The following is a 226,543-nucleotide window of genomic DNA, read 5'->3' on the forward strand; positions in this document are numbered from 1 at the left end:
AGGCGGATTTATGCTGGTTCGACGAAGAGCCGCTTTCGACGCAGCGTAAATACCTGCTCAAGCAAACGACGCATACGGTATTTGCGCGAATCGGCGCGGTCAAGGAAGTGTTCGATGTGCATACGCTCTTGCATACGAGCGAGAAGCACGCATTGGCGATGAACGATATCGGGCGCGTGGCGTTGACGCTGCAAAAGCCGATCGTTTGCGATGCCTACGACGTGCATCCGGGCACGGGCGCGTTCGTGCTGATCGACGAAACGACGCATCACACCGTCGCCGCCGGCATGATTCGCGCATCGTCTGCATGAGTGTATTGCGCTAATTGGAATAATCGGTGTTAACAAAATGCCACGTTAAACAAAAAGTTCATAAAAGCCCCATGGAATTCGGGAAGAATTCGCCCCGGCGCTAATGGGGCCGCTTTCCAATCAACAAACGGACCAATCCATACAAATGATGAACAAACGTATTCTTGTTGCCGCCGTGCTCGGCAGCATCGGCGTTGCAGCGCACGCCCAAAGCAGCGTGACGCTTTACGGTGTGATCGACGCCGGGGTGAGCTACGTCAACAACAGCCGCGACGCGACGGGCCATTCGAGCAGCCTGGCGAAGTTCGATGACGGCGTGGCCCAAGGCACGCGGTGGGGCCTCAAGGGCAGCGAAGATCTGGGCGGCGGCCTGAAGGCGATCTTCACCCTCGAAAACGGCTTCAGCATTGCCAATGGCACGCTGGGGCAAGGCAACCGCGAATTCGGCCGTCAAGCCTATGTCGGTCTCGCGAAGGACGGCATTGGTTCGTTGACGCTCGGCCGACAGTACTCGCTGTCGACCGACGTGTTGGCTGCTTACTCGACCGGCGGCAACACGGTTGCGGGCAACTATGCCTTCCACATCAACGACGTCGACCAACTCACGTCGAGCCGCATCGACAATTCCGTCAAGTTCGCGAGCGCAACCTTCTCGGGCCTCACGTTCGGCGCGTTGTACGGCTTCTCGAACCAAGCCGGCGCGTTTGCAGGTTCGCTCGCGAACGGCACCGCGAACCCTGGCTCGTCGCGCACCTACAGCTTCGGGTTGAACTACGCGGCTGGCCCCATTGGCGTGGGCGCGGCCTACACGGATATTCGCTATCCGGGTAACGCGACGATCTCCAACACGGGGCTGACCAACGTTCAGGAACTGCGCACCTTCGGCCTGGGCGCGCGATATCTGCTCGGTCCGGCGACGTTCTGGGCGCTGTGGACGAATACGCGCTTCGTGCCGGTTGCCGGCACGGCGCTGCTGTTCGACGCATATGACGTGGGCGCGAAATATGCCTTCACGCCGGCCCTGTCCGCTGGCCTCGGTTACACGTACATGCACTTGAACGATGCTGCCAAGGGCCATTTCAATCAAGCCGACCTGAGCTTGGACTACGCGCTCAGCAAGCGCACCGACGTCTACGTGCTCGGCATCTATCAGATCGCATCGGGCAACAACGGCGCGACGCGCTTGCAAGCACAGATCGGTGATTCGTCGGGTTTCTTCAGCACGTCGGGTTCGGATTCGCATTCGCAATTGGCGGCACGCGTGGGCATCCGTCACAAGTTCTGATCTACCGGCCGAGCAGCTCAGCGGTTGCCTCGTGAGGTAAACAAAAAAGGGGCGCTCCGTGAGGGAGCGCCCCTTTTTTGCAAGCGTCACGCCGTTATTTGCTGAGTTCGTAACCGACCACGCCGCCGGCTACCGCCCCGCCCACCGTGCCGGCCGTGCTGCCGTGCGTCAGCTTGTTGCCTGCATACCCGCCTACGGCTGCGCCGCCCAGCGTGCAGCCCGTCAGAAGCGCGACCACGACGGCGCCGGCCGCGCCGGCCAACTTGAATCGTCTGAACGCTTTCACGATCGTCTCCCTGTTTATGAAAACAGTATGACGACGATCACGCAAACATCGTGCCGGGCCGCTCGTCGCTCACACGGATCGCCGCGCCACGTCGGCGAGGCCATCGAGATCCAAGATTTCCACTTCTTTGCCGTGCACCGTGATCAGCCCTTGCTTCTGAAAGCGCGACAGCGTTCGACTGACCGTTTCGAGCTTGAGCCCGAGAAAGCTCCCCGTCTCCTCCCGCGTCATGCGCAAGACGAACGCATTGGGCGAGTACGAGCGCGCCTGCCAGCGACGCGACAAATCCAGCAGGAACGCGGCGACCCGTTCGTCGGCCGTCATCGTGCCGAGCAGCATCAACGCGTTGCTTTCGCGAACGAGGTCGGCGCTCAGCATGCGAAACACATTGTGTTGGACGGCCTTCACCTCGCGGCTGAGCAGCTCGAGCAGATCGAACGGCATCACGCATACGCTGCTGTCCTCGAGCGCGATGACATCGCTTGCATAGTGGTCCGTCGAGATGCCGTCGGCGCCGAGCAATTCTCCCGAGACGTAGAAGCCCGTGACTTGTTCGCGGCCGTCGGCGAGCAGAGTGACTTTCTTGTAGGAGCCGGTGCGCACGGCATACAGATTGCCGAAGACGTCGCCCACGCGATAGAGCGCCTCGCCTTTCTTCACGTGGCGATACCCGAGGATCAAGTCGTCCATTTGCCGCGAGCATGCGAGCTCGTCGGGGTTGACCGAGCACACGGAGCGCAGCGTGCAGTTTTTGCAGGAAGACGAAGTGCCACGTATCGCGGGCGAACGCTTCATCGTCTCGCCGCGCACGGATATGGGCATTGAGGTCTTGCTCATCGCGTCGCTCGCGCTGGCTCGTTCGCTGGCACCGAACATGTCATGCTCTCCTTGGTTTGATCGATAAACGCGGGACGGCTCACGTCCCGCACCCGCATCGCAGGCGGCATGCAACGTCTGTCGACTCGAAGTGTCCGCTGCCGGCCCACCCGGGCCTATCGGGTTGCACCGAGAGTCCTGTCGGCGCTCGCCCACCCGGTGTCAGCCGATTCCTACAGCACGGCGCCCCACCCTGCGACGAAGGCCATCCTGGCTAGCTTCTTGCGTTGCGCGACATTTGTCACGTATAACCCGCGCGACCAAGCGTCGCAAGGCTTGCGCACAGGGTGCGTCAGACTGGCGCACATCTGATCCAGATCAACCCGCGCTGCGCCGCTTCCTGGTCTAATCGTCGGGTTTTGGCGATCGAATCGAGACCCGGCGTCGTATCGGGTTTCGAGTGCGTGTTCTCTCGCCGCAGACAGTGCTGTGGGATTTCGTCTGTTTTGATTAGAATCGACGGCACAGCTAGAGAAGACGCATTGCCGTTTCGGTCCGCACCGCTGCGAGGCTTAAGCCGTAAAAGCCGTGGGCGCGCCGCATATCGTTGGCTGTCCCCGGAGACGATGAAGTGATGCTGAGAAGAAGAACTGCTGCTGTTACTGTTGTCTTTGCAAGCCTGGCGTTGGGCGGCGCCGCTCATGCGCAAGATGCGCAAACGGCGCGGGCGCCCGATACGATGCAGGCGCGCGTGCTGGCCTGCGCGGCCTGCCACGGCGCGAAAGGCGAAGGCACCGATAACGACTACTTTCCGCGCCTGGCGGGCAAGCCCGCGGGCTATCTATACAACCAGTTGATCGCCTTTCGCGACGGTCATCGGCAGTACCCGCCGATGAACTACTTGCTCGCGTATCTGCCCGATGCCTATCTGCATCGGATCGCCGAATACTTCGCGAGCCAACGCCCGCCCTATCCGCCCGCATCGACGCCGGCCATTGCCGCTTCCCTGCTCGCCCGCGGCCAGCAACTCGCAAAGCTGGGCGATCCGTCCAAGGACATCCCCGCCTGTGCTTCGTGCCACGGCGCGGCCCTCACCGGCATGGAGCCGGCCATCCCCGGCCTGCTCGGCCTGCATGCCGACTACATCAGCGCACAACTGGGCGCATGGCGTTACGGCACGCGCAAGTCGTATGCGCCCGATTGCATGCATGAGGTCGCTTCGCGTTTGACGAACGATGACATCACGGCCGTCGCAGCGTGGCTTGCAGCGTCGCCGGGTCCGGCCAATCCCGCTTTCGCTCCCGCGGGAAGCTTGAAGATGCCGCTGCGTTGCGGCAGCGAACCGCAATGATGGAGTCTTTCGTGCCAGCCATTCTTTATCTTTCACGCTCGCTTGCTCGCGCGGGTGCGGGCCTCGCACTGGTTGCATCGAGCGCGCTCTCGTTCGCACAGGGTCCGGGCGGCGCGCCGGCCGACCTCGTCAAGCGCGGCGAGTACCTCTCGCGCGCCGGCGATTGCGTGGCCTGCCATACGCAGCCCGGCGACAAACTGTTCGCGGGCGGGCGCGCCATGCCGACGCCGTTCGGCACGCTCTATTCCCCCAACATCACCGCCGATAACGAAACCGGCATCGGCAAGTGGACCGCCGACGAGTTCTATCAAATGATGCACACGGGCCGCTCGCGCGACGGTTCGCTGCTTTATCCCGCGATGCCCTATGGCGCATATACGAAGGTCACGCGCGCGGATTCCGATGCGATCTTCGCGTACCTGCGCTCGGTGCCGCCCGTGCATCAGCCGAACCGGCCGCACGAGATGCGCTTCCCGTACAACAACCGCGAGTTGCTGCTCGGTTGGCGCACGCTGTATTTTCGTGAAGGCGAATACCAAGCCGATCCGACACGTTCGGTCGAATGGAACCGGGGCGCTTATCTTGTGCAGGGGCTCGGCCACTGCTCGATGTGCCATACGGCGATCAATGCGCTCGGCGGCAGTTCGGAATCCAAGGCATTCGAAGGCGGGTTGATTCCGATGCAGGACTGGTACGCGCCCTCGCTCACCTCCAACAAGGAAGCCGGCCTTGGCGATTGGAGCATCGAAGACATCTCCGATCTGCTGCAAAAAGGCGTAGCCAAACGCGGCGCGGTGTACGGCCCGATGGCCGAAGTCGTCTACGACAGCTTGCAGTATTTGTCCGACGACGACGTGCGCGCGATGGCCGTCTATCTGAAGTCGTTGCCGCAACACGGCGGCGATAACGGCGCGAACGGCAAGAGCGCGATGGTGGGCGAAGAGCGCGAGTTGCTCGTGCGGCTCGGCGCAAAGATCTACGACGCACAGTGCGCGACCTGCCACGGCAAGCACGGCGAAGGCAAGCTGCCCGATTTCCCGCCGCTCGCGAACAATCAGTCGATCCAAATGACTTCTGCCGTCAATCCGATTCGCATGGTGCTCAACGGCGGCTATGCGCCCGGCACGATGAAAAACCCCGCGCCTTACGGTATGCCGCCGTTCGCCCAGTCGCTGTCGGACGAGGAAGTCGCGGCGGTGGTCACCTTCATTCGCACGGCTTGGGGCAACCGCGGCACGCCGGTCACGGCCAAGGAAGCCAACGCTTTGCGCTCCGCGCCGCTTTATTGAATCGAGGCACGCCATGAATCCGAACAACGAGGCGCGAGCGGGCGCCAGTGACCAAGAAGAGCAGCGCGTGGACGAGATCGTTCGCTCGGGGCCGGCGGGGGCCATCGCGGTGGCCGGCATCGCCACCGCCATCGTCGTGGCGCTCTGGTTCGCGTTCTACTTCCTAGTCTTTTTGCCGCGCGGCGTCATCCACTGAGCGAGCGACATGTCGAACATTCCATCTTCCAACCACGCCGAAGGCGCTGAGGTTGCTGCGCGCGTGGAGCGCAAATGGGCGGCCGTCTCGGTCGCGATCATCCTGCTCCTCATTGCGATGGTCGTCTACACCGGTTTGCATTGGGCCGCGATGCCGCCCTCGCGCGTCGAAACGATCGATCCGACGACGCTTCACGTATCGGGTGAATTCATCGAAAGCAACCTGGGCAGCGCCGTCGAAACCGACGGCTCGGTCACGGTGCGCATCGTCGCGCAGCAGTACTCGTTCACGCCGCAGTGCATCGTGGTGCCGGCGGACACGCCCATCACGTTTCGCGTGACGAGCGCCGACGTCGTGCATGGCTTTCTCATCGCCAATACGAATATCAATTCCATGGTCGAGCCGGGGTATGTCTCGACCTTCAAGACGAGCTTTCCCGAAAGCGGCGATCACTTGATGCCCTGCCACGAATACTGCGGCACGGGTCACGAGGGCATGTGGGCGCACGTGAAAGTGCTCGATCGCGCTGCATTCGACAAGCTCGCGGCCAACGCTCGGAGGCTTAGCTGTGCTCAATAACAGACGACTCGTACTCGCACACTTCTGGTTCGCCTTCGCCACCTTCGGCGTCGCGCTGTTGCTCGGCGCCTGGCAAATGTACGTGCGCAGCCCCTTGCATATATGGCTCAGGCAGCCCGAGCTCTACTACCGCTCCGTCACGGCGCACGGCTCCGTCATGGGGTACGTGTTTCCGACGTTGATCGCGATGGGCTTCGGCTACGCGATCAGCGAACTGTCGCTAGAGCAACCGCTCGTGGGCAAGCGTTGGGCGTGGATCGGCTGGTGGCTCGTCGCGATCGGGTCGATCACGGCGATGATCCCCGTCTCGCTTGGCCGCGCATCGGTGCTCTATACGTTCTATCCGCCGATGGTCGGCAATCCCTTTTATTACATCGGCGTGGTGCTCGTCGTCGTGGGATCGTGGATCTGGGTCGCACTGATGTCGATCAACCTGCGCACGTGGAAGCGCGCGAATCCCGGAAAGCCCGTGCCGTTGCCGATGTTCGCCAACGTGGCCGGATCGTACTTGTGGGCCTGGACCGCAGTGGGCGCCGCGATCGAAATCTTGTTCCAGATTTTGCCTGTCGCCCTCGGCCTTAAGACGACCATCGATTCGGGCCTCGCTCGCGTGTTCTTCTCTTGGACGCTGCACGCAATCGTCTATTTCTGGCTGATGCCGGCCTACATCGCGTACTACACGCTCGTGCCGCGCGCAGTCGGCGGCCGGCTCTACAGCGATGCGATGGCGCGCATCTCGTTCATCCTGTTCCTCGTGGTCGCGATGCCGATCGGCATTCATCACTTGTTCGCCGATCCGCAAGTCGGCTCGGGCTTCAAGTTCCTGCAATCGGTGTTCACGGCTTTCGTGTCGGTGCCGACGCTGCTGACGGTTTTCACGATCTGCGCCTCGGTCGAAATTGCGGGACGGCTGCGCGGCGGTCGCGGGCCGTTCGGTTGGCTGCGCGCCCTGCCCTGGCATGAGCCGATGATGCTGGCCGTCGCCTTCTCGTTCGTCATGCTCGGCTTCGGCGGCGCGGGCGGGCTCATCAACATGAGCTATCAGCTCGATTCGACGATCCACAATACGCAGTGGATCACGGGCCACTTCCATCTGATCTTCGGCGGCGCGATCGTCATCATGTACTTCGCGATCGCTTACGACCTCTGGCCGCAACTCACGGGCCGTGTGCTGACGAGCGTGAAGCTCATGCGCTGGCAACTGTGGCTCTGGTTCATCGGCATGATCGTGACGACGTTCCCCTGGCACTATGCCGGGATTCTCGGCATGCCGCGGCGCATGGCGTACTTCGATTACAGCAATCCGGCGCTCGCCCCCGAGGCCATCACTGTCGATATGTCGTTCGTCGGCGCGCTGATTCTCGTCGCTTCCGCCGTGCTGTTCTTCATCGTGCTTGCCCGTGGCCATCGCGCCCCCGCTGCTGCGCCGCAGAAGTTTACGTTCAGCACCGCCGTGCATCCGCCCAAGACATTGCCGATCGCGCTCAATAGCTTCGGCTTGTGGGTCGCGCTGATGATCGCGCTGACCGTCGTCAACTACGGGTATCCGATTGCGCAGTTGCTCGTGCTCAAGCAAACCTCGGTGCCGGCTATCTACATGGGGGGCGCACGATGAGCACCGAACGCTTGTTCTCGCTGCGCAACCGGTGGTTTACGGTTAGCATAGGCTTGACCGCGGGCGTGGCCGTGGTTTCGATCTTGATCGGCTTCATCTGGTTGCCGTCCGTCCAAACCGGTTCGCAATTCGCCGGCGTCTGGAACGCGATCTGCAGCGCAGCCGGCGTTCCGCAACAATGGTTCGTTTCGACGCCGGTTACCTCGCGCGTGAAGACGAGCCAAGTCGTCGTGACGCCGACGATGTTCGCCAACGCCGATGCGCTGTCGATCGGCCGCGGCGCGACGCTCGCGTTGCGCTGTTCGATGTGCCACGGGCCGCAAGGTATCAGCCAAGCGAATTCGCCGAACCTCGCCGGCCAGTACGAAACGGTCATCTACAAGCAGTTGAAGGACTTCCAGACCGGTGCGCGCACGAATGCGGTGATGAGCCCGATGGTGCAGACGCTGTCCGATCAGGACATGCGCGACCTCGCTGCGTACTACGCGTTTCTGCCGAAGCTGCCCGGCAATCATCCGGCCAACCAGGTCGTGCCGCCGATCGTTGCGACGGGCGCGCCCATGCGCAACATCGCACCATGCGCATCGTGTCACGGCGCCGCGGATCACAAGACGGGCACGCCTTGGCTCGAAGGCGAGCCGGTGGTCTATATCCGCGCGCAGTTGCAGGCCTTCGCCGCGGGCGATCGTCACAACGACATCAGCGAGCAAATGCGCAATGTCGCACGACAGATGACACCGGCGGAAATCGAAGCGGCGGCGCGCTATTACGCGGGCCAGCCGTAAGTGACCGGCGCCGCGGTCAAAGCTGTGTGACGGCTTTGACCGCCATCGCCACGGCGATGGCGCCCGCGAAGACGGCGAACGCTTGCTGCAGGCGTGCGCCGCTCAGCCGGCGGGCTAGGAGCCGGCCGCCGAGCATGCCGGCAATGGCGCCGGCGGTGAACGGCAACGCGGCCGACCACGCCATCTGACCGGCCAAGCCGGACGCGACGACGCCCGAAGCCGATACGATCGCGATGACCGCGAGCGAGGTGGCCATGATGTTCTCGATCGCAATGTCCGAGACGCGCCGCAACGCCGGCACGATGACGAACCCGCCGCCGACGCCCAACAATCCCGACAGCAGGCCCGCGATCGCGCCCGATAGGGTCAACGCGCGTGCGCACGGTGCGGTCCAGATGAGCTTGCCGCGTGCCCGATCGAGGCGGCATGCAGCGTCGAGCGGCCCCTGAGCCGGTGCGCGCGATGCACGCCCGACGTGCTGCAGCAACATGCGCGCGGCAACGTAAAACAGCACGAACGCAAACAGCAGCATGAGCGGCGCATTCGGAACATGCCGGGCGAGCCATAGGCCGAGCGGCGAGACGAGCGCGCCCGCGCCCGCCATCAGCACCGCCGCCTTGTACCGCACCCGCCCTTCGCGCAGTGCGAGCAAGGCGCCGAGCGCCGCTGCGAGCCCGACTGCGGCGAGCCCGATAGGCCCGGCGGTCGCGACATCGAGCCCTAATCCGAAGACGAGCAGCGGCACGGCGACGATGCCGCCCCCCGCCCCCGTCAAAGCGAGAATGACGCCGACGAGCGAGCCGAGCGCGGCGCTAACGATGAACGGATCGAACATGGCCGGCCTTGCCCGTCAAACGCTCGTGTCCGTGAACCATTCGCGCGCCTTGAGCATGCCGTTCCAGTAGAACCAGGGCAGCAGCTTGGCTTTGAGCAGCCAAGCCAAGGCGCTCGGGCGGCGCGGGTCGAGCGCAAAGGTGGGCAACAGCTTGCCGCCGTAGCCGAATTCGGCGAGCACGACCTTGCCCCGCTCGACCGTCAACGGGCACGCGCCGTAACCATCGTAGCGGCGCGGCAGAGGCCGCCCGGCGCGCATCGCGAGCAAGTTCGATGCGACGATGACGGCCTGCTTGCGCGCGGCGGCGGCCGTCTTGGCGTTGGGCGCGGAACAGACATCGCCGAGCGCGAACACGTTCGGATAGCGCGGATGCTGCAGCGTTGCGGGATCGACTTCGCACCACCCGGCGGCATCGGCCAGTTGGCTGTCGCGGACGAAATCGGGCGCGACTTGGGGCGGAACGACATGCAGCAGGTCGAAACGTTTGGCTACGCGCTCGGTGCGCCCGTCGGCATCCCGGACGTCGAAATAGGCGAGCTTGTTCGGCCCGTCCACGGCAACGAGATTGGAGCCGAATGCGAGATTGACGCGGTAGCGCGACACGTATTGCATCAGCGCCGGCACGAAGGCGGCGACGCCGAACAGCACGGCGCCATCGGTATTGAATTCGACGTTGATTTTGTCGAGCGCGCCGACGCGCCGCCAGTGATCGCAGGAAAGATACATCGCTTTTTGCGGCGCGCCTGCGCATTTGATCGGCATCGCTGGCTGCGTGAAGAGCGCCGTGCCGCTGCTCATCGCGCGGACGAGTTCCCAGGTATAAGGCGCCAGGTCGTAGCGGTAGTTGGACGTCACGCCATGCTTGCCGAGCGCCGCTTCGAGACCTTCGATGCGCTCCCATGCGAGGCGCAGCCCCGCTGCAACGACGAGGTCCCGGTATGGCACGGCTTCACCGGTGTCGAGCCGCACCCGGTTGTCGTCGGGCTCGAACCTCGCGACGGCGGCGCGGATCCAAGTGGCGCCCTTGATCATGACTTCGCTCATCGGCCGGCGCGTTTTGCTCGCATCGTACAGGCCGCCGCCGACGAGGGTCCACGCCGGCTGATAGTCGTGCGTGTCGCGCGGTTCGATCACCGCGATATTGAGGCCCGGTTGACGGCGAAGCAGGCTGGCCGTCACGGCGATCCCTGCGCTGCCCCCGCCCACGACGACCACGTCGAAAGTTTTTTCCCAGGTGCAAGCCGGCGCAATGGACGATTCCTTGGATGTTTGCGCCGGTGTGGTCGCGGCGCGGTACAGGCCAGCGGAACGATTGCCCGTACGGCAATACGCGAGCACGGGCTTGGGCATCGTTTGCAGCAAGTTTGCGAAGGTTTGCGCTTGCTCGGGCGTCATCTTGCCCGGCTGGACAGGCAGGTAGGCGAACGCAAGCCCGGCGCGCTCGGCAGCCGCCTGCATCGCCTGGGAACTCGGCTGCGAAGGGCCGCCTTCGCCGTCGGGACGATTGCAGATGAGCGACCGATAACCCGCCGCGGCGATGCTGGGAAGGTCCTCCGGCAGCACCTGCGCGGTCGACGAAAAGGTCGGATCGTGCTGTACGAATGGCGTGGACATGGGCGCGAACTCCGTTTCAGGTACGTGCGGCGCGCAGCCGCGTGGTGAGCGAATGCAGGCCCATGCCCGCCAACATCGCGAGCACGAATAGCAATGCTTTGGGCTGGCCGCTCGAGGCGGCGACGAGTGCCGGGCCGGGGCAGAAGCCGGCGAGCCCCCACCCGACGCCGAACAGAGCGCTGCCGAGGATGAGCGCGCGATCGATGCGCGTCGCCGTGGGCCACGAGACCGGGGCGCCGAGCAAGCTGTAGCTGGCGCGGCGGGTGAGCGCGAAGACAAAGGCGCCGATCGCGACGGCGCCGCCCATGACGAACGCGAGCGAGGGGTCCCAGCGGCCGGCCAGGTCGAGAAAGCCGAGCACCTTCTCGGGGTTGGCCATGTTGGATACGATGAGGCCTAAGCCGAACAGGAGACCTGCGGCGAAACCGGACAGAGCGAGCATATCAAGCGTGACGAAGCAGAAAGACGGTTAGGAATCCTAACGATAGGAACGAGAGCGTGGCGGCGATCGAACGGGCCGAGCCGCGGGAAATGCCGCATACGCCGTGGCCGCTCGTGCAACCCGAGCCGTGGCGCGTGCCGAAACCGACGAGCAAACCGGCGGCCACCAACATGGATGGCGAGGCTTCGATGGTGGCCGCGGGCAGCGGCGCAGCCAACCGCCACAGCCACGGAGCGGCAACGAGCCCGAGCAGAAAGGCGAGCGCAGAAGCGCGCTCGAGCGTTCGCCGTTCCAGCAGGCGGCCGATCATGCCGCTGATACCGGCGATGCGGCCGTTGAGCAGCATGTACAAACCCGACGCGGCGCCGATGAGCAGCCCGCCCGTGACGGCCGCGACAGGGGCGAAATGCGACATATCGACGATCATGCCTTGGCCCCTTCGGTCTTGCCGCAAAAGAGCTCGGCCAAAGTTTGCATGATGGCGATGACTTCCTCGCTGGCGAGGCTGTAATAGATGTACTTGCCCTCTCGCCTTGCAGCGACGAGCCCTTCTTCGCGCAACACGCCCAAGTGTTGCGACAGGCTGGGCTGATGCAGGCCGACACGCGCTTCGAGCTCGCCGACGTTTTGCTCGCCCTCGGTGAGCTGGCACAGCAATAGCAGCCGGTCCTCATGCGCCATGGCTTTGAGTAGCGCACAACACTTCGTGGCCGAGTGGCGTAGGTGGTCCAACGTTTGCGGCGTAAGCTGGCTTTCCATATGACGCGGTAGGTGCAAGTTCAACAATATGTTGAGAGACATTATATTAATTGATATATTGTTTGGCAACTCCACTTTTGGAAGGGATTGACGATGCGTCCCCAAGTAGCGCCATTTTTCGATTGTGCGACCTCGACGTTCACGTACGTCGTTCATGCCGGCGACGGCACGCCGGCGGCCGTCATCGATTCGGTCCTCGACTACGACCCGAAGTCGGGCCGCACGAGTACCGCATCGGCCGACCGCGTCATTGCGTTCGTGCGTGAGCATCGCCTGCAGGTGCAGTGGCTGCTCGAGACCCATGCCCATGCCGATCACCTTTCGGCGGCCCAATACCTGAAACGCGAGCTGGGCGGCAAGACGGCGATCGGCGAGCAGATACGCACGGTTCAGGGCGCGTTCAAGCGCGTGTTCAATCTGGGAGGCGACGTGCCAGCGGATGGGACGCAATTCGACCATCTGTTCGCCGCGGACGAGACTTTCGCTTTCGGTGAGTTGACCGGGCGCGCGCTGCACGTGCCTGGCCACACGCCTGCCGACATGGCCTACCAAATCGGCGATGCGGTGTTCGTGGGCGACACGCTGTTCATGCCGGACGTGGGCTCGGCGCGCTGCGATTTCCCCGGCGGCGACGCGCATGCGCTCTACCGCTCGGTGCAAAAGCTACTCGCCCTGCCGCCGCAAACGCGCCTGTTCATGTGCCACGACTATCCCCCGCCTTCGCGTGAAGCACGCTGCGAGACGAGCGTCGAGCAAGAGCGCCGTGCGAACGTGCATTTGCACGATGGGGTCTCGGAAGAGGCCTTCGTCCAAATGCGGACGGAACGGGACCGCACGCTCTCGATGCCGGTGCTGATCCTGCCGGCGGTCCAAGTCAACATCCGGGCCGGCGACATGCCGCCGCCCGAATCGAACGGCGTGCGTTATCTGAAGATTCCTGTCAACGCGTTCTGACTGAACGCGGCACGCGCTACTTGCGCGCCATGCGCACGAGCGGCTGCTCGGTGGCATTGAGCCCCAGCAGCCGCAATAGCTTGCCCTGCTCCGCTGCGATATCGGCCAGCGTGAACTTGTCCAGCACTTCGAAGTACGCGCGCAGTGCGCTGCCGAGCACGCCGCGCAGCCCGCATGCCGCGGTGATCACGCAAGCGTTGCCCTCGGTATCGAAGCACTCCACCATCCGAAAGTCGGCCTCCATCGTCCGCACCACGTCGCCAACCGTGATGCGCGAGGCCGGTCGCCCCAGCTTCAAGCCGCCCGTGCGGCCGCGCGTCGTGCTCAGATAACCGGCGCGGCCGAGCGCATGCACGATCTTGACGAGATGCCCGCGCGCGATCCCGAGCGCCTCGGAAATTTCGGCAATCGTGACGAGTTCGTCCGAGCGCACGGCTGCATACATGAGCACGCGCAGACTGTAATCGGTGAAATCCGTGAGTCGCATACGCCACCTATAAAGTAGATGCATTGTATATCTTTTATGCGCACCGCGGACCGTGTGACTAGGCAAGATGGACACCGGGAGCGAGCCTCCGAACGAAACATTGCTGACATACATCAAGTTTTTATGGATCGTGGGTTCGATAATGATCGCAGCCGGCCCCGTTGCCGGCCACGCACGTTCATGGGAAGGAATATGTCAGCAGAAACGGCGCAATGCCGCGACACCTCGTCTACCACGCCGAAAGCGGACCTTGATCGTTTCGCCGACATCGAGATATCGGAGGCGCTGATCCGGCGCTTCGACAACGCGGGGCCGCGCTATACGTCTTACCCGACCGCCGATCGCTTCGTGCCCGGCTTCGACGAGGCCGCCTATCGCGGTCATCTCGCGGAGCGCGCCGGCGCGGCGGTGAAGCCCCGGCTCTCGGTCTACGCCCATTTGCCGTTCTGCGAATCGCTCTGTTATTTCTGCGCCTGCAACAAAGTCATTACGCGCGAGCACGGGCGGGCCACCGAATACCTCGGCTACCTGTTGCGCGAAATCGCGATGGTCGCGCCCGAACTCGGCGACGATCGGCGCACCTCCCAATTGCATTTGGGCGGCGGCACGCCGACCTTTTTCAGCATGGCCGAACTCGGTACGTTGCTCGAAGGGCTGCGCAAGCATTTCGACTTCGTGCCCGAAGCCGAGTTGGGCGTCGAGATCGACCCGCGAACGGTGAAGCCGACGACATTGGCCGAGCTTGCCGCGCTGGGCTTCAATCGCACGAGCTTCGGCGTGCAAGATTTCGATCCGGCCGTGCAGCAGGCCGTGAACCGCATTCAGCCGCTCGACATGGTCGAGCGTGCATTGGGCGCGAGCCGCGACGCCGGCTTTCAATCCATCAACATGGATTTGATTTACGGCTTGCCGCGACAATCGGTCGCTAGCTTCGAGCGCACGCTCGACGAAGTGGTGCGCCTCGCCCCCGATCGCATCGCGCTCTACAACTACGCGCACCTGCCCTCGCGCTTCAAGGCGCAGCGCCTCATCGACGCGCGCGAGCTGCCGCTCGCCGAGGACCGGCTGCGCATCTTCATGCGAGCGACGCGCAGGCTGCTCGACGCGGGCTATGTCTACATCGGTCTCGATCATTTCGCCAAGCCGGACGACGAATTGAGCCGTGCGCTGCGCGAGAACAGCCTGCATCGCAACTTCCAGGGCTACACGACACAGGCCGAATGCGACCTGGTCGGCTTCGGCGTCTCGGCCATCGGTAAGATCGGGCGGTCCTACTGTCAATCGACGCGGTCGGTGAAGACCTATTACGAGCGGCTGGACGAAGGGCGCCTTCCGGTCGAGCGCGGCATGACGCTGAGCGCCGACGACCTCTTGCGCCGTGAAGTCGTCATGACGCTGATGTGCAGCATGCCGCTCGTGTTCGGTGACGTCGAAGCTCGGCACGGCATCGACTTCGGACGCTACTTCGAGGCGGAGCTCGCGGCGCTGGCGCCGTTCGAGCAAGCGCAGCTCGTTGCCGTCGACGAAGGTTCGATTCGAGTCTTGCCCAAAGGGCGGCTGTTCGTGCGCGCCGTGGCGATGACGTTCGACAAGTACCTGGGGCGACCCAGCGCCGCGTCCTATTCGAAGCTGATATGACTCTTAGCGGATGGGGGCGATCGATGCAAAAAGGGAAGATTCGCGTTCAGGACTTTCTCGCCCGAATGCCGCTGTTCAACGAGCTCTCGGACGCCGAGCTCGATCGTGTCGCGCTCGGCACGACGCAGCAACAGGTTGCGCGAAAAGAGATGGTGTTCCATTGCGGCGACCCCTGCACGGGCCTGCACGCGGTCGTCTACGGGCAGATCAAGCTCAGTGTGACTTCGCCCCTCGGCGAAGAAAAAGTGGTGCGGCTCGTCAGCCCCGGCGACAGCTTCGGCGAAGCATTGATGTTTCTCGGGAAACCCTATTTCGTATCGGCGCAGGCGCTCAGCGATTCCTTGCTGCTGCACGTAACCAAGGCGGCCATCGTCGACGGCTTGCGCACCGACCCCGACTTCGCTTGCAAGATGCTGGCCGGTATGAGCGCTCGCCTGCACGCGCTGATGCGCGACGTCGAGGCCTATTCGCTGCGCACGGGCACCCACCGCGTGATCAGCTATCTACTCGCGCAAAAAGGCGAGCCGGAGGCGGGCTGTGAGGAGCCGGGGCGGCGCGTGCTGCTGGAGGCGGGCAAGAAAATGGTCGCTTCGCGCTTGAATCTCACGCCGGAACATTTCTCGCGCATCCTGCATGAACTCGGCACGCGCGGGCTCGTCACCATTCGCGGCCGTGAAATCTTGATCCCCGATCCGTCAAAGCTCGAGGCTGCTTGCGCGTACTGAAGCGAGCTTGCGCACGACCCGCACATAAACCCGCAACGCGCCCGCCATGTTCGCCCCGAGCCATAGGTTCGAGGCGACGAACGCCAATGCGGCGGGGCGTGCCAGCCACGCGGGCGATGCGCCGGCAGCGAGCAACAGCACGAGCGCGATCAAATGCGCCCAATACTGCGCACGGGCATGGGTGTCGGGCAGCACTGCTTTGACTTTCGGCACGATCGACGAGCGCACGTCGATCGACGCTTGCATGTGGTACCACAGCAAGAAGGGAATGATCTTGTAGAGCATGCCGCTGATCGCCGACCAAACACCGCCCGCAAGCAACAGAATCCCGACCGTGACCGCGCTCGACGGCCGGCCCGCCAACGCGCCGATGGCCCAAGCGGGCGCCGCGCAGACGACGCTCGCCATCGCCGTGCGCCAAAAGAGCGTCGTCGCATCGGGGGCGGGGCGCTTGCGGCGATGGAGCAGCGCGAGCGTCACCACGGCGAAGCCGCAGTACAGTGCAAGCAATGAGCCGTGCAATGCAACGGCAGCGATGGCGCCATGCGCCGGCCACCCCAGGCTGCCCAGCGTGAGCAGCGCGAGCGCGCAGAACGCGAGCGGCGCAAACGCCCGCGTGAGCATGCGCGGGTACGGCTCGGTGACCTGAAACATTGGGATCACCTGATAGGCCACGCCCGCGGTGAGCAGTCCGATCCATCCGGCCAGCCCCCACGCGAGATGGAGATTCGTCAGCGTGACCATCGGTAGCGACAGGGGACGCGACAAAGACAGCGCGAGCATCGCGCCCAGCCCCACGGTGACGAGCAGTGCAACCAACGCGAGGCCCACCGCGCGCACGATATCGGCCGTGCCGCGCGTTCTAGCCGAGGACCGTCGCGCGAGGCCAATGGCGCAAGCGAGCGCGAACCAGGCGGCGGCGGCGGCGCACAGCGAACCGGCGAAGGGAAAGAGTGCGCTGTTCGCGCCAATGAATGCGGCGATCAGCAAGAGCGTGCCGAGCGTGAGCAGCGCATGAATGCCGATGGCGCTTGTGCGTGCCCACGCAATTTGTGCCCCTGCCACGACCGGCAGGATCTGCATGAGCGCACCCATCATCACGCTTGCGAATGCGCCCAGCGTGAGCGCGTGCGTCGCGGCGAGCGCAAACGGCGACCAGCGCGATGCGAACCCTGCGGGGCCCGCATAAAGCAGCAACGCCGCGGCTATCGACGCGAACACGGGTGCGTTCAAAAAGAAGCGTAACGGCGCGCCGAGCGGTGGCGATGCATCGAGTTCCAGGTCGCGCCGCATCACGCCCTGCGCCAAATATCGATCTCGTAGCGCCCGCCAAGCGGTCCGCGCATCTCGTAGTCGTAACCGCCGCGCGCGAGCAGCGCAAACAGCGGCAGCGGCTCGCGATCGATTTCCATGGACAGGAAGCGGCCGTCGGCGAGCGTGCGCAGCGCCGCGAGCACGCGCTCCATCGGTTCGGGAGGTTCGAGCCCGCATAGCGCGAGCATCGTTTCACAAGCAAGGGGTTTCATCAGCGATCGATTGTCACACCGAAGCCGGGACCGGTTCTTGATCCAGATTAAGGTCCGCAGTCCTTCTCCCCCTCACACTACCGGTTACTGCGATCGTCGTGAGGTTGTCCCGTGTCAGTGCCGAAGGCTGTATTCGAAACCCTGCGCATCAAGGGCAAAGCATTGCTGCCCATCGTGCAAGGCGGAATGGGGGTGGGCGTATCCGCGCATCGCCTGGCTGGAACCGTTGCCTCGCTCGGTGCGCTCGGAACGATTTCGAGCGTCGATCTGCGCCGCCATCATCCCGATCTCATGGTCAAGACGGCCCGCTCGCGCGACCGCGCGCTGATCGACGCCGTCAATTTGGAAGCGCTCGATCGCGAGATTCGCGCCGCACTCGCGTTGTCGGGCGGCCGCGGCGCCGTCGCCGTCAACGTGATGCGCGCGGTCGCGGCTTATGCCGATTACGTGCGCCAGGCGTGCGAAAGCGGGGCGCATGCCGTCGTCGTCGGCGCGGGCTTGCCGCTCGATCTGCCCGAGCTGACGGCCGATTATCCCGAGGTGGCGCTGATCCCCATTCTGTCGGATGCGCGCGGCATCGGGCTCGTGCTCAAGAAGTGGATGCGCAAACAACGCTTGCCCGATGCGATCGTCATCGAGAACCCGCGCTACGCGGCAGGGCATCTTGGCGCACCCACGATCGAGAGCGTCGCCAACCCGCAGTTCGCGTTCTCGGAAGTCATCGAAAGCACGCTGGCGTTGTTCAAGGACCTCGGCCTCGAACGCGAGCGCATCCCGCTCATCGCCGCGGGCGGCATTCACACGCCGGAGCAAGTGCGCGAGTTGATGTCGCTCGGCGCGAGCGCGGTGCAATTGGGCACGCCGTTCGCGGTGAGCGAGGAGGGCGATGCTCACCCGAACTTCAAGCGCGTGCTCGTCGAGGCAACGCCCGATGACATCGTCACTTTCATGAGCGTGGCGGGGCTTCCAGCACGCGCAGTGCGCACGCCTTGGTTGGCCGAATACCTCGAGAAGGAAGCCAAGCTGCAACGCGTGGCCAAAGCGCGCAAATGCACGGTCGGTTTCGATTGCCTGGCCCAGTGCGGCTTGCGCGACGGCATCGCCAAGCATGGGCAGTTTTGCATCGACACGCGGCTCGCCTATGCGCTGGCCGGCGACGTCAAGCGCGGGCTGTTCTTTCGCGGGTCGGAGGCGTTGCCCTTCGGCACGCAGATTCGCCCCGTGCGCGATCTCATCACCTACCTGCTGACCGGCGTCAAGCCCGCGGAGAACGAAGCGAGCGCCGGGACGCCCCGCGCGGCCGACGATTCGCACGCGCGCATGCCGGTGGACGCCGCAGCCTAAATACGCAGCCGTCTTTCGGTGTAGCGGCGACCGCGCGCCAAGCGCATTTTTCATGAAGAGGCATTCCCCATAGATGGAGCTCGTCTGTCCGGCCGGCAGCCTGCCGGCATTGAAGACCGCCGTCGATAACGGCGCCGATTGCGTGTACCTCGGCTTTCGCGACGCGACGAACGCGAGAAACTTCGCAGGCCTGAATTTCGACGAAGCGGCGATTCGCACCGGCATCGACTATGCGCACGAGCGTGGCCGCAAGGTGCTGGTCGCCCTCAATACCTACCCGCAGCCCACGGCGTGGCCCGTCTGGCGCACCGCTGTCGACCGCGCGGCCGAAGCCGGCGTCGATGCGGTTATCGTGGCCGATCCGGGACTCATGCGCTACGCGCGCGATCGCTATCCTGATTTGCGCTTGCATCTGTCGGTGCAAGGCTCGGCAACGAACTACGAAGCGATCAACTTCTATCAGCAGCATTTCGGCGTTTCGCGCGCCGTGCTGCCGCGCGTGCTGTCGCTCACACAAGTCGAGCACGTGACGGAAAACACGACGGTCGAACTCGAAGTCTTCGGTTTCGGCAGCCTGTGCGTGATGGTGGAAGGGCGCTGCGCGCTGTCCTCGTATGCAACGGGCGAGTCGCCCAATACCCACGGCGTGTGTTCGCCCGCGAAGCACGTGCGGTGGCAAAAAACCTCGCAGGGGCTCGAGTCGCGCTTGAACGGCGTGCTGATCGACCGTTACGCCGACGACGAGAACGCGGGCTACCCGACGCTGTGCAAAGGCCGCTTCGACGTGGCCGGGGAAAGCTATTACGCGATCGAAGAGCCGACGAGCTTGAATACGCTCGAATTGTTGCCGCGTCTCATGCAAATGGGCGTGAAGGCCATCAAGATCGAAGGCCGGCAACGCAGCCCCGCCTACGTGGCGCAAGTCACGCGCGTATGGCGCGACGCGATCGATCAGTGCCGGGCCAACCCGCAGCGCTACAGCGTCAAGCCGGCTTGGATGGGCGAGCTCGATAAAGTCGCGGAAGGTCAGCAACACACGCTGGGCGCCTACCACCGTCCTTGGAAATGAGGCGCAGCGCAGGAGAGCAAGTGAAGATCGCAATCGGTCCGATTCATTACTATTGGTCGCGCGTCCAGACGCTGCAATTTTACGAAGCAATGAGCACGGCGCCCGTCGACATCGTGTATCTGGGCGAGACGGTGTGCTCCCGTCGCCACGAGCTGCGCCTGCCCGATTGGCTGGAAATCGCGCAGATGCTGTCGCAGGCGGGCAAGGAAGTCGTGCTCTCGACGCAGATTCTGCTCGAATCGGGCAAGGACGTCGCGACGATGAAAGCGGTGACCGGCAACGGCCGGTACCTCGTCGAAGCGAACGACATGGGTGCGGTTCGCAACCTGCAAGGCAATGCGTTCGTCGCGGGGCCCTGGCTCAACGTCTACAACGAGCCGACGCTGGACGTGCTGGCCGGCGTCGGGGCCAAACGCTGGGTCATGCCGCTGGAAATGAGCGCGGATGCGCTCGGGCAGATGCAGCGCGCGCGACCCGATGGCGTGCAGACCGAAGTCTTCGCCTATGGGCGTTTGCCGCTCGCGTTTTCCGCGCGGTGCTTCACTGCGCGACAACGCAATCTGCCGCGCGAAAACTGTCAATACGTCTGCATCGAACACCCCGACGGTCTCATGCTGCGCACTAGGGAAGGGCAGCCCTTCCTCGTATTGAACGGCATTTCGATCCAATCGGCGCGCGTCTACAACTTGGTCGACTCGATCGATACGTTGAAGGCGCTTGGCGTCGATGTGCTCCGCTTGAGCCCGCAGTCGCAAGGGATGAGCGAAATCGTCGACATCTTCCGCGATGCTGCCGACGGCAGGCTGACCGGTTCGCAGGCCTTGGAGCGCATGGGGCGGCTCATGCCCGAATCGCGCTGCGACGGATATTGGCACGGCATGCCGGGGCTGGATCAGAAGCAGGAAGCCTCGCAGATGGAACCCATTAGGAGTGCTCAATGAGCCAGATCGGCTACGAGGTGCCTTCGCTGATACGCGGCGTGCTGTCCAAGCTCCCCGCGTATCCAGGCTCGCTGCTGTTCGTCGGCGGGCTCAATTTGACGGTGAAGCCTCATCTTCCCGACGATACGCTCGCGCAACTGCAAGATCGCGCGTTGCGAATCGAGGTGCGCGACGCGGGCGTGGCATTCGACTTCGTCTACCGAGGCGGCGCGTTTCGCGCGGCAAGGCACGCCGGAGACATCGACCTGACGATCAGCGCGAGCGCTTACGACTTCTTTCAGTTGGCGCGGCGCACCCAAGATCCCGACACGCTGTTCTTCAGTCGACGCTTGACGATGGAAGGCGACACGGAACTCGGACTGCTCGTCAAGAACTCGCTCGATGCGATCGACCTGTCGAACTTTTCGCTCGAGCGGTTCGCGCCCGCATTCGCAGCTCGCGGCAGGCGCAGCCCGCCGCGATAGCAGGGCGCCTCCCGCGGGGGGCGGCTCCAACGCTCGTCGGCGTGGGGCATAGTCACGGAGCTTTCGAAGATGAACAATGAACGTCGCGCGTTACCGCTCGTCTACTCGTGCTCGGGGTGTTCGAGCGCGGCGCAGATGGCCAACTACGTCGCCTTGCAGCTCGACCGCCGCGGCATGGCTGAAATGTCGTGCATCGCCGGCGTGGGCGGGGATGTCCCCGCACTGGTGAAGATCGCCCACTCCGGGCGGCCGATCATCGCGATCGACGGGTGTCCGCTCGCATGCGTGAAGAGCTCGCTCGCGCGGCACGACATCGCCGCCGACGAATACGTGCAGTTGGCCGAGCATGGCGTGAAGAAGCGATTTCATGCCGACTTCGACGTGGAGCAGGCCGAGCAGGTCATCGAGGAAGTGTCGCGTGCCGCGAGCTCGCTCGTCGAGGGCGAAGCGCACGCCTGCGATGCCGAATCGGCGGAGCATCGCTGAGCCTGGCCGGTCGGCAAAGCCCGGCGATCGCGCATCGCGTGCATCGTTCAACAGGCATCGCGCATCGCCCAAGGATCAGCCGCGCCTCACGTCGAACGTAGGAAAGAGCCTGCGCATTTCATCTAGGGCCGGCCCGCTCGGGTAGCCCGTCGTGCCTACCGCATTCAACGCGGCATCGGCCGATCCTTGCTTGCGGAAAATCTGCAGGTAGTGTTTTTTCACGCCCATGGCCGAAAGCGAGTGCGCGAGCTTGAGCAGATCCGCATCGGTCAGCAAGCTCGGGTGCGCGGTCGTCCTGCACTCGTAATCGACCCCGCTCGAGAGCAGCGCTTCGAGGCTGCGCCGCGCGAACGTTCCGCTCTCGCGCATGCGCGTCACTTGCTCGTAATCCTCGAACGGCGCCTTCACGTCGAAGCCGACCCAATCGAGGAGCGGCAGCACGCGTTCGAACCGCCGCGGATGCGTTCCCGCGCTGTGCAGGCCGATCTTGAAACCGAGCGCGCGGACCTCGCCGATGGCGGCGGCCAGCGCCGGATCGGAGGTCGGCTCGCCGCCGCTGAACACCACGGCGTCGATCAGCCCGACGCGCCGCTCTAGAAAACCCATCACCTTGGCCCAAGACACGGCACCCTCGCGCGTGCGCGGCTGCAAATGCGTGTTGTGGCAGTAGCCGCATCGCCACGGGCACCCTTGCACGAACACGACCGCAGCCAACTGGCCCGGATAATCGGTGGCCGTGAAAGGCGCGACGCCGCCGACCTTGAGCAGTCGCAGCGGCGTCGCACGCTTGGCAGCGGGCGCGGATTCGGCCTCAGGCAGCAAGCGAGGCCTCTTCCGTGAAGTAGGTGCGCTCGTAGAATTCGCCCTTCTTGCCCGTGTTGAACGAGGAGACCGGCCGGTGGTATCCCATCACGCGCGTCCAGATCTCGCAGGGCTGACGTTCTTCATCGAGCAGCATGGGGGTGACGTTTTGGGTGGTCGCGTTCATTGTTGGGACTCCGTAGTTTCAGTCGTTGCGGGTTGATTGCATTTGCGTTGAAGCAGCGCTTCGTCGCATTTGGGACAAAACTCGTGCTTTCCGGGCAGATACCCGTGCTTGGGGCAGATCGAGAACGTCGGCGTCACGGTGATGTACGGCAGCGAGAACCGGCTCAGCGTGCGCTTGACGAGTTCGCGGCAAGCGTCGGCCGACGATAGCGGCTCGGTCATGTAAAGATGCAGTACGGTGCCGCCGGTGTATTTACGCTGCAGATCGTCTTGATGCTCGAGCGCTTCGAAGGGATCTTCGGTGAAGCCGACGGGCAACTGCGACGAGTTCGTGTAGTACGGCATCTCCGGCGTGCCCGCTTGCAAAATGTCGGGGTAGCGCTTGCGGTCTTCCTTGGCGAAGCGATAGGTCGTGCCTTCTGCCGGCGTGGCCTCGAGGTTGTACATATGCCCCGTTTCCTCTTGGAACGCGAGCATCTTCGCGCGAATCCGGTCGAGCAGACGCACGGCGAACGCATGGCCCCATTCGGTCGTGAGGTCGTGCTCGTCGCCCGTGAAGTTGCGGATCATCTCGTTGATGCCGTTCACGCCTAGCGTGGAGAAGTGATTGCGCAGCGTGCCGAGGTATCGCTTCGTGTAGGGGAAAAGCCCATTGTCGATGTGCTTTTGAATCACGAGCCGCTTGATTTCCAAGCTGTCCTTGCCCAACTCCATGAGCGTGTCGATGCGCGTCATGAGCGCCGCTTCGTCGCCGGCATACAGATAGCCGAGCCGCGCGCAATTGATCGTGACGACGCCGATCGAACCGGTCTGCTCGGCCGAGCCGAACAAGCCGTTGCCGCGCTTGAGCAGCTCGCGCAGATCGAGTTGAAGGCGGCAGCACATCGACCGAATCATGTTCGGCTTCAGTTCCGAATTGATGAAGTTTTGAAAGTACGGCAGGCCGTAACGCGCCGTCATCTCGAACAGCCGGTTCGCATTGGGGCTCGTCCAGTCGAAATCGGCCGTGATGTTGTAGGTCGGGATCGGAAACGTGAAGACGCGGCCCTTTGCGTCGCCGGCCTGCATGACTTCGATGTAGGCCTGGTTGATCATGTCCATCTCGGCTTGCAGCTCGCCGTAGGTGAAGTCCACCTCTTTGCCGCCGATGATGGGCACTTGCTCGCGCAGATCTTCCGGGCATACCCAATCGAACGTGAGATTCGTGAATGGCGTTTGCGTGCCCCAGCGCGAAGGCACGTTCAGGTTGTAGATGAGTTCCTGAATGTATTGGCGAACCTCGTCGTAGCGCAGGCCGTCCTTGCGCACGAACGGCGCCATGTACGTATCGAACGAGCTGAACGCTTGCGCGCCGGCCCATTCGTTCTGCAGCGTTCCGAGGAAATTGACGATTTGCCCGACGGCGCTGGACATATGCTTGGGCGGGCCTGCTTCGACCTTGCCCGGCACGCCGTTGAGCCCCTCGGTCAGCAAAGTGCGCAGCGACCAGCCGGCGCAGTATCCCGAGAGCATGTCGAGATCGTGGATATGCAGATCGGCATTGCGATGCGCTTCGCCCACGGCGGGCGGATAAATATGGCTCAGCCAATAGTTGGCGACGAGCTTGCCCGAGATGTTGAGGATCAACCCGCCCAGGGAGTAGCCCTGGTTGGCGTTCGCATTGACGCGCCAGTCCAAGCGGTCGAGATATTCGTCGATGGCGGAACCCACTTCGACGAAAGGCTTGGACCGATCGGCCGCTGGCGCGAGACGAATGGCTTGGGTGAGACGGTCAAGCGTGGGCTGGCGTTCCATGCGGTCCTCGATGAGCACAATATGTTGTGATGTTGCTCATCGTATGCACCATATATGGTGGGGTCAATGCCGGTGATCGGCATTATCGCGTCTACTTGACCTGGATTAAGTTTCGAGCGGTCGCGCCCCCAAGCGGTGCGCGACCGATTGCCGTGGCGGCAGCGCGCTCGGCGCTCGCCTGCCGTGGCCCGGTGGCCGAGCCGCTTAGCCGCCGCTGCAGCCGCAGCTGCCGGCGCCACCGCCGGCGCAGCCGCCTGCCGAGGCTTGCTCGGCGGGGGCGCCTTCGTTTGCCGTGAGCCAGATGCCGAAGTCGATGGCGATCCGCTCAGGGGTACGCTCTACGTACTGAATGCGGACTTGGTCGCCGTAGCGCTGCTGAATTTGGTTGAGCAGCGGGAGTGGATCGTGATCGTTGACGAAGCGCATCGTTTCGCCGTGATCGAGCGTCTCCAGTGCCGCAAAGATAGCGGCGTGACGGAAGCGCTTGGCGATACCGCGGGCATCGAACAGATAGGTGGCGTCGAGGGAAGGGTGGGCCATGCTTGACTCCGATATGCAAATCAAAGGAAAAATGCGTCCGCGCCGAGAAGCGCGTCACAGGTAATCGATAAAGAAAGTGGTTAGGGGTGCAGAGTTCTTACGTCACCTCCTGTGCGAGACGATGCGCGCCTCGGTGCGCGCGGTCCAAGCCGCCCGCGCCATGACGGCGACGAACAAAGCAAGCGCGATTGCATTGCCGATGGCGCCGGCGCGGCGCAGGGGGAACGCATCCAAGAGCGCGCCGGCCACGCGCGCGCCGAGCGCGAGATGGAGCGCGACGAGCGGCAGGTAGAAGACGGGGCGATAGCTCACACGCAGGCGTGCGACCGCTGGAAGCACGATCGGTGCATGGCCGAGCGCCATCGAAATCACGAAGCCGAGCGTGAGCGCATGCAACGCAGCGTCGTGCCAAGGGTGGCCAACGCGCCAAGCGCCGAACACGCCTAGCGCGCCGCTCAGCGCCAGCCATCCATAGCCTGACAACAAGCACACCGCGATGAAGCGCGTCAGGCCGCGTTGGCGCACCGTGACGCGCGCGATGTCGTAGCGCGTGAGCCACGCGGCCAGTGCGATCAGGCATGCGGAGAAACCGCGCAGGCCTGCGTTGGGCATGAGCCAGGCCCATGCGACGCTGGCGAGCAAGACGACGACGATCGTCACGAACCAGGCCCGCGCGCGCCGCGGCGTGGGCCGCAGGCGTGTCAGCTCGAGCCGTTCCGCCGCGATGGTCAAGACGAGAAACGCGACCCAGCTCGGCACGGCGACAAGCGGCGTGGCGCTCGTGAGCCAGAGCAGATCGCCGAACCACCAGCTCGATACGCCGAGCGCGAGTATCGCCAGATGCAGCTCGGTGTGGCGGCGCACCAAGCCGAGCACGCTTGCGAGCGCGAGCGAGGCGCCCGCGAAGAGCAGCAGTTGCGCCCATAGGGGCGGCGCGCCCGCCAACAGCAGCACGGCCGCGAAGGCGACGGCCACGGGCGCGCAAAGATGACGGCCGCCGCCCAGGGCGACGGCTCGCTCCAAGCTCACCACGGCGCCGAAGAACATGGGCAGCACCAGCACGCCGTGCCATACCGCATTCGTGAGCGCATGAGGGGGCGCCGCCACGCCGAAGCGCGCCAGCCCGGCGAACACACCGCAAGCGAACGTGAGCACGATCGCCGCGGCGAACGCAACCCGCATGGCGACGCGCAGCGGCGCAGCCTTCGAAACGGCGTGCGGCGTCCGGTTCAATCGTCGCTCCATCCCAGCGTATCGCGCGCCGCATCGCTCATCATCGACGGGTCCCATGGCGGTTCCCAAACGAGATCGATGTCGACGCTCGTGCCGATCGCGAGCGATGTGTCGATGACCGCGCGCACGTCGTCGAGGATCGATTGACCCATCGGGCACGCGGGCGAGGTCATGGTCAAGGCGATGCGCCAGCCTTCGTCGTTCGATTCGACATCGTAGACGAGGCCCAGATCGACGATGTTGATGCCGATCTCGGGATCGATGACTTGCGTGAGCGCAGCGTGGATCAGCTCGCGCGTCATCGGCGCGGTGGAGGCGATCGATGCGGGATTCATAGCATTTCTCCGAACAGGTTCGATGGCCAGACGGCCGGACCCAAGGGTCCGGCCGTCGCGAGGCGTCATGCGAACACGAGCCCTACCAAGCGAGCATGGCGCGATTTACACGCGATGCACCGCGGACTTCACGGGCGCTTCGACCGGCCGGCCGGGACGCAGCAGGCGCAGGGCGAACCACCCGAGGTAAAGCACGCCGACAGCGAACAGGATGTCGCCGGGCACCCGCACCCAAACGAGGGCCTGCATGATCGGCGCATGCACGACTTCAGGCGAGCGCGCGTACCAGAGCCCCTTGCTGACGCTGGCCCATGCTTCGTAGATCCCCGACGGCAGGATCGAGAAGAACACCATCATGAACAGGCCGACGTTGAGCAGCCAGAACGCGGGCTTGAGCAGCGAGTCGTCCCAAGCTTCGCGCGCCGACAGGCCGCGCAGGCAGAACAGCATGAGGCCGATGCCGAGCATCCCGTACACGCCGAAGAGCGCGGCGTGCCCGTGTGCGGGGGTGATGTTCAGGCCTTGCACGTAGTACAGCGAGATCGGCGGGTTGATCGAGAAGCCGAGCAGACCGGCGCCGACGGTATTCCACAGGCCCACGGCGACGAAACAGAGAATTGCCCACTTGTACGTTTGAACCCAGGGCGCCGCCTTCGTCTTGCGATACGTTTGCCAGCCTTCGAGCCCGATGAGCGCGAGCGGCACGACTTCGAACGCGGAGAACACCGCACCAACTGCGATCACGGCCGTCGAAGCGCCGGTGAAGTAAAGGTGGTGCAGCGTGCCGAGAATGCCGCCGAAGAGGAACACGATCGTTTCGAGCACGATGGCGCGGTTGGCCGAATCGATTCGAATGAGGCCCAGGCGCGAGAAGATCAGTGCGATCACGGCCGTTGCGAACACTTCGAAGAACCCTTCGACCCACAGATGCACGAGCCACCATCTCCAGTATTCGATCATGGAGTAGTGCGTGTGTTGGCCCCAGGCGAGCGACGTCGAGTAGAACGCGCCGATACAGGCGGCGGACAGGAACACCATGCCGATCAAGCCGCGTCCGTTCGTTTTCGGGTTCTTGAGCGCGGGCATCAATGCACGGCCCATCAACACGAGCCAGAACAGCAGGCCGATGAACAGCAGGATTTGCCAGACGCGACCCATGCTCGTGTAGGCGAGCCCTTGGTTGCCGATCCAGAACGCGAAATCGGTGCCGCGGTGCTGCAGCGTGCCGAGCCAGCCGCACGCAGTCGATCCGACCACGATGAACAGCAGCGCATAGAACAGCACGTTGACGCCGAGCTTTTGAAACTTGGGCTCATGTCCCGACAGCAGCGGCGAGATATACAAGCCGGTCGCGAGCCATGCCGTCGCGATCCACAGCACGCCGAACTGCGTATGAATCGTGCGGCTGGCAACCCACGGCAGCACCTCGGCTAACGGGAAGCCGAAGAAGCTGTGACCCTCGACGGCATAGTGGGCCGTGACGGCGCCCATGCCCACTTGCACGAGCAGCAAGCCGATGACCACGTAGAAGTACTTCTTGGTCGCCTTCATCGAAGGCGTCGCCTTCACGTTGAACAGCGGGTCTTGCGCGGGCGGCGCGACGGGCTCTTCGCCGTCGCTGTGCGCCGAGTGATACCAGATCATGCCGGCGATACCGGCGAGCAACAGGACCACGCTTGCAATCGACCACATGCCGTTCGCGACGGTCGGGTTGTTGTCGACGAGCGGTTCGTGGGGCCAGTTGTTCGTGTAGGTGATATCCGTTTGCCCGGGACGATCGGTCGTTGCCGACCAAGCCGACCAGAAGAAGAAAGCGGCGAGCGCGGCGCGATCGTCTGCGCTTTGGACCGAGCCGGCGTTCATCGCGTATTGGTCGCGCAACGTATCGAGCGAGCGATCGGTGCCGAACAAGGCTTCGTAGTGGGCGGCGACATCACGCGCAGCGCTGGCGCGCGCATCGGACAACGTGATGCGGCCCGTGCCGGCGTCGTAGCGATTGGCCCGCATCTCGCGCTTCAGGCGCGCGTCCAACGTGCCTTGCTCGTCCGGCGTGAGCGCCGCATACGGTTTGCCGTATTGTTGCTGGGCCCAGTTTTCGCGCAGTTGCAGCGCTTCACGGTGCAACCAGTCGGCCGACCAATCGGGTGCAACGTAGCTGCCGTGACCCCAGACGGTGCCAAGCTGCTGGCCGCCGGCCGCGAGCCAGACTTGCTGGCCGCGCGTGACTTGAGCGCCGGTGAACAGCACTTGACCGCTGTCGCTTACGACCGCGCTTGGAATGGGCGGGGCGGCCAGATAGATTTCCCTGCCGAGCCAAAGCAAGGCGGCGAACGATAGCAGGCAGACCAGGCCCAGCCATCTCCATAAGCGTCGTGTTGATTGCATATCCTCTCTCCTAGAGGGTGAAGTGCCGGGACGTGCCCCGATTCGCGAAGCGATCCTGCTGAAGCAGCTTTTAACATGCATTGCGAATACATGTTAAGCCGAATCATAAGTTTGATTTTTGATCTATGTAAAGGTTGTGCGCAGGTGGCGTACTGCTGATTTGCGCGGGGCGGGCCGCTAAACATCTATAAGAAATCGATGTTTAGCGGCGCTTTGCGGGGGATTCGCGCCATATTGACGCGGGGGGTTGAAGGCGTTGTTGCAGCGGTACGGCGGGGCGTTCAGCCCGCGCCGCGCAACGTCCTGCGTCTGCGCATGCCGTCGGCGAGCGACAGCAGTTGATCGCGCGGCAGCCTCAGGATTGCGCCGAATACTTCTCGTTCTTCGCGGTCGGCATAGGCGGGGTAGCGCGCGGCGAATTTGCCGAGCAGGTCGGGGCGCTTCGATGGGCGGCGGTCGCGGACCCCTTGCAGCCAGGCGCGCACGGCGCGCCAGGTGCGCATCAGCGATTCGTGCTCGGCGTCTAGCGCGTCGAGCGATTGCACGATGTCGGCATCGCCCAGGCGCCGCAGCGTCGGAAACAAGTCGCCGCGCTCATCGGCGTGGTGCAGGGGCACCTCCTGCTCGAAGTAGGCGAGGATGTCGTGCGCCGTCGAGCGAGCCGTATCGTCCGGCCCGTAATGGATGAGATGGATATCGAGCCGTAGCATCAGGCCGGAGAAGCGGCGAATGTCGGCGTGGCAACCCAGCAAATGCGTCATTGGGTCGGAGAAGCCGATGTCGTGCGGGGCTAAGGACGGTGGCATGCTCGATACGCTCGGGGACCAGGATCGGCGTATTGTTGCAGCGCTCGGCGCGGGGGCGAGTGATATATGTCAAGGGTTTGCGAAGAAGCGAACCGCGGTTCATGGTCGCGTCCGGTGGACGCCGGCCGGCCGATCTTGCGTTCAGCGCTGCTTGCCGCATTCGGGATTGAAGACCCGCTCGCTGGAAGGGGGATTGTTGGCCAGCTTGTTTTCGGGGCGGCGGGGCCGTGGGACCAATTCGCCGCCGCAATTGGGGCATGTCCCATGCAGGACGTTCGTTGCGCAGTCGGCGCAGAACGTGCATTCGAAGGAACAGATCAGAGCGTCTTCGGCTTGCGGCGGGAGATCCTTGTCGCAGCATTCGCATCCGGGGCGCAGTTCGAGCATGGGGAGTCTTCTCCTGATTGAGGGAGTGGGTGATCGTCGCGCCGCCGCGCGGGTGGCGCGGCTTATGCGCTCGTCGATGCTGCGCGCAGCTTAAAAGCAGGGTATCAAGGCAGAGGCGTTGGTAACTGCCATTTAGCTGTCAGCGCCGCCTTCTTGCCGTGGAAGGAACGTCGACGGGATGAACTCGCGTTCGCACGACGCGCAACGATTTGCGATGGTGTGCTCCGTATAGCTGCGCCCACGGAGACGCCGCCGGCACGATCGATATTCGCAACGGCGTCATACTTCATGAGCGAGCAGAAAATCTACTAATGTCGGCGCGCTTGCGCTGCCGCATATTTCGGCCGCCGCGGCGCGACCCCGCCGTGCCATGTCACGCCCTTAGCCGACTACTTCTCTGTCGAGGCATCGGACCCATGGTGTTGCATCATGCCGCCATCGTGCCCTTCCATTGCGTCGTGGCCGTGGTCGGATACCTGTGCATCGAACCACTCGTGTATTGCTGCGACTAGCCTAGGGTCGCCGCTGCGATAGGTGATTTCGCCGCCATCGGGCAGGTCCCGATAACGAATCTCGAGCTCGCCCTGCCGTGCCGCCCGTAACGCCGGCAGGCCCGGCATGTTCTTGCCGTGGATCTGCTCCGGCGCCTCGAAATGCCCAGCCGCAAAATCCCGGGCAATTGCGGCAAGATGTGCTCGAATCAACGCGACCTGCTTCGGGTCGGGATGCTTCTTCGTGAGAACCTGCTGGATTCCGCCGTCTGCGGTCTTCGTAAAGACATGCATGGTCGCCGCAAGGGAGAACGGCATCACCTGCGCTCCGTGCCGTGCGACATCCCCCTGGCGTGCGGTGCTTTCGGCGCTAGCGGGCGACGCAAGCACGGCGGCGCTGAACACGGCGGCGGCCGTGATAACCGTGATTGGCGAGCGTTTCATCGAATACACCTTAGGCGCGTTCGTACCAGGCCTTCGAACGATTGACGATGCGCACCACGAGCAGCATGACGGGTACTTCGATCAGCACACCCACCACGGTTGCCAGCGCCGCGCCGGAATTGAAGCCGAACAAGCTGATGGCAGCGGCGACCGCGAGTTCGAAGAAGTTCGACGCGCCGATGAGCGCCGACGGACACGCGACGTTGTGTTTTTCGCCGACTGCCCGGTTGAGCCAGTAAGCGAGCGCCGAGTTGAACAGCACCTGGATCAGAATGGGCACCGCGAGCAGGGCGATCACGAGCGGTTGCTCGAGGATCGCCTCGCCTTGAAATGCGAACAGCAGCACGAGCGTCGCGAGCAGCGCGGTGATCGACCAAGGCCCGATCTTTTCCATTGCCGCATCGAAGGTAGCTCGTCCCCGGCCTAGCAGTGCCTTGCGCAGCATCTGCGCAAGGATCACCGGAATCACGATGTAGAGCACGACCGAGGTTAGCAGCGTGGCCCAGGGCACCGTAATGGCGGAAATGCCGAGCAGCAATCCGACGAGCGGCGCGAACGCGATCACCATGATGCTGTCGTTCAGCGCCACCTGCGACAGCGTAAACAAGGGATCGCCGCCGGTGAGCCGGCTCCAGACGAACACCATCGCCGTGCAGGGCGCTGCCGCGAGCAGGATGAGGCCGGCGACGTAACTGTCCAGCTGCGCGGCAGGCAGCATGGGCGCGAACAAGTGCTTGACGAATAGCCAGCCGAGAAACGCCATCAAGAACGGTTTGACGAGCCAGTTCACGACCAGCGTGACCGCGATGCCTTTGACGTGCTGACGCACTTCGTGCAATGCGCCGAAGTCGACCTTGACCAGCATCGGAATGATCATGACCCAGATCAGCAGGCCAACCGGTAGATTGACATGCGCGTATTCCATTCGGCCGATCGCCTGGAACACGCCGGGGAGCCACTGGCCGAAGAGGATTCCGGCGACGATGCACAAGGCAACCCAAAGAGAGAGGTATCGCTCGAAAAAGCTGATGGGCGCCTTCGCAAGGGGCTTATTCGAAGGCGTAACGTGAGTGGCGGTCATGGGGGCTTTGGGCAGGTCCGGTTCAGTTCGTTTGAATGTCGTTCAACGCGCGTCGCAGCTCGGTGTCGTTCAAACGATCGAGGGGAAGCGCAAGCAACTGCAGCATGCGATAGCCGATCGCCTGGCGGGTGAGTTCGAACGCTTGCCGTTTGCCTTCATCGCCGCCGGGCGCATTGGACGGATCGGCGTAGCCCCAGTGAACCTTGACGGGGCTTGCGGGCCAGAGCGGACATTGCTCCGCAGCCGCGCTATCGCACACCGTGATGACGATGCGCATCTGCGGGGCATTTTCGGCGATGAACTCGTCCCAGCTTTTGCTCCGGTAGCCCGCGGTATCGACACCGGCATTCGACAGCGCTTCGAGCGCGAATGGGTTGATGCGCCCGCTCGGGGCGCTGCCGGCGCTGTAGGCGCGCACGTCCTTCGCGAGCTTGCTCGCCCAATGGTTCAACATGCCTTCGGCCAGCACGCTGCGCGCCGAATTGTGGGTGCAGAGAATGAGTACGTTCGTTGTCATTGAGGACTTCGCCCGATCGTCGTGAATGCGCTCAACAGCAGGCCGAACCGGCCGGTTTCACGCAGGCGTCGGCGGCTTTGGCCGGCGAACCGCAGCAAGCCGACGCGCGCGAGGACGGCGCCTGCTGGCCGCTGTCGCCAAAGACCGGGGCGTTATCCAGCGTATGGAAGTGTTCCCAAGCGATGCCCTGCGGATCGACGACCCAGTGTTTGTCGCTGCGCGCGTAACAACACGTGGTTTCGCCTTGGTCCAGCAGCGCCATGTCGGCGGCCTTCGCTCTTTGCGCGAGTTCGGCGAGGTCCGCGGCGTCCTCCACTTGGAAACCGAGATGATCTACGCCGGCTTTCGTGCCGCGAGTCGAAATCGCAAAGTTGATGCGAGGGTCCTCCAGCATCCACTTCGCATAGTCCGCTTCGAGCTTCGCCGGCTCGGCCGCGAACAGCTTCGTATAAAACGCGACGCTGGCTGCCAGATCGTCGACGTGCACATGGACGTGAAATCGCTTCATGAAGATGCCCCTTTCAGCATTTGCAGGAATCGGCGCCCGGCGTGACGCAAGCCTGGCCCTGACAACAGTTTTCCGTGAGGAAGCCCAGCAGCGCGTTCATTTGCTCGAATGCGGTCCGATAAATCAGGCTGCGCCCGTCGCGCTGCTGAGTGACGAGGCCTGCATGCATCAACTCCTTCAGATGAAAGGAGAGGGTGGCATTGGGGATGTCGAGCTCTCCCGCAATGGCCCCCGGAGTCAGGCCGCCCGGCCCCGCGACGACGAGCATCCGGAACACGCGCAAGCGCAACTCGTGAGCAAGCGCCGCAAGGGCGCGGATAACATCGGTTTCTTCCATATTTCCAATATAGTCGAAATATTCGACCGCCACAAGGGAGGGTGAATGCGCTGTCTTGATCATGCGCGGGCTGCAAACGATGAACTGACTTGCATCGCCCGATTGCATCACCGGTAAGGTGATGGGCGATGCAATCGGATACCGGGCTCAGACCGTTGCCAGAACGAGCCGGGTCGGCGGCGCACCGAGCTTCAATCCATCCGCGCGGCTCGCGAGATAGCGCTCGTTCAACTCGCTCGGGGTCCAGCTCTTGCTGCTGCTGAAGCCGAGCTCGGTCAACATCTCGGTCAAAGCGGCTGGTTCGAAGAAGCTCTTCCACGGCTCGCCGCGCTCGGCGAATTGCGCCGTTATCTGCTCCATCGCGATGCGCATGACGGGGGGCAAGCTCGACAGCGGCACCGCATATTCGAACAGCACGGCGCTCCCTCGCGCGCAGCCTGCGATGAAGCGCAAGGTCTCGCTGACGGCCGCTTCGTCGAGATACATGGTCACGCCCAGCCAACTGAAATTGGCTGGGGCGCTAGGATCGAACCCGGCGCGCGCCAGGCCCTGCGCCAATCCGATGCGCTCGAAATCGACGGGCACGAAATGCAGCGACGGCGGCGCCTCGATGCCGGCTTCTTGCAGGCGCGCGCGTTTCCACGCTTGCGTGGCCGGCAGATCGACTTCGAAGACACGGCCCGGTGCATCGAGGTGCCTGTAGGCGGTGGTGTCCAAGCCCGCGCCGAGGACGACGTATTGGCGGACCCCGCGCTCGAGTGCCTCGCTCCACACGTCGTCGGCCAGACGGCTGCGTACGACCAACGAACTGCGCATCCCTAACGACGCCGGCTGCCGAAACTTATCGATGCTCTCACGCAGGGCCTGCCGCTCCGATTCGCCGAGCAGCGCCAGCGCGAGCGGATCGTCCAGCACGAGCGGACGATCGAGCAACTGATGCGCTGCGCGCTGGATGGCCACGGTCAATGCGCTTGGCTTGGGTCCCGCGGCAGCGGGCGTGATGTCGTTGCCAACCCTATGCGCCTTGTGCAGATAGGCGAGGAGGGCCTCGTCGAAACCGATGCCCAAGAACAAGTCCGGTTCGCGCATCAAGGCTTCGCGAATGCAAGCTTCCAGGACGGCGTCGTCTGCGCAGAAGCTTTCGCGAAAAAGCTGCTGCCAGCGTTTGACGATCGCCTGCACGGGGGCGGCGCCCACATCCGTGCCCGCCTCCATGTGGGTCCGCAGCGCGGCGATCAGCGCGGGCTTCGCGCGCCGGTTCTTTGCGGCGAGTTGCCGGCGCCGCACCTCGTCGGCCTGCGCCGCGCTCAGATACTTGGCGAACACCGCGCATCGCGCGTGGATGAAGGCTTCATCGATCCATGCGAGCATCTCTGCGGTCATGCCTGCAATTTGCGGGGCGGGCGCCTCGCCAACCTGCATCCTCATCAATTCGAAGGCCAGGGTCGAGTCGCTACGCGTCATTCGCGTCAAGAGTCGGATCCAGCGCCACGCTAGCGCTTGTGCCCCTTCGCTCGCGGCCGGCAGCGCTTGCGTCACCGCGTGGCGGATCTGCTCGATGAGCTCGGTCCACGCCGGGTCCGTCCGTGCGACGGCACCCGGCCCCGATGCATGCGTGGGATCGAGTGCGTCGCCGGTCACCTGCTTCGTTTCCATGCGCATTTTCTCCAACGTGTTCGGTCGGTCGGTGTCGATGGATCGCCCCAGTTTCGTCGCACACGTGCGTGAGGATGCAACGCAGGCCCTCGACATAAGGCTTCGCCTGCGTGTTGCGCATGCAAGCCGCGCGGACCCCGTCAACGCGAGCACAGGGGCGACGCTGCGGATTCCATCGGCGGGCTCAGCCGTCGCTGTATAGGACTGCCGCGCTGCAGCGAGGCCGGGTCGAAGAACAGCCGGCCAGGGCAGCGCGACGGGCGGTGGAAACAATACCAGCTTTCCGCTGGGCGGCACGCAAAGCCGTGCACAATAGCGCCTATGCAAGCCCCAGACCTCGAACGCCTCGTCACCGTCACGATGCCTTTTGGCAAATACAAAGGCCGGCTCATCGCCGACCTGCCCGGTCACTACCTCAATTGGCTGGCGCGAGAGGGGTTTCCGCGGGGCGATATCGGCCGGCTGCTCGCGCTGATGCACGAGATGGACCACAACGGCTTGAGGGGCTTGCTCGATCCGCTGCGAAAACGTGCATAGCGGCGATCATCGATCGCATCGAACGGGATCGGCGCCCTAGCTAGCGGGCACGTAGCGCCACTCGAAGCCGCTCCCGATTCGCCTGACGCTCCCCGCCGAGGTCTGCGCGAAGTGCGCTGCAAATAGTGTCGCGTCCGTATCCGCGGCGTACGTCAGCAAGCGTTCACGCGATGCGCGCGCCTGCTCCTGATCGAGACAGAACATCGAATTCCATTCCGGCCGATGCACTTGGACGGCGCTGTGCATCACGTCGCCGGAGAACAGCGCCGTTTCGCCGCGCGAGCGGATCTCGATCGCCATGTGGCCGATGCTGTGGCCGAACGTCGGCAGAAAGCGGATGCCGTCGAGAATTTCTTCACCCGCGTCGGGCACCGCTCGCGCCTGCCCGGCTTCGATGACGGGAAGCACGCTATCGTCGAAGACCATTCTCCGCGACGCCCCTTCCGGCGTGGCGAAAAAATCGCGTTCGCGCTCGCCGAAGACATACTTCGCATTCGGAAACACAGGCGTCCAGCGGCCATCCTGCCAATGCGTATTCCAGCCGACATGATCGACATGCAGGTGCGTAAGCAGCACATAGTCGACTTTCTCGCGCTTGAATCCTGCCGCTTCGAGGCGTTCGAGCACGGGATTGTCCAGCTTGTCGAACAGCGCGCTGAACGGACGCGCCTTGCCGTTGCCGATGCCCGTATCGACGACGATCGTCGTGCCGTCGATTTCGATCACCCACAGATGCGTGTGCAAGGGTACGCGCGCGTTCGTGAGATCGAGGCTGTCGGTGGCGAAACGTTCTTCGAGCGCGCGGCCGTCGTCGGCAGTCCAGGCAGGAAACAGCCGATCGGGCGCGAGCGCAAAGCGCGTTTCATCGACGCGAGTGATGGTCGCCGCGCCGACACGATGCACTTGTGATGCGGGTTTCATGGGTCCGTGCTCCTGAACTTTCAGTTCGAGGTTGCGGCAGTCACGCGTCGCGCCGCCACTGCATAGAGTATCGCGCTGATGAATGCGGAGCCGCCGCCGACGAGCGCCAATGCCCATCCAAGACTCGTGCCCGTCTGCCCGAGCCGCTCGTTCAAATAGCCGACGGACAGGGGGCCGACGCCGCCGCTGATCGCATTGGTCATGAAGACGAGCAGCGCCAAAGAACGGCCGCGCATGCGGTTGGGCACGGCAATTTGCAGCGGCACGGGCGCGAGTCCCATGGCGATGCTGGCGGTGAATGCGCTGACCCCGTAGAGCACGATGGCGAGGCCGCTGCTGCCGACGAGCGGCATCGCGACGGCGGCGGGCACCAGCAACGCCACCGCGCACGCGGAGAAGCCGAGCACCTTGCGCAAGGTGGTGTCATCGGTGACGCGACTTGCAAGCAGCCCCGCGCAGGCCACGCCCGACATGCCGCCGAGCATGTACGCGGGCGCGGCCATTTGTCCGACGAGTTTCGGCGCGAGACCGAAATGGCGCATCAGCAAGGTGGGAAACCAGGCGGCATGCGAGTAGAACAGCGTGATCAACGCGACATACGCCGCGAAATACGGCACGCAGAAGCGATTGCGCACGAATAGTTCGGCGAGCACTTCGCGCAGCGAAGGCATCTCGCCCCGCGTGTGCGCACCCGACACGCTCGTCTCCAGCCGCACCGGTTCGCGGACCGTGAACGCAACGAGCGCGGCCAGCAGCAGGCCGGGCAGACCGACCGCGACGAACACCGCCTGCCACGGCGCGAAGCCGTGTGCGCCGAGCCATGCGTGGCGCTCTCCCGCCGCCGCTGCCGTCAGAAGCATGCCGCCGCCGAACAGCGCGGCGCCGCCGCCCACATACGGTCCGAGCATGAACATGCTGCTCGCGCGCGCCACGCGGCGCGGCGCAAAGATGTCACTGAAGATCGACAGGGCGGCGGGGCTGAGCGCGGCTTCGGCGACGGCGGTTCCGGCGCGAGCGAGCAGCAGTTCCGTGAAGTTGGCGGCGAACCCGCACGCCATCGTCGACACGGCCCAGATCGCGACGCAGGCGGCGATCAGTTTCACGCGGTTGCCGCGATCGACGATCCGAGCGACGAATACACCGGCCGTCGCATAGCACATGGTGAACGAAAAGCCTTGCAGCAAGCCGATTTGCGTATCGGTGAGCGCGAGCGATTGCTTGATCGGCTGAACGAGAATGCTGACCACCTGCCGGTCCAGATACGAAAAAGCAAAGCACACGAAAAAGAGCATGACGACGTACCCGGGATGGCGCACGTCGCCGTAAGACGACGAAGGCGCGACGTCGCCGGCGGGTTGGGTCGAAACAGGGTGAGCGCTCATTTGCGGACTCCGATATCGATTGCCGTGGCGCTGTCCGCGTGGGCTTCGGATGCGAGCAGTGCGATGCAGTCGCCCGGCTCCACGCGTGCGAAGGTGCGCATGCACATCACCGTGCCATCGCTTCGAAACGCGATGTCGAGCGGTGCTTGCCACGGACGATGCGGATCGTATAGACGCCCGGCGAGTTGGCCTTCGCGCACCTGATCTCCTAGCTTGAATGCGGGTTCGAATACGCCGGCAAGCGGCGAATACACATAATGGCGTGCGCCTTCCACGCGCAGGAAGCGCGTCTTGCCAGCCGGCGCGGGCCGTCCCTCGGACAGCACGCCGAGCCGGTGCAACACGCGCTCCAAGCCGTTTTCGACGATTGCCAGATTCGCCGCATCGCAGCCCGCATGGCCGCCGAACTCGCCGCAGAAGAACAGCTTGCCGTGTCGTTCGGCGGCTGCGGCGAAGGTGCGATCCTCGCCGAGCAGATCCATGAGCATCGTGTGCGGCGTGCCGAACTCGCGGACGAGATCCATGTACAGCGCGCGGCGTTGTCCTTCGGCGGGGGGCGAGGCGAGCAGCGTGGGCAGGTGCTCGAACGACGCTCCGCCCGCATGCAGATCGATGGCGACATCGGCGCGCGGCAGCAGCTCGGTCTCCACGTAATGGGCAATCATCTCCGTGGGTTGGCCGTTGCGCGCCCCGGGGAAGAGCCGGTTCAGATTGCCGCGATCGATCGGCGACGTGCGAGTGCCGTTGACGAAGGCGGGGAAATTCAGGCCCGGAATCAGGATCAGGCGGCCGCGTATCGCCATTGCCGGCATGCGCTGCATCAGCTTCATCAGCGCAACGGGCCCTTCGTATTCGTCGCCGTGATTGCCGCCGGTCAGCAGCACGGTCGGGCCCGTGCCGGCGCCCGCGTTGAGCACGGCGAGGGGAATCGGCACATGGCCGTATGCCGACCTGTCGTGTGAATAAGGCAGACGCAGGCTCCCGGTTTGGAAGCCGGCGCGTTCGTAGTCGATATCGGTGGCGATGAGCGTAGGGGAGCGAGACATGGCGCGAACAGTAAAGAGTCTGGGGTGTCTTTACTATCGGTGACGAAAAAACGTCCGGCCAATGCCGTTTTCTGCGGCGGGTGATGCTTTTCAGGCATCGAGGCGCAGTCGCCGCTATCCCAGGAATTGCACGAAACGCGCTAGCGCAGGATTGACCTGCTGCGTGACGAAACAGAAATCGAGCGGCAACGGCACCGACAGATCCTGCAATTGAACGAAGCGCACGCGCGGCGGCGGCCGGTCGACATTTGCCGCGTTGACGATGGCCGCACCCATCCCAGCCGATACGAGCGAAAGAATCGCGGTTTCCGTCGATGCCTCCTGTCTGATATCCAGCGTGAGTCCACGTTCGGCGCAGGCGGACAGCAGGCGGTCGTAGTACGCCGGGTAGACGCGGCGCGGGAATGCAATGAACGGCTTGCCGGCGAGTTCATGAGCGGCGACCGGCCCCGCGCTGCCATGCGGCCATGCTTCGGGCACCGCCAGCACGACGTTCTGATCGAGTACATGCACGCTGCCGATGCCTTCGGGCAGGGCACCGAAGCGATAGCAGAAACCGCCGTCGAGCCGCCCCGCGGCTAGCGCGTCGAGTTGTTCGGGCGTGTTCATCGGCGTGAGTTCGAGTGCAACATTGGGCGCAGCTTGCTCGAAAGCGCCCAACGCCTGCGCAACGATGCTGCTCCAAGCGGCGTTTTCGACGAAGCCGATGCGCAAGTGGCCTTGCACGCCTGATGCGATGCGGCGCGCGAGCCGGTTCGCGCCATCGACGCGGGCGAGGATCTCGCGCGCTTCCGACAGATACGCATCGCCTGCGGGCGTCAGCGTCAGGCCGCGCGGCGTGCGCTCGAACAACGCAGCGCCGACGGCCTCTTCGAGGTCCTGGATTTGGCGGGAGATGGCAGGCTGCGTCACGTGCAACTGCTCGGACGCCGCACGCACGCTGCGCAACTCGGCGACGGCGATGAAATAGCGAAGATGCCGAAGTTCCATGCTTGGTCCAGGCAGGATGGATTCTCGCCAATCATCGCAGAATCGAGTACGGCAATGCCGTCTGGATTGCGATTCCTCGGTTGATTGAACCAATCGTCGCGGACGGCCTATCCTCGCTGCCTTTATTGCACGAAACGGGCATCTAGCGCAGAGAGTGTCGGCATGACCTCGAAGTACAATTCCGCCGGAGAGCGGATCAGTAACGCAAACGAATCCGCATGATAGTGCCCGAAGGTCATATAGACGAAACCGAAACGGTAGTCGACTACGAATCGGCATTGCACGTGCATACCGTCTTGGCACGTGTATTCCATGAATTGCCCTTTCGTGGCAGCGCTAGCCGATGCCTGGTTGTGCGGTAATGCGCCGACGGTGATCGCGGCGTTGCGGATCACTGGCGCGCTGACCTCGTGCCGGGATGCAGGCGCATCGTCCTTGAACGGCAAATAGCCGTGTTCATTCTGATGTATCGAGCGCGCGTCGACTTCGAAGCTGTGGGCGAGGCTGTTCACCCGCATCGCTTTGCGAAGCCGTTGCAAGAGTGCGTATGTCTCCGGTTTCCCTTCTAGACAGTCATCATGGAAGATCGGGACGACTCGCTCCCGGTGGCGGCTGTCGGAGAATTTCAGGCATCCGTTGTAGTGCCGTGAACCGCATTGATTGAAAAAAGTCCTCAGTTCGGCCGGAAAATTGCCGCCGGATCCGTCGTCGCGTCCAGGAACCGCTTGAAATGGCATGGTCTCCTCACATTTGTTGAAATCGACGTCATAACGCCAATCGCTCCAAGGCGCCTCGTCACGCAGTGGCGATAAGCAGCGCTTCGCCGCAAGAGCGTTCGATCTATCGTCGAATCGCACGGCCCCCGTCGGTCGCGCGAGGACGTCTAGGCCGCATCCTCGCACATGTTGCATGCAGGTTGTCTCACGTCGTCGCCAAAGTCTTCAAGAGAATGTCGGCGAACGCCTCGGGAGCGAGCCGCGCAATATCGTGTGCGCAGTCCAGCCGATGCGTGACCCATTCGGGATCGAGTCGCAGACGTTCGTACAGGCCGAGGAACGGGCTTGCCTCCCAGCCGAACGCGGCGATGAAGGTTTTGCTGGGGACATTGCGCCAATTGCCGGTTAGTTTGATCGCCTGCAAGAAGGTGGCGATGGGATGAGGGCGGCATCGGCTGTCGAGGTGCGCTGGGGGCGCGCAATTCAAGCCGTCCGCGGCCACCCCCGCTATGAATCGTTCCCGATAGATCTGGCTGGTGATCGACCATAGCGATGCACCGTCGTCCGGAACATAGGCGTCCGCGTAGACGAGGGCGGCGACACGAGCCGGTTCCTTGTCCGCCGCGCCGGTGATGACCATTCCCCCGTATGAATGACCCACGAGCGCCGCGCGGGCATCGCGCTCGCGAAGCGCTTGAACCGCGTCGTCGATATGACGGTCTAGATTGATACCGGTCGAAGCATCTTCACCGAGCCCCGAGAGCGTGAGCGCCTGCACTTCGTGCCCTTTGCTGACTAACAGTTTGCTGACGGCGTCGAACGCCCAACCTCCGTGCCAACCGCCTGGCACCAAAACGAATCTTGTCATGTGATGTGTCCCCTCGAAGGTAGCGGCGCTAGCCCGCGGTGGACGGGCGATCACGGCAATGCCGACCCGCCACCGGCCCGAACCCGCCCGCCGCCATGCGAGAACTTTAGCCGGTAAAAGAGCCGTCGTTCAAAGGACGGATAGTGTCCCCCTGCCTACACACGCCCCGATTTTTTTCTGCTTCCATGGAATAAGGTATGTGCGCGGACCGTTTATGCCATGTTCTTGGACCATTAGGAGGCGGAGATGAGATCGATGCGGATGCTTTTTGCCGTATTCACCGTGCTTGCGCTCGCCTTGTCCGCTGGCTGCGGATCGATGAGCGACATGTCGTCGTCGGGACAATCGCCGAGTGGCGGCTATGGCAGCGGCAGTAGTGGCGGCAGCAGTGGCGGCAGCGGCAGCGGTGGCTACTGACCGCGGTGCATCCCGGTGAGCTTCGAAGCTGACGTCGTCGGCTGGCTTCCGCAGTTGCGGCGGTATGCACGCGCGTTGACGGGCGATTCCGCTTGGGCGGACGACTTGGTGCAGGACACGGCCGAGCGTGCGCTCACGCGCGTGCGCGTGTTTCGCCCTGGCAGCAACCTGCGCGCATGGCTTCTGACGATTCTGCGCCATCTCTACATCGATCAGCTGCGTGCGCGCCGCGAAATCGCGATCGATAGCGAACATGCGCTGTGGCAGGGGCTGGAGGCGCCGAGCGGTCAGGTCGATTCGCTCATGCTGCGCGACGTGCAGCGCATGCTCTACCGTTTGCCGCTCGAGCACCGGGAAGTGCTTCTGCTCGTCTGCGTCGAAGAGTTGAGTTACCAGGAGGTGTCGACGGTGCTCCGTGTGCCGATCGGTACCGTGATGTCACGGCTGGCGCGTGCCCGCGAGCATATGCGGAATTTGCTGGCGGACGGTTCACCGCGTCACGCGGCCTCTTTGAAAGCAGTGAGAAATGCCAGATGAGCGACGATCGTAGCCCCACGCCTACGGATGGTTTCAGCGAGACGGAACTCGACGCGCTTTCGGCGTTCGTCGATGGCGAGCTGCCGGAAGCGGAACGCCGGACTGTCGCCGACCGGCTCGCGGCCGACCCCGATGCGGCGAGTCGCGTAATGCATTACCGCGCGCAGCGGGCCGCCTTGCGTGCGCTGTTCGCCGACCCCGCGGCGCAAACGAACGGCCCCTGCATCATATTGCGCACACGCACACCGTGGTGGCGGCAAGCCGCTCTAGCCGCATGCTCGCTCGCAGCTGGCGCTGCGCTCGCGTGGTTTGCCGGTGGCCTTGGGGCCTATCGCGCCCCGCCGGCAACGCAGATGGCATTCGTTCGGCAGGCCGACCTCGCCTATGCGGTGTACTCCCCTGAGCGACAACATGCGGTTGAAGTCGTCGCCGCGCGCGAAGGAGCGCTCGTCGACTGGCTGTCGAAGCGCTTGAATCGGCCCCTTTCGGTGCCTTCCCTCGACGAGTACGGCTATTCGTTCCTCGGCGGGAGATTGTTGCCGGGCACGGGCGGCGGCCCGGCTGCCCAGTTCATGTATGAAAGCCGCAACGGCGAAAGACTTGCGCTTTATGTAAGCGCGGCGGCGCCTCGTGAGGCGCCGGTCCGGCTCTGGCGCGAGGGCGAGCGCCGCACGTATTACTGGGTGAGCCGCCACACGGCTTATGCGCTCTCTGGAGAGATTGCGGAGGACCGACTGCGTGCCATCGCTGTGGACGTTTGCGGCGATTTCGGCGGCCAACCCGAGCAGTGGCGCTAGAGACGCATGACGCGGGACGATACGCGCGGCCACGAGAGGACTATGGGTGTTTTCGGTAATTGGGCAAAGGCAATCGTGCGGGTGACGTGCGTCGCCTGCGCGGCGATGGGCGTTGCCGCTGCGGCAGGCAGTGCAAGCGACGGCGTCCCGCTGGAGCAGTATCGGCTGGACCCCGTGCGATCGGGCGTTGCGTTCGACGTCAAGTACTTGTGGCACTCGCGGCTATCGATGCGGTTCGGTCGCATGCAAGCGCAGCTCGCGGGGGGCGAGGATGGCCTTGCCGCGGCGCGCGTGAGCGTGACGATCGACGCGGGGAGCCTCGAAGCGAACATGCCGTTCGTGGCTGGGATCGTCGAAGGCGACGACATGCTCGATGCGGCACGCTACCCATCGATTCGCTTCGTCAGCACCCGGTTCGAGCGCACGGGCGCCTCGAGGGGACTCTTGGAGGGCCAACTGACGATTCGTAAGAGGACGCGCCCGGTCGTGCTCGTCGTGACGTTCGATGAAGCGCCGCCCGGTGCGCCCGGCGATGCGCCACCGCTTGCTTTTTCCGCTGACGGCCAGTTCAGCCGAGCGGCATTCGGACTTTCGAGGTGGCCCACCGCGGTGGGCGACGATGTCCATATGAGAATTCACGTCGAATTCGTCAGGGAACGGACGAATCCCTAATCATTGCGTTCCCGTTTGGAATCAGGAGACCGATCATGATCAAGACCTTGCTGTGCGTCGTAGCTTGCGCCGTATCGACCGTTTCGACCGCATCGTTCGCCGAGCCGCCGAAGATCGCGAACGGCATGGTTGTCGACGACGAAGGCATGACGCTTTATACGTTCGACAAAGACACGACCCCGGGCAAAAGTGCCTGCACCGGCGGCTGCGTGGCGAAATGGCCTGCCGCGCTCGCCGATGCGTACGACAAGCCGAACGGGCAGTGGGGGCTCATTGACGCCGCCGATGGCAAACACCAGTGGACTTATGAAGGGCATCCGCTTTATCGCTTCGCGGGCGACAAAATGTCTGGTCAGAAGAACGGGGATGGGTTTGCCGGGGTTTGGCATGTTGCCAGGCCGTAGGGGCGGCATGGGGTAGGGGTTGGTGATAGGCGACTTTGCTGGCGATGAGGGGCTTATCGCGTTGCGTATGTTGTGTGATCGCGCGATTCGGGCCGCGATGCCGTAAGGGCGTTGAGGATGTTGCGGATGGTATCGATACGCGGGATGCCGCAGGCCGGGCGACCTCCCGAGTGGGGAGGCTGCTCGGCACACAGAAGAAGAGGCCATTCAGTCAACCTTGCCAGCAAAAAGTCCCCTGGTCGCCATGCTCATCCGCGAGTCGGCGACCGGAATCGTATGTGGCCGCCCGTGTTAATAAATCTAGGCCCAATTCTTGGGCGTTCGCCGCCAACTTGTCTAACGCACCGACTTGCCTTGGGCGCATCTGGCGGGCATACGCGATGACATCCTCAAACACGATTCGACGATGCGTTCCGACAATACGGTGCTTGAGCTTGCCGGCCTTGATTTCCTTGATCACGAATGGGCGCGACACGTTAAGGAAGTTTGCAACGCGGGCCATTTCAAAATCCTTCTCGGTCATCGGCGGTAGCGTCATCTCCAGAATCCGCTCTACGGTGCGCATATGTTCCTCTCTCCAAAAGTTTTTAAGCGCCACGCTTGCTACCGCGTGCACGGTAGTAAGCGTGGTGCCTATCTGCCCGCCTAATCGCGCATCATGACGAGCACGGGGTAGGCGATCGAATTTTCTCGACTTGTTTTGCAGCGTTTCGAAGCGGCGTCAAGCGCGCGAAGATCAAGTTGCCCGATGGGCAACTCACACACGTACTCCGTCACACGTTCGCGTCGCATTTTATGATGCATGGCGGAAACATCCTAACGCTTCAAAGAATTCTCGGTCATCAAAGCCTGACAATGACCATGCGGTATGCACACCTCGCACCAAACCACTTGGAACAGGCCCGGCGTCTCAACCCACTAACCCTGATCGGAGCGAAGAATGCTGACGAGACTGAAGCGCGAGCTGCTTGACGTAGAACCGGACGCATGCCTACCGCGAAACCTTACCGACGAGTGGCTAACCTGGCTCGCGGCGTCAGCTGATGGAATGCTGGAAAACGGCAACGACCTCGAAGCGGACAGCTCGCTCGTCGTTGCAGTTATCGTTCGCATACTTGACGCGAAGTTGCCCGAACGGGCCGCGATGATCGAGGTGCCATTGGAAGAGTTTCACGCGCACGTCAACCGATACCGGATTGAGCTTGCTTTCGAAGAGGTGCATCGAAAGACCGATATCAAATACAACCACGCCACGCTCGAGACAATTCTCACCGACAGAGAGATCACCACATGGAAAGAGGAAAAGGACGATGAAGAAGATTCGTCCGACTAGCTTCCGCGTCCCGGCAGGCGCATGTCTCGCTCGTGTAAAGTACCGGCTTCGCGCGGGGTTTTAAACGCTGAGAGAGCAGCGTCCCACGCGAGCTGAACGGAGAAAAGAATGAGCGATAACCGGTACACATACGGCATCCACCAAAATCTCACGCCCGCTGACCTGTTTGTCTATGTGGCAATCGATGAGACCCGAAACCAGCTCGGCCTAGATGACTTAGCTGCCGCGTCCGCTGTGTTGCTCGGTCAGGCCGACGTGCCCGTACCCGGCAAAGTTGCAGGCGCGACCGCGGGCACATCGGTCGCTTCGCTAACTGCTCGCAAGCTGTTGCCTTTCAAGGTGCGCGTACGGCTGCCGATGATTACCAAGGTCGGACTTAGTGGCGTCCGAATCGCGTTTACGCGCAATCTCGGCGCGTTCGTCGGCCGAGCGGTGCCGGTCATCGGCGAACTGTTCTTGGCACGAGACGCTTTCATGATCATGCGTAATACAGTGGTGACCTACAACCGCCTTGCGAAACAGGATGACCGGCTGTCCCTATGAACGATACAACTTGGGAGCGCCTAGAGGCGTTCGCACGAGAAGAACTCGGCCGGCCTCTATTTGGAGGCCAACTGAACTTGCAGCCTGCGTCACGCCTTGAGGAAGACCTCGGCCTTACGGGGCTTGACGCTGTCGAATTCATCGATAAATGGGCCGAGACGTTTAACGTGCAGGCGCAGGGCTTTCCGTACAGGCGCTACTTCGGCCCGGAAGGTCAGCAACTGCTCTCGTCGTTCCTGGGGCTGTTTGCGAAGCGTTTTCGCCGGCCGGAACTCGTGCCCTTAACGTTGGGCATGCTGGTCGAAGCCATGCGTCGTGGGAAGTGGGATACCAACGAAATCGAGGCGATGACTCAGGGCGACGCAGCACAACAGCGCCGTTGACACTTCGTTGACAGTCGGCAAAGAAAAAGGGCTTAGCATCGCTGCTAAGCCCTTGAATTCCTTGGTGGGGCGTGAGTGGCTCGAACACTCGACCTACGGATTAAGAGTCCGCTGCTCTACCAACTGAGCTAACGCCCCCAAGAGACTGCGAATTATGCAGGACTTTTTTGTGCTTGCCTAGCCCCTTTTCGTCGGTTTCCCAAAAAATCTTCGCGGATCGCCCCTGGATGGGCTGCCGTCAGGGGAGCGCCTTGCTCCAGTCAAACATACGATCTTTGCGTCCCCGGTATCATGTCGCCACCGCGACGCGGCGCTTTGCCGCGAGGCATGGCTGCGAAGCACGACCGCAGAACCCGAACCCCGAAGCAAGCACCGCCCGCACCCGCGCCCGACAGGAGGCCCCAATGACCGAATCCGCCGTCCTCGAACTGCTCGATCGCGTCCTGGCTCCGTGGGTGCGCTCGCTCGCGCTCAAGCCGGTGTCCGTCTCTGACGAAGGCGCCACGCTAAAGCTGCCGTTTTCAGGCGAATTGCGCCACTCCGGCGGCGTCATCTGCGGTCAAGTCTTCATGGCCGCGGCCGATACGGCGATGATCGTCGCCATTTCGGCCGCGCTCGGCGAATTTCGCCCTATGACGACGGTCTCCCTGAATATCAACTTCATGCGCGCCGTACGGAAGGGCGATGTCCTCGTCACGGCCCGCGTGCTGCGCATGGGCCGCAATCTGGTCTTTGGCGAAATCGAGCTCGTCGACGAAGAAGGCAAGATGGCCGTTCACGCGACGACTACGTACTCGCTCATCAACTGACGGGCGCCCCCATTCACCGCACGCGCGCCACCGAAAAGGAATCAGCCATGTTCGATCAGGTCGTGTTCGCAGGCGGCGGCAACCGCTGCTGGTGGCAGGCCGGCTTCTGGGATGTCGTCCAGCCCGAACTCGCACTCGCGCCGCGCGTCATCACGGCCATCTCGGCCGGCGCGGCGACAGCATGCATGCTCTATACGCGCGACTCCGAGTGGGTCATGCGCTATTACGAAGACGTGCTTCGCCACAATAAGAAGAACGTCTATTGGGGCAACCTATGGCGGCGTGGCGCAGCCGTATTTCCGCACTACCAGATTTATCGCCGCGCATTGCTCGACATTTACGGCGAACCGTTCGCCAAGCTCGCCAGCGCGCCCGAAATTCGCATCGGCGTCTCGCGCGTCCCGCGCTGGCTCGGCGCCCGCGCATCGGTCGCCGCGGGCCTTATCGCCTACAACATCGACAAGCACGTTCGCAAAGTGCTGCACCCGACTCTGGGGCGCTCGCTCGGCTTTCGCCCGGAATTCGTGCGCGCACAAGATTGCCTGGTCGTCGACGAACTGGCCGACCTCATCTTGCAATCGTCCTGCACGCCGCCGTTCACGCCCGTTCTGCGGCGCAACGGCCGGCCCGTGCTCGACGGCGGCATGGTCGACAACGTACCCGTCGACGCGCTCGACGCAACGCCAGGCCGCGTGCTCGTCATGGTCACGCGCCGCTACCCGCGGCCGCAAACGTTCGTGATCTCGCACGGCTCGCAACAAAGGCTCTACGTGCAGCCGTCGCGGAAAGTGCCGATCTCGAGCTGGGACTACACGCAGCCCGCGCTGATGAGACCGGCTTACGACCTCGGCCGTGCGGATGGCGAAGCCTTCCTCGAGCGCTTGCCGCAACTCTCGGAGCTCGCCGTCCAGCAGGCTTGATCGACGAGCCAACGCAGCCAACGCAGCCGGGCCGACGGACGCCCGCGCCCACCGGCAGCCCACCCCGGCCCGCGAAAACTCGACGTAGCAAACAAACGACGATTAGCGCCCTCAGCGCCGCCGCACCACGCTCAACGCCTCCGGATTGACGACGCTCGCCATATCGCCTTCATCGAACGCAAGAATATTCTTGAATGCCGCGCTGAAGTACAGCTCGTAGCTTTCGCGCTCGACATAGCCGATGTGCGGCGTGCAGATCACGTTCTCCATCCGCAGGAGGCCGTAGCCTTGCAGGATCGGCTCGCTTTCATAGACATCGATTGCGACCATCCCCGGCCGGTTGTGGGAGAGCGCATTGACGAGCGCGTTTTCTTCCAGCAATTCGGCCCGGCTCGTATTGACGAACAGCGCCGTCGGCTTCATCCGCAGCAGATCGGCTTGCTTGACGATCCCGCGTGTGTCGTCATGCAAGCGCAGATGCAGCGTCAACACATCGCTCTCTTCGAATAGCGCTTCGCGACTCGCGGCCACCTCGTAGCCGTCGCTCTTCGCCGCTTCCAGCGAGTGCTCGCGGCCCCAGATCAACACGCGCATGCCGAAAGCTTTACCGTAGCCGGCAACGAGTCGGCCAATCTTGCCGTAGCCCCAAACGCCCAGCGTATGCCCGCGCAGCACGGTGCCCAACCCGAAGTTCGGCGGCAAGGCCGATGTTTTGAGCCCCGATTGTTGCCAGGCGCCCTGTTTCAGGTTCGCCACGTATTGCGGAATGCGCCGCTGCGCGGCCATGATGAGAGCCCACGTCAATTCGGCGGGCGCGATCGGGGAGCCGACGCCTTCGAGCACGGCGATGCCGCGCTCGGTACAGGCGCTCAGATCGATATGGTTGGACACCTTGCCCGTCTGGCTGATCATGCGCAGATGCGGCAGTTTGTCGAGTAGTTGCGACGTGACGCGCGTGCGTTCGCGAATCAGCACCAGCGCGTCGACTTCGGCGAGCCGGCTGGCCAACTGACCGAGCCCGCGCACGGTGTTATTGAACACTTTGACGTCATGGCCGGTCAGTAGTTGGAAGCAATCGAGTTTGCGGACGGCGTCCTGATAGTCGTCGAGAATGGCAATCTTCATAAGCAAGGGAAGTGAGTTTTGCAGCGCACGATGCACGCTATAGACGGAGTGATATGCTTCTCGGTTCCAACCTGTCACAGGAGCACAAGCTGGCATGAGCGATGCAACGAAGCTCGTCACGATGCTCAAGGCTTTCACTAGGCAGGACTGCGTCTTTTTAACAGCTTGTCGCGCCCGCGCGCAAGCCGACAATTGCCTCCGCGCGCCCCGACGCGCCGTTATCGCGCATGCCGCGCCCATGGGCCGGCAACCTTTCCCGCTCCTGACGCACTCGTTCTCGCGCGCAGCGTACGCGCATGAACGCGCCTCTCGCATGCAGCGTCAGCGAGCGATACCCGTTTCCTTCTTAACGATCACAAAACGGAGACAGCTCGATGAATCATTCCGCCCTTGGAGACCCTGCCGCAGTTGAAGCGCCCGCTTACGTCAAACATCGCGGGCTGATTGACTGGGTCCACCGCATCGCCGCCCTGACGAAGCCCGATCGCGTCCTCTGGTGCGACGGTTCGCAGGAAGAATACGATCGCCTGTGCGAACAGATGGTCCAGGCCGGCACGCTCAAGCGCCTGAACCCGGAGAAGCGGCCGAACTCGTACCTCGCATGCTCGGATCCGTCCGACGTCGCTCGCGTCGAGGACCGCACTTTCATCTGTTCGGAATACAGCGACGATGCGGGGCCCACCAATAACTGGATGGAGCCTTCTCAGATGCGCGCGACGCTCGACGGTCTTTTCGACGGGGCAATGCGAGGCCGCACGCTCTACGTCGTGCCGTTCTCGATGGGGCCGGTCGGCTCGCCCATCGCGCATATTGGCGTCGAGTTGACGGACAGTCCGTATGTGGTCGTCAACATGCGCATCATGACGCGCATGGGCCGCCCCGTGTACGACGTGCTGGGCGAGAACGGCGATTTCGTGCCGTGCGTCCATTCGGTCGGCGCGCCGCTCGCGGCCGGTCAAGCCGATGTCGCGTGGCCCTGCAATCCGACCAAATACATCGTGCATTTCCCAGAGGCGCGCGAGATCTGGAGCTTCGGTTCGGGCTATGGCGGCAATGCGCTGCTAGGCAAGAAGTGCTTCGCGCTGCGTATCGCTTCGACGATGGGACGCAAGGAAGGCTGGCTTGCCGAACACATGCTGATCCTCACGGTGACCTCGAACGAGGGCCGTAAGTACCGTGTGGCCGCGGCGTTCCCGTCGGCGTGCGGCAAGACGAATTTTGCCATGCTGATTCCGCCTCGCTCGATGGACGGCTGGTCGATTTCGACCATCGGCGACGATATCGCGTGGATCAAGCCGGGCAAGGACGGGCGTCTTTATGCGATCAACCCGGAGGCCGGATACTTCGGCGTCGCACCGGGCACGAGCGAGAAGACGAACTTCAATGCGATGGCCACGCTCAAGCGGAACGTGATCTTTACGAACGTGGCGTTGACCGACGACGGCGATGTCTGGTGGGAAGGGATGACGGATACGCCGCCTGCGCATCTGATCGACTGGCAGGGCAACGATTGGACGCCCGAGATTGCCAAGGAAACGGGCCGCAAGGCCGCGCACCCGAATGCCCGCTTTACGGCGCCCGCTTCGCAGTGTCCCTCGATCGATCCCGATTGGGAAAATCCGGCGGGCGTGCCGATCGATGCGTTCATCTTCGGCGGCCGTCGCTCGGGCACGGTGCCGCTCGTGACCGAGGCGCGCAATTGGGTCGAAGGCGTCTACATGGCCGCAACGATGGGCTCCGAAACGACTGCCGCCGCCGCAGGCAAGCAAGGCGTCGTGCGGCGCGACCCGTTCGCGATGCTGCCGTTCTGCGGTTACCACATGGGCGATTATTTCGACCACTGGCTGAACGTGGGCGAACGGCTCGACGGGCTAGGCGCGAAGCTGCCGAAGATTTTCTGCGTCAACTGGTTCCGTAAAGGGCCGGATGGCAAGTTCGTATGGCCGGGCTTCGGCGAAAACATGCGCGTGCTGCGTTGGATGATCGGGCGCATCGAAGGGAAAGCGCAAGGCGTCGAGCATGCATTCGGCGTGTCGCCGAGCTACGAGGACATCGACTGGAACGGGCTCGAGTTCACGCGCGAGCAGTTCGAGCAGGTCATCTCGGTCGACGATGCCGATTGGCGCAGCGAATTGTCGCTGCACGCCGAGTTCTTCGATTCGCTTCGGCAGCGGCTGCCCGCGGCGCTCACCGAGACGAAAGCACAAATCGAAAGCCGGCTGGCCTCCGCTTGACGATTTTGGGGCTCGATTAGAGGGCTCCCTCGGCGCCGGCCGCTCCGTCTGCGAAGATCGCATGGATCGCGGCGGGCGGTGCGGCCACACCGCGTCGTTTGCACACAAAGATCGACCAAGAACCGCCTTCGGGCGGTTTTTTTGTCGTGCACCCGCTTTTCGTCCGATTTTGCCGCCCATCTTCCGCAATCGATCCGACCGCTTGTTTCTTGCTACGAAATAAAAATTCGCTGCGCGCGCAACTCTGCGTCCGTTTCAAAGTCGTAGGACAATTACGGATTGGCTCGGAAATTTTTTTCTGAGTAACAACAAGCGGCAGGAGTCGTCAATGGATCATTTGCAGTCAATGCGTGTATTCGTGAAGGTGGCGGATCTTGGCAGTTTCGCGCGTGCGGCCAGCGCGATGGACATCTCCAACGCTGTGGCTACGCGCCATGTGGCCGACCTCGAAGGCCGGCTCGGCACACGCCTGCTCAACCGCACCACGCGCAGCCTCTCGCTGACGGAGTCGGGCCAGGTCTATCTCGAACGTGCCCGTCAAATCCTCGATGAGCTCGAAGATGTCGAGCAGATGGTCGTCGCCCGCAACCACGAGCCTGTCGGCACGCTACGAATCGTCGCACCGGTCGTGTTCGGGCTGCACAATCTCGCGCCCGTCTTGCAAACCTACACCCAGCGCTTTCCGCAAGTGGTGCCGGATCTCACGCTCGTCGATCGTAGCGTCGACCTGGTCGAGGAGGGCTTCGACGTCGGGATCGTCATCGCCCAAAAAGTGCGCAGCGCGAGCATCGTCACGCGCCGGCTGACGACGGGCTGCATGATCGTCTGCGCCACGCCTGCCTATCTGGAAAAGCACGGCACACCCACGCGGCCGGAGGAACTGCTCGATCATGCGTGCTTGAGTTTGCCCACCGAATATTGGGGCGACGAGCGCGTCTTCACGGGGCCGGAGGGCGAAGTGCGCGTGCGGCCCTCGAACGTGATCATCGCGAACAACACGGAAATGTTGCGGCAGTTTGCGTTGCTCGACATGGGCATCGCGATTTTGCCGAGCTATCTGATCGGCAGCGATGCGACGCGCGGCAATCTCGTGCGCGTCTTGTCGGACTACCGGCTGCCCCAGGTGGAAATCAATATCGGCTATCCGAGCCGCCGCCATTTGCCGGCCAAGGTGCGCACCTTTATCGACCACCTGGTCGAGCATTTCAGCCAAACGCCGAATGGGACGCTTGGCGAGCTATGGCTCAAGGATCCGACGGCTTCCCGCGCTTCGGCGGAGCCGTTGGAGCCGGCCGAAGCCGTTGACGACGAAGCGTTCGAAGTCGAAGCCGAAACCGAAGCATTCGGCGGCCGGCACGATGGGCCGCCGCGTAAGATGGCGCGACCGCCGCGTGGCCGCGTCAGCACACCGTCGCCGCTTTGAGGTTGCAGGCAAGTTCGCTTGCGCGCGGTGAGTCGGTGAGGCGCCGGCTCACCGCAGCGATCCGGCCGAAATAAAAAACGAGCGCTCTAGGGCGCTCGTTTTCGTCGTCCCTCGCGCCGCCTTGGCGTTCGCGAGGCTTGGCCTCTGCTCGTCAGGCGTTGACCTTTCGGGCTGCCGTTCGCTTGACCGGCGTTTTGGCAGGGGCGCTTTTCGCCGCCGTTTTCGACGCCGTCTTGGCCGCGGCCTTCTTCGCCGGAGCGGTTTTGGCCGGCTCGTCCGCTTCGTCGGCCGGTGCGTTGCCCGCGGCGGCCGCTCGGGCCGCCGTCTTGGCGGCCGTCTTGGCCGAAGGCTCCTTCTTCTCGAATTCGAAGCCGATCTTGCCGTCGCTTTGCTTGACGAGATACGCCTTGAAATTGCGGCCCGTGCGCGACGACTTGAAGCCCGTGAGCAAATCGGTGCGCCCTTCGCCCAACAATTTGGCCATCTGCTCGCGCGCGATCTCCTGTTGCAAGATGACCTTGCCCGAGCGGAAATCGCATGTCTTCGGATTGGCGACCGAGTTTTCGCACACGTAGCTCATGCCGTGCTCGAACACGCGGGCGTGACACTTCGGGCACGCGCCGACGCTTTCCTGCTCGGAAAAATCGGGTGCCTCTCCATCTTCGCCGCCCTGATCCTGGCCGAAGTCGAACTCGAGCTTGTAGTTCTTCGTTTCGTCGTCGAACGTCAGCTTCAGAATGGCCGAGAAGGGCCGGCCCATCTTGCTGCGAAAGCCCGACAACGGCCCGATTTGCTTCTCGCTAAGCAGCGTTTCCACTTCGTCGACTTCGAACTGGCGGCTGCCCGGGATTTTCGAGATGGAGAATTCGCACTGTGTGCAAGCGAAGCGCCGGTAGTTCTCTTTGACCTGGCCGCCGCAGTTCGGGCACGGGGTGCTCAGCGTCGCGTAGTCGCCCGGGATCGTGTCCGAGTCATATTCCTTCGCACGCTTGACGATCGTTTGCGTCATGCGGGCGATTTCCTGCATGAACGCATCGCGCGCAAGCTTGCCTCGCTCCATTTGCGCAAGCTTGTATTCCCATTCGCCGGTCAACTCGGGCGCCGTCAATTCCTTGACGCCTAGGCCGCGCAACAGCGTCATCAACTGGAATGCCTTCGCGGTCGGAATCAACTCGCGGCCTTCGCGCACGAGGTATTTCTCGCCGAGCAACCCTTCGATGATGGCGGCGCGCGTGGCCGGTGTGCCCAGGCCCTTGGCGGCCATTGCCTCGCGCAGTTCGTCGTCCTCGATGAGCTTGCCCGCGCCTTCCATCGCCGAGAGCAACGTCGCTTCGTTATAGCGTGCGGGCGGCTTGGTCGTCAGGCCATGCGCGGCGATCTCGTCGGTCTTGACCTTTTCGTCCTTCTGCACCGGCACGAGGTTGGCATCCTCGCCGCTCGATTCGCGACCGTAGATCTGCAGCCAGCCCGGTTCGACCAGCACCTTGCCTTCGGTCTTGAAGTGATGCCCGACCACTTCGGTGATGCGGGTGGTAATGCGGTACTCGGCGGCCGGGAAGAACACCGCGAGGAAGCGTTTGACGACGAGGTCGTAAAGTTTCTGCTCCGGTTCCGAGAGCGCTTTCGGAGCCAGCAGCGTCGGGATGATGGCGAAGTGATCGCTGATCTTCGAATTGTCGAAGATGCGCTTGTTCGGCTTGACCCAGTTCTTGTCGAGCACCTGCTTTGCGAACGGCAGGTAATTGTTGCTCTCCTTGAGCATTTCGAGCGTGCTCTTGACCGTGCCGATATAGTCCTCGGGCAGCGCGCGTGCATCGGTACGCGGGTAGGTGAGGACTTTGTGCTTTTCGTACAGCGCTTGGGCGAGCCCGAGCGTGTTTTTGGCCGAGAAGCCGAAGCGGCCGTTCGCCTCGCGTTGCAAGCTCGTCAGGTCGAACAACGCCGGCGACAGCTGGGTCGACGGTTTCGATTCCTCAGACACCGTGCCGATTTGATCGCGGCAAGCGGCCACGACCGTTTCGGCCGCAGGCAAGCTCCAGAGGCGCGAATCGCGCTTTTCCGGATCGAATTCGTCGCGCTTGAACTTCGGATCGAACCAGCGGCCCTCGTAGAAGCCGCCCGCGCAGACGAACTGCGCGCGCACTTCCCAATAGTCGCGCGGCACGAAGTGCCGAATCTTCTCTTCGCGCTCGACTACGATCGACAGCGTCGGCGTTTGCACCCGCCCGACCGTGGTCAGGAAGAAGCCGCCGCCCTTGCTGTTGAACGCGGTCATCGCTCGGGTGCCGTTGATGCCGACTAGCCAGTCGGCCTCGGAACGGCAGCGCGCGGCATCGGCGAGCGGTTGCATGTCGGCGTCGCTGCGCAGATGCGCAAAACCGTCGCGGATCGCGGCCGGCGTCATCGATTGCAGCCAGAGACGCTGAACCGGCTTCTTGACACTCGCATGTTGCGCGATGAGCCGGAAGATGAGCTCGCCCTCGCGCCCCGCGTCGCAGGCATTGATCAGACGTTCGACATCCTTGCGCTTGATCAGCTTGGTCAATACCTTCAGCCGCGACTCGCTTTTTGCGATCGGGTTGAGGTCGAAGTGCGGCGGAATGACGGGCAGATGCGCGAAGCTCCATTTGCCGCGCTTCACTTCATATTCTTCGGGGGCGGCGATCTCGAGCAGATGGCCGACCGCGGAAGAGAGGACGTATTCGTCGCTCTCGTAGTACTCGTCATGTTTGGTGAAGCCGCCGAGGGCGCGCGCGATATCGTTCGCGACCGAGGGCTTCTCCGCAATGATCAGTGCTTTGGACATGACAGGATTAGTTTAGTGACCGGGGTCCGATCCCGGATTGTGTTCCCTTCAACGACCGCTTTATAGCACACGGCGCGAAAGCGGCGTCCGGTTCCACCGAAAAAGCATCGGGCCGGCGGCATGCGTTGGCGCCCCGAGCACCCGGGCGGCTCGACCGTTGACCGCGGCGAGCCGGCGTGCTGGCGCCGCATGGATCGTGCCGTGGCGCGCCGGCCTCGCCGCGTGGAGCACCGGGAGGGTTCAGGCCGTTGCAAGGGCTGGGCGAACCTTCGGCGCGCCCACTGCCTCAGGCAGCGCGGTCAGGTCGGACAGCAATCGGTCGGCGATTGCGCCGTGCGGCAAGACGGTGCCGAAGAAGCGGGTCGTGACGCCGTCTTCAATCAATAGCGTCGGAAAATTTTCCACGTCCAGATCGTCGAAGCGATCGGCGTGCGTTTCGATATCGATCCAAACGAAGCACATCTCGGGATGCGCATCGGCCAGAGCGTCGAACGTCGCGCGGTATTCGCGGCAGGTGCCGCACCATTGCGCGCAAAGGCAGGCGACAAGCAGCGTGCTTGGCTCGTTGATGCGCTCGGCGATCCGGTCAGCGTCGGTATCGAGGTTCAGCGCGGGCATGATGCATTCCTTTCTTTCTATCCCTGTAGCGATTCGAGGACTGTAGCACGGCGGATTCTGCCGTCGTTCGGGGTCAACGGCGTATGTGCCGAACGTAACGGCCGCCCGGCAAGACGGTTAAATGCCCACGCAGCTCGAGCTCCAGGAGCGCGCCCTGGAGGACAGCGCTGCTCATTTCGGTGCGGACGGCCAAAATTTCAAGCGCTGCGGGCGCATGCCCGAGCACATCCAGCACGCGCGCGGCGGCGGGCGACAGGGTGGCTCGGGGCGCTGGCGTCAATTGGCTCGGCGGGTTTGGTTGGGTCGGCCGCTTCGGCCGATCGCGGCCCAGATAGTCGGCGTTGACCCGTCTGTCGGGGCGCTCGCGTTGATCTCGCTGATCCGGCTCATCAGTCCGATAGTGTGGCGCGACGGGTAGGCCGTCGAAAAGCGGTAGCGCCGTAGGCGGCGGGCGCGGCCGGCTGCGCGCCCGCCGCCGGTTGCCCCGTTGCGGGCTATTGCGTTCCGGTTCGCCGCCCCCCGTTGAGCCGGAGGTGTCTGGGCCGGTTGCCGCTAGGTGCCGCTCCGGCGCCTCCGGCGCAACCGACGGCCGCCCCAGAGCCGGGGGCAGTTCGTCGAGCACGTCTTGAACGGACTCGGTCAGTTTCGCGCCTTCCTTGATGAGCTGGTGGCAACCGCGCGAAAGCGGCGCGTGGATCGACCCTGGGATGGCGAACACCTCCCGCCCCATTTCGTTGGCCAGTCGGGCGGTGATGAGCGAGCCGGAGCGCTGGGCCGCTTCGACGACGAGCACGCCTTGGCTCATACCGGCGATCAGGCGGTTGCGCTGAGGAAAGTGCGCAGGTTTGGCCGGTGTGCCGAGCGGCCATTCCGAGACGATGGCGCCGTGTTCGATGATCGCGCACGCCAGCGCGCCGTGCTGGGCGGGATAGACGAGATCGGCGCCCGTGCCGACCACAGCGACCGTGCCGCCGCCGGCCGCCAGTGCCCCGGTGTGCGCGGCGGCGTCGATGCCCAGTGCGAGCCCCGAGACGATTGCAAGTCCCGATTCCGCAAGCTCGCGCGCGAAACGTCCGGCGTCGTCGACGCCCTGTGCCGTGGCATTGCGGCTCCCGACGATCGCGAGACTCGGCGCGTGCAGCCAGTGCAGTGCTCCTCGCACATAAAGGAGGGGCGGCGGATCGTGCATGGTCAGCAGCGCAGGCGGGTACGCCGGATCGTCGAGCGTCAGGAGCGCGTGACCGGGCGCGGTGCACCAGGCGCGCGTGCGCTCGAGAGGCGCGGCGACGTCAAGGCGCGCAGCCGCCGCCACGGCGCGGGCGGCATGCGCGCCGGCCGTTTCCGCCAGCGCCCTAAACGGCTGCGCGATCAGCACTTGCGCGTCGCCGTATGTGCACAGCAGTTCGCGCAGCAGCGCCGGCGGCAAGCCGCGAACCGACGACAACGCGAGCCAGGCGCTCAACTGCGCCGGTGTCAGCGGTCGCGCCTGCATAGCGCCTCGACTTCGCACGAGCGCCTGCGCGGTCCCGTGCGTCGTGATAAAATTTTCACCATCCGAAATACCTCCGACGTTGCCGGCACGCCTGGCTGCAGCCGCTGCGAGCGGCGCCCAAAGCGTGCGTGATTCGGCGTTATCTTCGGGGGCTGCCGAGGGCGGCGCCAGCCGGCCGAACGGCCTACCGAATCGTCGATCTTCAACGCGCGTCGCGGCAGCGTCGCCACCACTTTTGACAACATGGCTTTACTGAGCATCCTCAACTATCCCGATAAGCGGCTTCATAAAATCGCGAAACCGGTCGAAAACGTCGACGAGCGTATCCGCAGGCTCGTCGCCGATATGGCGGAAACGATGTACGCCGCGCCCGGCGTGGGCCTGGCCGCGACGCAGGTCGACGTGCACGAGCGCGTGATCGTCATCGATGTCTCGGAGACGCACGATCAACTTCGTGCCTTCATCAATCCGGAAATCGTCTGGTCGAGCGACGAGCGCAAGCTCAACGAAGAGGGCTGCCTGTCGGTGCCGGGCATCTACGACAGCGTCGAGCGCGCCGAACGGGTGCGCGTGCGGGCGCTGAACGAGAAGGGCGAGCCATTCGAACTCGATTGCGAAGGGCTGTTGGCCGTCTGCATCCAGCACGAAATGGATCATTTGATGGGCCGCGTCTTCGTCGAGTACTTGTCGCCGCTCAAGCAGACGCGCATCAAGACGAAGATGAAGAAACTCGCGCACGCGATGTGATGCACTCTCCGACTGGCCGTTTTACGCCGTTCTCGCTCATCCCATGACCCACACATTGCGCGTCGTCTTCGCCGGCACGCCCGGATTCGCCGCGGCGGCGCTCGCCGCCATTCATGGCGCCGGCTTTCCCGTCCCGCTCGTTTTGACGCAGCCCGACCGGCCGGCCGGTCGCGGCATGAAGCTGCAGGCAAGCGCGGTCAAACGGTACGCGCTCGAACATGGGCTGTGCGTCGCCCAGCCGCCTTCGCTGCGCCGCACGGGTAAATTCCCGGCTGAAGCGGCGCAAGCGATCGATCAGTTGCGCGCCACGCCCCATGAGGTGATGGTCGTGGTCGCGTACGGTTTATTGTTGCCGCAAGAGGTGCTCGACATCGCGCCGCACGGGTGCATCAACATCCATGCGTCGCTTTTGCCGCGCTGGCGCGGCGCCGCGCCGATTCACCGAGCGCTCGAGGCCGGCGATGCGCAGACGGGCATCACGCTGATGCAAATGGACGCGGGGCTCGATACCGGCGCAATGATCGAGGTCGCGCGCGTGCCCATCGACACGCACGACACGACGGCCACGCTGCACGACAAACTCGCATCGCAAGGGGCGCGGCTCATCGTCGATGCGCTCACCACCCTCGAGCGCACGGGAAGCCTGCCCGCCACGCCGCAGCCGGCCGAGGGGGCGACCTACGCGGAGAAGATCGGCAAGCATGAAGCGGCGCTGGACTGGCGCCGAAGCGCCGCCGCGCTCGCCCGGCAGGTGCGCGCTTTCGATCCGTTCCCGGGCGGCGTTGCCACCCTCGAGGACGGCACGGCATTGAAGGTGTGGGCGGCCGAGCCCATCGAAGCGGCGAACGAAGCTGCCGCCCAGGCCGAACCGGGCACGATCGTCCACGTCTCGCCCGAAGGCGTCGTCGTTGCTTGCGGTGAAGGGGCGCTGCGCTTGACGCAGTTGCAAAAGCCGGGCGGCAAACGCTTGCCCGTCCGCGAGTTCCTGGCGGGCGCCGCGTTGGCGCCGGGCCAACGGCTGCGTCTGCCCGATATGGCCTGAACTCGGACCGATGGCGCGCGGCTTGGCCGAATAGACGAATGCACATCCCCGGCGCTCCATGCCAACATGGAGGGTCGACGCACTTGGCAGAGGAGTCCCCAGCATGTTCGGCATCGTTCATTTTCCTTTCTTCGTCGCCGCCGTCTTCTTGCTCAACGTGACGCCAGGCCCCGACACGGCGTACATCGTGGGTCGCAGCGTCGCGCAGGGTCGCGGCGCCGGGCTGATGTCGGCGCTTGGAATCTGCACGGGCTGCTGCGTCCATACGATCGCTTGCGCGTTTGGTTTGACGGCGGTGCTGGCTGCGTCCGCCACGGCGTTCACCGTCATCAAGTTCGCCGGCGCCCTCTATTTGATCTACCTCGGCGTGCGGCTCGCTTTCTCGTCCGCAGGCAAATCGCAGGAGGCGCGAAGCGACGCTGCGCCGGACGCCGCGCTGGCGGCGAAGTCCCTTCGGCAGCTTTTCCTGCAAGGCTTTTGGACCAACGTGCTCAATCCCAAGGTCGTCCTTTTCTTCGTCTCGTTTTTTCCGCAGTTCGTGTCGAGCGAGACTGAACACAAGGAGCTGGCCTTTCTCACGCTGGGCGGCGTGTTCATCGCGATGAGCGTCGTCTGGTGTTTGTTCCTCGTGTGGGTGGCGAGCGGCGTGACGCGCCGTTTGGGCGGCAAGCCCGGCGTGAAGAAGTGGCTCGACCGCGTTGTCGGCAGCGCCTTCGTCGGTTTGGGGCTCAAACTGGCGACGGCCACGCGCTAGCCGCGCGCCCTACTTGTTTCTGACAAATAGCTTACAATTGAGTGGTGCTTTGGCGGCGACTCGGGTTGAGGCGGTCGTTCGGGGCGCATTCGGAAAATAGGAGCACACATGTTCAATTGGGTCAAAACCGCGATGCTGATGGCCGCGATCACGGCCCTGTTCGTCGTGATCGGCGGCATGATCGGCGGCTCGCGCGGCATGATGTTCGCGCTCGTGATCGCGCTCGCGATGAACTTCTTTTCGTACTGGTTCTCGGACAAGATGGTCCTGCGCATGTACAACGCGCAGGAAGTGGATGAAACCAGCGCGCCGCAGTTCTACCGCATGGTGCGCGAGCTCGCGACGCGGGCGCAATTGCCCATGCCGCGCGTCTACCTGATCAACGAGGATGCGCCCAACGCATTCGCCACGGGGCGAAATCCCGAGCACGCGGCGGTGGCCGCGACCACCGGCATTTTGCGGGTCCTGTCCGAACGCGAGATGCGCGGCGTGATGGCCCACGAGTTGTCGCACGTGAAGCATCGCGACATTCTCATTTCGACGATTTCGGCAACCATGGCAGGCGCGATCTCGGCGCTTGCCAACTTCGCGATGTTCTTCGGCGGGCGAGACGAAGAAGGGCGTCCCACCAATCCGATCGCCGGGATCGCGGTCGCGCTGCTGGCGCCGATTGCGGCGGCGATGATCCAGATGGCCATCTCGCGCGCGCGCGAATTCGAGGCCGATCGCGGCGGCGCCCAACTGTCCGGCGATCCGCAGGCGCTTGCTTCCGCGCTGGACAAGATCCATCGTTTTGCCTCGGGCATTCCGTTCGCCGCGGCCGAAGCGCATCCCACGACGGCGCAGATGATGATCTTGAACCCGCTGGCGGCCGGCGGCATAGCGAATCTGTTCTCTACGCACCCGGCTACCGAGGAGCGTATCGCGCGCCTCATGGAAATGGCGCGCACGGGGCGCTACGACTGAGCGCCTACGCACCCGCTCGCAGCAAACCTGCGAAGCGGGCCGTGACGGGCGGCGATCCCATGGCCGCTCGTCTCGTTTTGAGCGCGTCGGGTCGGTGCGGCTGTCGCCAACGGCTTCGCGATACGGGGCGCCATCGGGCCGCCCCGGCCACGCGGTACAATGCCCCGTTTATTCCGCGTCAAAGCGCTAGTCGTGACGCCGCTCGACGTCACGCGGCCGTTCATCTCGCGTCGCGCGAAGATCCGCCTTCCCAATGACTCGATCCGCCTCTTCCCGGCGCTCCCCGCCGAAATCCGGCGCCGCGCGTTTGTCGACGCTGCATCTTGCGCCCGATTCGCTCAGCTTCGCGCTCGACGGCGCCGCGCTTGCCGTGGGCGCCGTTCGCGGCGGCACGGCGTTGCCGGCCGCGCTCGCCGCCGTGCGGGCCGCGATGCCTCCGCAGAGCGCGGCGCTCGCGCACGGCGCGATCCAAGACATCGCTTATCGGGCGCTACGGCGTCTCGGGACGGCCGACTGGCTCATCGGTCAACTCGTGCGTAAGGCGCCGCCCGCGCATATCGGCAACGTCATGGCGTGCGCATTCTCCCTGCTCGTCGACGAAGGCCAAGCCGCGGCATATGCGGCCTATACGGTCGTTGATCAAGCCGTCACGGCCATCGCTTCGCGACGCGAGTGCGCATTTGCCAAGGGTCTCGTCAATGCGGTGCTGCGAGGTTTTCTGCGCGAGCGGGAAAGCTGGCTCGCGAAAGCCGCGCTGGACCCTGTGGCTGCGTGGAATTACCCGGTGTGGTGGGTCGAATCGGTGCGACGTGCGTGGCCCGATGCTTGGCAGCACGTGCTGGCCGCCGGCAATGCGCCGGGGCCGCTGACGCTGCGCGTCAACGCGCGGCGCGCGACGGTGCCTGAATATCTCCGCACGCTCGAGGAGCAGGGGATCGCGGCCGCGGCGGTGGGGCCTAGCGCCGTCAGACTAGCCGTGCCGGTTCCCGTCGATCGCATCCCCGGTTTCGCGCAGGGTATCGTATCGGTGCAAGATGCGGGCGCGCAGCTGGCCGCTCAATGGCTCGGCGTGCGCGACGGCATGCGCGTGCTCGATGCGTGCGCGGCGCCCGGCGGCAAGACGGGCCACCTGCTGGAACTGGCCGACGTCGAGCTAGTGGCGCTCGAAGCGGATGCTGCGCGCGCGAAGCGCATCGACGAGAATCTGTCGCGGCTGGCTTTGCCGCAGCCTGAGTCGAAAGCGAAAGTGCAGGTGCGCGTCGGGGACGCGGGCGCCCCGTCGCAATGGCACGACGGGCGAGCGTTCGACCGCATTCTGGCCGACGTGCCGTGCTCGGCGTCGGGCATCGTCCGCCGCCATCCCGACGTGCGATGGCTGCGGCGCGCCGGCGATGTTCCGGCGCTCGTGGCCGAGCAGCGGCGCATCCTCGATGCGCTCTGGCCTTTGCTTGCGCCGGGCGGCGAATTGCTTTACGTGACGTGCTCGATCTTTCCCGAGGAAGGCGAGGAACAGGCGCGCTGGTTTGAACGCGCGCATGAAGATGCGGTACGATTGGACGCGCCCGGGCAACTGCTGCCTACCTGCCGGGGCGCTGCAGCCGAGTTCTCGGCTCCCTTACCGACCGGAGAGCGCGCCGCTGAGTTCGAGCGCACCGGGGCCGACATCGACCACGACGGTTTTTTCTACGCGCGCTTTCAGAAACGGTGACGATCAGCACTCGCTTTTTTCCGCTTCGGCTCATGGCCTTGCTCTGGATCGGGCTGACCGTTTGCCTCGTCGCGGCGGGCTCGGCGCGTGCCGACACGGTGGCCGTGCAGCGCGCGTCGTTGCAGGCCGACGGCAACGGCTGGAGCCTCGACGCGCGTTTCGACTTCGAGTTGAACGGCAGCCTCGAAGACGCCGTCAACAAGGGCGTGCCGCTCTATTTCACGACCGAATTCGACCTCACACGGCCTCGCTGGTATTGGTTCGACGAGCAGCCCGTCTCGGTCACGCAAACCCTGCGGCTATCGTTTCAGCCGCTCACGCGCGAATATCGCGTATCGAGCGGCGGCCTGCAACAGGGCTTTTCGTCGCTGGCCGACGCCTTGGCCGTCATCAAGCACGTCACCTCGTGGCACGTGATCGATCGCAACCAGGTCCAGCAAGGCGAAACGTATACGGCGTCGGTGCGAATGCAGCTCGACACGGCGTTGATGCCCAAGCCGTTCCAGGTCGATGCGGTCAACAATCGCGACTGGACGCTCGTTTCCGATTGGAAGCGCTTTACCTTCACGGTGGCCGAACGTGCTAAATAGCATGCGTCGAAAAGCGGATTTCAGCAGCATCGTGGTGCGCGTGATCGTCTCGACGGTCGCCGTCACGGCGCTGCTGCTGCTCGTGCTGCTTGCGGCGGCTAGCGCCAATACCGAGTTTTTCGATCGGTACTACTCGTGGCTCTATGCGGCGAACATCGCCGTGGCGCTCGTCTTTCTGCTGATCGTGCTCGCGCTCGTCGCGATGATTCTCGCGCGCCTGCGCAAGGGCAAATTCGGTACGCGGCTGCTCGCCAAGCTAGCGATTTTCTTCGCGCTGGTGGGCGTGCTGCCCGGCGGCATCATCTATGTAGTGTCCTATCAGTTCGTGTCGCGCAGCATCGAGTCGTGGTTCGACGTGAACGTCGAAACCGCGCTGACCTCGGGCTTGAATCTCGGCCGCGGCATGCTCGACGCCTCGTTGTCCGATTTGCAGACGAAGGCGCACGTGATGGCCGAACAACTGGGCGGCACGGCGCCGACGAACACGACGCTGACGTTGTTGCGCATGCGCGATCAGTTCGGCATCCAGGAGGCCATACTGGTCGAATCGGTGCGCAGCGTCTCCGGTGCGTCGCCCGATTTGCACGTGGTGGCGCAAGCCTCGAGCAACATCGCTTCGCTGCTGCCCGACGATTTGCCGACGCAGAGCATGCTCGAGCAAGCGCGCGGCCGTGGGTACGCGGGCATCGAGGGCGAAGTGGACGGTGATCCGCACGCAAAGGGCGCGAAAGGCACGCTGCGCTTGCGGGTGGTGGTGCGCGTGCCCGATTCGAATACGGCGCTCTTACAGCCCGCGGAGCGCTTTCTGCAACTGACGCAGCCGGTTTCGCCGACGCTCGCGCGCAATGCCGATGCCGTCCAGCGCGCCTATCGCGAGTATCAAGAGAAGGCGCTCGGCCGCACCGGCTTGCGCAAGATGTACATCGGCACGCTGACGCTCGCGCTCTTTTTGGCGACGTTCATCGCGATGATGCTCGCGCTCGCGCTGGGCAACCAATTGGCGCGTCCGCTGTTCTTGTTGGCCAAGGGCACGAAGGAAGTGGCCGAGGGCGACTACACCCCTAAGCGAGAGATCAAGTCGCGCGACGAACTGGGCTTCTTGACGCAGTCGTTCAACGCGATGACGCGCCAGTTGTCCGAGGCGCGCGCGGCGGTCGAGCGCAATCGCATTGCGCTGGAGCATTCGAAGGCGTATCTCGAGAGCATCCTCGCGAACCTCACGGCCGGTGTGTTCGTGCTCGACCGCCAATTCCGCTTGACGACGGCCAATCGCGGCGCCGAGCGCATTTTCCGGCAACCGTTCCAATCGATGCTGGGCGCGTCGCTCGAGAACATCGGCGTGCTGGCCGAGTTCGCGGCGATGGTGCGCAAGGCATTCGCCGATCGCGAGGCGGCCAGCGAGGGCGTCGTCGAAGATGGCGGCCATTGGCAGCAGCAGGTCGCGGTGTCGGTGTCCGGCGAAACGGAGCCGCTCACCTTGCTCGTGCGCGGCTCGCGCCTGTTGGCGGCCACCCCGGGCGAGAACGGGGACGAAGCGGGGACGGCGGGCTACGTCATCGTGTTCGACGATATTTCGGACGTCATTTCGGCGCAGCGCTCTGCGGCTTGGGGCGAGGTGGCGCGGCGCTTGGCGCACGAGATCAAGAATCCGCTCACACCGATACAACTGTCGGCCGAGCGGCTGCAGATGAAGCTGGCGGACAAGCTCTCGCCGCACGATGCAGAGGTGTTGAAGCGCGGCGCGACGACGATCGTCAATCAGGTGTCGGCGATGAAGCAAATGGTCGACAACTTCCGCGATTACGCACGCACGCCGCCGGCCGTGCTCGCGAATCTGCAATTGAACGATCTCGTGGCGGAAGTGTTGACCTTGTACGGCGTCGATGAGCGCAAGAGCGCGATCACGGCGGAGCTCTCGGCATTGCCGGTGATTCGTGGCGATGCGACACAATTGCGCCAAGTCATACACAACCTGCTGCAAAACGCGCAGGATGCGGTGGCCGATGTCGCAAGTCCACGTGTCGTCATCGAAACCAAGACAGTAGAATATGGCGACCCCGATGCGCAGGGCAAAGTGCGCCTCGCGGTTCGCCTGACCGTATCCGACAACGGCCCGGGCTTTCCCGCCCGCATCCTCACGCGAGCGTTCGAACCTTACGTGACGACGAAAGCCAGAGGAACGGGGCTTGGGCTCGCTATGGTCAAGAAGATCGTCGATGAACACGGCGCACGAATCGATATTCGGAATCGAGTGAAAGCAGGCGAAGCAATCGAAGGTGCGCAGATTTCGATTTTGTTCCTGCAATTGGCAGACGATGCGGCGCCCGCCGGGGGAGCGGCCTCTCACGGCGGCGCAGGGCCGGGTGCAACAAAAGCAATAGCGCAGACAAGGGCAGCATAAATGGCGACCATCCTGGTGGTAGACGACGAAATGGGTATTCGGGAATTGCTCTCGGAGATCCTCAGCGACGAGGGGCATGCCGTGGAGGTGGCGGAGAACGCGCAACAAGCGCGCGACTTTCGCCTGCGCCAGGCGCCCGATCTCGTACTGCTCGATATTTGGATGCCCGACACCGATGGTGTGACACTGCTCAAAGAGTGGGGCGCGCAAGGGCAATTGACGATGCCCGTCATCATGATGTCGGGGCACGCCACGATCGACACGGCCGTCGAGGCGACGAAAATCGGGGCGTTGAACTTCCTCGAGAAACCGATCGCGCTGCAAAAGCTGTTGAAGGCGGTCGAGCAGGGGCTCGCGCGCGGCAGTGCGGCGCCCGCCATCGGCGCGGCGACGGCCAAGGCGGCGGCGCCCGCGAATTCGACCGCCGTGGCAGCGGCCGTCGCGTTGCCGATGCTCGCGCCCGACGCCGTTGCGGCTAGCCCCGCCGCGCCGCAAGCCGCCTCCATTTCATTCGACATCCCGCTGCGCGATGCGCGCGATGCGTTCGAGCGTGCTTACTTCGAATACCATCTGGCGCGCGAGAACGGCAGCATGACGCGGGTGGCGGAAAAGACAGGTCTCGAGCGCACGCACCTTTACCGCAAACTCAAGCAGCTTGGCGTCGATTTGAGCAAGAACAAGGGCGAGTGAGGGCCCGGCGCCGCGCCGGGCCGGCGAGCGTGCGAACGTAGCGGCGGCGCTGAACGATGCGCCGGCTACGTGGCGCTCAAAAAGCACTTGAACAGCCGCAAGCCCCTTGCTATACTCTCGCTTCTTCGTGGCCCGGTAGCTCAGTTGGTAGAGCAGCGGATTGAAAATCCGCGTGTCGGTGGTTCGATTCCGCCCCAGGCCACCAGCAGTATCCAACCCCAAGAATCGTAAGGTTCTTGGGGTTTTTCTCATGGCGTCGCACCGAATCCGCGTATCCGCACGTAGTGAGGCGGCGATAGAGAAGGGCGCTTGCTGCTGCCCGGTATAAGTGCCGCGCAGCCCGGCTCGAAAGGGCGAGGCATATACTGCAAGCACCGTGCGGCTGTCCTGGCGGGGCTCCGCGCCGCAACGGGCACGCGCAACGTGCCTTCCCTTTTTGATCACGTCGATGGAGTTATCACGGTGATTCGGACAGACGCTAAGCGTGGCGCGCTCGTGCTATTTTCGGGCGGTCAGGATTCGACCACGTGCCTGGCTTGGGCGCTCGAGCGTTACGAGACGGTCGAGACGCTGGGCTTCGACTATGGTCAGCGCCATCGTGTCGAACTCGAATGCCGCGAGGGTGTACGTCAGGCGATCGTGCGCAAGTTTCCGGCGTGGGCCGAGCGTCTCGGCGACGATCACATGATCGATCTGTCCGTGCTGGGTTCGATCAGCGAAACCGCGATGACGCGCGAAATCCAGATCGAGGCCAACGCAAACGGCTTGCCGAACACATTCGTGCCCGGCCGCAATCTGATGTTCATGACGATCGCCGCTGCGATCGGTTATCGGCGCGGGCTCGCGGCGCTCGTCGGCGGAATGTGCGAGACCGATTTCTCGGGCTACCCCGATTGCCGCGACGATACGATGAAGGCGCTGCAAGTCGCGCTCAATTTGGGAATGGATAGCCGCTTTGTCGTCGAGACACCGCTCATGTGGCTCGACAAAGCGGATACTTGGCGGCTCGCGCACGAGCTGGGCGGCGACGCCCTGGTCGAACTCATACGCGTCGAGACGCACACGTGCTACGTTGGCGAACGCGCCGAGTTGCACGACTGGGGCTTCGGTTGCGGCGAATGCCCGGCCTGCCGTTTGCGCAAGCGCGGTTACGAGGCATTTCTCGCCGGCGAAAAAGTCACGCAGCCGGCGTAACGGCGCCACACGGCGGGGTCCCCTGCCGGGCGGCCGTAGACCAATGAAGTTGGACGAATCGAGCGCAGCATGACGTACGCGGTCAAAGAGATTTTCTACACATTGCAGGGAGAAGGCGCGAATGCGGGCCGCCCCGCCGTGTTTTGCCGGTTCGCCGGCTGCAACCTGTGGTCGGGCCGAGAAGAAGACCGCGAGAGCGCGATCTGCCGCTTTTGCGATACCGATTTCGTCGGCACCGATGGCGAGAACGGCGGCAAGTATCGAGACGCCGCCGCGCTCGTCGAGCGCATCGCTTCGCTCTGGCCCGATGGCGAGGCGCATCGTTTCGTGGTTTGCACGGGCGGCGAGCCGATGCTGCAAATGGACGAGCCGCTCGTGGCGGCGCTGCATGCCGCCGGCTTCGAGGTGGCGATCGAGACCAACGGTTCGCTGCCCGTGCTCGAATCGATCGATTGGATCTGCGTGAGCCCCAAGGCCGACGCTCCGCTCGTCGTCACGAAGGGCAACGAGCTCAAGGTCGTCGTGCCGCAGGATAATCAACGGCTCGCCGAATATGCCGAACTCGACTTCGACTACTTTCTCGTGCAGCCGATGGACGGCCCATCGCGCGAGATGAATACGCGCCTGGCGATAGACTGGTGCAAGCGCCATCCGCGCTGGCGCCTGTCGATGCAGACCCACAAGTATCTGAATATTCCCTGATTCGCCGTGCTGACGATTACCCGAAAACTCGAATTCGATGCGGGCCACCGCATCCCCGACCACCGCAGCCAGTGCCGCAACTTGCACGGCCATCGCTACGTGCTCGAAATCACGCTGCGCGGCGAGGTGGTGGAAACGGAAGGCGCCCCGGATCGCGGCATGGTGATGGATTTCGCCGACGTGAAATCGCTCGCCATGGAGCATGTCGTGAGCCGCTGGGATCATGCGTTCATCGTGTTCGAGGGCGATACGCGCGTGCGCGAATTCCTGCAATCGATGCCGGATCACAAGACCGTCGTGATCGACCGCGTGCCGACCGTCGAAAACCTGGCCGCCATCGCGTTCGAAACGCTGGCGCAGGTGTACGACGCCCATTACGGCGTCGATTTGCGGCTGCATCAGGTCCGTCTCTACGAGACGCCGAACTGCTGGGCCGACGTCGTGCGCCCTGCCGATGATTGATGCTCGAGGTCGCAGCGGGCTGGCGCCGGGCCGGGCGGCCTTCGAGGGGGCGCCTCGCCCCTCGGGCGCGAAGCCGTTCCCTATCTCAGCCGAACCCTCGTGCAGCACCGCGTTGAGGCCGCTTATTCTCGGGGTATGATCGAGGCAGAGCCGGCTCGATGCGCAGCGACGCGTCCGGCCGATAGCCGTCCCCAAGGAGCGAGACATGCCGGGCGCCGCATCCGCAAGTTCGCGCCGTTCTTTGCCTGCTAGGCGTAGGCATGGAGCACACCCATGAGCGCGTTCACCAATCCCCTGAAACAGCGTTTGAAAGAAGACGACGGCCAGCCGCTGTATGGGCTGTGGCTCTCGCTTGCCAGCGCGGATGCGGCCGAGGCGCTCGCACATGCCGGCTTCGATTGGCTGTGTATCGACATGGAGCATGCGCCGAACGATTCGGCTGACGTAACGGCGCAATTGCGGGCAATCGCCGCGGCGCATTTGCCCACCGAGCCCATCGTGCGCGTGCCCGCAAGCGAAGGCTGGCTCGTCAAGCGCGTGCTCGATGCGGGCGCGCGTACGCTGATGTTCCCGAACATCGAATCGGCGGAGCAAGCGGCGCATGCGGTGCGTCTTACGCGTTATCCGGATACGGTCGCCCCGGACGGGCTGCGCGGCGTCGCGGGTGCCGTGCGCGCCGCCGCATTCGGTGCGCGCCGCGATTACGTGCAAAGCGCCAATACGCAGATCGCCACGATCGTGCAAATCGAATCGGCGCGCGCGTTGGAGCAGGTCGACGCCATCGCCGCGACGCCCGGCGTCGATTGCTTGTTCGTTGGCCCAGCCGATCTGGCGGCGAGCCTCGGGCATTTGGGCGACTCGAAGCATCCGCAAGTGCAGGCCGCCATCGCGCGCATTGTCGAGGCCGCTGGCCGTGCCGGCATCCCGGCAGGAATTTTTGCGTTGGACGTCGCGCTCGCGCGGCAGTATCGCGAAGCCGGCTTTCGTGTCATCGCGCTCGCCGCGGACATCATGTGGCTCGTTCGCGCGACGCGCTCGGCGTTGCAGGAGGTGAGGTCGTGAAACAACGAACGATCATGGCGCGCACGCTGCCGCTACTGGTATGCGGCGCGGCGGCTTGGACCATCGCGTGCGGCGCAGCCGCGCAAAGTGCGGCGCAATCTCGATCGCACCCGCCCGCAAACGGCGGCGAGCAAACGCAGACAGCCGTGGCCGACTACAACGCCGGCAACTTGCCGGCAGCGCTCGAGGAATTCCGCGCGGCGGCCGAGCGGGGCGATCGGCTGGCGCAATTCAATTACGCGATGATGCTGCTCAACGGCGAGGGCGCGGCGGCCAATGTCGAAGAGGGCCGCAAATGGCTGCGCAAAGCCGCCGACGCGAACATGTCGCATGCTCAGTATGTCTATGGACGGATGTACGACGACGGCGAGTTCGTCGCGCGCGATCCGGCCGAAGCGCATCGATGGTTCTTGAAGGCGGCGCAGCAAGGCCACGTGCAGGCCGAGCTCGCCCTGGCCAATCAATTCCTCGACGGTCGCGGCACGCCCCGCAACAATGCGCAGGCGTTCTTCTGGTATGAAAAGGCGGCCGAGGGCGGCGACATGACCGCGCAGTACGTGGCCGGTTCGTTCTACGAGCGCGGCGGCGACGGCGTCAAGCGCAACCTGAACGTGGCGCGCGCCTATTACGCGGCCGCCGCCGCTCAGGGCGATCCGGCTGCGAAGCTCAAGTTTCAGGAGCTGAGCCGGGAGTTGAGGGATCAGAACAAACAGCAGCAAGCGAAGTGACGGCGCGCTCGCGAGCCTGAGATTGGCGCGAACGGGCCTTCGGCTACCGGCGCACGCCCTAGCTCTTCATCAAGCGCTTTTGCCGGCCGACGCTCATGATGAGGCCGACCGCGATGCCGAGCGTCGTCAGCGCCGTGCCGCCGTAGCTCATAAAGGGCAGCGGCACGCCGACGACAGGCAAGATCCCGCTCACCATGCCGACATTGACGAACGCGTAGGTGAAAAAGGCCATGGTGAGCGAGCCCGCGAGCAGCCGGCCGAACAACGTCGCGCCGTTGGCCGCGATGAACAGGCCGCGCGCGATCAAAGCCACATAGAGGGTAAGCAGGACGAGTTCGCCGACGAGCCCGAATTCTTCCGAGAACACCGCGAAGATGAAGTCCGTGTGCTTTTCGGGAATGAAATCGAGGTGCGCCTGCGTGCCCTTGAGCCAGCCCTTGCCGAGCGGCCCGCCCGAGCCGATCGCGATCACCGCCTGAATCGTATGAAAGCCCTTGCCGAGCGGATCGGATGTCGGATCGAGCAGGGTGCAGATGCGGTGTTTCTGGTAGTCATGCATCAGCGGCCACTGAACTTGCGGCTGGCAGATCTTGTCTTGGAACGCCGCCACCGACCCGATGCCGATGATGGCGGCGATCAGCACCGGCACGATCAGCTTGAATGAAAGCCCCGCGAAGTAAATGACGAACAGGCCCGCCGCGAACACGAGCACGGCCGTGCCGAGATCGGGCTGCTTCGCGATGAGTCCCACCGGCACCAATAAGATGGCGAAGCCGGCCACGAAGTCGTACCAGCGTATCGAGCTCTCGCGGCGCTGGTAGTACCAAGCCAGCATCAGCGGCGTGGCGATCTTCAAAATTTCCGACGGCTGAATCACGACGCCGACGTTGATCCAACGCTTCGCGCCTTTCTTCGTGATGCCGAACAAGGCGACGGCCACGAGCAACGCCACACCGAACGTATACAGCGGCACGGCGAAACGCATGAGCGTGGTCTGCGGGACCGTGGCGAGCGCCCACATCAGCACGAACGTGAGCACGATGTTGCGCAACTGGTCCTCCACCCGCCCGGGCACGTCGATGCTCGCGCTGTAGAGCGTGACGATACCGACGCACAGCAGCAGAAAAACCGTCAGTGCGAGGGGACGATCGAACCCGATGAACATCTTCTTGATGCGTTCGAGCCAGGCGCGCTTGTCGATGGGCATGCCTTTCTCCGTTAATCGTTGGGGCCGGAACTGGAACTGCCCGGCGCAGCCGCGCTCGCCCCCGCGCGCTGCTCGCGCGGCGAGCTCACCGCGCTGCTCGCTGCGGCGCTCGACGAGGCGGCTCGATGCAGCCGGCGAATCGCTTCGGCGGCCGAGGCGGGCGGCGCCGACGCCTTCGAGCGCGAAGCTGCGGCGCTCGCCGCGGTGTCGCCGGCGCTTCGCGGGACGACGGCGCTTGCGGCCGAAGCGGCTGAACCAACCGAACCGGCCGAAGCGCCGAGACCTGCCGCGGCGCGCTCGGCGGCGACGACGTCGGAAGCGATCAGCGGCGCCGAGGCCCCTTGAGGCGCCGAGGCCGGCAGCACGGGGGGCGGCAGGGCTTTGAATCCGGCGGCGACTTTGATGCTTGGCGCGGAGCCGTCCGCGGCGTCCGATGCGCCGATGACCGGGCCGGCGATGCCTTGCGTGGCCGATGCGGCCGCCGAGACGGCGGCTTGCAGCACGCCGGGCTTGCCGCGTTGAAGCAGGTAATAGTCGAGCACGCGGCGTACGATCGGGCCGGCCACGCTCGCGCCCCAGCCGCCGTTTTCGACGATCGTGGCGACGGCGATGACCGGGTGATCCGCCGGCGCAAAGGCGATGAACAGCGAATGGTCGCGCAGATGCTCGGCCAGCGCGCCGCCGTGATACTTCCCGCCCTGCAGCGAAAAGACCTGTGCCGTGCCGGTCTTGCCCGCCACCGTATACGGTGCGTTGCGAAACACTTGGTAGGCGGTGCCGGACGGATTGCTCGTCACGTCCACCATGCCGCGCTTGACGACGTCGATATCGGCTTGGCTCACGCCGATACGGTCGCTTTCATGGGGCACCGTCAGCCGCATCTCGCGCGAGATCGGGTTCTCGATTTCCTTGACGAGATGGGGCCGCATGACGACGCCATCGTTGGCGAGCGTCGCCGTCGCGTGCGCAAGCTGCAGCATCGTGAACGAGTTGTACCCTTGGCCGATGCCGAGGCTGATCGTCTCGCCTTCGTACCAACGTTGCTGCTCGGGCTTGCGGTAGTTCTTCTTCTTCCATTCGGTCGAAGGCAGAATGCCGCGCACCTCGCCGGCGATGTCGATGCCGGTGATCTGCCCGAAGCCCCACGGCTTCATGAAATTGGCGATCGCATTGACGCCCAGATCGTGCGCGAGCATATAAAAGTAGGTATCGTTCGACACCATGATCGCGCGGTTCATATCGATCCACCCCTGGCCTTGCGGCACGTCGTTGCGGAACGTGTGCCCGCCGAACGTGTAAAAGCCCGGATCGTGGAAGCCCCACTCCGGCGTGCGTTTATGCAGCGTGAGCGCGGCGAGCGCCATGAAGGGCTTGTAGGTCGAGCCGGGCGGGTAAGCGCTGTGCAAGGGCCGATTGAGCAGCGGGTGATCGGGCGAATTGTTCAGCTCGTCCCATGTCTGCTGATCGATGCCGTCGACGAACGCATTGGGGTCGAAACTTGGCGCGGAGACGAAGGCGAGGACATCGCCCGTCGCCGGCTCGATTGCCACCAGCGCGCCGCGATGGCCTGCGAACGCTTGCTCCGCCACCTCTTGTAGGCCGATATCGAGCGATAGAACGAGATTGTTCCCGGGCGTCGCCTGCGTGCGCGAGAGCGTGCGCACGGGCCGCCCGCCCGCCGTCACCTCGACTTCCTCGAATCCCGTCAGCCCATGAAGCTCTGCCTCGTAGCTTTGCTCGACGCCGATCTTGCCGATGTAGTCGGTGCCCTTGTAGTTGTTCGCATCGAGCCGCGGGTCGTAATGGTCCGGATCGCTGTCGTTCTGCTCGCTGGCCGCGTCGATTTTTTCTTGATCGCGCTGCGAAATGCGCCCGATGTAGCCGATTACGTGCGCCGCCGTGGTGCCGAGCGGATATTGGCGAAACAGCCGCGCACGCACATCCACGCCGGGAAAACGGAAGCGCTGCGCCGTGAAGCGGGCGACTTCTTCGTCGGTCAAGCGTGTGCGGATCGGGAGGCTCTCGAAGTTCTTCGAATCTTCGAGCAGCTTCTTGAAGCGGCGCCGATCGCGCGCATCGATCGTGATGACGGTGGAGAGCTTATCGATGACATGGTCGAGCGTGTCATCGAGCTTGGACGGCGTAATTTCGAGCGTATAGGCCGAATAGTTGCGAGCGAGCACGACGCCGTTGCGATCGGTGATGATGCCGCGATTGGGCACGATCGGAGCGACCGAAATGCGGTTTTCGTCCGCTTGCAGCGAATACTTGCTGTAGTGCCACACCTGCAGGAACAGAAAGCGCAGCACGAGCAGCCCAAAGCAGACGAGCACGAACAGCCCCGCCGCCGCTACGCGGAAACGAAACCTCATGAGCTGCTGCTGGGTGTTTTTGAATTCGGTCATGCGTCGGCGGACGGCCCGCTCAGATAGGCCGCGTGTCGTCCGGATCGGCCGGGCGACGCTGCGGCATGAGAAGCAGCGAGCAGGCGAGCGGCCATAGCGCGGCTTCGACGAAACCGTGCACGAGCTGGCCCCAGCCTGGGAACGGCGCGCCCGTCAGCAAGCGCGTGACGAACGGCACGAGTTGCGCGACGACGAGCAGCGGCGCGACCGCGAAAACTTGCAGGCCGCGCGGCATCCACAGGACGCGCCGATGGATGGTGATGGCGCCGTACGAGAGCAGCGTGTAGGCGAGCGCGTGCTCGCCGAGCAGGCTCGCATCGTGTACGTCCATCAGCAACCCGAGGAAAAATGCGATGCCCATCCCCACTTTGCGCGGCTGATGAACGTTCCAAAAGAGCAGCACGAGTGCGACGAAATCGGGAATGCCGATCAGCCGGCCCCACGGCATCAGGTTCAGCAAGAACGCCGCGGCGAGGCTAAATGCGATGAAGTACGGATTCACCGGCAGCAAGATGTACTGCGGACGATTCATCGCGCGGCTCCCGATGCGGCGCGCGCAGCCGGCGCGCGGGGGGCTTTCGCTTCGGCCGCAGGCTTCTCGGCTCGCCGCTCGGCCGTTTTACCGGTGGCGTTGCCGGCCGGTTTCTTCTCGTCCGGCTTGGTTTCCCCAGCGCTCTTGCCCGCTTTGTCACCTGCTTTGTCGCCCGCCGCTTCCGATGCCTTCTCGCTCTTGTCGGGCGTCTTCCCGGCCTTCTTGGCCTTGGCGTCCTTCGGCGGCGCGGCCGGTTCTTCCGGGCGGGGCGGTGCGTCGTTGCGATAGTGAAGCACGAGCACGTCGCGCGCCCCGCGCACGGCGGCCACCGGGGCGCAGACCACGCGCGCGAACGCCGTGTCGGCTTGCTTGTCGACGCGTACGACCTTGGCGACCGGCAACCCCTGCGGATAGACGCCGTCGAGGCCGCTCGTCACGAGTTCGTCGCCCGCGACGACATCGGCGCTGATCGGCACGAAGCGCAGCTCGAGCGTGTCGCCGGTGGGCGTCCCGTAGACGATGCTGCGCAATCCCGTGCGCACGACTTCGACGGGCACGGCCTCGTCCTTGTCCGTCAGCAGCGTGACTTCGGATTGCATCGGAAACACGCGCGTGACCTGACCGACCATGCCGTCCTCGCTGACGACAGGCGAGCCGTTCTGCACGCCTTGCTGCGAACCGCGGCCGATCACGACTTTCTGCGTGAAGGGATCGCGCATGCCGTATTGCACTTCGGCGGGAAGGGACTGCGTGGAAGCGTTGCGCGACAGATCGAGCAGCGCGCGCAGATGCGCGTTCTCGGCGCCCAGCGTAGCGGCTTGGTTCGCCTTCAACGAGAGCTCGAGGTTCTTGGCGGCGAGCGTCCGATTCTCGCTGCGCAACGTATTGTTCGTGACCGCGAACTGGGCGGCGCCAAGAGCGAGATCGCGCGGCAACAGCGCCGCCCGCTGCAACGGGTAAAGACCTGCGTCGAGCACGGCGCGCACGATTTCGAGCGTCTTGAAGCGTGCGTCGGAGACGAGCAGCACGAGTGCGAGAACGACGAAGAAGATGAGCCGCGCAAGCGCGGACGGGCCTTGCTTAAACAGAGGCGGCGGACTGTATTCCATGGTCGACGCCGAGAGCGTGAACGTTTGCGGGTGTCGGCAAGGTGCGCACCGGCGCTCGATCGGGGGCGAACGAGCGCGGCGCCGCTTTCACGTGCAACGTCACTCGTATGAGAAAATGCTGCCGAGCTTGTCCATGCGCTCGAGCGCCATGCCGGAGCCGCGCACGACGCAGGTGAGCGGATCCTCGGCGACGAGCACGGGCAGGCCGGTTTCCTCGGCGAGCAAGCGGTCCAGATCGCGCAAAAGCGCGCCGCCGCCCGTGAGCATCATGCCGCGTTCGGCGATGTCGGCGCCCAGTTCGGGCGGCGTTTGTTCGAGTGCGATCTTGACCGAGGAGACGATCTGGTTGAGCGGATCGGTGAGCGCTTCGAGAATTTCGTTGCTCGAGATCGTGAAGCTGCGCGGAATGCCTTCCGACAGATTGCGCCCTTTCACTTCCATTTCCTTGACTTCCGAGCCCGGGAACGCCGAGCCGATTTCCTTCTTGATGGCTTCGGCCGTTTGCTCGCCGATCAACATGCCGTAGTTGCGGCGGATGTAATTGACGATCGCTTCGTCGAACTTGTCGCCCCCGACGCGCACCGAGCCCTTATAGACGATGCCGCCGAGCGAGATCACGCCGACTTCGGTCGTGCCGCCGCCGATATCGACGACCATCGAGCCCGTGGCTTCGGATACCGGCAGGCCCGCGCCGATCGCGGCCGCCATGGGCTCCTCGATCAGATAGACCTGCGAGGCGCCGGCGCCGTGCGCCGCTTCCTTGATCGCCCGGCGCTCCACTTGCGTCGAGCCGCAGGGCACGCAGATGATGATGCGCGGCGAGGGCGAGAACATGCGCGATTCGTGGGCCGTCTTGATGAACTGCTTGATCATCTGCTCGGTGACGGTGAAATCGGCAATGACGCCGTCTTTCATCGGGCGAATCGCTTCGATGTTGCCGGGCACCTTGCCGAGCATTTGCTTGGCCTCGCGGCCGACTGCCTGAATGGTTTTCTTGCCGTTGGGGCCGCCTTCTTGACGAATCGACACGACCGACGGTTCGTCGAGCACGATGCCTTTGCCGCGCATGTAGATCAGCGTGTTGGCGGTGCCGAGATCGATGGCCAGGTCGTTGGAGAAGTAGCTGCGCAAAAAGCCGAACATGAAATCCTGTCTCGCGGGAGAGGCCTCGCTTCGCCGTCAAGGCGCCGCGCGGCGGCGGAAAAAAATAAAAGCTTCGGGTTCTGAGCGGCTGCCGTTCGAGCGCCGCCACGCGAGCGCGAAGCTGCAAAGAATTCGACCGGAGGCCGCGGCACGGGAGGCGGCGGCTTAGCGTCAAGGCGCCTAGTGGCCGCTACGGGCCGGTCCGGGTTTGGTTCGAACGCGTAATGATACCTTATAATTTCGACCTATTTGTAGTAAACGGGCGGTCCTTTTTGCCGTTCCAGCCCCATGTCCGAGGGCGCGGTCCGATGCCCTAACCCCGTGGCGCAACACAGTTTTTTCCGCGTTGCGCTGCGCTCTGAGATCCCGGTGAGACGCATGGCTTTGACCCTGACCGATGTGACCCGCATCGCCCATCTCGCGCGGCTCGAATTGGCCGATGCCGACCGCGAGCACACCCTCGCTCAGCTCAACGAGTTTTTCGGACTCGTCGAACGGATGCAGGCCGTCGACACCTCCGGCATCGCGCCGCTCGCGCACCCGATCGAGCAGATCGAGGACGTCGCGTTGCGGCTGCGCGAAGACGCCGTCACGGAAACCGTCGAGCGCGAAGCCAACCAACGCTGCGCGCCCGCCACGCAAGACGGGCTGTATTTGGTCCCCAAGGTGATCGAGTAACCGTCTTCGGCCGCATGACTTACGGAAAAGTTAACGACATGTACGAGAAAAGTTTGAGCGAGCTCGCGAGTGCGCTCGCCGGCAAAGCGATTTCGGCCGTCGAACTCGCGCAGTTGTATTTGAAGCGGATCGAAGCGGCGCACGATCTGAATGCCTTCATCGAAGTCGAGCCCGAGCGCACGCTCGAGCAGGCGCGCGAGGCCGACGCGCGGCTTGCGCGTGGCGAGGCCGGGCCGCTCACGGGCGTGCCCGTCGCCCACAAGGACGTCTTCGTCACGCGCGGCTGGCATTCGACGGCGGGCTCTAAAATGCTCGCCAACTATGAGAGCCCGTTCGACGCGACCGTGGTCGAGCGGTTGGCGCGCGCCGGCATGGTCACGCTCGGCAAGACCAATATGGACGAGTTCGCGATGGGCTCGTCCAACGAGAACTCGGCGTTCGGCGCCGTGCGCAATCCGTGGGACCCGCAAGCGGTGCCGGGCGGCTCCTCGGGCGGCTCGGCGGCCGCGGTGGCCGCACGCCTCGCGCCCGCCGCGACGGCGACCGACACGGGCGGCTCGATCCGTCAGCCCGCTTCGTTCTCCGGTGTGACGGGCATCAAGCCCACCTACGGGCGCGTCTCGCGGTACGGGATGATCGCGTTTGCGTCCTCGCTCGATCAGGGCGGGCCGATGGCGGCGAGCGCAGCCGATTGCGCGCTCTTGCTCAACGCCATGGCGGGCTTCGACGAGCGCGATTCGACGAGCTTGCAGCGCGCCGACGAAGACTACACGCGCTACTTGGGACAGCCGCTTGCCCCCGACGCGCCGGCCGGCAAACCGCTTACGGGCCTGCGCATCGGCTTGCCCGCCGAATATTTCGGCGCGGGGCTGAGCGAGGACGTGCGCGCGGCCGTCGATGCGGCGCTCAAGCAATACGAGGCGCTCGGCGCGACGCTCGTGCCCGTCTCGCTGCCGCAGACGGAGCTCTCGATCCCCGTCTACTACGTGATTGCGCCGGCCGAGGCGTCGTCGAACCTGTCGCGCTTCGACGGCGTGCGCTACGGCCATCGCGCGAGCGAGTACCGCGATCTACTCGACATGTATAAAAAATCGCGGGCGCAAGGGTTCGGCCCCGAGGTCAAGCGCCGCATCCTCGTCGGCACCTATGTGCTCTCGCACGGCTATTACGACGCCTACTATCTGCAGGCGCAAAAGATCCGCCGCATCATCGCGCAGGACTTTCAGGAAGCCTTCAAAGCTTGCGATTTCATCATGGGCCCTGTCGCGCCATCGGTCGCCTGGGACATCGGCGCCAAGGGCGACGATCCGGTCCAGATGTACCTGGCCGATATTTACACGCTGTCGGTGAGCTTGGCGGGCTTGCCCGGCATGAGCGTGCCGTGCGGTTTCGGCGCCGGCGGCAATGCGAAGCGGCCGGTCGGCCTGCAGATCATCGGCAACTATTTCAACGAAGCGCGCATGCTGCAGGTCGCCGATGCGTTCCAGCGCGCGACGCAATGGCATCGCCAAACGCCGCAAGCGGCTGCTCGGGGGGCATGAACATGCAATGGGAAGTCGTCATCGGACTCGAGACGCACGCGCAACTGTCCACCGTTTCCAAAATTTTCTCGGGCGCGTCGACGCGCTTCGGCGCGCAGCCCAACACCCAGGCGTGCCCGATCGACCTGGCATTGCCGGGGGTTTTGCCCGTGATGAACCGGGGCGCCGTCGAGCGCGCGATTCGTTTCGGGCTCGCTATTGGCGCGACCATCGCGCCGCGCAGCATCTTCGCGCGTAAGAATTATTTCTACCCCGACCTGCCCAAGGGCTACCAGATCAGCCAGTACGAGATCCCCGTGGTGCAAGGCGGCACGATCACGATCGCAGTTCCGGCCAACGACAAAGCCGGCACGGCGGCGTACGAGAAAACGATCCAATTGACGCGCGCGCATCTCGAAGAGGATGCGGGCAAGTCGCTGCACGAAGATTTCGCCGGCATGACCGGCATCGATCTGAATCGCGCGGGTACGCCGCTGCTCGAAATCGTCACCGAGCCCGACATGCGCAGCGCCGCCGAAGCCGTGGCTTATGCGAAGTCGCTGCATGCCCTCGTGGTCTGGCTCGGCATCTGCGATGGCAACATGCAGGAAGGCTCGTTCCGCTGCGATGCGAACGTGTCCGTGCGGCCTGTCGGGCAAAAGGCGTTCGGCACGCGCGCGGAGATCAAGAACTTGAACTCCTTCCGTTTTCTCGAAGAGGCGATCCACTACGAAGTGCGCCGCCAAATCGATCTGATCGAGGACGGCGGCACGGTCGTGCAGGAGACGCGCCTGTACGACCCCGATCGCCGCGAGACGCGTTCGATGCGCAGCAAGGAAGACGCGCACGACTATCGCTACTTCCCCGATCCCGATCTGATGCCGCTAGTCATCGACGCCGCGTGGGTCGAGCGCGTGAAGGCAGAGATGCCGGAATTGCCGGCATCGATGCAGCAACGCTTCGTCGAGCAATATGGCCTCACCGCTTACGACGCCACGGTGCTGACCTCGAGCAAGGCCATGGCCGGCTACTTCGAGGCCGTGGTGGCGAAGACGGGACCGGCGCAGGCGAAGGCCGCCGCCAACTGGCTGATGGGCGAGGTCTCGTCGCAGCTCAATCGCGATGGTCTCGAAATGGATGCCTGCCCGGTTTCGGCCGCCCAACTGGCACTCGTTTTGCAGCGGATCGCCGACGGTACGATCTCGAACAAGATCGCCAAGGAGATCTTCCTCGCGATCTGGGACGAGAAAGCAACCGACGAAAACGCGGCCGATCGCATCATCGAAGCGAAGGGCCTCAAGCAGATTTCCGATACGGGCGCGCTGGAAGCGATCATCGACGAAGTTTTGGCGGCGAACCAAAAGTCGGTCGAGGAGTTCCGGGCCGGCAAGGAAAAGGCTTTCAATGCATTGATTGGCCAAGCGATGAAAGCGACCAAGGGCAAAGCGAATCCTCAGCAGGTCAACGAGTTGCTCAAGAAGAAGCTTTCTTGATTTCTTGACGATCGCGCCGGTCGGTGGAAAAGAAAGCCTAACGAAGAGGCACGAAACGATATGGCCAAGCGCAAGCAATTGGACGACTTTCGCGTCCCTTTTTCTGACGGGGACAAAGGCGACAAAGGCTTTTCGCTCGCCGATTTCGACCCGACCGGCAAGCCTTTTTCGGCCGGGTCGAAGCAGGCCGATCGGGAGCGCTTGACGGCGTACGCCGCGCAATTGGACGAGATGCAGGAGCGCTTGCACGCGCAGCGCCGCGAACGCGTGCTGCTCGTGCTGCAAGGCATGGATACGAGCGGCAAGGATGGCACCATTCGCGCCGTCTTCCATGAAGTCGATCCGCTTGGGCTGCGCATCGCCACGTTCCGTTCGCCGACGCCCGAGGAGGCGGCACACGATTTCCTCTGGCGGGTGCATCGACAGGCGCCCGCCGCCGGCGAGCTGACGATCTTCAATCGCAGCCACTACGAAGACGTGCTGGTCCCGCGCGTGCGCGGCGAAATCGATACGGACGAACTGACGCGCCGATACGCGCACATCCGTCATTTCGAAACGCTGTTGGCCCAATCCGGCACGGCCATCCTCAAATGCTTCCTGCACATCTCCAAGGACGCGCAGCGCGAGCGCTTGCAGGCGCGCATCGACGACGAAACGAAGCACTGGAAATTCGACCTGGCCGATATCGAGGCGCGCAGGCACTGGGACGACTATCAACTCGCCTACGCAGACGCGCTTGCCGCGACGGCGACCGAACACGCGCCGTGGTATGTCGTACCGGCCGATTCGAAGTCGCATCGGAATCTGATGGTGGCGGCCTTGCTGCTTCGCGTGTTCCAGGGCCTGGACTTGCGCTACCCGCCCGCGAAGGAGTCGCTCAAGGGACTCACGATTGCCTGAGCGACGAGTGCCCAGCGCTCAATACACAGTGCTCAGCGACGATCACACGTGTTGAACTCGACTAAGACAAGGATGACGCATGATGCGAGTGATTACGGCCAACTTGAACGGCATCCGTTCGGCCGCTAAGAAGGGCTTCTTCGATTGGTTCGGCAAACAGGATGCCGATATCGTCTGCGTGCAGGAGGTCAAATGTTCGCAGGACGACATGACGCCGGAATTTCTCGCGCCGCACGGCTACACCGGCTACTTTCAGCATGCCGTGAAGAAGGGATACAGCGGCGCCGGACTGTACACGCGCCACGAACCGGACGATGTCGTCATCGGTTTCGGCAGCGCCGAGTTCGACCCGGAGGGGCGTTACGTCGAGGCGCGCTTCGGCAAGCTGTCCGTCGTCTCGGTCTACGTGCCGTCCGGCTCCAGCGGCGAGGAGCGGCAGCAGGCGAAGTTCCGCTTCATGGACGCGTTCATGCCGCACCTGGCCGCACTGCGCAAAGAGCGCGAGGTGATCGTCTGCGGCGATGTGAACATCGTGCATAAAGAGATCGACATCAAGAACTGGAAGAGCAACCAGAAAAACTCCGGTTGCCTACCGGAAGAGCGTGCCTGGCTCACGCAGTTGTTCGATGAAGTCGGGTACGTCGATGTGTTCCGCCGGCTCGACCAGCGGCCGGAGCAGTACACCTGGTGGAGCAATCGCGGCCAGGCCTATGCCAAGAACGTGGGGTGGCGCATCGATTACCACATCGCCACGGCGGGCGTTGCCGAAACGGCCGAACGCGCCTCGATCTTTCGCGAGATCAAATTCAGCGATCATGCACCGCTGACGATCGACTACGCGCACACCCTGGCGTAAGAGCGGCATGCGCCGTGCCGCGCCTATCGACGGCGATCGCGGTACAGTTGCGGGTTCGCCTCGTAATAGCGGCGAAGGAGCGAATGCCGGGGCGCGTCGACGTCGACGATCGTTTTGGTTTCCACGGCGATCTGTTGACGCAAAAGGCCACCGTGTTCTTCGCGCGAGGCAGGCCACTCGGGCAGTGACGGATCGTTCGGTGTGCCCGTTTTCACGAAGTGCGCCACATAGCCCGAGAAGATACGTGAGACGGCGTGGTCTTGCGGCCGCCACGCGAAGCGGTTCGATAACCCCAACGTGCCGAGCGCGTACTTGATCTCGGCGCTGTGCATGGCGCCGTCCTCCGGCAGTTGTCCCGCTTCGGGGTGGCGTTTGTGCGGACGCTTGTGCGTGTAGTAATAGAAGTACACGGGGGAGCCGCCCGTCTGCCGGTGCGCATCGACCCAGCGGCGCGTGGCGTGACTGATGAACAGATCGCTCGCAAGCGAGGTGGCGGAACGGCGTACTTCGTCGTCGTCGTTGCCGGGGTAAAGCGCGAGCACGTCGGCGTAGTACGGCCCGAAAATGCGCTTGATCGCGGCGCGCCAGTGTTGCGGGGTGGGCGGATGCCGATCGAGCACCATCGTGTGCGGCGCTTCGTGGGAGTTGCTGCCGACGAGCAGCGGCACGCGCGCTTGCGCGCCGGCCTCATAGGTCGCTTCTAGCGATCGTGTAAGAAAGTGGCCGTCGACCGACGGCCAAAAGAGGAACTCTGGTTTTTCCTTGGTGCCCGTGCCGGCGAGCAGGACATCGGCCGGCATGCTCCGCAGCGCGCCGAGCGACGCCGCTTTCATCTTCTCTTGAAAGTGCTCCGCTGCCGTGCGGGCATCGTCGGGCGACCATATCGTAAGCGGCCCCATGGCCGCGCCGCTTTGACCGATCGCGCGAGCGAAGAGCCCGCGCGAGAGCGGCGAGGCCATATGGGCGCTGACGGCCACCGAGCCGGCCGACTCGCCGCCGATCGTGACCTTATCGGGATCGCCGCCAAACTTGGCGATGTTTTCGCGCACCCAGCGCAGCGCGGCGCACTGATCCAACAGCCCGTAGTTGCCGGCAGCGCCATAGGGTGATTCGCGCGCCATTTCCGGCAGTGCGAGGAAACCGAACACGCCGAGCCGGTAGTTGACCGTCACCGTCACCATGCCCCGCGCGGCGAGGGCTGCGCCATCGTAGCGCGGCTCCGAACTGTCGCCCGCGGCGAAGCCGCCGCCATGGAGATAGACGAGCACGGGCAGTTTCTCGCCGGCGGCGCGCGCCGGCGCCCATACGTTCAAAAAAAGACAGTCCTCGCTCATGCTGCGCGAGCGAAATTCCATCTGAAACAGCGGCAATTGCATGCAACGCACGCCGAACTCGGTTGCGCTGCGCACGCCGGCCCACGCGCTGACCGGCTGCGGCGGCTTCCAGCGCAGTTCCCCCACGGGCGGCGCGGCGTACGGAATGCCCCGGAATACGCGCAGCTCGACGCCTTGAATGGAGCTCTTTGCACCTTCGATCGCGCCCGCCGGCAGATCGATACGCGTGGAGGGCGGGGTGGTGGCCGCGTTGAGGGTGGCCGACGGCAGCCATGCCAGCGAGGCGGCGGCGAACACGGCGGCGGCGCGATGGCGGGACGGGTGCGGGCGGCGGGAACGACGCAAGCGTCGAATCATCGTCAATTGAGTCTTCATCTTGATCCTCTCAAGTCATTAAGTGATGAGCGCGGACCGCATTTCGCATTGAAGACGCGAATAAGCCATCGACGCCATGAATGAGTGGCGTAATGACGTGTATTGCCTAATTGAATTGTTTCAGGGGCGAAGCGATGGAGCTTCGTTTCTTCAGGCGCCTCTCATCGGTGTGACAAGGGCGTGAGAGGCATTGTGATGTAGCTTCTGTTGGTAATGATCGTAATTTTTTCGAATCAGACCAAGCGAATAAAGCTAGGACGAGATGGTGTTATTGCAAAGCACGGCGTTCCTAATTTCCGGCGACGGCTGAATGGGAGTTAAGCATTGTGTGACGCCAATCGCTAGCCATGCTCCCGCCACGGGGCGATCCTCGGCAACAGCAGCATCCCGGGGGCGGCCAGCACGGCGCACACGAGGAAATAGTCGAACCAGCCGATCTTCGCGACGACGAATCCGCTCGCCGCCGAAGCCAGGGTGCGAGGCACCGAGGCGAGGCTCGTGAAAAGCGCGAATTGCGTGGCGGTATAGCGCGGATCGGTGGTGCTCGCGATATATGCCGTGAAGGCCGCGAGCGTGAGCCCCGTCGCGAACGTTTCGAAGCCGTAGATCAGCGCAAGCGCGGCCGGCGACGGGCCGATTTTCGCGAGCCATGCGAAACCGAGCGTCGAGACGATCTGAAGAAACCCGAAGATCCAAAGCCCGCGTGCGATGCCGATTTTTACGAGCCAGGCGCCGCCGATGATGCCGCCCGCGAGGCTCGCCCAAAACGCGGTCGTCTTCGCAATGACGCCGATTTCCGTCTTGTTGAAGCCCAGGTCGAGGAAGAACGAGGTCGACAGCGTCGTCGCCATCGTGTCGCCCAGCTTGTACAGGAAGATGAACGCGAGCACGAGCAGGGCCGCCTTGAGCCCGTCGCGCGTGACGAATTCCGCGAGCGGGAACGTGATGGCTTCGCGCAAATTCTTCGGCGGCGCGCCATGCACTTCCGGCTCGCTCACGAGTAGCGTCAGCACGATCCCGGGCAGCATGAATGCGCCGGTGACGGCGAACACGGCCGTCCAAGGCAGATGGTCGGACAGGATCAACGATAGCGAACCGGGCACGAGCGCCGCGACTTTGTAGGCGTTCACATGCACGGCGTTACCGAGCCCTTGTTCGGTGTCGGTAAGCAATTCGCGCCGGTAGGCGTCGATGACGATGTCTTGGCTCGCGCCGAAGAACGCGACCAGCGCCGTCAATGCGGCGACGGTCCAAATCGCGTCGCGGGGCGAGACGAACCCGAGCGAAGCGATCGCGCCTGCCACCAGCAATTGCGTGCAGAGCATCCAGCCGCGGCGGCGCCCCGGACGCCAAAACGGCAGCTTCGGCACGTAGCGGTCCATCAGCGGCGCCCAAACGAACTTCCACGTGTACGGAAATTGGATCAGCGCGAACAGTCCGATTTCCTTCAGGTTGACGCCTTCCGAGCGCAGCCACGCCTGCACCAGATAGACGAGCGTAAAGAGCGGCAACCCCGACGTGAAGCCGAGGAAGATGCAAATGAGCATGTGCCGGTTCAGAAACGCGCGCCAGCCGGGATGCGCCTCGTGAGCGCTCAGCGCGGCGCTTTCGTGGGACGGGGGCGGGATGTCTCGTTTGATGGCGAACCTCTTCGGAGCGGCGCGTTCAACGCGGCGTCGGCCCGTTCGGGCTGCGCCTGACGCGGTAGACCGCAAGACTACCACGCCAGTTCGCGCCCCAACGGACCACGCGGCCGCCGTGCAGCACCACGCGGTCGAGGATCTCGATCCCCACTTCCGGGGCGAGCGCCTCGAAATCGCGAATCGTGAGCACGCGCACGTTGGGGGTGTTGTGCCACTGGTAGGGCAGCGACTTCGAGACGGGCATGCGCCCGCGCAGCACCGACAGCCGATGCGGCCAGTAGCCGAAGTTGGGAAACGAGACGATGCATTCTTTGCCCACGCGCACCGTCTCGCGCAGAATCGCCGCGGTTTGGTGGATCGTTTGCAGCGTTTGGGAAAGGATCGCGAAGTCGAAACTGCCGTCCTCGAACAGGCGCAGGCCGTCTTCGAGATTTTGCTGGATCACGTTCACGCCTTGCCGCACGCAGGCAAGCACGCCGGCATCGTTGATTTCGATGCCGTAGCCCGTCACGCCGAGCTCCTCGATGAGCAGCGCGAGCAGGCTCCCGTCGCCGCAGCCCAGATCGAGGACGGTGCCGTTGGGCTCGACCCAACGGGCGATGGCCCGGAAATCCGAGCGCGTCGAGAGCGAATCGATGGCGGCCTGATTCATGCCCGCACCTCCTGAGCGATACGTTCGAAATAGGCGCGCACGACGTTGTGATAGCGCGCATCGTCGAGCAGAAAAGCGTCGTGCCCGTGCGGCGCGTCGATCTCCGCATACGTGACCCGCCGCTTGTGATCGAGCAGCGCCTTGACGAGCTCGCGCGAGCGCGCCGGGGCGAAGCGCCAATCGGTGGTGAAGCTGGCGATCAGATACTGGGCGCGCGAGTGCGCGAGCGCGGCCGTCAAATCGCCGTCGAACGCCTTGGCCGGATCGAAGTAGTCGAGCGCGCGTGTGATCAGCAGGTAGGTGTTGGCGTCGAAATAATCGGCGAACTTGTCGCCTTGATAGCGCAAGTACGATTCCACCTCGAACTCGACGTCGAAGCTGAAACGATAGTCCTCGGCCAGGCTGCCCGTCGCGCTGCTCGCCCCGCCGGTGGCGCCGGGCCGGCGCAGTGCGCGGCCGAACTTTGTGGCCATGTCGTCGTCGGACAAGTAAGTGATGTGGCCGATCATGCGCGCGACGCGCAGGCCGCGCTTGGGCTTGACCCCATGGGCGTAATAGTCGCCGCCGTGGAAGTCGGGGTCGGACAGGATCGCCGAGCGCGCCACTTCGTTGAACGCGATGTTCTGCGCGGAAAGCTTCGGGGTGGAGGCGACGATGATGCAATGGCCCACGCGATCCGGATACATGAGGCTCCAGGCGAGCGCCTGCATGCCGCCGAGGCTGCCGCCCATGACGGCGGCAAAGCGCTCGATGCCGAAAGCGTCGGCCACGCGCGCTTGAGCATGCACCCAATCTTCGACGGTCACGACCGGGAAGCGCGCACCGTAGGGCTTGCCCGTCGCGGGATCGAGGCTCATCGGCCCCGTCGATCCGAAGCACGAGCCGAGGTTGTTGACGCCGATCACGAAGAAGCGGTTCGTATCGAGCGGCTTGCCCGGCCCCACCATGTTGTCCCACCAGCCGACGTTCTTCGGTTCGCCCGCGTAGACCCCCGCGACGTGATGCGAAGCATTGAGCGCGTGGCAGACCAGCACGGCGTTGGAGCGCGCAGCGTTGAGCGTGCCGTACGTCTCGACCATGAGGTCGTAGCCGGCGAGCGACGAGCCGCTCTGCAAGGCGAGCGGTTCGGTGAAATGCATGCGTTGTGGAGCGACGATGCCGATCGATTCCATGTATTCCGCCTTCCAAATGGGCGGCTAAATGGTGTCGGCGGTGCGCGGAACGAAATGGAGCGCGGCTGACGACCTCTTTAGCCGCATTTATAGTGAACCCCCGCATTCGGTGCTTGGGTTCGCGCGCCCGCAATCGAGTCGACAAATCGGCGCGCTCGCTTTGGCGACACCCGGCCGGGTGGTCCCGCGCAAACGACGGGCGCTTTCGCTCAAAGCAATGGAACGGCAAAGGATAGCGGAAAACCCGATAACGCGCTATTGCAGGATCAAGCGCAGTTGCGCGTCGGCATGTTCGGCCGGTGCGCGCGTGAACCCGCTGCGGGCGTAGCGGTGCCACCGGCCGACGACGTAGCTGACCAGCAGATTGGCGCGTACGGCGGGATCGTAATCGGCCGGCAGCGGCCCCGACGCGGGCGCGGCGCGAGCCGACTGCCCGTCGCTCTCGGCTTGGTGCGCTTCCATCAGCGCGATGCGCAGGCTTTGCTTGACCGATGCCTCGACGCGCTCGAGCATGTGGGCGACGCGTTCGGCAAGCCGCTCGTGTTCGCCCACGAGCGCTTCGCCTGTCAGCACCCGGGTCATGCCGGGGTTCTTTCCCGCGAAATTGAGCAGCATCATGCCGATGGCGCGGGCTTGCAGCACGCCGTTCGGCTCTTTTTCGGCGATTTGGTTGATGAGCCCGAAGAAAGTCGCTTCGATGAACTCGATGAGAGCCTCGAACATCTGCGCCTTGCTGGCGAATTGGCGGTAGAGCGCCGCTTCCGAGACGCCGAGCCGGGCGGCGAGCGCGGCCGTGGTGATCTTCTCGCTCTTGGGCGCCTCCAGCATGGCGGCGAGCGTGTGCAGGATATGCACGCGCCGCTCGCCCGGCTTCATGCGCGGCGTGCGTGCGGCGTGCTCCGGCTGTGTTTCGCGGTCTAGTTCCGCGTCCCGCTCTCCGATCGGTTCCATTTGCGCCCCGCTCCGTGACCCCGTTTGAGGGATTTTAGCGAACGAATGCGACGATCGACATAGTGCGGACGGCCGGTGCCCGGCATGCGGCCTCGGCTTTCCTGCGTGCTGGCCGCGTGGGGCAGGTGCCCGACGATCCAAACCGTGCCGATGCCGAGCCGCCGGTAACGCTTCAAATGCGAGCGCGTGTCCTCGACGAGGATGGCGTCGGCGAGCGGCACCCGCGCCTCGCGCAGCACGCGCCGCAACATCGCCAGATCGGGCTTGGCGTGCCACGCCCCGCGCCGGCGCATATGTTCGATCGCAATGACCCGCTCGAACAGCCGCTCGATTCCGAGCTGCGCGAGTACGGCGCGCGCGTAGCGTTCGGGGGCGTTCGTGAGGATGATCTTGCGGCCGGGCAGGGCGGCGATGAGCCGGGCGAGCCCGCGCTCCCCGCGCACCATGGCGCTCAGATCGGGGAACGTGTGGACCGAGCGCAAAAAATCGTGCGGATCGATCGGATGGTGCCGCGCGAGCCCTAGCAGGGTCGCCCCGTAGCGCCGCACATAGCGCACACGCAGTTCGTCGGCTTGCGCCGTGGCCATGCTGAGCGCATCGACGATATAGCGAGTCATCGCCGCATTGATCGCGGGAAAGATCGCGTGCGAGGCGTGGTGCAGCGTGTTGTCGAGGTCGAAAAGCCACACCGGGCTACCCGCGCGCGGGCGTGCCCGGCCTTGCCTGCGGGACGGCGGCGACGGGGACATGAACGGGTGCTCCAAAGCGGCGCTGAGCCGGGGCGGTTTTGCCCGCCCGGCTCCGAGGACGGGCAAGCTCAGTGCGAGCGAATCATCGTGCCGAACGGCTGCTCGGTCAGAATTTCGAGCAGCACGGAGTGCTCGATACGGCCGTCGATGATGTGGACCGAGCGCACGCCGCTCTTGGCGGCGTCGAGCGCGGAGGCGATCTTCGGCAACATGCCGCCCGAGATCGTGCCGTCTTCGAACAGCGCGTCGATCTCCCGTGCCGAGAGATCGGTGAGCAGCGTGCCCTCCTTGTCCATGACGCCCGGGATATTGGTCATCATGACGAGCTTTTCGGCGTTCAGGACGACGGCGAGCTTGCCGGCCACGAGATCGGCGTTGATGTTGTAGGACAAGCCGTCTTCGCCGAAGCCGATCGGCGAAATGACCGGGATGAAGGCGTCGTCTTGCAACGCGCGCACGACGGCCGGATTGATCGATTCGACTTCCCCGACTTGCCCGATATCGACGTATTGGCCCGGATTGTCACGGTCGGGCAGCATCAGCTTGCGCGCGTGGATGAGGCCGCCGTCCTTGCCCGTGAGGCCGACCGCATGGCCGCCGAAGTGGTTGATGAGCGTGACGATGTCTTGCTGCACTTCGCCGCCGAGCACCCATTCGACGACTTCCATCGTTTCCTCGTCCGTCACCCGCATGCCTTGGATGAACGTGCCTTGCTTGCCGATCTTCTTGAGCGCTTGATCGATCTGCGGGCCGCCGCCATGCACGATGACGGGATTGATGCCGACCAGCTTGAGCAAAATGACGTCGCGCGCGAAGCCTTGCTTCAGACGCTCCTCGGTCATGGCATTGCCGCCGTATTTGATGACGACGGTCTTGCCGTGATATTGGCGGATATAGGGCAAGGCCTCGGCCAGAATTTCGGCTTTCAGCGTGGGCGCGATCAGGGAGAGGTCGAGAGGCTCTGACATGGCGGCAAGCTCGGCAGGCAACGGTTCAAACGGGGGGGCGGGCGAAAACAGGCGCCAATTGTACAGGACTGAGAAACGCAACCGCGGTTTTTGGTCGCAGCGCGCGTATGACGCGCCATTTCTTTGACATAGATGCATGCGGCGTGCCGAGAACGCTGGCATGATTGCCGCATCGTATTGTTTTTGCGGCATTTTTTTGTGTGTTGTCGCCGATGGCGTCGTCCATGGACATTCGTCACTGCCAGCCCAAGCCGGATTTGCGCTCGCGCTGCCCGCGCTGCGGCGTCGCATTCGAGTGCGGCCGGGCGTCGCAGCCGTTCGACTGTTGGTGCGCGAATCTGCCGCCGCTGCCGGCTGCCGCCGTGCTTGCCGGGGCGGCGTCGGCGCTTTGCCTGTGTCCGGCCTGCTACGCCGACGCGCTTGCCGTTTCGGCCAGTTGCGGCGCCGTGCGCGACCCTCCGAATTCTTGAATTGTGATGCAACGTATTACGAATACCGGCCGCGTCAACCTCGGCCATCTCTTTTGGCTGCGCTGCCTGGCGATCATCGGGCAGCTCGTCACGATCGCCGTCGTTCAGCAGTTCTTCGGCGTGCATCTGCCGTTGCCGGCGATGCTGATCATCATCGCCCTCGAAGCGATCTTCAACGCGGCGACCTGGTTCCGCGTCGCGAGCGCTCGCCCCGAAACGGACCTCGAGCTGCTCGGGCAGTTGTGGGTCGATCTGGGCGCGCTGTCGGCGCTGTTGTTCTTGTCGGGCGGCACGACCAATCCGTTCGTTTCGCTCTATCTGCCCTCGCTCGCCATCGCGGCGGCGGTCCTTCCCTGGCGGCACATGATCTGGCTCGCGATCTTCGCCATGTGCTGCTACGTCGCGCTCGGTTTCGATTCGGTCCCGCTGAACATGGACAACCCGGCGAACCTGTTCGATTACTACCGCACGGGCATGTGGGTCAATTTCATGGTGAGCGTGGGGTTGATCGCATGGTTCGTCGCCCGCATGTCGACCGCATTGCGTCAGCGCGATGCAGCGCTCGGCGACGCGCAGCAGCGGCTCTTGCGCGATGAGCGCGCGGTGGCGCTGGGCGTGCAAGCGGCCACCGTGGCCCACGAGATGGGCACGCCGCTATCGACGATCGCGATGGTGACCGAGGAATTGCGCGAGGCCGCGCGCAGCGACGAGGGGCTCGCCCCTTACGCCGACGATTTCGCCCTGCTCGAGCAGCAGATGACGCTGTGCACTTCCGCGCTCGCGCGGCTGCGCACGCGGGCTTCGGTGGCGCCGTCCCGCGAGCGGCTCGACGTGTGGCTGGCGAGCTTTTGCGAGCAGTGGCGCTTGCGCCACCCGCACGTGAAGTTTTTGCGGTTGGGCGCGGCGATCGACGATACCTGGCTGGGCGAAACCTCGGCGGTCGGCCAGATCCTGACCATCTTGCTCGACAACGCCGCGCGCGCGAGCCGCGACAGCGTCACGCTCGCCGCTGCCGTCGCGGACGGGTTCATCGAATTTCAGATTTGCGACTCGGGACCGGGCATTTCGCCGGCGCTGCGCACCAAGCTCGGCGCCGCCCCGGTCGATAGCACGCAAGGAGGGCACGGCGTGGGGTTGTATCTCGCGTTCGTGGCTGCCGCGCGCTTGAACGGGTCGATCGAACTGCTGGACGGCGAACCGCGCGGCACGCGCGCCGTCCTGCGCGTGCCGGCAGCGAAGGACGACGGACAACTGCAGCGCGCCGCGCTTTCTACATCGGAATAAGGAGAACGCACTATGAGCGACACGAATTTTCTCGTCATCGACGACGACGAAGTCTTCTCGGGCATCTTGGCTCGCGGGCTGACGCGGCGTGGCTACATCACGCATCAAGCGCACAATGCCGAGGAGGCGATCGCGCTCGCGAACCAGCACAAATTCGACTTCATCACGGTCGATCTGCATTTGGGCAGCGACTCGGGGCTGAACCTGGTCGCACCGCTGCGCGAGTTGCAGCCGGACGCGCGCATGCTCGTGCTGACCGGCTACGCGAGCATCGCCACGGCGGTGCAGGCGGTAAAGGACGGGGCCGACAACTATCTGGCCAAGCCGGCCAACGTCGAATCGATTTTGGCGGCGCTGCAAACGGAAGCGAGCGCCACCCAAGCCGAGGCAGCCATCGAGCATCCGACGCTGCTGTCGGTGGCGCGGCTCGAATGGGAGCACATTCAACGTGCGTTGGCCGAGAACGGCGGCAATATCTCGGCGACCGCGCGCGCGTTGAACATGCACCGGCGCACATTGCAGAGAAAGCTCGCGAAGCGGCCGGTCAGGCAGTAACGAGCGTGCGCGTGCGGGGCATGTCGCTTGCCTGCGCGCTCAGCGGTAGGCTGCGCGCCGGGGCTTCTCGGCCGCGCACCGCGGCGGCCGAAGAAGTGGAACAAGCGGAACAAGCCGAACAAGCTCGAACCGCGACCGGCCGCAGCGCGCTATCGAACGGCGGGAGCCGGTGTGCCCTCGGCTAGCGCGCTTGCCGGCGGCTGCCCGGCGAGACCCTGCGATGACGCGGAATTGTCCCAGGCGGAATGCGTGTTTTCGCCGATGATCTGCAGCAACGTGCCTTGATTCTCCACGCGCAACGCCGGCCAGTTCGGGACCGAGCCCGCCTGTCGCGGCGCTTGGTCGTCGGCCGATGCAGTTGCCGCCGCCCCACCGTTAGGGTCGCCGGTCTTCACGAATCGTTCGACGTAGCGCGAAAAGACGCGCGAGACGTCGTAATCGGCGGCCGTCCACGAATACCGCTTTTGCACATCCAGATTGCCGAGCGCGTAAGGCACTTGCGCGTCGTGCACGCGGCCGAGCACCGGCGGCGGCACGTGATCCGTCGGCACATCGATCTCTGCCGGCAGCCGTTGCGTGTAGCGATAGTAGAAGACCGGCGCCTGCCCCGTCTGCCGGTGCAGATCCATCCATCGCCGTGTGCTCTGACTCACCTTGTCGCTGCCCGGATAAAGCGCGAGGACCTCGTCCACTTGGTCGCGGAACGCCGATAGCTTTTCTCCGAGCGTGGCGAGCCGAGGGCCCGTTTCCGACGCTGCTTGTCCCGCTGGCGCCGTCAGTCCTGGGGACACCGCTTCCTGCGCGTTCGATCCGAGCAGCAGCGGCACCCGAGCTTGGCCGCCCCGAGTGAAGACTTGTTCGGGCGACTCGGTGAGGAAGTGACCGTCGATGCTCGGCCTAAAGCTCATGGGCTCGTACGACCGTTGCGCTTGCGCTGCCGAGCTGAGCAGCGTCTTTGCCGGCAGCGAGCGCAACTGCTGCAGCGATGCGGCGCCGATGCGCGCCGTGAACGCCTTGGCCGCGCGCTCGGCTTCCTCGCGCGTCCACAGGGCGTCGGGCGCGAACGCCGCGCCGCTGTGCCCGATCGCGCGCGCAAACAGCCCGTGCGAAAGGGGCGAGGCCATATGGGCGCTGACCGAGGTCGAGCCGGCCGAATTGCCGGCGATCGTGACGTTCGACGGATCGCCGCCGAACTGGGCGATGTTATCGCGCACCCATTTGAGCGCCGCGACTTGATCGAGCAGGCCGTAATTGCCGGCGGTGCCGTGCGAGGACTCGCTGGCCGCTCCCGGCGCCGCGAGGAAACCGAACGCCCCGAGCCGGTAGTTCGCCGTGACGACGATCACCCCGCGCGAGGCGAGTTGCGCGCCATCGTAGCGGGGTTCGGAGCCGTCGCCCGATACGAACGCGCCGCCGTGGAAATAGACGAGCACCGGCAACTTGCCGTCCGAACCGTTCGCGCTCGTCCAGACGTTCAGATAAAGGCAATCCTCGCTCATGGTCGTCGAGCGGAAGTCGAGCTTGCCGGCGACGAACGATTGCATGCAGCGCGGGCCGAATTGCCGCGCATTGCGCACGCCGGCCCAGCGCGCGACCGGTTGCGGCTCGCGAAAACGGAAATCCTCGATGGGCGGGGCGGCGTAGGGGATGCCTCGAAAAATGCGCACGTCCTTGTGTTGGCCGCGCATCTTGACGCCCTCGACGATGCCGTCGGCGAGCGTGACTTGCGGCGCCTGCGGCGTTCGCGCGGCATGGGCGACATTGGCGGCGAGCGTGAGGCATAAAAGCGACGCGGCGGCCGCGATGGCCGCCGGGATGGGATGCTTGGCTGCGCGATCGAATGAAACGGTCATGAATTTGCCTCCTTTGCGGATGAACGGGGGTTCACAGCCCACCGTGGGTGGGAGGCTCGATCATCGACGCGAAAAGCGTCTCAAATTGCGTTGCGCGATCGAATCAGACCAATTGCCGAATTCGCAGTTGGAGGAGGCGTTTAGGGAGCGGGGTTTCAAGCGAAAGGCGAAGCGCGATGGGGGCAACCGAGAGATGACCCCATCGCATGCCGCCGTTGAGACTGGCGTTACAACACGTACCGCGACAGATCCTCGCTTTGCGCGACATCGCCGAGCGCGCGGTCGACATAGGCCGCATCGATCGTCACCTTCCGACCGGTGTGATTGCCGGCCGAGAACGACACTTCTTCGAGCAGCTTCTCGATCACCGTATAGAGCCGGCGCGCGCCGATGTTCTCCGTGCGCTCGTTGACCGAAAACGCGATCTCGGCCATTCGCTTGATCCCGTCGGGTGCAAATTCGAGTTCGACTTCCTCGGTGGCGAGCAGCGCCTGATATTGCTTGACGAGGCTCGCGTCGGTCGCCACGAGGATCGATTCGAAATCCTCGACCGACAGCGAATCCAGTTCCACACGAATCGGAAAGCGCCCCTGCAACTCGGGAATCAAATCGCTCGGCTTGGCCAGGTGGAAGGCGCCGCTCGCGATGAATAGGACGTGGTCGGTCTTCACCATCCCGTAGCGCGTATTGATCGTCGTGCCCTCGACGAGCGGCAGCAAGTCACGCTGCACGCCTTGGCGCGATACCTCGGCCCCGCCCGCTTCGCTGCGCGAGGCGATCTTGTCGATCTCGTCCAGAAACACGATGCCGTTCTGCTCGACGTTCTGCACCGCCTTGGCCTTCACTTCTTCCTCGTTGAGCATCTTCGAGGCTTCTTCGTCGGTCAGCACCTTCAGCGCCTCGGCCACTTTGAGCTTGCGGCGCGTCTTCTTGCCGCCGCCCAGATTGGCGAACATCGAACGAATCTGCTCGGTCATGTCCTCCATGCCCGGCGGCCCCATGATGTCCATGCCCACTTGCGGCATCTCGACGTCGAGCTCGATTTCCTTGTCGTTGAGCTGACCTTCGCGCAGACGCTTGCGGAAAGTTTGGCGCGTGGCGTTGTCGTTGCCGGACGCTTCGCTCTCGACCGACGAGCCGAAGCCGACGGGCCGCGCGCTCGGCAGCAGGATGTCGAGGATACGATCCTCCGCTTGATCTTGCGCCTTCGAGCGCACCTTGCGCATCTCCGATTCGCGCGTCTGCTTCAGGGAGATTTCGATGAGGTCGCGCACGATGCTGTCGACGTCGCGCCCCACGTAGCCGACTTCCGTGAACTTGGTCGCTTCGATTTTGATGAACGGCGCATCGGCGAGCTTGGCCAAGCGCCGCGCGATCTCGGTCTTGCCGACGCCGGTCGGTCCGATCATCAAAATGTTTTTCGGCGTGATCTCTTGGCGTAGAGGTTCGGCCACCTGCTGTCGCCGCCAGCGGTTGCGCAGCGCGACGGCCACGGCTTTCTTGGCCTTGTTCTGGCCGATGATGTGCTTGTCGAGTTCCGAGACGATCTCGGCCGGGGTCATGGTGCTCATCGGTTCCTACCTCACTTACTCGATCGTCTCGATGACGCGGTTATGGTTCGTGTAAATGCACATGTCGCCCGCAATCTCGAGCGACTTCTCGACGATCTCGCGCGGCGAGAGCGCTGTGTTCTCGGCGAGCGCACGCGCAGCCGCCTGCGCATAGGCGCCGCCCGAACCGATCGCGCAAATGCCGCCTTCGGGGTCGAGCACGTCGCCGTTGCCGGTGATGACGAGCGTCGTCAGCGCATCGGCCGCGATCAGCATCGCTTCGAGCCGGCGCAGCATGCGGTCGGTGCGCCAATCCTTGGCCAGCTCGACGGCGGCGCGGGTCAGATTGCCCTGGTGCTTCTCGAGCTTCGCCTCGAAGCGGTCGAGCAGCGAAAACGCGTCGGCCGTGCCGCCGGCAAAGCCGACCAGCACCTTGCCGTTGAAGATGCGGCGCACCTTCTTTGCGCCGCCTTTCATGACGATATTGCCAAGCGTCACTTGACCGTCGCCGCCCAGCGCAACTTTGTCGCCGTTGCGCACGGAGACGATCGTCGTGCCGTGAAATTGCTCCATGGTGCGTTCCTCGAGAATGCGAAATGGGCTCGGCGGCGTGCGAGCGCCACGCGAGCGAAAAACGGATGGCGCGCGGCGCCGCAAGCGGGAGCCTTCCCGCGAGCACATTGGACTCATTTTAGGGCGTACTCGGGTTTATCAAGAGGCGGTCGCCAAGGCGCCTAGGCAGGCCTTGGCCAACCGTCACCCCGGCCGAGCGGTAGGCCGCTTCGAGCGGTAAGCGAGACGGCTCGAAGCTCGATGTTCGGGCGATATCGGTAAGCTTTGCCGACAGTGGGGAACGAATTGGGTGCTAGACGAGCCGGCGAAGACCGGTTCGCGCTCGACTGCACGAGGGCGATCCGTGGCTACGGCCCACCCCCTCCGGGCTATTCGGGCTATTCGGGCGATGCGTCGTGCATCGCCTGCGTCCCGATGACGGGAGCGGGCAGGCAGAAGACGTACGCAAGGAGTGCACGCAAAAACAAAAGGCGCGCGGGATTTCCGCGCGCCTCGTGGAAGCAGCGTGAAAGCGCACGCGGCACATCCGGCCGCGCCGCCGCGCCCGTCAATCGCCGAACAGCTTCTGCCGCAACTCGCGGCGCTCTTGCGCTTCGAGCGAGAGCGTGGCCGTGGGCCGTGCGAGCAGGCGCGGGATGCCGATCGGCTCGCCCGTTTCTTCGCACCAGCCGTAATCGCCCGATTCGATCCGCGCGAGCGATTGCTGAACCTTCTTCAGCAGCTTGCGTTCGCGATCACGCGTGCGCAGCTCGAGCGCATGCTCTTCCTCGATCGTCGCGCGATCGGCGGGATCGGGAACGATCACCGTCTCACGCAAATTCTCGGTCGTCTGTCCGGCGTTGCGGAGGATTTCCGCTTGAAGCTGTTCGAGCCTGTTCTTGAAGAAGGCGAGCTGATCCTCGTTCATGTAATCCTTGTCGCTCATCTTCAGGATTTCGGCTTCGGTCAAGAGTCGTTTCGTCGTCATCTGCGTGCTTCTTCAATGTGAGGCAAAACCCATAGATATTGCCCGCACTTTCGTATTGCCCGCAAGCGGTGCCTTGGAAGCGCCGACGCCCGCGGCCCATGGGCCGTCAAGACGCCGTCGCGCCGATGCGGGGCCGAACTCCTCTGGAAACCGATCCTCGGGTGCCTCTACCCAGTCGATACGGCATCGCAACACGAGAAGGCCGGCAATGCGCGAACTCCCGTGCAGCTTTTCTTTCGGTGTCTCGATGTTTTTGCTTTGGCGTGGTCCGGATAAGGTTTCCCGGCGCCATCGTGCTACCCACCGCCCTGGCGGCGGGGACGTATTGTAACTGAATCGATCTCGAGCGCCGCAACAGAGAAAACCCTGCCGCGGCGCCTCGTTATCATGAAAATATAGCGCGCGCTCGTCCAAAAAGCGAACGGTCGATACCTCGCGCGCGTGCGGCATCCCACGTCCGGCGTGGCTTCAGACGAGGCAGGCGTCGAGCCCGTCCGTAATGAGGTCCTGCGGCAGATCGATGCCGATGAAGACCATCTTGTTCGTCTTCTTTTCGACCGGCAGCCACTTGGCCGCAAGGTCGCTACCCATCATTTGATGCACGCCCTGAAACACGACTTTCCGGTCGACGCCCTTCATATACAGCACACCCTTGTAGCGCAGCAGGCGCTCGCCGTAGATCTGCAGCACGCCGCCCAGAAAATCTTCGAGCTTGTTCGGATCGAACGGGCGATCGTTGCGGTAGACGAACGACTTGATGCGATCGTCATGGTGCGCGTGGTGATGATGCGCATGGCCTTCGTGGGCGCACTGGCCATGGTCGTGATCGCAATGCTCGTGGTCATGGGCGTGATCGTGATCGTGACCATGGTCGTGATGGTCGTGATCGTGCTCGTCCTCGGCCAGGAAGTCCGGGTCGATCTCGAGCTTGGCGTTCAGGTTGAAGCCGCGCAGATCGAAGATTTCCTTGATGTCGGCTTCGCCGAAATTGACGACCTTGATCGTCGCTTTCGGGTTCATGTGCACGAGGCGGTGCCGCAAATCCGCCACCGCGGCTTCGTCGACGAGGTCGGCCTTCGTGATGAACAGGCGATCGGCGAAACCCACCTGGCGCTGCACGACTTCGTGCTCGTCCAACTGCGCGTTCGCATGCTTGGCGTCCACGAGCGTGATGATCGCATCGAGCAAAAACTCGTCGCCGATCTCGCTGTCGATGAAGAAGGTTTGCGCGACCGGCCCGGGGTTGGCCAAACCGGTGGTTTCGATCACGACCCGATCGAACGCGATCTCGCCGGCGCGCTTGCGCGCAGCGAGATCGCCGAGCGCACGCGCCAAATCGCCGCGGATCGTGCAGCAGATGCAGCCGTTGCTCATCTGCACGATCTGCTCCGCTTGGTTCTGTACCAAGATCTCGTTATCGATGTTTTCCTCGCCGAATTCGTTCTCGATCACGGCGATCTTCATGCCGTGCTTTTCGTTGAGGATGCGCTTGAGCAGCGTGGTTTTGCCGCTGCCCAGGAAGCCGGTCAGGATGGTGACGGGGATCATGTTCAATCGCCTATGAGTCGAAAATCAGGGACGGTTCAGTCGAGCCGGCCGGGAAAATATGCAAGCATACCGGCCCGCGGGCCTTTGCGCCGGCCGCCGCGAAGCCGGGCCGTGCGCGCGGCGCGCGCAGCCAAGCCGGGACAGGATCGCCGAAGAAACCGCCCCCTAAATGAGGCCGGTCATGCGATTTGCAACAGCAATCCCTTCAGATACTCGCCTTCCGGGAACGCCGCCAACAGCGGATGGTCCAGCCCCGCGCCCAAACGCTTCAGGATCCGCGCGTCCACGCGGGCGTCGGCCGCCGCGCCGGCGACGATCTTCTGGAACAGTTCCGCATCGATCGCGCCCGAGCACGAGTAGGTGAACAGCAGGCCGCCCGGGCGCAGCAGACGCAAGCCCGACAAATTGATGTCCTTGTAGGCGCGCGCCGCGCGATCGACGTGCTCGCGCGCGGGAGCGAACTTGGGTGGGTCGAGCACGACGAGGTCGAACCGGTCGCCCGCATCGACGAGGCTGCGCAGCGTGCGAAACGCATCGGCATCGAGCCATTGCGCGCGCTCCACATCGAAACCGTTGGCTTCTACGTTTGTCCGCGCAAGCGCGAGCGCCTCCCCGGACGAATCGATCGAGACCACGCGCGCGGCGCCGCCCCCGAGCGCCGCCAGGGAAAAGCCTCCCGTGTAGCAAAAACAGTTGAGGACGTCGCGCCCGGCCGCATAGGCTTGCACGAGCGCACGATTGTCGCGCTGATCGATGTAGAAACCGGTTTTATGCCCGGCGCGCACGTCCACGTGATAGCGCACGCCGTTTTCGCGCGTGATGAGGGTCGCGGGCGGCGGCTCGCCCGAAAGGACACCCGTCGTTTGTTCTAGGCCCTCCTTCTCGCGGATCGACACGTCCGAGCGTTCGTAGACGTTCGAGCACCCGGTGGCGCCGACGAGCGCGGCCACGATCGCCTCCTTCCACGCTTCGACGCCGGCCGCCATGAATTGGCACACCAATTGGCCGCGGCCCGCGCCGCCTTGCGCATCTTCGATGTAGTGGTCGACGATCAATCCCGGCAAGCCGTCCGCCTCGCCGAAAACCAGCCGCACCGCGCCGGTGTCGCGCACGAACGCCTGCCGATGGGCGAGTGCGCGTTGCACGCGCCGCTTGAAGAAGGCATGGTCGATCGGCTCGGTTTCGTCGAAGCTCCAAACACGCAGGCGGATTTGCGAATGCGGGCTATAGGCCGCCCGCGCAAGAAAGCGGCCGTCGTGAGCGCGCACGAGGACCGTGGCGCCGAGCGCGGGCTTGCCTTCCACGCGCTCGATCGCGTTCGCATAGACCCACGGATGGCGGCGCAGCAGAGATTTTTCCTTCGAGGGTTTGAGCGTAACGGTGTTCATCGATGACTTCTAAAAAACGAGGGGTGAACGGCAGCCGCGCCACCGGCGTTGCCGGACGAGGACGTGCGTGTCAGTCGCGCTTCTTGGCGCGCGGATGCGCATTGTCGTAGATTCGCGCGAGATGCTGAAAGTCGAGCGACGTGTAAATCTGGGTCGCGGCCACGCTTGCATGGCCGAGCAGCTCCTGCACCGCGCGCAGGTCGCCGCTCGATTGCAGCATGTGCGTCGCGAATGAATGGCGCAGCACGTGCGGATGGACGTTGGCCGGGATCCCTGCTGCGAGCGCCGCGCGCTTGACGCGCTCGCGCACGACGTTCGGCGACATGCGCGCGCCGCGCACGGAGACGAACAACGGATGCGGGTCGGCCTTGAGCAACTGGCCGCGCACGGCGAGCCAGGCGGCGAGCGCTTGCATCGCCTTGGCTCCGACGGGCACGGTCCGCCGCCGCTGGCCTTTGCCTAGCACGGTGACTTCCGCTGAGGCCAGGTCGAGCCAGCCCGACGAACGGTAGCCCTCGCCCTCGGCGTACGCGGCATCGAGTCCGACGAGTTCCGAGAGTCGCAGTCCAGACGAATAGAACAACTCGAGGATCGCATGGTCGCGCAGGCTCTCGGCGCTATGAGTGCTGTGAGCACCCTGAGCTTCCATGAGCGCATTGGCATCGTCGACCGAGAGCGCCTTGGGCAGGCGCTTGGGCTGTTTGGGCGCACGCACCGCGGCGACGGGATTGGCCGCGAGCTCGACGCGATCTCCGAGCCAACGGTAGAACGCGCGCCAGGCCGACAGGCGATGCGCGATCGAGCGCGGCGACAGCCCTGCCGCGTGAGCCTTCGCGACTGCCCCGCGCATATCGACCGCCGATAGGCTAGCGAGCGGCCGGCCGTTTGCAAGCTGGACGAGCACGTCGAGCTCGTGCGCGTAGCTGCGCAGCGTATGGTCCGAGAGCCGCCGCGCGTGCGCGAGGGCGGCGAGATAGTCGGCGATCAAGGCCGCATCGGCCTGCGACATCGAGGGACGCTCGCTCGTCGACACGCCGGCAGCGCTATCGCGCGAGCAGGCGGCTAAGCGCCGCGCTTGCGAGGGCGCCGATCTGCATCAGGAAATCGGTCGCCATGCCTTCGTGAAACCGGCGCGGATCGGGCGAACCCATCACTAGCAAGCCGAACGCGGGTGTCGGGGCGGCGCCCTCCGATTCGCCGGCGCGCTCGGCCAAGCCCGTCGAGTGCGGGTCGCGCAGCGCGAGCAAGGCCACCGACTGCGCGACGTTCGATTCGCCCGCGCCCGCCTCGCTGGGGGCCGCGGCGCTCGCATACTCGCCGGCGGCTAGCCATTGCGCCGCTTCGAAACCCGCATTCGCGCCGCAATAAGGCGCATCGAGCCCGTTGGCGAAGAGCCGTACTTCTTCGCCGACTTGACGGGCGAACTCGGCGTCGCGATAGGTGTCGGCCAAATCCCAGAGGCGCAGCGCCGCCTGCGGCACGTCGAACACTTCCATCAGGCCTTGCGCGACGGTACGCGGCAGTGCGTGAGCGTCGCGCTGGGCGATGACGCGGGTGGTCCAGCGGTTGAACTTCGCGGCGATGCTGTCGTTTTCATGTCCGTAGCGCAGCAGTTCGGCGAGCCGCCGTTCGAGCAGCTTGTTCTTTTCGCGCAGCATGTCCATCTGGCGCTCTTGCAGCGAGACGGCGGATTTTCCGTGAGGGTTCGCAAGGCGGACGGCCGCGAGCAGCTCGGCATGTTGCGAGAAGAATTCGGGGTTGGCGAGCAGATAGTCGGCGACGTCGCGATCGTTCATGGTGTCGGCAAAAGGGCGAGCAAAGCAAATGGGCGAAAAGGGCGTGCGTTGTCAGGATCGGTCGTCGATCTCGATCTCCCCCTCGAATACGGTGGCGGCGGGCCCGGACATCAGGAGCGGGGCGGCTTCGTCGTGCGCGCCGTTCCAAGCGATCGTCAGCGTGCCGCCGAGCGCGTGAACCGTCACGGGCGAATCGAGCAAGCCGCGGCGAATGCCTGCCGCGACGGCCGCGCATGCGCCCGTGCCGCACGCCAAGGTTTCGCCGGCCCCGCGCTCGAAGACGCGCAGCGCGATTTCCCGGCGCGAACGCACCTGCACGAAGCCGACGTTGACGCGCTGCGCAAAGCGCGCGTGATGCTCGATTTTGGGCCCGACCTGCGCGACCGGATAGGCGCGGACATCGTCGACGATTTGCACGGCGTGAGGATTGCCCATCGATACGACCGAGATCCAATGCGTGTCGCCGTCGATGTCCAATGGCCAAACGGTATCGGCGCCCTCGCGGCGCCCGCTCAAGCCTGACGCATCGAACGGCACGCGCGCCGGCTCGAAGATCGGCCGGCCCATGTCCACGACGACTTCTCCGTTCTCCTGCATCGTCAGCGTGATGAGGCCGCCTTGCACTTGCACGCGCACGCTGCGCTTGTCGGTGAGGCCGGTGTCGCGCACGAACTTGACGAAGCAGCGTGCGCCGTTGCCGCAGTGCTCGACCTCGCCGCCGTCGCAATTGAAAATGCGGTATTTGAAATCGGCGCCTTCGACCGTGGGCCGCTCGACGAGCAGCAACTGATCGGCCCCGATGCCGAAATGCCGATCGGCGAGCGCGCGCACTTGGGCGCTCGTCAGGGCGAGCGGCCGGCTATAGCCGTCGAGCACGACGAAGTCGTTGCCCGCGCCATGCATCTTGGTGAACTTGAGCTTCATGATCCGGCTATTGTACGGGACGCGGCCCGTCCCCTATTCGTAGACGCTCGGCATGCCCGGCGGCCGCGTTTTGAATCGCTTGTGCACCCAGTAATACTGTTCGGGGATAAGCGGGATTTGTTCTTCGAGGAATGCGTTCATGCGGCGGGCGTCGGCGTCGTCGTCGCCCGTGGGGTAGTTGTCCCAAGGTTTGAAGACTTTGAGCCGATAACCCTTATAGTTCGGTAGCACTTCGCCGATGAAAGGCAGCACTTGCGCGTGCCCGACCTGCGCGAAGCGGCCGACCGCGGTCAGCGTGCAGGCCGGCACGCCGAAGAACGGCACGAAGGTCGAATTGCGAGCGCCGTAGTCCATGTCGGCGCCGAGCATCACGGGCTTGCGCTCGCGCAGCCAGCGCAGCACGACGCGGGCGCTGTCGGCGCGGCTCGCCATATCGGCGCCGAAGCGGCCGCGCGCGGTCTTTGCGATCTCGTCCAGCTCGGGGTTGGACATGGGCTGATAAAGCGCGGCGCACTGACGTTGCAGCGCGACGTTGATGAAGACCGAGCCCGCTTCGATGCCCACGAAGTGAAAGCCGAGCAGCAAGGTGGGCGGCATGTCGGGATCGGTCAAATCGACTTCGCTGTCGACCTGCACGAGCTTCTTGAGCTTTTCGAGCGAGCCGAACCACTGCACGCTGCGCTCGACGTAGCTGCGGATCGCGTGCCGAAAATGCTTCTGCGCGATGTCGTCGCGCTTTTGCTGGCTCCAGTCGGGAAAGCACAGCGCGAGATTCGTGTGAACGATCCGGCGGCGCTTGCTCGGGAATTGATAAAGCAGCCAGCCGAGGCCATCGCCCAAGCGAGCGACGAAACCGTACGGCAAAATCGCGAGAAATTTGAGCAGGCCGATGGCAAGCTTCGTGCCGAGTCGCGTCAACATGCTCGGGCCTCCGACGGCCGAGCGCATGGAGGCGGCAACGCTTGCGCCGAGCGCGCGAGCGGCGCGCAATTGGACGAATAGACGGAAAGAGGCACGGCAATTCGCTCTGTGACAATCTGAAGAAGCCGCTATAATAAGGGCTTCGCCGAGTTAATAGACAACTTGCGGGGCGAAGCCGCCGGGCGCCAGCAGCGTCCAGTGCGTCAGGAAATCCGCTAAAGCGTCGCCGCTTCAGGCTCCCGAAGCTGGCTACGTGAACTCAAACACCGTAACCAAGGAGTCTGCAACGTGGCAAACGACTATCTCTTCACGTCCGAATCCGTTTCCGAAGGCCATCCGGACAAGGTTGCCGACCAAATCTCGGACGCCATCCTCGACGCCATCCTCACGCAGGACAAGTACTCTCGCGTTGCCGCCGAAACGCTGTGCAACACGGGTCTCGTCGTTCTGGCGGGCGAAATCACGACGACGGCGAACGTCGACTACATCCAAGTCGCGCGCGATACGATCAAGCGCATCGGCTACGACAACACCGATTACGGCATCGACTACCGCGGCTGCGCGGTGCTCGTCGCGTACGACAAGCAATCGCCCGATATCGCGCAGGGTGTGGATCGCGCGCACGACAACAACCTCGATCAAGGCGCGGGCGACCAAGGCTTGATGTTCGGTTACGCCTGCGACGAAACGCCCGAGCTCATGCCGCTGCCGATTCACCTGTCGCATCGGCTGGTCGAGCGCCAAGCGTGCTTGCGCCGCGATGGGCGTTTGCCTTGGCTGCGTCCCGATGCGAAATCGCAGGTGACGGTGCGCTACGTCGATGGTAAGCCGCATGCGATCGACACGGTCGTGCTCTCGACGCAGCATTCGCCCGAGGTCGAGCTGGCGACGTTGCGCGAAGCCGTGATCGAAGAAGTCATCAAACCGACGTTGCCCGCCGATCTGATCAAGGGCGACATCAAGTTCCTCGTCAACCCGACCGGCCGTTTCGTCATTGGCGGCCCGCAGGGCGACTGCGGCTTGACCGGCCGCAAGATCATCGTCGATACGTATGGCGGCGCGGCCCCGCACGGCGGTGGCGCGTTCTCGGGCAAAGACCCTTCGAAGGTGGACCGTTCGGCCGCCTACGCCGGGCGCTATGTCGCGAAGAACATCGTGGCGGCGGGGCTCGCCTCGCGCTGCTTGATCCAAGTGTCGTATGCCATCGGCGTGGCCCAGCCCACCTCGGTCATGGTCAATACGTTCGGCACGGGCCGCGTGTCGGATTCGACGATTACCGCGCTGGTGCGCGAGCATTTCGATCTGCGTCCGAAGGGCATCATTCAGATGCTCGACTTGCTGCGCCCCGTGTACGAGAAGACGGCCGCGTACGGCCACTTCGGCCGAGAAGAGCCGGAATTCTCGTGGGAAGCGACCGACAAGGCGCTTGCGCTCGCAGAGGCGGCCGGTACCGAGCCGGTCGCGGAAGTGGCGTAACGAGCGGCCGCGCCATGCGGCGCGGTATGCGATAGCGGCCGTGATGGCCGTAGCGATAAAAAACCCTGGCTGAGCCGGGGTTTTTTTGTGCGCTGAGCGACGATTCACGGCTCGTCTAAATCGCCGCCTCGCGTATTCGCCGGCCGCTGCCGGTCATTTCATTCAATCGATACACGCCTGCGCTAGGCGTGTGCGGCAGAGTACGCACGATGAGCGGGCGGCGTTACGCCGCATGTCGCCGATAGAGCGCGAGCGACCCGGCTAGCGCGACGAGCATCGCGCCGCAGATGCGTTCGAGCCAGCGCGCGCCCGCTTGCTTGAGCAAACGGATCGCCCGCGCGCCGAATAACGCGTAGCCGAACATGATCGACAAATCGAGCAGGGCAAAAGTGACGGCCAGCGCGGCGTACTGCGACGCGAGCGGCTGCGTGGGCGCGATGAACTGAGGCAAGAAGGCAGAAAAGAACAGGTAGCCCTTCGGATTGGTCACCGCCGTCAGAAAGCTTTTCAGGAAGATCGAGCGGTTGCTGTCGGCACTCGTGGCGCCATGATCGGCGGCGTCGAATGTGCCCTTGGACATCAACAGGCGGATACCCACGTAGGCGAGATAGGCGGCGCCCACCCACTTCACTACGGTGAACCAGAACACGGATGCGGCCAGCAACGCTCCGAGGCCGAGCGCTACGGCGAAGATGAGCACGAAGTCGGATGCGACGGCCCCCGCGAATCCGTAGGCGGCGCGCTTTACGCCGTAGCGCGAGCCGTTGGTGAGGGCGAGCAGTACGGTCGGTCCCGGCGTGGCGATGCCGACGAACGAGACCGCAGCGAACAGCAGCAACGTGGTGTCATGCATGACGATTGTCCTCGTTTCGATCGGCGTATCGAGCCGAGTATATCGAACGTCGGCGCCATGAGACGAGTGGGCAGTTTCGTAGGGAGCGCTCTGCCGCCCGGCAGCAAGGACGGCGTCATCGCCAACGGCGTGGCCTCTGCGAATGTCGCGCGGGTGCTGTGTTCGCGACCCCGCGCCCCGCTGCATCAAGCATCGCCAGTCGGCACGATCGCCTCGCCTTCCACCATCAAAATGATCGTTTTCTCGGGTGCCCGCGGCCGGTGCCGGACACCTTTGGGTACGACGAACGCTTGCCCCGCGTTCAATTCGACGGTGCGTTCCTCGAGGTCGATCAAGAATCGTCCTTGCACGACATAGAAGAATTCATCGAGATCATCGTGCTTATGCCAGTGATATTCCCCTTGCACGACGCCGAGCCTAACCACCGATTCGTTCACGCGGCATAGCGTTTGATTGAACCACGGATGGTTGTTGCCGGCGGCGATCGCGGCAATATCGATCAATTCGCCCGGCCCGTGCAGCACATCGAGGCGGGTCGAGTAGGGATAGGATTCGGCGTTCATTTCGGTCTCCTGAAGTCGCGCATCGGAATGCAACGACACTGTAGGACCGAGACGGCGATCGATCTTGTACGCAAGCGGCGATCGTTGGGACGCTAGCGATGTGTTCGCTTCGCGGTGCGATAAGCGCCCGGCGTCACGCCGAGCTTGCGGCGGAACATGCGCGTGAAATGGCTTTGATCGGTAAAGCCCGCTGCTTCGGCAATATGCGCGAGCGGTTCGTCGGTGTGCGCGAGCTTGTCGGCGGCGAATTCGAGCCGCAAGTCGCGTACATAGTCGCCGACGGTGCAGCCCACGCGCTTGCGAAACTCGCGCGCGAGATGGTCGGCGCTGACGTGAACTTCCGAGGCGATGTATTCGAGCGATAACGGCGCGGGAAAACGCTCTCGCAGCAGCGCTTCGGCGCGAGCGAGCCAACGGCGAGGCGAGTCCGCGCGAGGCGCAGCCGCGCCCGATTCGCAGCGCTCGCAGGCCGCGACGAGTTCGAGCACGAGACCTTCGACGGCGAGCGGCGTGGCGCTATCCTGATGCGCGATTTCGAGCGCGAGACGCCGCATGAGCGATACGGGCGCCCCACGCGCGAAATCGCCGGGACGATGCAGCGCGCGTGTTCGCCTGCCCAGCCTTTCGAGCCAAGTCGACGCAAACTCGAGGTGCAACACGCGGCCGCCCGCACCGTGCCAGCAGTTCGCGTGCGGCAGGCCCGCCGGGAAGAAGGTGAGTGACATCGGCGCGTCGTCGCCGGCGCGCGTGGCCCACGACCGCGTCCCTCGCCCAGCGAGTACGTAGCAGAAGAATGCGTTGACGTGCTCGTGCTCGGGAATGATCAGATCTTCGGCGAAGCGCGTTTCCACCAGGGACAAACCTTCGCCGCCATAGTGTTCGATGGTCTCGCCGAAGTAATCGCCGGGCTCGAGGATTCTGAGCATGCTGCCGCTTCCGCTTGGGGGTCGGTCGATTCTACACGGCGGTTTTGCGCCGCGCACGCCAGCCCGGCACGCGCAGCTTGCCACGCACGCGGGTGCGCGAGGCGCTACGCGCGGCTGCCTCGGCGCGCAAACGCTATGCCAGCCGCTAGCCGTCGGCGCGGCCCGGCATGCCTTCAGCGCGAGCTTCAATCCCAGCAGTTGCGAAAGGCGACGGCGGCGATCACGGGGACGCAAAGCACCAGCGGAATGGCGAAGTACGGGACTTCGAGGTCGGTGGTCCAGCTATAGACGAGCCAGCCGACCCCAGCCGCGAGGGTCGCCACGCCGACGAGCGCCGTCAGCACATTGAGCGTACGCTTGGACGGCGTTTTGCGCCTGTGCGGTTCGGGAGTGGGCGTATTCATTACGACATCCTGGCCGCTGGGCCAAGCCATTCGATGTAGACCACTCGATTTTACGCCAGCGCGATGGCGCAAGGCCGGCGCACCCCAGCACTCGAGAGCAAACTGCAAAGGCGCTCGGAAAAGAGGGGCGGTGGGCCAGCGGCTAGGGTGGCGCAGCAACCTAGGGCGCTGCAACTAGGCCGGCCCAGCAACCACGGTGCGGCAACTGGTGCACGGCAACGAACTGCTGGCCTAGCGCACAGCGCCTAACGGCTGGCGAACCCGAACCAGCCGGCGCTGCCTGCGAGCCGACGTGGCCTGCGATTGCCGCCGGCGGTTGCCGAGCGTTTGGCCGGCGCGACCGCCGACCGGCGGATCGTCGCACGCCGCAGCAACCGGCGCAGTAGCAGACGGCGCGCCCGCGTGCCGGTGCGCAATGCCGAAAGAACGGCGCGAAGCCAGGCGCGCAGCAGGCCGTGCGTCCCGCCGGCCGAAGGTTGTGCGTGCGCGGGGTGCTGCGAAAGCGCGCGCGTGCGCACTGCGTGGTGCCGTAACGCGGGCATCGGCGCGCGGCGGATCGGCCGCGCCGGACTGAGCGTCATACGGTTGTGACGGGAAGCGAGACGTTTATGCATGGCGAACAAGAAAGCGTGGTGCTGCCTCACACGGAGGACGAGACTGCCGCGTTGATGCAGCAATCGTGCCTGACATGCGCGGCGACAACGAATTTCGGGGGGGCGTGAATGGCGCGCTGCGCGATATGGGGTCGCAAGCGGCCGACAATGGCGATCGACATGCGAGGCAGACTACACGCGAATCGTGACGCGTGTAAGTCGTGCAGACCCGCCCTTGCCCGGTGCAGCGACGCACCGCTCGCGCCCGCCGTAAAATAAAACGTTTCCGCTACGGGCGGCCCTTCAGCAAGGAAGGTTTCATGTCAGCGCAATCGAAAAAAGAACAAGTGCAAGTCCTGCGCGAGCGCGGCTTCGTGCTCGTCAAAGGACTTCTGGCGCCGCAGCGGTGTGCGGCGATCAAAGCGGTGGCCGAGCGCCAACTGGCCGAAGCGGCGCAACCGTTGGAGTACGAAGCGGACTTGCGCTATCCGGGCGCGCCCGAGTCCAAGCATTCGCCCGGCGGCCATACGGTGCGTCGCTTGCTCGATGCTTATGCGCGCGACGCGCTCTTTCGGCAATGGGCGACGGCGCCGGAAATCAAAGGCTGGATGGAGTTGTATTTCGGTGAGGCGCCGCGCCTCTCGCGCGCCCACCATAACTGCATGATGACCAAGCACCCCACTTACGGAAGCTTGACCGGGTGGCATCGCGACGCCCGCTACTGGTCGTTCGAGCGTGACGATTTGGTCTCGACCTGGCTCGCGCTCGGCACGGAGACGGTCGAGAACGGCGGGCTCTGGTTCGTCCCCGATTCGCATGCAATGACTTTCACCTCCGAACGGTTCGATGCGCAGAAGTTTTTTCGCGGGGATCTGCCGGAAAACGAAGCATTGATTCGTACGGCGGTATCGCCGGAACTCGAGGCGGGCGACGTCGTCTTTTTCCACTGCAACACGCTGCACTCGGCAGGACAAAACCGCAGCGACCAGGTGAAGTTCTCGCTCGTGTGCACCTATCATGGCGCGAGCAACCTACCGCTGCCGGGTACGCGCTCGGCCTCCAAGCCCGAAGTCGCTCTATGAACGACGTGGCCCGGCATGGCCGTTCGCTGCCGGGTTCAGCGCTTGCCGAAAGAGACGGTCAAGCCGACGATGCCCGCGAGCGTTGCGACCGCGCCACCTGCGATGAGCCATATCGTCTTGTTGGTGGGCGCGCCGGTGAAGGTGCGCGAGAGGTCGTTCGCGAACGAGTGGTACGACTGGCCGCCAAAATACAGGAGCACTACGCCACCCGCAATCAACGCTATGGAAATCGCTTTGATCATGTCGGTCTCAATGATGGTTCGAGCAGGCGGCAGTGTATGAAACTTGCCGCACGCATGTCTATCGATTCGCATCGATCGCCGCCGCGCGCGAACTCGCGCGGCGGCTTCTTCCACGGTTTCATCGAGGACTCCCATGGTTTATGACGCTGCTACCGCCCGCTACTCGGACATGCAATACCGCACTTGCGGCCGCTCGGGCCTCAAGCTGCCCGCGCTCTCCCTCGGCTTATGGCACAACTTCGGCGATACGACACCGTTGTCGACGCAGCGCGACATGCTGCGCACGGCCTTCGATCTCGGCATCACCCACTTCGATTTGGCCAACAACTACGGGCCGCCTTACGGCAGCGCGGAGACGAACTTCGGCCGGCTGTTCAAGGACGATTTTCGGCCGTACCGCGACGAGCTTTTGATCTCGACCAAAGCCGGCTGGGACATGTGGCCCGGACCCTACGGCCAGGGCGGCGGTTCGCGCAAATACGTCTTGGCGAGCCTCGATCAAAGCCTTGCGCGGATGGGTCTCGATTACGTCGACATCTTTTACTCGCATCGGTTCGACGCCGACACGCCGCTCGAAGAAACCGCCGCTGCGCTCGCGAGCGCCGTGCATCAAGGCAAGGCGCTCTATATCGGCATTTCCTCGTACTCGGCAGCCAAGACGCGGGAAATGACGTCGCTGCTGCGCGAGCACAAGGTGCCGCTGCTTATCCATCAGCCGTCCTACAACATGCTCAATCGCTGGATCGAGCACGAGTTGCTCGACGCGCTCGACGAAGTGGGGGCCGGGTGCATCGCGTTCACGCCGCTCGCGCAAGGACTGTTGACCTCGAAGTACCTGCATGGCGTGCCGGCCGACGCGCGCATCAATAAACCCGGCGGCGGCTCCCTTCAGCAAAGCCACCTCAGTGCGGAAAACATCGACCACGTGCGCAAGCTCAACGCGATTGCCGAACGGCGCGGTCAAAGCCTTGCACAGATGGCGCTCGCATGGACCTTGCGCGACGCCCGTGTGAGCTCGGCGCTGATCGGCGCGAGCCGCCCCGAGCAAGTGCGCGAAAACGTCGGGGCGTTGTCGAACCTCGCGTTCTCGCAGGAAGAGATTGCCGAAATCGATCGCTATGCGACGGAGGGCGGCATCAATCTGTGGGAAAAGCCCTCTACCGATCAGCGGGTATAAGCGAAAAGGCTTGGCGGTGCGCTGGGCGAACGTGTCGGCGAGGTTCGCCCCGGCCCTACATCAGCGCGGGCAACCCTTCGACGAGCACAACGGCGAAGCCCACGCCGATCAGCGCGCCCAGCACGCGCAAGACGTTGTGCAGCGAACGGGAGGACGTCGGCAGCGCCCCCAGAAACAGCGCACCCGCGAGCGCCATCGGAATGATCAAGATGAAGTCGCTGATCGTGAAGGATGTCGGCATGCTCGTCCCCTCCCTGTTTTCTCTGTGGCGCCACGCCGCAGGCGTGTGTACGCATTGATCGAGTATAGGAGACATTGCAGCGTTTGCTGCAGGCCTGCTGCCCGCCGGCGCAAGGGCTTGGATGGCGCGGGGCGGCCTATGCGCATTGCTCCGTCATTGTGGCGGCGCCGGCGCCGGTGCGGGCTGGGGCGCGGCGGGCTGCGACGAGTGATAGGCCGTCGTCGCCGTCGGCTTGACGTCGTCCAGCCCCTGTTGCGCGCAAGCGCCGAGCGCAAGCGCGGCACTGACTAGGCCAAGCGCGCGAAACCACGCGCCGTGCCCGGCCGCTAGCCGATACGGCGCGCTGCATTGCGAGGATCGATTCATCTTGGGTTCTCCCTGTCTCCCTGCTAACGCACCGAATCGCTTGGTGCGGGAGGCGGCATGCCATCAGTGCGCCGCCGCGATTCGCGCCCGCATGCTGCGCCGCGCAATAGACGCTCGCCCGGGTCGCGCTATGCTTGGACTATAGCGCTCGTCTGCGATGCGCGCCGCGCCTTCTCGCGGAGACGCAACGGCGGCGCAGCCGCACGCCGCGAGCGCAGCGGTTCGCCATCTAGCTAGTCAGTTTGCTGTAAGGATGATCGGGAGAAATAGAACCCAATAGACCATCAGTTTCGGCTTTTCTCGATGGCCCGTTCCGTGAACAATCGAGTCATCGTTTAAATACCCCGAGGGGATACATCATGCAAGTCGGTTCAATCGTCAGGTCGGTGCATATGGCCGTGCCCTCGGGTGCGCGCGGCATCGTCATGCGCATACTCGGCGATATGGCGATGGTCGTTTGGTTTGCCGGCGAGCCCGGCTCGTCGCTGCAACTGAACACCGAGCCGTTCTTTCTCGAGGATTTGATCGACACGGGCGAGCTCGTCGCACGCCCGGCCGGTTCGCTCGTGCATTGACCTCTAGCGTCGGGGGCTACGGCGGCGCCATGGCTGCACCGCGCACGGCCCAGGCGCGACGGCGCTCGCTCGGGCTGCCTCGTCCCATCCCACCTTCATGAGTTGTCTGGTACCGGCACGGTAAGCCGCCGTGCTCGCCGCTCGTGCTCGCAGCGTACAATTCGTCGTTCACCGATCCGCGGTGCTCGATGCAGTGCTCGAGCGCCTGCATGACCGTCAAGCGCATCCTCCGGCAAGCGATGAAGCCGTCCTGCCATGCTGGCAAGGCGCGTTTCGTTTCAAACTCGGGGCGTCGACGAGGGCGCACGCTCGCCCACGGCCCGCCATCGATCTTCCGTCGTGCCGCAGCGCGGATGGGGCTTAGCTTAACGACCACGACATGACACAAACACCGACCGTCACGCCCTTCAGCACGCTCGCGCTTGCGCCCGCCGTGCTCGCCAACCTCGAGCGGCTGGGCTATGCCGCCATGACGCCGATCCAGGCGGCCAGCTTGCCCGTCGCGCTAGCGGGCCACGACCTGATCGCGCAGGCGAAGACCGGAAGCGGGAAGACAGCGGCATTCTCGCTCGCGTTGCTCGCGCGACTCGACGTTCGTCGCGTGCAAGTGCAGGCCATGGTGCTGTGCCCCACCCGAGAGCTCGCCGACCAAGTGACGCAGGAAATTCGCCGCCTCGCGCGCGCCGAGGAGAACGTCAAGGTGCTGACGCTGTGCGGCGGCACGCCGATGGCGCCGCAGAGCGCGAGCCTCGAACACGGCGCGCATATCGTGGTGGGCACGCCCGGGCGCATCATGGATCATCTCGAGCGCGGCAGCCTCGCCCTCGATGCGCTCAATACGCTCGTGCTCGACGAAGCGGACAGAATGCTCGATATGGGCTTTTACGACGACATCGCGACGGTGGCGAGCCAGAGCCCGAAGGAGCGGCAAACGTTGTTGTTTTCCGCGACATACCCCGAAGGTATCGCCAAACTGAGCCAGCGGTTTTTGCGCAATCCGAAAGAAGTGCGGCTCGAAGCGCATCACGACGAGCGCAAGATTCGCCAGCGCTTCTATGAAGTGAAGGAAGACGAACGGCTGCACGCGGTCGGGATGTTGCTCAATCACTATCGCCCCGTGAGCACGCTCGCATTTTGCAACACGAAACAGCAATGCCGCGACCTGCTCGATGTGCTGCGCGCGCAAGGGTTTCATGCGCTGGCGTTGCACGGCGAGCTCGATCAGCGTGAGCGCGATCAGGTGCTGATCCAGTTCGCCAACCGCAGTTGTTCCGTGCTCGTGGCGACCGACGTCGCAGCGCGCGGCCTCGACTTCGCACAGCTCGAAGCGGTGATCAACGTCGACGTGACCCCGGACCCCGAGGTCCATGTGCATCGGATCGGCCGCACGGGCCGAGCGGATCAGGAGGGTTGGGCGCTGAGCCTCGCGAGCATGAACGAGATGGGGCGCGTTGGAAACATCGAGCAGGCGCAGCAGCGCGAGTTCGAATGGCACCCGCTCGCCGAGCTTCAGCGAGCAGATGGCGAACCGTTGTTGCCGCCGATGGCAACCCTGCAAATTCTCGGCGGGCGCAAAGAGAAGATTCGCCCCGGCGACGTGCTGGGTGCGCTGACCGGCGAAGCGGGCTTTAGCGGCGCGCAGATCGGCAAGATCAACGTGACCGACTATTCGACGTACGTGGCCGTCGAGCGAAGCATCGCACGCGATGCAGTGCGCAGGCTCGGCGCCGGCAAGGTGAAAGGCAAGAAGGTGAAAGTCCGTTTGATGGACGAATAGGGCGACAAAATCACGGTTCGCCGCCGATGCGGCACAATGCGGGCATGAACGATCCGCATTCTCCCGATTCCTCCGACGTGCGTGGCGCAAGCGCCGCGCACCCTTTTACGCGGCTCACCCCGGAGTGCGTGCTCGACGCCATCGATAGCGTACTGGCTCGAACCGGCGTGCGTACCGACGGGCGGCTGCTGTCGCTGAACAGCTACGAGAACCGCGTCTATCAAGTCGGCGTCGAGGACGGCCCGCCTGTCGTCGCGAAGTTCTATCGGCCGCAGCGTTGGTCCGACGAAGCGATTCTCGAAGAGCACGCGTTCGTCGCCGAACTCGTCGAAGCGGAAATTCCCGCGGTGCCGGCACGATCGATCGACGGCGCGACCTTGCATACGTTCGACGATTTTCGGTTCGCGGTGTTCGAGCGGCGCGGCGGGCGCGCGCCCGAACTCGACCGGCCCGATACGCTCGAATGGATGGGCCGGTTCATCGGCCGCATTCACGCGATCGGCAAGTGCAAGCCCTACGTGTCGCGGCCGACGCTCGATATTGCCAGCTTCGGCTACGAGCCGCGCGATTTCCTGCTCTCGCACGATTTCTTGCCGCCGGAACTGCGTGCTTCCTACGAGGCGGCGGTGACGCTTGCTTTGGAGGCCGTCGAGCGCGCCTTCGAGGCGGCCGGCGACGTCGCGCACCTGAGGCTGCACGGCGATTGCCACGCGAGCAACGTCCTGTGGACCGACGCAGGCCCGCACTTCGTCGACTTCGACGACAGCCGCATGGGCCCTGCGATTCAGGATTTATGGCTGCTGCTGCCGGGCGGACGGGCCGATGCTTCGCGCGCACTGACCGACTTGCTCGCGGGCTACGAAGATTTTTGCGAGTTCGAGCCGCGCGAACTGCATTTGATCGAAGCGCTGCGCACGCTGCGGCTGATCCACTACGCTGCATGGCTTGCGCGGCGATGGGACGATCCGGCGTTTCCGGCCGCGTTTCCCTGGTTCAATACCCAGCGCTACTGGGAAGCGCGCGTGCTGGAATTGCGCGAGCAAATCGGCGCGATGCTCGAGGGGCCGCTGTGGCCTGTATGACCCTGATGACCTCCATGACTCGTGTGATCGAGGTGGCTCGGATCACCCGTGGGACTCATTCTGCCCGCGCAACGCCTGCGCCCCGCGCAATGCAGCGTGGATCCGCGCGCGTGCGGCGGCCCGCTTCGCACCGCCGCCTCGCCTAAACCTTGAACATCAGCCGCATGACGGCATGAAAGCGCCGCCCGTATGGCGGCAGCAGCAGCGCGCGTGCGTTCAGGCGCGGCTGCACGAGCACGGGCTTCATTTGCGAGAACGTCTTGAAGCCGTCGTATCCGTGATATGCGCCCATGCCGCTCGCGCCGACGCCGCCGAATGGGAGCCCCTCGCAGGCGATGTGCAACAACGTCTCGTTGATGCATACGCCGCCCGAGACGGTTTCGCGCAGCACGCGTTCGACGCCGGTTCGCTCGTCCTCGAATAGATACAGGGCGAGCGGCCGAGGCCGCGCGTTGACGTAGCGGATCGCTTCATCGAGCGTGTCGTAAGGCACGAGCGGTAGCAGCGGGCCGAAGATCTCTTCGCGCATCAATGCGCACGTATCGGGCGCTTGGGTGACCACGCACGGCGGGAACAGCCTGCGCGTTGCGTCCGGTTGCGCATCCGTCAACGGATGCAGGACCGCGCCGGCCGCCACGGCTTCGTCTGCGAGTCGTTGCAGCCGCGCGAAATGGCGCTCGGAAACGATGCTCGTGTAGTCTCGATTGGCGGCGAAGCCGGGGTAGAGCCGAGCGACGCGCGAGCGTGCACGTTCGATGAACGCTTGCTCCGAGCCGCGCGGCACGAGCACGTAATCGGGCGCAATGCAGGTCTGGCCCGCGTTGAGCGTCTTGCCCGCGACGATGCTGTCGACCGCGGCGCAAAGCCGCCCGTGCGGTCCGACGATCGCGGGCGATTTGCCGCCCAGCTCGAGCGTGACGGGCGTCAAATTGGCGGCTGCCGCAAGCATGACGTCGCGGCCGACCGCGGTCGATCCGGTGAAGATCAGATGGTCGAAGGGCAACGCACAGAAGGCGGCGCCCACCGAGGCATGGCCGGTCACGACGGTCACGTGTTCGCGTGCGAACGTGCGCCCGACGCATTGCCGGAATAGTTCGGCCGTGCGTGGCGTGAGTTCCGACATCTTGATCATGGCGCGATTGCCCGCCGCCAGCGCGCAGATCAGCGGACCCACCGCGAGCAAGAGCGGATAGTTCCACGGCGCGACGATGCCGACCACGCCGAGCGGCTGGGCGATGACCTTCGCCGCGGCGGGCCGCAGCCAGATGCCGGTGGCGCGCCGCTGCGGCTTCATCCAACGCTTGCCGTGCTTGAGCGCCGAGTCGATTTCGCTCTTGGCGAGCCACAGTTCGGAAAGCAGCAATTCGGCTTTCGAGCGCTGGCCGAAGTCGGCCTCGAGCGCGGCGGCGAAGGCGTCGACGTTCTCGAGCAGCATGGCGCGCAGCGCGCGCAAATGCGTGGCCCGCGTCTCCCACGATGGGTAGGGCTCGCGCGCATACGCCTCGCGCTGCGCCTGCAGCAAGGCCGTGAGCGTCGTATCGGCGGGCAAGTCGTTCTTCATTCGGTTATCTCCGGTATGCAATGGGAGGCTTGCGGCCCAGGCGCTCGCACCGTGCGGTGTCCGAAGCCGCGTCTTTCAGCGATCGCGGCTGCGGCTCGTGCGGCCATCGGCCTTCAGGCGCCGAACGCATGCTCGACGATCGCGCCGTGATCGAAAGCGGCGGGCAACGTTCCATAGACACGTCCACAGGCGAGGCCTGCGTCGATGGCGGCCAGTCTCGTCGCGGCGAACGCCTGCGCGTGCTGTGCCGGCGACGTGCGCAAGAGCAGCGCCGCCTGGGCGCACAAAACGAGTTGTTGCGCCAGCGTGCGGGCAGCCGCTTCGCGCCGCTCGGCAGGCGAGCCGAGCGTGGCTTCGAGCGCATCGAGCGCGCGAGCAAGCGCGCTCGCCTCGTGCGCGTCGGCGCGCCAGTCGGCGATCAGCGCATGCGCGGCTTGGGGATCGCGTTCGAGCGCGCGCAACACATCGAGACACATGACATTGCCCGACCCTTCCCAGATGGAATTGACGGGCGCCTCGCGGTAGAAGCGCGCCATCGGCCCTTCTTCGACGTAGCCATTGCCGCCCCACACTTCCATGGCTTCGCCCGTGAATTCGAGCGCGCGCTTGCAGACCCAGAACTTCGCCGCCGGGGTCATGATGCGGCGCCACGCCCGTTCGAGATCCGACTCCGCGGCGCCGGCCCGCGCGGCGGTCAGATGGGCGTCGAATGCGCGCGCGAGCCGCATGAAGAGCACCGTGGCCGCTTCGCTTTCCAGCGACAGGTCGGCGAGCACGTTGCGCATCAGCGGCTGATCGACGAGCTTGCGGGAGAACGCAACGCGATGGCGCGCGTGATGGATCGCTTGCACGAGCGCCGCGCGCATCAGCGCCGCGCTGCCGATCACGCAATCGAGCCGGGTGTAGTTCGCCATCTCGATGATGGTCGGCACCCCGCGTCCCTCGTCGCCCACCATGATGCCGTAGGCGTCGACGAATTCCACTTCGCCGCTGGCGTTGGAGCGATTGCCGAGCTTGTCCTTCAAGCGTTGAATACGGACGGCGTTGCGTGCGCCCTCAGGCGTGAAGCGCGGCACGTAGAAGCATGAAAGCGGCGCGCCGGCATGCGTGCGGGCGAGCACGAGATGCGCATCGCACTGTGGGGCGGAGAAGAACCATTTGTGGCCCAGCAGACGGTACGCGCCTGCGCGTCCCGTCGTGCTCCCCGTCGCCGCCGCGCGCGTTTGGTTCGTGCGCACGTCCGAGCCGCCTTGCTTCTCGGTCATGCCCATGCCGATCATCATCGAGCGCTTGAGCGGGAGCGGCGCGTCGCTCGCGTCGTGTTCGCGCGCATAGAGCTTGTCGGCGAGCTGGGCGAACAGCGCCGGCTCGCGTTGCAATACGGGGATGCTCGCGAACGTCATCGTCAACGGGCACAACGAGCCCGATTCGAGTTGCCCATGCAGGAAATAGCCGGCGCAGCGCGCCGCCATCGCCCCCTCGCGAGGCGTATCGAAGGGCAGGGCATGCAGACCTTCCTGTCGCAGCGATGCGATCAATCGATGCCAACTCGGATGAAACTCGAGCGCGTCGATCCGCTCGCCGCGCGGGTTGAAGGTGAAAAGCTCGGGGGCGTGACGGTTCGCCGATGCGGCGAGCGCGAGCGCCTCGGGCGTGCCGAGCGCGGCGCCGTCGCGCGCGAGCGCTTGCGCATGCCAACCGGCGCCGTCGCGTTCGACCGCGGCCATGAGCGTCGCATCGCATTCGAACAGGTTGTAGTTTTCGAGCGGCGGCACCTGATTCGTGACCTCATGTGTAGCCGGTGGGGCGTGCGGTTCCATGGCGGGCGTCTCCTGTGATCGGGCCGCAGGGGAGAAATTTTTCGGCGGTGCGTTCGAAGTCTCGCGCGTCGGCCGTGCGCAGCGGGGCGGGGGGCTCGGGACGGCCGTTTGATCCAGGCGCGCACAGGCAGCGCGCGGGTGTGCGCTTGACTCAATGATAGGTTCGCGCAGGCTCGGCCGTTTAGAGGAATGACTCTGCGTCGCCGGCCGCGCCTGCATCGCGGCGCTCTTTACAATGCGCGAAAACACAACGACGAACGCCCATCGGCGAGACTTGCCGCAGGGCGTCGAGGCAGGCGTCAAGGAGGAGCGAATGCAATACGACTACATCATCGTGGGCGGCGGCTCGGGCGGCGCCGCGCTCGCAGGCCGGCTCGCGCAGCGATGCCCGGACGCGACTATCGCGCTGATCGAACAAGGCGCGCATACGCGGCGCAACTGGCTCGTCAATACGCCGCTGGGCATTGCCGCGCTCGTGCCGTTCAAACTGACGACGAATTACGGCTATTGCACGACCCCGCAGCCGGGCCTGGACGGGCGCAGCGGCTATCAGCCTCGCGGGCGAGGCCTGGGCGGCTCGAGCGCGATCAACGCCATGATCTACACGCGCGGGCACCCGCTCGACTACGACGAATGGGCGCGCTTGGGCTGCGCGGGCTGGGGCTGGTCGGATGTGCTGCCGTATTTTCGCCGCGCCGAACGCAACGAGCGGGGCGAGGACGAGTGGCATGGCGCGAGCGGCCCGCTCAGCGTGTCGGACTTGCGCTTTCGCAACGCGTTTTCGACGCGCTTCGTCGCCGCGGCCGTCGAGGCCGGCTACCGCCCAAACGACGATTTCAACGGCGCGCAGCAAGAAGGTGTCGGCTTCTATCAGGTGACGCAACGCGACGGCCAACGCTGCAGCGTGGCACGCGCTTATTTGTATGAAGCGATGGGCGCCGAGGCGCGCATGCCCGCCAATATCGACGTGCTCGTCGATGCCTGCGCGATGCGCGTCGTATTCGACGGCGAGCGTCGCGCCACAGGCGTCGAAATGATGCGTGCCGGTCGCACCGTGAGGCTGCGCGCGCGGGCCGAAGTGATTCTGGCGGCAGGTGCGTTCGGTTCGCCGCAATTGTTGATGTGCTCTGGAATAGGCCCGCAAGAGACGCTGCGCGCGTTCGGCGTGCCGCTCGTGCACGAGGCGGCCGAGGTCGGAAGCAATCTGATCGACCACATCGACTTCACGTTGAACGTGCGGGTCGCGTCGACCGATCCCGTCGGCTACTCGCTGCGCGGCTTGGCAAAAATGGCCGCACAGCTGCCGGCGTATCTGCGGCGAGGCGAGGGCATGTGGTCGAGCAACGTTGCGGAGGCGGGCGGCTTCATCAAGACCGACCCCGCGCTCGATCGCCCCGACCTGCAATTGCATTTTTGCGCGGCGCTCGTCGACGATCACAGCAGGCGCTTACATTGGGGGCACGGCTACTCGGTCCACGTCTGTGTGCTGCGGCCCAAGAGCCGCGGCACCGTCTCGCTCGCGAGCGCCGACGCGCGCGTCGCACCGCACATCGATCCGCGTTTTTTGTCCGACCCGTACGACGTCGATACGCTCGTCGCCGGCGTGCGCATCGCGCAGCGCATCGTGGCCTCGCCCTCGCTGGCCGAGAAAGGCGGTCGAACGCTTTACATTGCGCCGCATGCGACCGACGCCCAACTGCGCGAGGTCATTGCGCGTCACGCCGACACGATCTATCACCCCGTCGGCACTTGCCGCATGGGCAGCGACGCGCGCGCGGTCGTGGATCCCGAGCTGCGCGTGCGCGGCGTGACGGGCTTGCGCGTGGTGGATGCCTCCGTGATGCCGACGCTGATCGGAGGGAACACGAACGCGCCAACCGTCATGATCGCCGAGCGCGCCGCCGATTTCATCGCGACGGCGCGCGCCGCGATTCAGCTGGAGCCCGGCGGCGCGGCGGCATTGTCGGAGCGCGTGTAGACGAAATCGTCGCCGGGCTGCCCGGGCAGCGTTTCGCGCGCCACATCGAGCCATGCCCGGGCGGCATGCGAGAGGTAGACGCTTTTGCGCCAGGCGATGGCCATTTCCCAGCGGATTTCCGGCTCGACAACGGGCCGGCAAGTGAAGTGCGCCGGATCGAGCCGCCGGCAGTACGGCGCGGGCAGCAGCGCGATGCCGACGCCGGCATGCACGAGCGCGGCCATGAAATCCCAATGACTGCTGCGCGAGACGATTTGCGGCGCGAAGCCCGCGTCGCGGCAGGCGCGCGTGACGACATCGTTCAGCGCCAGGCTTTCGCCGTAGAAGACGAACGGTTCGGATGCGAGCTCGGGCAAGCGCACTTCGCTCGCGCCGTCGAAGCGCGAGCCGTGCCGCGCGACGACCCACAGCAGTTGCCGCGAGATCGGCAGCACATCGAACATCTGCGCATCGACGGGCAGCAGCACGCCGCCGAACTCCAATTCGCCCGCGACGAGTGCGGCTTCGATCGCGCGCGAGCCCTGCTCGAACAGCTTGAGCTCGACCTTGGGATAGCGCGTGCGAAAAGCTGCGATGACCGGCGTGAACAGCGAGCCGCCCATCGGCGGAATACCGATCGTCAGCGTGCCCCGGCCGAGCGTGCCCACATCGTCGAGTTCGGCCTGCAGTTGGGCGTAGGCCGCCAGCACGTCCTGCCCGCGCTGAAAGACGATGCGGCCCTCGTCCGTCAGGACCATCTGCCGTCCCTCGCGCAGCAGCAGCGGGGCGCCGATCTCTTCTTCGAGCGCTTTGACCATCTTGCTGATGGTCGGCTGCGTGACGAACATGCGTTCCGCCGCCAGCGTGAAGCTCTGCTGCCGGACGACTTCGACGAAATAGCGCAGCGCGCGCAGTTCCATGAGACGGCCTCGGAAAGTTCCAAATTGGAATGATAGCGATAAGTTTAAGTCATTTTATTTATGCATCGTGCGCTCTTACAATTTGATTGTGATGTCAATAGGGGGTTGCGCCATGACCGGATCGATCGAACGCCTGACGGGCTTGGCCCGCATTGCCGCGCAAAGCGCGTTGTTGGCCGGCGTGTGGTTTGCCGCCGATTTCGCCGCGCGCCGCTTGAGCTTGCCGGTGCCGGGCGGCGTGCTCGGGCTCGCGGCGCTGCTCGCGCTGCTGCTCACGGGTGGCGTGGCCCCGCGCTGGGTCAAGGCGGGGGCCGACTGGCTGCTCTCCGACATGCTGCTGTTCTTCGTGCCCGCGGCCGTCGCGGTCGTGCAGTACGGCGGATTGTTCAAATCCGATGGCTGGCGTCTTGCGCTCGTCGTTGTGGTGGGCACGTTGATGGTCATGGTGGCGGTCGCTTACACCGTCGATCAGGCAGTGCGGCTCGAGCGCGTGTTGGCCGCCCGCCGGGTCGCCGCGCGCGTAGGCGCGTAATCCTGCCGCACGCACGATAGCGAGGTACGTCGATGTCGCTTTCCTCGATTCTGTCTTGGCCTGTTGCCGAAGCGGGGCCGCGGTGGGTGGCGGCGGCGTGCTTCGTGCTGACGATCGCGTTTTACGCTGTGGGCAAGCGCCTGTACGCCCGCTTCAAGCGGCCCTGGCTCACGCCGCTCGTGATCGTGCCGGCGATGCTTGCCGTGGTCGTGGTCGGCATGCGCATTCCGTATTCGGTCTATTTCGCCGACACGCGCTGGCTGATGTGGCTGCTCGGGCCGGCCACGGTCGCGTTCGCAGTGCCGATCTACGAATATCGCGATCTCATGCGTCGGCATTGGATTTCGCTCGCGGCCGGCGTCACGGTGGGCATCGTCGTGGCGGTGAGTGGATCGCTCGCGCTGGCCAAGCTGCTGCATCTCGCGCCCGATGTCGCGCGCAGCTTGATGACGCGCTCGGTGTCGACGCCGTTCGCCCTTGCGGTGTCCGATCAGATCCACGCGCCCAAGCAATTGACCGCGCTGTTCGTGATTGCGACGGGCGTGTGCGGGATGTTGCTCGGCGAACTCGTGCTGGCGTTTTTGCCGTTGCGCAGCCGCTTGGCGCGCGGCGCGATGTTCGGCGCGGCGGCGCACGGCGTGGGAACGGCGAAGGCGCGAGAACTCGGCAGCGAGGAGGGCGTCGTCGCCAGCCTGACGATGATGATTGCAGGTGTCGTCATGGTCTTGTTGGCGCCGCTGCTCGGTGCGACTTTCGGGTAGCGCCTGTCATCGCCGTCACGGGCGATCTTCATTCTGCGGCATGCGGGTGAAGTGAGATCGGGCACGGGAATGCGCACGCCGCGTGGCTCCGATACGCACGCGCGCTGGCCGGCTCGCCGATTTTTGCTACAATTGCCGCGTTTCCGAGGAGCGTTGCGACGGACTACTCCGCCAGGCTCGGGAACTTCAATCGGACGGCAAGCTTTAGCGCGCAATGCATGGAAACGGCGCGCGGGCGGGCTAGCTCCATCGAACGGCGCTCACGTCTATATTTTCTAGAACTCATTTAGAAAAGGAGGGCGTGATGAACGCCGCTGTAATCGATTCGAAGCAAAACCAAGATTTCGTCGTTGCCGACCTGTCGCTGGCCGATTGGGGGCGCAAGGAACTGACGATCGCCGAGACCGAAATGCCCGGTCTCATGCAGATCCGCGATGAATACAAAGCCGCGCAGCCGCTCAAGGGCGCACGCATCGCCGGCTCGCTGCACATGACGATCCAAACGGGCGTGCTGATCGAGACGCTCAAAGCGCTGGGCGCCGACGTGCGCTGGGCGTCGTGCAACATCTTCTCCACACAGGACCACGCCGCCGCCGCCATCGCCAAGACGGGCACGCCGGTATTTGCCTTCAAGGGCGAATCGCTCGACGAGTATTGGGAGTTCTCGCACCGCATCTTCGAATGGCCGAACGGCGAGTTCGCCAACATGATCCTCGACGACGGCGGCGACGCGACGCTGCTCTTGATTCTCGGCTCCAAAGCCGAGAAGGACCGCTCGGTCATCGCCAAGCCGACGAACGAGGAAGAAATCGCGTTGTTCAAGTCGATCGAGCGCCATCTCGAGATCGATTCGACTTGGTATTCGAAACGCCTCGCGCAGATCAAGGGCGTGACGGAAGAAACGACGACGGGTGTGCATCGTCTCTATCAAATGGAAAAGGACGGCCGTCTGCCGTTCCCGGCCATCAACGTCAACGATTCGGTCACGAAGTCGAAGTTCGACAATCTCTACGGCTGCCGTGAATCGCTGGTGGACGGCATCAAGCGCGCGACGGACGTCATGATCGCGGGCAAGGTCGCGGTCGTGGCCGGTTACGGCGATGTGGGCAAGGGTTGCGCGCAATCGCTGCGCGGGCTCGGCGCGACGGTGTGGGTCACCGAGATCGATCCGATCTGCGCGCTGCAGGCCGCGATGGAAGGCTACCGGGTCGTCACGATGGAATACGCGGCCGACAAGGCCGACATCTTCGTCACCGCTACCGGCAACTACCACGTGATCAACCACGATCACATGAAGGCGATGCGTCACAACGCGATCGTTTGCAACATCGGCCACTTCGATTCGGAAATCGACGTTGCATCGACGCGCCGGTACACCTGGGAAAACATCAAGCCGCAAGTCGATCACATCGTCTTCCCGGACGGCAAGCGCATCATCTTGCTGGCCGAGGGCCGGCTCGTGAATCTGGGCTGCGCGACGGGCCACCCGTCGTTCGTGATGTCCAATTCGTTCGCGAACCAGACGCTCGCGCAAATCGAACTGTTCACGCGCGGCGGCCAGTACGAGAACAAGGTGTACGTGTTGCCCAAGCAATTGGACGAGAAGGTGGCGCGCCTGCACTTGGCGCGCATCGGCGCGCATCTGACCGAGCTGACCGACGCTCAGGCCGGCTACATCGGCGTCGAGAAGAACGGCCCGTTCAAGCCGAACCACTACCGCTATTGACCTGAGCGGGCGCGGCGCTGCACGTCTTGCAAGGGCAAGGCGCGCGGCGCCGCGATCTTTTACGCCATACCTGCCGGCTCGTGCCGCTAGCCGTCGCCGGCCTTGCCGTCGAACGTCAGACCCAGAACCCGATACCACCGACCACTACGCCGAAGGAGTCGCCATGACCGTGCTGCTGACCTGGATCATCAACGCGCTTGCACTGTTGATCATCACGTACCTCGTGCCGTCGATTCACATCCGCAGCTTCGGCACGGCGCTCATCGTCGCGCTCGTGCTCGGGCTCATCAACGCCGTGCTACGGCCGGTGCTGATTTTGCTCACGCTGCCGGTGACGATCGTCACGCTCGGCGTGTTCATCCTCGTCGTCAACGCCCTGTGCTTTTGGTTGGCCGCGTCGCTGCTCAAGGGCTTCGAGGTATCGGGATTCTGGTCGGCGTTCTTCGGCTCGATTTTGTACAGCATCGTTTCCTGGCTGCTGTCGGCGCTCATCTTCGGCAATCGCAGCCTCGGCTGATCGCGCATCCATCGCATCATGACCATCGAAATCTCGTTTGAATTTTTTCCGCCGAAGACGCCGGACGGCGTCGAGAAGCTGCGCGCGACACGCGCGCAGTTGGCATTGCTCAAACCCAAGTTCGTCTCGGTGACGTTCGGCGCGGGCGGCTCGACCCAGCAAGGCACGCTCGATACGGTGCTCGACATGGCCAAGGACGGGCTCGAAGCGGCGCCGCATCTGTCGTGCATCGGCTCGTCGAAGGACAACCTGCGCGAGATCCTCGAACGCTATCGCGCGAACGGCATTCGCCACATCGTCGCATTGCGCGGCGATTTGCCGTCGGGCATGGGGGAAGTGGGCGAGTTGCGCTATGCCTCCGAACTCGTCGCGTTCATTCGCGCCGAGCACGGCGATTGGTTCCACATCGAAGTGGCGGGCTATCCCGAGTATCACCCGCAAGCGCGCTCGCCACGGCACGATTTGGAAAACTTCGCGCGCAAGGTGAAAGCCGGTGCGAACGCCGCGATCACGCAATACTTTTACAACGCCGACGCTTACTTTCGCTTCGTCGACGATGTGCGCAAGCTCGGCGTCGACGTGCCGATCGCGCCCGGCATCATGCCGATCACGAACTACTCGCAGTTGATGCGTTTCTCGGAAATGTGCGGGGCGGAAGTGCCGCGCTGGGTTGCCAAGCGGCTCGAAAGCTTCGGCGACGACAAGGAAGCGATCCGCGCCTTCGGGCTCGACGTCGTCACGCAGTTGTGCGAGCGGCTCGTGAAAGAAGGCGCGCCGGGGCTGCATTTCTACACGCTCAATGCGGCTACGGCGACGAAGGCGGTGTGCGAACGGTTAGGGTACGGCGGGCGACTGGCTTAGCCTCGGCTCACCGATACACGCATAGGGCTTGGACCGAATGGTCCACGCTTTCGAGCGATTGCCGTTGGTTGGCCCCCTCGCCGATGGCGAGGGGGCGATCGCTCGTGAGGGCTACCGATATCCCACGCGGCTCGTGGTTACCGGCAGCCTTTGCTGCGCTCGACTTGCGTCAATACCCGAGCGCCTCGCCCGCCGGGCGCCGTTCGTCGTTCGCCCCGTAGAAGTAGCCCACGCGCACCTTGCCCGATACGGAAGAATCGTTCCCGGAACTTTGCGACGTATCGGCGGCAAGGCCGGGAAGGCCCACTTCGATCAGTTCGGCCGCGCCCCACGGCGTTTGCTGAACCATCTTGTAGCCCTCGCTTGCGAGGATCTTCAGCGTATCGGCCGACAGCCCGTACGGCTCGTAATAGACGACATCGGGTAGCCATTGCTCGTGGATGCGCGCGGCGTCGACGGCTTCTTGCGGCTCCATGCCGTAGTCGATGATGTCGATCGCCGTCTCGAGCGTCGTCGTAATGATGCGCGAGCCGCCCGGCGAGCCGATCACGAGGAACACCTTACCGTCCTTCGTGACGATCGTCGGCGCCATCGACGAGAGCGGCCGCTTGCCCGGCGCGATCGCGTTGTTCGGGCCTTGCACGAGGCCGAACATGTTTTGCGCTCCCACCTTCGACGTGAAATCGTCCATTTCGTCGTTCAGGAAGAAGCCCGTGCCCGGCGCGATGACGACGGCGCCGAAGCGGCCGTTGACCGTGTAGGTCGTCGAAACCGCATCGCCTTGCTTGTCGACGATCGAGTAATGCGTCGTCTCCTTCTTTTCAGGCAACGAGGCTGCGTCGGCGAGTTCCATCGACGGCGTGGCTTTGTCGGGGCGGATCGAAGCGCGAATCTGCGCCGCATACGATTTGCTGAGCAACTGGTCGAGCGGATTGTCGATGAAGGCCGGATCGCCGAGCTTCGTGTTGCGGTCGGCATAGGCGTGCCGCATCGCCTCCGAGAGGTAATGCACGGCCGTTGCCGAATGCCATCCGAAGCCCTTGAGGTCGTAGCCTTCGACGGTATTCAAGATCTCGCACATGGTCGTGCCGCCCGAGCTCGGCGGCGGCGCGGAAATGAACGTGAAACCGTGGTAGTCGCACGTGACGGGCGTCATCTCGGTCGCGCGATAGTTCGCGAAGTCCGCCGCGGTCAGCAAGCCGCCGCCCGCCTTGGATGCCGCTTCGATGGTCTGCGGGATCTTGCCCTTGTAGAACGCGTCGGGACCGTGCTTCGCGATCGCTTCGAGCGTTTTCGCCAAGTCCTTCTGCACGAGCCGGTCGCCAGGCTGCAACGGTGTGCCGTCCTTGCGCAGGAAGATGCGCGCGGCGTCGGGGTCGTCCTTGAAGCGCTTGACCGTCGTATCGAGGATATCGGTATCCGCGCGCGTGAGCACGAAGCCTTCGCGAGCGAGACGGATCGCGGGCGCCATCACCTGCGCGCGCGTGAGCTTGCCGTATTTGCGCTCGGCCAGGTCGAGCCCCATCACCGTGCCGGGCACGCCCACGGCGCCATAGCCGTAGAGGCTGGCGCCCTTCTTCACGTTGCCCGCTGCGTCGAGGTACATGTTCGCGGTGGCCGTCGCGGGGGCGGTTTCGCGGAAGTTGATGAACGTGTCGCGTCCGTCGGCAAGGTGGATCGTCATGAAGCCGCCGCCGCCGATGTTGCCGCAGCACGGATTGACGACGGCTTGCGCGTAGCCGACGGCCACGGCGGCGTCGATCGCGTTGCCGCCCATCTTCAGAATGTCGATGCCCACTTGCGACGCCAAGTGCTGCGAGGTGACGACCATGCCGTTCGCGGCTTCGACAGCGGGGCGAGAGGCGGCCAGTGCGCCGCCGGCTGCCGTCCCTGCGGCGACGAGCGCCGCGGCGAGGGCGGCAATGCATGTGCGATTCTTGTTCATGATGTTCGCTGTGACTGTAAAGGGTCTCGTTTGGGTGGGGGATGACGATCGGCCGGTTAGGCGTCCTCGGCGACGCGCCCGGCTCTCAGTGCTTCAATGCGTTTCAATCTGGCTTTCGCTTCGTCGGGCAATCGGTGCACGAGCGCGGCGACGACCGATTCGGTTTGTGCGAGCGCCGGCACCTTCGTGTCGAACGGCGAGGCGCTTTGCACGAGCGAGACGAGCACAGCGTCGGCGAAGGCCGAGATCGGCGAGCGCCATTCGTCGGTGAACAACACGACCTGCGCGCCGAGCGTCTTGGCCGCGCGCGCAAATTGCACGACGCTTTCCTGATACCGGCGGTAGTCGTAGACGACGAGCACGTCGCCCGCTTCGAGATCGGCGAGCGCTTCGGAGCCGCGTTCGAGCGACGGTTCGATGTGGTGCGCATGCGGGCGCATTTGGCTCAACAGGATCACGAGCCAAGAGGCGATGAAGCTGCTCGCCCGGCCGCCGCAACTGAACACGGTGCGGCGGGGATCGGCCAACAACGAGACGGCCGTTTCGAAGTCTTCACGCGATGCTTGCTCTGCCGTGTTGCCGATGGCGAGCGTCAGCGAGCCGAGCATCGCCTGCTGAATGTCTTGCGCATGGGGCTCGGAGGCCGAGGCTTCGAGCCGCGACAGCGGTGAATTCATCCGTGCGTCGACTTCGAGCAGCAGCGCGCGCTGGAACTCCGGATAGCCTTCGAAACCGAGCTTCAGGACGAGCCGGTGGACGGTGGGATCGCTGACGCCGGCGCTGCCGGCGAGCTGCGAGATCGAAGTGAGCGCCGCGCTCGGATAGTTGGCGAGCAGCACGCCGACGACGCGCCGCTCCGACACGGTGAACGTTTCTTCGCGCTGCTCGAGCAGGGTTCGCACGGAAGGGCGCACGCAAATGCCTCAATCGATGAAAACTTCGAATCCATGGGCCGGCCAGGCCCGGCTCTGTAATGAATGTTACGTTCGATCGATGCTAACAAGCCAAAAATGGGAGTCAATGGCGTGATCGATCGGTGTTTACCCGTCTCGCTCTGCGCGAGTCATGTCGAAACGACTTTTTTGAGCGTGATAGACATTACAAGACCCGGCAAGGTCGCCCAAAAAGGCGTGCTACGCTGGCGGCTCAGTCATGCAAGGAGCGCATATGCCGGTGTGTCGTCCGCTTTTCGCCGTTCGTTTGACTACTTTGATCATTACAGCCGCGGGCGGCGCCTATGCGTTATTCGGCGGCGGCAGCAGTGAAGCGGCCGAGCTGCCGGCAAAAACGCTCGTGTACTGCTCCGACGCGAGCCCGGCGGGCTTCGATCCCGCTCAATACACGACGAGCGTCGAGTTCTCGGCGGCGGCCTACACGGTGTACAACCGTCTCGTCGAATTCGAGCACGGCGGCACCAAGATCGAACCGGGGCTGGCTCAGAGCTGGGAGATTTCCGATGACGGCCGGGTCTACACGTTTCACCTGCGCCGTGGGGTGAGGTTTCACACGACGCCGTATTTCAAGCCCACGCGCGAGTTCGATGCCGACGACGTCGTGCTGACATTCGAGCGCATGCGCGATCCCGCCAATGCACTACGCGTCGCTTATCCGGCCGTATTCCCGTACTTCAACGATCTCGGGCTTGCAAAAAACCTCGCCAAGGTCGAGAAGCTCGATCCGTACACGGTGCGAATGACGCTCAATTCGGTTAGCGCCCCGTTCCTGTCGGAATTGGCGATGCCTTTCGCGTCGATCCTCTCGGCCGAATATGCCCAGCAATTGATTGGCGCCGGTAAAGCGGCGGACTTGAACCGCTATCCGATCGGCACCGGGCCTTTCATTTTTCACAGTTACGAAAAAGACGCGACGATTCGCTTCGACGGAAACGCCGACTATTGGAGGGCCGGCGTCGTGCGTGTCGGCAAGCTCGTGTTCGAGATCTCGCCGGATCCGGCCGTGCGCGAGCAAAAGCTCAAGGACAACGAGTGCCAAGTCATGAGCTATCCGCGTCCGGCCGATATCGCTTCGCTGTCGGCGGATCCGAACCTGCAAATGCCGCACCAAGTCGGTTTCAATCTCGGCTTTCTCGCCTACAACACGACGCATAAGCCGCTCGACGACGTCGACGTTCGCCGCGCGCTCGATATGGCTATCGACAAGCAAGCGATCATCAAATCGGTGTATCAAGGCGCGGGGCAAGCGGCCGTCGATCCGATGCCGCCGACGCAGTGGTCGTACGACGCCAGCCTCAAGGACGCCCCGCTCGATCCGGCTCGCGCGAAGGCGCTGCTCGCCAAGGCCGGATACCCGGAGGGCTTCGACCTCACGCTATGGGCGATGCCGGTCCAGCGGCCCTATAACCCGAACGCGCGGTTGATGGCCGAGATGATTCAGGCGGATTGGGCGAAGATCGGCGTGCGCGCGAAGATCACGACGTACGAGTGGGGCGAGTACGTGAAGCGGGCGCACGCGGGCGAGCACGATGCGATGCTGATCGGGCTGACGGGCGACAACGGCGATCCCGACAATTGGCTCGGCGTGCTGCTCGGCTGTTCGGCCGTGCACGGCAGCAATTTCGCGAAGTGGTGCTACAAGCCGTTCGACGATTTGATCGTCAAAGCGCGCGAGACGAACGACACGGCGGAGCGCGTCAAGCTCTACACCCAGGCGCAGCGCATCTTCAAGCAGCAAGTCCCCTTCACGCCCATCGCGCATTCGACGGTGTATCAGCCGCTGCGCAAGAATGTGGTCGGTTTCAAGATCGACCCGTTCGGGCCGACGCAATTCTGGAACGTGGGGTTGCGCTAAGCCTCGCGTGGCGGCTTCCTCTAGCCCGAGCGAGGCCATTTGAGCGGCGGTTGTCCGGATGCGGCGGACCGCCGCGCCCGCCCCGGCTTGCGCCGGGTTGCGGGAAACCCCGCGTTGAAAGATCCGAATTTTGGCCTAGACCTCCGTAGGTCCCGCGTCGGGCATAATTGACCCGCAATTTTAGTGGCACTAAACATGCGGTGCGGCCGAAGTCAACGCGTACAAGTGCGGGGCGTTGCCTTTTCCCGACCGCTTGTTCGGGTTATCAAAGCTCAGTAATATCCGCGTACGCTGGCCCCTGCCGGCCTCAGAATTGGAGGAAACATGAAGCAAAACAGACTGTTGCGCGCCGTGCGGGTCACCGCGATCGCGGCCGCCGCCGTGACGGTATCGCTTGCCGCAACTGCTGCGCAGGCCGCCGACATCCCCAACAAAACCCTCGTTTATTGCTCGGAAGGCAGCCCGGCCGGCTTCGATCCGGCGCAATACACGACGGGCACGGATTTCACCGCGAACACGTTCACGGTCTACAACCGCCTCGTCGAATTCGAGCGCGGAGGCACCAAGGTGGAACCGGGGCTCGCGGAAAAGTGGGACGTCTCGCCCGATGGCAAGACCTACACGTTCCATCTCCGTCATGGCGTGAAATTCCAAACGACGGATTTCTTCAAGCCCACTCGTGAATTCGACGCGGACGACGTGATCTTCACGTTCGAGCGCATGCTCGATCCGAACCAGCCGTTCCGCAAGGCGTACCCGGTGCAGTTTCCGTACTTCACCGACATGGGCCTCGACAAGCTGATCGCGAAAGTCGAAAAAGTCGATGCGTATACCGTGCGCTTCACGCTGAAGGAGGTGAACGCACCGTTCATCCAGAACATGGCGATGGAGTACGCGTCGATTCTGTCGGCCGAGTACGCCGACCAGTTGCTCAAGGCGGGCAAGGCGGCGGACATCAACCAGAAGCCCGTCGGCACGGGGCCGTTCATCCTCAAGAGCTACACGAAGGACGCGACGATCCGCTATGAAGGCAATCCCGACTACTGGAAGGCCGGTGCGGTCAAGATCAAGCATTTGATCTTCTCGATCACGCCCGATGCCGGCGTGCGCGTGCAAAAGCTCAAGCGCGACGAATGCCAGGTCATGAGCTATCCGAAGCCGCAGGACATTGCGCCGTTGAAGGCCGATTCGAACATCGACATGCCGTCGATCCCGGGCTTCAATTTGGGCTACGTTTCATACAACGTTCAGCATAAGCCGCTGGATAAGACCGAAGTGCGCCAAGCGCTCGATATGGCCATCAACAAGAAGGCGATCATCGAGTCCGTTTATCAAGGCGCGGGCCAGAGTGCAACGAACCCGATGCCGCCGACGCAGTGGTCCTACGACAAGAATCTGAAGGCGCAGTCGTACGATCCCGAAGGCGCGAAGAAGCTGCTCGCGAAGGCAGGCTACGCGAACGGCTTGCCGCAGGAGATCACGCTCTGGGCGATGCCCGTGCAGCGGCCCTACAACCCGAACGCGCGCCTGATGGCGGAAATGATCCAAGCCGACTGGGCCAAGATCGGCGTGAAGGCGAGGATCGTCAGCTACGAGTGGGGCGAGTACATCAAACGCGCGCACGCGGGCGAGGACGATACGATGTTGATCGGTTGGAACGGCGACAACGGCGACCCCGACAACTGGCTCGGCACGTTGCTCGGCTGCGAGGCAATCAACGGCAACAACTTCTCGAAGTGGTGCTACAAGCCGTTCGACGATCTCGTCCAAAAGGGCCGCAGCACGAACGGCGTCGAAGCGCGCACGAAGATCTACACGCAAGCGCAGGAAATCTTCGCCAAGGAGTTGCCTTTCTCGCCGATCGCTCACTCGACGCTCTACCAACCGGTGAGCAAGAAGGTGATCGATATGCGTATCGACCCGCTCGGCTACGCTCGTTTCGACGGTGTAAGCGTGAAGTAACGACGATGCGCTACGCTCTCTCGTCAAGCGGGAGAGCGCGTACGTCCTCCGGCGACAGGGGCCGGCGCCGCACGCGGCGCCGCTTCTCGTCGCCGGTCGCATTTTTTCTCGCAAGCTAAAAGGGACGAACTATGTTCCGATTCGTTTTACGCCGCATCGGCATGGTGATACCGACGTTCATCGGCATCACGATCCTGGCGTTCGCCTTGATTCATTTGATCCCCGGCGATCCCATCGAAGTGATGATGGGCGAGCGCGGCGTCGATCCGGCGATGCATGCCGCCGCATTGCACCGGCTCGGGCTCGACGAGCCGCTGCCGATGCAGTACGTTCACTACGTATGGCGCGCGTTGCACGGCAACCTCGGCGATTCGATCATCACCAACACGAGCGTCATGGGCGAGTTTCTCGCGCGCTTTCCGGCCACCGTCGAACTGTCGATTTGCGCCATGCTGTTCGCGCTCGTCATCGGGCTGCCCGCCGGTGTTTGCGCGGCTTTGAGGCGCGGCACCGTCGTGGATCACGGTGTGATGGGCACGGCGCTTGCCGGCTATTCGATGCCGATCTTCTGGTGGGGGCTCATTCTCATCATGCTGTTCTCGGTTACGCTCGGGTGGACGCCGGTGTCGGGGCGCATCGCCGTCGAATACGACATTCCGCACGTGACCGGCTTCATGCTCGTCGATTCGCTGCTCGCTCCTGATGAAGGCGCGTTCAAATCGGCGCTGAGCCATTTGATTCTTCCCGCGATCGTGCTCGGCACGATTCCGCTTGCCGTGGTGGCGCGCATGACGCGCTCGTCGATGCTCGAGGTGCTGCGCGAAGACTACATTCGCACGGCGCGGGCCAAGGGCCTTTCGCCTGGGCGCGTGATCGTCGTGCATGCGCTGCGCAACGCGCTGATTCCGGTGGTGACGGTGATCGGCTTGCAAGTGGGCACGTTGCTCGCCGGCGCCGTATTGACCGAGACGCTGTTTTCTTGGCCGGGCATCGGCAAATGGCTCATCGATGCCATCAGCCGGCGCGACTATCCGGTCGTGCAAGGCGGCATTCTGATGATCGCAACGCTCGTGATCGTCGTGAATCTGTGCGTCGATCTGCTGTACGGCGTGCTCAATCCCCGCATTCGCCACACGCGCTAAGGAGCCCGCAACCATGGCAGATATTCAAAACGCGGCGCCGCAAAGCGTCACGCCGCCGAGCGGGCGAGCCCTCGCGCTGCGCGAGCTCTGGCACAACTTCTCACGCAACCGCGGCGCGGTGGGGGCCGGCGCGATCGTCCTCGTGCTCGCCGTCGTCGCGATCTTCGCGCCGCTCATCGCGCCGCATAGTCCGGTCGAGCAGTACCGCGACTACGTGAAGATTCCGCCCGCCTGGCTCGACGGCGGCAACTGGAAATTCGTGCTCGGCACCGATGAAGCGGGCCGCGACATTCTTTCGCGCCTCATGTTCGGTGCGCGCATGTCGTTCTGGATCGGTTGCGTGTCCGTCGTGCTCGCGCTGATCCCGGGCATCGTGCTCGGCCTGTGCGCGGCATTCTTCGAGTGGGCCGATACGCCGATCATGCGCGCGATGGACGTCTTGCTCGCATTGCCGTCGCTGCTCCTCGCGGTGGCCGTCGTGGCCATCATCGGGCCGGGGCTGACCAACACGATGCTCGCGATCGCGATCGTTGCGCTGCCCGGCTACGTGCGCTTGACGCGCGCCTCCGCCCAGGGCGAATTGCAAAAGGAGTACGTGACGGCCTCGCGCGTGGCCGGCGCGGGCACGCCGCGGCTCATGTTTTCCCAAGTGTTGCCCAATTGCACCGCGCCGCTCATCGTGCAGGCCACGCTCGGTTTCTCCTCGGCGATTCTCGATGCGGCCGCATTGGGTTTCCTCGGCCTGGGCGTGCAGCCGCCGACGGCCGAATGGGGCGCGATGCTGGCATCGGCGCGCGATTACATCGACAATGCCTGGTGGATCGTGACGATGCCGGGCATGGCCATTCTCATCTCGGTGCTCGCGATCAATCTGCTCGGCGACGGGCTGCGCGACGCGCTCGATCCGAAACTGAAACGGATGGCTTGAATATGAACGATCTTTTGACCATCCGAAACCTCGCCGTCACGTTCGGCGGCGCACCGGCTGTGGACGGCGTGAGTTTCACGGTCGCACCGGGGGAAGTCGTCGGCGTCGTCGGCGAATCGGGCTCGGGCAAGAGCGTGACGATGATGGCGCTGATGGGGCTCATCGATGCGCCCGGCGTCGTCACGGCCGACGAAATCACCTTCGACGGCAAGGACTTGCTGCGCGCCTCCGCGAGCGCGCGCCGCCGTATCATCGGCAAGGACGTGGCGATGGTGTTCCAGGACGCGCTCACGAGCCTGAACCCCAGCTACACCGTCGGCTATCAAATCAAAGAAGTGCTGAAGCTGCACGAGGGCTTGCGTGGCGCGGCGCTCGATCGGCGGGCGCTCGACCTGCTCGACCAGGTCGGCATTCCCGATGCCAAGAATCGCATCGGCGCTTTTCCGCATCAGATGTCGGGCGGGATGAATCAGCGCGTGATGATCGCGATGGCAGTCGCGTGCAACCCGAAGTTGTTGATCGCCGATGAGCCCACGACGGCGCTCGACGTGACGATCCAAGCGCAGATCATGGATCTGCTCGTCACGCTGCAGAAGGAGCGCGGCATGGCGCTCGTGTTGATCTCGCACGATTTGGCCGTGGTGTCGCAAGTCGCGCAGCGCGTGGCCGTCATGTATGCCGGCGAGGTGATCGAAACGAACCGCGTGCCCGATATCTTCGCGCGGCCGCATCATCCGTATACCGAGGCGCTGCTCGCCGCCATCCCCGAGCACAACCGCGGGGCCAAGCGATTGTCGGCGCTGCCGGGGATGGTGCCCGGGCGCGACGACCGGCCAAGCGGCTGCTTGTTCGCGCCTCGCTGCAAGTACGTCGTCGACGATTGCCGCAAGGGGCGGCCCCCGCTCGATCCGCCGCAGCCGCACGATGCGCTCGCCCGCGCTCGCTGCATCAAGCCGTTGAATCTCGATGCCGCTCGCTCCACGACGGCACACCAGGGAGGCGCCCGATGAACGCAGTACCGGAAGTCTCGCGCGCGCCGCGGCATGAGGCGGACATCGTGCTCGTGGCCGAGCAGTTGACCAAACACTATGCGGTGCGGCGCGGCATGTTCGGCCACGGCACGATCAAGGCGCTCAACGGCGTGTCGTTTTCGCTCGAGCGCGGCAAGACGCTCGCGGTCGTCGGCGAATCGGGGTGCGGCAAATCGACGCTGGCGCGCCAATTGACGATGATCGAGCCGCCTACCTCGGGGCGTTTGCTCGTGGAAGGCGAGGATGTGGCGGGCGCCGACCGCGCGAAGATCGCGCAGTTGCGTCGCCGCGTGCAGATGGTGTTTCAGAACCCGTTCGCATCGCTCAATCCGCGCAAGACGGTCGAGCAGACCCTGGCCGAGCCGCTGCAGATCAATGCGCAACTGAGCGCGGCTGAGCGCGCGGGCCGCGTGGCGCATATGATGCGCACGGTCGGATTGCGGCCCGAGCATGCCAAACGCTACCCGCACATGTTTTCGGGTGGACAAAGGCAGCGCATCGCGATCGCTCGTGCGATGATTCTGGAGCCGCGCATCGTGGTGGCGGACGAGCCCGTTTCGGCGCTCGACGTTTCCATCCAGGCGCAAATCCTGAATCTCTTTATGGACTTGCAAGAGCAGTTCAAGACGAGCTACGTCTTCATTTCGCACAATTTGGCCGTCGTCGAGCATATTGCCGACGACGTCATGGTCATGTACTTCGGCGGCGTGGCCGAACTGGGCGACAAGAAGACGGTCTTCGCCAAGCCGCGGCATCCCTACACGCGCTCGCTGATGTCGGCGACCCCGGCCATCTTCGAAGCCGACCGGCGTGCGCAGATCAAGCTGCAAGGCGAGATGCCTTCGCCGCTCGATCCGCCTTCGGGCTGCACTTTCCACCAGCGCTGTCCGTATGCGATCGAGCGCTGCCGGATGGAGGAGCCCAAGCTGCGCGAGGTCGACGCTCGGCTCGTGTCTTGTCACCGTGCCGAGGAGGTGGGGGACGTGGATGCCTGAAGCGCGGGCGGCGCGTAATCGTGCGCGCCGTTCGCGTCGGGGCGCGTTGGCGGCGGCTCTCGTGCGGCGCGTGCGGGCCCTCGTGCTCGCATTGGTCTTCACGCTGGCGATCGATCCGCGCTCGGGCGGGTTGATCGCGCCGGCGTTCGCCGGGCCGGCTGCCGCGCCGGCGGTGCAGGCCGCGCCCGGGGCGCCGGCCGCTCCCGCGGCAACGATTCCGGGCTTTCACGGGCCGCCGCCGGACTTCGGCGGGACCACCGCGAGCGGGCCGGTGCGCGCCGAGCCGGCGCACATGCCGTTTTACGTCGCGACGAAAGGCACGACGACGATCTACGTGCTGGGCACGTTGCACGTGGGCGACCCTTACGACTACCCGCAAACCCAACCGTTTCGGCCGCCTATCCTGGCGGCGTTGGCGGCATCGCCCACGCTCGCGCTCGAAATTTCACCGGATGACTTGATTCAATCGCAGGACGACGTATCTAAGTACGGGGTCTGTTCGTATGCATGCTTGCCGCGTCTATTGCCCGATGCGCTATGGCGGCGGCTGGCGTGGCGCTTGCGCGGCAACCCGGCCGCACTCGAGGAGATCAAGAAGACGCGGCCTTGGCTCGCCGCGTTGCTGGTCGAAACCTACGATTCCATCGCGGCGGGCCTGCAAACCGAATACGGGACCGAAGCGCAATTGCAGAATGTCTATTTGCGCACGCGCGGAAAAGTGGTCGGGCTCGAGACGTTGGTGGAGCAAATGCGTGCGTTCACGAACCTGACGCTCGCCGAGCAGCGCGAGATGCTGGCTCAGGACCTTGCGCAGACGCCTGCGCAGAACATCGATGACGTGAAGACGCTGCATAGGCTTTGGCGGGTGGGCGACGCCGATGCGATAGCGGCATGGGCGTCGGCCAAGTCGGAGCGGCTTGCGCGCACGCCCGAGATTGCGCGCGCGCTGGACAACCGGATCGTCTACGAGCGCAATCGCCGCTTCGTCGCGCGGATGACGGCGATTGCCGCGCCCAATCGCCCGGTGTTCGTGGCGATCGGCTCGCTGCATTTAGGCGGGCCCAAGGGGGTGCTGAACTTGTTGCGGCAGCGGGGGTTCGCGGTGGAGGCGGGGTAGGTTCGACTGTTGCGCTCTCCTTATAGGAATGCGCCATGACATTCCGTTAGTCCGAAATTTTCCGAAGCGAACCGATATCGATGGGCACGTGATCATAGTGCGGTCATGTCGTAGCGCCGTGGCCTCGTCCCGGCGGTGTCGTTTGGTGGCGGTGATCGCGCATGATCTCCGTTGCCGTCGTCTTTTGGAAAATCAATTCGGATCGTTCTAATGGAAGCGAGTGAAATTCCTGTAACCGGCGATTTTGTCCTATGTGTTCCTAAGGGATGGAGTACATATATATCTAGAGAATTCTACGAAATCCATCGGAATCTGGCGGCACTTGGTTGGACCTTGGTCACAGTCGACGAGACTGACGATGAACGGTTGCTGGCAACCATCCATCAAGCACGGCTGGTGCTGCTTTGGGAGTGCTACGAAATTTTGGAGCGGCAGTCGAATTCGTTCGCGTCCCTCCCTATGCACGTCGCGCGCGTCGTATTTTGCGACGATGTTCATTACTTCGATTCGCATCGGCGGGCCCAGCGGCAACGCGCCTTCGACTGGGCCGACTTGGTTCTTGCCACGTACCCGAAAAAGCTTGTCGAGTGGTATCCAAAAACGAGAGCGCGCGTGAAATGGACCCCGCACGCGGCAGCATCGTATTTTTCACCGGTACTCGCTGGCAACTCAACGGGGGCGGCCTGCACCCACTGCGCGCCGGCCGCTCGCCTGCAAAGTTTTCACCTGAACATCAACAGATTCAACAGCACGATGTTGAGCATCAGCAGGAATACGCCAGTCGGCGCTTGCGCCTTGATGACGGCATTCTTGTCGGGCAATTCCAGCAGCGCCGCAGGCACGATGTTGTAATTGGCCGCCATCGGCGTCATCAACGTGCCGCAGTACCCAGAGAACATTCCGATCGCGACCATGACCGCCGGATCGCCGTGGAACACGTTGACGAGGATCGGCACGCCGATGCCGCCCGTCATGACCGGAAACGCCGCAAAACCGTTGCCCATCACCATGGTGAACAGCGCCATCCCGATGCAGTACACAGCGACGGCGACAAAGCGATAGTCGAGATTGACGTACGCCGTCGCAACATGCGCAACTGCTTTGCCGACCCCCGCATCCGCGAACACGAGGCCCAGCATCCCGAGCATCTGCGGCAATACGGCTGCCCACGAGAGCGCATCGATGAGGCGCCGAGCCTCCTTCGCCGATTGCCCCACCGAATCGCGCGTGACGTAGCAGGCGACGGCCAGTGCGATCACGCATCCGATGCCGAAGCCGACGAGCGTCGCATTCTTCGGATCGATGAGAGGCGTCCCGCCGAAAACGAGCCGGCCCGCAGCGAGCGTCACGATCACCGTCACCGCTGGAATCGTCAGCGCCGGCACGAACAGCAGATTGCCGAGCCGTTTGGCGCTCGCGCGGCGCGTCTCGTCGCTGGGCATAGCCGGCTTGGCACCGACTACGCCGCCGAAGCCGGCGATCACCGCCATGGCGATGACCAGCACGCCGACGAGTTCGGGCGGCAGCTTGTCGCCCACGAGAAAGATGAGCGCATAAATGATCCAGAAGCCGCCCGCCGCGAAACGGCGCGGATGCGCCTTATCCGTGACGATCATCCCGCCGACGACCAACAACAACACACCGACGAGCCAAAACAAATGAGTGAGCAAAAGGGTCATGCTTGTTCTCCCGCATTCGTCGAGGGACGCGCCGGCGCGTGGGATAGGAGAGAGGACTCGGCCTCGCCGGCTCGAGCTTCACGCTGCGCTGCCTGCCCCCCGAGTTCCTTGTCGAGACGACGATCGAGCAAATACAAGCGCACGCTGTGAATAACGAACGCGCCGAGCGCGGTTGGCATGCCCCAGACGGCCACCTGCATCGGCGCCACGACGATGCCGGCCTCCTTCAGGAACGTCACCATCAACACGATCGCGCCGAAGGCAACGAAGATGTCTTCGCCGAAGAACAGACCTACGTTGTCCGTGGCTGCCGAAAATGCGCGCAATTTATAACGGACGGCGTCGGAAATCTTGCCGTAGCGGGTTTCGGTCGCGCCCTCGGCCATCGGCGCGAGCAGCGGCCGCACCATTTGCGGATGACCGCCGAGGCCGGTGAGGCCCACCGCCGCGGTCAATTCGCGCACGAGCAGATAGACGATCAGCAGTCGCCCCGCAGTGGCCGCTTTGATGCCCGCGATCCAGATTTGCGCGCGCTCGCGCAGGCCGTGGCGCTCGAGCAAGCCGATGACGGCAAGCGGCAGCAAGATGATGAGGGGAATATTGCGCGTCTTCAAAAAGCCCGAGCCGATCGCGGCGAGCAATCGATCGAGGGGGAAGTGCGCGCAAAGCGGCGTGACGATCGCCGCCGCGGCGACGATCAACATCGGATTGAATCGCAGGATGAAGCCGACGATGATGACGGCCACACCCAATAACGGCCATAGGTTTGTCTGCATAGGTTAGTCTCCAGTCGACCCGAGTCGGCGGTTAGCTGTCGACGGGAGCCAGTGCAACGCACTCACTCCCGCGCAAGGCCGAGCGCCGGCTCGCGTCCCTTGCTTCGCGTTCGACCGGGCCAGCGCCTGAGATGCTCGCACTCGGTCTTACGCAACGTTGAATACGTCGCTGCGCGCATCGTTTTTGTGTTTTGCCCACCTGCACGCTGCAACGGATGCCCACGATGCCGTCCTGCGCATCGTTCTTCATGCGGCTCTAACGGCCGCTTGCCCTGCTCAAGAGCGAATCGCACCCCGGCTGGGGCGCGGCTCGCACATTGCTCATCTCGTGTCCGTGCAGCTCATCCGCCCATGGCGTGGACGAAGCACCCAAGCACGTTTGGCGGCGTGCATCGTCGACGGCCGCGACACGTGAGGCCCGAAGGTCAATGCGTCTGCACGGAAGCGGCATGCACGGCGATGCCGTTCGCCTCGAGCGTGTCGCGCAATTTCTGCGCGAACGCGAGCGCGTGCGGGCCATCACCATGCAGGCACAATGTGCGCACGTCCAGCGGCACCCAGCCGCCCGTCACCGCGCGTACCCGCTTGTCTCGCACCATCGACAGCACGTGCTCGAGCATTTCGTTTTCATCGTCGATCAGGGCGCCGGGTTCCGAGCGCGGCACGAGCGAGCCGTCGCCTCGATAGCCGCGATCGGCGAACCCTTCTTCGATCGCAGCGAGGCCCGCCCCGCGCGCCATCGCGATGAAGCGGCTGTTGGCCAGCCCGAAGACGGCGACCGACGGATCGAAGTCATGCACGGCGGAAATGATCGCTTCGGCAATGGCGGGATCGCGCGCGGCCTGGTTGTAGAGCGCCCCATGCGGCTTCAGATGCGCCACCCGTGCGCCTTCCGCTTGCGCGATCGCCGACAGTGCACCGAGTTGATAAAGGATGCCGGCGTAGATATCGTCGGGCGGCAGATGCATTTCCTTACGTCCGAAATTGGCCGGATCGTGAAAGCTCGGATGCGCGCCGATCGCGACGCCGCGCTGCACGGCAAGCCGAACGCTGTCGCGCATGGCATTGGCGCCCCCGGCGTGCCAGCCGCAGGCAATGTTCGCCGAACTCACGAGACCGAGCAGCGCTTCGTCCGCGTCGCCGCCTTCGCCAAGATCGGCGTTCAAATCGATTTGCATGACGCCCTCTTCCAAAACCATCAAGCGGCGTGCGCGCGCCCGGCCAGGCGCTGCATCCGCTCTTCATGCATGGCGATCGCGGCATCGATCTGCCGCAAATACGCCTGTTGCTCGGCGAGCGCGTAACGCGCTTCTTCGCGCGTCGAGCGCACGAAGCGCACGCCCGCGCCTAGCCGCACCTGCGCGAGCTTCCATAGATCGGCGGCGATCACGACGCCGATGCGCGGATAGCCGCCCGTCGTTTGCGCATCGCCCATGAGCACGATGGGCTGGCCATTGCTCGGCACTTGAATCGTGCCGGGCAGCACCGCGTGAGAGAGCATGTCGCCGCTGTGCGTGCCGGTCAGCGCGGTGCCGGCCAGGCGATATCCCATGCGATTGCTGTGCGGCGTGACGCACCATTCGTCCGACCAGAACGCCGTGCGTGCGGCTTCGTCGAAAGCGTCGTATTCGGGGCCGCGCAGCACGCGGATCACGGCTGCGCGCTCGGCGCCGGCGACGTGCTTGCCGCGCCGCACCGGCTCGTGCGCCACTTCCGCGAAGCGGCACCATTGAGGCGCCTTCACGCCGAATGCGGGCGCGTCGACGGCCGACGCTCGCCGCGCTCCCGCCGGTGGCACGCCCAGCGCGAGCCTGTCGCCGTCGCGCAGCTTGCGGCCCCCCAGCCCGCCGAAGCGGGCGGCAAGATCGGTGCTGCGCGAGCCGAGGACCGGCAGCACATCGATGCCGCCGCGCACGCACAGGTAGCCGCGCATGCCGCGCGTCGGGCCGTGCAACACCAGTTCTTGCCCGGCGCGCACCGGCAAGCTCCACCAGGTGTAGACGGGCACGCCGTCCAGGGTGGCGGCAAACTGCGCGCCCGTGATCGCGATGCGGGTGGCCTGCGTGAAGCGAAACGCGGCGGGGCCGACGGTAATTTCGATCGCCGCGGCCTGCGGCGCGTTGGCGACGAGGCGGTTGCCCACTTCGAGCGCGAGCGTATCGAGCACGCCGGCTTGGGCGACCCCGAGATGCCGCAAGCCCACGCGGCCCAAATCCTGCACCGACGAGAGCACGCCGGCGCGCAGCACGTCGATCATCGGGCGACCTCCTCGACGGAAAAGCGCACCCGATCGCCGCTTTGCAGCAGGGTGGGCGGCGTGCGCGCGGGATCGAACAGGGTCGAGGCCGTGCGCCCGATCAGTTGCCAGCCGCCGGGCGACGCGGCCGGATAAACGCCGGTCTGCGCGCCGCCGATGCCGACCGAGCCGGCCGGCACCTCGAGCCGAGGCACCGCGCGGCGCGGCGTATGCAGCGAGGCGTCGAGCCCGCCCAGATAGGCGAAGCCCGGCTGAAAACCGATGAAGAACACGATGTACTCGGCGCTCGAATGGCGCCGCACGACTTCCTCGACACTGAGCCCCGCGTGCTGCGCCACCTCGTGCAGATCGGGACCGTCATCGCCGCCGTAGCGCACGGGAATCTCGATCTCGCGGACGGCGGCCTTCACCGCCACGGCGCGGTGCCAGGCCTGCGCCAATTGGCGCGCGAGCGCTTCCATATCGGCGCGAAGCGGATCGAAGACGATCGTCAGATTGTTCATGCCCGGCACGGCCTCGACCACGTGCGCCCATTCGCGCGCCGCCTGCGCGAGCGCCCAGATGCGCTCCTGACATGCGAGCGTAGCCGGTGGCGGCGCCTCGCAGACGAGGGCGCTATCACCGAACGGATAGATACGGGGTTCTGTCATCTGAGCGCCTTCGCCGGTCGCATGCATGCGTTGTATGTGACGGCATTATCGATAAATTATCGACATTTTACCAATAAGCGTTTTCGCTAATGCTGACTGGTTAGCGGGCGGCGTACACTTCGCCCACTCCTTTTCATCCTCGGCAGCAGCCCGCTATGTCGCGCCACCCGACCAAGATCGTGTCATCGGAACATCTCGTCTCCGAGACGAGCGTCGAACTGTCCGAGTTCGAGTACGGGCTCATCATGGCGAGCAACGCGTTCAACCGCTGGATGGTGCGGTGCATGTCGGCGGCGGGCGCCAAGGACATGACCGCCATCGAAGTCTCGCTGCTGCACCATGTCAGCCATCGCGAACGCAAGAAAAAGCTCGCCGATATCTGCTTCGTGCTCAACATCGAAGACACGCACGTCGCGACGTACGCGCTGAAGAAGCTCGTGAGTAGAGGGTATGTAAAAAGCGAAAAGACCGGCAAGGAAGTGTTCTTCTCCGCGACCGCGGCGGGGCGCGAGCTTTGCGGCAAGTACCGGGAAGTGAGAGAAAGCTGTCTGATTGCGGCGCTCAAGGAAAGCGGGCTCGCGAACGAGCAGATCGGCGAGGCCGCGCAACTGATGCGAAACGCATCGGGCCTGTACGACACGGCGGCACGCGCCGCCGCTTCGCTCTGAACATAAGGCTCTCAAACGCCGGGGCCGGGCCCCGGGGTCAGGGGCGGGCCGGCGGAAACATTAACCCCTAAGATCGTTCGACCGTGGGCGCGCTCGCGAACAGTCCGGCATCCGTGACGATCGCATCGAGCGCAATGTCGTGCAACTCGCGCGGCAGCGCCGTGCGGCATGCCTCATAAGCGATGCCGAGCGTGACCGGCTTGGCGGTATCGGGCCAAGCCGCGAGCGTGCGGTCGTAATAGCCGCCGCCGTAACCGAGCCGAAAGCCGTCTTCGTCGAACCCCACGCACGGCACGAGCAGGAGGTCGGGCAAGATGGTTCGCGCTTGCGCGGGCTCCGGGATTCGATGGTGGCCGACGCGCATCGGCGCATCGGGCGTCCACGCATGAAATTCCAACGCCTGGCCTTTCATGGCGACGACGGGTAGCGCGGCTTGGCGACGCACGTCCTGCGCGAGCCATTCTGCGACGATCGCGCGCGCGTCGAACTCGCCTTCGAGCGGCCAATAAAAGCCCACGGTGTGCGGTGCGTAACGCGCCAGGGCGGCACGCAAATGGGCCGCGAGCAAGGGGGCGGCGCGACCAGCCGCCGCCGCCTCGCTGCGCGCTTGCAGCAAGCGTTTTCGCAGCTCGGCTTTCGAATTTGTCGAAGGGTTGCGTGCTATGCTTTCGCTCAATTTTCGCTCCACGAACCACGATGTCGAAACGCTTCGCTCGAGTATATCGCGCGGCCGCTCTGGCGCTGGCCGCCGTTGCGCTCGTCGCCTGCGGCACGGCCACTGCCGGCCGTCATCCCCGCCCCACCGCGGCGCCCACGGACGATCAGATTTTCGTGCGCTTGCGCGAAGCCGCCCGCAATAACGACGCAGCGCGCGCGGCGCAGCTCGCGGCGATGATCCCGAATTACCCGGCGCCGTCGTATCTCGAGTATTTCCAGCTCAAACCGCAACTGTTCGACGGCAGCGGCCATGCCCGCATCGACGCGCCGGATACCCCCGTGCTCTCGTTTTTGCAGCGCCACGACGGCGAAGCGATCGCCGACCGGCTGCGCAACGATTATCTCGTCGTGCTGGGCGCGCGGCACGACTGGCGCAACTTCGATGCGCAGTACGCGCGCTTCGTGCTGGACGACGATACCCAAGTGAAGTGCTACGCGCTCGAATCGCGTGCCGCGCGCGGCGAGAACGTCGCCGAGGCGGCGCGCGCGCTGCTCGTCGAGCCGAAATACTACGGCGACGGCTGCGTCGATTTGATCGTCGCGCTGGCGGCGACCCATCAGTTCAGCGACGACGATGTCTGGCAACAAATCCGCCTTGCCTACGAGCAAAACAGCACGAATACGGGCAGCCGGTTGTTCGATGCGCTCGGCGCGACGCGCCCCGATCCGAAGCTCGTCGATCAGGCCACGAGCGCCCCGCCGCTACTGCTCGCGCGCGGCGTCGGCCGCGATTTCGCGTCGCATGCACTGGCGCTGCTCGCCATCACGACCATGGCGCGCAACGATGTCGTGTCGGCGGCGGCCACCTTCGCCACGATCGCGCCGTCGCTGACGTTGGCCGAGCGCGCGATCGGCTGGGGCACGATCGGTTATCAAGGCGCGGCCCGTCAAATCCCGGGCGCCGTCGATTGGTTCCGGCTGTCGGCGAACGCGCCGCTCTCCTATCCGGCGTATATGTGGCGCACGCGCAGCGCGTTGCTTGCCGGCGATTGGACGATGGTGCGCTGGTCGATCGAGCAGATGCCGAGCCCGCTGCGCAGCCAGCCGGCTTGGGTGTACTGGCACGCGCGCGCGCTCGAGCAGATCGGCGATGCCGACGACAAGGCGCTCGCGAAGCAGGAATTCGCGCGCATCGCCGCAGGCTTCAATTTCTACGGGCAGCTCGCCAGCGAGGAACTGGGCCGGAAGATCACCGTACCGCCGAAAACGAGCGTGACCGATGCCGAGGTGGACGCCGTGAGCCATACGCCGGGCTTCGATCTCGCGCGGCGCTTTTACGCGCTGAACCTGCGGCTCGAGGGCAATCGCGAGTGGAATTGGCCGCTGCGCGGCATGAGCGACCGCCAATTGCTGGCCGTGGCCGAATACGCGCGCCGCATCGAACTGTACGATCGCACCGTGAATACGGCCGACCGCACGCAAGCCGACCACGACTTCTCTCTGCGTTATCTCTCGCCGTTCCGCAACATCGTGGAGCGCGACGCGAAATCCACGGGGCTGGATGTCGAGTGGGCCTACGGGCTGATCCGGCAAGAATCGCGCTTCATCATCAACGCGCGTTCCGATGTGGGCGCGGGCGGGCTGATGCAGTTGATGCCCGGCACGGCGCAGATGGTGGCCCGCAAAATCGGCCTCGGGCCGCTCTCGCGCGAGCAGATGAACGACATCGACACGAACATATTGCTCGGTACGAGCTACTTGTCGATGATCTACAATCAGTTCGACGGTTCCGCCGTGCTCGCCACGGCCGGCTACAACGCCGGGCCCGGCCGTCCGCGCCAATGGCAAGCGGCGCTGCAGCGTCCCGTCGAAGGCGCGATCTTCGCCGAGACGATTCCGTTCAACGAAACGCGCGACTACGTCAAGAACGTGCTGTCGAACACGGTCTACTACGCGGCGCTGTTCGAAGGCCGCCCGCAATCGCTGAAGGAGCGCCTCGGCGTCATCCTGCCGCAAACGCCCTGACAGGGGCGCCGCGCGGTCAGCGAGGGCGGTCGACAACGCGGTAGCGGTAGTCGCTCGCAGGGAGGCGAACATGCGGCATCAATCGATTGCATTGATAGGCGGTTCCGGGTTCATCGGCACGCATCTGGCCAACGCGCTCGTCGCGGCGGGCAAAAACGTGCGGGTGGCGACGCGGCGCCGCAGCCATGCGAGCCACCTCACGATGTTGCCGCTCGACGTGATCGAGCTCGACGTGTTCGATCACGTCGAATTGGCCCGCTTCGTCGAGGGCGTCGATGCCGTCATCGACCTCGCCGGCACCTTGCACGGCCGGCGCGGCACTCCGTACGGCCCGGAATTCGCCAAGCTGCATGTGGAACTGCCGTCCAAGATCGCGGCTGCCTGCGAAGGCAAGGGCGTGCATCGGCTCATCCATCTGAGCGCGATCAACGCCGATCCGAATGGGCCGAGCATGTATCTGCGCTCCAAAGGCGATGGCGAAAAAGCCGTGCGCGCCGCCGCTCAGCTCGCGACGACCATTTTTCGGCCGTCGGTGGTGTTCGGTCCCGAAGATCATTTCCTCAATACGTTCGCCGTGCTCGAGCGTTTATTCCCCGTATTGCCGCTCGCCAAGGCCGATGCAAAGTTCCAGCCGGTGTATGTCGGCGATGTGGTCAAGGCCATCGTGGGCACGCTCGATCTCGATGCGGCCCATGGCAAGACCTACGAATTGGGCGGTCCTACGGTCTATACGCTCGAAGCGCTCGTGCGCTACTGCGGCGAGGTCATCGGGCGGCACGCCCGCATCGTGCGGCTGCCCGATGCGCTCGCTTATATGCAGGCGCTGACGTTCGAATCGCTGCCGGGCGCGCCGCTCATCACGCGCGACAACCTCGATTCGATGTCGCGCGACGCCGTGCTCAGCGGGCCGCTTGCGCCCGAATTGAACTTGACGCCCGTCGCCGTCGAGGCGATTGCGCCGACGTACCTGAACGACGCGTCGCTGCGCTCGCGCTTCAACGTATTTCGAACCACGGCGGGGCGTTGATCGCCTGCGTCGAGCGCTGATCGCCGGTAGGCGAGGCCGGCGCTATCGGCGCGCCATCGGGGCGCTTTGGAGGCCGGCGTCCCGCCGCGCGCTTCGGGTGATGGCGTCCTTCGGAGCGCGGATCGCGCCATCGTGGCACCATTGCTGTTCTCGCTTTCTCCCGTTCAGTCGACCAATCAATCAACAACCAACGTTTGTGGCGGTGACGCATGAAACTCATCATCGGTGATAAGAACTATTCGTCGTGGTCCATGCGGCCTTGGGTCATGATGAAGCACATGGGCATCGACTTCGAGGAAGTGATCGTGCTGCTTGGCGAGGCCGATACGAAGGCTCGAATTCTCGAGCATTCGCCATCGGGCAAAATGCCATGCCTGATCACAGACGACGGTCAAGGGATCTGGGAATCGCTCGCGATTCTCGAGACGCTGGCCGAGCGTTATCCGGAGCACGGCCTTTGGCCGAGCGACCCCGCTGCGCGCGCGCATGCGCGCGCGATCGCGTGCGAGATGCACGGAGGCTTTGGCGAAGTGCGTTCGCAGATGTCGATGAACGTGCGCGCCCGGCGGCCGGGCAAGGGCGCGACGCCCGCGGTGCTCGCCGAGGTTGCGCGCATCGACGCGATTTGGAGTGAGTGTCTCGCGCGCTACCAAGGCCCGTTCTTGTTCGGCGGCACGTTCGGCGCGGCCGATGCCATGTATGCGCCCGTCGTCTCGCGTTTCATTACCTATGCGCCGCCCTTGTCCGATGCGGCGCGCGCTTACATCGAAAGCGTGCGCGCCGTTCCCGCGGTGCGCGCTTGGTTCGCCGATGCGCAAGCCGAGACGCATCGCATTGGTTATTACGAAGACGACGCATGAAGATTTATGCAGTGGGCGGGGCGATTCGCGATGCGCTGCTCGGCGTGCCGGTGTCCGACCGCGATTACGTCGTGGTCGGCGCGACGCCCGAGCAGATGGTGGCGCAAGGGTATCGCCCCGTCGGCAAGGATTTCCCCGTTTTTCTGCATCCTCAGACGCAAGAGGAATACGCGCTCGCGCGCACCGAGCGCAAGACGGCCACGGGCTATCACGGCTTTCAGTTCTACTACGCGCCCGATGTCACGCTCGAGGAAGATCTAGCCCGCCGCGATTTGACGATCAACGCGATGGCGCGCGAGGTGCGCCCCGACGGCGAGCTAACGGGGCCGGTCATCGATCCGTTCGGCGGGCAGCAAGACCTGCGCGAGCGGCGCTTCCGGCACGTCGGTGCGGCGTTCGTCGAAGACCCCGTGCGGATTCTGCGCGTGGCCCGGTTCGCTGCGCGCTTTCACGATTTCACGCTGGCACCCGAGACGCTCACGTTGATGCGGGCGATGACGGCGGCCGGTGAAGTCGATGCGCTCGTGCCCGAGCGCGTCTGGCAGGAAATTTCGCGCGGGCTGATGGAGCGCAAGCCCTCGCGCATGTTCGAGGCGCTGCGCGAATGCGGCGCGCTCGTGCGCGTGCTGCCGGAAGTCGACGCGTTGTTCGGCGTGCCGCAACGGGCCGACTACCATCCCGAGGTCGACACCGGCGTGCACGTGATGATGGTCGTCGATCACGCGGCCGCGCGCGGCTATGCGTTGCCGGTGCGCTTCGCCGCGCTCACGCACGATCTGGGCAAGGCCACGACGCCAGACGACATTCTCCCGCGCCATATCGGTCACGAGACGCGTAGCGCCGATCTGCTGCGGCCGCTGTGCGAACGCTTGCGCGTGCCCAACGAGTGCCGCGACCTGGCGCTGCTCGTGGCCCGCGAGCACGGCAACGTTCATCGGGTCATGGAAATGGGCGCCGCTGCGCTCGTGCGGCTGTTCGAGCGCAGCGATGCGCTGCGCAAGCCCGCGCGCTTCGCCGAAGCGCTGCAGGCATGCGAATCCGATGCGCGCGGCCGGCTCGGCTTCGAAACGCGCGAGTATCCGCAAGCCGAGCGGCTGCGCCTCGCGCTGACGGCCGCCCGCGCCGTCGATGCGGGCGCTGTGGCGCAAGGGTTCGCCGCTCAGCCGGCGAAAATCAAAGACGCCGTTCACCGCGCGCGGGTCGAAGCGGTGGCGCGCAGCTTGGGGGAAGCGGTGTAGCCTTCAGAGGGTATGCGATCGATCGCCGCGCGCGAACGCATCGATCGGCTCGTCGATGCCGCGTGAAAACGCGATCACCTTGAACAGCTCGCCCATCTCCGCTTCGGACAGCAACTTTTGCACGGCGTTGGCCGCGGGCAGAAAGCGCGCAGCATCCGCGGGGTCGATTTCGGACAGGGCCTCGGTGATGCCGGCGTTCATCAGAAAACGCGCCTGCGATATGTAGCCGAGCAGGTCCGCCCCGGTATCGACGCCTGCTTGGGCGATGCGCGTGAACTCGACGTGGGCGGTGATGTCCTGCAGCCCCGGATAAAGGAACGGATCGCCGTGCGCCCGGTGCCGGTAGTGACACATCAGCGTGCCTTCGGTGCGTTGCGGGTGGTAGTACTCCGCGCGCGGGAAGCCGTAATCGATGAAAAAGGCCGCGCCCTTTGCGAGCATCGAACAGACCGTGCGAGTGAACGCCGCGCCGGCAGCGTGCGTTTCGACGACGTAGTCGAGCTGCGGGTCGATCTCGGCGTCGATTTCGGCAAGCAGGGCGGCATCTTCGTCGGACAATCGGACGCCCGCGGCATCGAGCGCGCGCGCCTCGAAACGCAACGCGCCGTGTTCGTCGAAGGCAACACCGCGTGCATGCCAGACGCCTCCGCTGCGCGCGTAAAGCGCCACCGGCATCGCATCGAGCACTTCATTGCCGAGCACGACCCCTTCGAAGCGCTCCGGCAGCGCGTCAAGCCAGCACACGCGCGCTGCCAGTTGGCCCCCGAGCGCTTCGATCGTCTCGCGCTGGCGCTCGCGCAGCTCGCCGGACAGATCGACGATGGCGTACCGCTCGAGCGGCGCGCCGAGCGCATCGAGGGCGGACAGCACGCCGGCCGCGAGCCGCCCCGTGCCGGCCCCGAATTCCATGACTTCGCGCGTGCTGCTCGCGGCCAGCGCTTGGGCGATCGGGCGGGCCAGCGTCCGTGCGAAAAGGGGCGACAGTTCCGGCGCGGTGACGAAATCGCTGCCGTCCTCGGCGCGGCGGCCGAATTTGCGCGCGCCGCCGCTGTAATAACCGAGCCCGGGCGTGTACAGCGCGAGCTCCATATAGCGGTCGAACGGCAACCACCCGCCCGCCGACGAAATTTCGTGACGGATCTGCGCAACGAGTGCGGCGCTGGCCGCGAGCGCATCGGCGGCGGGAACGGGTAAACTAGCGGGTTCGTGAGCATTCTGATTCATTCCGGCATTGTAAATGACCGCTTCCCCTCATCCTCGCTCTGAAGCCGGCGCTGCCGCGGCGCCTGCGCGCGTCGTCCTCGTGACGGGCGCGGCGCGGCGCATCGGCCGCGCGCTCGCCCTCGGCTTCGCTGCGCAGGGCTGGGACGTCGGGGTGCATTACGGCGCATCCAAGGACGAAGCCGATTCGCTCGTGGCCGAAATCCGCGCGCTGGGTCGCGGCGCCGTCGCGCTGGCGGCCGATCTGGCCGTCGAGCGCGAAGCGGCGGGGCTCGTTGCGGCATGCACGGCCGCGCTCGGCCGGCCGGTCTGCGTGATCAACAATGCGTCGCGCTTCGTCGAAGATACGGCGCGAGACGTCGGCTACGAGACGCTGCTCGCGCACATGGCCGTCAACGTCGCGGCGCCGCTGGTGCTCGCGCGCGCACTGTTCGATGCGACCCCCGAAGCGGCTTGCGCCGACGAAGCGCTGCGCAGCGTGGTCATCAACGTGCTCGATCAGAAGCTGTACAACCTGAATCCGGATTATTTGTCGTACACGCTATCGAAGGCGGCGCTGCAGAGCGCGACGGTCACACTGGCTCAGGCGCTGGCCCCGAAAGTGCGCGTCGTCGGCATTGCGCCGGGCTTGACGCTGCAATCGGCCGATCAAACGCCGGACGAGTTCGCGCACGCCCATCGCGTCACGCCGCTCGGCCGGGCCTCGACGCCCGAGGACGTGGTGGCGGCGGCCTGTTATTTGGCGCGAGCGCATGGCGTGACTGGCGCTACTTTGATCGTCGACGGCGGGCAGCATCTCGTGCCGCTGCCGCGCGACGTAATGTTTTTGACGCGGTGACGCGCGTCGGCCCCGGCTGGGCCGGGCCCTCGCGCGTTGCGCGCGTATTTTGACTGGAACGAACATGGTTGCCGCACTCTTGCATCCCCGGCTCGCCGATTGCCGCAGGCTTTTTCTGCGCAATTACGAGGTCTATATCAACATCGGCGTGCACGAGTTCGAAAAGCGCGGCGAGCAGCGCGTGGTGATCAACGTCGAACTGTTCGTGCCGCTCGCCGATACGACGCCGGTCGAGGACAAGTTGCACGAAGTCCTCGATTACGACTTCATGCGCGCGACGATCGCGCGGCGCGTCGGGCAGGGGCACATTCATCTGCAAGAGACGCTGTGCGACGACATCGCGGGGACGATGCTCGAGCATCCGCGTGTGCGGGCGGTTTCGGTATCGACGGAGAAGCCCGACGTCTATCCCGATTGCGACGCGGTGGGCGTCGAGGTATTTCGCATCAAAGAGGCATCGGCATGAACGCGCCAGAGACGATCGCGCAACCGGGCGCGGCCGCCCAACCCGAAAGCGCCGAACTCACGCGGGAAGCGGCGGGCGAGGCGGAGCAGGCCCCCGCGCGCCCCGCGCTCACGCGCCGCGAGCAGAAGGAAGCGTACGAGAACAACAAGCTGTTCAAGCGGCTGGCTCGGCTCGTCGGCCAAGCGATCGGCGATTTCAACATGATCGAGGACGGCGACAAAGTGATGGTGTGCATGTCGGGCGGCAAGGATAGCTATGCGCTGCTCGACGTCTTGCTGCGGCTGCGCGAGCGCGCGCCGATCCACTTCGACATCGTGGCCGTCAATCTCGACCAGAAGCAGCCCGGTTTTCCCGAGCATGTCTTGCCCGACTACCTCACGAGCGTGGGCGTGCCCTTTCATATCGAGAATCAGGACACGTACAGCATCGTCAAGCGCCTCGTGCCCGAGGGCAAGACCACCTGCTCGCTGTGCTCGCGGCTGCGGCGCGGCATCCTCTATCGCGTGGCCGGCGAACTGGGCGCGACCAAGATCGCGCTCGGCCATCATCGCGACGACATCTTGCAAACGATGCTGCTCAATTTGTTTTACGGCGGCAAACTGAAGGGCATGCCGCCGAAGCTGCAGTCCGACGACGGCAAGCACATCGTGATTCGGCCCCTTGCCTACGTGAAGGAAGTCGATCTCGAGAAATACGCGCAATTGCGCGCGTTCCCGATCATTCCGTGCAATTTGTGCGGGAGTCAGCCGAACCTGAAGCGCGCGGAAATGAAGGCGCTGATCCGCGATTGGGACAAGCGCTTTCCGGGGCGCGTCGAGAACATGTTCAATGCCTTGTCGAACGTGGTGCCGTCGCACTTGATGGATCCCGCGCTGTTTCCGTTCGCCGGTTTGCGGGCAACGGGGCAGGCCGATCCGGACGGCGACATCGCTTTCGACGACGACCCCTGCGCGACGACCTCGAGCGGCGAGGGTGGCCAAGGCATTTCGTTCGTTCAGTTCGACGATCTTTGAGGCGCCGTCACGCGCGGGAGCGCCCCGAGCATGAACGTTGCGAGGCTTTGCGGGGCGGCCTTTGCGCGGCTTGGCGCGTGTTAAAATCGCGCACTTTGTCCCTTACTCTTTCGCCGATGCCATGAACATCGTCATTTTGGCTGCAGGCACCGGCAAGCGCATGCGCTCCGCGTTGCCGAAGGTGCTCCATCCGCTGGCCGGCCGGCCGCTTCTCGCTCACGTCATCGATACGGCGCGCGAACTCGATCCGGCGCGAATCGTGGTGGTCGTGGGGCATGGCGCGCAAGCGGTGCAGCAAGCCGTCGCCGCGCCCGATGTCGCGTTCGCGTTGCAGGCGGAGCAGCTTGGCACGGGGCACGCCGTGCAACAGGCTTTGCCGTTGCTCGATCCCGCGAAACCGACGCTCGTGCTGTACGGCGATGTGCCGCTCACGCGGGCTTCCACGCTCAAGCGCTTGGCCGATGCGGCCGTCGAAGGTCGCTACGGCATCTTGACCGTGACGCTCGACGATCCCACCGGCTATGGCCGCATCGTGCGCGACGCGGGCGGCTACGTCACGCGCATCGTCGAGCAGAAAGATGCGACTCCCGACGAGCTGCGCATCCGCGAGATCAATACGGGCATCGTCGTTACGCCCACGGCCCAGCTTGCCATGTGGCTTGGCGCACTGAAGAACGACAACGCTCAAGGCGAGTATTACCTGACCGACGTCGTGGAACATGCGATCGAAGCGGGCTTCGACGTCGTCACGACGCAGCCCGACGAAGCGTGGGAAACGCTCGGCGTGAACAGCAAGGCGCAACTGGCCGAACTCGAGCGGATTCATCAGCGCAACATCGCGAACGCGCTGCTTGGCGCGGGCGTGACCGTCATCGATCCGGCACGGCTCGACGTGCGCGGGGAACTGACGTGCGGCCGCGATGTTTCGATAGATGTCAATTGCGTGTTCGAAGGGAAGGTGACGCTGGCGGACGACGTCACCATCGGCGCCAATTGCGTGCTCCGCGATGCCATGATCGGTGTGGGCACGCGTATCGAGCCGTTCACGCACATCGATGGTGCGCAGGTGGGCGCGCGCGCCGTGCTCGGGCCGTACGCGCGGCTGCGGCCCGGCGCGGTGCTGGGCGACGAAGCGCATGTCGGCAATTTCGTGGAGGTGAAGAACGCGACGCTGGGCCAGGGTTCGAAGGCCAATCATTTGAGCTACCTCGGCGACGCGGACATCGGCGCGCGCGTGAATGTCGGGGCGGGCACGATCACGTGCAATTACGACGGTGCGAACAAGCATCGCACGGTGATCGAAGACGATGTCTTCGTCGGCTCCGACACGCAATTGGTTGCGCCCGTGCGCGTTGGCCGCGGCGTGACGATCGCGGCGGGCACGACGGTATGGAAGGACGTGCCCGAAGGCGCGCTTGTGCTCAATGAAAAGACGCAGGTGGCGCGCGACGGTTACGTGCGTCCGGTGAAGAAAAAGCGCTGAGCCGGCGCGGCTTCGAGGGCGCATGCGCTCGCGCACGGACGCGGGCGCGCTTGCACGGCAGCATCGAAAAGAGAAGTACTACTCGCGAAAGGAAGGGTTCCCATGTGTGGCATCGTCGGCGCCGTTGCGCAGCGTAATATCGTTCCCGTTCTGGTCGAAGGACTGCGTCGCCTCGAATATCGCGGCTACGATTCGTGCGGCGTCGCCGTGCTGACGAACGGCGAACCGCGCCGTGCGCGCAGCGTGGAGCGCGTGGCCGATCTCGACGCGCAAGTGCGAGCGGGGCATCTCGAGGGCGTCACCGGCATCGCGCATACGCGTTGGGCCACGCATGGAGCACCCGTTACCGATAACGCGCATCCGATTTTTTCGCGCGACACGGTGGCGCTCGTTCATAACGGCATCATCGAAAACTTCGAGCCGTTGCGCGACATGCTGCGAGGCAAGGGCTACGTGTTCGTCTCGCAAACGGATACCGAAGTCATCGCGCACCTGATTCACAGCCTTTATCGCGGCAGCCTTTACGACGCCGTTTGCGAAGCGGTGAAGCAATTGCACGGCGCGTATGCGATTGCGGTCGTGCACAAGGATGAGCCGAACACGGTGGTGGGTGCGCGACAGGGTTCGCCGCTCGTCGTCGGGGTGGGGCAGGGCGAGAACTTCCTCGCATCCGATGCGTTGGCGCTCGCGGGCAGCACCGACCAATTCCTGTTCTTGGAAGAAGGCGACGTGTGCGAACTCACGCTAAGCGGCGTTCGCATCAGCGACCGGGACGGTAACGCCGCCGAGCGCGAGGTACGCACGGTGCAGGCGTACGGCGGCGCGGTTGAGCTGGGCCCGTACCGGCACTTCATGCAAAAGGAAATCTTCGAGCAGCCGCGAGCCATTTCCGACACGATTCCCGCCAGCGACACATTCGAGCCGACGCTGTTCGGCGACGCCGCGCCTGCTGCGTTCGACGAAATCGACAGCATTTTGATTTTGGCTTGCGGCACGAGCTATTACTCGGGACTGACGGCGAAATATTGGCTCGAATCGATTGCGAAGATTTCGACGCAAGTCGAGATTGCGAGCGAGTACCGTTATCGCGAGTCGGTGCCGAACCCGAAGGCGCTCGTCGTCGTGATTTCGCAGTCGGGAGAGACGGCGGACACGCTGGCTGCGCTCAAGCATGCGCAAGCGCTGGGTCATCGGCATACGCTGGCGGTTTGCAACGTCGGCACGAGTGCGATGGTGCGATTGACGCAGATGCAGTTCTTGACGCGCGCGGGGCGTGAGATCGGCGTGGCTTCGACGAAGGCATTCACCACGCAGTTGGTGGCGCTCTTTACGCTGGCTGTGACGCTCGGCAAGATGCGCGGTCGCGTCGATGCGGCCAAGGAAGCCGATTACATGAGGGAATTGCGTCACTTGCCGGCTGCCCTCAATAGCGTGCTTGCGCTCGAGCCGCAGATCATCGCGTGGTCGGAGGAGTTTTCGCGCAAAGAGAATGCCCTGTTCCTCGGCCGCGGGCTGCATTATCCGATCGCGCTCGAAGGCGCGCTCAAGCTCAAGGAGATCTCTTACATTCACGCCGAGGCTTATCCTGCCGGCGAGTTGAAGCACGGGCCGCTCGCGCTCGTGACGGAAGCGATGCCCGTCGTGACGGTCGCGCCGAACGATACGCTGCTCGAAAAGCTGAAGTCGAACATGCAGGAAGTGCGGGCGCGTGGCGGCCAGTTGTATGTGTTCGCCGATTCGGATACGAAGATCGTCAACGAAGAAGGGATGCACGTGATCCGCATGCCCGAGCATTACGGGATGCTCTCGCCGATCCTGCATGTGGTGCCGCTGCAGTTGCTGGCATATCACACGGCGTGTGCGCGCGGAACGGACGTCGATAAGCCGCGTAATTTGGCGAAATCGGTGACGGTGGAGTGAGGTAGGGGGCTCGCTGTTGTGAATTGCTGAGGTGCATTAGTTTCGGTAACCGGGCATCGTTTTCGTTTTGGTTACGGGGCCTTTACCTGCCGTTAAGCCTTGCCTGACAACGCGTAACCGGCATTGTTGTCAAAGCGACGGGGGGCCTTTTTCCGGCTCCCTTTATTGCGATTGCCTTGCAGATGCGCTACGGACTGCGGCATGACCCGCCCAGGTTCGAATATTCCCGCGTAGCGACTCGCAAGGCACGTCGAGCTTATGCCGCCAACCGATGCTCGTAGTACGGCCGCTTCCTGTCATCTAGAATCGCATATTGGACCGTGAGATTACCCGCCTCTGGTGCCAGCCATGCATCGATGTTTTCAGGTCGAATCGGAATGATGCACCGGTCGTGACCTGCGGCAGCCACTTCAGGTGGCGGCTCGTCAGTGATGGCCGCAAACGAAAGCAAGTCGGCTTTCCCGTCCTCGGCCCATCGTGACCACAGGCAGGCGACGAGCATATCTTCGGCAGAGCGGGGCTCGAATCGCAAGACGATGTTCTCGTCCTTCTCGCCTTCCGCGAGTTTCCGGCCCTCGACCTTCGCCTTGCTGATATTCTCGAAAAAGGCCGTTGCAACCAGCAAGCCGTGCGAGAAACCAAACAATTCTTTCCAAAAACCTTCGAGATTCTCCCTGCGCGCGTTGTATGTGCCTGGATACTTCTTGTCGTAGAAGGCCGGCTTGCCTGCAGGGCGGCACTGGTAGCGCATTGGCTTTACGACCCGCTCGCCGTTGTCCGAGACGATGACCGGCGCGTAGTGGCCAGGACAGATGCGTGCATCGCGCTCTAGCAGCTCCGTTCGCCGCAGGTCGTCCAACTTGCGACGCAGCGCGTCGATTTTGTTGGTTGCAATTCGTTTGCTTTCAGCCGCGGCCTTCGTTGCCTTGGTTTGTAGCGCCCGCTCCGCGTCGGCAAAACGTGCGCGTTGCTTGAACAGTTCCTCTTCGAGCTTGGCTGCCTGCGACCGGTTGAATCGTTCAATCATGTCTTTGATCCGCTGCTCGTCGGGCGTACGCGGCTCTAAGAAAATGGCGTCGACGGCCTTTGGAATCAGCACCGCCGCGCCTTGCTCCCGCTCCCAGTACAGCCTCGTGAATTCCTCAAGGCCGATGCGCGCACCGAAGGTCCGGACAAACCGCCCGTAGTCCGCCTTTATCTGAGCCGAGTAGCACATGGTCGCCTCCGTTCGTCGAGTCCATGATAGTGTGGTGTTGAGCTGTATGGGTATACAGGGTTTGCGGCGAAGGAGATATGCATGTCGAGCGCGATCGGCGCGCCTTGTCCGGGGCTGTCGACATCTGCGCAGAGGCGAGCCAGTTGGTCGAAAACGCAAACGGCATCTATCCGCATGGCGCTGTGAAGGTGAGCGAAGAGGTGGTCGACCGCAGGCCGCACTCACGGACAGTTAGCTTTTCTTCGGCGAGGCGCTCGAGGTTGGAGACCGCGATACCATGCAGTTCGTCGGTCGACACGCCTTCCTGCTCGCGATGCCGATGCTGCACGAATTGAAGGCGGTCACCGGCGTCGACGACGTAGGTCATCAGCAAGTCTTCATTGATGCTTTGGAAAACGGGGGAATCGGCCTGGGAGAGCGACAATGCTGGTTCCCCGTTCCCCATTGCCGGCTTCAGGTAAGCGATGGCTTGTTGGCAAAATGACGATGTCGAATTCCAGTCCCTCTCCGCTCATTCTTGAAGGACCGCAATGCAGACGCGGATGAGGGCCGCGACAAGCGTTAGCTGACTGCGAGCGACCCAGTTCGAGTTCATGCATCGAAGCAATTTCGAGATGACACCACATCAAGGCTTCGTCGGAATTCCAATATTTTCAGCAAAAAATCCCTATATCAGCGCGACGACAGAAATGGAAACGCTTTCATCCGGCATAAATTTCCGGAGTGGCGGCTGGCGAATTTTGAATTGTTTGGAAATCGGCTAACTCATTGTAATTGCGTAGATTTTTAATTTATTATTCTCCTCCTTTAATATGCCCGCGCAGTTGGAGAGGTAATCAATATGGGTAGGTCGGCTCATTCGCTCGCACTCGAAACCGGAATCGAGCAGGCTAACCGCGCACTGATACTGCAGACGCCCTTGGGCGCCCAGGCGCTCTTACCTCAGCGAGTCGTGGGCGAGTCTCGCATCGGGCGGGACTGCGAATTCACGGTGGATGTGGTGTCGCGCGAGCGCGCCATCGAGTTGAAGAAGCTGATGGCGCAGCCCGTCACTCTGTGGGTTCGTCAGCGGGACAACGCCTATCTGCCTTATCACGGGTTCGTTTTCGCGACGCGCCGCCTCGGTTCCGAGGGGGGCTTCACTTACTATCAGCTGACATTCTCATCGTGGATGAGATTTTTGCGGCATCGCAAGGATGCGCGAATCTTCCAGGAAGCGACAGCTGCCGACATCCTGACTCAGGTATTCGACGGCCATTCGCTCGCGAGAGGCCAGTATCGGTTCGATGTAGCGGACCGTGGCGCGAAGCGTTCCTACTGCACGCAGTACGAAACCGACGATAACTTCGTCCATCGGTTGATGGAGTCCGAAGGCTGGTTCACTTACATCGAACAGGCCGACGACGGCAAATCACATACGGTCGTCGTGACCGACGACATCTATCGGTGCAGGCCACTCGACTCGCGGGACGTCACGTTTTACCGCGGCGATCGGGGCGACGGCCTCGACGCGCTCGTGGAGTGGGGCAGCGAGCGTATCGTCGAGAGCGTTGGATACGCGACGCGCACGCCGGACTATAAGCGCCCGGCTTGGCCGAAGGAGCGTGGCGGCGTTTCGAGGGCACGCCACGGCGATAGACCGGATGAGCTCCAAGTCTATGAGTATGCGGGACCGTACAGCTTCCCTCTGACCGAAGAACGCGAGGACCGGGGCGAACGCGCCGTCCGATTTCGCATCGAGGAACTCGACTCGCGAACCAAGCGGTTCTTTGGCGTAGGTAGCGTGCCGTGTATGGACGCCGGGAGATGGTTCCACCTCGCGAACCATCCCGAGCATGACTCCGATACCTCGCAAGACCAAGAGTTCGCGACCATCGCGGTGCGGTGGTACATCCAGAATAATCTGCCGTTGGGCAACACTCGCCCATTTCCCCATAGCTTGCAGCGGCAGATGACGCGTGTGAGGGCCGAATATAAGGACCTACACGCAGTGTTCACGTCGAGAGACCCCGGCGGCAACGAAAGCTTCTGTTTGGTGGAAATCGAGGCACAACGACGACGCGTTCCCTATCGCAGCCCCTTCGAGCACAAGAAGCCCGTGATGCACATGCAGACGGCGACGGTCGTCGGCCCAGCAAATGAGGAAATATTCACCGACGAGTTGAATCGCGTGAAGGTTCAGATGCATTGGGACCGGTTGGGCAACAACGACCAGTCATCGTCGTGCTGGATGCGCGTGGTATCGCCGAATGCGGGAGGCGCCTTTGGGGGCGTATTCGTGCCGCGGATAGGCCACGAAGTCGCAATCGACTACGTCGATGGTGATTGCGACCGTCCGGTCGTGACAGGTGTGCTGTTCAATGGAAGCAATACGCCTCACTGGCATACGAACGGCCTGCTATCTGGTTTCAAGTCGAAGGAGTACGGTGGGGGAGGTTCTAACCAACTGGTTTTTGACGACGCCACGGCCCAGAATCGCGCCCGCCTATACAGCTCAACGGCGAGTTCATACCTCGACATCGGCTACCTCATTGACCACACGGACAATACGCGCGGGAGCTACCTCGGCACGGGGTTTCACTTAAAGACGGACTCGTGGGGTGCGCTGCGCGCCGGGCAAGGGCTTTACGTTTCGACGTACGCGCGCGGCGGAACTTCGGGCCAACCGCTCGACGTCAAGGAGGCGACGCAGCACCTTGTTGACTCCGGCGGCGTCATTCAGCGGCGCTCGCTTGCCGCAGCGGATGCCCAGGCAGAGAGCCTCGACGAGGCTCAACGCGCTATCAACGACTTCGCGTCCGCCACGCGGAGCAACGCCCAGGGTAGCCAGAGCGGCGGCCGCACGGCAGGCGGCGGCAGTGGCAGCGCAAACGGCTTCTCGCAACCCATCATGCTGCTGGCCAGCCCCGCGGGCATGGGTCTGTCGACTCAGCAGTCGCTGCATGCTGTCGCCACCGAGCACATCAACCTTGTGAGCGGTTCGAGCACCTACATTTCGACGGCGAAATCATGGATTGCGAGCGTTGGCGAGAAGCTCAGCTTCTTCGTGCAGAACGCGGGAATCAAGTTGTTCGCTGGCAAGGGAAAGGTTCAGTTGCAGGCGCAGTCGGACAACATCGAAATCACGGCCGATAAGACCGTCAAGGTCGTTTCCACAGCCGACGCCGTCGACGTGATGGCGCAGAAAGAAATTACGCTCAGAGCCGGCGGCGCAACCATCCGGCTCGCGGGCGGAAACATCTACGTGCATGCGCCAGGGACAGTCGAGGTCAAGGGCGCGCAGCATGTCTTCGACGGACCTGCTAGCGAGAATGCTTCGGCACAACTTGCACCGGCCAAATCATGCGCGCAGCAGATGGGCGCTGCCGCACAGTCCGGCGCTGCACTCGTATAGGCATTCAATGATTCACTACGTCGTCGTTGAACCCCTCAATGGGAAGCTGGAGCTTCCTGATGTGCCGCCCGTTTATGCCGTCGGCGAACTGGTGCCTGAGGAGCGGGCAGAATTAGCTGGTAATGCTCCGGTGCTCTATTGTGCCGAGCATCCGAACGAACAGATGCCTGCATTGCGCGAGCGGGCAGAGCGTTCGTGTGCGTCGGGAGCGCCGCCTGTTCTCTGCGCCATCCTCGAGTGCGACAAGGCAACACATCGATTGCACAGCCATCTTTCAGCACGCCTCGCGCTGCCAAAGCCAGATGGAGAGGCGGCGATTTTTCGCTACTACGACCCGCGTGTTTTCGCGCACCTGCGATGGATACTGAAACGCGAGCAGTTAGGCGCCCTGATGGGACCGGTCGCACGTTGGACCTATCTGGACCGTCAGGCGGGATGGGTGACGGTAGAAGGCGCGAAGGTCCCGAGCGACGATTTCGCGCTCACTAGCGCGCAGTACAGGCAGGTCGCCCGCATTGAGGTTATCGAGCGGGCGCTAGAGACGCTTCGCGGCAACGGCACGGCAATCAAGCCCGATATGCCGTCGCTGGTTGACGCCCAATTGGCGAAGGGCGAGACATACGGCCTCGTCGGTGCGGACCTTTTGGCTTTCGCTCTTCACGGGACCGTTATCTCCCCTTACTTCGACCGTCACCCGCGCGTGCGGGCCGTGCTGCGGGAACCCGAAAAGCACTCCTACGCGGAAACCGTTGCGCGTTGGACGCAGCCCGACTGGGAGGCCATTGCGCGCGAGAGCATCCAGTACGAGTGACCGCTGCGCCGTCTCAAATGTGAACCGAACAAAAAATGGCATACGACTTCGACTTCTCGAGTATTAGTCAACTGACGACATCGGCATTGCAGGCGCCGACGCGTGAGTCCGGCAGCTGCAACATGTGCAAGAAGAAGGGGCTTCCCATCTTGCCGGTCCGGTATTCCGCATTCGCCGACACAAAGGCGCACAGCGCATCCGGCGCAGTGAGGCTCATGGGCGGTAAGTTTGGCGACGGCGTAACGAGTATTGCGCTCAAGAAGGCCAAGTACACGTTGCGCACGCTGCGTTACGGATACGTGTACGTGTTCTATCCGAAGACCGGGCGATGGCAGGCCTATGCAGTGACGGACGAAGGGAATTTGTACGAATTCCCGCCGGATATGAACATCGACCGTAGTCTTGAGCAGCCGTTTCACTGTAAGCAGGCAGGACACGCGCAGCTCGCACAGTGCATAACCATCGAGGATGCGCAAAAGGCAGGCGTCGTGTATGTCGCTTTCAGCGAGGAGCGTTGGACGAAGAAGGTGCGCGACACGTATGCGACCAACTTCATGGGTTGCCGCGACAAGCGGATGCAAAAATTCGACGCGGCGGGTTGGTTTAACGGCAGCACGCAGCAGCCCCATGCGGAGAGCGTGACGCACGTCGCAGACCTGCTGAATGAATACAAGGGAAGTGCGCCAGACGCTTTATCGACTGCTTGTTTCACGTATCACAACCGTGCGGGGCAAGGACCAGACCTTAAGAAAGCGATGGACTCTATCACGCCCGAGAAAGGGCTTGTCTTTGCATTGTGGGACCCGGCCGGCATCACGCAAGAGCTGAACTTCGAGCAACGGGCCGCATATGGCGCCGCGCTCGAGCCCTATGGGCACGGCATCTGGGCCGCGAGCGCAATCGACGCGTTGCAGAAATCCATCATCGCCTCAGCCAACGAAGACGTGGAAAGCGGCTCCCGTCTGATGGAGGCCAATACCTACGAGGGACTGGGGACCACCGCTCTATTCGACGGGGGTAAGCTTCTCGAAAAGCAGCTCAAGAGTATCGAGGAGATGAAGAAGGCGAGCCTCGTAACTGCCGGCCCCGAAGCGTGGAAGCCATATACATGGCACTATCGACCGAAGGCTATTATCGATTTCCAACACCAGATGGCTGGTGCGTTGAAGCAAGAGCAAACGAATACGCTTGTCCCTCTATCGCAGGACCATCAGGCATGGCTAACCAGTTCAGCGCTACTGAATGTCTTTCAGTTCGACTATGAGGCTGGAGATTGTCGCGGCGCAGTCGGCTACACGAACTTGCTCGCTCATTGCATTGAAGGGGCGGCAGACCGCAAGGAGACGGTTGATGTGCTCGTCAAATGGGCACAGGGCGATGTCACCGACACGCGCAATCCGCTACTTCGTGCTTTCGTGCTGAACGACCCTGTGTTGGGAGAAAAGGTTAAGGAGGCATCGAGCTATCCGTACAAGGAGCTTCGAGAAACCGTGGCAAAGCTCATTGAGTCGTATAGCAACGTGGCGTACGTTACTAAACGCGCTGACCACGGGCTCGCCGCCGCCCTTTCGGGCTCGTTCGCCCGCCTGCTGCACGAGGCAGGCGGGCCAATTGTCGAGGTAGTGACCAAGAATGTGGATGGAGTCGCTGCTAAGGTAATTTACGCGGCAATGTGTGTGCGAACTGGAAAGGTTTTTGAGTGCAAGCCGGTGTACGGGTCGCCTACTCAATGGGTCAGCTATATCGCCCGCCAAATGCAGGTGATGCTGCCTGGCCGGCAGCAAGCGGATGTTCAAGACTTGCAAAAGGCACTTCAAGAAAAAGCCGCGCCCACCGGCGAAAAGGATTGGGAGGTCAAGGCGAAGCAGTTCGTTCCGGTCGAGACCCTCCCGGACGAAGCTGCCGCCATGGCCGGTATGAAGCCGAGCCCAGGCGTCTCGGTGAAGATGATGGCCGCGACGTTGACGCCGGAGGTCGTCGAGAAGATTTACATGCCGAAGTTTCGGTTATTCGCCCGAGGGGAGCCGGCCTATGCCGGCATCGGCGCAATTTTCAACGCTATCAATTTGCGTTTCGCTCGCGAGGAACTGAAGAAGTCCAATCACTTCAACTCGACCGAGAACACCATCAAGTTCGACAATGCAGCAGCCGGGTTGGTTGCTAGCGTCTCGCAGTACGGACATCATACGATAGAATTAATCGAGAAGTCCGGAGCAAAAATCGGAGAGGGCTGGCTCAAGCTCGGCAGAGGTATGGAAATTGTGGGAAAGTTCGGCGGAGCGGTAGTGGGGCTGATTTCCGCCGCTATCGACGGCTATCACGCATGGGACGAGCTCCAGCATGGAAATTACTTGGTCGCAACCCTCTACACGTTGTCCGGGTTCCTCGGCGTCGCGTTGGTATGGGCTGCGTTCAGCAGCCCCGTACTCGCGCTACCGCTTCTTGTCATCGCCGCGATACTTGGTGTGGTGATTAACTACTTCAAGGGACGAGAAATCAATGATTGGCTGGAACAATGCTACTTCGGGATAAAGGAAGCGAAGGAGCGGTTCCAGTCGCTGGCGGAGGACCAAAAGGCGCTTGTGTCTGTCATTTCGTAACCAGGAGCAAGCATGACTTCTAATGGAAGCTGGCGTCGTATGAAGCGGTCCCCGACAGACGCAGAGGTATCGGCACGCCTACAGCAGAAAAAGCCGTGCGCAGAGAGGGCGACAAGCCGTGGCACCGTCTTTGCGGCCACCGATACCTACCTGGAGGTTTGCGACGGGCTCTACCGCGAGAAAGGCTGGGGGGTGCTTGCATTTTTTACAGCGGGAATCGGAGCCTTATGTTTGACGGCCATGACTGCTTGGATGGCCACCCACGTTCCCGCCGCGATACAGCAAAAGGGGCAGACGGGCCTGGTACACTGGACCTTTGGACTGTTCACGCTCGTGGGAATCGGCGTTTTTATATTGCCGCTCCGTTCTCTTTTGAAGGACTGCTTCAACTACACGCGTAGGCCGATTCGCTTCAATAGAGTGGACCGCAAGATTTATGCATTTCGTCACAACGGACCTGGTGGCGTTGTTTCCGTGCCGTGGGACGACGCGTTCCTCTACGTGGAACGGCAACCCAAAGCGGGTTTGACGTCAACTGCGGCTCGCATGGTTCACTGTCTGGTCCTTGATGAGCAGGGACAAGTATCTGACAGCTTCCGAATTGGCAAACGAGTGGTGCTTGCGTATTCGGAAGAAGGCGAACTTGGCAGACGGGTCATGTCCGAACTTTTTGAGGACTTCGAGTACTACCGCCGATTCATGGAGGACGGCCCCGGTTCTGTCCCGCCGGTCGCCGAGTACCTATCCACAAAGATTTCCTTTCGGAACTCCTTGAACCTACAGTTCGATGGCATGTCGGATATGTTTCGTTCGGGGAACTTGTTTCTTCAGTTCGTCGGCGTCATCGCCGCAATACCGACGTTTCTTTTCACGGTCGCATATCATGTCGCACAGTTGACCTGCCATGAGCCCGTATGGCCTGACGACATTGAGCGCGCTTGCATGCCATCTCCGGAGCAGACGGAGGGAGTCGCATCATGAGCCGCAGATTCATTCGCAAGGGAGACAAAACTGACCGTGATGGCGTCGTCACCTACGGTATCGGAAATTCGTCGTTGCAAGGGCAGCCTTTGGCCTATCTCGGCGCTGCCGTGCAATGCCCCGCGTGCGGGACGGAGGGCGTCATTGTCGGCGATGGCGCCCCCCGTTCGATGACGGTCATGGGCAAGCAAGTGGCGCTCGAGAACGACCTGTGCCAGTGCAAATGTGACCCGTTGCCGAAGCTCATTGCATCACAGACGATTGGGTCCATCACGACGTAGCGAGCTCAGCCCGACCCGCTCCATCTCGTATCGCGCCTTGCACGGACGGCACTCAGCTGAGTGACTATTGCGAGTTGGTGCCCCCTTTTTCGGTGACGCTGAACCAGAATTGGTCCCGGTCGGAAGTGGAGATTTCCGGCTTGGTTGAGTTGTCAGGCGAGGCGGTTTCGAGTCGAACTGCACCGACCTTGGCCTCGAGCTGCAAGATGCCCTGCGAACCGCGCAGGTTGACCAGCACCTGATCGTTGAACAACGCGAGGACGACGGCGTGGCAAGCGGCACCGATGCGCTTCGCTTCGGCCAGATCACGAAACGTACGCAGCGGTAGGAAGGACTTCTTGATGTATTTGACGCCCGATTCGATGATCCCATTCTTCTGCGGATCGTGCGGCGGGCATGCGTCGATCTTGAAGCCGTATCCCTCGGCCAACTCGGCGTATGAGCGCTGTCCCTTGCGGCCCGGCGCCGAAATCGCAAAAAGCTCGAAGGGTAACCAGTTGTGACGCCTCACTCAGGCAGCGGCCTTCTTTGCACCATCGCTCGGCAGGGGCGAGCCGGCGCTCTGACGACAGGTGCGCCCAAGTCAGCACGATATCTGCTCACGCACGAAGTATCTGCTCATTCGCTCCAAGTATCTGCTCATTCCTATAGAATCTGCTCAAATTTGAGCAGATTCTGAGCAGATATATGGCCAAAGTGACACCGGAAGTCATCCTCAAGGTTATCGGGCGCCTGGCCGAAGCCGGGCAGCCGGAGGTGTCCTCCGCCGAGGTCATTGCAGCGACCGGCGGCAGCTCGGCCACCGTCCGACGCCACCTCGACGCGTTGCTCGCCAATGGGCAGCTCACGCGCAGCGGCCAGGCACGAGCGACCCGGTATCGTCTGGCTGCGGGCGCCTCCACCGCGCAACCTATCGCCGCCACACCGCTGACCGAGGTCGAAACGCCATCTCAGCCGGTGTGGTCGGCCGCAGCCACCGATCTGCGCAAGAAACTCGATGTCCCCCTTGCCGCGCGCGACCCGGTGACATACCAACGAGAGTTCGTCGAAAACTATGTGCCCAACGATAGTTGGCTCATGCCGAGGGATCTGGCCGAAGCGCTGTATCGTGCAGGGAGCATGAGGGAACAATTGCCGGCTGGCACGTACGCGCGCAAAGTGCTCGAGCAACTGCTGATCGACCTGTCATGGTCGTCGTCTCGCCTGGAAGGCAACCCGTACACCATGCTGGCGACTGAGGAGTTATTCAAGCGAGGAACGGCCGACGACGATGCCAATGCGGTGATGCTGCTCAATCACAAAGCGGCTATCGAATTCCTCGTGGACGCGGTCCCGCTTCAAGGGTTGTCCACTTCGCTCGTCAGAAACCTGCATGCAGTGCTGATGCAAGACCTCCTCGCGGATGCTGATGGGTTGGGGGCCATTCGTAGAAAAGTGGTCAATATCAGCGACACGGTTTATGTGCCCACGCAGGTACCGGCTGTACTCGAAGAGATGCTCGAGATCATCCTAAACAAGGCGAGATTCATCAAGAATCCAATCGAGGCGGCCTTTTTTCTGTGGGTCAACCTGGCCTATCTGCAGCCGTTCGAGGATGGCAACAAGCGCACCAGCCGCCTGGCGGCGAATATCCCGCTGATGCTGTACAACTGCGCTCCGCTATCGTTCTTGGATGTCGAGCCATACGACTACGCACGCGCAATGCTCGGTGTGTACGAGTTCAGGGACACCTCGCTCGCGGTGGATCTGTTCGCCTGGACCTACCGGCGCTCGATGAAGCGGTATGTTGTCGTAATGGAATCGATGGGTAAGCCGGACGCGCTTCGCCTTCGTTACCGTGAGCGCCTGACGGACGCGATCGCTTTGGTCGTCGCAAACCGCAAGTCCGCGCAGGCCGCGCAGTCCGAGTTGGGGCTCTCGGAGAGCACGGCGCCGGGCTTTCAGGCCATGCTGCTCGATGAATTGAAGAAGTTGGAAGTATTCAACTGCGCTCGGTATCGATTGACGCCGAACACCGTACAAGCGTGGCTCGATGCGGGTCGGCCGCACTGAACGTAAACGCGAGTGCGCGACAGGCATGAAAAGGCAAACGGCCGCCGAACACTTACGACGCCAACGCCTCCGTAATCGCTTCGCAAAGCTCCTTCGGCGCGAACTTGGCCACATATCCGTTCGCCCCCGCATTACGTACGTGCGCCTCGTTCGCCGATCCCGTCAAAGACGAATGAATGATCACGGGAATATGCTTGAGCCGCTCGTCCGCTTTGATGCGGCGGGTCAGCATGAAACCGTCCATTTCGGGCATTTCCAAATCGGTGATGACGAGCGAGATCTTGTCGCGCGCCGGCACCTTTTCTTTCTCGGCTTCGTCGGCGATCCGTTGCAGCATTTGCCACGCTTCTTCGCCCGTCGTCGCGAGCATGTGCGGCGCGCCGATTGCCGTCAGCGCTTGGTCGAGCAGGGTACGGGCAAACGCCGAATCGTCCGCGGCCAAAATCTTTCCGCCGGCCGCATAGTTGATTTCGGCGCTCAATTCCGCTTTGTCGACGTCGCGATGCTGCTCGGGGAAAACGTCGCGCATGACCTGCTCGACGTCGAGCACCTGGGCGAGGCGCAATTCGCCCGATTCGCCGTTGAAGCGCGCAATGCTAGTGATATACCCCGTGCCGCCCGCGCATTCCGCCGGATGCACTTGGCTCCACTCGAGCCGGACGATGTCGTCGACATCTTCGACAGCAAATGCCTGCGTCGTACGCGCGAACTCGGTAATCAACAAAATGTTCGGTTCGCGGGTTGGCGTGCTGCGCGTGAGCTTGCACAAATCGATCACCGGGATGATCTGACCGCGAATGTCGATGGCGCCCGACACCGCATCCGGCGCTCCGGCGATCGGCGTGATTTCGCGGTTCGTGATGATTTCTCGAACCTTGAAAACGTTGATGCCGTACAACGCAGGCTCCGTGCCAGGCCGTGCTTGGCCCAAGCGAAAGAGAAGAAGTTCGAACTTGTTTTTGCTCGTGAGCTGCGTGCGCTCATCGTGCATGATGTCGTGGCTAGTCATGCCTGCCCTCTGCGTGGAATCCCAACGGCGCCCCGCACTCTCCGCGAAGGACGCCCACTATCTATCTGGTTGTCGGCGGCACGTGGATAAAACTAAAGGCGCGTTACATGCCTGATTCGCCGAAATAAACGGGGCTCGCTTAATTGCCCGGGGGACCGCAATGAGGGCCAATGCGCGCTGCAGCCCGCAATCATGCTGCGCGCACGGGCCAACCCCGGCGGCGCCCGCTTGCCGACGGGCAGGACACAGCGCCGCTCCCCTCAGGGAAAACACCCGCCTCGTCGTTGAGCTGAATTTGGATTTGAACCGCGATTTTCGGACGGCGATACACGCGCCGGTGCAAAGACTGGATTCGGTAGCATGGCCAGGCCGCAGGCGGCCCGTTTATTGCGGTCCACCATGAGCCTGCGTAACGACTAAAGGGGGACGAGCATGAAACAGCGCAACAAGGAGCCGCAACAGATGGCGGAGCGGCCGGAGCCGGCGCATCACAGCGATAACGCGCGCAGTCGCATGCCGGAGCGTGACGACCGAGGGCGCAAGCAGTCCCCGGCCGATAAGCCGGGGCGGCAGTCCGGCGAAGGCGAGCCGAGCGTCGGCTAGCCGAGAGAACTGAGCGGGACGAGCCGGTACCGGCCCCTCCCGCTTTTCAGTGAAGTCTTACTTGGCGGCGTCCGCTTCGCACTTCTTCACGAAAGAGGCCTTCGCCGCGCCGGCGAGCGGCTTGCCGTTCGAGCCGACGGCTTTGGTTTCGCAGTCCGCCTTCGCCGACTTCATCTTGTCTGCCTTGCATTTCTTGATGAACGACGTCTTGGCCGCGCCCGCCAGCGGCTTGCCGTTCTTGCCTACGGCCTGCGCCGCGCAATCCGAGGACGCGGGCGCAGCCGCCGCACCGCTTGCCGCCGCGGCGCCGGAGGCTTGAGCGTGGGCCATGCCCACCGCAAACATGCCCGCGATAGCCGCCAAGACAAATTTGTTCAACATGACCATTTCCTCCCAAAGTGGTGTGAAGCGAAAGGCTTCTCTCCGTTAACGGTGCGCGACCCCGCCGGTTGACCGCGCAAACGCTCATGCATTCGTCCAAGGATGCATGCGTGCACGCCCATCCCGCTTCCCCCTCTGTCACTGCATTCCGCATTCACGAGCCGCATCCCAGCCTCGCCTCTCCATTCGTCGTACCAGGCCGACAGCGGCCCGAAAGCGGACCGTCATCGCAGCTTCGCATTCGTCGTAGAGAGTCATCGGTTTGCGCCGTCCCGTTTCCGTTCCGTTTCTCTCCCCCAACGATGAGGTGAAGCATGAAAAACCGCAGGAGGTGGTCGCACATGGGCGCGGCTGTGGCAAGCGCCGCGTTCGCGATGGCCGGCGTGCAAAGCGCCGCGCAAGCGAACGATTTCAGCCACGGACCGGAACAGGGTCGCGGCCATGACCGCAAGCACGTCGAACGAGTCCTGCTGATCAGCATCGATGGGCTGCACGAGCAAGACCTCGCGCGCTGCATCGGCGCGAACACGTGCCCGAACTTGGCCGTCCTCGCGCAATCGGGCATTACCTATACCGAGGCGCGCACCCCCGGCCTTTCCGATTCGTTTCCGGGTCTCGCGGCGCTGGTGACGGGCGGTTCGCCGAAAACGGCGGGCCTCTTCTACGACGTGTCGTACGACCGCACGCTGTATGCGCCGTCGGATGTCAATTGCACCGGCAAACAAGGCTGGAACGTCGTCTTCGACGAAACGACGGGCATCGATGCCGAAAACGGCGGCGCGCTGATTCATCTCGACGGCGGCGGCGCATTCAACCCGCAAGCCATCCCACATGCGCTGGTGGCGGGCGTCTGCAAGCCGGTTTATCCGCACGACTACGTGAAGACGAATACGATTTTCGAAGTCGTCAAACAACATGTGCCCAATGCGCGCACGGCATGGGCGGATAAGCACGCGTGGGGCTACGACTGGGTCAACGGGCCTTCGGGCCATGGGGTGGACGACCTCGCACGCACCGAAATCAATTCGATCGACCCGGCGACCCATTCCGATTACACCGACGTCTACACGCACACCGAGAAGTTCGACGACTATCACGTGCAGGCGATCCTCAACGAGATCGATGGTAAAGATTCGACGGGCGCGGTGAGCGCGGCGGTGCCCACGGTGTTCGGCACGAACTTCCAGACCCTGAGCGTCGCCCAGAAGGCGCCTGTGGCGAAGGGCGGCGGCTATCTCGACGCCGCTTTCACGCCTGGGCCGCAAGTCGCGGCCGCCATCACCTTTGCCGATGCCGCGGTCGGCCGCATGGTCGCCGAATTGAAGCAGCGCGATCTGTTTTCGAGCACGGCCATCATCGTGACGGCCAAGCATGGCCAATCGCCGACCGATCACACGAAGCTCGTCAAGAATGGCGATACGTTGACGGCGCTGCTCGAAGCCCACGACTATCTCGACTCCAACGGCAACTTTGGCCAGAACGCCACGGCCTCCGGCAATTTGAACGACGGCACGGGCCTTGTCGGCACGGGCTTCGTGCAGACCGACGACGTAGGTCTCGTTTGGCTGCGCGATCGCTCGCAACGTGACGCCGTGGTGGCGACGTTGAAGGCGAATCTCGGTTGCAATGCCCCTGGCATCTGCGCCGACGGGCCGCAGGCATACATCCTCTCCGGGCCGGAGCTTGCGCGCCGCTTCGGCGATCCCGCGTTGGGCCGCACGCCCGACATCGTCGTGCAGCCCAACCCCGGCGTGATTTACTCGTCGAGCAAGAAGAAGGACGAAGAGCACGGCGGCAACGCGCCCGACGACGGCCACTTGGGCTTATTGGTGGCAGTGCCCGGCATCCATCATGCACGCACGATCGCCGCGCCGGTGGAGACGACGCAAGTTGCGCCGACCATCCTGCGTCTGCTCGATCTGAAGCCGGGCTGGCTTCACGCCGTCGCGCGCGAAGGCACGCAAGCGCTGCCCGGGTTCGAAGCCGAGCGTTGATCTGGCTGCGGTGACCCCAAGCACTCGCCGCTCGCTCGATTGCCAGCGGCGCGTGTCGCTTTGCATAGGATCCCTAACGAATCGGCCCTAGACCCGCTGCGCGGGGTCACCCGCAGCGACGCGTCCCGCCTCGGCGCTAGCGCTCGGAGACCGTATCGCGCGCAGCGATCAGTCGCTCGACGCGGCGGTCGGGCACGAGCCACACCAACGCCACCCCGGCGAAGAAAGCGAGGCCGATGCGCGGATAGCCCGCCCACGCCGCCGCGATGCCCAGCAGATACAATAGCGGCGAAGCCTTGCCTTTCAGATCGCGGCCAATCGCCTGGGCAAGCAGACTGCCCGGACCATGGTGGCGCACGAGCCCGGTTTGCAAGATGAACCAGGCGCACGCGCACGCGAGCAGGTTGGCGCCGTAGAGCACGGTCGGCCACTGCGCGAAATGATTCTCCCCCATCCATCCCGTGCTGAACGGCAAGAGCGACAGCCAAAACAACAGATGCAGATTCCACCAGAGAATCGCGCCGGTCACGCGGTGCGCGGCCTGCAGCAGGTGGTGGTGATTGTTCCAATAGATCCCGACGTAGATGAAGCTGAGCACGTAGCTCATGGCAACGGGCCAAAGCTCGGCCAGCGCGGGCAGGTCCTCTCCGTGCGGGACTTTCAGTTCGAGCACCATGATGGTGATGATGACGGCCATGACGCCATCGCTGAATGCTTCCAGGCGGTTCTTTTCCATCGTCGTCGGTTCGCGGTTCGGCCGGGGTTCGAGCTACGTTAGATGACTGCGATCGCTTCGACTTCCACCTTGAAGCCGTAATGCAGCGCTCCGGTCGGCACGACCGCGCGCGAGGGACGCGCAGCGCCGATCCATTGCCCGTATACGTCGTTGAAGGCGGCCCAGTTCGCGATGTCGTCGACGTACACCCGCACCTGCACGAGCTTTTCGATGCCGCTGCCGGCCGCCAGCAGCGCTTGCTCGACGTTGGTCAGCACTTGCCTGGCCTGCGCGTCGAACGGTTGGTCGGCTAGTTTTTGTCCCGTGGGCGTGATCGGCAACTGGCCCGAGACGAAGACGAAGTCGTTGGCGACCGTCGCATGGCTGTAGTGGCCGCCGGGCGCAGGCAGCGACGGGCTGGACGGGTGCGTGATCGGGGATGGCATGGATCGATCTCCGTGGATGAATGGTTGCAGCGGCCGCCGAGGCAGGGCGTTTCGGCCAGTGATGTGCGCCTACGTGATTTGAGCACAGGTCGCGGCGCCGGGCGGACGCCGCGCGCACGAGAGCCGATGCCAAATAAAAAAATACTCCAAACATCGCGAAGAAGCGCCGAGAGCGCGCGTTTGATCGCGCTTTTGATCGCGATCGATCGTCGGCATCGAATTTGCGGCGAAATCGATGCAGAGCCGGCGCAACCCGGCGCTTCGCTTGCCGCTTGCGCGTCCCGCGCTCCGTTTGCGCCACGCGCACGGCGGTCCACCATCAACGAGGAGGTGATACGCATGCAACGTCCCCGCAAGATCGGTTCATCGCTTCTTTGGACTGCCGCCGCCGCGCTCTTAAGCGCGCCGCTCGCGGCGCCGGCCCAGCAGGGCGCATCGATGCCCAGCATGAGCAGCACGGCCGAAGCGCAATCGGCGCCCGCAGGCAGTCAGGGCGCAACCGGCGATTCCACCGCCGCATTCAAGTCCGCGGACGAGCGGATGATGAAGTCGATGCAAGGATCAGCCTATACCGGCAATGCCGACGAAGACTTCGTTTCGCACATGGTCCCGCATCATCAAGGCGCGGTGGATATGGCGCAAGTCGAGCTCAAATATGGCAAAGACCCGCAACTGAAGCGCCTCGCCGAGCGCATCGTGACGAGCCAGCGCAAAGAGATTCAATTCATGAAAGCGTGGCAAGCCAAGCACGCCAAGCGCTAAGCGGTAAGCGACCCGAGGCGGCCGCTTTCGACCATCTTCCCTCTCTCCCCTTGCCGGGCGCTGCGTGCGCCCGCTCCCTCCCTGTCGTTCATCCGCGCCGACATTGCGCACGGCACGTCCGTAGCGCGGGCGCCCCCTATCAAGCTTGACGGGTTCGTTGCGATCGAACCCTTTGTTAAATTAGCTCAATCGAGATAAACATCGCCTGTGTAAGATGTGGTGGCGATGTCTCACCGAATGTTGGCGTTCCCGGCCAACGTCCCGCAGGAGGTGTCCTGCATTCAATTAGGAGTCCGAAATGAACGACGTATCGCACTACTTCGAGCCGCCCAAGGTGCAGCGCATGCCCGTGAAGATGGGCGTTTGGTAAGCGGTTCGGCATAGAAGCGAGAAGGGGCCGCACGCCCCTTCCATTTGGAGAAACGCATGCAGTTGCGCTCAGGCAGCACGCTCGTCAAATTCGATCGCCAGTTTCCGATCTACAACTTTTTCTTTCCGAACCAGGGCAAAGCCCGCGCGGCGGCGTCCGTGCCGCAAGTCTGGAACGAGGCGGCGCGCCATGTGCGATCGCGCGCGCTGTATTTCCATATTCCGTTTTGCGACACGATTTGCAACTTCTGCCCGTTTACGCGAGGCCGCTATTCGAGCCGCGCCGTCATCGACGAATACTTCGCGAGCTTGCTTGCCGAAATTCGCTTGAAAGCGGATCTCATCGACTTGAAGCGCGTGCCGGTCAGAGCGATCTTCTTCGGCGGCGGCACGCCCAGCCTGCTGGATCCGGAGCAGATCGTCGAGCTCGGCGAATTGATCCGGCGCACTTTCGATTTGTCGCACCTGCGCGAATTTTCGTTCGAGGTCGAAGCCAAGAGTTTGACGCAGGAGCGTGCGCAAGCGATGCGCGCGATCGGCGTTACACATCCGCGCTTCGGCCTGCAAAGCTTTTCGCCGAAATGGCGCGAAATGTTCGATCTGACCGCCACGCTCGATCAAATCCATGACGCGGCGGCGCTGTTGAAACGACTCTTTCCGTATCAAACGTTCGATATTTTGTACGGCATGAGCGGTCAAGACGAAGATGAGTTGATTGCCGATTTGGAAGCGGCCGTTGCGCTCGGAACGACCAACGTCGACATCTATCCGATCGACAACATCGTGACGCAAGTCGGCTTGCACGCGAAGCTGGAGGCGGCCGGCGCCGCGCCCACCTCCGCCATGCGCAAGTTCGGCATGAACCTGTTGATCGACCAAGCGATGCGGCATGCGGGGTTCATGCCGCACAACGGCCACGGTTACTTCCGCACGGCGGCGACGGGCGATGTCGTGAGCGACGCATATTCGTTCGTCTATCACGAGCACGTATACGGCTATCACGACCACGACCTGATGGGCTTCGGTGTCAATGCGATCAGCTCGACGATGGGGCACGTACTGACGCAAACCCACAGCAAGAAGGTCTATCGCGAGGCGATCGCGCAAGGCCGCGTGCCCTGCGAAATCAGCGGGCATGAGCGGGCGCTCGATTTCGCCCGGCCGATCGTGCTGCGTTTGCCGTATCACGGCCGTCTCGATAAACGGCACGTGCGGTGGGACGCCGTGCATCCAGAAGTGCTCGAAAAGCTGGACCGTGTTCGGCAAGAAGGATTCGTCGTCGAGGACGATACGTCCTTGGCGTTGACCAAGCTAGGTTGGTATTGGTACGTGAATCTCATGTACTACCTCATGCCGGGCGCCGATCAGTTGCTGATGAACGGCATGGTGATCGACAAGCTGAAAGATCCCGGCCGGCGCTTCTCCAAGCGGGAACTGCTGTTTCCGCTCATGCCCGCGCACGCCGCCGAGGGCTGACGATGCTCGCGATGCTGCGCAAGGAACGCCGTCTGTCCATCCTGTTGACGGGCAACCTGCTGTCGCAGATCGGCGACGGCGTTCACGAATTCATCTTCATCGTGACGGTGCTGAACGTCACGCATGCGAACGTGGCGCTCTCGGGCGCGATCTATTTTTTTCGGTTCATCCCCTACGTCGTGCTCGGCCCGCTGGGCGGCGCGCTATCGGATCGGCTCTCGCGCCGCTCGTTGATGATTGCCGCCGATCTGGCGCGGATGCTCATCACGGCCGCGTTTTGCTTCCTGTTGTCGAGTGTGAGGATGGACGCGACCGCGTTGGCGCTGATCGGGATGTCGATGACGGCGTTTCGCACGCTGTTTCAGCCCGCGTTCCAGGGCGCCATTCCCGCGCTGGTGCGGGCCGAGCACTTGCCTGCGGCGAACGGCGCGGCGCAAATGGCAGCGGAAATGGGCGGCCTAGTCGGTCCCGCGCTCGGTGGCGCGCTGCTGTATGCCGTGGCGGACTCGGGCTACGTGCTGGCGATCGATGCCGCGACCTATTTGGTTTCGGCGCTCTGCGTTTGGCGAACGCTCACGGCCTCCGTGCCGGTGACACGCGGCGACGCTACCGCATGCGCCGAGTCCGTCGCGCGCTGCACGCTGCGCGGCTTGTACGGCGAGTTCGCGGCGAACTTCAAGGCATCGCTGGCCAAGCGCGAGCTGTTCGTCAGCATTGGATATTCGGCGTTGTGCATTCTGTTTGTCGGCGCGGCCTTGCGCGTGCTCATCCCGACGATGCTCAAGAGCGAAGGCTATGCCGACAGCGTGATCGGCTTCGCGATGAGCGCCATTGCCCTCGGAGCGTTGATCGGCGCCCTCGTATGCAGTAGCGTCTCGCGCGATTTCAGCACCCCGAGCTTGATGACGTATTGGCGCTGCTACGGCTTCATGCTGGCGCTCCTGCCGTTGTGCGCAGTCAGTGCGCCGGCGACGTTCGCCGGGTGTTTCGCGCTCGGCGCAATCGGTGCGTTCGTCGATGTGGTGCTGCCCACGAACATTCAGCGCTTATCCACCGACGCGAACGTCGGCAAGAACTTCAGCTTGTTCTCGACGCTGGCCAATACGAGCGAGGCGATGTCGGGCGCATTCGCGGGTGCGCTCAGCGCCATTGCGCCGGTCGCCGTCGGGATTTCGATCATCGGCGTGGCCGTCGTATCGGTGGGCTACGCAGGCACTGCACGGGCTTCCAATCGTCATGAATGAATCGCTGCATCTGGCCTATGGCCGTCATGTGCTGGTCGACATTGCGCACGCCGATCAGGCGCTACTCAATGATCGTGGCGCGCTCGTGCGCGCGCTGACCGATGCTGCCGTGGCCGAGGGCTCGACCGTGCTCGGCACGATCGAGCATGCGTTCGAACCGAACGGCGTCACGATTTTGCTGCTGCTCGCCGAGTCGCACGTTTCGCTGCATACGTATCCCGACGAAGGACGCGCATTCTTCGATGCATTCACGTGCGGCATGCGCTGCGAGCCGGTCCGGATCTTTCGCCGCTTCGTCGCCGCGCATCCCGTGGGGACCTATCGAATGGTCTTCTGCGAGCGCGGCGAAGCCGGGCCGCGGGAGGCGTCGCTGTGCAGTTCCGGTGGCATTGCCTGAAATAGAACGTGGGCCGTGCCGACCGCATCCGGGTGCATAGAGTGGCGGCGCTTTTATCGCTAGTCGCGGCCCGGCGGCTGTGCCTAGCCGTGGTTTCTGCGGTCTGCCTTCGCGTCGCTGGGCGTTCCTGCAGCGCGTTTGCCGGTGGCATGGCTAGGCCGAAGCTTGGTTGGACGAGGTAGCGGTCCATCGACAGCTTGCCACCGCTTATTGCTGTCCTTAAACTCGCGCGTGATTCCAATATGCCGCCGCATCAAGGCGGCCCCCCCAAGCGAGAAGGAGCCCAATCAGCATGGCCGAATCCTATTTTCCGCGCTGGCGCATCGCGCCGCGCGCCGCCGAGGGCCGTGTCGTCGCGCCCGACGAGCGTTTGCCCTGGCCGCAGACGTTCGCCATGGGCGTTCAACACGTCGTCGCCATGTTCGGCTCGACCGTGCTCGCCCCGCTGCTCATGGGCTTCGATCCGAACGTGTGCATTCTCATGTCCGGCATCGGCACCTTGCTGTTCTTCGCGCTCGTCGGCGGCCGCGTGCCGAGCTATCTGGGCTCGAGCTTCTCGTTCATCGGGCTCGTCATCGCCGTGACGGGCTATGCGGGACACGGCCCCAACCTGAACATCCCCGTTGCGCTCGGGGGGATCATCGTCTGCGGCGTGGTCTACGCGATCATCGGGCTCATCGTCGCAGCGGTCGGCACGAAGTGGATCGAGACCCTCATGCCGCCCGTCGTCACCGGTTCGATCGTCGCGGTCATCGGCCTGAACCTCGCCCCGATCGCCGTGAAAAGCGTGAGCGGTTCGAACTTCGATTCGTGGATGGCCGTCGTCACCGTGCTCAGTGTCGGCATCGTCGCCGTGTTCACGCGCGGCATGGTGCAACGGCTGCTCATTCTCGTAGGCTTGCTGATCGCCTACGCGATCTACGCCATCGCCACCAACGGCATGGGCCTTGGCAAGCCGATCGATTTCTCGATCGTCGCCAACGCCGCCTGGTTCGGTTTGCCGCACTTCTCGGCGCCCGTCTTCGATGGGCATGCCATGTTGCTGCTGGCGCCCGTCGCCATCATTCTCGTCGCCGAGAACCTGGGCCACATCAAGGCCGTCAGCGCCATGACGGGGCACAACCTCGATCGCTACATCGGCCGCGCGTTCGTGGGCGACGGCCTTGCAACCATCGTTTCGGGCTTCGCCGGCGGCACGGGCGTCACGACCTACGCTGAAAACATCGGTGTCATGGCGGTCACCAAGATCTACTCGACGATCGTGTTCGTCGTGGCGGCCGTCATCGCGATCGTGCTCGGCTTCTCGCCGAAGTTCGGCGCGCTGATACAGACGATCCCCGGCCCCGTGCTGGGCGGCGTCTCGATCGTCGTCTTCGGGCTCATCGCCGTGACGGGCGCACGCATTTGGGTCGTCAATAAAGTCGACTTCTCCGACAACCGAAACCTGATCGTCGCGGCCGTGACATTGGTGATCGGCGCGGGCAATTTCTCGTTGCAGCTTGGCGGGTTCGCGCTCGGCGGCATCGGGACCGCCACCTTCGGCGCTATCCTGCTCTATGCATTGCTGCGCCGCGAATTGGCGCGCGGCCCGGTGCTCTAAGCGCCATCGTCGATCTGACGGCGTGCGCGCTTGCACCTAGACGGTGCGAGCGCGCATGCCCCGGCGCAACGCCTGCCAGGGCGCGTGCAAGCGCCCACCCGCCTCCGACTCGCTTCGCGCCCGCCGCACCATGCGTCGGTGCGGGCCGCGCACGGACCTTGCTTTGCTCACGGCTGCCACTACAGTACAAAGAGCCGAGGGAGCCGTCGATGAGGTCTATCGTCATTTGTGTGCGTCGCCATCGTTTGAACGCCATGTCACCGGTTCGCGCGTGCCGCGCGTGGGGAGCGCCATGGTGATTTCCGTGCGGGAAAGGGGCGTAGCTGCGCCGCGATCGCTCGAACCCGATCTAATCTCCGGGCTGCAACGCTATGCGTTGCGCCATCGCGACCTCACGCTCACGAGCGTGTTCCAGCCGATCTTCAGCTTGTCTCACTTGCGCGCCGTCGGCTACGAGGCGCTGCTGCGCGCCCACGACATCTTCGATCGGCCGGTGCCGCCGCTCGACGTATTCGGCGACGCAGCGCGCCAGAGCGAGCTTCACTATGTCGATCGTCTCGCGCAGTCGCTGCATCTGGAGAACTTCAAGACGCTGCATGCCGAGCGCGAGTGGCTTTTCCTGAACATCCACGCGGGAGCGCTCGCCGATTCCTATCACGAGGCTGCGCTGCGCGCGCACCTCGATCGGCTCGAACTATCGCCGCGCCGTATCGTGCTGGAGCTGCAAGCGGTGCGCGCCGAAGACTTCGACAAATTGGCCGACGAAGCGCGCCGGTTTCGCGAGCAGGGCTTCCTGATCGCACTCGACGATTTCGGCGCGGGCGATTCGAATTTGGAGCGAATTTGGCAGCTCGATCCCGACATCGTGAAGGTCGACCGCATGATGCTCTCGCAAGCGGCGCATCGCACGCAAGCGGCGGCCATTCTGCCCGGCTTCGTGGCCATGCTGCACGAGGCCGGCAAGCTCGTTCTCATCGAAGGCGTCGAGACCGAGCACGAAGCCCAATTGGCGTTCTCATGCGACGCCGATTTCGTTCAGGGCTTCCATTTCGGACGGCCGAGTCCGGGCGCCGCCGATAGCGCCTACGCCGCCGAGCGCATCGCGGCCCTGGCCGAGTGCCACCGTGCGCAGAGCCAGGCGCGCGAGCGTGCGCGTGCCAGCCGGCTCGCGCCGTACCTACGCGCGTTCGAACGAGCGGGTGAGCGCCTCGCCCAAGGCGAGCCGCTCGAGGAAGTGTGCTGGAACTTCCTCGCGCTCGATCACGCCGCGCGCTGCTTCCTGTTGGACGAAGAAGGCCGCCAGAAAGGCCGCAACGTTGTCCTGCGCGCCGATCGCGCGGGTCATGAAGCGCGGTTTCTACCGGTGGCCGATGCACAAGGGGCCAACTGGATGCGCCGTCCGTACTTCCTTGCCGCGCTCGAGGCGCCCGATCGCGTTCACGCAACGCGGCCGTACCTGTCGATCAACGAAGCGCTTCCTTGCGTGACGCTGTCGGTGGCCGTGCGGATCGGCACCGGCCTGTGCGTCCTGTGCGGCGACATCGATTGGCAGGAAGACGCCGCCGATCTTTAGGCTTGCCCGGCGCGCCGCCTTCCGCGGCGGCCGCCGTCCTCCCGCACGCACTCGCTTGATCTGCACGGTTCGACGCCTATTATCAAGGTAGCGCGGCGGGCTAGGCGCGATCGATGCTTCGCCTGCCCGCGCGGCGCGGCGCGTGGATTGCTACTAGCGATTCGCGTGTCCGCGGCCGCGGCTCGGCGTTCGCTGCCCCCAATGCCTGAGACGCGCTCCCCGTTCATAAAAACCACAAGGAGCACAGACATGACGGTTCGGCAACCTGCAGCGGCGCGTGTATGGAGCGCTCTCGCGCGAGCGGCGCTCGCCGGCTTTGGCATAGCCGCCTTATCGCTCGCCGCCGCCCCCGGCGCCGCGTGCGCGCAAGAGACGATCAAAATCGGGGTGCCGGTGCCGCTGTCGGGCGGCTACGCGACGGCCGGCAAGGACATCTTGAATGGCGCGCAACTGGCCGCCGACGACATCAATCGCCGCGGCGGCGTGCTCGGCAAAAAGATCGAGCTCGTGCAGGAAGACGACGAATGCGACGCGGACAAGGCGGCTCAGGCCGCGCAAACGCTCGTCGGAAAAGGTGTCGTGGCGGTGGCGGGCGGCTACTGTTCGAGCGCGGCGCTGCCCGAATTGCGCGTGTTTCACGGCGCGGGCCTCGCTTACGTGATGGATGCCTCGACCAATCCGGAACTGACCGAGAAAGGCTGGGACAACGCGTTTCGCACGATCGGCCGAGACGACGAGCAGGGGCCGTTCGCCGCCAAGCTCATGAAGGAGGTCCTGCATGCGAAGGCGGTGGCCGTCGTGAACGACAACACGACTTATTCGAAAGGACTTGCCGAGAACGCCGTCCAGGCGTTGAAGCAGCAGGGCATCGAGGTGGTTTATGACGATGCGCTCACGCCGGGGCAAATGGATTACGCCGATGTCGCCAAGCAAGTGGCGGCGCTCAAGCCCGACGTCGTCTACTACACGGGCTATTACCCCGAGGCCGCGTTGCTCGCGCGGGATTTTCATCAGCTAAAGCTTCGCATCAAATACTTCATGGGCGGCGATGGGACGACGCAGCCCACGCTGATCAAAACCGCCGGCAGTGCGGCCAACGGCATGATTTGCACCACGGCCCCGCTGCCCACATTCCTGACCGGCCCGAAGGCGCGCCGCTTCGTCGACGATTACAAGAAGGCTTACGGCGTCGAGCCCGGACCGTATTCGATTTACGAATACGATGCCGTCGCCGTGACGGCCAAAGCGATCGAGAACGCCAATTCGACCAAGCCCGCGGATATCGTCACCGCTTTGCACAAGATATCGAATTTCAGCGGGGCGACGGGCGAGATCGCGTTCAACGAAAAAGGCGATCGCTCCAAGGCGGTCTATGTGGCGGTGATCGTGAAAGGCGGGAAATTCCAGACCTATCGGCAGCTCGACCAGAACGGGCGTTGGATGACGCCGAAGTAAGCACGGTAACGGGCGCCGCTGGCATGCGGCGCTCCGCCTGTGCCGAATCTCTTTTTCTTATTTCGCAACCACGACCGGGATGCCGCGCAGCGAGCCCGCGCCCTTCGCCTCGTCGAGCGCGTGTTGCACGGCGAGGCTGGTCGCCGCCTCCACGCCGATGCGGGCAGCCAGCTCGCGCTCGCTGCGCTTCACGCCGGCTAGATTGCGCAGTTTCACGTGCCCGTAGCCGCGCACGCGAGCGTGCAGTTCCGCTAGCTGCGCGATGGCTTCGGCATTTTCCGCGTTCATGCAACCGAACGCGCGTGCCATCGTCGTTTCATAGTCGCCGGCAAGCGCGCGTTCCATGCGGCGTTCCGCCGAGCGGCCGAACGGATCGAGCGCGGTGCCGCGCAAACCGCGCCATTTCGCGAGCATGCCGAGCACCGGCCAGAGCCATTGGCCGAACGTCAGCTTGCGCGGCACCTGGCCTGCCTTGGCTTTCGCGAGCGCCGGAGGCGCCATGTTGAAACTGACGCGAAAGTCCTTGCCGGCCTTACCTTCGAACTGTGCTTCGAGCGCCTCGCGAAATGCGGCGTCGGTGTGCAAGCGTGCGACTTCGTATTCGTCTTTCACGGCGAGCAAGCGGTAGAACGTCGTGGCCACCGCGCGCGCGACCCGCGCGTGCGGCACACGGTTTTCGGCGTGGCGCGCCGCCGCGACGAGTGCGCGATAGCGCTCGACGTAGCGCGCACCGCCATAGGCGGCGAGGCGCTGTTCGCGATCCGCGACGAGCGCGTCCAGTTCGGCAAGCTCGCCCGCGGGCGTCGCACTGGCCGTGGGCGTCGTATGACGCGCGGCCCAAAGCGCTTCGAGCGCGGCCGCGTCGCCCGCCGCGAGGCGGCCTACCGCGAATGCGAGCTTGTTCATCGGCACGGCGACGTTGTTCAGCTCGATCGCGCGCATGAGCGCCGCGTGCGACACCGGCACGAGGCCCAACTGCCAGGCGAAGCCGAGCATGAGAATGTTCGCCCCGATCGAATCGCCGAGGAACTTCGCGGCGAGCGCCTGTGCATCGCAGGTCGACATGAATTGCGCGCCCGCGGCGGCGCGCATCTTGTCGACGAGCGCATCGGCGTGCAAATTCGCGTCCGGATCGTGGACGAACGAGGCGTTCGGAATCTGGTGGGTGTTGACGACGATCCGCGTGCGGCCGTGGCGAACCGTTTGCAATGCGTCCGCGCTAGCCCCGACCACCATGTCGCAGGCAAGCAGCAGGTCGGCCTGCTGCGTATCGATGCGCACTTGGTTCAGCCATTCGTCGCTCGCGGCGAAGCGCACGAACGAGAGCACCGAGCCGCCCTTTTGCGCGAAGCCCATGAAGTCGAGCACCGACGCGCTTTTACCTTCGAGGTGAGCGGCCATGCTGATCAGCGCGCCGACGGTGACGACGCCCGTGCCGCCCACGCCGGTTACGAGGATATCGTAAGGCGCGGCATCCAGATGCGTGTGCGGCACCGGCAACGCTTCGACGCTGCGCGCCAACGCTGCTTCGTCGAACGCCACGCCCGCCGCCTTCTTCAGCTTCCCGCCTTCGATCGTGACGAAGCTTGGGCAAAAGCCGTTGACGCAGGAGAAGTCCTTGTTGCACGACGATTGGTCGATTCGGCGCTTGCGGCCAAGCGGCGTTTCCACGGGTTCGACCGACAGGCAGTTCGACTGCACGCCGCAATCGCCGCAGCCTTCGCAGACCGCTTCGTTGATGAACAGCCGCTTGTCCGGATCGGGAAATTCGCCTTTCTTGCGGCGGCGGCGTTTTTCGGCGGCGCAGGTTTGATCGTAGATGAGGACCGTGACGCCCGGCGTGTCGCGCAGCTCGCGCTGGACGTCGTCGAGTTCGCGCCGATGATGGAACGTCGTGCCTTTCGGGAAGAGGGCATGATGCCCGTCGTACTTCTCGGGCTCGTCCGAGACGACGACGAAGCGCGAGACGCCTTCGGCTTCGACTTGACGGGCGATCTGCGGCACCGAAATGCTGCCGTCGACGGGTTGGCCGCCCGTCATGGCGACGGCGTCGTTGTAGAGAATCTTGTAGGTGATGTTCGTCTTGGCCGCCACGGCTTGGCGGATGGCGAGGATGCCCGAATGAAAATAGGTGCCGTCGCCCAGGTTCTGAAAGACATGCTTGGTCTTGGTGAACATCGAGTGCGAGGCCCAGTCGACGCCTTCCCCGCCCATCTGAATCAAGCCCGTGGTGGCGCGATCCATCCACGAGGCCATGAAATGGCAGCCGATGCCGGCGTGCGCGATCGAGCCTTCGGGCACTTTCGTCGACGTGTTGTGCGGGCAGCCCGAGCAGAAGTAGGGCGTGCGGCGCACGGCGTCTGCCGCGTTCGAGAGAATGCTCGGCGCGACGAGATCGACGACGCGCTCGCGCCGGTCCAGCGCGGGCTTGTGCCCGGCTAGCCATTGGGCGAACACGGGCAGCACGCGCGAGGGGCGCAGCTCGCCGAGCGCCGAGAGCAGCGGCGCGCCGCCTGCGTCGTGCTTGCCGATGATCGCCGGGCGCTCACTCGCCGGGCGGTTGTACAGGTAGTCCTTGATTTGTTGCTCGACGACCGGGCCTTTCTCTTCGATCACGAGCACTTCGGAGAGCCCCTGGACGAACGTATCGATGCGCGACAGTTCGAGCGGGAACGAGAGCCCGACCTTATAGATGCGCACGCCCGCGGCGTCGAGATCGGCGACGGTCAGATCGAGCCGGCGCAGCGCCTCCATCAGATCGAGATGCGTTTTGCCGCAGGTGACGATGCCGATATCGGCGGCGAGGCTCGGGGCGATCCATTTGTCGATGCTGTTGACGCGGGCGAACGCGCGCACGGCATCGAGCTTGGCGGCCAGACGCGCTTCGATGGTCAGGCTCGGCAGGTCGGGCCAGCGATTGTGCAGGCCGCCCGCGGGCGCGGCGAAATCGGTGGGGGCGGGCCAGCGCGAGGCCAAGGCGTCCAGATCGACCGTGGCGCCCGATTCGACCGTCTCCGAAATCGCCTTGAAGCCCACCCATGCGCCCGAGAAGCGCGAGAGCGCGAAGCCGTAGGCGCCGAATTCCAGCATGTCGGCGATGTGCGACGGGTTGACTATCGGCATGTGCCACGCCATGAGCGCGAAGTCGCTTTGATGCGGCATCGAGGACGAGACGCAGCCGTGATCGTCGCCGGCCACGACGAGCACGCCGCCGTGCGGCGACGAGCCGTAGGCGTTGCCGTGCTTCAGGGCGTCGCCCGCGCGGTCGACGCCCGGGCCTTTGCCATACCACATGGCGAACACCCCATCGACGGTGCGTTCGGGATCGGCTTCGACCCGCTGAGTGCCGAGCACGGCGGTGCCGCCGAGTTCTTCGTTGATCGCGGGCAGAAAGCGCACATCGTTCGCATCGAGCAGCTTCTTGGCCTTCCACATCTGCTGATCGACCATGCCGAGGGGCGAGCCGCGATAGCCGCTGACGAAGCCTGCCGTATTCCAGCCGAGCGCACGATCGAGCTCGCGCTGCATCAGCATGATGCGCACGAGCGCCTGCGTGCCGGTGAGAAAGATGCGGCCGCGCGTGGCGGTCAGGTTATCGGTGAGGCGGTATTCGGATAGAGCAGGCGTGCCGTCGATCGGCAGGCGGGCGGTCATGGTGTGTCTCCTTCAAGCTTTTTTGCCCCATCCAAGACCGGTGTCCGGCCGAAGAGGGTACGCCCGTTCGACGCGGGGCAGCGAAGGCTCTATTCTTTAGCGAGGCAGCCGGAGGATTTTTGCTATCTCGTCGATGGCGGCGCGAAGGTGCGGCATTTTGTCCGCGCCAAGCCTCGGATTGGAGAGGAATTTTCCGCCGACCGGGTTGCGAGGCCGGTTATGCCGGCGCGGTCGGGGCTTGCGGGGCTGGTGAGGTCGCGGCGGCTTTCGCGCCGGCCTCGTCTCGATCGTCCAGGGGAACGACCTCGTCGAACTGCGCGTAGTCGATGTGCGTGATGCCGTCCTCGTCCTCATGCAGCAAGTCGACGAACCGATGCTGCCAGCGGATATCCTCGTGGCCCCATGCGCGGCGGCCATACATCGTCTGCGTCGTGGTTTCGTCGGCGCCCTCGATCATCAACATCAACGACGCTTCGCTGGCGGCGAGGCTTTCCGCCGTTTCACCGTAGAGCGGGCTCGTTTCGTCGATCACGTGCATCAGGTTCCAACCCAGCAGGAAAGTCGGATGCTGCTCGCGCACGAGCTTCAGGTCTTGGATGCGCCACAGCGGATAGCCCTCGGGCTTGCGCTCATAGCGCATCAGCCGAAGCTTGGCCTTGGCTTCGACGATGAAGTTTTGCCGCGCGTTGGCGGCGCGCAGCATCAGTGTCGGTTTGCCGTCGAGCGGGCGCACGACGGCATAGCGCGCAAAGATGATGCGAGCCCGAGGGCGGGAAAAACGCACGAAGATGAGGCCTGTCGCCAAAGCGATGCTCGACATGCCCGTGAAGATCTCGAGCGTTGCGATCGCGTGAGCGTAGACCGTCTGCGGGTGCATGTCGCCGTAGCCGACCGTCGCGAGCGTTTCCACGCTGAAGAAGAATGCGCCGAGGAAGCCGTCGGGGGCTTGATTCGCGATCGGCGCTTGACCGCAAGAGTAAAGTGCGGCGAATGCCGCGTTCAGCAGCACGAAGAACGCGGCGAGCGCCCCGAAGAACACGGGCCAACTCGCCGTGAGCGCGCGATGGTACAGATCGAGGTTCGCTCGCCCCGGCAGGCCGTGAGTGACGATCGTGCCCGTGCCCGTGCGCAGGATGCGGCTGCTCCGGTTGCCGGCGAGCGGCCGCTTGGCCGCATCCGGGGCGGGACGGGCATGGGGCGAGCGCGGCACGCGCGGGGCGGCGCGCTCCGGTGTGGCCTGGCCCTCTGGCGGGGCCGCGTCGGGTGGGTGTGTCTCGGTCGACATCGATGCTGCGCTTCATCGGGAACGGGCGCAGCGTAGCACGCGCGGCTTCTGCGCGCGACTACGGAAACGCTCTGGGCTTGGGCACGGCGGCGCCGCGCTCGATGTCGGCTTGCGCTCGCTGGCGCGCCGATTCGATGGCCTCGGCGGCCTGGGCATAACCCGCGTCGCCGCCCACCGTCGTCCAGCGCTGCACGGGCTTGTCCTGCTGCCGGATTTCATACTCGGCGTCCCAGCGCGAGCCTTCGAGCTCGATAGGACGCACGTGGATCGAATAGACGCCGTAGACGTAGCTCTCTTCGGTCATTTCGAACCTCCATTCGCCTGGTTTCGGCGAGCGTTCGAAGCCAGTGGGGCGGGCCGATGCGATGGACGCGCCACCGCGCCGCCACTCGCGCTACAACTCGATTTCGCCGAGAATTTGATGGGCGAGCGCTTTGGCTTCTTCGAGCGCCTCCGAGACGGTTGCGCTCACGCCCTTGACTTCGTAGACCATCGTCTCCGGTTCGGCCGCGTCGTCGCGCGCCAGGTGGACGACCCCTTGAAACCGGCCGTCGTCGAGTTGCTGAACGCCGGCCGTGGCCGTGTAGATTCCTTTCGTGTAGGTGACGTCTTCCATGATGACGCTCCTGTCCGGGACGGATAAAACCATCGTAGCACGCGCTTCTCGTGCCCACCGGCGGCAAGCCGAGCCGCGGCGGCGAGACAGCGCTGCTATCCGCCCGTTCCCCGTTCTATTCCAACAGCGCGACGATCTCGTCGAGCGACGGCGAATGCGCCCCCGCATGCCGGCACGCCGCCGCACCCGCCGCCAATGCGAACGTCAAATGATCGCGCCAGCCGCGTTCGGGCCGTTGCATCAGGCTGAACAGCAAGCCGCCGATCGAGGCATCGCCCGCGCCGACCGTATCGACGACTTCGACGCGCGGCGGCATCGCCGCGATCGTCTCGCCGGGGGCGATCAACGTCGCGGCGCCCGAACCGCGCGTGACGAGCAAGGTCGCCTCGGGATTCATCGCGCGCAGGGTGTCGAGCGCCGTGTCTTCATCCGTGCCGAAGAGGCAACGCAAGTCTTCGTCGGAGACTTTGACGAGATCGGCGAGCGCCACCATCGTTTCGAGCATGGGGCGGTAGCCGTGCTCCATGACGTTGCGGTAGTTCGGATCGAAGCTGATGCGCACGCCCTGCGCGCGCAGCTCGGCCGCCAAGGTCGCGAGCGTGGCGGATAGCGGCGCGCGCGCAAGGCTGATGCCGCCGAAATGCGCCCAGCGCGCCGCGCCGGCCCAGCCTTCCGGCAGCGACTCGGGGTCGAACGCGAGGTCGGCGCTGGCATCGCCGATAAAAAAATAGGCCGGCGGATGCGTGCGATGCACGATGGCCAACAGCGGTGCGCGCGCTACGCGCTGCAAGAAGCGTAAGTCGAGGCCCGCCGCTTCGCTCGCGCGCCACAAATCGTCGGAGAAGCAGTCGACGCCGATCGCGCCCGCGAACGCCGTCGGCACGCCCAGGCGCGCCACGGCTCGTGCCACGTTCCAACCGGCGCCGCCCGGGTGGGAAGTCCAGTGCGGCCCGTCCGTGCGCACGAGATCGGTCAGGATGTCGCCCGCGCTGACGAACAGCGGGAGGTCGGGCCGCTCGCCGCGCGCGGCGGCCTGTGATGCGCTCGAAGCGCTCGGGGTTTGCATAGATCGTCCGTTCAAGCGCGGCGGGTCAAGCCGCTGCCGTTGCCCGTTCCGCGGCCGTTGCCGTTGCCGCGGTTGGCCGCCTGCAGGGGAGAAGCCGGTTCGACGCCGTCGCCGATTTCATGCGCGTCGCCGCTCGCGTGGCTTTCGCCAAGCGCGTTCAACACTTCGTAGCAAGCGCCCATCGTGTGGTAATCGGTTTTGCCGGCCGGGCTTTTTTCGTCGCTGTATTTGCGGTTGTCGCATGTGAGGATGCGATACCAGGCGCCATGGCGATGGTCGACGAAATGCGTCCAGCTGTAGCTCCAAATCTCGTCGTACCAGTCCCAAAAACGCTCGCTGCCGGTGCGATGGCCGAGCAGTGCGGCGGCGGCCAGCGTTTCGGCCTGCACCCAAAAGTACTTGTCGTGATCGCAAATCTTGCCGTCGGGGCCGAAGCCGTAGCATAGGCCGCCGTGCTCGTCGTCCCAAGCGTGCGTGAGCGCCGCATCGAAGAGTTCGACGGCGCGCGGCAGCAGCCAGGGCAGGGGGCGATGGCGCTCGAGGATCAACAGCAGCTTGGCCCATTCCGTCTGGTGCCCGGGCTGAAAGCCCCAGGGCCGAAAGATGTTCGAGCTGTCTTCTTCGTTGTAGTGCCAATCGACCGACCAATCGGCGTGGAAGTGCTCCCAAACTAACCCGTGCGAGAGATTGGCCTGCCGCTCGGTGATATGGGTGGCGACGCGTTCGGCCCGGTCGAGATAGACGAGGTGCCCGGTCGCCTCGTAGGCCGCGAGCAGCGCTTCGGTCGCATGCATGTTCGCGTTCTGACCGCGATAGGTCGAGACATGCCAGTCGGGGGTCGCTTCATCGGCGTAGAGCCCAGCGGCCGGATCCCAGAACCGGCGCTCCATCAGCTCGAACGTTTCGGCAATCTGCAGCCGCGCCTCTTCGATCCCGGCCATCGCCGCATGGGCTTGCGCGAGGAGAACGAACGCGAGGCCGTAGCAGTGCCGGGTGCCGTCCACCGTGCGCTTGTCCCGGTTGCGCCATTCGATCTCCCAGTCGTAGCCGCGATGTTCCGGGTCCCAGTGGGCATCGCGCAAGAATGCGAGGCCGTGACGCGCGTATTCCAGGTATTGCGGATCGCGGAAATGCCGGTAGGCCATCGCGTAGTTGAAGACGAAGCGGCAACTGCTCACCAGATGGCGCGAGGTGCGGTTGTAGACCGCGCCGTCGTCCTTGAAATAGTGGAAGAAGCCCCCCGAGGCGTCGTAGACGGTCGGCCCATAGAACGCGAGCGTATCGGCCACGTGCTCGAGCAAGAACGCGCGATCCCGAAAATCGTCGACGGGCGGCACGAGCGCATTCGTATGGACGGTGCCGGGCGCCGGCTTGATGCCTCGAGTAACGTTGGGAAGCTTCGTCATGATGTGATTTCCGATTCGATGCCGGCTTGACCGAGCGCGTGCTGCGCGCCGGCGCCGCCGACCGTGCTGGCCCGCGCGACGAGCCGCACCGGCAGTCGTACCGTCAACTCGACGGGCGTATCTTCGAGCAGCAACTGCACGCCGCGCGCGCCGAGGGCTTCTTTGTCGATCGCGATCGTGGTCAGTGCGGGCGTAGCGTGGGAGGCCGCGGGTATGTCGTCGAAGCCGACGAACGCGATGTCCTCGGGCACGCGCAAGCCGCGTGCTAGCACGACGCGCATCGCGGCGAGCGCTGCAACGTCGTTATAGGCGAAAACCGCGTTGGGCATGCGCTCGGGCCCTTGGGCGTCGAGTAGCCGCTGCATCGCCAATTCGGCGCCTTCGTCCGGCGGCAGGTGGGCGTCGATAGAGGTTTCCAGCGACGGGTCGAACAGCAGCCCCGCTTCGAAGAAGGCGCGCCGGTAGCCGAGCGCGCGCTGCGCGATGCTGTAATGCGCGAGCGAGCCGCCGATGAACGCCACGCGCTGGCGCCCGAGGGCGAATAAGTGCCGCATCGCCAGCATGGCCCCCTGCGCGTTGTCGAGATTGACCGAGCGCATGTTCGGCGCCCACAGGTCGATCAACACCAACGGGCGCTGCATCGCGGCCACGGTGGCCAGCGTTTCCGGCTCGACGAAGCCTGCCACTGCGATGGCATCGGGGGCGTGCAGGCGTAATTGCTCGGCCACGTCCTCGGTCGGGCCGGCCGTCAGCAGCGAGGGCACGATGCCGTGTGCGCGGCAAGCGTCCTCCACGCCGTGCAGGACATGCGAGAAAAAGGGGCTCGAGCCGAAGTTGTTGTGCTGCCGGTGCAGCAGAAACGTGAGGCGCCGGATGCGCGGGCGCAATTGCGCCGCGTCGTAGCCGAGCCGCTGCGCCGTTTCCACCACGCGCAGCCGTGTGGCTTCGGACAGACCCGGCTGGTTTTTCAGGGCGCGCGACACGGTGCCGATCGACACGTTCGCCGCGCGGGCGATGTCGCGAATCGTGGTGGCCATGGTCGCTCGTTCCTCGGGTCTTGGTGCGGCGATTGTATAGTAAAAATCGCAAAAACGACCGCCAGATGAGCTACATGATTGCCCTTATGCGTTGATCCTGCAATGATTCAGGAACATTTTTTGTTTAGTAAAAAATGCTAAACGTGCGCTTCGCGTGCATGCATGAGCGCCGCGCCTTCCTCGAGATCGATGACGAACACCCCCGCCGCGTCCTGTTTGGCGCGGTGCTTGGCCAGCGCGGCCACCGATGCGATGTCCTCGCTGCCGTAGCGCGCCTGAGCGCCGCGAGCCGGCTCGACCCGCACGCACCCGATCGCCATGGTCACGAAGCCGAAGAACGTTGGGTTGCCGCGCCGGTCTTCGCCGTGAATGCCGCCGGCTTCGCGGTCCTCGTCCGCATAGAAATGCAGGCTGCCCGTGTTGAACGCATCGACCGCGCGCAACACGCGCGTATGCCAGTCCTCGCTTTGGAACAGGATCAGGAAGTCGTCGCCGCCGACGTGGCCGAGGAAGTCGCGCGTCGGATCGCACACATCGGCCAGCACGGCCGCCGCGAACTTGAGCACCTCGTCGCCTTGCCAGTAGCCGTAACGATCGTTGAACGGCTTGAAATGGTTCAGATCGACGTAGCACGCGTGAAACCGCACCCGGTGCCCCACGAGCCGCGAGATATGGGAGCTGATCGGAATGTTGCCGGGCAGAAACGTGAGCGGATTGGCGTAGCGGGCCGCTTCGATGCGCACTTCCGTGACGGCCCTGACGAGGCTTTCGCCCGTGCCCAGGCCCACGTAGCGCCCTTCGTCGGTGATGACGAAGCCGTCCGCGAGGTAGCGCTGGTCGTCGCTCGCGAGCAGCTTGGCCATCTGCTCGACGGTCATCGATTTTTCGATGACGACGGGCGACGCATTCGCGAACAGCATGCAAGGGCGTTTGCCGAACAGCTCGCGGTGATAGGGCAGGGCATAGCGGTCCATGAAGCTGCGCCGGTTGATGAGCGCGATCGGCTCGTCTTGCTCGACCACGGCGAGCGCATGCAGCGCCGGCAGGCGATTGAACAGATCGAGGACGTCGTTGTTCGTCGCGCTCGTGGGCAACGCGGGCGCCGGGACGATCATTTTCGCAGCCGCCATGCTGCCCGAGGGCGATGCGGCGATCGAGGCGCGCGTCGCTCCGGGAAATACGGCGATGTGGTTGGCGCCGAGGGCCTCGCGCGCGGGTTCGGCAAGCTTGCGCGGGGCACGCGGATCGGGCCGGCCGAGCAGAAACCCTTGGCCGAGCGCGATTCCCATGTCGCGCACGACGATCAAATCGGCTGCGTTTTCGATGCCTTCGGCCACGAGGCGTGCGCCGCTCGCCTCCGCGAAATGCTGCATCGCGCGAACGGCCTCGAACTTGAGCGAGTCGTTGGCGATGTCGTCGATGAAGAAACGATCGATTTTGACGACGTCGGGTTGCAGGCGCACCCAAAGATTCATGCTCGCGTTCGCCGTGCCGTAATCGTCGAGTGCGAACTGGATGCCGGCCTCGCGCAGCGACGCGACGGTCGGTGCGAAGCTGCGTACGTCGGCAATCGTGCTTTGCTCGGTCAGCTCGACGACGAGACGCTCGGCCGCCACGCCGCATTGCTGCAGCCAATCGATCATGCGCTCGTTCGTCGCCTGCAGCGCGACGAGGGCGTCGGCGCTGAAGTTCAGGAATAGTTTGCCTTCGCATCCGAGCTGCGCGAAAGCGGTCGCGCAAGTGCGCGCCGCGGCATGCTCGAGCGCCACGCATTGGCCTTGGCGGGCGGCGCGATCGAACAGCGCGCCCGGCGATTCCAGCGAGGATCCGGCCGGGCCGCGGATGAGCCCTTCGTAACCGAGGATCGTGCCGCCGCCGAAATCGACGATCGGTTGAAACACGGCGGTGAGCGCGTGCCGAGCGATCAGCTCGGTGACGGACGGCTCGCCGCGCGGCGAAGACTGGCTCAATGACATGACGGAACGACAAGCCGGAAAGGATTGGATAGTCGGCTTATCGACCTTGGCGATTGAGAATTGAATGAATTTTCGGTGAAGCGATGCACTTCGATGGTGCGCGCCGGGGCACCGCCCCGGCGGCTAGTCGGCGATCGGTGCGCAACCGGGCTGCGCCACCGCGTCGTTCGCCGCGTCGATACCCACGTGTTCGCGCACGAGATCGGCGATAGCGATCGGCTCGGTTTCGTTGGGCGGCGCGGCATCGTGTGCGCGCTCCGCGATGACGACGCGGTTGCGGCCGCTGTCCTTCGCATCGAGCAATGCGCTGTCGGCACGCCGGATCACGCGCTCGATCGGCTCGCCGCGCACGTGTTGCGCGACCCCCACGCTGATCGTCAACGTGACTTCGAGCTGGCGTGCATCCTCGATTCGCTTGCGCAGCCGCTCGGCGACGCGCGCCGCGTCGTGCTGATCGGCGGCCGGCAGCAGAACGACGAACTCCTCGCCGCCGAAACGGCCCGCGACGTCGGTCGGCCTCATGCTGTCCTGGATATGCCGCGCGATCAATTGCAGCGCGCGGTCGCCCGTGTCGTGGCCGAAGCGATCGTTCACGGATTTGAAGTGATCGGCGTCGATGTACAACACGGAAAAGGGCTGGCCCACGCGCTCGGTGCGCAGCAGAATGCGCCGGCCCAGCTCGAACACGCGGCGCCTGCGGGGCAACTGCGTCAGCTCGTCGATGTCGGCGAACGCGCGCAGTTGGCGCTCCAACCGGAAACTTTTCTTCTGCGAGCGCAGCGCGAACAGGTTGGTGACTAGGCTCGTCGATATGGCGATGAACATGGAAAGCACGACGCCGAACTGCTCGACGGCGGGGGGCTTACTGAGCGCGACGAGCGCGAGCGGGCCGGCAATGGCGAGCGCGGCCGTTGCCGGAAAATCCCATCCGCGCAGCAGCACGGGACTGAAGGTCAGCGGAATCAGAACGAACGCCGGGAGCACGATCAGCATGCCGTCGCCCCATTGCAATGCGTGCAGCACGATGCCCGCTTCGAGCGAAGCGATGAAAGCGAGCGCGGCCAGACTCGCGCGCAGCCCACTGCCTTTGGTCCAAGCCACGGCAAGCGCGGCGGCCATCGGCAGCGCGGGCAGGGAACTCGCGAGCGCTGCCGGCGCCATGCGTTGATTGTCGAGCCAAGCGTCGCCGACGACCAGCACGACGTAGCCGACGAGCGCCGTCGCAAGCTGCGCGCAGAGAAACGACCACAGGCGATGGGCCGCGTAGTCTTCGAACGATTGATTGTCTTCCGGCGCCTCGATGGTCTTGGCGCGCTGCCCCCGGATGCGCCGTACGCGGCGCGCCGCCTCTTCCTGGCGTTCGTCGTCGGATCGATCCTCGCTACTCATTTATTTTCTCGCTTGGACGTGCAACTTCGGCATTTACTGAAAAATCTTATCGGCACCCCGGTTCCGTCGCGCCATTCTAATAGCGCTAAATGTCGAGTGGGACGATTTTAAGAAGATTTATGAGTGGTGGTTGGCCGCTGACGGCGCCGTTGCCTCGTAAGCGTTATCCGGCCTCGCTTGCCCGCTGAGCTGAGATAACCCGCCCGGTACTTTGGCGGCCGCGCGTTTCACAAAATTTGGGTATTGAAGAAACCGCAAACGTTTGCCGTTTGCAATGAGCTTTTTTCGCCGCAAAATCGGTGGCTGGTTATCGCGTTTCTCGATTCGAGCGAATTGGCGGCGCAACGCGATCCGCCCGCGGGCAGCGGGCCCGACCATGCGGCCCGCGCCGCGCGCGTCAGTGCTCGGCGTGCGCCGCCGGCCGCGGGCCTTCATGGTGGACATCGCGCGCAGCCCACCGCTGGGCGAGCGCTGCGCAGACCATCAACTGGATTTGATGAAACAGCATGAGCGGCAAGACGACCGCGCCCACGGCTTGAGAGGCGAAGATCACCTTCGCCATGGGGATGCCCGATGCGAGGCTTTTCTTCGAGCCGCAGAAGATGATCGTGATCCGATCTTCGCGATTGAAGCCGAGGCGCTTGCTGGCAAGCGAGGTGAGCGCGAGCGCCGCGGCGAGCAACAGCGCGTCGACGACGAACAGGCCCCCCAGCGCGCCGAGCGAAAGGTGCCGCCAAAGACCTTCGTTGACGGCTTCGCTGAATGCCGTGTACACGACGAGCAGGATCGAGCCTTGATCGACGAAGCGCAGGACCCGCCGGTTGCGCTCGAGCCATGGACCGATGAGCGGCCGCGAGAGCTGGCCCGCGATGAACGGCACGAGCAATTGCATGACGATCGCGCCGACGGTGTGCCATCCGGAGCCCGACGAGCCCGCGTGATTGGTGACGATCAGGCTCACGAGCGCGGGCGTGACGAAGATCCCGATGAGGCTCGAGGCCGAGGCGCTGCAGACGGCGGCCGGTACGTTGCCGCGCGCGATCGACGTGAATGCGATCGAAGACTGGACCGTCGAGGGCAACGTGCACAGAAACAGGATGCCCATGTAAAGCTCGGGCGTCACGAGCGGGGCGGCGAGCGGCTTCATCGCCAAGCCGAGCAGCGGAAACATGACGAAGGTGCTCACGAGCACGAGCGCGTGCAGCCGCCAATGCGTGGCCCCCGCGACGACCGCTTCGCGCGAGAGTTTCGCGCCGTGCAGAAAGAACAGCAAACCGACGGCGATATTCGTCAGCCAATTGATGGCCACCGCCGTTTCGCCGCGGCAGGGCAAAATGCTCGCCAGCACCACCGTGCCGATCAATGCGAGCGTGAAGTTGTCAGGCACCAGAAAAGAGGGACGACGCATGAGTAAAGCTTCTCGTAAGCGATGAAAAACGCGCTGCGCAAAAAACGCGCGTGAAACGGACAAAAAATACGGCGAACAAAACCGCGTTGGCAGCGGTTGAAAATAGTCGCACGAATCCCGGCGAATGAACAAAACCGCCACAGTAACACCACGTTACAACGGCGTTGCTCGCCTAACATTTTTTGCCTCGACACCCGAACGGGCGGCCCATAAATTACCCGAGGAGATCCCTCGGAGCACCGATTTATCTGACGACCGCTCGGTAAAGGCGCCCCGCCGCGCGCCGATGCACGACGGCATCCGAGAGGATGGTTGGCGAGTGCATCGATCATGGCCGATTCGGCTCTTCATACCTTTTTGTTGCGTTGGGCGGCGGTTGCGTTGTGCGCAGCCGCGGTCTCGCTCGCCCATGCTCGGCCGCCGCAAGGTCCGCAAGGTCCGCACGGCGGTCATGGCGGTGCGGCCGCCGGCTCGTTCTGGCGCGCGCCGGCACCGCCGGCCGCAGGCGCTGCCCCGCGTGGCGGCGGGCAGCGCTCGTTCGTCGTGACGACGAGCCCCTATGGTCACGGCGGCCCGCGCGTGGCCCCTGCGCCGTCGGTTGCGGCGACTGCCACCCCGTTCCGGCCGGTCAGCGACGAGGCGCGCGCGCTAGCGCGCGACGGCGGCGCCGTGTACCTGCGCGCGGGCTCCATTCGCGCCGACATCGCCCGCTACAACGAGGAGCGCGGCCCGACCCGCGTGCCTCGCCCCCCTGCCGCGGGCGCTCGTCCGCCTCAAACGATGTCCGGCTTTCGCAACTAAGGCACGCGTCAGCGCATCGGCTCGAGTGTAGACCGCTCGTTCTGCCCGCCCTCTTATCGAAGCCGGCCTTTCCAACTCACCGCTCGGCGCTTTGCGCCTCGTGCGCCGTTTCGCGCATGCTGCCTGTCTTCGCGGTGATGCAAATACACCACACTTTTGCAGCCGAAACCGCGCTCCAAGGCCCTAGGAAAGAAGTCCTCGGACGAAATCATTTTGTCGTCGCGCGCGCGTGCGTCACTATTTCGACCTATCTCGTCCGAATGCTTGCAAGCGAGCGTCGGCGCGGTTCCACGGCTGGTCGCGACGCGTCCGGCAGGCGCCGCGACGGTGCGCGCCGCACCGCTTGCGGGCGGCCGCGCGTCAGTCAGGCGCGGGCTTAAGCGAACCGCTATACCGGCAATAAGCGGACGTAATTTTGTCCGGAAAAATGGTCCGTAACGATGGATCCGCCCCGAACTAGGCTAGTCAGGCGATCCCAGGCCCCGAGAACGGTTCGCGCGCTTCCTTTTTTGCCAAAGACAGGAGATCTCATGAAAGCCAACGTCAGCCGCGCGCTGAAAACAACGCTTCGCATGGCGGCGCTCGCCGCCTTGGCCGCGGGGGGCGAGCTCGCCCACGCGCAGTCTAGCGTGCAACTGTATGGGCAAGTCGACGCTTGGGCCGGGATGCAGCAGTTCCCCGGCGGCAAGCGCGCGTGGGTGGAAGGCGGGGGCGGGATGTCGACGTCGTACTGGGGCATGAAGGGCGCCGAAGACCTGGGCAACGGCTATCGCGCCGTCTTCACGTTGGAGGACTTCTTCCTGCCGCAAAGCGGCAATTACGGCCGCTTCTCGGGCGATACGTTCTTTGCCCGCAACGCATACGTGGGGATCGAATCGCCCTACGGCACGGTGACGGCCGGCCGATTGACCACGCACCTGTTCGTCTCGACGATTCTGTTCAACCCGTTCATCGATTCGTACACGTTCTCGCCGATGGTCTATCACGTGTTCCTCGGCAATACGGCGGTTCCGACCGGCGCGACGTACGCGACGGATACGGGCGTCGTGGGCGACTCCGGCTGGAACAATGCGGTTCAATATTCCACGCCGAACTACAACGGCCTGTCGGGCAGCGTCATGTACGGCCTCGGCAATCAAGCCGGCAACAACGGCGCGAAGAAGTGGAGCGCGCAGTTCCTTTACTTCCACGGCCCATTCGCCGCGACCGGCGTCTACCAATACGTCAACTTCAACAACGCGCCGAACGACCTGCGCCAGGTCACGCCCTTCGGCACGATCGTGCCGTTCAAGAGCCAGGGCGTGGCGCAGTTCGGCGCCAGCTACGACCTGAAGTTCGTCAAGTTCTACGGCCAGTACATGTACACGAAGAACGACGCGGTGACGGGAGGCGGCTGGCACGTGAACACGGGGCAAGGCGGGGTGACCGTACCCGTGGGCCCGGGCTCCGCGATGGCCTCGTATGCATACTCGCGCGACAGCGGCGGCCTGAATCAAACGCGCCGCACCTGGGCGCTCGGCTACGACTATCCGCTGTCCAAGCGCACCGACTTGTATGCGGCTTATATGAACGACCAGATCAGCGGTTTGTCGACGGGTCAAACGGTCGGCGCAGGGATTCGAGCCAAGTTCTGATCGGCTGCGGACCGCCGGCCGGGACGTCATGGCGGGGCGGCGGCCACGCGGCCGTCTAGAATGCCGCGTGGGTCGATGCGGCCCATCCGGTCGATACGGTCGATACGGTCGATACGGTCGATACGGTCAATGCGGTCAATGCGGTCAATGCGATCGGCGCCGTAGTTGGCGCCAACTTGCATAGGTCGGCAGGTCCGCTTCGACCGCCGACGCTTCCAGCGGCGCGAGGCTGTAGAAAGCACGCTCCCATCCGGGCACCGGTACCGGCTGCGCAGTGGGCACGGCCGCTCGATTCGGCCGATACGCTTGGTCGGGCCAAAACAGCGGCATCAGCGATCGCTGTGCCATCCCCTCGCGCATCCAGTCGGGGCCGCCGGCGTCGGCCACCGTATCGCACTGGAATGCCCATTCGTCGTCGTCCCACGCCACGAAAACGCTCGGCTTGCCCGCCGCATCGAACAGGAGCACCGCATCCTGTTCCGGACGCCAGTAATATTCGACGAAGTTTTCGCGGGCGGCCAAATCGTCGAGCACTTGCACGACTCGCTGATCGCAATATGTGGCCCCCACGTCGTGGACGCCGACGCACCCGCGCAATCTACAGTGTTTTTTATTTGCATCGAGCAGTGCGCCGGCCAAGGCGTCCGGCATGCCCGCGTCGCGCTTGCGCAGATAAATATCGATGAGTCCTGCGTTGAAGGCATCCACGGCCTGCCGATCGCCCGCCGCGCCCGTGAGCAGGATTTTCGTGCAGACGATATCGCTGATCGACTCGAGAAATTGGATGCCGTCCATCTCCGGCATTTCGTAATCGACGACGACCGCCGCCACTTCTTCGAATCTCAGTGGATCGCGTAGCGCGTCGTTGCCCAACGCATTGCCGCCGCCTCGTTCCAATCGAGAATACGCTTCGCCTGCCATTCGAATAAGCGGGACGCTGCGATCTCGCGAGCGCATGAAATCGAGCGCTACCCCGGGTCGCATGAAAAAGCGGTTCAGTTGCCCGTCTCGAAAAATCCCCCGTAACCCATCCAGAAAATCCGCGCTGTCATCGAGAAAAACCGCGGATGCGGGATAGAACAGCGGTTGCGTGACAAAAGAACTCATACCGGCCTCATGAAAAAAGAAAAGCGGCGCGACACCGCGATCGGCATTCGGCCCCAATTATCGTCAATTACGGTCTTCGGCAAATCGGCGCGGTAAGAATCGCATATTCCCCGGCCTTGGGGAATGCGCGCTACCGCTCGTAGCGATTTCCGAGGAGTTTATTCATGTTGACGCGAGAAAACATTCCGTACCTTCTTGCCAACGGCGCGGCGCTCTTGACCCCCGAAGCGCTCGATGTCGACGCGCCCAAGACTTTCCACCATACGATCGACATCTATTTGAAGGATTCCAATTCGTTCATGAACACCTATTTCGCCCGGTATTTCGAATGGCAGGGGATCTGCCGCGAACGCTGGTTTTACGAATGCATCGACAATAAACTGCTCGGCGCGGGTGGCGCATTCGTCACGAAACGCGCTCATCAGGAGTATGTTCAGGAGACGTTCCCGTTCCAGCGTGTCGACTGTTATCTGAACACCATCAAGGTGAGGCAGTGTTCCGCCTATTTGCTGTTCCGCTTCTACGTCGCGGGCCGGCCCGTTTCGATGGGCTATCAGCAGATTCTGTTCGCAGGCCCGGACAAGCGCATTCGGCGTTTCCCCGCCGGCATCGTCGAGCGCGTGACCGAATACGAGCTGGACTTGCCGTCCGATAGGGTTTGATCGTCGCCACCCGCGGCGTGGACCGGACGCATTAGCGTCGGACAAGGGGCGGCGGATCGGGCAGCGCCGTGATCCGCCGTTCATGCCGGCTCCGGCAGACGCAGCGTGAATGTCGTATGGATGCCGGGCGCGGACTCGCATGAAATGCCGCCGCCGAACGCTTCGCAGACGCGGCGGCAGAACGTCAGACCTACGCCAGCTCCTCGCCCGTGGGCTTTGGTCGAGTAGAACGGATCGAAAATCCTGGGTAGCGCGTCGGCATCGATGCCGCAGCCGCTATCGCTGAAGCGCACCACGCAGTAGCCGTCGCGGCGGCATGCATCGATAACGATACCGCCTTTGCCTGCGGCCTGGATTGCATGAATCGCATTCTTCAACAAGTTGAAGAAAACGAAGATCAGCAAGGAATCGGAGCCGACGAATCGGATTGCCGGATCGATCCGGGCCACCGAAACGAGGCTTCGCTCCCCCGCCCGAAACGGATAGCGCTCCAGGGCCGATTCGATACAGGTGCAGAGGGCATGGGCGGAGAACGTGCGCGGATCGAGCCGGTTCAAGGTGAGCGAGGCGAGCGACATCTCGATCACGGTGCTCGTGCTGTCGACCTGACGCCGGATCGCCGATGCAAGCGCAGGCAATCTGTCAGGTTCCTCGCGCACATACAGGCCGTCGCCGCATAAGCGATGTTGCACCGCCAGCCGGTAGCCGCGCATCAGTTCGGGCAGCGCGCGGCGCAGTTCGTCGGCATGCAGGCCGATCGTCGCGAGCGGGGTTGCGACTTCGTGCGCGACCGTCGCCAGCATGAGGCGAGGGCTCATCAGTCCGTATCGGACGATGGATACCGCAAGGATGCCCAGGCTCACGGCGATGGAGAGGGCGCCGAGGGGGTAGAACGCATAACCGTAATTCACGGCGTAATCGGTCGCGGCAAGAGAATAAAAGCCGAGGCTGACGAGGCATAGATGGAGTAGCTCACGGGGCCGCGAGGCGCGTGTTCGACGCGCTTCTCTAATTAGCAACCAACCACTGCGCCCGGCCAGAAAGACCGTTTGCGCGACGTGGACCGGATGCAATGGCCCGGCCTTCGGGTAGTATCCGAAAAAGAACCAGCGAAAGCCGTCGATCACTTGATCGCCGCTCAGCAATAACAGCGCAAGCGCCGCACATAGCCCATAAGACACCGTCAATAACCGTTTTTCCGTGCGCGCTGCGGCAACTTCCACCACGAAGTGATAGAACGTGGTCGGCAAGAACAAGATAAACAAATAGCCGATCTTCACGAGCAAGCTTGCCACCTCCGGGTCAGTCGTCTGAAACAGAAATGCCCAGGTGGCTTGCCAGACGAATGTCGTCCCGCACATCGCGATAAATGGCGCCGCCACGCGCGTCAAACCCTCGGTCACCAGCACATAAGCGCCGAAACCGAGAAATAACGCCGACACGAAGGCGGGTAATAGCGAGTACATAGCGCGTTTTTTGGGGTGCCGCGACGAGCCTATCGGCCGGCAGCCGCATTCCACGAAAACAGACGTGTCTGTTTGGTGGGACCTGAATGATGGCGGGCGATCGATAAATCCATGCGAAAAGGGCGGAGCGCTGATATGGGCATGCTTCGTTTCGATAGGATGGTGTCGAACCGGGATATTAACGCATTCGGATTTCACCGAGCTCACCCGAATCCGGCTAATTCGAAGCGGTAATTGCCCGCGTAAAAGGATTGCGGTGGCGCTGCGATCGATGGGCCGAGTTCCCGTCCTTGCCTATACTTCGAACACTAGGCGCAGCCGGCATGCGCTAGCGAGGGAACCATGACCGATCTTTCGACGCCGCAACGTCTCGACCCGGCACGGCCGAGCCCGGCCGCCCGTTTGCGTTTCGTTACGGCCGCTGCGCTGTTCGATGGGCACGACGCCGCGATCAACATCGTCCGGCGCATCTTGCAGGCGAGCGGGGTCGAAGTCGTGCATCTCGGTCATAACCGCTCCGTTGCCGAGGTCGCGCGCGCGGCGCTCGATGAAGACGCCGACGGCGTGGCCGTGTCCAGCTACCAGGGCGGCCACATCGAATACTTCAGGTATCTGGTGGACGCGCTGCGCGAGGGCGGGGGCGAGCGCATTCGCGTATTTGGCGGCGGCGGCGGGGTGATCGTGCCCGAGGAGATCGAGGCGCTCGAGCGCTACGGCGTCGAGCGGATTTATTCGCCGCAAGATGGGCAACGCTTGGGGCTGCAAGGGATGATCGACGACATGATCGCGCGCTGCGGCAGCGCAGCCGCGATGCCGCCGAGTGCCCTGCCGCCCGTCGAGGCGCTGGCGGCCACGGGCGATCGGGGTTGGCGCGCCCTTGCCAGGTTGATCAGCGCACTCGAAGACGATCGCGTCGATCCGGCTGTGCGCAAAGCGCTGCGCGAGCGCGCTCGTGCGCGAGGGGCGCTAGCGCCCGTGCTCGGCGTGACGGGCACGGGCGGGGCCGGCAAGTCGTCGTTGACCGATGAACTAGTGCGGCGTTTCAGGCTCGACTATGCCGATGACCTCGCAATTGCGATCCTCGCGATCGACCCGTCGCGGCGCAAGTCGGGCGGCGCGCTGCTCGGCGATCGCATTCGCATGAACGCAATCGGCAATTGGGGGCGCGGGCCGCGCGTGTTCATGCGCTCGCTCGCGACGCGCGAAGCGGCGACCGAATTGCCCGATGCCATCCCCGATGCGATTGCGGCCTGCCAAGCGGCGCGCTTCGATCTCATCATCGTCGAGACGTCGGGCATCGGCCAGGGTGACGCTGCGATTGCGCAGGTGGCGGATCGTTCGCTCTACGTGATGACGCCGGAGTTCGGGGCCGCTAGCCAGCTCGAAAAAATCGACATGCTCGACTTCGCCGATTTCGTCGCCATCAACAAGTTCGATCGCAGCGGCGCGCTCGATGCGCTGCGCGATGTCGCCAAGCAGATGCAACGCAATCAAGGCGCGTTCGATGTGGCGCCGGATGCCATGCCCGTGTTCGGCACGATCGCCTCGCGTTTCAATGACGAGGGCGTCACGGCGCTTTACCAGCGCATCGCGCTCGCGCTCGCCGAGTGCGGATTGCGCGCGCCCGCGCCGGGGCTGCGCTTGCCGCGCGTCGCCGTGCGCCACTCGCGCGAGGGCGGGGCGATCGTGCCCGCGGCTCGCGTTCGTTACTTGTCCGAAATCGCCGCGACGGTGCGCGCCTACCGTGCGCGGGCCGAGGAGCAGGCGCAATGCGCGCGCGAGCGTTGGCAGTTGTGCGAAGCCAAGCGCATGGCGATGTCGACGAGCAACCGGGTGAATCGAAGCGGCGCCGGAGATGACCCGGCGATACATGCCGCTGCTGCTGTGAACTCGTTGGCGGCCCCAACCGCTCCGGCCGCCCCAACCCCCGATCCGGTGGCCGCCCGCCTCGATGCGCTGATTGCCGAGCGTGACGCGCGGCTCGGCGCCCATGAGCGGGCGCTGCTCGATGCCTGGCCGGACACGGTCGAGCAATATTCGGGCGAGGAACGCGTGGTGGCGATTCGCGGCCGCGAGATCCGCGCGAAGCTGACCGAGATCACGCTGTCCGGCACGCGATTGCGCAAGGTGTCGTTGCCGAAGTTCGCGGACCCGGGGGAAACGCTGCGCTGGTTGATGCTGGAAAACCTTCCGGGCGCGTTCCCCTTCACCGCCGGCGTGTTTCCGTTCAAGCGCGAGAACGAAGATCCCACACGCATGTTCGCGGGCGTTGGCGATCCGCCGCGCACGAACCGCCGGTTCAAGCTGCTTTCCGAGGGCATGCCCGCGCGGCGTTTGTCGACGGCGTTCGATTCGGTCACGCTCTACGGCGAGGACCCCGACGAGCGCCCCGATATCTACGGCAAGATCGGCAACTCGGGCGTGTCGGTGGCAACGCTCGACGACATGATCTCGCTCTACGACGGCTTCGATCTGTGCGATCCGGCAACGTCGGTTTCGATGACGATCAACGGTCCCGCGCCCACGATCCTCGCGATGTTTTTCAACGCGGCGATCGATCAGCAACTGGCGCGTCTTCGCGCGCAATGCGCCGCGCAAAACCGTGCGCCGAGCGCGGGAGAAATCGAACGAGCGCGCACCGACGCGTTGCGCGAAGTGCGCGGCACCGTGCAAGCGGACATCCTCAAGGAGGATCAGGGCCAAAACACCTGCATTTTTTCGACCGACTTCAGCTTGAAGATGATGGGTGACGTGCAGGCCTATTTCATCGAACACGGCGTGCGCAATTTCTATTCGGTGTCGATCTCCGGCTACCACATCGCCGAGGCGGGGGCCAACCCGATCACGCAGCTCGCGTACACGCTCGCCAACGGCTTCACCTACGTCGAAGCCTACTTGGCGCGAGGCCTGACGATCGACGATTTCGCACCGAACCTGTCGTTCTTCTTCTCCAACGGCATGGAGCCGGAGTACACGGTGCTCGGCCGCGTGGCGCGCCGCATTTGGGCGATCGCGTTGCGCGAGCGATACGGCGCGAACGAGCGCAGTCAAAAGCTCAAGTACCACGTGCAGACTTCGGGCCGGAGCCTGCATGCGCAGGAGATCGAGTTCAACGATATCCGCACCACGCTGCAGGCGCTGATCGCCGTCTACGACAACTGCAACTCGCTGCATACGAATGCCTTCGACGAAGCGATCACGACGCCCACGGAAGCGTCGGTACGCCGAGCGATGGCCGTGCAACTGATCATCAATCGGGAATGGGGGTTGGCGAAGAATCAAAATCCGAACCAAGGCAGCTTCGTCATCGAGGAACTGACCGATCTCGTCGAAGCTGCGGTGCTGGACGAGTTCGACCGGCTAACGGCGCGCGGCGGGGTGCTCGGTGCGATGGAGACGGGCTACCAGCGCGGACGGATCCAAGACGAATCGATGCGCTACGAGCATCGCAAGCACGACGGCTCTTATCCGATCGTCGGCGTGAACACGTTCGTCGGCGAACGAGAAGCCGAGCGGGGCGGGCCGTTGACCTTGGATCGTTCGACGACGGAGGAAAAGGAGCGCCAGCGCGAAAGGCTCGCGGCGTTTCATGCGCGCCATCGCGACGAAGCGGGGCCGATGCTCGATCGCCTGCGGCGCGCCGTCATCGATGGGGAGAATGTATTCGCGGTGCTGATGGACGCGGTGCGCGTCTGTTCGCTCGGGCAGATCACGCACGCGCTGTTCGAAGTCGGCGGGCAATACCGGCGCAACATGTGAACGGCTCACGCCTGAACGGCGGCGCGAAAGGGTTTATCCCGCAGCGTGCATGCGAGTCCAGAGGCGCGCACACCCGCTCGCGAATCGCGCGGATCGCACGGACCGGATTGCGAGCGCGACTGCCGTCCCTCCGGGCAACGCTTAGCGCGTTCCGACGAGGCGCGCGAGCGCGTCGTCGTATTCTTGCTTGAGGCGCTCGACCAGCGCCGCCACGGTCGGCACGTCGTCCATCAAGCCGACGCCTTGCCCCGCGCCCCAGATGTCTTTCCAGGCTTTGGCTTTGTCCCCCCCAAAATTCATCTTCGTTTTGTCGGACTGCGGCAGGGCCTCGGGATCGAGCCCGGCGTTGACGATGCTCTCGCGGATATAGTTGCCGTGTACACCGGTGAACAAGTTCGTGTAAATGATGTCCGACGCGCTCGCGTTGACGATGGCGCGCTTGTAATCGTCGACGGCATGCGCTTCCTGCGTCGCGATGAAGCGTGTGCCCATGTAGGCGAGATCGGCGCCCATCGCGCGAGCCGCGAGAATCGAACCGCCGTTGGCGATCGCCCCCGAGAGCACGATCGGCCCGTCGAAGATGCGCCGCACTTCGCCCACCAGCGCGAACGGCGAGGTCGTGCCCGCGTGGCCGCCCGCGCCCGCCGCGACGAGAATCAAACCGTCCACGCCGGCCTCGAGCGCTTTTTGCGCATGACGCAAGTTGATCACGTCGTGCAGCACGATGCCGCCGTAGCTGTGCACGGCGTCGATGATCTCTCTGGCTGGCGCGCGCAAGCTCGTGATGAAGATCGGCACCTTGTGTTCGACGCATACGCGCACGTCCTGCTCGAGTCGCACGTTGGACTGATGCACGATTTGATTCACGGCAATCGGCCCGATTCGCGCGGCCGGATGCGCGGCCCGATAGGCCGCCAATTCCTCGTTCATCTGCGTGAGCCATTCGTTCAGCAGTTCGGCGGGCCGTGCGTTCAGCGCGGGAAACGAGCCGACGATACCGGCCTTGCATTGGGCCAGGACGAGCTCGGGGTAGCTAACGATGAACATCGGCGACGCCACGACAGGCAGCGTCAGATTCTGTAGGACGGCGGGCAGGGCCATGACGCGTGTCTCCTTGCTTTCTAAAAGAACGATCGTTCGATTATAGGGTATGCGCAGGGGCCACATGGCGGGCTCGGCGCTGGAGGGAGTGCTCTGCTTCTACGTTTCGTGGCGCGGCGAACGAGCGCGCGTCATTGGGCCGCCTAAAATACGAGAAGTTCGAACAACGATAAGCAGCAGGAGTGAGCGATGAGTTTTGCCGACTTTACCCCGTTTCGCGTCGACGCCGGCGGTGTCGAGATCTTTGGCTTGAAGGGCGGGGAAGGTCCTCCGTTATTGCTGATGCACGGACATCCGCAAACGCACCGGATCTGGGAGCGCTGTGTGCCGCATTTGGCCCAGCATTTCACCGTGATCGCGACCGATTTGCGCGGCTACGGCGCATCGGGCAAGCCGCCGAGCGATGAGACACACGCGGCCTATTCGAAGCGAGCGATGGCGGCCGATCAAGTCGCCGTCATGCGTCGCTTCGGCTTCGACCGGTTTCTCGTGTGCGCGCACGACCGCGGCGCGCGCGTGGCCCATCGCATGGCGCTCGATCATCCGGATGCCGTCGAACGCATGATGCTGCTCGACATCGCGCCCACCCTTGCAATGTACGAGGGCACCGACCGCGCCTTCGCCACCGCCTACTTTCACTGGTTTTTCTTGATCCAGCCGCAGCCGTTGCCCGAGACCCTGATCGGCGCGGATCCGGCGGCCTATGTCAGAGGCGTCATGGGCAGCCGTCACGCGGGGTTGGCCCCGTTCGAGCCCGATGCGCTGCGAGCGTATTGCGATGCGTTGTCGGCGCCGGGCGCCGTGCATGCCATGTGCGAAGACTATCGCGCGTCCTCCACGATCGATCTCGAGCACGACCGCGCCGACATCGAGCGCGGCCACAAGCTCGGCTGCCCCGTGCGCGTATTGTGGGGCGGGCAGGGCGTCGTCGCGCGCTGTTTCGACCCGTTGCACGAATGGCGCAACGTCGCGCGCGACGTCAGCGGCCGGGCGCTCGCGTGCGGCCATTACATTCCGGAAGAAGCGCCCGATGCGCTCATCGCCGAAATTCACGATTTCTTCGAAACCGACGAATCGGGCGAACGCGTTCTGAGCGCGCGCGGCTTGGGCTGAGCCGCCGCCCCCGCGTCGAGCGCCGCGCGCACTTTGCGCGGCTCACTGGGCGCGAGCGGCGGCAGGCGCCTTGCCACGGGCGTCGCCTTCACGATGGCCGTGCTCGTCTCCGCACGCTCGCCCACCTTCGACAAGATTTCGTCGAGCTCTTCGATGTTGCGCAGGAAAAGGCGGCAGACGAAGCAATCGTCGCCGGTCACCTTGTCGCATTCGACGAATTCGGGAATGCGGCGAATCTCGTCTTCGATCAGATGCAACTGCCCCGGGAGCGGTTTGACGCGAACGATCGCCTGCAGCGTATAGCCGAGCGAGCGCGGATCGACTTGCACCGTGTAGCGCTCGATGACGCCTTGCGCCTCGAGCCGCCTCAGGCGCTCGGCCGTGCTCGGGGCCGAGAGTCCCACCTCGCGCGCCAGATCGGCGGTGGCGGTGCGAGCGTCTTGCGCGAGCAGGCGCAGCAATGCTCGATCGGTTTCGTCCAGCGAAGCGCTTGCATCACTGGAAAGGCGTTTTGCCATAGTCACCTTCGTTTGAAAGAAAAAAACAGCGCTTTGCCTAAGTTTAGCTATGTCTCTGTCGAACGCAAATCGCTAGACTGATTCGCACGATGTTCGACCGACGCGTTGCGAGCATTGGCCGGTAGCAGGACCGGCGCTGCGCGGTGCAAACCATTCAAGATCAAGGGACAGGTGCCGACATGGCGGCTAACGAAGCATCAAAGGAAATCCGGCGCGGCGCGATCGAGATGGTCGCCGCGATGCTGATCTCGGGCACGATCGGATGGCTCGTCGTTGCATCGGGGCAATCGCCGCAAAACGTCGTTTTCGTGCGTTGTTTGCTGGGCGCGCCGACGCTCGCCGCGATTTGCGTAGCCCTCGGGCTGGTTCGCCGCGACGCGCTGTCCTGGCGCGTGCTCGGTCTCGCGGCCCTGGGCGGTGCGGCGATCGTCGCGAACTGGGTGCTGCTGTTCGCGGCGTACTCGCGCGCTTCGATTTCGATGGCGACCGTGGCGTACAACACGCAGCCGTTCATGCTCGTGGTTCTCGGTGTCGTGGTGTTTCGCGAGCGGATCACCTCGTCCACCGCGGCATGGCTCGCGCTCGCCTTCGTCGGGCTCGTGCTCGTCGTCAAAGTCGAACCGGCGGTATTGGCCGTGCCGGGGCAGTACCTGTTGGGAATCGGCTATGCGCTCGCCGCCGCATTCTGCTACGCCGTCTCGTCCATCATCACGAAGCGGCTCAAGGGTACGCCCCCGCAATTGATCGCTCTGATTCAGGTCACGCTCGGCATCTTTTTGCTCGCGCCTTTCGTGAGTCTGCACGCGTTGCCCAAGTCGTTCATGCCGTGGGCCGACCTCTCGACGATCGGCGTCGTGCATACGGGGCTCGTCTATGTCTTGCTCTATGGCGCGATCCAAAAGCTGCCGACCGTGATGACGGCCGCGCTCTCGTTCATCTACCCGATCGTGGCGATCGTCTGCGACCGGTTCGCGTTCGGGCAGACCCTTGCGTGGGTGCAACTCGCCGGCGCCGTGCTGATCTTGCTCGCGGCCGCAGGCGTGAATTTCGGCTGGCGTGTCCTGCCCCCGCGGCGTATCGCCGCTGGGCTTGCGGCGTACCGCGGTGCAAAGGACGAGTGAGGGCGCGCCTATCGGTCTGCAGGGAAATCACCGATGCGTGGCGGCGGCGCGCATCGGTATCATGACGACTGACGCTGATCACGTCGAAAATTGCGCCGTTCGTCCTAGATGATGAACGGCTTTCTTTTTTGTGCGCGTCTGCAGCGCCAGGCTGTGCGACTTGCACTGCGCTGCCCTTCCAGGGTTGTCCGGGCGGCCCGCCGGCCCTAAACGCGCAGCGCGACGTCGGCCACCGGCGCGCCCGTCAGCGCGATCAGTTCTTGCGGCGACAGATTGAATACGGCGTGAGGGTGTCCCGCCGCCGCCCACAGGCTATCGAGTTGCAACAAGTCGGAATCGATCAGTGTGACGGGCGGGGTGAGGTGCCCGATCGGACACACGCCGCCGATCGCATAACCCGTTTTCTCGCGCACGAAGGCCGCGTCGGCGCGACCGATCTCGCCCACGTGCTGCGCCACCTTCTCTTCATCGACACGATTGACGCCGCTTGCCACGACGAGCACGGGGGCATCGTCGTGGCGGCGCCGAAACAGAATCGATTTGGCGATTTGCGCGACGGAGCAACCGAGCCCCGCCGCAGCCTCCGCCGAAGTCTTTCCCGTTTGCGACAACATGACCACCGGCTTTTCATGACCGCGCTCGCGCAGCAGCAGCGCGACGCGGCGGGCCGTCTCGGGCAGGGCGGCCAGATTCATGATGCACATGCGGCGTTGGCCGCTTTGGCGAGCAATGCGCGCCCCGCGCGCGAGGCGTTTTGCCGATCGATCGACGACGAGATGAAATCGCCGATCGCCACCACCGCGTTCAGATCGATGCCGGTTTCGATACCGAGCCCATGCATCAGATACAACACGTCCTCGGTCGCGACATTGCCGGTCGCCCCCTTGGCGTAGGGGCAGCCGCCCAGCCCTGCCACCGATGCGTGAAAAATTTCGATGCCTTCGAGCAGCGACGCATAAATGTTCGCGAGCGCCTGCCCATACGTGTCATGGAAATGCCCCGATAGCTGCTCGCGCGGAAACACTTTCGTGACGGCGGCGAACACTTCGCGCGTGCGCCCCGGCGTGCCGACGCCGATCGTATCGGCGATATCGATCTCATCGCAGCCGAGCGCGGCCATGCGCTGCACGACATCGACGACCGCAGGGACCGGTACGTCCCCCTGATAGGGGCAGCCGAGTGCGCAAGAGATGCTGCCGCGCAGCCGTAGGCCGGACTCCTTGGCGGCGCGCGCGACCGGTTCGAAGCGCGCAATGCTCTCGGCGATGCTGCAATTGATGTTCTTCTGCGAGAAGGCTTCGCTTGCCGCGCTGAAGATCACGATCTCATCGGCGTGCGCGGCCAGCGCGCCGTCGAAACCTTTCATGTTCGGCGTGAGCACCGAGTAGATCGTGCCTTCGCGGCGTTCGATGCCGGTCATGACCTGTGCACCGTCGGCCATTTGCGGCACCCATTTCGGCGAGACGAACGATGCCGCTTCGATATTGCGAAAGCCTGCTGCCGACAGACGGTTCACGAGATCGATCTTGACCTCGGTAGGCACGAACTGCTTTTCGTTTTGCAGCCCGTCGCGCGGACCGACTTCGACGATTTTGACTGCAGCCGGCAAAGACATGGAATGTCTCCTCGATAAACTCGTTCGGAATGCTAAGCAAATCGGTTAGGCGCTACGAAAGCGCACACTCGTTTGCTCAATTTTCGATGCTCGAATGCGTGAATGCTAGTAACCGCGCCGGCGGTCGACGATGCCGCCGATGGCGTCGCCGCGCGCGAGCGCGTCAATCTTACGCGCAATTTGTTCGACGGCAGGCTCGCGCAACGTGAGCGCCGCGATGTGCGGTGTGATCGTCACGCGCGGCATGCGCCAGAACGCATGGTCGTGCGGCAGCGGCTCCTCGCAAAAGACGTCGAGCGTTGCGGCGGCGAGCCGGCCGTCGCCGAGGGCGTCGATCAGGTCTTGTTCGACCAGATGCGCGCCCCGGGCCAAATTGACGAGATAGGCGCCTCGGGCGAGATGGGAAAACGTCGTACGGTTCAAGATACCGTCGGTCTCCGGCGTGCTCGGCAGCAGATTGACGACGAGCTTCAGGCCATCCAAGAACGCGGGCAGTTCGCGCTCGCCGGCGAACGTCGCGACGCCGTCGATCGTTTTTTCACTGCGGCTGTAGCCGCGCACCGGCAAGCCGAGCGCGGCAAGCGATTTCGCCACCTGCGCCCCCAGCGCGCCCAGGCCGAGCACGCCGACATGGAACGTTTTGGGCGCATGCGGTTCGAGCACGCGCCACGGTGCTTGATCGGCGTGCTGCCGCTGCGCTAGTTCGTATTCATCGAAGCGGCGCAAGTAGCGCAGCGCCGCGTACACGGCATATTCGGCCATTTGCGTGGCCATGCCCGTATCTTCGAGCCGCACGAGCGGCAAATCGGGCGGCAGCGTCCCGGGCCTGGTTCGTTCGAGTGCGAGCAAAGCGTCGACGCCCGCGCCGAGCACGAAGACGGCGCGCAAGCCCTCACGCGGAGCCAGCAACTCGGCGGGCGGGCGCCAAACGACGGCATAGTCGGCGGCGGCCGTATCGCCGGGCGCCCACAGACGCACGTCGGCCGACGGCAACGCGCGCGCGAGCGACGCAAGCCAGGCCGGCGCGTCGCCGGCCTGCGGGGTGTAAAAGACGATTTTCATGCAAGGGCGGGCACGCGGGAAACGCGTGGCCGGTATCGATGAACGTTGGCCGCTATTTTACGGCCAACGTTCCAGATTCGTGATGCGTCGTGCCGGCTCGACGCAGGGTCCGCATAGGCGGCCCACGCATGACGGCGGTTTGCGCATTTGCCCGAGTGCAGGCTCATGCTTGAACGTGCGATTAGCAGGGGCGGGTAGAGGCAAGCCGGTTTCGCGCGATTCGCTTCGCGGAAGAAGCCGAGTGAACCGCGGCTCGGAGTGCTTTCTGCCGTGCTCCGAGCGCCAACTTCTTCGGGGCCGTCAGTTTGCGGCCGCCGCCTGCGAGCTCTGCGCGCGAATGCCGAGCCGTTCGAGCAACTTGCGATCGGCATCGGCCTGCGGGTTGCCCGTCGTCAGCAATTGATCGCCGTAGAACATCGAATTGGCCCCGGCGAGAAAACAAAGCGCCTGCAGCGCATCGTCCATCTGTTGCCGGCCCGCGGAGAGCCGCACGACGGCGCGTGGCATCGTGATGCGGGCCACGGCGATCGTGCGCACGAACTCGAACGGGTCGATCGGATCGACGTGACCGAGCGGCGTGCCTTCGATGGCGACGAGGTTGTTGATCGGCACCGACTCGGGGTAAGGGTCCATGTTCGCGAGTTGCGCGATGAGGCCGGCGCGCTCGCGGCGCGATTCGCCCATGCCGACGATGCCGCCGCAGCACACGTTGATCCCGGCGTCGCGCACGTGGTCGAGCGTATCGAGCCGCTCCTGATAGCTGCGCGTCGAGATGATTTGCCCGTAGAACTCGGGCGACGTATCGAGGTTGTGATTGTAGTAATCGAGTCCCGCTTCGCGCAGGGCTTGCGCCTGATGCGATTCGAGCATGCCGAGCGTCATGCAGGTTTCCATCCCCATCGCCTTCACGCCGCGAATCATCTCTTTGATCGGTTCGAGGTGGCGATCCTTCGGGCTGCGCCATGCCGCGCCCATGCAAAAGCGCGTGGCGCCGTTTTCCTTGGCCAGGCGTGCGGCGTCGAGCACCGCTTCGACGTCCATCAGTTTCTCCGCTTTCAAACCCGTGTCGTAGTGCGATGACTGCGAGCAGTACTTGCAATCTTCCTCGCAGCCGCCCGTCTTGATCGAAAGCAGTGTCGAGAGTTGCACGGTGTTGCCGTCGAAGTGCTCACGATGCACCTGTTGCGCGCGATAGAGCAGATCGTTGAACGGGAGTTCGTAGAGCGCAACCACGTCGGCAACGCGCCAGCGCTGGGGGCGCGCGGCATCGGGCGTCTGCGTCGTATCGGCGAGGGGCGGCGTTGCGAGCGTAGCGTCCTGGGCTTGTGTCATGTCGTTCGTCCTGGTTGGGATTCGATCGAATCGAAAGGCAAGGGTGAGGGATTTCGAGTGCTCGGCTGCAACGCGCGCACGAGCCGCTCGATGTCCAGATGTGTCGAGGCTTGCTCGGGCGAGGGCGGTGCGAGGTGCGGCACCGTGCCGATGAGCGGCGCGCAATGTTCGCGTTCGAGCCGCGCGCGCACCGTGTCGATGTTCTCGTCGATGAACCGCATGGCGGGATCGATGACGTTTGCGACCCAGCCGACGAGGCGCAAGCCGCGTGCGGCGATCGCATCGGCCGTGAGCAGCGCGTGATTGATGCAGCCCAAGCGCACGCCGACGACGAGCAGGACCGGCTGCGCGAGCGCGACGGCGAGGTCGGCCGTATCGCGTTCATCGTCGAGCGGAACACGAAAACCGCCCACGCCTTCGACGACCACGACATCGGCGCGTAGCATCGCTTCGCGATGACACTCGACGATCGGTGCGAGTTCCAGCGATCGGCCTTCCTGTGCGGCGACGATGTGAGGCGCGGCCGGCGCCTTGAGCAGATACGGCGTTCTCACGGCGGGCGGCAAGATGGCCCCGGCGGCCGCGTCGAGCTGGTCTGCGTCCTCGTTGTGCCAAAGGCCGTCTTCCGCATCGAAATACGCGCCGGCGGCGATCGGTTTCATGGCAGCCGCGGATAGGCCGATTCGCGCAAAGCCGCGCAACAACGCACAGGAGACGAGCGTCTTGCCGATCTCCGTATCGGTGCCCGTCACGAAGAGCGAAAGCGGGGCCTTCAAACGAATGCTCCCGTGCGCAGGAGCGCCGTTTGCAACCGGTCCAGGTCGTCGAACCCGTGTCCGGCCGACAGCGAAATGCGCAAGCGCGACGTGCCGGGCGGTACGGTTGGCGGCCGGATCGCGGGCACCCACAATCCTTGCTCGGCGAGATGGGCGGCAAGCGCGAGCGTCTCTTCGTTGTTGCCCACGACGAGGGGCTGCACGGCGGTCGGCGAATCGATCGCTCGCCAAGGCGTGTCGTGCAAGATGTCGCGCGTACGTGCGATCAGCCGTGCGAGGTGCTGGCGGCGCGTCTCTCCTTCTTCGCCCGAGATCAACGCGAGACTGGTCGATACCGCGTGCGCGACGGCGGGAGGCGCGGCCGTCGTGAAGATATAAGGCCGCGCGCGTTGCAGCAGCCATTCGATCACGGTCTCGTGCGCGACGACGCCGGCCCCGGCCACGCCCGCCGCCTTGCCGAACGTGCACAAGTAGACGAGATGCGGCGAGCGCAACGCGGCTTGCGCGAGCGCGCCGCGTCCTTGCGGGCCGAGCACGCCGAAGCCGTGTGCGTCGTCGACGACGAGCCACGCGCCGTGGCGCGCGGCAAGATCGAGAAGCCGCGCAAGGGGCGCGATGTCCCCGTCCATGCTGAACACGGCGTCGGTGACGATGACCTTGGTCGGGGCGTCGGACGCCGCGAGCATAGCGGCAAGCGCTGCGGTATCGGCGTGCGGATAGATATGGACGTCGGCGCGTGCAAGGCGCGCCCCATCGATCAGCGACGCATGATTGAGCGCATCGGAAAACAATGCCGCGCCGCGTCCGGCGAGCGCCGTCACCGTCGCCAGGTTCGACATGTAGCCGGTCGAGAACGTCAGGGCGCGCGGCGCATCGACGAAGCCGCCGGCGAACGCCGCCAGTTCGTCTTCTAGGCGCGCATGCGCACGCGAATGGCCGCCGAGCAGATGCGAGCCGCCGCTTCCCGCGCCGTAGCGGCGTGCGCCTTCGGCCAGGGCTTCGGCCAAGCGAGGGTGTGCCGCGAGCCCGAGATAGTCGTTGCTGGCGAAGCCGACGATCGCCTCCCCATCGACGGTCATCCGGGCGGCGCAGGGCGTATCGGCGATCCGTCGCCTGCGCGTCAAGCCGCGCGCATCGAGATCGGCAAGCCCTTCATGCAAGGTATCGAGAAGTCGCATCAGCAAGCTCCGTCCGGGAGTGTGGCGTCGAGCGTCGCGAGCGTGCGCGAGGCGAGCAGCGCGATCGTTTCGGAGTCCAAAATATAGGGGGGCATCAAATAGACGGTCGTACCGATCGGGCGCAGCAGCAATTCGTGCGCTAGCGCTCGCTCGAAAAAGCGCCGCGAGAACGAGCTGGCGGCATCGCGTTCGAGCGCGACGTCGAACGCGATGATCGTGCCGCTGCGCCGCAAGTGGCGCACGCGCTCGTGCTCCCGCAGCGGCCCCAGCGCCTCGAGCAACGCGGCCGATTTCCTTTCGTTCGAGGCCAAGACATCGCCGCGCTCGATGAGCTCGAGCGTAGCGAGCGCGGCGCGGCACGCGAGCGGATTGCCCGTGTACGAGTGAGAATGCAAGAAGCCGCGCGTGGTGTCGTCGTCGTAGAACGCGGCATAAATTTCGTCGCGCGAGAGCACGAGTGATAAAGGAAGGTAGCCGCCGCTGATGCCCTTGGACAAACAGAGAAAGTCGGGCCACACGCGCGCCTGCTCGCAAGCGAAGAAGGTGCCGGTGCGGCCGCAGCCCACGGCGATCTCGTCGGCGATCAAATGCACGTCGTAGGCATCGCACAGCTTGCGCAGGCCGGCAACGTACGACGCGTCGTGCATCGCCATGCCGCTCGCGCATTGCACGAGCGGCTCGACGATGAGCGCGGCGATGTTCGCGGCGCGTGCATCGAACAGCTTGCGCACGTCGTCGAGCGCGCGCGCGGCGACGTGCGCGGCGCTCTCTCCCGGCTCGGCCGACCGCGCGTCGGGCGAGGCGACGACGTGGGCGCCGCGAATCAGCGGATCGTAAGCATCCCTAAACAATGCGACGTCCGTCACGCCGAGCGCGCCGATCGTTTCGCCGTGATAGCCGCCCGCAACGCACACGAATTCGCGCTTTTCCGCGCGGCCGCGATTGCGCCAGTAGTGCGCGCTCATCTTCAGCGCGATTTCGACGGCGCAAGCCCCGTCGGAAGCGAAGAATGCGTGTCCGAGCGTGCTTTGCGTGAGCGCCGACAAACGCTCGGCGAGTTCCACCGCGCTTTCATGCGTGCAGCCTGCGAGCATGGCGTGCTCGAGCGTTTCGAGCTGCGTCTTCAACGCCGCGTTGATGTCCTCGTTCGCGTGCCCGAAGAGGTTGACCCACCACGAACTGATGGCGTCGAGATAGCGGCGGCCGTCGCGATCGTAAAGCCATGCGCCCTTTCCGCGTGCGAGTGCGATGAGCGGCAGACGCTCGTGATGCTTCATCTGCGTGCAGGGATGCCAGACGGCGCGCAGGCTTCGGGCGACCCAGTCACGAGTCTGCGCGCTTCGATCGTCGACGACTTGCGTATTCAATGACCGCTCCATGAGATGAACGTCCGCGTCATACCTGCTCCACCTGCTCCTTGATGCGAAAAACGCGTGAGGGGTTGGTCTATTCGCATCCGTTTGGCGTGCCGCGCGGACAAAACCGGCGTGAGATTAGCGCGTTCGGCGATCGATTGCACCTACCCGAAACGTATGCGCCATGCGCTTGTTCTCGACAGTTCCGCGCAGCTCGCGACGCTTCGAATCAAATCGGCCGAGATGAGCTGAATTGACGACGTCAGAGTGAACCCGCGCTAGGGAAAAAATTTATGGAACCTACGATGGAACCGATTTGCGTGGGGCACGTCAGGACGGTTTTCTTTCGATGAAGCGCGCGCAAACGTGTGAGGTTTGAAAGCGCGCACGCCGGCCTGTGGCGAGCGTGGGCATCACAGCATTCGGGGCAAGAACGGGGGCCGAAATGCGTGGCTTGGGTCGCGCCTCGATAAAGCGATAGAGCGTTACGCGCAGGTCTGGGCGATGCGACCGGCTGATGGGGGCTTTGAAGGCAGAAAGGGTGGCGCAGGTTAGGCTGACGATCGCCGTCGCAAACGCCGGCGCAGACGAGGGAGAACCGATCGGGGCTCGAGCGGGACTCGAGTGAGCGCGGCTATCCGTAGGCGCGCAGCAAAAAAGGAGCGGGGTAGCGGACCGTAGCCGGCTCAGTCCCGACTTGCGAGCGCCGGCTGTTCCGCATCCGTCGCAGGCGCGTCGTCGTGCGCATTCGACGAGGCCGTTTGCGAGCTCGCCCCCGATTTGTCATTCCAGACGACCTCATTGTCGACCGCGTAAAGCTGGCAAGGCGTATTGCCGTTTTCCTTGCGGCAGTTCGCGAGCGCGACCGACATCGGATCGTCGCCGCCTTCCGCCCACGACCATGCGCCGGAGGGTGAAACGGCGAACGCGCGCGTCGGATATTGGCTCAAGAACTTGCGATAGGCCTCGCGTCCGGCCGCATCGACATAGGGAACGGAGCGAATGGAATCGACGGCCGCGTATCCCGACGCCGGCGGCAGCGCCGGGCCTTTGACCTGGTATTGCACGTGCGTCGGCATGCCGATGCGCTCGAGGAAGGCGTCGACGGCCGGCCACCAGACTCGCACGCCGTCGCGATCGACCACGAGCCGATGCGCGTCGTTCTTGTAATCGCCGAAGTCGACCATTTTCGCTTGCGCACCGTGCGCGACATAGGCGGTGTACATACGTTGCGTCAAATCGGGGCTCCACACCGAATCGTTGTCGCCGTAGATCCACAACGACGGCAAGCGCACCGCTCGTCCATACTGCTCGAACGCGCGAGTCAGGTTGTCCTGCCAGCCCGCGCAGGCGTCTTGGCGCAACCCGCCCGAGAAATTGATGAGACCGCGCACGCCTCGCGCGGCATCCGTGCCGTAAGCGATCGTGGTGAGTCCGCCGTGCGACGTGCCGGCGACGACGATGTGCGATGCGTCGACATACGATTGGGCCGACATGTACGCGATCGTCGCCTTGACGTCTTGCGCTTGCGCGATGCCGTTGCGCTCGACGTTGCAGCCTTCTTGACGATAAGTGCCGCCCGAGCCCGCGAAGCCTTCGCGATTGGGCGCGACCACGGCATATCCGCGCTTCACGAATTCGCGGGCGAACGACAACGGCCGGCTGCGCGTTTGCGCGCGCGGATCGCCTTCGATTTTGCCGTGATTGAACACGACGAGCGGGAACGGCCCCGCGCCATCGGGCTTGTAAATGGTCGCCTCGAGCGTGACGCTGCCCTGTGCATCGACGGGAATGCGCACGATCTGCTCGTTGAGATTGCCGCCGAGCGCGGGCAGCGCATAGGGCGCGTGGCCGAATTCGAGCGGGGCGATCGATGCCCGCGAAAGCGGGCGAGTGTCGTTCGAGGCGAGCGACATTTCGCGCATCGCGCCGTCGGCCGACTGTGGACCTGCGGCCGAACCGGCAAACGCGCCGATCGATGCGCACGCACACAAACAACCGACGAATACGTTCTTCAAACTCATGCGCGTGTCTGCCCCAATTCCAAAAAATCCATCGCGACTTCCGAGCTGGCGGTGCTTTTCCACTCGGCCCGATTAGTATCCGCGAGTCGCTCGCGGCTCCGTTGCGTGAAAAGAGGCCGACGCGGGCCGCAATTCGCCCCTTCGGCGGCGAAATGGTGGCAGCCGATGGCGCAAAACAACGGAAAGGTGTTGCGTGGCGACGATTTGCTAAGGGTTACTACCAGCCCCGAGCAAGAGGGTTGTCGCCGGCATGGGTGCGCGCTGGGGCGTCGCGGGACGTCCCAGCCGATGCATCACAAGCGGGGTCATCGTAGCGTCGCCGAAATATTTCGTGCAATGCAGGAGAACCCGGGGCGCGGGGCGGCCCGAGTCGCGGCATCGGCGATCTTTGCTGGGACAAAGATCGCCGAAGAGGCGGGGTAAGTCAGCGCTCGCTAACGTCGCCGTCCACGTAGCGCCAGCGTTCATCGCCATCGTCGCGCACGAAGCGGCTCACTTCATGCAGACGATGGCCGCGCCCGCCGCTCTTGTAACGCGCCACGAATTCGACGATCGCGTGATGCGCGTCTCGTTGCTCGAAGCGCTTGATCTGCAAGCCGAGCCAGCGCGGCGCATCGGGTGCGTCCGGGTCGGCGTCGAGATCGGCCGGGCAGGTCGCAGGATCCCACGTCGCGCGCAGATAGTCCGTGTGGCCGAGCACATACGCCGAGTAGCGCGAACGCATCAGTTCGAGCGCACTCGGTGCGATGGCTCGTCCGTCGAGGTAGGGGCCGCAGCAGGCCGCGAAGCGCGGGCTGCGCGCCGCCGGCGAACGTCCCGGGGCTGCGCCGCCGCACGGGCAATCGAGCGGCGCCTGGCGCTTGACCGGACCCGTCATGCGCCCAGGCCTCGTGCGATGAGGATCTTTTGGATGTCGCTCGTGCCCTCGTAGATTTGACAGACCCGCACATCGCGATAGATGCGTTCGACGGGGAAGTCGCTGACATAGCCGTATCCGCCGAACGCTTGCAGCGCCGCCGAGCAGATGCGTTCGGCCGCTTCCGACGCGAAGAGTTTCGCCATCGCCGCTTCGGTCAGGCAAGGCAGGCCCGCGTCTTTGAGCGATGCGGCGTGCCAAACGAGTTGGCGGGCGGCTTCGAGCTGCGTGGCCATCTCCGCGAAACGGAACTGCACGGCTTGGTGCGCATAGAGCGGCTGGCCGAAGCTTTGCCGCTCGCGCGCATAAGCGAGCGCCGCGTCGAATGCGGCGCGCGCCATGCCGACGCTTTGCGCCGCAATGCCGATGCGTCCGCCTTCGAGTCCCGAGAGCGCGATCTTGTAGCCTTCGCCTTGCGCGCCGATCCGATTGGCGGCGGGCACGCGGCAGCCTTCGAACACGATCTGCGCCGTGTCCGACGAATGCTGGCCGAGCTTGTCTTCGAGCCGCGCGACGATGTAGCCGGGCGTGTCGGTCGGCACGAGGAACGCGCTGATCCCGCGTTTTCCCGCGGCTTTGTCGGTGACGGCCATGACGATCGCGACATTGCCGTGCTTGCCGCTCGTGATGAATTGCTTGACGCCGTCGATCACGTAATCGTCGCCGTCGCGCACGGCGCTCGTGCGCAGCGCCGATGCGTCGGAGCCCGCTTGCGGCTCGGTCAAGCAAAACGCGCCGAGCATCTCGCCGCGCGCGAGCGGCGTGAGCCAGTCGCGTTTTTGCTGCTCGTTGCCGTGAGCAAGCAAGATGCTGCAGACGGGGCAGTTGTTCACCGAAATGGCGGTGGACGTACCGCCGTCGCCGGCCGCGATTTCTTCGAGAATGACGGCGAGCGCAAGCGCATCGAGCCCCGCGCCGCCGTATTCGCTCGGAACGAGCACGCCATAGGCGCCAAGTTCGGCCAATTGACGATGCACGTCTTTGGGAAACGTGCGCTCGCGGTCCCATGCGGCCGCGTGCGGTGCGATGGCCTCGCGCACGAAGGTGCGCACAGCGTCGCGGATCATCGTGTGATCCTGGTCGAGCACCATGTCGACGTCTCCTTATCGATGATCTCTAAATGCTTAGGACTACCTACGACTCTCTAGAACTATCTGCCGCTATCCAACGCCGGGTCCTACCAATCGATGCTCGTCCCGTCGTACTGGACGAATCGGCCATGATAGGTTTCGCGATCGACGGCCGCCGCGGCGAGGACCGTGCGCATGCCCGAGACGCTGCGCTCGACGTCGATGGCCGCATGCGCGCCGCCCATGTCGGTGCGCACCCAGCCCGGATGGAGCGCGATGCAGGTCGCGCGCCGCGTTTGCAAGGCGGCCGTGCGCAAGGCGCTATTTAGCGCCGCTTTGCTCGCGCGATAAAGCCAGCCCGTCGTGCCCGTCGCTTCGGCGATGCTGCCCATGCGGCTCGACAGCACGCCGAACACGCCCTGAGCGGATTCGACGAGCGGCAACACGATCGGCATCAGCATCATCGGCCCGCGCACGTTCGTCGTCATCACGTAGTCGAAGTCTTCGACGCTGAATGCCTCGACGCCTTCGGTCGCCGGTCCATAGACGCCGGCGACGACGAGCGCCAGATCGAGCCGCTCGCCCGCCAGCTTTGCTTGGAGCACCGCGATGTCGCTGGGTTCGGCGATGTCCAGCGCGAAGGCTTGCGCGCCGAGCGCTTCGAGTTCGGCAAGCGCGCGCCCGTCGCGCGCCGTGGCGATCACGCGCCAGCCCGCGGCGCAGTACTGGCGCAAGAACTCGTGACCAATGCCGCGCGATGCGCCGACGATCAGTGCTGTTTTCATCGATGACTCCTCAACCGCTTGGCCGGTCGAAGCGAACGGCCAGTCATTACAACCGATCGGAGCTAATGTGCGGCACGCGCCATGCGATGCGCGTGCCTCAAACGAGTTCGATGCCCATCGCCGTCGCTTCGCCGCCGCCGATGCACAGGCTCGCCACGCCGCGCTTGCCGCCGAGCGAGCGTAGTGCGCCGATCAGCGTAACGAGAATGCGCGCACCCGAGGCGCCGATCGGGTGGCCGAGCGCGCAGGCGCCGCCGTTGACATTGACCTTCTCATGGGGGATCGCATGATCCTTCATCGCGGCCATCGTCACGACGGCGAACGCTTCGTTGATTTCGTAGAGGTCCACGTCACCCGCTCGCCAGCCGTTGCGCGTGAACAGCGTGCGAATCGCCCCGACGGGAGCCGTCGTGAACTTCGACGGTTCTTGCGCGAACGTCGCATGCCCGACCACGCGCGCGAGCGGCGTGACGCCGAGCCGCTCGGCCGTCGAAGCGCGCATCATGACGAGCGCCGCGGCGCCGTCGGAGATCGACGACGAATTCGCCGCCGTGACGGTGCCCGTCTTGCTGAACGCAGGCTTGAGCGTTGCGATCTTCTCGAGATTGGCCTTGAACGGCTGCTCGTCGCGCGCAATCGTGACCTCGTCGCCTTTGCGGCCCGCGACCTTCACCGGCGCGATTTCCCAGGCGAACGAGCCGTCCTCGTTCGCACGCTTGGCGCGCACGAGCGATTCGACGGCGAAAGCGTCTTGCGCTTCGCGCGTGAAGCCGTAGGCGCTCGCGCACTCCTCTGCGAAGGTGCCCATGAGGCGGCCTTTCTCGTAAGCGTCCTCCAGGCCGTCGAGGAACATGTGATCGAGCACTTGGCCGTGGCCCATGCGCATGCCGGCGCGCGCTTTGGGCAACAGGTACGGCGCGTTGGTCATGCTTTCCATGCCGCCCGCGACCATGACCTCGACCGAGCCGGCCGCGAGCATGTCGTGCGCGAACATTGCGGCGCGCATGCCCGAGCCGCACATCTTGTTGACGGTCGTGCAGCCCGTCGCCAAAGGCAGGCCCGCGCCGAGCGCCGCTTGGCGCGCCGGCGCCTGGCCGATGCCGGCGGGCAGCACGCAGCCCATCAGCACTTCTTCGATGTGCTGCGGTGTCAGGCCCGAGCGTTCCAACGCGGCGGCGATCGCGGCGGCACCCAGTTGCGGTGCGGTGACCGAAGCGAACTCGCCTTGGAAGGCGGCCATCGGCGTGCGGGCCGCCGAGATGATGACGATGGGCTCGCTCGTATTGCGCATTGCGTCAGTCATGTTTGATCTCCTTGATCACACCCTGTACGACTTGATCGATATTGGCGAGCGTCGCGGCATCGGCTGCCACGACGTCGTTTTGCGCCGACCCGGCCTGCTGCGCCGAGAGCGCGGCGACGCAGCGCTGATAGGTCGAATCGAGCATGTCGGCGTTCGAGATGGTCATGCCGAGGTTGCGAACGCGCCCGTCGTGCACGCCGTAGGCCAAGCCGTGGACGGTGAGCGGCTGGCTGCGCGCCCAGGCGTCGTTGACGATGGTCGTGCGGCACACGTTCACGACCTGCTCGATCGTGTTCAGTTCGACCAAGCGCCGGTGGCGCGCCACCATGGGCCATTGTTCGAGCAGCGCGGCGTGCTTGGCGCGTACGTCATGAATGTGGTGCAGCCAGTTGTCGGCCAAACCCACGCGCCGATCATGCAGCGCCGCGCCCACGCCGGAGCAGCCGTAGTGGCCCACGACCATGATGTGCTTGACCTTGAGCAGGTCGACCGCGAACTGAATGACCGATAAGCAGTTCAGATCGGAGTGGACGACGACGTTCGCGATGTTGCGATGGACGAACACCTCGCCGGGCGGCAACCCGATGATCTGATTGGCGGGCACGCGCGAATCGGAGCAGCCGATCCACAAGTACTCGGGCGCTTGCTGATCGGCAAGTCGCGCGAAGTATTGCGGGTCTTCTGCGAGCTTGCGCGCGACCCACGCTTCGTTGTTGGCGAACAGTTGGGCTAGCGGATGGTTCTGATCGTTCATAGTGCGTCGTGGTGGTTGGACCCTAACGGGCTAGGTCGATGAAGGAAGCGGCCAGGCGGCGCGCGCGGCCGAGTTCATGCCGCGCGCGCCGCATCCGGGTCGCCGCCGCCGCTGCGCGGCGCGGCGGGCGGCGCGTGCTGCGCCGCGCCTGCTGCGCCGGCCGCATGCGGCTTGGCGAAGCGCTCCGGATAGCGCACGCAGAAGCGCGCGCTCTGGTCGTAGGGAAAGAAGTCGGGCAATTCGCCCTTGAGCAGGAATTCCTTATGTTTTTGCCATAGCGCCGGATCGAAAAAATCCGCGTGATAGCGCATGAAATACCGGCGCACGGTGGGGTCGCCGAGCAGGAACGTCGTGTACGTTTCGGGAAAGATATCGTTGGGCGCCACGGCGTACCACGGTTCGGCCGACAACTCGTCTTCCTCGGTTTGCGCCTGCGGCACGCGGCGGACGTTGCAGTCGGTCAAATATTCGATCTCGTCGTAGTCGTAGAACACGACACGGCCGTGGCGCGTCACGCCGAAGTTCTTGTAGAGCATGTCGCCCGGGAAGATGTTCGCTTGCATGAGTTCCTTGACCGCATCGCCGTATTCCTTGATGGCATGCTCGATATCGGCTTCGGTGCCGTTTTGCAGGAACAGATTGAGCGGCACCATGCGGCGCTCGATATAGACATGCTTGATGACGAGGCAATCGCCCTCGTACTCGATCATCGACGGCGCCTCTTTCTCCAACTCGCGAACGAGCTGCTCGTCCAGGCGCGCGAGTGGAAGCGCAACGCTCGAGTATTCGAGCGTGTCCGCCATGCGGCCCAGGCGGTCGTGACGTTTCACGAGCAGGTACTTCTCTTGGATCTTCTCGCGCGTGGTGTCCTTCGGCGCCGGAAAAGCGTCCTTGATGATCTTGAAGACGTACGGGAACGAGGGCAGCGTGAAGACGACCATCACGAGCCCCTTGATGCCGGGCGCGATGATGAAGTGATCGCTCGAGTGCGAGAGATGCTTGAGCAGATCGCGGTAGAAGTTGTTCTTGCCTTGCTTTTGCAAGCCGACGGAAGTGTAGATTTCCGCTTTCGGCTTGCCCGGCATGATCGTGCCGAGAAAGTCGACGTAGGCGGAAGGCACGTCCATATCCACCAGAAAATACGAGTGCGAAAAGCTGAAGATGATCTGCAATTGCTCGCGCTTGAGCAGAACCGTGTCGAGCGTGAGCAGGCCTGACGCCGCATGGCGGATCGGCACGGCGAACGGCAGCAGCACTTCGCCGTTGATGATGCGGCCGATGATGTAGGCCGCTTTATTGCGGAAGAACAGCGATGACAGCACGTGCACCTGGAAGTTGAAGGCTTCCGCAAACGGGCCGTAAGTCTCGTGGATCGAATCGATGATGCAGGCGACGTCGCGCTGCAAATCCTCGAACGGGTGCTCGAGTTGAAAATTCGTGACGATGCGCTCGAGCGTGGCCGCCAGCCCGTCCTTGCCGGGGTAGTACGCGCGATAGGTCGGCTTTGCCGCGGGTTCCTCGTTCTCCAAATACTCCGTGGAGATGACGGGCCGCACGAAAATGAAGTCGTTGTTGAAATACGACCGATGCAGGATCTTGCAGCACACCGAGTTGAAGAACGTCTCCGCGCATTCGGGCTGCAGGTGGTGCGTCAGCAAGCCGATGTAGTGCAGCTTGATCTGCTGCCAAACTTCGTCGTCGATGTTCTCGGCATCGTATTCGTCTTCGAGCAGCCGCACGCATTCGTCGACGCGATCGTCGTACGAGGCGATCCGATCGCGTGCGAGTTTTTGCAGCGCGAGCCAGTCGGCGGTCTCGAACAGCGTCTTCGCGCGCACGGCCGCATCGCGAAAGTGGCCGTAGTGCCGGTTGAAGCCTTCGAGCATCGTTTGCGCGACGTCGAAGCCGATCTGCGACGACAGCAGCTTAGGAAAGTGCTTCATGGTCCCTCTGATTGCGCGGCGCGCTCGGTTGCGGCGCTTGCGCGCTCGGCAGCCACGCCGTTTTCGGCCAGCATCGAGCGGCACTGCGACTCGTACTGTGCAAGATCTTCCAGCGTCGCGTTCAAATCCTCCAACTGGCGCTCCAACACTTGGCGGTGCTCGGCGATCGTCGCGAGGAACGCGTGCAATTGCGGCACCGTATCGGTGGGCGATTCGTACAGATCGAGCAGGTCGCGAATCTCCGACAGCGTGAAGCCGAGCCGCTTGCCGCGCAGCGTGAGCTTGAGCCGCGTGCGGTCGCGGCTCGAGTACACGCGCCGCAGGCCGCTTGCGCCTTCCCGGCTCGGCGCAAGCAGCCCCTGATCCTCGTAGAAGCGAATGGCGCGGGGCGTGACGTCGAA

Annotated in this window: 212 protein-coding genes, 2 tRNA genes, 4 pseudogenes and 1 riboswitch (1 of these 219 cut by a window edge); of the genes and pseudogenes, 102 read left to right on the forward strand and 116 right to left on the reverse strand. The window is 64.1% G+C overall.

The genetic code is table 11. From position 1 onward, the window contains the following. On the forward strand, positions 1–311 hold a 311-nt coding region (locus tag QQS38_RS06410; RefSeq protein WP_479644552.1), incomplete at its 5' end, for an elongation factor 1-alpha C-terminal domain-related protein. A gap of 148 nt (positions 312–459) precedes the next feature. Further along, positions 460–1,596, forward strand: a complete 1,137-nt coding sequence (locus tag QQS38_RS06415) for a porin (RefSeq protein ID WP_479644976.1) — start codon at positions 460–462, stop codon at positions 1,594–1,596. Between the two features lie 94 nt (positions 1,597–1,690). On the opposite strand, the gene QQS38_RS06420 is transcribed toward QQS38_RS06415, so the two are convergent. Together QQS38_RS06420 and QQS38_RS06425 are read right to left on the reverse strand one after the other, a co-directional pair. Further along, the gene (locus tag QQS38_RS06420) at positions 1,691–1,858 is read right to left on the reverse strand and encodes a glycine zipper 2TM domain-containing protein (protein ID WP_479644977.1); all 168 of its coding nucleotides are present in this window, start codon (positions 1,856–1,858) and stop codon (positions 1,691–1,693) included. A gap of 93 nt (positions 1,859–1,951) precedes the next feature. Next, positions 1,952–2,719: a helix-turn-helix domain-containing protein gene (locus QQS38_RS06425; protein WP_479644553.1), complete on the reverse strand. Its 768-nt coding sequence runs from the start codon at positions 2,717–2,719 to the stop codon at positions 1,952–1,954. 613 nt (positions 2,720–3,332) lie between these two features. Here QQS38_RS06425 and QQS38_RS06430 point away from each other — a divergent pair. From QQS38_RS06430 to QQS38_RS06455, 6 genes are read left to right on the forward strand one after another with little or no spacing between them, the layout of a single operon-like run. Further along, positions 3,333–4,049 carry a c-type cytochrome gene (locus QQS38_RS06430; protein WP_479644554.1) on the forward strand — a complete coding sequence of 239 codons (717 nt, stop codon included), beginning with the start codon at positions 3,333–3,335 and terminating at the stop codon, positions 4,047–4,049. A gap of 11 nt (positions 4,050–4,060) precedes the next feature. Then, positions 4,061–5,338 carry a c-type cytochrome gene (locus tag QQS38_RS06435; protein WP_479644555.1) on the forward strand — a complete coding sequence of 426 codons (1,278 nt, stop codon included), beginning with the start codon at positions 4,061–4,063 and terminating at the stop codon, positions 5,336–5,338. A 13-nt stretch (positions 5,339–5,351) separates the two neighbouring features. Beyond that, entirely contained in the window at positions 5,352–5,534 is a 183-nt protein-coding gene (locus tag QQS38_RS06440; RefSeq protein ID WP_479644556.1) for a hypothetical protein, read from the forward strand. 9 nt (positions 5,535–5,543) lie between these two features. Further along, a complete protein-coding gene (locus QQS38_RS06445; protein ID WP_479644557.1) occupies positions 5,544–6,113 on the forward strand; it encodes a cupredoxin domain-containing protein in 570 nt (189 codons plus the stop codon). Then, on the forward strand, positions 6,103–7,728 hold the full coding sequence (locus QQS38_RS06450; RefSeq protein WP_479644558.1) for a b(o/a)3-type cytochrome-c oxidase subunit 1: 1,626 nt from the start codon (positions 6,103–6,105) through the stop codon (positions 7,726–7,728). Before QQS38_RS06445 ends, QQS38_RS06450 begins: the two co-directional genes overlap by 11 nt. Further along, positions 7,725–8,513 (forward strand): c-type cytochrome, encoded by a 789-nt coding sequence (locus tag QQS38_RS06455; protein WP_479644559.1) that lies wholly within the window; start codon positions 7,725–7,727, stop codon positions 8,511–8,513. Before QQS38_RS06450 ends, QQS38_RS06455 begins: the two co-directional genes overlap by 4 nt. Before the next feature lie 16 nt (positions 8,514–8,529). On the opposite strand, the gene QQS38_RS06460 is transcribed toward QQS38_RS06455, so the two are convergent. The 5 genes from QQS38_RS06460 to QQS38_RS06480 are packed head-to-tail and all read right to left on the reverse strand — an operon-like array spanning position 8,530 to position 12,163. Then, a complete protein-coding gene (locus tag QQS38_RS06460) occupies positions 8,530–9,348 on the reverse strand; it encodes a sulfite exporter TauE/SafE family protein (RefSeq protein WP_479644560.1) in 819 nt (272 codons plus the stop codon). Between the two features lie 15 nt (positions 9,349–9,363). Continuing rightward, positions 9,364–10,962: a bifunctional protein tyrosine phosphatase family protein/NAD(P)/FAD-dependent oxidoreductase gene (locus QQS38_RS06465; RefSeq protein ID WP_479644561.1), complete on the reverse strand. Its 1,599-nt coding sequence runs from the start codon at positions 10,960–10,962 to the stop codon at positions 9,364–9,366. Between the two features lie 16 nt (positions 10,963–10,978). After that, entirely contained in the window at positions 10,979–11,404 is a 426-nt protein-coding gene (locus tag QQS38_RS06470) for a DUF6691 family protein (protein WP_479644562.1), read from the reverse strand. Between the two features lies 1 nt (position 11,405). Then, entirely contained in the window at positions 11,406–11,831 is a 426-nt protein-coding gene (locus QQS38_RS06475; protein WP_479644563.1) for a YeeE/YedE family protein, read from the reverse strand. Then, entirely contained in the window at positions 11,828–12,163 is a 336-nt protein-coding gene (locus QQS38_RS06480) for an ArsR/SmtB family transcription factor (RefSeq protein WP_479644978.1), read from the reverse strand. The genes QQS38_RS06475 and QQS38_RS06480 overlap by 4 nt, the downstream gene beginning before the upstream one ends. Before the next feature lie 93 nt (positions 12,164–12,256). On the opposite strand from QQS38_RS06480, the gene QQS38_RS06485 reads away from it, so the two are divergent. After that, on the forward strand, positions 12,257–13,117 hold the full coding sequence (locus QQS38_RS06485) for an MBL fold metallo-hydrolase (protein ID WP_479644564.1): 861 nt from the start codon (positions 12,257–12,259) through the stop codon (positions 13,115–13,117). A gap of 16 nt (positions 13,118–13,133) precedes the next feature. On the opposite strand, the gene QQS38_RS06490 is transcribed toward QQS38_RS06485, so the two are convergent. Beyond that, positions 13,134–13,604, reverse strand: coding sequence for an Rrf2 family transcriptional regulator (locus QQS38_RS06490; RefSeq protein ID WP_479644565.1), 471 nt, complete (start codon positions 13,602–13,604; stop codon positions 13,134–13,136). Between the two features lie 192 nt (positions 13,605–13,796). On the opposite strand from QQS38_RS06490, the gene hemN reads away from it, so the two are divergent. Together hemN and QQS38_RS06500 are read left to right on the forward strand one after the other, a co-directional pair. Then, positions 13,797–15,242 (forward strand): oxygen-independent coproporphyrinogen III oxidase, encoded by a 1,446-nt coding sequence (gene hemN, locus QQS38_RS06495; protein ID WP_479644566.1) that lies wholly within the window; start codon positions 13,797–13,799, stop codon positions 15,240–15,242. Positions 15,243–15,265: 23 nt separating this feature from the next. Continuing rightward, entirely contained in the window at positions 15,266–15,967 is a 702-nt protein-coding gene (locus QQS38_RS06500) for a Crp/Fnr family transcriptional regulator (protein ID WP_479644567.1), read from the forward strand. On the opposite strand, the gene QQS38_RS06505 is transcribed toward QQS38_RS06500, so the two are convergent. Both QQS38_RS06505 and QQS38_RS06510 read right to left on the reverse strand, forming a co-directional pair. Then, positions 15,938–17,260 (reverse strand): hypothetical protein, encoded by a 1,323-nt coding sequence (locus QQS38_RS06505; RefSeq protein WP_479644979.1) that lies wholly within the window; start codon positions 17,258–17,260, stop codon positions 15,938–15,940. The two genes, QQS38_RS06500 and QQS38_RS06505, sit on opposite strands and share 30 nt — an antisense overlap. Continuing rightward, positions 17,260–17,493, reverse strand: coding sequence for a DUF2249 domain-containing protein (locus QQS38_RS06510; RefSeq protein WP_479644568.1), 234 nt, complete (start codon positions 17,491–17,493; stop codon positions 17,260–17,262). The genes QQS38_RS06505 and QQS38_RS06510 overlap by 1 nt, the downstream gene beginning before the upstream one ends. 111 nt (positions 17,494–17,604) lie before the next feature. Between QQS38_RS06510 and QQS38_RS06515 the strand changes: the two genes are divergently transcribed. From QQS38_RS06515 to QQS38_RS06535, 5 genes are all read left to right on the forward strand, one after another. Beyond that, a complete protein-coding gene (locus QQS38_RS06515) occupies positions 17,605–18,837 on the forward strand; it encodes an NAD(P)H-dependent flavin oxidoreductase (protein WP_479644569.1) in 1,233 nt (410 codons plus the stop codon). A gap of 73 nt (positions 18,838–18,910) precedes the next feature. Then, on the forward strand, positions 18,911–19,906 hold the full coding sequence (gene ubiU / locus QQS38_RS06520; protein WP_479644570.1) for a ubiquinone anaerobic biosynthesis protein UbiU: 996 nt from the start codon (positions 18,911–18,913) through the stop codon (positions 19,904–19,906). A 20-nt stretch (positions 19,907–19,926) separates the two neighbouring features. After that, positions 19,927–20,847 carry a ubiquinone anaerobic biosynthesis protein UbiV gene (gene ubiV, locus QQS38_RS06525; protein WP_479644571.1) on the forward strand — a complete coding sequence of 307 codons (921 nt, stop codon included), beginning with the start codon at positions 19,927–19,929 and terminating at the stop codon, positions 20,845–20,847. Next, a complete protein-coding gene (ubiT, locus tag QQS38_RS06530; RefSeq protein WP_479644572.1) occupies positions 20,844–21,311 on the forward strand; it encodes a ubiquinone anaerobic biosynthesis accessory factor UbiT in 468 nt (155 codons plus the stop codon). The genes ubiV and ubiT overlap by 4 nt, the downstream gene beginning before the upstream one ends. 69 nt (positions 21,312–21,380) lie before the next feature. Next, positions 21,381–21,797, forward strand: coding sequence for a putative zinc-binding protein (locus QQS38_RS06535; protein ID WP_479644573.1), 417 nt, complete (start codon positions 21,381–21,383; stop codon positions 21,795–21,797). A 75-nt stretch (positions 21,798–21,872) separates the two neighbouring features. Here QQS38_RS06535 and QQS38_RS06540 read toward each other — a convergent pair whose 3' ends face one another. From QQS38_RS06540 to QQS38_RS06610, 15 genes and pseudogenes are all read right to left on the reverse strand, one after another. Then, a complete protein-coding gene (locus QQS38_RS06540) occupies positions 21,873–22,616 on the reverse strand; it encodes an anaerobic ribonucleoside-triphosphate reductase activating protein (RefSeq protein ID WP_479644980.1) in 744 nt (247 codons plus the stop codon). Then, complete coding sequence (gene nrdD, locus QQS38_RS06545; protein ID WP_479644574.1) at positions 22,609–22,785, reverse strand: anaerobic ribonucleoside-triphosphate reductase; 177 nt, start codon at positions 22,783–22,785, stop codon at positions 22,609–22,611. The genes QQS38_RS06540 and nrdD overlap by 8 nt, the downstream gene beginning before the upstream one ends. Next, entirely contained in the window at positions 22,782–24,578 is a 1,797-nt protein-coding gene (locus tag QQS38_RS06550; RefSeq protein ID WP_479644575.1) for a ribonucleoside triphosphate reductase, read from the reverse strand. The genes nrdD and QQS38_RS06550 overlap by 4 nt, the downstream gene beginning before the upstream one ends. Before the next feature lie 300 nt (positions 24,579–24,878). Next, positions 24,879–25,118 (reverse strand): annotated as a pseudogene (locus tag QQS38_RS06555) (DUF2249 domain-containing protein); the annotation flags it as partial. A 102-nt stretch (positions 25,119–25,220) separates the two neighbouring features. Next, positions 25,221–26,300 carry a hypothetical protein gene (locus QQS38_RS06560; RefSeq protein WP_479644981.1) on the reverse strand — a complete coding sequence of 360 codons (1,080 nt, stop codon included), beginning with the start codon at positions 26,298–26,300 and terminating at the stop codon, positions 25,221–25,223. Positions 26,301–26,347: 47 nt separating this feature from the next. Continuing rightward, positions 26,348–26,686 carry a metal-sulfur cluster assembly factor gene (locus tag QQS38_RS06565; protein ID WP_479644576.1) on the reverse strand — a complete coding sequence of 113 codons (339 nt, stop codon included), beginning with the start codon at positions 26,684–26,686 and terminating at the stop codon, positions 26,348–26,350. Positions 26,687–26,791: 105 nt separating this feature from the next. Further along, positions 26,792–29,071, reverse strand: a complete 2,280-nt coding sequence (locus QQS38_RS06570; RefSeq protein WP_479644577.1) for a nitric-oxide reductase large subunit — start codon at positions 29,069–29,071, stop codon at positions 26,792–26,794. Positions 29,072–29,352: 281 nt separating this feature from the next. Continuing rightward, positions 29,353–29,877 carry a hemerythrin domain-containing protein gene (locus QQS38_RS06575; RefSeq protein ID WP_479644578.1) on the reverse strand — a complete coding sequence of 175 codons (525 nt, stop codon included), beginning with the start codon at positions 29,875–29,877 and terminating at the stop codon, positions 29,353–29,355. Positions 29,878–30,018: 141 nt separating this feature from the next. Continuing rightward, entirely contained in the window at positions 30,019–30,264 is a 246-nt protein-coding gene (locus QQS38_RS06580) for a DUF1272 domain-containing protein (RefSeq protein ID WP_479644579.1), read from the reverse strand. A 389-nt stretch (positions 30,265–30,653) separates the two neighbouring features. After that, complete coding sequence (locus QQS38_RS06585; protein ID WP_479644580.1) at positions 30,654–31,199, reverse strand: aspartate carbamoyltransferase; 546 nt, start codon at positions 31,197–31,199, stop codon at positions 30,654–30,656. Between the two features lie 10 nt (positions 31,200–31,209). Continuing rightward, a complete protein-coding gene (gene arsB / locus QQS38_RS06590; protein ID WP_479644581.1) occupies positions 31,210–32,280 on the reverse strand; it encodes an ACR3 family arsenite efflux transporter in 1,071 nt (356 codons plus the stop codon). Between the two features lie 22 nt (positions 32,281–32,302). Continuing rightward, positions 32,303–32,797 (reverse strand): arsenate reductase ArsC, encoded by a 495-nt coding sequence (locus QQS38_RS06595; RefSeq protein ID WP_479644582.1) that lies wholly within the window; start codon positions 32,795–32,797, stop codon positions 32,303–32,305. Positions 32,798–32,828: 31 nt separating this feature from the next. Continuing rightward, the gene (locus QQS38_RS06600; RefSeq protein WP_479644583.1) at positions 32,829–33,305 is read right to left on the reverse strand and encodes an ArsI/CadI family heavy metal resistance metalloenzyme; all 477 of its coding nucleotides are present in this window, start codon (positions 33,303–33,305) and stop codon (positions 32,829–32,831) included. 13 nt (positions 33,306–33,318) lie between these two features. Further along, positions 33,319–33,642 carry an ArsR/SmtB family transcription factor gene (locus QQS38_RS06605; RefSeq protein WP_479644982.1) on the reverse strand — a complete coding sequence of 108 codons (324 nt, stop codon included), beginning with the start codon at positions 33,640–33,642 and terminating at the stop codon, positions 33,319–33,321. 147 nt (positions 33,643–33,789) lie between these two features. After that, complete coding sequence (locus tag QQS38_RS06610) at positions 33,790–35,298, reverse strand: SAM-dependent methyltransferase (RefSeq protein ID WP_479644584.1); 1,509 nt, start codon at positions 35,296–35,298, stop codon at positions 33,790–33,792. Between the two features lie 321 nt (positions 35,299–35,619). On the opposite strand from QQS38_RS06610, the gene QQS38_RS06615 reads away from it, so the two are divergent. Further along, on the forward strand, positions 35,620–35,835 hold the full coding sequence (locus QQS38_RS06615) for a DUF3820 family protein (protein WP_479644585.1): 216 nt from the start codon (positions 35,620–35,622) through the stop codon (positions 35,833–35,835). A gap of 36 nt (positions 35,836–35,871) precedes the next feature. Here the strand turns inward: QQS38_RS06615 and QQS38_RS06620 are convergent, their stop codons facing one another. The 6 genes from QQS38_RS06620 to QQS38_RS06645 all read right to left on the reverse strand — a co-directional run bounded on the left by QQS38_RS06620 (position 35,872) and on the right by QQS38_RS06645 (position 41,758). After that, the gene (locus QQS38_RS06620) at positions 35,872–36,756 is read right to left on the reverse strand and encodes an MBL fold metallo-hydrolase (RefSeq protein WP_479644586.1); all 885 of its coding nucleotides are present in this window, start codon (positions 36,754–36,756) and stop codon (positions 35,872–35,874) included. 20 nt (positions 36,757–36,776) lie between these two features. Next, positions 36,777–38,138 carry an MFS transporter gene (locus QQS38_RS06625; protein WP_479644587.1) on the reverse strand — a complete coding sequence of 454 codons (1,362 nt, stop codon included), beginning with the start codon at positions 38,136–38,138 and terminating at the stop codon, positions 36,777–36,779. Then, positions 38,135–39,184 (reverse strand): succinylglutamate desuccinylase/aspartoacylase family protein, encoded by a 1,050-nt coding sequence (locus tag QQS38_RS06630; RefSeq protein ID WP_479644588.1) that lies wholly within the window; start codon positions 39,182–39,184, stop codon positions 38,135–38,137. Before QQS38_RS06630 ends, QQS38_RS06625 begins: the two co-directional genes overlap by 4 nt. Positions 39,185–39,298: 114 nt before the next feature. Continuing rightward, the gene (locus QQS38_RS06635; RefSeq protein WP_479644589.1) at positions 39,299–40,174 is read right to left on the reverse strand and encodes a LysR family transcriptional regulator; all 876 of its coding nucleotides are present in this window, start codon (positions 40,172–40,174) and stop codon (positions 39,299–39,301) included. A 122-nt stretch (positions 40,175–40,296) separates the two neighbouring features. Further along, complete coding sequence (locus QQS38_RS06640) at positions 40,297–41,031, reverse strand: hypothetical protein (RefSeq protein ID WP_479644590.1); 735 nt, start codon at positions 41,029–41,031, stop codon at positions 40,297–40,299. Positions 41,032–41,095: 64 nt separating this feature from the next. Then, complete coding sequence (locus QQS38_RS06645) at positions 41,096–41,758, reverse strand: alpha/beta fold hydrolase (protein WP_479644591.1); 663 nt, start codon at positions 41,756–41,758, stop codon at positions 41,096–41,098. 246 nt (positions 41,759–42,004) lie between these two features. On the opposite strand from QQS38_RS06645, the gene QQS38_RS06650 reads away from it, so the two are divergent. The 5 genes from QQS38_RS06650 to QQS38_RS06670 are packed head-to-tail and all read left to right on the forward strand — an operon-like array spanning position 42,005 to position 44,585. After that, the gene (locus QQS38_RS06650) at positions 42,005–42,175 is read left to right on the forward strand and encodes a hypothetical protein (protein ID WP_479644592.1); all 171 of its coding nucleotides are present in this window, start codon (positions 42,005–42,007) and stop codon (positions 42,173–42,175) included. Between the two features lie 15 nt (positions 42,176–42,190). Beyond that, positions 42,191–42,712: a sigma-70 family RNA polymerase sigma factor gene (locus QQS38_RS06655; RefSeq protein ID WP_479644593.1), complete on the forward strand. Its 522-nt coding sequence runs from the start codon at positions 42,191–42,193 to the stop codon at positions 42,710–42,712. Further along, complete coding sequence (locus QQS38_RS06660; protein WP_479644594.1) at positions 42,709–43,509, forward strand: anti-sigma factor family protein; 801 nt, start codon at positions 42,709–42,711, stop codon at positions 43,507–43,509. The genes QQS38_RS06655 and QQS38_RS06660 overlap by 4 nt, the downstream gene beginning before the upstream one ends. Before the next feature lie 42 nt (positions 43,510–43,551). Next, positions 43,552–44,181 (forward strand): YceI family protein, encoded by a 630-nt coding sequence (locus tag QQS38_RS06665; RefSeq protein WP_479644595.1) that lies wholly within the window; start codon positions 43,552–43,554, stop codon positions 44,179–44,181. A gap of 35 nt (positions 44,182–44,216) precedes the next feature. Further along, entirely contained in the window at positions 44,217–44,585 is a 369-nt protein-coding gene (locus QQS38_RS06670) for a COG4315 family predicted lipoprotein (RefSeq protein ID WP_479644596.1), read from the forward strand. Between the two features lie 211 nt (positions 44,586–44,796). On the opposite strand, the gene QQS38_RS06675 is transcribed toward QQS38_RS06670, so the two are convergent. Continuing rightward, entirely contained in the window at positions 44,797–45,150 is a 354-nt protein-coding gene (locus tag QQS38_RS06675) for a helix-turn-helix domain-containing protein (protein WP_479644597.1), read from the reverse strand. Between the two features lie 119 nt (positions 45,151–45,269). Here QQS38_RS06675 and QQS38_RS06680 point away from each other — a divergent pair, with 119 nt between their 5' ends. The 4 genes from QQS38_RS06680 (at position 45,270) to QQS38_RS06695 (ending at position 46,844) form a co-directional block, all read left to right on the forward strand. Beyond that, a complete protein-coding gene (locus QQS38_RS06680) occupies positions 45,270–45,557 on the forward strand; it encodes a tyrosine-type recombinase/integrase (RefSeq protein ID WP_479644983.1) in 288 nt (95 codons plus the stop codon). Continuing rightward, a complete protein-coding gene (locus tag QQS38_RS06685) occupies positions 45,526–45,918 on the forward strand; it encodes a hypothetical protein (protein ID WP_479644598.1) in 393 nt (130 codons plus the stop codon). Before QQS38_RS06680 ends, QQS38_RS06685 begins: the two co-directional genes overlap by 32 nt. A gap of 108 nt (positions 45,919–46,026) precedes the next feature. Further along, positions 46,027–46,461, forward strand: a complete 435-nt coding sequence (locus tag QQS38_RS06690) for an STM2901 family protein (protein ID WP_479644599.1) — start codon at positions 46,027–46,029, stop codon at positions 46,459–46,461. Continuing rightward, positions 46,458–46,844 carry a DUF1493 family protein gene (locus tag QQS38_RS06695; RefSeq protein ID WP_479644600.1) on the forward strand — a complete coding sequence of 129 codons (387 nt, stop codon included), beginning with the start codon at positions 46,458–46,460 and terminating at the stop codon, positions 46,842–46,844. The genes QQS38_RS06690 and QQS38_RS06695 overlap by 4 nt, the downstream gene beginning before the upstream one ends. Positions 46,845–46,906: 62 nt before the next feature. On the opposite strand, the gene QQS38_RS06700 is transcribed toward QQS38_RS06695, so the two are convergent. Then, positions 46,907–46,982 (reverse strand) — tRNA-Lys (locus tag QQS38_RS06700). 266 nt (positions 46,983–47,248) lie between these two features. Here QQS38_RS06700 and QQS38_RS06705 point away from each other — a divergent pair. Beyond that, on the forward strand, positions 47,249–47,653 hold the full coding sequence (locus tag QQS38_RS06705) for a PaaI family thioesterase (protein WP_479644601.1): 405 nt from the start codon (positions 47,249–47,251) through the stop codon (positions 47,651–47,653). Positions 47,654–47,700: 47 nt separating this feature from the next. After that, entirely contained in the window at positions 47,701–48,573 is an 873-nt protein-coding gene (locus tag QQS38_RS06710) for a patatin-like phospholipase family protein (RefSeq protein ID WP_479644602.1), read from the forward strand. Positions 48,574–48,684: 111 nt separating this feature from the next. Here the strand turns inward: QQS38_RS06710 and QQS38_RS06715 are convergent, their stop codons facing one another. Continuing rightward, complete coding sequence (locus tag QQS38_RS06715) at positions 48,685–49,698, reverse strand: D-2-hydroxyacid dehydrogenase family protein (RefSeq protein ID WP_479644603.1); 1,014 nt, start codon at positions 49,696–49,698, stop codon at positions 48,685–48,687. A gap of 374 nt (positions 49,699–50,072) precedes the next feature. Between QQS38_RS06715 and QQS38_RS06720 the strand changes: the two genes are divergently transcribed. Further along, positions 50,073–51,932 carry a phosphoenolpyruvate carboxykinase (GTP) gene (locus tag QQS38_RS06720; RefSeq protein WP_479644604.1) on the forward strand — a complete coding sequence of 620 codons (1,860 nt, stop codon included), beginning with the start codon at positions 50,073–50,075 and terminating at the stop codon, positions 51,930–51,932. A 328-nt stretch (positions 51,933–52,260) separates the two neighbouring features. Continuing rightward, positions 52,261–53,233, forward strand: a pseudogene (locus QQS38_RS06725) (LysR family transcriptional regulator); the annotation flags it as partial. Positions 53,234–53,506: 273 nt separating this feature from the next. Here the strand turns inward: QQS38_RS06725 and QQS38_RS06730 are convergent. The 3 genes from QQS38_RS06730 to dprA all read right to left on the reverse strand — a co-directional run bounded on the left by QQS38_RS06730 (position 53,507) and on the right by dprA (position 58,271). Then, positions 53,507–56,161: a DNA topoisomerase III gene (locus QQS38_RS06730; protein ID WP_479644605.1), complete on the reverse strand. Its 2,655-nt coding sequence runs from the start codon at positions 56,159–56,161 to the stop codon at positions 53,507–53,509. Between the two features lie 240 nt (positions 56,162–56,401). Then, positions 56,402–56,779: a thioredoxin family protein gene (locus QQS38_RS06735; protein WP_479644606.1), complete on the reverse strand. Its 378-nt coding sequence runs from the start codon at positions 56,777–56,779 to the stop codon at positions 56,402–56,404. 73 nt (positions 56,780–56,852) lie between these two features. Further along, positions 56,853–58,271, reverse strand: coding sequence for a DNA-processing protein DprA (dprA, locus tag QQS38_RS06740; protein WP_479644607.1), 1,419 nt, complete (start codon positions 58,269–58,271; stop codon positions 56,853–56,855). Positions 58,272–58,514: 243 nt separating this feature from the next. Between dprA and def the strand changes: the two genes are divergently transcribed. From def to QQS38_RS06810, 14 genes are all read left to right on the forward strand, one after another. Then, positions 58,515–59,018, forward strand: coding sequence for a peptide deformylase (gene def, locus QQS38_RS06745; protein ID WP_479644608.1), 504 nt, complete (start codon positions 58,515–58,517; stop codon positions 59,016–59,018). Between the two features lie 43 nt (positions 59,019–59,061). Then, complete coding sequence (gene fmt / locus QQS38_RS06750; RefSeq protein ID WP_479644609.1) at positions 59,062–60,060, forward strand: methionyl-tRNA formyltransferase; 999 nt, start codon at positions 59,062–59,064, stop codon at positions 60,058–60,060. A gap of 103 nt (positions 60,061–60,163) precedes the next feature. Next, the gene (locus QQS38_RS06755; RefSeq protein WP_479644610.1) at positions 60,164–60,814 is read left to right on the forward strand and encodes a LysE family translocator; all 651 of its coding nucleotides are present in this window, start codon (positions 60,164–60,166) and stop codon (positions 60,812–60,814) included. Positions 60,815–60,922: 108 nt separating this feature from the next. Beyond that, complete coding sequence (htpX, locus tag QQS38_RS06760; protein ID WP_479644611.1) at positions 60,923–61,780, forward strand: zinc metalloprotease HtpX; 858 nt, start codon at positions 60,923–60,925, stop codon at positions 61,778–61,780. Between the two features lie 253 nt (positions 61,781–62,033). Further along, positions 62,034–63,488: a 16S rRNA (cytosine(967)-C(5))-methyltransferase RsmB gene (gene rsmB / locus QQS38_RS06765; protein WP_479644612.1), complete on the forward strand. Its 1,455-nt coding sequence runs from the start codon at positions 62,034–62,036 to the stop codon at positions 63,486–63,488. Continuing rightward, positions 63,485–64,078, forward strand: coding sequence for a DUF4390 domain-containing protein (locus QQS38_RS06770; protein WP_479644613.1), 594 nt, complete (start codon positions 63,485–63,487; stop codon positions 64,076–64,078). Before rsmB ends, QQS38_RS06770 begins: the two co-directional genes overlap by 4 nt. A 1-nt stretch (position 64,079) precedes the next feature. After that, on the forward strand, positions 64,080–66,479 hold the full coding sequence (locus tag QQS38_RS06775) for a sensor histidine kinase (RefSeq protein WP_479644614.1): 2,400 nt from the start codon (positions 64,080–64,082) through the stop codon (positions 66,477–66,479). Beyond that, entirely contained in the window at positions 66,480–67,169 is a 690-nt protein-coding gene (gene esaR, locus QQS38_RS06780; protein WP_479644615.1) for a response regulator transcription factor EsaR, read from the forward strand. Between the two features lie 129 nt (positions 67,170–67,298). Further along, positions 67,299–67,374, forward strand: a tRNA-Phe gene (locus QQS38_RS06785). A gap of 257 nt (positions 67,375–67,631) precedes the next feature. Next, positions 67,632–68,363: a 7-cyano-7-deazaguanine synthase QueC gene (gene queC, locus QQS38_RS06790; RefSeq protein WP_479644616.1), complete on the forward strand. Its 732-nt coding sequence runs from the start codon at positions 67,632–67,634 to the stop codon at positions 68,361–68,363. A gap of 69 nt (positions 68,364–68,432) precedes the next feature. Beyond that, the gene (gene queE, locus QQS38_RS06795) at positions 68,433–69,065 is read left to right on the forward strand and encodes a 7-carboxy-7-deazaguanine synthase (protein WP_479644617.1); all 633 of its coding nucleotides are present in this window, start codon (positions 68,433–68,435) and stop codon (positions 69,063–69,065) included. 9 nt (positions 69,066–69,074) lie between these two features. Then, positions 69,075–69,527 carry a 6-carboxytetrahydropterin synthase QueD gene (queD, locus tag QQS38_RS06800; RefSeq protein ID WP_479644984.1) on the forward strand — a complete coding sequence of 151 codons (453 nt, stop codon included), beginning with the start codon at positions 69,075–69,077 and terminating at the stop codon, positions 69,525–69,527. A gap of 273 nt (positions 69,528–69,800) precedes the next feature. Beyond that, entirely contained in the window at positions 69,801–70,589 is a 789-nt protein-coding gene (locus tag QQS38_RS06805) for an HpcH/HpaI aldolase family protein (RefSeq protein ID WP_479644618.1), read from the forward strand. A 14-nt stretch (positions 70,590–70,603) separates the two neighbouring features. Next, positions 70,604–71,317 carry a tetratricopeptide repeat protein gene (locus QQS38_RS06810; RefSeq protein ID WP_479644985.1) on the forward strand — a complete coding sequence of 238 codons (714 nt, stop codon included), beginning with the start codon at positions 70,604–70,606 and terminating at the stop codon, positions 71,315–71,317. A 58-nt stretch (positions 71,318–71,375) separates the two neighbouring features. On the opposite strand, the gene rodA is transcribed toward QQS38_RS06810, so the two are convergent. The 5 genes from rodA to QQS38_RS06835 form a co-directional block, all read right to left on the reverse strand. Then, the gene (rodA, locus tag QQS38_RS06815; protein ID WP_479644619.1) at positions 71,376–72,524 is read right to left on the reverse strand and encodes a rod shape-determining protein RodA; all 1,149 of its coding nucleotides are present in this window, start codon (positions 72,522–72,524) and stop codon (positions 71,376–71,378) included. A gap of 11 nt (positions 72,525–72,535) precedes the next feature. Next, a complete protein-coding gene (mrdA, locus tag QQS38_RS06820) occupies positions 72,536–74,929 on the reverse strand; it encodes a penicillin-binding protein 2 (RefSeq protein ID WP_479644620.1) in 2,394 nt (797 codons plus the stop codon). A gap of 19 nt (positions 74,930–74,948) precedes the next feature. After that, on the reverse strand, positions 74,949–75,461 hold the full coding sequence (mreD, locus tag QQS38_RS06825) for a rod shape-determining protein MreD (protein WP_277427625.1): 513 nt from the start codon (positions 75,459–75,461) through the stop codon (positions 74,949–74,951). Next, a complete protein-coding gene (gene mreC, locus QQS38_RS06830) occupies positions 75,458–76,570 on the reverse strand; it encodes a rod shape-determining protein MreC (RefSeq protein WP_479644621.1) in 1,113 nt (370 codons plus the stop codon). Before mreC ends, mreD begins: the two co-directional genes overlap by 4 nt. A 99-nt stretch (positions 76,571–76,669) precedes the next feature. Further along, the gene (locus tag QQS38_RS06835) at positions 76,670–77,713 is read right to left on the reverse strand and encodes a rod shape-determining protein (RefSeq protein WP_017772379.1); all 1,044 of its coding nucleotides are present in this window, start codon (positions 77,711–77,713) and stop codon (positions 76,670–76,672) included. Between the two features lie 378 nt (positions 77,714–78,091). Between QQS38_RS06835 and gatC the strand changes: the two genes are divergently transcribed. The 5 genes from gatC (at position 78,092) to QQS38_RS06860 (ending at position 83,160) form a co-directional block, all read left to right on the forward strand. Continuing rightward, positions 78,092–78,391, forward strand: coding sequence for an Asp-tRNA(Asn)/Glu-tRNA(Gln) amidotransferase subunit GatC (gatC, locus tag QQS38_RS06840; protein WP_479644622.1), 300 nt, complete (start codon positions 78,092–78,094; stop codon positions 78,389–78,391). Between the two features lie 38 nt (positions 78,392–78,429). Further along, entirely contained in the window at positions 78,430–79,932 is a 1,503-nt protein-coding gene (gatA, locus tag QQS38_RS06845) for an Asp-tRNA(Asn)/Glu-tRNA(Gln) amidotransferase subunit GatA (RefSeq protein WP_479644623.1), read from the forward strand. Then, positions 79,929–81,404, forward strand: coding sequence for an Asp-tRNA(Asn)/Glu-tRNA(Gln) amidotransferase subunit GatB (gene gatB / locus QQS38_RS06850; RefSeq protein WP_479644986.1), 1,476 nt, complete (start codon positions 79,929–79,931; stop codon positions 81,402–81,404). The genes gatA and gatB overlap by 4 nt, the downstream gene beginning before the upstream one ends. A gap of 60 nt (positions 81,405–81,464) precedes the next feature. Beyond that, positions 81,465–82,304: a PPK2 family polyphosphate kinase gene (locus QQS38_RS06855; RefSeq protein WP_479644624.1), complete on the forward strand. Its 840-nt coding sequence runs from the start codon at positions 81,465–81,467 to the stop codon at positions 82,302–82,304. 79 nt (positions 82,305–82,383) lie between these two features. Continuing rightward, positions 82,384–83,160 carry an exodeoxyribonuclease III gene (locus QQS38_RS06860; RefSeq protein ID WP_479644625.1) on the forward strand — a complete coding sequence of 259 codons (777 nt, stop codon included), beginning with the start codon at positions 82,384–82,386 and terminating at the stop codon, positions 83,158–83,160. Between the two features lie 23 nt (positions 83,161–83,183). Here QQS38_RS06860 and QQS38_RS06865 read toward each other — a convergent pair whose 3' ends face one another. The 8 genes from QQS38_RS06865 to QQS38_RS06900 all read right to left on the reverse strand — a co-directional run bounded on the left by QQS38_RS06865 (position 83,184) and on the right by QQS38_RS06900 (position 91,230). Continuing rightward, entirely contained in the window at positions 83,184–84,869 is a 1,686-nt protein-coding gene (locus QQS38_RS06865; protein ID WP_479644626.1) for a carboxylesterase/lipase family protein, read from the reverse strand. A 341-nt stretch (positions 84,870–85,210) separates the two neighbouring features. Next, positions 85,211–86,497 (reverse strand): AmpG family muropeptide MFS transporter, encoded by a 1,287-nt coding sequence (locus QQS38_RS06870; protein WP_479644987.1) that lies wholly within the window; start codon positions 86,495–86,497, stop codon positions 85,211–85,213. Between the two features lie 37 nt (positions 86,498–86,534). Then, positions 86,535–87,164 (reverse strand): methionine biosynthesis protein MetW, encoded by a 630-nt coding sequence (gene metW / locus QQS38_RS06875; RefSeq protein WP_479644627.1) that lies wholly within the window; start codon positions 87,162–87,164, stop codon positions 86,535–86,537. Then, positions 87,161–88,336 carry a homoserine O-succinyltransferase MetX gene (metX, locus tag QQS38_RS06880; RefSeq protein ID WP_479644628.1) on the reverse strand — a complete coding sequence of 392 codons (1,176 nt, stop codon included), beginning with the start codon at positions 88,334–88,336 and terminating at the stop codon, positions 87,161–87,163. Before metX ends, metW begins: the two co-directional genes overlap by 4 nt. A 255-nt stretch (positions 88,337–88,591) precedes the next feature. Further along, positions 88,592–89,212 (reverse strand): nucleoid occlusion factor SlmA, encoded by a 621-nt coding sequence (gene slmA, locus QQS38_RS06885; protein ID WP_479644988.1) that lies wholly within the window; start codon positions 89,210–89,212, stop codon positions 88,592–88,594. Positions 89,213–89,253: 41 nt separating this feature from the next. Beyond that, the gene (locus tag QQS38_RS06890; protein ID WP_479644629.1) at positions 89,254–90,036 is read right to left on the reverse strand and encodes a pyrimidine 5'-nucleotidase; all 783 of its coding nucleotides are present in this window, start codon (positions 90,034–90,036) and stop codon (positions 89,254–89,256) included. A 68-nt stretch (positions 90,037–90,104) separates the two neighbouring features. Next, positions 90,105–91,004, reverse strand: coding sequence for an acetylglutamate kinase (argB, locus tag QQS38_RS06895; protein ID WP_479644630.1), 900 nt, complete (start codon positions 91,002–91,004; stop codon positions 90,105–90,107). A gap of 25 nt (positions 91,005–91,029) precedes the next feature. Further along, on the reverse strand, positions 91,030–91,230 hold the full coding sequence (locus tag QQS38_RS06900) for a hypothetical protein (RefSeq protein WP_479644631.1): 201 nt from the start codon (positions 91,228–91,230) through the stop codon (positions 91,030–91,032). Between QQS38_RS06900 and QQS38_RS06905 the strand changes: the two genes are divergently transcribed. Genes QQS38_RS06905 through QQS38_RS06915 form a run of 3 tightly spaced genes read left to right on the forward strand, consistent with a single transcriptional unit; the run spans position 91,229 to position 93,313 of the window. Beyond that, positions 91,229–91,474, forward strand: a complete 246-nt coding sequence (locus QQS38_RS06905) for a cysteine-rich CWC family protein (RefSeq protein WP_479644632.1) — start codon at positions 91,229–91,231, stop codon at positions 91,472–91,474. The two genes, QQS38_RS06900 and QQS38_RS06905, sit on opposite strands and share 2 nt — an antisense overlap. 6 nt (positions 91,475–91,480) lie before the next feature. Further along, complete coding sequence (locus tag QQS38_RS06910; protein ID WP_479644633.1) at positions 91,481–92,758, forward strand: ATP-binding protein; 1,278 nt, start codon at positions 91,481–91,483, stop codon at positions 92,756–92,758. Between the two features lie 12 nt (positions 92,759–92,770). Continuing rightward, entirely contained in the window at positions 92,771–93,313 is a 543-nt protein-coding gene (locus QQS38_RS06915; RefSeq protein WP_325341844.1) for a response regulator transcription factor, read from the forward strand. Positions 93,314–93,462: 149 nt separating this feature from the next. On the opposite strand, the gene QQS38_RS06920 is transcribed toward QQS38_RS06915, so the two are convergent. From QQS38_RS06920 to QQS38_RS06965, 10 genes are all read right to left on the reverse strand, one after another. Beyond that, positions 93,463–95,166 carry a carboxylesterase/lipase family protein gene (locus QQS38_RS06920; RefSeq protein ID WP_479644634.1) on the reverse strand — a complete coding sequence of 568 codons (1,704 nt, stop codon included), beginning with the start codon at positions 95,164–95,166 and terminating at the stop codon, positions 93,463–93,465. A 227-nt stretch (positions 95,167–95,393) separates the two neighbouring features. After that, a complete protein-coding gene (gene hslU, locus QQS38_RS06925; protein ID WP_479644635.1) occupies positions 95,394–96,737 on the reverse strand; it encodes an ATP-dependent protease ATPase subunit HslU in 1,344 nt (447 codons plus the stop codon). Positions 96,738–96,752: 15 nt separating this feature from the next. After that, positions 96,753–97,289 (reverse strand): ATP-dependent protease subunit HslV, encoded by a 537-nt coding sequence (gene hslV / locus QQS38_RS06930; protein ID WP_479644636.1) that lies wholly within the window; start codon positions 97,287–97,289, stop codon positions 96,753–96,755. Positions 97,290–97,836: 547 nt separating this feature from the next. After that, entirely contained in the window at positions 97,837–98,256 is a 420-nt protein-coding gene (gene dksA, locus QQS38_RS06935; RefSeq protein ID WP_277427607.1) for an RNA polymerase-binding protein DksA, read from the reverse strand. A 468-nt stretch (positions 98,257–98,724) separates the two neighbouring features. Further along, positions 98,725–99,804 carry a CobW family GTP-binding protein gene (locus tag QQS38_RS06940; protein ID WP_479644637.1) on the reverse strand — a complete coding sequence of 360 codons (1,080 nt, stop codon included), beginning with the start codon at positions 99,802–99,804 and terminating at the stop codon, positions 98,725–98,727. Between the two features lie 179 nt (positions 99,805–99,983). Then, on the reverse strand, positions 99,984–101,192 hold the full coding sequence (locus QQS38_RS06945; RefSeq protein WP_479644638.1) for a class I SAM-dependent rRNA methyltransferase: 1,209 nt from the start codon (positions 101,190–101,192) through the stop codon (positions 99,984–99,986). Between the two features lie 70 nt (positions 101,193–101,262). Then, a complete protein-coding gene (xerC, locus tag QQS38_RS06950) occupies positions 101,263–102,201 on the reverse strand; it encodes a tyrosine recombinase XerC (protein WP_479644639.1) in 939 nt (312 codons plus the stop codon). Between the two features lie 34 nt (positions 102,202–102,235). After that, positions 102,236–102,988 (reverse strand): DUF484 family protein, encoded by a 753-nt coding sequence (locus tag QQS38_RS06955; protein WP_479644640.1) that lies wholly within the window; start codon positions 102,986–102,988, stop codon positions 102,236–102,238. A 51-nt stretch (positions 102,989–103,039) separates the two neighbouring features. Then, on the reverse strand, positions 103,040–103,912 hold the full coding sequence (gene dapF / locus QQS38_RS06960; RefSeq protein ID WP_479644641.1) for a diaminopimelate epimerase: 873 nt from the start codon (positions 103,910–103,912) through the stop codon (positions 103,040–103,042). A 33-nt stretch (positions 103,913–103,945) separates the two neighbouring features. Further along, a complete protein-coding gene (locus QQS38_RS06965; protein WP_479644642.1) occupies positions 103,946–104,833 on the reverse strand; it encodes a lipid A biosynthesis lauroyl acyltransferase in 888 nt (295 codons plus the stop codon). A 288-nt stretch (positions 104,834–105,121) separates the two neighbouring features. Here QQS38_RS06965 and metK point away from each other — a divergent pair, with 288 nt between their 5' ends. Continuing rightward, a complete protein-coding gene (metK, locus tag QQS38_RS06970) occupies positions 105,122–106,309 on the forward strand; it encodes a methionine adenosyltransferase (RefSeq protein ID WP_479644643.1) in 1,188 nt (395 codons plus the stop codon). Positions 106,310–106,532: 223 nt separating this feature from the next. Here metK and QQS38_RS06975 read toward each other — a convergent pair whose 3' ends face one another. The 4 genes from QQS38_RS06975 to QQS38_RS06990 all read right to left on the reverse strand — a co-directional run bounded on the left by QQS38_RS06975 (position 106,533) and on the right by QQS38_RS06990 (position 109,055). Then, positions 106,533–107,162, reverse strand: a complete 630-nt coding sequence (locus tag QQS38_RS06975) for a LysE family translocator (protein ID WP_479644644.1) — start codon at positions 107,160–107,162, stop codon at positions 106,533–106,535. Between the two features lie 185 nt (positions 107,163–107,347). Further along, positions 107,348–107,725, reverse strand: coding sequence for a cupin domain-containing protein (locus tag QQS38_RS06980; RefSeq protein WP_479644645.1), 378 nt, complete (start codon positions 107,723–107,725; stop codon positions 107,348–107,350). Positions 107,726–107,817: 92 nt separating this feature from the next. Beyond that, positions 107,818–108,651 (reverse strand): helix-turn-helix transcriptional regulator, encoded by an 834-nt coding sequence (locus QQS38_RS06985; protein WP_479644646.1) that lies wholly within the window; start codon positions 108,649–108,651, stop codon positions 107,818–107,820. Positions 108,652–108,836: 185 nt separating this feature from the next. Continuing rightward, positions 108,837–109,055 (reverse strand): hypothetical protein, encoded by a 219-nt coding sequence (locus tag QQS38_RS06990; protein WP_479644647.1) that lies wholly within the window; start codon positions 109,053–109,055, stop codon positions 108,837–108,839. A 913-nt stretch (positions 109,056–109,968) separates the two neighbouring features. Between QQS38_RS06990 and QQS38_RS06995 the strand changes: the two genes are divergently transcribed. Continuing rightward, positions 109,969–110,730, forward strand: a complete 762-nt coding sequence (locus QQS38_RS06995; protein ID WP_479644648.1) for a phytanoyl-CoA dioxygenase family protein — start codon at positions 109,969–109,971, stop codon at positions 110,728–110,730. A gap of 35 nt (positions 110,731–110,765) precedes the next feature. On the opposite strand, the gene QQS38_RS07000 is transcribed toward QQS38_RS06995, so the two are convergent. Then, positions 110,766–110,972 (reverse strand): DUF3185 family protein, encoded by a 207-nt coding sequence (locus tag QQS38_RS07000; RefSeq protein ID WP_479644649.1) that lies wholly within the window; start codon positions 110,970–110,972, stop codon positions 110,766–110,768. Positions 110,973–111,105: 133 nt separating this feature from the next. On the opposite strand from QQS38_RS07000, the gene mgrA reads away from it, so the two are divergent. Beyond that, entirely contained in the window at positions 111,106–112,149 is a 1,044-nt protein-coding gene (gene mgrA / locus QQS38_RS07005; protein WP_479644650.1) for an L-glyceraldehyde 3-phosphate reductase, read from the forward strand. Positions 112,150–112,204: 55 nt separating this feature from the next. Here the strand turns inward: mgrA and QQS38_RS07010 are convergent, their stop codons facing one another. Then, on the reverse strand, positions 112,205–112,390 hold the full coding sequence (locus QQS38_RS07010; RefSeq protein ID WP_277427590.1) for a hypothetical protein: 186 nt from the start codon (positions 112,388–112,390) through the stop codon (positions 112,205–112,207). 153 nt (positions 112,391–112,543) lie between these two features. Further along, positions 112,544–112,756, reverse strand: a complete 213-nt coding sequence (locus QQS38_RS07015; protein ID WP_479644651.1) for a hypothetical protein — start codon at positions 112,754–112,756, stop codon at positions 112,544–112,546. Between the two features lie 359 nt (positions 112,757–113,115). On the opposite strand from QQS38_RS07015, the gene QQS38_RS07020 reads away from it, so the two are divergent. Continuing rightward, complete coding sequence (locus QQS38_RS07020; protein WP_479644652.1) at positions 113,116–113,331, forward strand: hypothetical protein; 216 nt, start codon at positions 113,116–113,118, stop codon at positions 113,329–113,331. Positions 113,332–113,347: 16 nt separating this feature from the next. Here QQS38_RS07020 and QQS38_RS07025 read toward each other — a convergent pair whose 3' ends face one another. Next, positions 113,348–113,596, reverse strand: a complete 249-nt coding sequence (locus QQS38_RS07025; protein WP_479644653.1) for a hypothetical protein — start codon at positions 113,594–113,596, stop codon at positions 113,348–113,350. Positions 113,597–113,710: 114 nt separating this feature from the next. Here QQS38_RS07025 and dbpA point away from each other — a divergent pair, with 114 nt between their 5' ends. Continuing rightward, positions 113,711–115,108, forward strand: a complete 1,398-nt coding sequence (gene dbpA / locus QQS38_RS07030) for an ATP-dependent RNA helicase DbpA (RefSeq protein ID WP_479644654.1) — start codon at positions 113,711–113,713, stop codon at positions 115,106–115,108. Positions 115,109–115,152: 44 nt separating this feature from the next. Next, complete coding sequence (locus QQS38_RS07035) at positions 115,153–116,190, forward strand: serine/threonine protein kinase (protein WP_479644655.1); 1,038 nt, start codon at positions 115,153–115,155, stop codon at positions 116,188–116,190. Between the two features lie 142 nt (positions 116,191–116,332). On the opposite strand, the gene QQS38_RS07040 is transcribed toward QQS38_RS07035, so the two are convergent. After that, positions 116,333–117,751 carry a coniferyl aldehyde dehydrogenase gene (locus QQS38_RS07040; protein ID WP_479644656.1) on the reverse strand — a complete coding sequence of 473 codons (1,419 nt, stop codon included), beginning with the start codon at positions 117,749–117,751 and terminating at the stop codon, positions 116,333–116,335. Positions 117,752–117,864: 113 nt separating this feature from the next. Next, the gene (locus QQS38_RS07045) at positions 117,865–119,571 is read right to left on the reverse strand and encodes an isovaleryl-CoA dehydrogenase (protein ID WP_479644657.1); all 1,707 of its coding nucleotides are present in this window, start codon (positions 119,569–119,571) and stop codon (positions 117,865–117,867) included. Between the two features lie 313 nt (positions 119,572–119,884). Between QQS38_RS07045 and QQS38_RS07050 the strand changes: the two genes are divergently transcribed. Next, positions 119,885–121,549 carry a GMC family oxidoreductase gene (locus QQS38_RS07050; protein ID WP_479644658.1) on the forward strand — a complete coding sequence of 555 codons (1,665 nt, stop codon included), beginning with the start codon at positions 119,885–119,887 and terminating at the stop codon, positions 121,547–121,549. On the opposite strand, the gene QQS38_RS07055 is transcribed toward QQS38_RS07050, so the two are convergent. Continuing rightward, positions 121,504–122,448: a LysR substrate-binding domain-containing protein gene (locus tag QQS38_RS07055; protein WP_479644659.1), complete on the reverse strand. Its 945-nt coding sequence runs from the start codon at positions 122,446–122,448 to the stop codon at positions 121,504–121,506. The two genes, QQS38_RS07050 and QQS38_RS07055, sit on opposite strands and share 46 nt — an antisense overlap. Before the next feature lie 112 nt (positions 122,449–122,560). Here QQS38_RS07055 and QQS38_RS07060 point away from each other — a divergent pair, with 112 nt between their 5' ends. The 5 genes from QQS38_RS07060 (at position 122,561) to metF (ending at position 126,845) form a co-directional block, all read left to right on the forward strand. Next, positions 122,561–122,980, forward strand: coding sequence for a CidA/LrgA family protein (locus QQS38_RS07060; protein ID WP_479644660.1), 420 nt, complete (start codon positions 122,561–122,563; stop codon positions 122,978–122,980). Positions 122,981–123,012: 32 nt separating this feature from the next. Beyond that, positions 123,013–123,741: an LrgB family protein gene (locus QQS38_RS07065; protein WP_479644661.1), complete on the forward strand. Its 729-nt coding sequence runs from the start codon at positions 123,013–123,015 to the stop codon at positions 123,739–123,741. Between the two features lie 139 nt (positions 123,742–123,880). Further along, positions 123,881–124,010, forward strand: a riboswitch (S-adenosyl-L-homocysteine riboswitch). Between the two features lie 35 nt (positions 124,011–124,045). Next, positions 124,046–125,467 carry an adenosylhomocysteinase gene (gene ahcY, locus QQS38_RS07070; protein WP_479644662.1) on the forward strand — a complete coding sequence of 474 codons (1,422 nt, stop codon included), beginning with the start codon at positions 124,046–124,048 and terminating at the stop codon, positions 125,465–125,467. Positions 125,468–125,630: 163 nt separating this feature from the next. After that, a complete protein-coding gene (locus QQS38_RS07075; protein ID WP_277427578.1) occupies positions 125,631–125,984 on the forward strand; it encodes a phage holin family protein in 354 nt (117 codons plus the stop codon). A gap of 15 nt (positions 125,985–125,999) precedes the next feature. After that, positions 126,000–126,845, forward strand: coding sequence for a methylenetetrahydrofolate reductase [NAD(P)H] (metF, locus tag QQS38_RS07080; protein ID WP_479644989.1), 846 nt, complete (start codon positions 126,000–126,002; stop codon positions 126,843–126,845). Positions 126,846–127,014: 169 nt separating this feature from the next. Here metF and ggt read toward each other — a convergent pair whose 3' ends face one another. After that, positions 127,015–128,790, reverse strand: a complete 1,776-nt coding sequence (gene ggt, locus QQS38_RS07085; protein ID WP_479644663.1) for a gamma-glutamyltransferase — start codon at positions 128,788–128,790, stop codon at positions 127,015–127,017. Positions 128,791–128,846: 56 nt separating this feature from the next. Then, entirely contained in the window at positions 128,847–129,704 is an 858-nt protein-coding gene (locus QQS38_RS07090) for a MurR/RpiR family transcriptional regulator (RefSeq protein WP_479644664.1), read from the reverse strand. Positions 129,705–129,957: 253 nt separating this feature from the next. On the opposite strand from QQS38_RS07090, the gene QQS38_RS07095 reads away from it, so the two are divergent. The 7 genes from QQS38_RS07095 (at position 129,958) to QQS38_RS07125 (ending at position 138,773) form a co-directional block, all read left to right on the forward strand. After that, entirely contained in the window at positions 129,958–131,598 is a 1,641-nt protein-coding gene (locus QQS38_RS07095; protein WP_479644665.1) for an ABC transporter substrate-binding protein, read from the forward strand. 324 nt (positions 131,599–131,922) lie between these two features. After that, positions 131,923–133,560, forward strand: a complete 1,638-nt coding sequence (locus QQS38_RS07100; protein ID WP_479644666.1) for an ABC transporter substrate-binding protein — start codon at positions 131,923–131,925, stop codon at positions 133,558–133,560. 131 nt (positions 133,561–133,691) lie between these two features. Next, positions 133,692–134,702 carry an ABC transporter permease subunit gene (locus tag QQS38_RS07105; RefSeq protein WP_479644667.1) on the forward strand — a complete coding sequence of 337 codons (1,011 nt, stop codon included), beginning with the start codon at positions 133,692–133,694 and terminating at the stop codon, positions 134,700–134,702. 13 nt (positions 134,703–134,715) lie between these two features. Beyond that, the gene (locus tag QQS38_RS07110; protein ID WP_479644668.1) at positions 134,716–135,630 is read left to right on the forward strand and encodes an ABC transporter permease subunit; all 915 of its coding nucleotides are present in this window, start codon (positions 134,716–134,718) and stop codon (positions 135,628–135,630) included. A 2-nt stretch (positions 135,631–135,632) separates the two neighbouring features. After that, positions 135,633–136,640, forward strand: coding sequence for an ABC transporter ATP-binding protein (locus QQS38_RS07115; protein ID WP_479644669.1), 1,008 nt, complete (start codon positions 135,633–135,635; stop codon positions 136,638–136,640). Next, positions 136,637–137,656: a peptide ABC transporter ATP-binding protein gene (locus tag QQS38_RS07120; protein WP_479644670.1), complete on the forward strand. Its 1,020-nt coding sequence runs from the start codon at positions 136,637–136,639 to the stop codon at positions 137,654–137,656. Before QQS38_RS07115 ends, QQS38_RS07120 begins: the two co-directional genes overlap by 4 nt. Next, complete coding sequence (locus tag QQS38_RS07125; protein ID WP_479644671.1) at positions 137,649–138,773, forward strand: TraB/GumN family protein; 1,125 nt, start codon at positions 137,649–137,651, stop codon at positions 138,771–138,773. Before QQS38_RS07120 ends, QQS38_RS07125 begins: the two co-directional genes overlap by 8 nt. A gap of 722 nt (positions 138,774–139,495) precedes the next feature. Here the strand turns inward: QQS38_RS07125 and QQS38_RS07130 are convergent. From QQS38_RS07130 to pxpB, 5 genes are all read right to left on the reverse strand, one after another. After that, complete coding sequence (locus QQS38_RS07130; RefSeq protein ID WP_479644672.1) at positions 139,496–140,452, reverse strand: DUF979 domain-containing protein; 957 nt, start codon at positions 140,450–140,452, stop codon at positions 139,496–139,498. Then, positions 140,449–141,228, reverse strand: coding sequence for a DUF969 domain-containing protein (locus tag QQS38_RS07135; RefSeq protein WP_479644673.1), 780 nt, complete (start codon positions 141,226–141,228; stop codon positions 140,449–140,451). The genes QQS38_RS07130 and QQS38_RS07135 overlap by 4 nt, the downstream gene beginning before the upstream one ends. A gap of 425 nt (positions 141,229–141,653) precedes the next feature. Beyond that, positions 141,654–142,406, reverse strand: coding sequence for a 5-oxoprolinase subunit PxpA (gene pxpA / locus QQS38_RS07140; protein WP_479644674.1), 753 nt, complete (start codon positions 142,404–142,406; stop codon positions 141,654–141,656). Positions 142,407–142,426: 20 nt separating this feature from the next. Beyond that, positions 142,427–143,485 carry a 5-oxoprolinase subunit C family protein gene (locus QQS38_RS07145; protein ID WP_479644675.1) on the reverse strand — a complete coding sequence of 353 codons (1,059 nt, stop codon included), beginning with the start codon at positions 143,483–143,485 and terminating at the stop codon, positions 142,427–142,429. Beyond that, positions 143,482–144,135 carry a 5-oxoprolinase subunit PxpB gene (pxpB, locus tag QQS38_RS07150; RefSeq protein WP_479644676.1) on the reverse strand — a complete coding sequence of 218 codons (654 nt, stop codon included), beginning with the start codon at positions 144,133–144,135 and terminating at the stop codon, positions 143,482–143,484. The genes QQS38_RS07145 and pxpB overlap by 4 nt, the downstream gene beginning before the upstream one ends. Before the next feature lie 155 nt (positions 144,136–144,290). Here pxpB and QQS38_RS07155 point away from each other — a divergent pair, with 155 nt between their 5' ends. Further along, on the forward strand, positions 144,291–144,803 hold the full coding sequence (locus QQS38_RS07155; RefSeq protein WP_479644677.1) for a winged helix DNA-binding protein: 513 nt from the start codon (positions 144,291–144,293) through the stop codon (positions 144,801–144,803). A 67-nt stretch (positions 144,804–144,870) separates the two neighbouring features. Here QQS38_RS07155 and QQS38_RS07160 read toward each other — a convergent pair whose 3' ends face one another. Then, on the reverse strand, positions 144,871–145,479 hold the full coding sequence (locus tag QQS38_RS07160) for a 5-formyltetrahydrofolate cyclo-ligase (protein WP_479644678.1): 609 nt from the start codon (positions 145,477–145,479) through the stop codon (positions 144,871–144,873). A 20-nt stretch (positions 145,480–145,499) separates the two neighbouring features. Between QQS38_RS07160 and QQS38_RS07165 the strand changes: the two genes are divergently transcribed. The 4 genes from QQS38_RS07165 to QQS38_RS07180 all read left to right on the forward strand — a co-directional run bounded on the left by QQS38_RS07165 (position 145,500) and on the right by QQS38_RS07180 (position 150,610). Then, positions 145,500–147,485 (forward strand): lytic transglycosylase domain-containing protein, encoded by a 1,986-nt coding sequence (locus QQS38_RS07165; RefSeq protein ID WP_479644679.1) that lies wholly within the window; start codon positions 145,500–145,502, stop codon positions 147,483–147,485. A 70-nt stretch (positions 147,486–147,555) separates the two neighbouring features. Then, a complete protein-coding gene (locus QQS38_RS07170) occupies positions 147,556–148,512 on the forward strand; it encodes a complex I NDUFA9 subunit family protein (RefSeq protein WP_479644680.1) in 957 nt (318 codons plus the stop codon). 209 nt (positions 148,513–148,721) lie between these two features. Beyond that, positions 148,722–149,372 (forward strand): glutathione S-transferase family protein, encoded by a 651-nt coding sequence (locus QQS38_RS07175; protein WP_479644681.1) that lies wholly within the window; start codon positions 148,722–148,724, stop codon positions 149,370–149,372. Then, entirely contained in the window at positions 149,369–150,610 is a 1,242-nt protein-coding gene (locus tag QQS38_RS07180; RefSeq protein WP_479644682.1) for a multifunctional CCA addition/repair protein, read from the forward strand. The genes QQS38_RS07175 and QQS38_RS07180 overlap by 4 nt, the downstream gene beginning before the upstream one ends. A 3-nt stretch (positions 150,611–150,613) precedes the next feature. Here QQS38_RS07180 and QQS38_RS07185 read toward each other — a convergent pair whose 3' ends face one another. Continuing rightward, positions 150,614–151,834, reverse strand: coding sequence for a class I SAM-dependent methyltransferase (locus tag QQS38_RS07185; protein ID WP_479644683.1), 1,221 nt, complete (start codon positions 151,832–151,834; stop codon positions 150,614–150,616). Positions 151,835–151,847: 13 nt separating this feature from the next. Between QQS38_RS07185 and QQS38_RS07190 the strand changes: the two genes are divergently transcribed. The 5 genes from QQS38_RS07190 (at position 151,848) to glmS (ending at position 157,551) form a co-directional block, all read left to right on the forward strand. Beyond that, on the forward strand, positions 151,848–152,669 hold the full coding sequence (locus QQS38_RS07190) for an SDR family oxidoreductase (RefSeq protein WP_479644684.1): 822 nt from the start codon (positions 151,848–151,850) through the stop codon (positions 152,667–152,669). 64 nt (positions 152,670–152,733) lie between these two features. Continuing rightward, a complete protein-coding gene (locus QQS38_RS07195) occupies positions 152,734–153,135 on the forward strand; it encodes a dihydroneopterin aldolase (RefSeq protein ID WP_479644685.1) in 402 nt (133 codons plus the stop codon). After that, entirely contained in the window at positions 153,132–154,148 is a 1,017-nt protein-coding gene (gene ttcA, locus QQS38_RS07200) for a tRNA 2-thiocytidine(32) synthetase TtcA (protein ID WP_479644686.1), read from the forward strand. Before QQS38_RS07195 ends, ttcA begins: the two co-directional genes overlap by 4 nt. Before the next feature lie 121 nt (positions 154,149–154,269). Next, entirely contained in the window at positions 154,270–155,631 is a 1,362-nt protein-coding gene (gene glmU / locus QQS38_RS07205; RefSeq protein ID WP_479644687.1) for a bifunctional UDP-N-acetylglucosamine diphosphorylase/glucosamine-1-phosphate N-acetyltransferase GlmU, read from the forward strand. A 102-nt stretch (positions 155,632–155,733) separates the two neighbouring features. After that, complete coding sequence (gene glmS / locus QQS38_RS07210) at positions 155,734–157,551, forward strand: glutamine--fructose-6-phosphate transaminase (isomerizing) (RefSeq protein ID WP_479644688.1); 1,818 nt, start codon at positions 155,734–155,736, stop codon at positions 157,549–157,551. A 256-nt stretch (positions 157,552–157,807) separates the two neighbouring features. Here the strand turns inward: glmS and QQS38_RS07215 are convergent, their stop codons facing one another. Further along, positions 157,808–158,767 carry an SOS response-associated peptidase family protein gene (locus QQS38_RS07215; RefSeq protein WP_479644689.1) on the reverse strand — a complete coding sequence of 320 codons (960 nt, stop codon included), beginning with the start codon at positions 158,765–158,767 and terminating at the stop codon, positions 157,808–157,810. A 166-nt stretch (positions 158,768–158,933) separates the two neighbouring features. After that, positions 158,934–159,134, reverse strand: a complete 201-nt coding sequence (locus QQS38_RS07220; protein WP_479644690.1) for a hypothetical protein — start codon at positions 159,132–159,134, stop codon at positions 158,934–158,936. A 474-nt stretch (positions 159,135–159,608) separates the two neighbouring features. On the opposite strand from QQS38_RS07220, the gene QQS38_RS07225 reads away from it, so the two are divergent. Genes QQS38_RS07225 through QQS38_RS07245 form a run of 5 tightly spaced genes read left to right on the forward strand, consistent with a single transcriptional unit; the run spans position 159,609 to position 166,834 of the window. After that, positions 159,609–162,161, forward strand: a complete 2,553-nt coding sequence (locus QQS38_RS07225) for a type VI secretion system Vgr family protein (protein ID WP_479644691.1) — start codon at positions 159,609–159,611, stop codon at positions 162,159–162,161. Between the two features lie 7 nt (positions 162,162–162,168). After that, positions 162,169–162,972 carry a DUF4123 domain-containing protein gene (locus tag QQS38_RS07230; RefSeq protein WP_479644692.1) on the forward strand — a complete coding sequence of 268 codons (804 nt, stop codon included), beginning with the start codon at positions 162,169–162,171 and terminating at the stop codon, positions 162,970–162,972. A gap of 35 nt (positions 162,973–163,007) precedes the next feature. Further along, positions 163,008–165,572: a T6SS effector BTH_I2691 family protein gene (locus QQS38_RS07235; protein WP_479644693.1), complete on the forward strand. Its 2,565-nt coding sequence runs from the start codon at positions 163,008–163,010 to the stop codon at positions 165,570–165,572. 39 nt (positions 165,573–165,611) lie between these two features. Beyond that, complete coding sequence (locus tag QQS38_RS07240) at positions 165,612–166,553, forward strand: DUF6708 domain-containing protein (protein WP_479644694.1); 942 nt, start codon at positions 165,612–165,614, stop codon at positions 166,551–166,553. After that, positions 166,550–166,834, forward strand: coding sequence for a PAAR domain-containing protein (locus QQS38_RS07245; protein ID WP_479644695.1), 285 nt, complete (start codon positions 166,550–166,552; stop codon positions 166,832–166,834). The genes QQS38_RS07240 and QQS38_RS07245 overlap by 4 nt, the downstream gene beginning before the upstream one ends. Before the next feature lie 286 nt (positions 166,835–167,120). Here the strand turns inward: QQS38_RS07245 and QQS38_RS07250 are convergent. After that, a pseudogene (locus QQS38_RS07250) lies at positions 167,121–167,282 on the reverse strand (IS21 family transposase); the annotation flags it as partial. A 239-nt stretch (positions 167,283–167,521) separates the two neighbouring features. Here QQS38_RS07250 and QQS38_RS07255 point away from each other — a divergent pair. Beyond that, on the forward strand, positions 167,522–168,886 hold the full coding sequence (locus QQS38_RS07255) for a Fic family protein (RefSeq protein ID WP_479644696.1): 1,365 nt from the start codon (positions 167,522–167,524) through the stop codon (positions 168,884–168,886). A gap of 52 nt (positions 168,887–168,938) precedes the next feature. Here the strand turns inward: QQS38_RS07255 and QQS38_RS07260 are convergent, their stop codons facing one another. Continuing rightward, positions 168,939–169,895 carry a chemotaxis protein CheW gene (locus QQS38_RS07260; protein ID WP_479644697.1) on the reverse strand — a complete coding sequence of 319 codons (957 nt, stop codon included), beginning with the start codon at positions 169,893–169,895 and terminating at the stop codon, positions 168,939–168,941. Positions 169,896–170,327: 432 nt separating this feature from the next. Between QQS38_RS07260 and QQS38_RS07265 the strand changes: the two genes are divergently transcribed. Further along, positions 170,328–170,498 (forward strand): hypothetical protein, encoded by a 171-nt coding sequence (locus QQS38_RS07265; RefSeq protein ID WP_479644698.1) that lies wholly within the window; start codon positions 170,328–170,330, stop codon positions 170,496–170,498. A 57-nt stretch (positions 170,499–170,555) separates the two neighbouring features. On the opposite strand, the gene QQS38_RS07270 is transcribed toward QQS38_RS07265, so the two are convergent. Beyond that, positions 170,556–170,879: a hypothetical protein gene (locus QQS38_RS07270; RefSeq protein WP_479644699.1), complete on the reverse strand. Its 324-nt coding sequence runs from the start codon at positions 170,877–170,879 to the stop codon at positions 170,556–170,558. A gap of 314 nt (positions 170,880–171,193) precedes the next feature. On the opposite strand from QQS38_RS07270, the gene QQS38_RS07275 reads away from it, so the two are divergent. Beyond that, a complete protein-coding gene (locus QQS38_RS07275; RefSeq protein ID WP_479644700.1) occupies positions 171,194–172,873 on the forward strand; it encodes an alkaline phosphatase family protein in 1,680 nt (559 codons plus the stop codon). A 136-nt stretch (positions 172,874–173,009) separates the two neighbouring features. Here QQS38_RS07275 and QQS38_RS07280 read toward each other — a convergent pair whose 3' ends face one another. Further along, the gene (locus tag QQS38_RS07280) at positions 173,010–173,609 is read right to left on the reverse strand and encodes a TMEM175 family protein (RefSeq protein ID WP_479644701.1); all 600 of its coding nucleotides are present in this window, start codon (positions 173,607–173,609) and stop codon (positions 173,010–173,012) included. Between the two features lie 38 nt (positions 173,610–173,647). Then, positions 173,648–174,034, reverse strand: a complete 387-nt coding sequence (locus QQS38_RS07285) for a RidA family protein (RefSeq protein ID WP_479644702.1) — start codon at positions 174,032–174,034, stop codon at positions 173,648–173,650. A 339-nt stretch (positions 174,035–174,373) separates the two neighbouring features. Here QQS38_RS07285 and copM point away from each other — a divergent pair, with 339 nt between their 5' ends. The 7 genes from copM (at position 174,374) to QQS38_RS07320 (ending at position 182,910) form a co-directional block, all read left to right on the forward strand. Next, positions 174,374–174,796, forward strand: a complete 423-nt coding sequence (gene copM, locus QQS38_RS07290; RefSeq protein ID WP_479644703.1) for a CopM family metallochaperone — start codon at positions 174,374–174,376, stop codon at positions 174,794–174,796. 426 nt (positions 174,797–175,222) lie between these two features. Further along, positions 175,223–176,641 (forward strand): coproporphyrinogen-III oxidase family protein, encoded by a 1,419-nt coding sequence (locus QQS38_RS07295; RefSeq protein ID WP_479644704.1) that lies wholly within the window; start codon positions 175,223–175,225, stop codon positions 176,639–176,641. Positions 176,642–176,643: 2 nt separating this feature from the next. Then, complete coding sequence (locus QQS38_RS07300) at positions 176,644–177,885, forward strand: MFS transporter (protein WP_479644705.1); 1,242 nt, start codon at positions 176,644–176,646, stop codon at positions 177,883–177,885. After that, positions 177,878–178,282, forward strand: a complete 405-nt coding sequence (gene speD / locus QQS38_RS07305) for an adenosylmethionine decarboxylase (RefSeq protein ID WP_479644706.1) — start codon at positions 177,878–177,880, stop codon at positions 178,280–178,282. Before QQS38_RS07300 ends, speD begins: the two co-directional genes overlap by 8 nt. A 292-nt stretch (positions 178,283–178,574) precedes the next feature. Next, positions 178,575–179,882 (forward strand): solute carrier family 23 protein, encoded by a 1,308-nt coding sequence (locus tag QQS38_RS07310; protein WP_479644707.1) that lies wholly within the window; start codon positions 178,575–178,577, stop codon positions 179,880–179,882. A 292-nt stretch (positions 179,883–180,174) separates the two neighbouring features. Continuing rightward, positions 180,175–181,455: an EAL domain-containing protein gene (locus QQS38_RS07315; RefSeq protein ID WP_479644708.1), complete on the forward strand. Its 1,281-nt coding sequence runs from the start codon at positions 180,175–180,177 to the stop codon at positions 181,453–181,455. 249 nt (positions 181,456–181,704) lie between these two features. Continuing rightward, the gene (locus QQS38_RS07320; protein WP_479644709.1) at positions 181,705–182,910 is read left to right on the forward strand and encodes a branched-chain amino acid ABC transporter substrate-binding protein; all 1,206 of its coding nucleotides are present in this window, start codon (positions 181,705–181,707) and stop codon (positions 182,908–182,910) included. A gap of 57 nt (positions 182,911–182,967) precedes the next feature. Here the strand turns inward: QQS38_RS07320 and QQS38_RS07325 are convergent, their stop codons facing one another. The 10 genes from QQS38_RS07325 to QQS38_RS07370 all read right to left on the reverse strand — a co-directional run bounded on the left by QQS38_RS07325 (position 182,968) and on the right by QQS38_RS07370 (position 196,747). Beyond that, entirely contained in the window at positions 182,968–186,564 is a 3,597-nt protein-coding gene (locus tag QQS38_RS07325) for an indolepyruvate ferredoxin oxidoreductase family protein (protein ID WP_479644710.1), read from the reverse strand. Positions 186,565–186,781: 217 nt separating this feature from the next. Next, positions 186,782–187,849, reverse strand: coding sequence for an ion channel (locus QQS38_RS07330; protein ID WP_479644711.1), 1,068 nt, complete (start codon positions 187,847–187,849; stop codon positions 186,782–186,784). A gap of 58 nt (positions 187,850–187,907) precedes the next feature. After that, on the reverse strand, positions 187,908–188,153 hold the full coding sequence (locus QQS38_RS07335) for a hypothetical protein (RefSeq protein WP_479644712.1): 246 nt from the start codon (positions 188,151–188,153) through the stop codon (positions 187,908–187,910). 90 nt (positions 188,154–188,243) lie between these two features. Further along, positions 188,244–188,465 (reverse strand): hypothetical protein, encoded by a 222-nt coding sequence (locus QQS38_RS07340; RefSeq protein ID WP_479644713.1) that lies wholly within the window; start codon positions 188,463–188,465, stop codon positions 188,244–188,246. Between the two features lie 115 nt (positions 188,466–188,580). Then, the gene (locus tag QQS38_RS07345; RefSeq protein WP_479644714.1) at positions 188,581–189,531 is read right to left on the reverse strand and encodes a carbohydrate kinase family protein; all 951 of its coding nucleotides are present in this window, start codon (positions 189,529–189,531) and stop codon (positions 188,581–188,583) included. Positions 189,532–189,542: 11 nt separating this feature from the next. Then, positions 189,543–190,937 (reverse strand): AGE family epimerase/isomerase, encoded by a 1,395-nt coding sequence (locus QQS38_RS07350; RefSeq protein WP_479644715.1) that lies wholly within the window; start codon positions 190,935–190,937, stop codon positions 189,543–189,545. Further along, the gene (locus QQS38_RS07355) at positions 190,934–191,974 is read right to left on the reverse strand and encodes a LacI family DNA-binding transcriptional regulator (RefSeq protein WP_479644716.1); all 1,041 of its coding nucleotides are present in this window, start codon (positions 191,972–191,974) and stop codon (positions 190,934–190,936) included. The genes QQS38_RS07350 and QQS38_RS07355 overlap by 4 nt, the downstream gene beginning before the upstream one ends. A 137-nt stretch (positions 191,975–192,111) precedes the next feature. Then, a complete protein-coding gene (locus QQS38_RS07360) occupies positions 192,112–193,950 on the reverse strand; it encodes an EAL domain-containing protein (RefSeq protein WP_479644717.1) in 1,839 nt (612 codons plus the stop codon). A 123-nt stretch (positions 193,951–194,073) separates the two neighbouring features. Continuing rightward, the gene (locus tag QQS38_RS07365; protein WP_479644718.1) at positions 194,074–195,339 is read right to left on the reverse strand and encodes a GGDEF domain-containing protein; all 1,266 of its coding nucleotides are present in this window, start codon (positions 195,337–195,339) and stop codon (positions 194,074–194,076) included. A gap of 397 nt (positions 195,340–195,736) precedes the next feature. Continuing rightward, on the reverse strand, positions 195,737–196,747 hold the full coding sequence (locus QQS38_RS07370) for a bile acid:sodium symporter family protein (protein WP_479644719.1): 1,011 nt from the start codon (positions 196,745–196,747) through the stop codon (positions 195,737–195,739). A 330-nt stretch (positions 196,748–197,077) separates the two neighbouring features. On the opposite strand from QQS38_RS07370, the gene QQS38_RS07375 reads away from it, so the two are divergent. Both QQS38_RS07375 and QQS38_RS07380 read left to right on the forward strand, forming a co-directional pair. Next, positions 197,078–197,548, forward strand: a complete 471-nt coding sequence (locus tag QQS38_RS07375) for a peptide-binding protein (protein WP_479644720.1) — start codon at positions 197,078–197,080, stop codon at positions 197,546–197,548. A 530-nt stretch (positions 197,549–198,078) separates the two neighbouring features. Further along, on the forward strand, positions 198,079–199,182 hold the full coding sequence (locus QQS38_RS07380) for a porin (protein ID WP_479644721.1): 1,104 nt from the start codon (positions 198,079–198,081) through the stop codon (positions 199,180–199,182). A gap of 144 nt (positions 199,183–199,326) precedes the next feature. Here QQS38_RS07380 and QQS38_RS07385 read toward each other — a convergent pair whose 3' ends face one another. After that, entirely contained in the window at positions 199,327–200,289 is a 963-nt protein-coding gene (locus QQS38_RS07385) for a response regulator (RefSeq protein WP_479644722.1), read from the reverse strand. Positions 200,290–200,453: 164 nt separating this feature from the next. Between QQS38_RS07385 and QQS38_RS07390 the strand changes: the two genes are divergently transcribed. Further along, positions 200,454–200,951, forward strand: a complete 498-nt coding sequence (locus QQS38_RS07390) for an acyl-CoA thioesterase (protein ID WP_479644723.1) — start codon at positions 200,454–200,456, stop codon at positions 200,949–200,951. Between the two features lie 80 nt (positions 200,952–201,031). On the opposite strand, the gene QQS38_RS07395 is transcribed toward QQS38_RS07390, so the two are convergent. After that, a complete protein-coding gene (locus tag QQS38_RS07395; RefSeq protein WP_479644724.1) occupies positions 201,032–202,417 on the reverse strand; it encodes a sensor histidine kinase in 1,386 nt (461 codons plus the stop codon). Positions 202,418–202,759: 342 nt separating this feature from the next. On the opposite strand from QQS38_RS07395, the gene QQS38_RS07400 reads away from it, so the two are divergent. Then, entirely contained in the window at positions 202,760–206,176 is a 3,417-nt protein-coding gene (locus tag QQS38_RS07400; protein ID WP_479644725.1) for a methylmalonyl-CoA mutase family protein, read from the forward strand. A gap of 141 nt (positions 206,177–206,317) precedes the next feature. Here QQS38_RS07400 and QQS38_RS07405 read toward each other — a convergent pair whose 3' ends face one another. Continuing rightward, positions 206,318–207,277 (reverse strand): NAD(P)H-dependent flavin oxidoreductase, encoded by a 960-nt coding sequence (locus tag QQS38_RS07405; protein WP_479644726.1) that lies wholly within the window; start codon positions 207,275–207,277, stop codon positions 206,318–206,320. A gap of 189 nt (positions 207,278–207,466) precedes the next feature. Here QQS38_RS07405 and QQS38_RS07410 point away from each other — a divergent pair, with 189 nt between their 5' ends. Beyond that, complete coding sequence (locus QQS38_RS07410) at positions 207,467–208,390, forward strand: alpha/beta fold hydrolase (protein WP_479644727.1); 924 nt, start codon at positions 207,467–207,469, stop codon at positions 208,388–208,390. Positions 208,391–208,440: 50 nt separating this feature from the next. Here QQS38_RS07410 and QQS38_RS07415 read toward each other — a convergent pair. After that, positions 208,441–208,908, reverse strand: a pseudogene (locus QQS38_RS07415) (Lrp/AsnC family transcriptional regulator); the annotation flags it as partial. Between the two features lie 179 nt (positions 208,909–209,087). Between QQS38_RS07415 and QQS38_RS07420 the strand changes: the two are divergent. Further along, a complete protein-coding gene (locus QQS38_RS07420; protein WP_479644728.1) occupies positions 209,088–210,029 on the forward strand; it encodes a DMT family transporter in 942 nt (313 codons plus the stop codon). A gap of 206 nt (positions 210,030–210,235) precedes the next feature. Here QQS38_RS07420 and QQS38_RS07425 read toward each other — a convergent pair whose 3' ends face one another. The 15 genes from QQS38_RS07425 to QQS38_RS07495 all read right to left on the reverse strand — a co-directional run. Further along, positions 210,236–210,724, reverse strand: coding sequence for a YbaK/EbsC family protein (locus QQS38_RS07425; RefSeq protein WP_479644729.1), 489 nt, complete (start codon positions 210,722–210,724; stop codon positions 210,236–210,238). Then, positions 210,721–211,644, reverse strand: coding sequence for a hydroxymethylglutaryl-CoA lyase (locus tag QQS38_RS07430; RefSeq protein ID WP_479644730.1), 924 nt, complete (start codon positions 211,642–211,644; stop codon positions 210,721–210,723). Before QQS38_RS07430 ends, QQS38_RS07425 begins: the two co-directional genes overlap by 4 nt. Positions 211,645–211,749: 105 nt before the next feature. Further along, complete coding sequence (locus QQS38_RS07435; RefSeq protein WP_479644731.1) at positions 211,750–212,706, reverse strand: 2-hydroxyacid dehydrogenase; 957 nt, start codon at positions 212,704–212,706, stop codon at positions 211,750–211,752. Positions 212,707–213,006: 300 nt separating this feature from the next. After that, positions 213,007–214,038: a biotin synthase BioB gene (bioB, locus tag QQS38_RS07440; protein ID WP_479644732.1), complete on the reverse strand. Its 1,032-nt coding sequence runs from the start codon at positions 214,036–214,038 to the stop codon at positions 213,007–213,009. Further along, a complete protein-coding gene (bioD, locus tag QQS38_RS07445) occupies positions 214,035–214,814 on the reverse strand; it encodes a dethiobiotin synthase (RefSeq protein WP_479644733.1) in 780 nt (259 codons plus the stop codon). Before bioD ends, bioB begins: the two co-directional genes overlap by 4 nt. After that, the gene (gene bioF / locus QQS38_RS07450) at positions 214,811–215,992 is read right to left on the reverse strand and encodes an 8-amino-7-oxononanoate synthase (protein WP_479644734.1); all 1,182 of its coding nucleotides are present in this window, start codon (positions 215,990–215,992) and stop codon (positions 214,811–214,813) included. Before bioF ends, bioD begins: the two co-directional genes overlap by 4 nt. Continuing rightward, on the reverse strand, positions 215,992–217,359 hold the full coding sequence (bioA, locus tag QQS38_RS07455; RefSeq protein WP_479644735.1) for an adenosylmethionine--8-amino-7-oxononanoate transaminase: 1,368 nt from the start codon (positions 217,357–217,359) through the stop codon (positions 215,992–215,994). Before bioA ends, bioF begins: the two co-directional genes overlap by 1 nt. 674 nt (positions 217,360–218,033) lie before the next feature. Continuing rightward, complete coding sequence (locus QQS38_RS07460; RefSeq protein ID WP_479644736.1) at positions 218,034–219,371, reverse strand: dienelactone hydrolase family protein; 1,338 nt, start codon at positions 219,369–219,371, stop codon at positions 218,034–218,036. Positions 219,372–219,795: 424 nt separating this feature from the next. Next, the gene (locus tag QQS38_RS07465) at positions 219,796–220,248 is read right to left on the reverse strand and encodes a YchJ family metal-binding protein (RefSeq protein WP_479644737.1); all 453 of its coding nucleotides are present in this window, start codon (positions 220,246–220,248) and stop codon (positions 219,796–219,798) included. Then, the gene (locus QQS38_RS07470; protein ID WP_479644738.1) at positions 220,245–221,378 is read right to left on the reverse strand and encodes an acyl-CoA dehydrogenase family protein; all 1,134 of its coding nucleotides are present in this window, start codon (positions 221,376–221,378) and stop codon (positions 220,245–220,247) included. The genes QQS38_RS07465 and QQS38_RS07470 overlap by 4 nt, the downstream gene beginning before the upstream one ends. A gap of 86 nt (positions 221,379–221,464) precedes the next feature. Then, complete coding sequence (locus QQS38_RS07475; protein ID WP_479644739.1) at positions 221,465–222,142, reverse strand: SDR family oxidoreductase; 678 nt, start codon at positions 222,140–222,142, stop codon at positions 221,465–221,467. A gap of 97 nt (positions 222,143–222,239) precedes the next feature. After that, entirely contained in the window at positions 222,240–223,445 is a 1,206-nt protein-coding gene (locus QQS38_RS07480; RefSeq protein ID WP_479644740.1) for an acetyl-CoA C-acetyltransferase, read from the reverse strand. Then, positions 223,438–224,199: a carbonate dehydratase gene (can, locus tag QQS38_RS07485; protein ID WP_479644741.1), complete on the reverse strand. Its 762-nt coding sequence runs from the start codon at positions 224,197–224,199 to the stop codon at positions 223,438–223,440. Before can ends, QQS38_RS07480 begins: the two co-directional genes overlap by 8 nt. Positions 224,200–224,273: 74 nt before the next feature. Continuing rightward, positions 224,274–226,142, reverse strand: coding sequence for a bifunctional isocitrate dehydrogenase kinase/phosphatase (gene aceK / locus QQS38_RS07490; RefSeq protein ID WP_479644742.1), 1,869 nt, complete (start codon positions 226,140–226,142; stop codon positions 224,274–224,276). Continuing rightward, positions 226,139–226,543: the 3' portion of a MerR family transcriptional regulator gene (locus QQS38_RS07495; RefSeq protein ID WP_479644743.1), read on the reverse strand. It continues 39 nt past the right edge of the window; 405 of the gene's 444 nt are visible here — the last part of the coding sequence; its start codon lies off the right edge, out of view; it ends in the stop codon at positions 226,139–226,141. The genes aceK and QQS38_RS07495 overlap by 4 nt, the downstream gene beginning before the upstream one ends.

This window comes from Trinickia sp. Z7, from assembly GCF_056498045.1.

Bases quoted from the DNA above. Each gene is read 5' to 3' on its own strand.
- QQS38_RS06980 (WP_479644645.1), bottom strand. From the start codon at position 107,725: ATGAACGCCGAATCCTATCCCTACTCGACCCGCCTCGATGTGCTGCAC.
- QQS38_RS06490 (WP_479644565.1), bottom strand. From the start codon at position 13,604: ATGCGACTCACGGATTTCACCGATTACAGTCTGCGCGTGCTCATGTAT.
- QQS38_RS06775 (WP_479644614.1), top strand. From the start codon at position 64,080: ATGCGTCGAAAAGCGGATTTCAGCAGCATCGTGGTGCGCGTGATCGTC.
- fmt (WP_479644609.1), top strand. From the start codon at position 59,062: ATGACCCACACATTGCGCGTCGTCTTCGCCGGCACGCCCGGATTCGCC.
- QQS38_RS07465 (WP_479644737.1), bottom strand. From the start codon at position 220,248: ATGACGGGTCCGGTCAAGCGCCAGGCGCCGCTCGATTGCCCGTGCGGC.
- QQS38_RS06565 (WP_479644576.1), bottom strand. From the start codon at position 26,686: ATGAATCCCGCATCGATCGCCTCCACCGCGCCGATGACGCGCGAGCTG.
- QQS38_RS07230 (WP_479644692.1), top strand. From the start codon at position 162,169: ATGATTCACTACGTCGTCGTTGAACCCCTCAATGGGAAGCTGGAGCTT.
- QQS38_RS07405 (WP_479644726.1), bottom strand. From the start codon at position 207,277: ATGGCCCTGCCCGCCGTCCTACAGAATCTGACGCTGCCTGTCGTGGCG.
- QQS38_RS06500 (WP_479644567.1), top strand. From the start codon at position 15,266: ATGCAAAAAGGGAAGATTCGCGTTCAGGACTTTCTCGCCCGAATGCCG.
- QQS38_RS06905 (WP_479644632.1), top strand. From the start codon at position 91,229: ATGGACATTCGTCACTGCCAGCCCAAGCCGGATTTGCGCTCGCGCTGC.
- dksA (WP_277427607.1), bottom strand. From the start codon at position 98,256: ATGACGACGAAACGACTCTTGACCGAAGCCGAAATCCTGAAGATGAGC.
- QQS38_RS07470 (WP_479644738.1), bottom strand. From the start codon at position 221,378: ATGGTGCTCGACCAGGATCACACGATGATCCGCGACGCTGTGCGCACC.
- queE (WP_479644617.1), top strand. From the start codon at position 68,433: ATGACGTACGCGGTCAAAGAGATTTTCTACACATTGCAGGGAGAAGGC.
- QQS38_RS07180 (WP_479644682.1), top strand. From the start codon at position 149,369: ATGAAGATTTATGCAGTGGGCGGGGCGATTCGCGATGCGCTGCTCGGC.
- QQS38_RS07435 (WP_479644731.1), bottom strand. From the start codon at position 212,706: ATGAAAATCGTCTTTTACACCCCGCAGGCCGGCGACGCGCCGGCCTGG.
- QQS38_RS07255 (WP_479644696.1), top strand. From the start codon at position 167,522: ATGGCCAAAGTGACACCGGAAGTCATCCTCAAGGTTATCGGGCGCCTG.
- QQS38_RS06675 (WP_479644597.1), bottom strand. From the start codon at position 45,150: ATGCGCACCGTAGAGCGGATTCTGGAGATGACGCTACCGCCGATGACC.
- QQS38_RS06705 (WP_479644601.1), top strand. From the start codon at position 47,249: ATGACCGAATCCGCCGTCCTCGAACTGCTCGATCGCGTCCTGGCTCCG.
- QQS38_RS07035 (WP_479644655.1), top strand. From the start codon at position 115,153: ATGAACGATCCGCATTCTCCCGATTCCTCCGACGTGCGTGGCGCAAGC.
- QQS38_RS06990 (WP_479644647.1), bottom strand. From the start codon at position 109,055: ATGAATACGCCCACTCCCGAACCGCACAGGCGCAAAACGCCGTCCAAG.
- QQS38_RS06480 (WP_479644978.1), bottom strand. From the start codon at position 12,163: ATGGAAAGCCAGCTTACGCCGCAAACGTTGGACCACCTACGCCACTCG.
- QQS38_RS07175 (WP_479644681.1), top strand. From the start codon at position 148,722: ATGAAACTCATCATCGGTGATAAGAACTATTCGTCGTGGTCCATGCGG.
- gatA (WP_479644623.1), top strand. From the start codon at position 78,430: ATGTACGAGAAAAGTTTGAGCGAGCTCGCGAGTGCGCTCGCCGGCAAA.
- QQS38_RS06900 (WP_479644631.1), bottom strand. From the start codon at position 91,230: ATGGACGACGCCATCGGCGACAACACACAAAAAAATGCCGCAAAAACA.
- gatB (WP_479644986.1), top strand. From the start codon at position 79,929: ATGAACATGCAATGGGAAGTCGTCATCGGACTCGAGACGCACGCGCAA.
- QQS38_RS06985 (WP_479644646.1), bottom strand. From the start codon at position 108,651: ATGCTCAGAATCCTCGAGCCCGGCGATTACTTCGGCGAGACCATCGAA.
- QQS38_RS06475 (WP_479644563.1), bottom strand. From the start codon at position 11,831: ATGATCGTCGATATGTCGCATTTCGCCCCTGTCGCGGCCGTCACGGGC.
- QQS38_RS07170 (WP_479644680.1), top strand. From the start codon at position 147,556: ATGCGGCATCAATCGATTGCATTGATAGGCGGTTCCGGGTTCATCGGC.
- QQS38_RS06455 (WP_479644559.1), top strand. From the start codon at position 7,725: ATGAGCACCGAACGCTTGTTCTCGCTGCGCAACCGGTGGTTTACGGTT.
- QQS38_RS07425 (WP_479644729.1), bottom strand. From the start codon at position 210,724: ATGAATCTGGCCGCCCTGCCCGAGACGGCCCGCCGCGTCGCGCTGCTG.
- glmU (WP_479644687.1), top strand. From the start codon at position 154,270: ATGAACATCGTCATTTTGGCTGCAGGCACCGGCAAGCGCATGCGCTCC.
- QQS38_RS06965 (WP_479644642.1), bottom strand. From the start codon at position 104,833: ATGTTGACGCGACTCGGCACGAAGCTTGCCATCGGCCTGCTCAAATTT.
- QQS38_RS06945 (WP_479644638.1), bottom strand. From the start codon at position 101,192: ATGAACACCGTTACGCTCAAACCCTCGAAGGAAAAATCTCTGCTGCGC.
- QQS38_RS07335 (WP_479644712.1), bottom strand. From the start codon at position 188,153: ATGACCGAAGAGAGCTACGTCTACGGCGTCTATTCGATCCACGTGCGT.
- QQS38_RS06955 (WP_479644640.1), bottom strand. From the start codon at position 102,988: ATGAACGATCGCGACGTCGCCGACTATCTGCTCGCCAACCCCGAATTC.
- glmS (WP_479644688.1), top strand. From the start codon at position 155,734: ATGTGTGGCATCGTCGGCGCCGTTGCGCAGCGTAATATCGTTCCCGTT.
- QQS38_RS07480 (WP_479644740.1), bottom strand. From the start codon at position 223,445: ATGACTGACGCAATGCGCAATACGAGCGAGCCCATCGTCATCATCTCG.
- QQS38_RS07045 (WP_479644657.1), bottom strand. From the start codon at position 119,571: ATGGAACCGCACGCCCCACCGGCTACACATGAGGTCACGAATCAGGTG.
- QQS38_RS07365 (WP_479644718.1), bottom strand. From the start codon at position 195,339: ATGAGTAGCGAGGATCGATCCGACGACGAACGCCAGGAAGAGGCGGCG.
- ubiU (WP_479644570.1), top strand. From the start codon at position 18,911: ATGGAGCTCGTCTGTCCGGCCGGCAGCCTGCCGGCATTGAAGACCGCC.
- QQS38_RS06550 (WP_479644575.1), bottom strand. From the start codon at position 24,578: ATGGAACGCCAGCCCACGCTTGACCGTCTCACCCAAGCCATTCGTCTC.
- QQS38_RS06615 (WP_479644585.1), top strand. From the start codon at position 35,620: ATGCAAGCCCCAGACCTCGAACGCCTCGTCACCGTCACGATGCCTTTT.
- QQS38_RS07350 (WP_479644715.1), bottom strand. From the start codon at position 190,937: ATGACGAAGCTTCCCAACGTTACTCGAGGCATCAAGCCGGCGCCCGGC.
- QQS38_RS06715 (WP_479644603.1), bottom strand. From the start codon at position 49,698: ATGAAGATTGCCATTCTCGACGACTATCAGGACGCCGTCCGCAAACTC.
- QQS38_RS07385 (WP_479644722.1), bottom strand. From the start codon at position 200,289: ATGAGTTCTTTTGTCACGCAACCGCTGTTCTATCCCGCATCCGCGGTT.
- QQS38_RS07410 (WP_479644727.1), top strand. From the start codon at position 207,467: ATGAGTTTTGCCGACTTTACCCCGTTTCGCGTCGACGCCGGCGGTGTC.
- copM (WP_479644703.1), top strand. From the start codon at position 174,374: ATGCAACGTCCCCGCAAGATCGGTTCATCGCTTCTTTGGACTGCCGCC.
- arsB (WP_479644581.1), bottom strand. From the start codon at position 32,280: ATGACCGCCACTCACGTTACGCCTTCGAATAAGCCCCTTGCGAAGGCG.
- QQS38_RS06665 (WP_479644595.1), top strand. From the start codon at position 43,552: ATGGGTGTTTTCGGTAATTGGGCAAAGGCAATCGTGCGGGTGACGTGC.
- QQS38_RS07390 (WP_479644723.1), top strand. From the start codon at position 200,454: ATGTTGACGCGAGAAAACATTCCGTACCTTCTTGCCAACGGCGCGGCG.
- bioB (WP_479644732.1), bottom strand. From the start codon at position 214,038: ATGACACAAGCCCAGGACGCTACGCTCGCAACGCCGCCCCTCGCCGAT.
- dbpA (WP_479644654.1), top strand. From the start codon at position 113,711: ATGACACAAACACCGACCGTCACGCCCTTCAGCACGCTCGCGCTTGCG.
- argB (WP_479644630.1), bottom strand. From the start codon at position 91,004: ATGTCAGAGCCTCTCGACCTCTCCCTGATCGCGCCCACGCTGAAAGCC.
- QQS38_RS07270 (WP_479644699.1), bottom strand. From the start codon at position 170,879: ATGTTGAACAAATTTGTCTTGGCGGCTATCGCGGGCATGTTTGCGGTG.
- QQS38_RS07145 (WP_479644675.1), bottom strand. From the start codon at position 143,485: ATGATCGACGTGCTGCGCGCCGGCGTGCTCTCGTCGGTGCAGGATTTG.
- aceK (WP_479644742.1), bottom strand. From the start codon at position 226,142: ATGAAGCACTTTCCTAAGCTGCTGTCGTCGCAGATCGGCTTCGACGTC.
- QQS38_RS06585 (WP_479644580.1), bottom strand. From the start codon at position 31,199: ATGAAACGCTCGCCAATCACGGTTATCACGGCCGCCGCCGTGTTCAGC.
- QQS38_RS06915 (WP_325341844.1), top strand. From the start codon at position 92,771: ATGAGCGACACGAATTTTCTCGTCATCGACGACGACGAAGTCTTCTCG.
- QQS38_RS07225 (WP_479644691.1), top strand. From the start codon at position 159,609: ATGGGTAGGTCGGCTCATTCGCTCGCACTCGAAACCGGAATCGAGCAG.
- QQS38_RS07125 (WP_479644671.1), top strand. From the start codon at position 137,649: ATGCCTGAAGCGCGGGCGGCGCGTAATCGTGCGCGCCGTTCGCGTCGG.
- ggt (WP_479644663.1), bottom strand. From the start codon at position 128,790: ATGAACAAGAATCGCACATGCATTGCCGCCCTCGCCGCGGCGCTCGTC.
- QQS38_RS06920 (WP_479644634.1), bottom strand. From the start codon at position 95,166: ATGACCGTTTCATTCGATCGCGCAGCCAAGCATCCCATCCCGGCGGCC.
- QQS38_RS06430 (WP_479644554.1), top strand. From the start codon at position 3,333: ATGCTGAGAAGAAGAACTGCTGCTGTTACTGTTGTCTTTGCAAGCCTG.
- QQS38_RS07285 (WP_479644702.1), bottom strand. From the start codon at position 174,034: ATGCCATCCCCGATCACGCACCCGTCCAGCCCGTCGCTGCCTGCGCCC.
- metX (WP_479644628.1), bottom strand. From the start codon at position 88,336: ATGGAATCGATCGGCATCGTCGCTCCACAACGCATGCATTTCACCGAA.
- dprA (WP_479644607.1), bottom strand. From the start codon at position 58,271: ATGCAGGCGCGACCGCTGACACCGGCGCAGTTGAGCGCCTGGCTCGCG.
- QQS38_RS06510 (WP_479644568.1), bottom strand. From the start codon at position 17,493: ATGAAACCCCTTGCTTGTGAAACGATGCTCGCGCTATGCGGGCTCGAA.
- QQS38_RS07300 (WP_479644705.1), top strand. From the start codon at position 176,644: ATGCTCGCGATGCTGCGCAAGGAACGCCGTCTGTCCATCCTGTTGACG.
- QQS38_RS07095 (WP_479644665.1), top strand. From the start codon at position 129,958: ATGCCGGTGTGTCGTCCGCTTTTCGCCGTTCGTTTGACTACTTTGATC.
- QQS38_RS07245 (WP_479644695.1), top strand. From the start codon at position 166,550: ATGAGCCGCAGATTCATTCGCAAGGGAGACAAAACTGACCGTGATGGC.
- QQS38_RS06730 (WP_479644605.1), bottom strand. From the start codon at position 56,161: ATGTCCAAAGCACTGATCATTGCGGAGAAGCCCTCGGTCGCGAACGAT.
- QQS38_RS07340 (WP_479644713.1), bottom strand. From the start codon at position 188,465: ATGGAAGACGTCACCTACACGAAAGGAATCTACACGGCCACGGCCGGC.
- QQS38_RS06690 (WP_479644599.1), top strand. From the start codon at position 46,027: ATGAGCGATAACCGGTACACATACGGCATCCACCAAAATCTCACGCCC.
- QQS38_RS06610 (WP_479644584.1), bottom strand. From the start codon at position 35,298: ATGGAAACGAAGCAGGTGACCGGCGACGCACTCGATCCCACGCATGCA.
- can (WP_479644741.1), bottom strand. From the start codon at position 224,199: ATGAACGATCAGAACCATCCGCTAGCCCAACTGTTCGCCAACAACGAA.
- QQS38_RS07020 (WP_479644652.1), top strand. From the start codon at position 113,116: ATGCAAGTCGGTTCAATCGTCAGGTCGGTGCATATGGCCGTGCCCTCG.
- QQS38_RS07015 (WP_479644651.1), bottom strand. From the start codon at position 112,756: ATGAATCGATCCTCGCAATGCAGCGCGCCGTATCGGCTAGCGGCCGGG.
- QQS38_RS07380 (WP_479644721.1), top strand. From the start codon at position 198,079: ATGAAAGCCAACGTCAGCCGCGCGCTGAAAACAACGCTTCGCATGGCG.
- QQS38_RS07400 (WP_479644725.1), top strand. From the start codon at position 202,760: ATGACCGATCTTTCGACGCCGCAACGTCTCGACCCGGCACGGCCGAGC.
- ahcY (WP_479644662.1), top strand. From the start codon at position 124,046: ATGAACGCCGCTGTAATCGATTCGAAGCAAAACCAAGATTTCGTCGTT.
- QQS38_RS06695 (WP_479644600.1), top strand. From the start codon at position 46,458: ATGAACGATACAACTTGGGAGCGCCTAGAGGCGTTCGCACGAGAAGAA.
- QQS38_RS07265 (WP_479644698.1), top strand. From the start codon at position 170,328: ATGAAACAGCGCAACAAGGAGCCGCAACAGATGGCGGAGCGGCCGGAG.
- QQS38_RS07320 (WP_479644709.1), top strand. From the start codon at position 181,705: ATGACGGTTCGGCAACCTGCAGCGGCGCGTGTATGGAGCGCTCTCGCG.
- QQS38_RS06755 (WP_479644610.1), top strand. From the start codon at position 60,164: ATGTTCGGCATCGTTCATTTTCCTTTCTTCGTCGCCGCCGTCTTCTTG.
- QQS38_RS06670 (WP_479644596.1), top strand. From the start codon at position 44,217: ATGATCAAGACCTTGCTGTGCGTCGTAGCTTGCGCCGTATCGACCGTT.
- QQS38_RS06975 (WP_479644644.1), bottom strand. From the start codon at position 107,162: ATGCATGACACCACGTTGCTGCTGTTCGCTGCGGTCTCGTTCGTCGGC.
- mreD (WP_277427625.1), bottom strand. From the start codon at position 75,461: ATGAATCGTCCGCAGTACATCTTGCTGCCGGTGAATCCGTACTTCATC.
- QQS38_RS06630 (WP_479644588.1), bottom strand. From the start codon at position 39,184: ATGTCTCGCTCCCCTACGCTCATCGCCACCGATATCGACTACGAACGC.
- metW (WP_479644627.1), bottom strand. From the start codon at position 87,164: ATGAATCAGGCCGCCATCGATTCGCTCTCGACGCGCTCGGATTTCCGG.
- QQS38_RS06560 (WP_479644981.1), bottom strand. From the start codon at position 26,300: ATGCGGGTTGCGTTCGCCGCGGCGATCGTGCTCACGTTCGCTTGCGGT.
- QQS38_RS06810 (WP_479644985.1), top strand. From the start codon at position 70,604: ATGGCGCGCACGCTGCCGCTACTGGTATGCGGCGCGGCGGCTTGGACC.
- QQS38_RS06855 (WP_479644624.1), top strand. From the start codon at position 81,465: ATGGCCAAGCGCAAGCAATTGGACGACTTTCGCGTCCCTTTTTCTGAC.
- slmA (WP_479644988.1), bottom strand. From the start codon at position 89,212: ATGAAGCCGGGCGAGCGGCGCGTGCATATCCTGCACACGCTCGCCGCC.
- QQS38_RS06600 (WP_479644583.1), bottom strand. From the start codon at position 33,305: ATGAAGCGATTTCACGTCCATGTGCACGTCGACGATCTGGCAGCCAGC.
- QQS38_RS06890 (WP_479644629.1), bottom strand. From the start codon at position 90,036: ATGTCCCCGTCGCCGCCGTCCCGCAGGCAAGGCCGGGCACGCCCGCGC.
- QQS38_RS06940 (WP_479644637.1), bottom strand. From the start codon at position 99,804: ATGATCCCCGTCACCATCCTGACCGGCTTCCTGGGCAGCGGCAAAACC.
- QQS38_RS06445 (WP_479644557.1), top strand. From the start codon at position 5,544: ATGTCGAACATTCCATCTTCCAACCACGCCGAAGGCGCTGAGGTTGCT.
- QQS38_RS06440 (WP_479644556.1), top strand. From the start codon at position 5,352: ATGAATCCGAACAACGAGGCGCGAGCGGGCGCCAGTGACCAAGAAGAG.
- QQS38_RS07275 (WP_479644700.1), top strand. From the start codon at position 171,194: ATGAAAAACCGCAGGAGGTGGTCGCACATGGGCGCGGCTGTGGCAAGC.
- QQS38_RS07355 (WP_479644716.1), bottom strand. From the start codon at position 191,974: ATGGCCACCACGATTCGCGACATCGCCCGCGCGGCGAACGTGTCGATC.
- ubiT (WP_479644572.1), top strand. From the start codon at position 20,844: ATGAGCCAGATCGGCTACGAGGTGCCTTCGCTGATACGCGGCGTGCTG.
- QQS38_RS07370 (WP_479644719.1), bottom strand. From the start codon at position 196,747: ATGCGTCGTCCCTCTTTTCTGGTGCCTGACAACTTCACGCTCGCATTG.
- pxpA (WP_479644674.1), bottom strand. From the start codon at position 142,406: ATGCAAATCGATTTGAACGCCGATCTTGGCGAAGGCGGCGACGCGGAC.
- mrdA (WP_479644620.1), bottom strand. From the start codon at position 74,929: ATGACCGAATTCAAAAACACCCAGCAGCAGCTCATGAGGTTTCGTTTC.
- QQS38_RS06735 (WP_479644606.1), bottom strand. From the start codon at position 56,779: ATGCCCGCGCTGAACCTCGATACCGACGCTGACCGGATCGCCGAGCGC.
- QQS38_RS07055 (WP_479644659.1), bottom strand. From the start codon at position 122,448: ATGGAACTGCGCGCGCTGCGCTATTTCGTCGAAGTCGTCCGGCAGCAG.
- QQS38_RS06580 (WP_479644579.1), bottom strand. From the start codon at position 30,264: ATGCTCGAACTGCGCCCCGGATGCGAATGCTGCGACAAGGATCTCCCG.
- QQS38_RS07220 (WP_479644690.1), bottom strand. From the start codon at position 159,134: ATGACCTACGTCGTCGACGCCGGTGACCGCCTTCAATTCGTGCAGCAT.
- QQS38_RS07185 (WP_479644683.1), bottom strand. From the start codon at position 151,834: ATGAATCAGAATGCTCACGAACCCGCTAGTTTACCCGTTCCCGCCGCC.
- QQS38_RS07065 (WP_479644661.1), top strand. From the start codon at position 123,013: ATGTCGCTTTCCTCGATTCTGTCTTGGCCTGTTGCCGAAGCGGGGCCG.
- QQS38_RS07195 (WP_479644685.1), top strand. From the start codon at position 152,734: ATGGTTGCCGCACTCTTGCATCCCCGGCTCGCCGATTGCCGCAGGCTT.
- QQS38_RS07310 (WP_479644707.1), top strand. From the start codon at position 178,575: ATGGCCGAATCCTATTTTCCGCGCTGGCGCATCGCGCCGCGCGCCGCC.
- QQS38_RS07120 (WP_479644670.1), top strand. From the start codon at position 136,637: ATGAACGCAGTACCGGAAGTCTCGCGCGCGCCGCGGCATGAGGCGGAC.
- QQS38_RS07100 (WP_479644666.1), top strand. From the start codon at position 131,923: ATGAAGCAAAACAGACTGTTGCGCGCCGTGCGGGTCACCGCGATCGCG.
- QQS38_RS06575 (WP_479644578.1), bottom strand. From the start codon at position 29,877: ATGCCACCGTCCTTAGCCCCGCACGACATCGGCTTCTCCGACCCAATG.
- QQS38_RS06805 (WP_479644618.1), top strand. From the start codon at position 69,801: ATGAGCGCGTTCACCAATCCCCTGAAACAGCGTTTGAAAGAAGACGAC.
- QQS38_RS07280 (WP_479644701.1), bottom strand. From the start codon at position 173,609: ATGGAAAAGAACCGCCTGGAAGCATTCAGCGATGGCGTCATGGCCGTC.
- QQS38_RS06570 (WP_479644577.1), bottom strand. From the start codon at position 29,071: ATGCAATCAACACGACGCTTATGGAGATGGCTGGGCCTGGTCTGCCTG.
- QQS38_RS07430 (WP_479644730.1), bottom strand. From the start codon at position 211,644: ATGTCTTTGCCGGCTGCAGTCAAAATCGTCGAAGTCGGTCCGCGCGAC.
- QQS38_RS07040 (WP_479644656.1), bottom strand. From the start codon at position 117,751: ATGAAGAACGACTTGCCCGCCGATACGACGCTCACGGCCTTGCTGCAG.
- QQS38_RS07155 (WP_479644677.1), top strand. From the start codon at position 144,291: ATGTCGCGCCACCCGACCAAGATCGTGTCATCGGAACATCTCGTCTCC.
- QQS38_RS07060 (WP_479644660.1), top strand. From the start codon at position 122,561: ATGACCGGATCGATCGAACGCCTGACGGGCTTGGCCCGCATTGCCGCG.
- QQS38_RS07110 (WP_479644668.1), top strand. From the start codon at position 134,716: ATGGCAGATATTCAAAACGCGGCGCCGCAAAGCGTCACGCCGCCGAGC.
- QQS38_RS06465 (WP_479644561.1), bottom strand. From the start codon at position 10,962: ATGTCCACGCCATTCGTACAGCACGATCCGACCTTTTCGTCGACCGCG.
- QQS38_RS06660 (WP_479644594.1), top strand. From the start codon at position 42,709: ATGAGCGACGATCGTAGCCCCACGCCTACGGATGGTTTCAGCGAGACG.
- QQS38_RS07115 (WP_479644669.1), top strand. From the start codon at position 135,633: ATGAACGATCTTTTGACCATCCGAAACCTCGCCGTCACGTTCGGCGGC.
- QQS38_RS06720 (WP_479644604.1), top strand. From the start codon at position 50,073: ATGAATCATTCCGCCCTTGGAGACCCTGCCGCAGTTGAAGCGCCCGCT.
- QQS38_RS07360 (WP_479644717.1), bottom strand. From the start codon at position 193,950: ATGTCATTGAGCCAGTCTTCGCCGCGCGGCGAGCCGTCCGTCACCGAG.
- gatC (WP_479644622.1), top strand. From the start codon at position 78,092: ATGGCTTTGACCCTGACCGATGTGACCCGCATCGCCCATCTCGCGCGG.
- QQS38_RS07395 (WP_479644724.1), bottom strand. From the start codon at position 202,417: ATGTACTCGCTATTACCCGCCTTCGTGTCGGCGTTATTTCTCGGTTTC.
- rodA (WP_479644619.1), bottom strand. From the start codon at position 72,524: ATGCCCATCGACAAGCGCGCCTGGCTCGAACGCATCAAGAAGATGTTC.
- QQS38_RS06470 (WP_479644562.1), bottom strand. From the start codon at position 11,404: ATGCTCGCTCTGTCCGGTTTCGCCGCAGGTCTCCTGTTCGGCTTAGGC.
- QQS38_RS06995 (WP_479644648.1), top strand. From the start codon at position 109,969: ATGTCAGCGCAATCGAAAAAAGAACAAGTGCAAGTCCTGCGCGAGCGC.
- QQS38_RS06625 (WP_479644587.1), bottom strand. From the start codon at position 38,138: ATGAGCGCTCACCCTGTTTCGACCCAACCCGCCGGCGACGTCGCGCCT.
- QQS38_RS07190 (WP_479644684.1), top strand. From the start codon at position 151,848: ATGACCGCTTCCCCTCATCCTCGCTCTGAAGCCGGCGCTGCCGCGGCG.
- mgrA (WP_479644650.1), top strand. From the start codon at position 111,106: ATGGTTTATGACGCTGCTACCGCCCGCTACTCGGACATGCAATACCGC.
- ttcA (WP_479644686.1), top strand. From the start codon at position 153,132: ATGAACGCGCCAGAGACGATCGCGCAACCGGGCGCGGCCGCCCAACCC.
- QQS38_RS07235 (WP_479644693.1), top strand. From the start codon at position 163,008: ATGGCATACGACTTCGACTTCTCGAGTATTAGTCAACTGACGACATCG.
- hemN (WP_479644566.1), top strand. From the start codon at position 13,797: ATGTCAGCAGAAACGGCGCAATGCCGCGACACCTCGTCTACCACGCCG.
- pxpB (WP_479644676.1), bottom strand. From the start codon at position 144,135: ATGACAGAACCCCGTATCTATCCGTTCGGTGATAGCGCCCTCGTCTGC.
- QQS38_RS07050 (WP_479644658.1), top strand. From the start codon at position 119,885: ATGCAATACGACTACATCATCGTGGGCGGCGGCTCGGGCGGCGCCGCG.
- dapF (WP_479644641.1), bottom strand. From the start codon at position 103,912: ATGAAGCTCAAGTTCACCAAGATGCATGGCGCGGGCAACGACTTCGTC.
- QQS38_RS06650 (WP_479644592.1), top strand. From the start codon at position 42,005: ATGAGATCGATGCGGATGCTTTTTGCCGTATTCACCGTGCTTGCGCTC.
- QQS38_RS06505 (WP_479644979.1), bottom strand. From the start codon at position 17,260: ATGCGGCGCGACCTGGAACTCGATGCATCGCCACCGCTCGGCGCGCCG.
- def (WP_479644608.1), top strand. From the start codon at position 58,515: ATGGCTTTACTGAGCATCCTCAACTATCCCGATAAGCGGCTTCATAAA.
- QQS38_RS06635 (WP_479644589.1), bottom strand. From the start codon at position 40,174: ATGGAACTTCGGCATCTTCGCTATTTCATCGCCGTCGCCGAGTTGCGC.
- QQS38_RS06620 (WP_479644586.1), bottom strand. From the start codon at position 36,756: ATGAAACCCGCATCACAAGTGCATCGTGTCGGCGCGGCGACCATCACT.
- QQS38_RS06710 (WP_479644602.1), top strand. From the start codon at position 47,701: ATGTTCGATCAGGTCGTGTTCGCAGGCGGCGGCAACCGCTGCTGGTGG.
- QQS38_RS07330 (WP_479644711.1), bottom strand. From the start codon at position 187,849: ATGTCGACCGAGACACACCCACCCGACGCGGCCCCGCCAGAGGGCCAG.
- QQS38_RS06460 (WP_479644560.1), bottom strand. From the start codon at position 9,348: ATGTTCGATCCGTTCATCGTTAGCGCCGCGCTCGGCTCGCTCGTCGGC.
- QQS38_RS07295 (WP_479644704.1), top strand. From the start codon at position 175,223: ATGCAGTTGCGCTCAGGCAGCACGCTCGTCAAATTCGATCGCCAGTTT.
- QQS38_RS07130 (WP_479644672.1), bottom strand. From the start codon at position 140,452: ATGACCCTTTTGCTCACTCATTTGTTTTGGCTCGTCGGTGTGTTGTTG.
- QQS38_RS06860 (WP_479644625.1), top strand. From the start codon at position 82,384: ATGATGCGAGTGATTACGGCCAACTTGAACGGCATCCGTTCGGCCGCT.
- QQS38_RS07075 (WP_277427578.1), top strand. From the start codon at position 125,631: ATGACCGTGCTGCTGACCTGGATCATCAACGCGCTTGCACTGTTGATC.
- hslV (WP_479644636.1), bottom strand. From the start codon at position 97,289: ATGGAGCAATTTCACGGCACGACGATCGTCTCCGTGCGCAACGGCGAC.
- QQS38_RS07010 (WP_277427590.1), bottom strand. From the start codon at position 112,390: ATGCCGACATCCTTCACGATCAGCGACTTCATCTTGATCATTCCGATG.
- QQS38_RS07345 (WP_479644714.1), bottom strand. From the start codon at position 189,531: ATGCAAACCCCGAGCGCTTCGAGCGCATCACAGGCCGCCGCGCGCGGC.
- QQS38_RS07165 (WP_479644679.1), top strand. From the start codon at position 145,500: ATGTCGAAACGCTTCGCTCGAGTATATCGCGCGGCCGCTCTGGCGCTG.
- QQS38_RS07240 (WP_479644694.1), top strand. From the start codon at position 165,612: ATGAAGCGGTCCCCGACAGACGCAGAGGTATCGGCACGCCTACAGCAG.
- QQS38_RS07215 (WP_479644689.1), bottom strand. From the start codon at position 158,767: ATGTGCTACTCGGCTCAGATAAAGGCGGACTACGGGCGGTTTGTCCGG.
- QQS38_RS07105 (WP_479644667.1), top strand. From the start codon at position 133,692: ATGTTCCGATTCGTTTTACGCCGCATCGGCATGGTGATACCGACGTTC.
- QQS38_RS07000 (WP_479644649.1), bottom strand. From the start codon at position 110,972: ATGATCAAAGCGATTTCCATAGCGTTGATTGCGGGTGGCGTAGTGCTC.
- QQS38_RS07375 (WP_479644720.1), top strand. From the start codon at position 197,078: ATGGCCGATTCGGCTCTTCATACCTTTTTGTTGCGTTGGGCGGCGGTT.
- QQS38_RS07260 (WP_479644697.1), bottom strand. From the start codon at position 169,895: ATGACTAGCCACGACATCATGCACGATGAGCGCACGCAGCTCACGAGC.
- QQS38_RS07315 (WP_479644708.1), top strand. From the start codon at position 180,175: ATGGTGATTTCCGTGCGGGAAAGGGGCGTAGCTGCGCCGCGATCGCTC.
- QQS38_RS06415 (WP_479644976.1), top strand. From the start codon at position 460: ATGAACAAACGTATTCTTGTTGCCGCCGTGCTCGGCAGCATCGGCGTT.
- QQS38_RS06595 (WP_479644582.1), bottom strand. From the start codon at position 32,797: ATGACAACGAACGTACTCATTCTCTGCACCCACAATTCGGCGCGCAGC.
- QQS38_RS07475 (WP_479644739.1), bottom strand. From the start codon at position 222,142: ATGAAAACAGCACTGATCGTCGGCGCATCGCGCGGCATTGGTCACGAG.
- QQS38_RS06485 (WP_479644564.1), top strand. From the start codon at position 12,257: ATGCGTCCCCAAGTAGCGCCATTTTTCGATTGTGCGACCTCGACGTTC.
- QQS38_RS07135 (WP_479644673.1), bottom strand. From the start codon at position 141,228: ATGCAGACAAACCTATGGCCGTTATTGGGTGTGGCCGTCATCATCGTC.
- hslU (WP_479644635.1), bottom strand. From the start codon at position 96,737: ATGAGCACCATGACCCCGGCCGAGATCGTCTCGGAACTCGACAAGCAC.
- QQS38_RS06835 (WP_017772379.1), bottom strand. From the start codon at position 77,713: ATGTTCGGCTTTTTGCGCAGCTACTTCTCCAACGACCTGGCCATCGAT.
- QQS38_RS06910 (WP_479644633.1), top strand. From the start codon at position 91,481: ATGCAACGTATTACGAATACCGGCCGCGTCAACCTCGGCCATCTCTTT.
- xerC (WP_479644639.1), bottom strand. From the start codon at position 102,201: ATGTCGCAGGCCGATGCGGCCTTGATCGCCGACTATCTCGCCGCCCTC.
- QQS38_RS06425 (WP_479644553.1), bottom strand. From the start codon at position 2,719: ATGAGCAAGACCTCAATGCCCATATCCGTGCGCGGCGAGACGATGAAG.
- QQS38_RS06605 (WP_479644982.1), bottom strand. From the start codon at position 33,642: ATGGAAGAAACCGATGTTATCCGCGCCCTTGCGGCGCTTGCTCACGAG.
- QQS38_RS07460 (WP_479644736.1), bottom strand. From the start codon at position 219,371: ATGAGTTTGAAGAACGTATTCGTCGGTTGTTTGTGTGCGTGCGCATCG.
- rsmB (WP_479644612.1), top strand. From the start codon at position 62,034: ATGACTCGATCCGCCTCTTCCCGGCGCTCCCCGCCGAAATCCGGCGCC.
- mreC (WP_479644621.1), bottom strand. From the start codon at position 76,570: ATGGAATACAGTCCGCCGCCTCTGTTTAAGCAAGGCCCGTCCGCGCTT.
- QQS38_RS06685 (WP_479644598.1), top strand. From the start codon at position 45,526: ATGCTGACGAGACTGAAGCGCGAGCTGCTTGACGTAGAACCGGACGCA.
- QQS38_RS06535 (WP_479644573.1), top strand. From the start codon at position 21,381: ATGAACAATGAACGTCGCGCGTTACCGCTCGTCTACTCGTGCTCGGGG.
- QQS38_RS06645 (WP_479644591.1), bottom strand. From the start codon at position 41,758: ATGACAAGATTCGTTTTGGTGCCAGGCGGTTGGCACGGAGGTTGGGCG.
- nrdD (WP_479644574.1), bottom strand. From the start codon at position 22,785: ATGAACGCGACCACCCAAAACGTCACCCCCATGCTGCTCGATGAAGAA.
- esaR (WP_479644615.1), top strand. From the start codon at position 66,480: ATGGCGACCATCCTGGTGGTAGACGACGAAATGGGTATTCGGGAATTG.
- QQS38_RS07325 (WP_479644710.1), bottom strand. From the start codon at position 186,564: ATGACCGCCCGCCTGCCGATCGACGGCACGCCTGCTCTATCCGAATAC.
- bioF (WP_479644734.1), bottom strand. From the start codon at position 215,992: ATGCGACTTCTCGATACCTTGCATGAAGGGCTTGCCGATCTCGATGCG.
- QQS38_RS07420 (WP_479644728.1), top strand. From the start codon at position 209,088: ATGGCGGCTAACGAAGCATCAAAGGAAATCCGGCGCGGCGCGATCGAG.
- htpX (WP_479644611.1), top strand. From the start codon at position 60,923: ATGTTCAATTGGGTCAAAACCGCGATGCTGATGGCCGCGATCACGGCC.
- QQS38_RS06865 (WP_479644626.1), bottom strand. From the start codon at position 84,869: ATGAAGACTCAATTGACGATGATTCGACGCTTGCGTCGTTCCCGCCGC.
- speD (WP_479644706.1), top strand. From the start codon at position 177,878: ATGAATGAATCGCTGCATCTGGCCTATGGCCGTCATGTGCTGGTCGAC.